Source organism: Zhongshania aliphaticivorans (genome assembly GCF_001586255.1).
Classification (GTDB): domain Bacteria; phylum Pseudomonadota; class Gammaproteobacteria; order Pseudomonadales; family Spongiibacteraceae; genus Spongiibacter; species Spongiibacter aliphaticivorans.
In genome coordinates this window covers 1,356,545-1,587,230 of record NZ_CP014544.1, presented here as the reverse complement: position 1 = coordinate 1,587,230, position 230,686 = coordinate 1,356,545, and the positions used below count along the sequence as shown (strand labels likewise).

At 50.7% G+C, this 230,686-nt stretch carries 191 protein-coding genes, 6 tRNA genes, 1 CRISPR repeat array and 1 riboswitch (2 of these 199 cut by a window edge); of the genes, 72 read left to right on the top strand and 125 right to left on the bottom strand.

The window, feature by feature from the left end; translation table 11 throughout:
• The 5 genes from AZF00_RS06955 to AZF00_RS06935 form a co-directional block, all read right to left on the bottom strand.
• Positions 1–368, bottom strand: partial view of an EAL domain-containing protein gene (locus AZF00_RS06955; RefSeq protein WP_062383481.1) — the 5' portion only. It extends 1,273 nt beyond the left edge of the window; only the first 368 of its 1,641 coding nucleotides appear in the window; its start codon is at positions 366–368; the stop codon falls past the left edge of the window.
• A 9-nt stretch (positions 369–377) separates the two neighbouring features.
• Positions 378–1,607: a sensor histidine kinase gene (locus AZF00_RS06950; protein ID WP_062383478.1), complete on the bottom strand. Its 1,230-nt coding sequence runs from the start codon at positions 1,605–1,607 to the stop codon at positions 378–380.
• On the bottom strand, positions 1,600–2,574 hold the full coding sequence (locus tag AZF00_RS06945; RefSeq protein WP_062383475.1) for a DUF3369 domain-containing protein: 975 nt from the start codon (positions 2,572–2,574) through the stop codon (positions 1,600–1,602). The genes AZF00_RS06950 and AZF00_RS06945 overlap by 8 nt, the downstream gene beginning before the upstream one ends.
• Entirely contained in the window at positions 2,561–4,135 is a 1,575-nt protein-coding gene (locus AZF00_RS06940) for a sensor histidine kinase (RefSeq protein WP_062383472.1), read from the bottom strand. Before AZF00_RS06940 ends, AZF00_RS06945 begins: the two co-directional genes overlap by 14 nt.
• Positions 4,136–4,423: 288 nt before the next feature.
• Positions 4,424–5,791, bottom strand: a complete 1,368-nt coding sequence (locus AZF00_RS06935; RefSeq protein WP_197465721.1) for an ABC1 kinase family protein — start codon at positions 5,789–5,791, stop codon at positions 4,424–4,426.
• Positions 5,792–5,957: 166 nt separating this feature from the next.
• On the opposite strand from AZF00_RS06935, the gene AZF00_RS06930 reads away from it, so the two are divergent.
• The gene (locus AZF00_RS06930) at positions 5,958–6,800 is read left to right on the top strand and encodes an acetoacetate decarboxylase family protein (protein ID WP_062383469.1); all 843 of its coding nucleotides are present in this window, start codon (positions 5,958–5,960) and stop codon (positions 6,798–6,800) included.
• A 24-nt stretch (positions 6,801–6,824) separates the two neighbouring features.
• On the opposite strand, the gene AZF00_RS06925 is transcribed toward AZF00_RS06930, so the two are convergent.
• The 8 genes from AZF00_RS06925 to AZF00_RS06890 form a co-directional block, all read right to left on the bottom strand.
• Positions 6,825–7,487, bottom strand: a complete 663-nt coding sequence (locus AZF00_RS06925; protein WP_062383466.1) for a MarC family protein — start codon at positions 7,485–7,487, stop codon at positions 6,825–6,827.
• Positions 7,487–8,512 (bottom strand): quinone-dependent dihydroorotate dehydrogenase, encoded by a 1,026-nt coding sequence (locus AZF00_RS06920; RefSeq protein ID WP_008247274.1) that lies wholly within the window; start codon positions 8,510–8,512, stop codon positions 7,487–7,489. Before AZF00_RS06920 ends, AZF00_RS06925 begins: the two co-directional genes overlap by 1 nt.
• Positions 8,513–8,584: 72 nt before the next feature.
• On the bottom strand, positions 8,585–9,214 hold the full coding sequence (locus AZF00_RS06915) for a phosphoadenosine phosphosulfate reductase domain-containing protein (protein ID WP_008247272.1): 630 nt from the start codon (positions 9,212–9,214) through the stop codon (positions 8,585–8,587).
• 125 nt (positions 9,215–9,339) lie between these two features.
• A complete protein-coding gene (gene pepN / locus AZF00_RS06910; RefSeq protein WP_008247263.1) occupies positions 9,340–12,009 on the bottom strand; it encodes an aminopeptidase N in 2,670 nt (889 codons plus the stop codon).
• Between the two features lie 17 nt (positions 12,010–12,026).
• Positions 12,027–12,866 (bottom strand): DUF2797 domain-containing protein, encoded by an 840-nt coding sequence (locus tag AZF00_RS06905; protein WP_040802668.1) that lies wholly within the window; start codon positions 12,864–12,866, stop codon positions 12,027–12,029.
• A gap of 4 nt (positions 12,867–12,870) precedes the next feature.
• Positions 12,871–13,143: a YeaC family protein gene (locus AZF00_RS06900; RefSeq protein WP_008247261.1), complete on the bottom strand. Its 273-nt coding sequence runs from the start codon at positions 13,141–13,143 to the stop codon at positions 12,871–12,873.
• A gap of 47 nt (positions 13,144–13,190) precedes the next feature.
• Positions 13,191–14,051, bottom strand: coding sequence for a rhomboid family intramembrane serine protease (locus tag AZF00_RS06895; protein WP_008247260.1), 861 nt, complete (start codon positions 14,049–14,051; stop codon positions 13,191–13,193).
• A complete protein-coding gene (locus AZF00_RS06890; protein WP_008247258.1) occupies positions 14,044–14,937 on the bottom strand; it encodes an NAD(+) kinase in 894 nt (297 codons plus the stop codon). Before AZF00_RS06890 ends, AZF00_RS06895 begins: the two co-directional genes overlap by 8 nt.
• A gap of 90 nt (positions 14,938–15,027) precedes the next feature.
• Here AZF00_RS06890 and AZF00_RS06885 point away from each other — a divergent pair, with 90 nt between their 5' ends.
• Positions 15,028–15,996, top strand: coding sequence for a DUF1853 family protein (locus tag AZF00_RS06885; protein WP_008247255.1), 969 nt, complete (start codon positions 15,028–15,030; stop codon positions 15,994–15,996).
• 17 nt (positions 15,997–16,013) lie between these two features.
• Here the strand turns inward: AZF00_RS06885 and AZF00_RS06880 are convergent, their stop codons facing one another.
• The gene (locus AZF00_RS06880) at positions 16,014–16,898 is read right to left on the bottom strand and encodes a 1-aminocyclopropane-1-carboxylate deaminase/D-cysteine desulfhydrase (RefSeq protein ID WP_008247254.1); all 885 of its coding nucleotides are present in this window, start codon (positions 16,896–16,898) and stop codon (positions 16,014–16,016) included.
• Between the two features lie 19 nt (positions 16,899–16,917).
• The gene (locus AZF00_RS06875; protein ID WP_008247252.1) at positions 16,918–18,315 is read right to left on the bottom strand and encodes a hypothetical protein; all 1,398 of its coding nucleotides are present in this window, start codon (positions 18,313–18,315) and stop codon (positions 16,918–16,920) included.
• A 308-nt stretch (positions 18,316–18,623) separates the two neighbouring features.
• Here AZF00_RS06875 and AZF00_RS06865 point away from each other — a divergent pair, with 308 nt between their 5' ends.
• A complete protein-coding gene (locus AZF00_RS06865; RefSeq protein WP_062382734.1) occupies positions 18,624–19,814 on the top strand; it encodes an ISL3 family transposase in 1,191 nt (396 codons plus the stop codon).
• A 235-nt stretch (positions 19,815–20,049) separates the two neighbouring features.
• Here AZF00_RS06865 and AZF00_RS06860 read toward each other — a convergent pair.
• Together AZF00_RS06860 and AZF00_RS06855 are read right to left on the bottom strand one after the other, a co-directional pair.
• A tRNA-Asp gene (locus AZF00_RS06860) sits at positions 20,050–20,126 on the bottom strand.
• A gap of 19 nt (positions 20,127–20,145) precedes the next feature.
• Positions 20,146–20,221: transfer RNA gene (locus AZF00_RS06855), tRNA-Val, on the bottom strand.
• 138 nt (positions 20,222–20,359) lie between these two features.
• Here AZF00_RS06855 and AZF00_RS19695 point away from each other — a divergent pair.
• From AZF00_RS19695 to AZF00_RS06840, 4 genes are all read left to right on the top strand, one after another.
• Positions 20,360–20,485, top strand: coding sequence for a hypothetical protein (locus tag AZF00_RS19695; RefSeq protein ID WP_257722010.1), 126 nt, complete (start codon positions 20,360–20,362; stop codon positions 20,483–20,485).
• Positions 20,486–20,514: 29 nt separating this feature from the next.
• Positions 20,515–20,871: a 6-carboxytetrahydropterin synthase QueD gene (queD, locus tag AZF00_RS06850; protein WP_008247250.1), complete on the top strand. Its 357-nt coding sequence runs from the start codon at positions 20,515–20,517 to the stop codon at positions 20,869–20,871.
• Between the two features lie 659 nt (positions 20,872–21,530).
• Positions 21,531–22,505 carry a porin gene (locus tag AZF00_RS06845; protein WP_008247249.1) on the top strand — a complete coding sequence of 325 codons (975 nt, stop codon included), beginning with the start codon at positions 21,531–21,533 and terminating at the stop codon, positions 22,503–22,505.
• A 350-nt stretch (positions 22,506–22,855) separates the two neighbouring features.
• Complete coding sequence (locus tag AZF00_RS06840; RefSeq protein ID WP_008247247.1) at positions 22,856–24,856, top strand: alkyl/aryl-sulfatase; 2,001 nt, start codon at positions 22,856–22,858, stop codon at positions 24,854–24,856.
• Positions 24,857–24,896: 40 nt separating this feature from the next.
• On the opposite strand, the gene AZF00_RS06835 is transcribed toward AZF00_RS06840, so the two are convergent.
• From AZF00_RS06835 to AZF00_RS06795, 9 genes are all read right to left on the bottom strand, one after another.
• Positions 24,897–26,111 carry an iron-containing alcohol dehydrogenase gene (locus tag AZF00_RS06835; RefSeq protein WP_197465720.1) on the bottom strand — a complete coding sequence of 405 codons (1,215 nt, stop codon included), beginning with the start codon at positions 26,109–26,111 and terminating at the stop codon, positions 24,897–24,899.
• Between the two features lie 206 nt (positions 26,112–26,317).
• Positions 26,318–27,337, bottom strand: coding sequence for a medium chain dehydrogenase/reductase family protein (locus tag AZF00_RS06830; RefSeq protein WP_008247243.1), 1,020 nt, complete (start codon positions 27,335–27,337; stop codon positions 26,318–26,320).
• 42 nt (positions 27,338–27,379) lie between these two features.
• Positions 27,380–29,536 (bottom strand): PQQ-dependent dehydrogenase, methanol/ethanol family, encoded by a 2,157-nt coding sequence (locus AZF00_RS06825; RefSeq protein WP_008247242.1) that lies wholly within the window; start codon positions 29,534–29,536, stop codon positions 27,380–27,382.
• Between the two features lie 125 nt (positions 29,537–29,661).
• Positions 29,662–30,243, bottom strand: coding sequence for a lysophospholipid acyltransferase family protein (locus AZF00_RS06820; protein ID WP_008247241.1), 582 nt, complete (start codon positions 30,241–30,243; stop codon positions 29,662–29,664).
• Between the two features lie 121 nt (positions 30,244–30,364).
• Positions 30,365–31,195: a crotonase/enoyl-CoA hydratase family protein gene (locus tag AZF00_RS06815; protein WP_008247240.1), complete on the bottom strand. Its 831-nt coding sequence runs from the start codon at positions 31,193–31,195 to the stop codon at positions 30,365–30,367.
• Between the two features lie 2 nt (positions 31,196–31,197).
• Complete coding sequence (locus AZF00_RS06810) at positions 31,198–31,755, bottom strand: nitroreductase family protein (protein ID WP_008247239.1); 558 nt, start codon at positions 31,753–31,755, stop codon at positions 31,198–31,200.
• On the bottom strand, positions 31,755–32,273 hold the full coding sequence (locus tag AZF00_RS06805; RefSeq protein ID WP_008247238.1) for an SRPBCC family protein: 519 nt from the start codon (positions 32,271–32,273) through the stop codon (positions 31,755–31,757). The genes AZF00_RS06810 and AZF00_RS06805 overlap by 1 nt, the downstream gene beginning before the upstream one ends.
• A 130-nt stretch (positions 32,274–32,403) precedes the next feature.
• The gene (locus tag AZF00_RS06800; protein ID WP_008247237.1) at positions 32,404–32,826 is read right to left on the bottom strand and encodes a PilZ domain-containing protein; all 423 of its coding nucleotides are present in this window, start codon (positions 32,824–32,826) and stop codon (positions 32,404–32,406) included.
• 106 nt (positions 32,827–32,932) lie between these two features.
• Complete coding sequence (locus AZF00_RS06795; protein WP_008247236.1) at positions 32,933–34,801, bottom strand: beta-ketoacyl synthase; 1,869 nt, start codon at positions 34,799–34,801, stop codon at positions 32,933–32,935.
• A 106-nt stretch (positions 34,802–34,907) separates the two neighbouring features.
• Between AZF00_RS06795 and AZF00_RS06790 the strand changes: the two genes are divergently transcribed.
• Entirely contained in the window at positions 34,908–35,900 is a 993-nt protein-coding gene (locus tag AZF00_RS06790) for a GlxA family transcriptional regulator (protein ID WP_008247235.1), read from the top strand.
• Positions 35,901–36,007: 107 nt separating this feature from the next.
• Here AZF00_RS06790 and AZF00_RS19325 read toward each other — a convergent pair whose 3' ends face one another.
• Positions 36,008–36,157: a hypothetical protein gene (locus tag AZF00_RS19325; protein ID WP_156474850.1), complete on the bottom strand. Its 150-nt coding sequence runs from the start codon at positions 36,155–36,157 to the stop codon at positions 36,008–36,010.
• 67 nt (positions 36,158–36,224) lie between these two features.
• On the opposite strand from AZF00_RS19325, the gene AZF00_RS06785 reads away from it, so the two are divergent.
• Both AZF00_RS06785 and AZF00_RS06780 read left to right on the top strand, forming a co-directional pair.
• Entirely contained in the window at positions 36,225–37,055 is an 831-nt protein-coding gene (locus AZF00_RS06785) for a CvfB family protein (protein ID WP_008247234.1), read from the top strand.
• 25 nt (positions 37,056–37,080) lie between these two features.
• Complete coding sequence (locus tag AZF00_RS06780) at positions 37,081–37,497, top strand: pyridoxamine 5'-phosphate oxidase family protein (protein ID WP_008247231.1); 417 nt, start codon at positions 37,081–37,083, stop codon at positions 37,495–37,497.
• Positions 37,498–37,548: 51 nt separating this feature from the next.
• Here AZF00_RS06780 and AZF00_RS06775 read toward each other — a convergent pair whose 3' ends face one another.
• Positions 37,549–40,665, bottom strand: coding sequence for an efflux RND transporter permease subunit (locus AZF00_RS06775; protein WP_008247229.1), 3,117 nt, complete (start codon positions 40,663–40,665; stop codon positions 37,549–37,551).
• On the bottom strand, positions 40,662–41,876 hold the full coding sequence (locus AZF00_RS06770) for an efflux RND transporter periplasmic adaptor subunit (protein ID WP_081482601.1): 1,215 nt from the start codon (positions 41,874–41,876) through the stop codon (positions 40,662–40,664). Before AZF00_RS06770 ends, AZF00_RS06775 begins: the two co-directional genes overlap by 4 nt.
• A 76-nt stretch (positions 41,877–41,952) precedes the next feature.
• On the opposite strand from AZF00_RS06770, the gene AZF00_RS06765 reads away from it, so the two are divergent.
• Positions 41,953–42,573, top strand: a complete 621-nt coding sequence (locus AZF00_RS06765) for a TetR family transcriptional regulator (protein ID WP_008247226.1) — start codon at positions 41,953–41,955, stop codon at positions 42,571–42,573.
• 42 nt (positions 42,574–42,615) lie between these two features.
• Here the strand turns inward: AZF00_RS06765 and AZF00_RS06760 are convergent, their stop codons facing one another.
• Positions 42,616–44,979 carry a CHASE domain-containing protein gene (locus AZF00_RS06760; RefSeq protein ID WP_008247223.1) on the bottom strand — a complete coding sequence of 788 codons (2,364 nt, stop codon included), beginning with the start codon at positions 44,977–44,979 and terminating at the stop codon, positions 42,616–42,618.
• Positions 44,980–45,402: 423 nt separating this feature from the next.
• Here AZF00_RS06760 and AZF00_RS06755 point away from each other — a divergent pair, with 423 nt between their 5' ends.
• Genes AZF00_RS06755 through AZF00_RS06745 form a run of 3 tightly spaced genes read left to right on the top strand, consistent with a single transcriptional unit; the run spans position 45,403 to position 48,200 of the window.
• Positions 45,403–46,536 (top strand): NAD(P) transhydrogenase subunit alpha, encoded by a 1,134-nt coding sequence (locus AZF00_RS06755; protein ID WP_008247220.1) that lies wholly within the window; start codon positions 45,403–45,405, stop codon positions 46,534–46,536.
• Between the two features lie 9 nt (positions 46,537–46,545).
• Positions 46,546–46,833: an NAD(P) transhydrogenase subunit alpha part 2 gene (locus tag AZF00_RS06750; protein WP_008247219.1), complete on the top strand. Its 288-nt coding sequence runs from the start codon at positions 46,546–46,548 to the stop codon at positions 46,831–46,833.
• Complete coding sequence (locus AZF00_RS06745; protein ID WP_008247217.1) at positions 46,833–48,200, top strand: NAD(P)(+) transhydrogenase (Re/Si-specific) subunit beta; 1,368 nt, start codon at positions 46,833–46,835, stop codon at positions 48,198–48,200. The genes AZF00_RS06750 and AZF00_RS06745 overlap by 1 nt, the downstream gene beginning before the upstream one ends.
• A 71-nt stretch (positions 48,201–48,271) precedes the next feature.
• Here the strand turns inward: AZF00_RS06745 and AZF00_RS06740 are convergent, their stop codons facing one another.
• Together AZF00_RS06740 and AZF00_RS06735 are read right to left on the bottom strand one after the other, a co-directional pair.
• Complete coding sequence (locus tag AZF00_RS06740) at positions 48,272–48,742, bottom strand: MarR family winged helix-turn-helix transcriptional regulator (RefSeq protein ID WP_008247216.1); 471 nt, start codon at positions 48,740–48,742, stop codon at positions 48,272–48,274.
• Positions 48,739–49,221, bottom strand: coding sequence for a glutathione peroxidase (locus tag AZF00_RS06735; RefSeq protein WP_008247215.1), 483 nt, complete (start codon positions 49,219–49,221; stop codon positions 48,739–48,741). The genes AZF00_RS06740 and AZF00_RS06735 overlap by 4 nt, the downstream gene beginning before the upstream one ends.
• Before the next feature lie 177 nt (positions 49,222–49,398).
• On the opposite strand from AZF00_RS06735, the gene fliK reads away from it, so the two are divergent.
• Together fliK and AZF00_RS06725 are read left to right on the top strand one after the other, a co-directional pair.
• Complete coding sequence (gene fliK, locus AZF00_RS06730) at positions 49,399–50,742, top strand: flagellar hook-length control protein FliK (protein WP_008247214.1); 1,344 nt, start codon at positions 49,399–49,401, stop codon at positions 50,740–50,742.
• Positions 50,739–51,053: an EscU/YscU/HrcU family type III secretion system export apparatus switch protein gene (locus tag AZF00_RS06725; protein WP_008247213.1), complete on the top strand. Its 315-nt coding sequence runs from the start codon at positions 50,739–50,741 to the stop codon at positions 51,051–51,053. Before fliK ends, AZF00_RS06725 begins: the two co-directional genes overlap by 4 nt.
• A gap of 56 nt (positions 51,054–51,109) precedes the next feature.
• On the opposite strand, the gene AZF00_RS06720 is transcribed toward AZF00_RS06725, so the two are convergent.
• Genes AZF00_RS06720 through AZF00_RS06710 form a run of 3 tightly spaced genes read right to left on the bottom strand, consistent with a single transcriptional unit; the run spans position 51,110 to position 54,657 of the window.
• Entirely contained in the window at positions 51,110–51,904 is a 795-nt protein-coding gene (locus AZF00_RS06720) for an energy transducer TonB (RefSeq protein ID WP_231856205.1), read from the bottom strand.
• Positions 51,905–51,937: 33 nt separating this feature from the next.
• Entirely contained in the window at positions 51,938–52,885 is a 948-nt protein-coding gene (locus tag AZF00_RS06715) for a response regulator (RefSeq protein WP_008247211.1), read from the bottom strand.
• Between the two features lie 2 nt (positions 52,886–52,887).
• Positions 52,888–54,657: a DAHL domain-containing sensor histidine kinase gene (locus tag AZF00_RS06710; RefSeq protein WP_008247209.1), complete on the bottom strand. Its 1,770-nt coding sequence runs from the start codon at positions 54,655–54,657 to the stop codon at positions 52,888–52,890.
• A 341-nt stretch (positions 54,658–54,998) separates the two neighbouring features.
• On the opposite strand from AZF00_RS06710, the gene AZF00_RS06705 reads away from it, so the two are divergent.
• Positions 54,999–55,784: a tyrosine-protein phosphatase gene (locus AZF00_RS06705; protein ID WP_197465719.1), complete on the top strand. Its 786-nt coding sequence runs from the start codon at positions 54,999–55,001 to the stop codon at positions 55,782–55,784.
• A gap of 305 nt (positions 55,785–56,089) precedes the next feature.
• The gene (locus tag AZF00_RS06700) at positions 56,090–57,214 is read left to right on the top strand and encodes a beta-ketoacyl-ACP synthase III (protein WP_008247204.1); all 1,125 of its coding nucleotides are present in this window, start codon (positions 56,090–56,092) and stop codon (positions 57,212–57,214) included.
• Positions 57,215–57,281: 67 nt separating this feature from the next.
• Here the strand turns inward: AZF00_RS06700 and AZF00_RS06695 are convergent, their stop codons facing one another.
• Positions 57,282–58,382 (bottom strand): alkaline phosphatase D family protein, encoded by a 1,101-nt coding sequence (locus tag AZF00_RS06695; RefSeq protein WP_008247203.1) that lies wholly within the window; start codon positions 58,380–58,382, stop codon positions 57,282–57,284.
• A gap of 284 nt (positions 58,383–58,666) precedes the next feature.
• Between AZF00_RS06695 and AZF00_RS06690 the strand changes: the two genes are divergently transcribed.
• A complete protein-coding gene (locus AZF00_RS06690; protein WP_062382734.1) occupies positions 58,667–59,857 on the top strand; it encodes an ISL3 family transposase in 1,191 nt (396 codons plus the stop codon).
• Between the two features lie 169 nt (positions 59,858–60,026).
• Here the strand turns inward: AZF00_RS06690 and AZF00_RS06685 are convergent.
• The 9 genes from AZF00_RS06685 to thrS form a co-directional block, all read right to left on the bottom strand.
• Positions 60,027–60,103: transfer RNA gene (locus AZF00_RS06685), tRNA-Pro, on the bottom strand.
• Positions 60,104–60,146: 43 nt separating this feature from the next.
• Entirely contained in the window at positions 60,147–60,503 is a 357-nt protein-coding gene (locus tag AZF00_RS06680) for a MerR family transcriptional regulator (RefSeq protein ID WP_008247201.1), read from the bottom strand.
• Complete coding sequence (gene ihfA, locus AZF00_RS06675; RefSeq protein WP_008247199.1) at positions 60,484–60,786, bottom strand: integration host factor subunit alpha; 303 nt, start codon at positions 60,784–60,786, stop codon at positions 60,484–60,486. The genes AZF00_RS06680 and ihfA overlap by 20 nt, the downstream gene beginning before the upstream one ends.
• Before the next feature lie 4 nt (positions 60,787–60,790).
• A complete protein-coding gene (gene pheT, locus AZF00_RS06670; protein WP_008247197.1) occupies positions 60,791–63,157 on the bottom strand; it encodes a phenylalanine--tRNA ligase subunit beta in 2,367 nt (788 codons plus the stop codon).
• Between the two features lie 36 nt (positions 63,158–63,193).
• A complete protein-coding gene (gene pheS, locus AZF00_RS06665; protein ID WP_008247194.1) occupies positions 63,194–64,210 on the bottom strand; it encodes a phenylalanine--tRNA ligase subunit alpha in 1,017 nt (338 codons plus the stop codon).
• 148 nt (positions 64,211–64,358) lie between these two features.
• Positions 64,359–64,715, bottom strand: coding sequence for a 50S ribosomal protein L20 (gene rplT, locus AZF00_RS06660; RefSeq protein ID WP_008247192.1), 357 nt, complete (start codon positions 64,713–64,715; stop codon positions 64,359–64,361).
• A 31-nt stretch (positions 64,716–64,746) separates the two neighbouring features.
• Positions 64,747–64,941 carry a 50S ribosomal protein L35 gene (rpmI, locus tag AZF00_RS06655; protein ID WP_008247190.1) on the bottom strand — a complete coding sequence of 65 codons (195 nt, stop codon included), beginning with the start codon at positions 64,939–64,941 and terminating at the stop codon, positions 64,747–64,749.
• Positions 64,942–64,997: 56 nt separating this feature from the next.
• Positions 64,998–65,534 (bottom strand): translation initiation factor IF-3, encoded by a 537-nt coding sequence (infC, locus tag AZF00_RS06650; RefSeq protein WP_081482597.1) that lies wholly within the window; start codon positions 65,532–65,534, stop codon positions 64,998–65,000.
• 2 nt (positions 65,535–65,536) lie between these two features.
• Complete coding sequence (gene thrS / locus AZF00_RS06645) at positions 65,537–67,462, bottom strand: threonine--tRNA ligase (RefSeq protein ID WP_008247188.1); 1,926 nt, start codon at positions 67,460–67,462, stop codon at positions 65,537–65,539.
• A gap of 277 nt (positions 67,463–67,739) precedes the next feature.
• Between thrS and AZF00_RS06640 the strand changes: the two genes are divergently transcribed.
• From AZF00_RS06640 to AZF00_RS06630, 3 genes are all read left to right on the top strand, one after another.
• Positions 67,740–68,441, top strand: a complete 702-nt coding sequence (locus AZF00_RS06640) for a DUF2780 domain-containing protein (protein WP_008247187.1) — start codon at positions 67,740–67,742, stop codon at positions 68,439–68,441.
• 297 nt (positions 68,442–68,738) lie between these two features.
• Positions 68,739–69,689 (top strand): hypothetical protein, encoded by a 951-nt coding sequence (locus AZF00_RS06635; RefSeq protein ID WP_008247185.1) that lies wholly within the window; start codon positions 68,739–68,741, stop codon positions 69,687–69,689.
• 2 nt (positions 69,690–69,691) lie between these two features.
• Positions 69,692–71,305 carry a hypothetical protein gene (locus AZF00_RS06630; protein WP_040802657.1) on the top strand — a complete coding sequence of 538 codons (1,614 nt, stop codon included), beginning with the start codon at positions 69,692–69,694 and terminating at the stop codon, positions 71,303–71,305.
• Between the two features lie 283 nt (positions 71,306–71,588).
• Here the strand turns inward: AZF00_RS06630 and AZF00_RS06625 are convergent.
• Positions 71,589–71,665: transfer RNA gene (locus tag AZF00_RS06625), tRNA-Val, on the bottom strand.
• Positions 71,666–71,724: 59 nt separating this feature from the next.
• A complete protein-coding gene (gene uvrB / locus AZF00_RS06620) occupies positions 71,725–73,755 on the bottom strand; it encodes an excinuclease ABC subunit UvrB (RefSeq protein ID WP_008247178.1) in 2,031 nt (676 codons plus the stop codon).
• A 199-nt stretch (positions 73,756–73,954) separates the two neighbouring features.
• On the opposite strand from uvrB, the gene AZF00_RS06615 reads away from it, so the two are divergent.
• A tRNA-Asn gene (locus AZF00_RS06615) sits at positions 73,955–74,030 on the top strand.
• A 142-nt stretch (positions 74,031–74,172) separates the two neighbouring features.
• Positions 74,173–74,940, top strand: coding sequence for a tyrosine-type recombinase/integrase (locus AZF00_RS06610; protein ID WP_008247176.1), 768 nt, complete (start codon positions 74,173–74,175; stop codon positions 74,938–74,940).
• A 93-nt stretch (positions 74,941–75,033) separates the two neighbouring features.
• Here AZF00_RS06610 and AZF00_RS06605 read toward each other — a convergent pair whose 3' ends face one another.
• Positions 75,034–76,599, bottom strand: a complete 1,566-nt coding sequence (locus AZF00_RS06605) for a Fic family protein (RefSeq protein ID WP_008247174.1) — start codon at positions 76,597–76,599, stop codon at positions 75,034–75,036.
• A gap of 701 nt (positions 76,600–77,300) precedes the next feature.
• Here AZF00_RS06605 and AZF00_RS06600 point away from each other — a divergent pair.
• A complete protein-coding gene (locus AZF00_RS06600) occupies positions 77,301–77,804 on the top strand; it encodes a DedA family protein (protein ID WP_008247172.1) in 504 nt (167 codons plus the stop codon).
• Positions 77,805–77,917: 113 nt separating this feature from the next.
• Here the strand turns inward: AZF00_RS06600 and AZF00_RS06595 are convergent, their stop codons facing one another.
• Positions 77,918–80,404, bottom strand: a complete 2,487-nt coding sequence (locus AZF00_RS06595; protein WP_008247165.1) for a TonB-dependent receptor — start codon at positions 80,402–80,404, stop codon at positions 77,918–77,920.
• Between the two features lie 260 nt (positions 80,405–80,664).
• Between AZF00_RS06595 and AZF00_RS06590 the strand changes: the two genes are divergently transcribed.
• Positions 80,665–81,042 carry a hypothetical protein gene (locus AZF00_RS06590; RefSeq protein ID WP_008247164.1) on the top strand — a complete coding sequence of 126 codons (378 nt, stop codon included), beginning with the start codon at positions 80,665–80,667 and terminating at the stop codon, positions 81,040–81,042.
• 37 nt (positions 81,043–81,079) lie between these two features.
• Here AZF00_RS06590 and AZF00_RS06585 read toward each other — a convergent pair whose 3' ends face one another.
• The 14 genes from AZF00_RS06585 to gyrA all read right to left on the bottom strand — a co-directional run bounded on the left by AZF00_RS06585 (position 81,080) and on the right by gyrA (position 97,435).
• The gene (locus tag AZF00_RS06585) at positions 81,080–82,855 is read right to left on the bottom strand and encodes an SLC13 family permease (protein WP_008247162.1); all 1,776 of its coding nucleotides are present in this window, start codon (positions 82,853–82,855) and stop codon (positions 81,080–81,082) included.
• Between the two features lie 4 nt (positions 82,856–82,859).
• Positions 82,860–83,825, bottom strand: coding sequence for a hypothetical protein (locus tag AZF00_RS06580; RefSeq protein WP_062383463.1), 966 nt, complete (start codon positions 83,823–83,825; stop codon positions 82,860–82,862).
• Between the two features lie 51 nt (positions 83,826–83,876).
• A complete protein-coding gene (gene pyrF / locus AZF00_RS06575; RefSeq protein WP_062383460.1) occupies positions 83,877–84,587 on the bottom strand; it encodes an orotidine-5'-phosphate decarboxylase in 711 nt (236 codons plus the stop codon).
• 9 nt (positions 84,588–84,596) lie between these two features.
• A complete protein-coding gene (locus AZF00_RS06570; RefSeq protein WP_008247155.1) occupies positions 84,597–85,793 on the bottom strand; it encodes a tetratricopeptide repeat protein in 1,197 nt (398 codons plus the stop codon).
• A 6-nt stretch (positions 85,794–85,799) separates the two neighbouring features.
• Positions 85,800–86,096 (bottom strand): LapA family protein, encoded by a 297-nt coding sequence (locus AZF00_RS06565; protein ID WP_008247154.1) that lies wholly within the window; start codon positions 86,094–86,096, stop codon positions 85,800–85,802.
• Between the two features lie 81 nt (positions 86,097–86,177).
• Positions 86,178–86,474: an integration host factor subunit beta gene (gene ihfB / locus AZF00_RS06560; RefSeq protein ID WP_008247153.1), complete on the bottom strand. Its 297-nt coding sequence runs from the start codon at positions 86,472–86,474 to the stop codon at positions 86,178–86,180.
• Positions 86,475–86,580: 106 nt separating this feature from the next.
• The gene (rpsA, locus tag AZF00_RS06555) at positions 86,581–88,263 is read right to left on the bottom strand and encodes a 30S ribosomal protein S1 (RefSeq protein ID WP_008247152.1); all 1,683 of its coding nucleotides are present in this window, start codon (positions 88,261–88,263) and stop codon (positions 86,581–86,583) included.
• 134 nt (positions 88,264–88,397) lie between these two features.
• The gene (cmk, locus tag AZF00_RS06550) at positions 88,398–89,084 is read right to left on the bottom strand and encodes a (d)CMP kinase (protein WP_008247151.1); all 687 of its coding nucleotides are present in this window, start codon (positions 89,082–89,084) and stop codon (positions 88,398–88,400) included.
• The gene (gene aroA / locus AZF00_RS19460; protein ID WP_050985162.1) at positions 89,081–90,397 is read right to left on the bottom strand and encodes a 3-phosphoshikimate 1-carboxyvinyltransferase; all 1,317 of its coding nucleotides are present in this window, start codon (positions 90,395–90,397) and stop codon (positions 89,081–89,083) included. The genes cmk and aroA overlap by 4 nt, the downstream gene beginning before the upstream one ends.
• 25 nt (positions 90,398–90,422) lie before the next feature.
• Entirely contained in the window at positions 90,423–91,331 is a 909-nt protein-coding gene (locus AZF00_RS19455) for a prephenate dehydrogenase/arogenate dehydrogenase family protein (RefSeq protein WP_050985161.1), read from the bottom strand.
• The gene (hisC, locus tag AZF00_RS06535) at positions 91,324–92,427 is read right to left on the bottom strand and encodes a histidinol-phosphate transaminase (protein WP_008247143.1); all 1,104 of its coding nucleotides are present in this window, start codon (positions 92,425–92,427) and stop codon (positions 91,324–91,326) included. Before hisC ends, AZF00_RS19455 begins: the two co-directional genes overlap by 8 nt.
• Positions 92,428–92,470: 43 nt before the next feature.
• Positions 92,471–93,616 carry a prephenate dehydratase gene (pheA, locus tag AZF00_RS06530; RefSeq protein ID WP_008247142.1) on the bottom strand — a complete coding sequence of 382 codons (1,146 nt, stop codon included), beginning with the start codon at positions 93,614–93,616 and terminating at the stop codon, positions 92,471–92,473.
• A gap of 4 nt (positions 93,617–93,620) precedes the next feature.
• On the bottom strand, positions 93,621–94,700 hold the full coding sequence (gene serC / locus AZF00_RS06525; RefSeq protein ID WP_008247141.1) for a 3-phosphoserine/phosphohydroxythreonine transaminase: 1,080 nt from the start codon (positions 94,698–94,700) through the stop codon (positions 93,621–93,623).
• 92 nt (positions 94,701–94,792) lie between these two features.
• A complete protein-coding gene (gene gyrA / locus AZF00_RS06520; protein WP_062383459.1) occupies positions 94,793–97,435 on the bottom strand; it encodes a DNA gyrase subunit A in 2,643 nt (880 codons plus the stop codon).
• A gap of 272 nt (positions 97,436–97,707) precedes the next feature.
• Here gyrA and AZF00_RS06515 point away from each other — a divergent pair, with 272 nt between their 5' ends.
• Genes AZF00_RS06515 through AZF00_RS06500 form a run of 4 tightly spaced genes read left to right on the top strand, consistent with a single transcriptional unit; the run spans position 97,708 to position 101,210 of the window.
• Entirely contained in the window at positions 97,708–99,036 is a 1,329-nt protein-coding gene (locus AZF00_RS06515) for a TRZ/ATZ family hydrolase (RefSeq protein ID WP_062383456.1), read from the top strand.
• A gap of 1 nt (position 99,037) precedes the next feature.
• Entirely contained in the window at positions 99,038–99,766 is a 729-nt protein-coding gene (ubiG, locus tag AZF00_RS06510) for a bifunctional 2-polyprenyl-6-hydroxyphenol methylase/3-demethylubiquinol 3-O-methyltransferase UbiG (RefSeq protein WP_008247138.1), read from the top strand.
• The gene (locus AZF00_RS06505) at positions 99,766–100,431 is read left to right on the top strand and encodes an HAD-IA family hydrolase (RefSeq protein WP_008247137.1); all 666 of its coding nucleotides are present in this window, start codon (positions 99,766–99,768) and stop codon (positions 100,429–100,431) included. The genes ubiG and AZF00_RS06505 overlap by 1 nt, the downstream gene beginning before the upstream one ends.
• 14 nt (positions 100,432–100,445) lie before the next feature.
• Positions 100,446–101,210: a YciK family oxidoreductase gene (locus AZF00_RS06500; RefSeq protein WP_008247135.1), complete on the top strand. Its 765-nt coding sequence runs from the start codon at positions 100,446–100,448 to the stop codon at positions 101,208–101,210.
• Positions 101,211–101,315: 105 nt separating this feature from the next.
• Here the strand turns inward: AZF00_RS06500 and AZF00_RS06495 are convergent, their stop codons facing one another.
• The 3 genes from AZF00_RS06495 to AZF00_RS06485 form a co-directional block, all read right to left on the bottom strand.
• Complete coding sequence (locus tag AZF00_RS06495; RefSeq protein WP_008247124.1) at positions 101,316–102,161, bottom strand: HDOD domain-containing protein; 846 nt, start codon at positions 102,159–102,161, stop codon at positions 101,316–101,318.
• Positions 102,162–102,254: 93 nt separating this feature from the next.
• Complete coding sequence (locus AZF00_RS06490; protein WP_008247122.1) at positions 102,255–103,433, bottom strand: pyridoxal-phosphate-dependent aminotransferase family protein; 1,179 nt, start codon at positions 103,431–103,433, stop codon at positions 102,255–102,257.
• 112 nt (positions 103,434–103,545) lie between these two features.
• The gene (locus AZF00_RS06485) at positions 103,546–105,024 is read right to left on the bottom strand and encodes an exonuclease domain-containing protein (protein WP_197465718.1); all 1,479 of its coding nucleotides are present in this window, start codon (positions 105,022–105,024) and stop codon (positions 103,546–103,548) included.
• Positions 105,025–105,307: 283 nt separating this feature from the next.
• On the opposite strand from AZF00_RS06485, the gene imuA reads away from it, so the two are divergent.
• Genes imuA through AZF00_RS06470 form a run of 3 tightly spaced genes read left to right on the top strand, consistent with a single transcriptional unit; the run spans position 105,308 to position 110,716 of the window.
• Positions 105,308–106,129 carry a translesion DNA synthesis-associated protein ImuA gene (gene imuA, locus AZF00_RS06480; protein ID WP_062383453.1) on the top strand — a complete coding sequence of 274 codons (822 nt, stop codon included), beginning with the start codon at positions 105,308–105,310 and terminating at the stop codon, positions 106,127–106,129.
• Positions 106,129–107,613, top strand: a complete 1,485-nt coding sequence (locus AZF00_RS06475; protein WP_062383450.1) for a Y-family DNA polymerase — start codon at positions 106,129–106,131, stop codon at positions 107,611–107,613. Before imuA ends, AZF00_RS06475 begins: the two co-directional genes overlap by 1 nt.
• A 4-nt stretch (positions 107,614–107,617) precedes the next feature.
• Positions 107,618–110,716, top strand: coding sequence for an error-prone DNA polymerase (locus AZF00_RS06470; protein ID WP_062383447.1), 3,099 nt, complete (start codon positions 107,618–107,620; stop codon positions 110,714–110,716).
• 26 nt (positions 110,717–110,742) lie between these two features.
• Here AZF00_RS06470 and AZF00_RS06465 read toward each other — a convergent pair whose 3' ends face one another.
• From AZF00_RS06465 to AZF00_RS06450, 4 genes are all read right to left on the bottom strand, one after another.
• A complete protein-coding gene (locus tag AZF00_RS06465) occupies positions 110,743–111,924 on the bottom strand; it encodes an acetyl-CoA C-acyltransferase (RefSeq protein WP_008247117.1) in 1,182 nt (393 codons plus the stop codon).
• A gap of 22 nt (positions 111,925–111,946) precedes the next feature.
• Positions 111,947–112,864, bottom strand: coding sequence for an SDR family NAD(P)-dependent oxidoreductase (locus AZF00_RS06460; RefSeq protein ID WP_062383444.1), 918 nt, complete (start codon positions 112,862–112,864; stop codon positions 111,947–111,949).
• A 70-nt stretch (positions 112,865–112,934) separates the two neighbouring features.
• A complete protein-coding gene (locus AZF00_RS06455) occupies positions 112,935–113,396 on the bottom strand; it encodes a MaoC family dehydratase (RefSeq protein WP_062383441.1) in 462 nt (153 codons plus the stop codon).
• A 12-nt stretch (positions 113,397–113,408) separates the two neighbouring features.
• The gene (locus AZF00_RS06450) at positions 113,409–115,211 is read right to left on the bottom strand and encodes an acyl-CoA dehydrogenase (protein WP_008247113.1); all 1,803 of its coding nucleotides are present in this window, start codon (positions 115,209–115,211) and stop codon (positions 113,409–113,411) included.
• A 211-nt stretch (positions 115,212–115,422) separates the two neighbouring features.
• Between AZF00_RS06450 and AZF00_RS06445 the strand changes: the two genes are divergently transcribed.
• The gene (locus AZF00_RS06445; protein ID WP_062383437.1) at positions 115,423–116,562 is read left to right on the top strand and encodes an epoxide hydrolase family protein; all 1,140 of its coding nucleotides are present in this window, start codon (positions 115,423–115,425) and stop codon (positions 116,560–116,562) included.
• A gap of 419 nt (positions 116,563–116,981) precedes the next feature.
• A CRISPR array of direct repeats spans positions 116,982–119,829; the repeat unit is 28 nt; unit sequence TTTCTAAGCTGCCTGTGCGGCAGTGAAC.
• A 147-nt stretch (positions 119,830–119,976) separates the two neighbouring features.
• On the opposite strand, the gene AZF00_RS19795 is transcribed toward AZF00_RS06445, so the two are convergent.
• From AZF00_RS19795 to cas3f, 6 genes are all read right to left on the bottom strand, one after another.
• Positions 119,977–120,162, bottom strand: coding sequence for an XRE family transcriptional regulator (locus AZF00_RS19795; protein ID WP_418112975.1), 186 nt, complete (start codon positions 120,160–120,162; stop codon positions 119,977–119,979).
• A 354-nt stretch (positions 120,163–120,516) separates the two neighbouring features.
• On the bottom strand, positions 120,517–121,083 hold the full coding sequence (gene cas6f / locus AZF00_RS06435; protein WP_008247108.1) for a type I-F CRISPR-associated endoribonuclease Cas6/Csy4: 567 nt from the start codon (positions 121,081–121,083) through the stop codon (positions 120,517–120,519).
• A 2-nt stretch (positions 121,084–121,085) separates the two neighbouring features.
• Positions 121,086–122,090: a type I-F CRISPR-associated protein Csy3 gene (csy3, locus tag AZF00_RS06430; protein ID WP_008247107.1), complete on the bottom strand. Its 1,005-nt coding sequence runs from the start codon at positions 122,088–122,090 to the stop codon at positions 121,086–121,088.
• A 2-nt stretch (positions 122,091–122,092) separates the two neighbouring features.
• Positions 122,093–123,025 (bottom strand): type I-F CRISPR-associated protein Csy2, encoded by a 933-nt coding sequence (gene csy2, locus AZF00_RS06425; protein ID WP_008247106.1) that lies wholly within the window; start codon positions 123,023–123,025, stop codon positions 122,093–122,095.
• Positions 123,022–124,392, bottom strand: coding sequence for a type I-F CRISPR-associated protein Csy1 (gene csy1 / locus AZF00_RS06420; RefSeq protein ID WP_008247105.1), 1,371 nt, complete (start codon positions 124,390–124,392; stop codon positions 123,022–123,024). The genes csy2 and csy1 overlap by 4 nt, the downstream gene beginning before the upstream one ends.
• Before the next feature lie 22 nt (positions 124,393–124,414).
• The gene (gene cas3f / locus AZF00_RS06415; protein ID WP_062383434.1) at positions 124,415–127,744 is read right to left on the bottom strand and encodes a type I-F CRISPR-associated helicase Cas3f; all 3,330 of its coding nucleotides are present in this window, start codon (positions 127,742–127,744) and stop codon (positions 124,415–124,417) included.
• Positions 127,745–127,825: 81 nt separating this feature from the next.
• Here cas3f and AZF00_RS06410 point away from each other — a divergent pair, with 81 nt between their 5' ends.
• A complete protein-coding gene (locus AZF00_RS06410) occupies positions 127,826–128,023 on the top strand; it encodes a type II toxin-antitoxin system VapB family antitoxin (protein WP_008247103.1) in 198 nt (65 codons plus the stop codon).
• A gap of 2 nt (positions 128,024–128,025) precedes the next feature.
• Positions 128,026–128,394, top strand: coding sequence for a type II toxin-antitoxin system VapC family toxin (locus AZF00_RS06405; RefSeq protein WP_008247102.1), 369 nt, complete (start codon positions 128,026–128,028; stop codon positions 128,392–128,394).
• Between the two features lie 7 nt (positions 128,395–128,401).
• Here AZF00_RS06405 and cas1f read toward each other — a convergent pair whose 3' ends face one another.
• From cas1f to AZF00_RS06390, 3 genes are all read right to left on the bottom strand, one after another.
• Entirely contained in the window at positions 128,402–129,349 is a 948-nt protein-coding gene (cas1f, locus tag AZF00_RS06400; RefSeq protein ID WP_008247101.1) for a type I-F CRISPR-associated endonuclease Cas1f, read from the bottom strand.
• Positions 129,350–129,497: 148 nt separating this feature from the next.
• On the bottom strand, positions 129,498–131,198 hold the full coding sequence (locus AZF00_RS06395) for an SWIM zinc finger family protein (protein WP_008247100.1): 1,701 nt from the start codon (positions 131,196–131,198) through the stop codon (positions 129,498–129,500).
• 13 nt (positions 131,199–131,211) lie between these two features.
• Entirely contained in the window at positions 131,212–132,174 is a 963-nt protein-coding gene (locus AZF00_RS06390) for a helix-turn-helix transcriptional regulator (protein ID WP_008247099.1), read from the bottom strand.
• 159 nt (positions 132,175–132,333) lie between these two features.
• Between AZF00_RS06390 and AZF00_RS06385 the strand changes: the two genes are divergently transcribed.
• Positions 132,334–133,458: a DUF3080 family protein gene (locus AZF00_RS06385; protein WP_040802653.1), complete on the top strand. Its 1,125-nt coding sequence runs from the start codon at positions 132,334–132,336 to the stop codon at positions 133,456–133,458.
• Here the strand turns inward: AZF00_RS06385 and AZF00_RS06380 are convergent.
• Entirely contained in the window at positions 133,455–134,924 is a 1,470-nt protein-coding gene (locus AZF00_RS06380) for a RimK family ATP-grasp domain-containing protein (RefSeq protein WP_062383432.1), read from the bottom strand. The two genes, AZF00_RS06385 and AZF00_RS06380, sit on opposite strands and share 4 nt — an antisense overlap.
• Before the next feature lie 232 nt (positions 134,925–135,156).
• Here AZF00_RS06380 and AZF00_RS06375 point away from each other — a divergent pair, with 232 nt between their 5' ends.
• Both AZF00_RS06375 and AZF00_RS06370 read left to right on the top strand, forming a co-directional pair.
• Positions 135,157–136,284, top strand: a complete 1,128-nt coding sequence (locus tag AZF00_RS06375; RefSeq protein WP_062383431.1) for a GNAT family N-acetyltransferase/peptidase C39 family protein — start codon at positions 135,157–135,159, stop codon at positions 136,282–136,284.
• Positions 136,277–137,611, top strand: a complete 1,335-nt coding sequence (locus AZF00_RS06370; protein ID WP_008247092.1) for a flavohemoglobin expression-modulating QEGLA motif protein — start codon at positions 136,277–136,279, stop codon at positions 137,609–137,611. Before AZF00_RS06375 ends, AZF00_RS06370 begins: the two co-directional genes overlap by 8 nt.
• Before the next feature lie 198 nt (positions 137,612–137,809).
• Here AZF00_RS06370 and AZF00_RS06365 read toward each other — a convergent pair whose 3' ends face one another.
• The 10 genes from AZF00_RS06365 to AZF00_RS06320 form a co-directional block, all read right to left on the bottom strand.
• On the bottom strand, positions 137,810–138,655 hold the full coding sequence (locus AZF00_RS06365) for an OmpA family protein (RefSeq protein WP_081482595.1): 846 nt from the start codon (positions 138,653–138,655) through the stop codon (positions 137,810–137,812).
• Between the two features lie 302 nt (positions 138,656–138,957).
• Complete coding sequence (ppnP, locus tag AZF00_RS06360) at positions 138,958–139,239, bottom strand: pyrimidine/purine nucleoside phosphorylase (RefSeq protein WP_008247090.1); 282 nt, start codon at positions 139,237–139,239, stop codon at positions 138,958–138,960.
• Positions 139,240–139,289: 50 nt separating this feature from the next.
• The gene (locus AZF00_RS06355; RefSeq protein WP_062383429.1) at positions 139,290–142,421 is read right to left on the bottom strand and encodes an efflux RND transporter permease subunit; all 3,132 of its coding nucleotides are present in this window, start codon (positions 142,419–142,421) and stop codon (positions 139,290–139,292) included.
• A gap of 76 nt (positions 142,422–142,497) precedes the next feature.
• Complete coding sequence (locus AZF00_RS06350; RefSeq protein WP_040802651.1) at positions 142,498–143,664, bottom strand: efflux RND transporter periplasmic adaptor subunit; 1,167 nt, start codon at positions 143,662–143,664, stop codon at positions 142,498–142,500.
• Between the two features lie 340 nt (positions 143,665–144,004).
• Positions 144,005–144,097: transfer RNA gene (locus AZF00_RS06345), tRNA-Ser, on the bottom strand.
• A gap of 132 nt (positions 144,098–144,229) precedes the next feature.
• Entirely contained in the window at positions 144,230–144,412 is a 183-nt protein-coding gene (gene csrA, locus AZF00_RS06340) for a carbon storage regulator CsrA (RefSeq protein WP_008247082.1), read from the bottom strand.
• An 80-nt stretch (positions 144,413–144,492) separates the two neighbouring features.
• Positions 144,493–145,722, bottom strand: a complete 1,230-nt coding sequence (locus AZF00_RS06335; protein WP_008247080.1) for an aspartate kinase — start codon at positions 145,720–145,722, stop codon at positions 144,493–144,495.
• Between the two features lie 133 nt (positions 145,723–145,855).
• A complete protein-coding gene (gene alaS / locus AZF00_RS06330) occupies positions 145,856–148,477 on the bottom strand; it encodes an alanine--tRNA ligase (protein ID WP_008247078.1) in 2,622 nt (873 codons plus the stop codon).
• 170 nt (positions 148,478–148,647) lie between these two features.
• Positions 148,648–148,833, bottom strand: a complete 186-nt coding sequence (locus tag AZF00_RS06325; RefSeq protein ID WP_008247075.1) for a Trm112 family protein — start codon at positions 148,831–148,833, stop codon at positions 148,648–148,650.
• 57 nt (positions 148,834–148,890) lie between these two features.
• Positions 148,891–149,721, bottom strand: a complete 831-nt coding sequence (locus AZF00_RS06320; protein ID WP_008247074.1) for a M23 family metallopeptidase — start codon at positions 149,719–149,721, stop codon at positions 148,891–148,893.
• A 79-nt stretch (positions 149,722–149,800) separates the two neighbouring features.
• Here AZF00_RS06320 and greB point away from each other — a divergent pair, with 79 nt between their 5' ends.
• Positions 149,801–150,310, top strand: coding sequence for a transcription elongation factor GreB (gene greB, locus AZF00_RS06315; RefSeq protein WP_008247073.1), 510 nt, complete (start codon positions 149,801–149,803; stop codon positions 150,308–150,310).
• Positions 150,311–150,390: 80 nt separating this feature from the next.
• On the top strand, positions 150,391–151,719 hold the full coding sequence (locus AZF00_RS06310; RefSeq protein WP_062383426.1) for an alpha/beta hydrolase: 1,329 nt from the start codon (positions 150,391–150,393) through the stop codon (positions 151,717–151,719).
• Positions 151,720–151,781: 62 nt separating this feature from the next.
• Here AZF00_RS06310 and AZF00_RS06305 read toward each other — a convergent pair whose 3' ends face one another.
• From AZF00_RS06305 to AZF00_RS06290, 4 genes are all read right to left on the bottom strand, one after another.
• Positions 151,782–152,378, bottom strand: coding sequence for a DUF1134 domain-containing protein (locus AZF00_RS06305; RefSeq protein ID WP_062383424.1), 597 nt, complete (start codon positions 152,376–152,378; stop codon positions 151,782–151,784).
• A gap of 66 nt (positions 152,379–152,444) precedes the next feature.
• Positions 152,445–153,041: an NUDIX domain-containing protein gene (locus AZF00_RS06300; RefSeq protein WP_062383420.1), complete on the bottom strand. Its 597-nt coding sequence runs from the start codon at positions 153,039–153,041 to the stop codon at positions 152,445–152,447.
• Complete coding sequence (locus AZF00_RS06295) at positions 153,038–153,619, bottom strand: uracil-DNA glycosylase family protein (RefSeq protein ID WP_062383417.1); 582 nt, start codon at positions 153,617–153,619, stop codon at positions 153,038–153,040. The genes AZF00_RS06300 and AZF00_RS06295 overlap by 4 nt, the downstream gene beginning before the upstream one ends.
• 79 nt (positions 153,620–153,698) lie before the next feature.
• Positions 153,699–154,781: a peptidoglycan-binding domain-containing protein gene (locus tag AZF00_RS06290; protein ID WP_156474849.1), complete on the bottom strand. Its 1,083-nt coding sequence runs from the start codon at positions 154,779–154,781 to the stop codon at positions 153,699–153,701.
• A 378-nt stretch (positions 154,782–155,159) separates the two neighbouring features.
• Between AZF00_RS06290 and gcvP the strand changes: the two genes are divergently transcribed.
• From gcvP to AZF00_RS06270, 3 genes are all read left to right on the top strand, one after another.
• The gene (gene gcvP / locus AZF00_RS06280; RefSeq protein WP_062383408.1) at positions 155,160–158,033 is read left to right on the top strand and encodes an aminomethyl-transferring glycine dehydrogenase; all 2,874 of its coding nucleotides are present in this window, start codon (positions 155,160–155,162) and stop codon (positions 158,031–158,033) included.
• A 242-nt stretch (positions 158,034–158,275) separates the two neighbouring features.
• Positions 158,276–161,188 carry a hypothetical protein gene (locus AZF00_RS06275; RefSeq protein WP_008247063.1) on the top strand — a complete coding sequence of 971 codons (2,913 nt, stop codon included), beginning with the start codon at positions 158,276–158,278 and terminating at the stop codon, positions 161,186–161,188.
• 66 nt (positions 161,189–161,254) lie between these two features.
• Positions 161,255–162,568, top strand: a complete 1,314-nt coding sequence (locus tag AZF00_RS06270; RefSeq protein ID WP_008247062.1) for an OmpA family protein — start codon at positions 161,255–161,257, stop codon at positions 162,566–162,568.
• A 163-nt stretch (positions 162,569–162,731) separates the two neighbouring features.
• Here the strand turns inward: AZF00_RS06270 and dinB are convergent, their stop codons facing one another.
• Positions 162,732–163,883 (bottom strand): DNA polymerase IV, encoded by a 1,152-nt coding sequence (gene dinB, locus AZF00_RS06265; protein WP_008247056.1) that lies wholly within the window; start codon positions 163,881–163,883, stop codon positions 162,732–162,734.
• Positions 163,884–163,951: 68 nt separating this feature from the next.
• Between dinB and AZF00_RS06260 the strand changes: the two genes are divergently transcribed.
• A complete protein-coding gene (locus AZF00_RS06260) occupies positions 163,952–164,353 on the top strand; it encodes a hypothetical protein (protein WP_008247053.1) in 402 nt (133 codons plus the stop codon).
• 8 nt (positions 164,354–164,361) lie between these two features.
• Here the strand turns inward: AZF00_RS06260 and AZF00_RS06255 are convergent, their stop codons facing one another.
• Complete coding sequence (locus AZF00_RS06255) at positions 164,362–164,652, bottom strand: DUF1244 domain-containing protein (RefSeq protein WP_008247052.1); 291 nt, start codon at positions 164,650–164,652, stop codon at positions 164,362–164,364.
• A gap of 112 nt (positions 164,653–164,764) precedes the next feature.
• On the opposite strand from AZF00_RS06255, the gene AZF00_RS19320 reads away from it, so the two are divergent.
• Entirely contained in the window at positions 164,765–165,337 is a 573-nt protein-coding gene (locus AZF00_RS19320; protein ID WP_008247051.1) for a hypothetical protein, read from the top strand.
• Between the two features lie 62 nt (positions 165,338–165,399).
• On the opposite strand, the gene AZF00_RS06245 is transcribed toward AZF00_RS19320, so the two are convergent.
• Positions 165,400–166,188 (bottom strand): SDR family NAD(P)-dependent oxidoreductase, encoded by a 789-nt coding sequence (locus tag AZF00_RS06245; protein ID WP_008247050.1) that lies wholly within the window; start codon positions 166,186–166,188, stop codon positions 165,400–165,402.
• A gap of 158 nt (positions 166,189–166,346) precedes the next feature.
• On the opposite strand from AZF00_RS06245, the gene AZF00_RS06240 reads away from it, so the two are divergent.
• From AZF00_RS06240 to AZF00_RS06200, 9 genes are all read left to right on the top strand, one after another.
• Positions 166,347–167,000 (top strand): TetR/AcrR family transcriptional regulator, encoded by a 654-nt coding sequence (locus AZF00_RS06240; protein WP_008247049.1) that lies wholly within the window; start codon positions 166,347–166,349, stop codon positions 166,998–167,000.
• A 14-nt stretch (positions 167,001–167,014) separates the two neighbouring features.
• Positions 167,015–168,379, top strand: coding sequence for a cytochrome P450 (locus AZF00_RS06235; protein WP_008247047.1), 1,365 nt, complete (start codon positions 167,015–167,017; stop codon positions 168,377–168,379).
• A gap of 172 nt (positions 168,380–168,551) precedes the next feature.
• The gene (locus AZF00_RS06230; protein ID WP_008247045.1) at positions 168,552–169,556 is read left to right on the top strand and encodes an HlyD family secretion protein; all 1,005 of its coding nucleotides are present in this window, start codon (positions 168,552–168,554) and stop codon (positions 169,554–169,556) included.
• Positions 169,531–171,096: a DHA2 family efflux MFS transporter permease subunit gene (locus AZF00_RS06225; RefSeq protein ID WP_008247044.1), complete on the top strand. Its 1,566-nt coding sequence runs from the start codon at positions 169,531–169,533 to the stop codon at positions 171,094–171,096. The genes AZF00_RS06230 and AZF00_RS06225 overlap by 26 nt, the downstream gene beginning before the upstream one ends.
• Positions 171,086–171,829 (top strand): class I SAM-dependent DNA methyltransferase, encoded by a 744-nt coding sequence (locus AZF00_RS06220; RefSeq protein ID WP_008247043.1) that lies wholly within the window; start codon positions 171,086–171,088, stop codon positions 171,827–171,829. The genes AZF00_RS06225 and AZF00_RS06220 overlap by 11 nt, the downstream gene beginning before the upstream one ends.
• A 74-nt stretch (positions 171,830–171,903) precedes the next feature.
• A riboswitch (TPP riboswitch) is annotated at positions 171,904–172,011 on the top strand.
• 51 nt (positions 172,012–172,062) lie between these two features.
• A complete protein-coding gene (locus tag AZF00_RS06215; RefSeq protein WP_062383405.1) occupies positions 172,063–174,201 on the top strand; it encodes a TonB-dependent receptor in 2,139 nt (712 codons plus the stop codon).
• 58 nt (positions 174,202–174,259) lie between these two features.
• The gene (locus tag AZF00_RS06210) at positions 174,260–174,523 is read left to right on the top strand and encodes a YkoF family thiamine/hydroxymethylpyrimidine-binding protein (protein WP_062383397.1); all 264 of its coding nucleotides are present in this window, start codon (positions 174,260–174,262) and stop codon (positions 174,521–174,523) included.
• Complete coding sequence (gene pnuC / locus AZF00_RS06205; protein ID WP_062383393.1) at positions 174,516–175,145, top strand: nicotinamide riboside transporter PnuC; 630 nt, start codon at positions 174,516–174,518, stop codon at positions 175,143–175,145. Before AZF00_RS06210 ends, pnuC begins: the two co-directional genes overlap by 8 nt.
• The gene (locus AZF00_RS06200; protein WP_062383390.1) at positions 175,132–175,995 is read left to right on the top strand and encodes a choline kinase family protein; all 864 of its coding nucleotides are present in this window, start codon (positions 175,132–175,134) and stop codon (positions 175,993–175,995) included. Before pnuC ends, AZF00_RS06200 begins: the two co-directional genes overlap by 14 nt.
• Before the next feature lie 14 nt (positions 175,996–176,009).
• Here the strand turns inward: AZF00_RS06200 and gloA2 are convergent, their stop codons facing one another.
• The 3 genes from gloA2 to ggpS all read right to left on the bottom strand — a co-directional run bounded on the left by gloA2 (position 176,010) and on the right by ggpS (position 180,261).
• Entirely contained in the window at positions 176,010–176,402 is a 393-nt protein-coding gene (gene gloA2, locus AZF00_RS06195; protein ID WP_008247030.1) for an SMU1112c/YaeR family gloxylase I-like metalloprotein, read from the bottom strand.
• 40 nt (positions 176,403–176,442) lie between these two features.
• Entirely contained in the window at positions 176,443–177,885 is a 1,443-nt protein-coding gene (gene gtfA / locus AZF00_RS06190) for a sucrose phosphorylase (RefSeq protein WP_062383387.1), read from the bottom strand.
• A 99-nt stretch (positions 177,886–177,984) separates the two neighbouring features.
• On the bottom strand, positions 177,985–180,261 hold the full coding sequence (gene ggpS, locus AZF00_RS06185; protein WP_062384835.1) for a glucosylglycerol-phosphate synthase: 2,277 nt from the start codon (positions 180,259–180,261) through the stop codon (positions 177,985–177,987).
• A 387-nt stretch (positions 180,262–180,648) separates the two neighbouring features.
• On the opposite strand from ggpS, the gene doeB2 reads away from it, so the two are divergent.
• The 4 genes from doeB2 to AZF00_RS06165 are packed head-to-tail and all read left to right on the top strand — an operon-like array spanning position 180,649 to position 185,788.
• A complete protein-coding gene (gene doeB2, locus AZF00_RS06180) occupies positions 180,649–181,845 on the top strand; it encodes a N(2)-acetyl-L-2,4-diaminobutanoate deacetylase DoeB2 (RefSeq protein ID WP_008247026.1) in 1,197 nt (398 codons plus the stop codon).
• A gap of 54 nt (positions 181,846–181,899) precedes the next feature.
• Entirely contained in the window at positions 181,900–183,138 is a 1,239-nt protein-coding gene (locus AZF00_RS06175) for an aspartate aminotransferase family protein (RefSeq protein WP_008247025.1), read from the top strand.
• A complete protein-coding gene (gene doeA / locus AZF00_RS06170) occupies positions 183,135–184,406 on the top strand; it encodes an ectoine hydrolase (RefSeq protein ID WP_062383383.1) in 1,272 nt (423 codons plus the stop codon). The genes AZF00_RS06175 and doeA overlap by 4 nt, the downstream gene beginning before the upstream one ends.
• A gap of 20 nt (positions 184,407–184,426) precedes the next feature.
• Positions 184,427–185,788, top strand: coding sequence for an NAD-dependent succinate-semialdehyde dehydrogenase (locus AZF00_RS06165; RefSeq protein WP_008247023.1), 1,362 nt, complete (start codon positions 184,427–184,429; stop codon positions 185,786–185,788).
• Positions 185,789–185,857: 69 nt separating this feature from the next.
• Here AZF00_RS06165 and AZF00_RS06160 read toward each other — a convergent pair whose 3' ends face one another.
• The 9 genes from AZF00_RS06160 to AZF00_RS06115 all read right to left on the bottom strand — a co-directional run bounded on the left by AZF00_RS06160 (position 185,858) and on the right by AZF00_RS06115 (position 195,217).
• Positions 185,858–186,178, bottom strand: a complete 321-nt coding sequence (locus AZF00_RS06160; protein WP_062383380.1) for a hypothetical protein — start codon at positions 186,176–186,178, stop codon at positions 185,858–185,860.
• 98 nt (positions 186,179–186,276) lie between these two features.
• Positions 186,277–187,326 (bottom strand): NAD(P)H-dependent flavin oxidoreductase, encoded by a 1,050-nt coding sequence (locus AZF00_RS06155; protein WP_062383377.1) that lies wholly within the window; start codon positions 187,324–187,326, stop codon positions 186,277–186,279.
• Positions 187,327–187,402: 76 nt separating this feature from the next.
• The gene (locus AZF00_RS06150) at positions 187,403–187,858 is read right to left on the bottom strand and encodes a DUF1294 domain-containing protein (RefSeq protein WP_062383374.1); all 456 of its coding nucleotides are present in this window, start codon (positions 187,856–187,858) and stop codon (positions 187,403–187,405) included.
• Positions 187,859–187,879: 21 nt separating this feature from the next.
• The gene (locus tag AZF00_RS06145; RefSeq protein WP_062383371.1) at positions 187,880–189,094 is read right to left on the bottom strand and encodes a winged helix-turn-helix domain-containing protein; all 1,215 of its coding nucleotides are present in this window, start codon (positions 189,092–189,094) and stop codon (positions 187,880–187,882) included.
• Positions 189,095–189,156: 62 nt separating this feature from the next.
• Complete coding sequence (gene blaDIM, locus AZF00_RS06140; RefSeq protein WP_082793656.1) at positions 189,157–189,897, bottom strand: DIM/SIM/IMP family subclass B1 metallo-beta-lactamase; 741 nt, start codon at positions 189,895–189,897, stop codon at positions 189,157–189,159.
• A 191-nt stretch (positions 189,898–190,088) separates the two neighbouring features.
• Positions 190,089–191,639 carry an acyl-CoA synthetase gene (locus AZF00_RS06130; protein ID WP_062383363.1) on the bottom strand — a complete coding sequence of 517 codons (1,551 nt, stop codon included), beginning with the start codon at positions 191,637–191,639 and terminating at the stop codon, positions 190,089–190,091.
• A gap of 47 nt (positions 191,640–191,686) precedes the next feature.
• Positions 191,687–192,814 (bottom strand): acyl-CoA dehydrogenase family protein, encoded by a 1,128-nt coding sequence (locus AZF00_RS06125; RefSeq protein ID WP_062383360.1) that lies wholly within the window; start codon positions 192,812–192,814, stop codon positions 191,687–191,689.
• Positions 192,815–192,834: 20 nt separating this feature from the next.
• Positions 192,835–194,013, bottom strand: coding sequence for an acyl-CoA dehydrogenase family protein (locus AZF00_RS06120; protein WP_062383356.1), 1,179 nt, complete (start codon positions 194,011–194,013; stop codon positions 192,835–192,837).
• Between the two features lie 37 nt (positions 194,014–194,050).
• Positions 194,051–195,217: an acyl-CoA dehydrogenase family protein gene (locus tag AZF00_RS06115; protein WP_062383352.1), complete on the bottom strand. Its 1,167-nt coding sequence runs from the start codon at positions 195,215–195,217 to the stop codon at positions 194,051–194,053.
• A 277-nt stretch (positions 195,218–195,494) separates the two neighbouring features.
• Here AZF00_RS06115 and AZF00_RS06110 point away from each other — a divergent pair, with 277 nt between their 5' ends.
• Positions 195,495–196,523, top strand: a complete 1,029-nt coding sequence (locus tag AZF00_RS06110) for an AraC family transcriptional regulator (protein WP_008247002.1) — start codon at positions 195,495–195,497, stop codon at positions 196,521–196,523.
• Here the strand turns inward: AZF00_RS06110 and AZF00_RS06105 are convergent.
• The 3 genes from AZF00_RS06105 to AZF00_RS06095 form a co-directional block, all read right to left on the bottom strand.
• Positions 196,520–196,936, bottom strand: coding sequence for a hypothetical protein (locus tag AZF00_RS06105; RefSeq protein WP_062383349.1), 417 nt, complete (start codon positions 196,934–196,936; stop codon positions 196,520–196,522). The genes AZF00_RS06110 and AZF00_RS06105 overlap by 4 nt on opposite strands.
• Positions 196,937–197,117: 181 nt before the next feature.
• A complete protein-coding gene (locus AZF00_RS06100; RefSeq protein WP_008246999.1) occupies positions 197,118–198,254 on the bottom strand; it encodes an acyl-CoA dehydrogenase family protein in 1,137 nt (378 codons plus the stop codon).
• Between the two features lie 20 nt (positions 198,255–198,274).
• A complete protein-coding gene (locus AZF00_RS06095; protein ID WP_008246998.1) occupies positions 198,275–199,462 on the bottom strand; it encodes an acyl-CoA dehydrogenase family protein in 1,188 nt (395 codons plus the stop codon).
• A 304-nt stretch (positions 199,463–199,766) separates the two neighbouring features.
• Here AZF00_RS06095 and AZF00_RS06090 point away from each other — a divergent pair, with 304 nt between their 5' ends.
• From AZF00_RS06090 to AZF00_RS06070, 5 genes are all read left to right on the top strand, one after another.
• Positions 199,767–200,201 carry a Zn-ribbon domain-containing OB-fold protein gene (locus AZF00_RS06090; RefSeq protein WP_008246997.1) on the top strand — a complete coding sequence of 145 codons (435 nt, stop codon included), beginning with the start codon at positions 199,767–199,769 and terminating at the stop codon, positions 200,199–200,201.
• Positions 200,202–200,224: 23 nt separating this feature from the next.
• Positions 200,225–201,412, top strand: a complete 1,188-nt coding sequence (locus AZF00_RS06085; protein WP_008246996.1) for a lipid-transfer protein — start codon at positions 200,225–200,227, stop codon at positions 201,410–201,412.
• A 72-nt stretch (positions 201,413–201,484) separates the two neighbouring features.
• The gene (locus AZF00_RS06080; protein ID WP_008246995.1) at positions 201,485–201,664 is read left to right on the top strand and encodes a hypothetical protein; all 180 of its coding nucleotides are present in this window, start codon (positions 201,485–201,487) and stop codon (positions 201,662–201,664) included.
• Positions 201,665–201,798: 134 nt separating this feature from the next.
• Complete coding sequence (locus AZF00_RS06075) at positions 201,799–205,365, top strand: parallel beta-helix domain-containing protein (protein ID WP_062383346.1); 3,567 nt, start codon at positions 201,799–201,801, stop codon at positions 205,363–205,365.
• An 820-nt stretch (positions 205,366–206,185) separates the two neighbouring features.
• Entirely contained in the window at positions 206,186–206,833 is a 648-nt protein-coding gene (locus tag AZF00_RS06070; protein ID WP_008246992.1) for a hypothetical protein, read from the top strand.
• Between the two features lie 129 nt (positions 206,834–206,962).
• On the opposite strand, the gene AZF00_RS06065 is transcribed toward AZF00_RS06070, so the two are convergent.
• The 4 genes from AZF00_RS06065 to AZF00_RS06050 all read right to left on the bottom strand — a co-directional run bounded on the left by AZF00_RS06065 (position 206,963) and on the right by AZF00_RS06050 (position 213,007).
• On the bottom strand, positions 206,963–208,609 hold the full coding sequence (locus tag AZF00_RS06065) for an SUMF1/EgtB/PvdO family nonheme iron enzyme (protein WP_008246990.1): 1,647 nt from the start codon (positions 208,607–208,609) through the stop codon (positions 206,963–206,965).
• Positions 208,610–208,721: 112 nt separating this feature from the next.
• Positions 208,722–210,983: a TonB-dependent receptor gene (locus tag AZF00_RS06060; RefSeq protein WP_040802646.1), complete on the bottom strand. Its 2,262-nt coding sequence runs from the start codon at positions 210,981–210,983 to the stop codon at positions 208,722–208,724.
• A gap of 53 nt (positions 210,984–211,036) precedes the next feature.
• Positions 211,037–211,927, bottom strand: a complete 891-nt coding sequence (locus AZF00_RS06055) for a DUF1295 domain-containing protein (RefSeq protein ID WP_008246986.1) — start codon at positions 211,925–211,927, stop codon at positions 211,037–211,039.
• 129 nt (positions 211,928–212,056) lie between these two features.
• Positions 212,057–213,007: a winged helix-turn-helix transcriptional regulator gene (locus tag AZF00_RS06050; protein WP_008246985.1), complete on the bottom strand. Its 951-nt coding sequence runs from the start codon at positions 213,005–213,007 to the stop codon at positions 212,057–212,059.
• Between the two features lie 100 nt (positions 213,008–213,107).
• On the opposite strand from AZF00_RS06050, the gene AZF00_RS06045 reads away from it, so the two are divergent.
• The 3 genes from AZF00_RS06045 to AZF00_RS06035 are packed head-to-tail and all read left to right on the top strand — an operon-like array spanning position 213,108 to position 217,099.
• Positions 213,108–214,580, top strand: a complete 1,473-nt coding sequence (locus AZF00_RS06045) for a carotenoid oxygenase family protein (RefSeq protein ID WP_008246983.1) — start codon at positions 213,108–213,110, stop codon at positions 214,578–214,580.
• Between the two features lie 32 nt (positions 214,581–214,612).
• Positions 214,613–215,812, top strand: a complete 1,200-nt coding sequence (locus AZF00_RS06040; protein ID WP_008246981.1) for an acetyl-CoA C-acyltransferase — start codon at positions 214,613–214,615, stop codon at positions 215,810–215,812.
• A 45-nt stretch (positions 215,813–215,857) separates the two neighbouring features.
• Positions 215,858–217,099 carry an acetyl-CoA acetyltransferase gene (locus tag AZF00_RS06035; protein ID WP_062383342.1) on the top strand — a complete coding sequence of 414 codons (1,242 nt, stop codon included), beginning with the start codon at positions 215,858–215,860 and terminating at the stop codon, positions 217,097–217,099.
• Positions 217,100–217,104: 5 nt separating this feature from the next.
• Here the strand turns inward: AZF00_RS06035 and AZF00_RS06030 are convergent, their stop codons facing one another.
• Positions 217,105–217,323, bottom strand: a complete 219-nt coding sequence (locus AZF00_RS06030; protein WP_008246971.1) for a DUF2061 domain-containing protein — start codon at positions 217,321–217,323, stop codon at positions 217,105–217,107.
• Positions 217,324–217,697: 374 nt separating this feature from the next.
• Here AZF00_RS06030 and AZF00_RS06025 point away from each other — a divergent pair, with 374 nt between their 5' ends.
• Both AZF00_RS06025 and AZF00_RS06020 read left to right on the top strand, forming a co-directional pair.
• The gene (locus AZF00_RS06025) at positions 217,698–219,002 is read left to right on the top strand and encodes an ammonium transporter (protein WP_008246970.1); all 1,305 of its coding nucleotides are present in this window, start codon (positions 217,698–217,700) and stop codon (positions 219,000–219,002) included.
• Positions 218,999–219,631, top strand: coding sequence for a hypothetical protein (locus AZF00_RS06020; protein ID WP_008246968.1), 633 nt, complete (start codon positions 218,999–219,001; stop codon positions 219,629–219,631). Before AZF00_RS06025 ends, AZF00_RS06020 begins: the two co-directional genes overlap by 4 nt.
• 28 nt (positions 219,632–219,659) lie before the next feature.
• Here AZF00_RS06020 and AZF00_RS06015 read toward each other — a convergent pair whose 3' ends face one another.
• Positions 219,660–220,781, bottom strand: coding sequence for an enoyl-CoA hydratase/isomerase family protein (locus AZF00_RS06015; RefSeq protein ID WP_008246966.1), 1,122 nt, complete (start codon positions 220,779–220,781; stop codon positions 219,660–219,662).
• 309 nt (positions 220,782–221,090) lie between these two features.
• On the opposite strand from AZF00_RS06015, the gene AZF00_RS06010 reads away from it, so the two are divergent.
• Positions 221,091–222,893 (top strand): acyl-CoA dehydrogenase C-terminal domain-containing protein, encoded by a 1,803-nt coding sequence (locus tag AZF00_RS06010; protein ID WP_008246964.1) that lies wholly within the window; start codon positions 221,091–221,093, stop codon positions 222,891–222,893.
• A 108-nt stretch (positions 222,894–223,001) separates the two neighbouring features.
• Here the strand turns inward: AZF00_RS06010 and AZF00_RS06005 are convergent, their stop codons facing one another.
• Positions 223,002–223,358, bottom strand: a complete 357-nt coding sequence (locus tag AZF00_RS06005; protein ID WP_008246962.1) for a hypothetical protein — start codon at positions 223,356–223,358, stop codon at positions 223,002–223,004.
• A gap of 253 nt (positions 223,359–223,611) precedes the next feature.
• The gene (locus AZF00_RS06000; protein ID WP_008246960.1) at positions 223,612–225,774 is read right to left on the bottom strand and encodes an acetyl-CoA hydrolase/transferase C-terminal domain-containing protein; all 2,163 of its coding nucleotides are present in this window, start codon (positions 225,772–225,774) and stop codon (positions 223,612–223,614) included.
• Positions 225,775–226,048: 274 nt separating this feature from the next.
• Between AZF00_RS06000 and AZF00_RS05995 the strand changes: the two genes are divergently transcribed.
• Entirely contained in the window at positions 226,049–227,320 is a 1,272-nt protein-coding gene (locus AZF00_RS05995) for an NADH:flavin oxidoreductase/NADH oxidase family protein (RefSeq protein ID WP_008246957.1), read from the top strand.
• Positions 227,321–227,388: 68 nt separating this feature from the next.
• On the opposite strand, the gene AZF00_RS05990 is transcribed toward AZF00_RS05995, so the two are convergent.
• From AZF00_RS05990 to AZF00_RS05970, 5 genes are all read right to left on the bottom strand, one after another.
• The gene (locus AZF00_RS05990) at positions 227,389–228,669 is read right to left on the bottom strand and encodes an NAD(P)/FAD-dependent oxidoreductase (protein ID WP_008246955.1); all 1,281 of its coding nucleotides are present in this window, start codon (positions 228,667–228,669) and stop codon (positions 227,389–227,391) included.
• A 50-nt stretch (positions 228,670–228,719) separates the two neighbouring features.
• Positions 228,720–229,301 carry a DJ-1/PfpI family protein gene (locus AZF00_RS05985; RefSeq protein WP_008246954.1) on the bottom strand — a complete coding sequence of 194 codons (582 nt, stop codon included), beginning with the start codon at positions 229,299–229,301 and terminating at the stop codon, positions 228,720–228,722.
• A 61-nt stretch (positions 229,302–229,362) separates the two neighbouring features.
• Entirely contained in the window at positions 229,363–230,073 is a 711-nt protein-coding gene (locus AZF00_RS05980) for a glutathione S-transferase family protein (RefSeq protein WP_008246952.1), read from the bottom strand.
• A 39-nt stretch (positions 230,074–230,112) separates the two neighbouring features.
• Positions 230,113–230,550 (bottom strand): DUF2721 domain-containing protein, encoded by a 438-nt coding sequence (locus AZF00_RS05975; RefSeq protein ID WP_008246951.1) that lies wholly within the window; start codon positions 230,548–230,550, stop codon positions 230,113–230,115.
• A gap of 30 nt (positions 230,551–230,580) precedes the next feature.
• Positions 230,581–230,686: the 3' portion of a Rieske (2Fe-2S) protein gene (locus AZF00_RS05970; RefSeq protein WP_008246949.1), read on the bottom strand. It continues 260 nt past the right edge of the window; 106 of the gene's 366 nt are visible here — the last part of the coding sequence; its start codon lies off the right edge, out of view; it ends in the stop codon at positions 230,581–230,583.

Below are 230,686 nucleotides of genomic sequence, written 5' to 3'. Positions count from 1 at the left end.
TTCTCACCATCACCAAAGAGTTCTTCCTGGCTAGCAGCATTGGTAATAGCAATGCTATAGCCAATTTTGCTACCGTCGTCGTCTAGCACATCAGATACTGACGCTAAATAGCGATTTTCAATATTTGACGGCAGCACAACTAAAAACGGCTTGCCGTAATGACCAATACCAACTAACTGCTCGCTCAAAGCTCTGCCGTTCGACACACTTACAAAAGGCAGTACTTCCGCAACACTTTGGCCTAACAATTCCACTAATGGGAGGCCAGTTAACAATTTAGTAGCCGCATTGACATAAGTAATACGGCCATTGAGGTCCACACACAAAAGGCTGTGTGAAAGATTATTAAGCACTAATTCTGCTCGCATTATTTTTTCCTATTCCGCCAAGGGGATAGTAAAGTAAAACGTAGAGCCTTTGCCTAGCTCAGATTCAAGCCAAATTTTTCCGCCGTGCCAACGTACTATTTTTTCACAGATCGCCAAGCCAACCCCTGACTCTTTAACCACCCCTTCGCCACTGTCGCGGTGAAACAAGTTAAACAATCCGCTGTGATGCTCTGGCGCGATGCCAATACCGGCGTCACTGATTGAAAAAACCCAATTTCGTTCATGTGTCGTCGCGTTGATATAAATTTCAGGGGGCTTGCCTTCCGAATAGCGAATCGCATTGCCAATCAGATTCTGAAATAGCTGTGTCAATTGGCGACGGCAAGCAAAAACCGTTGGCAGGGTTTCGCAGTGTAAATTGGCATGGCTTGCCTGAAACTCGCTATCCAAATTCAGTAGAACGTCGCTGACAACAGAATTGCAGTCAACCATTTCCCGATTTTCATTAAAGCGACCGACCGACGTCAGCGCGACTAGCTTATTTAAAGCTGACTGCATGGCGTACACATTTTCACGGATATCGAGAAATTCTTCTGCCAAACCCGTTGGTGGAAGCTCATTTACCCTAGCGCCAATTTTACGCATTGCGCCAACCACTTCATTCAGCGGCATTTGCAAATCACGAGCGGCCAAATGCGAGAGCTGCTCAATTTCATTGACCAAACCAATAAGCTGATGACGACTTCTCGCCAAAGCAATTAAATCTCGGTAAGACGATAACGCGGTATAAATAACCGAAAAAAGGCGATCTTGGGTTAATTCCGTTTTCGCGCGATAGTCATTGATATCATAAACTTTTAACACTCGTCGCTCTGGCGCCAAACCCGGCTGACCGGTGCGCAGAATAATACGCACAAAATGATTGCCTATTTCTTGACGAATAAACCTCGCCACGTCCAAACCAGCGCTATCAGTTTCCATAACGACGTCGAGCAAGATGATCGCCGTGTCCGGATTATCTTGAATCATCTGTCGCGCTTGCTCACCAGAGTAGGCGCTAACAAATTCCAAATGGCGGCCACCAAAACTAAAGTCATGAAGTGCCAAACGGGTGACTACATGAATTTCTTCCTCATCATCAACAATGAGGACCTTCCACGCATTCTTGGCTGTTGTCGCCGAATCCTGTGTCAGCATAGTACTTTGCTCGCTTGCCAGAATAAGCTCATCGTTACCTGCCATTTTATCTGGAATTTTTTTGCTATTGGTATTAGTCATGATTGTTCGACTCCAGCAGCGCGATTGTCTCGTGGGCTATTGCAACGTTTCTTACAAACAATTCAATCATTGCAATATCCGGAATTGAAAATACATCCTTCGCCGACACGTACAGCAGCTGCTCCATGCCTGATTCTGTAATATAGTAGCTCACCCAGTAATTATCACCATAGTTGCTCGAGCGCTGTGCAATTGCCGCACCTAATCGATCGCCAATGTCGCTATCAAACGCTGAAATTTCGACTGTTCCTTCATAATCTGAATAGCAACCGGTAGCCGCCAGTATATTTAATGCGTTACTTGCCGGTCGTGCCAACATTCCACAGGGCTGCACTAGCATGGCGTCCTTATTTAAATAAAGTAACGCGGTTAGCTGCTGCAAAACTCCCTCAGCAAACGCAGCCAAATTACGCCGCTCGAAAATATTGGCGGAGGCCTCGATGACTTTCAGTAAACCAAGCCGATTATTCTCTAAGGCCATCAAATCTCGATAAGAACACAAGCTGGTATACACTGTTGAAAAGAGCTTTTGCCTAGTTAACTCGGTTTTCTCTTTATAATCATTTATATCGTACTGCGTTATCACTTCCAGCTCAGGCGCTTGGCCAGGTTGCCCGGTGCGCAACACAATACGCACAAACTTATTATTTAATTCCCGACGAATATAGTGCACCAGATCAAGCCCGGCATGATCTGTTTCCATTACCACGTCGAGCAGGATTAAGGCGATATCATCGTGTTGAGCAAGTTGCTCTCGGGCTTCTTCAGCAGAATAGGCACTAATAAACTGTAAGCCACGCCCCGCTAATTCAAACCCTTCCAAGGCTAAACGCGTAACCGAATGAACCACCTTTTCATCGTCAACCAACAATAGCTTCCATGGCTCTAGACCGCTATCACCCAAGGTGGCCGTCGGTTCCGCTGCAAATTGCAACTTGTCGCCATCGTTTACGTCAAACTGACTCATATAACCCTACCTTAGCGACGTCCGGGGGAAAGAAAAGACTTATACAGCTACCCTTCCCCATCTCACTGTCAATTTTGATTCGCCCACAAAGCTGCTGAGTTACCAAGTTATACACGATATGCAAACCCAGCCCACTGCCGCCACTGCCTCGTTTTGTTGTAAAAAAAGGGTCGCAGACTCTAGCCAAATGCTCCGCGGGAATCCCTCTTCCGTCATCGTTAAACTGCAGCGATATTTCGCCAGCCTCGGATGCCCAAACCTTCAATGTTAAATTGCCATCTTCGCCGTTTGGATAAGCGTGATTAATCGCGTTCATCACTAAATTGCTTACTATTTGCGATATAGCCCCAGGGTAGGAGCGAATTATCAAATTCTCATCACATTCTAGCGTGTAATTCAGCCCCGCTTTTCTTACTTGCGGGTAAAGGCTGTGCATTACCTCACCCAAATATTCGCCAAGATTAAAACGCCTAATCTCACTGTTACTCTGATCCACCGCGACACGTTTAAAGCTTTGAATTAAGCCAGCCGCCCGCTCAAGATTGCCCAAAATCATCTTAGTTGCTGATATGGTTTGTTCCCAATACAGGCGCAACGCTGACTGTGTTAAATCGCCCTGCTCATATCGCGTTCTGGCATTTTCGGTATTAGCCTGCAAGGTCGACGCGGCCGTCACTCCGACGCCTATAGGCGTATTAATTTCGTGGGCAACACCCGCAACTAAGGCGCCAAGCGACGCCATTTTTTCGGTATTGATAAGCTGCTGCTGCGTCTGTTTTAGCCTCTGTAAAGTGCCACTCAATTCGCGATTACTGACGTCAACCTCGCAAATTCGTAATTCCAGCTCTCTGCGCGCATTAAGTACCTCTTGGTCGCGACGCTCCACATCTGCAATCATGTCATTAAAATTATCGCAGAGCTGCCCAAATTCATCGTCAGCGAATTTATTCGCGCGCAAACGATAATCGCGGTTGCGGCGAACCAAGCTTATAACCTCAAGCAAGCTCACTATTGGCAGCAGTAGTTGCCTACCCAACCACGAAGAAAAGCCGAAAGCAAAAAGCACGCTAGCCGCCATTATTAACGCTGCCAACCACCAAATAGAGTGAATATAATCACTTAGGTAATGATTATTAGTACGCAGCACAAGCTGCAAGCCAGCATGCTGAGCACTCGGCACCGCAACATGGAAATCATTCGTTGACAACGCAGCTAACTCTGGAAGACAAGCGCTCCCCCCCTGCTCCGTTTGATACATATACAAAAGCTTAGTCACTGGTTCGCCAGAATAAGCGCAAACCGCCGCAATACTGGTATCTAGCGCTACCTTATGCATTGCCGATTCAAGGGCGTTAAGGTCGCCCTGCTCAAGCATTTGGCCGAGTAAGCCCGCTATAACAGGGTATTTTTCTTGTCGGCTAGAATTAGATACATTTACCGCTAAAAGTATACACATGCCAACAATCAAGCCACCGGCCATAAAGGTACTGGCGATAAGCGACCACGCAAGTTTGCGGTCAAAGCTCGTTGTCACTAAAAAACGGCGCAATTCAGTCGTCATTCCAATAACAGCACATAAAACCCCCGTCCCGGTGACACTTAACACAGGAGAACCAATGAAATACGGCTCAACTGCAACAGACTCACTATTAAGCTAACTGTACTGCTTATGTAGCTGTATATAAAATAGTGTCATCTACTTACAAAAAAAATGCCGCTAATGCACCGAAGTGATTGATTTTATGGGGACTTGGAATGGTCTTTCCGTATTATTAGGATATTTGACTGGGATGTAGGCTAAGGCGATATCATCGCCAAAGCCCCAAGCTAAATTACTCGCCGACTAGATTCAGTGCAAATAGAAGTCGACTCGGTCATCTTGAAAAATGTCGGCGCCAGGCGCCAACAGCTCCATGTAGCGATCAAAATACAGAAACTGCTTTAATAGCATCGTAAACGCCCGGGGAAAGCGAATACCGTAGGTTCTGGCAATGTCACCTAATTCACTCAACAATGAAGTAATACCATCAGTTTGCTTGTTTTCGAGAACAGTCTGGGGATCCAAGGCATTTAGGCCATCAAATAAATTACGAATATCTCGGGTCAGTGCGGCTTCATCAACTACCTCACGGGTAATACCGACACTAATCATCGATTGCGCCATCAGCTCATAGTTTTGTTCACTAATCGCCATGAATAAGCTAAATATCGCCTGCCACGCCTCAGGCTGAATGCGACCCACCATACCAAAGTCAATAAACCCGACCTTGCCGTCATTGAGCAGTAATAAATTGCCACTGTGTAAGTCGGCATGGAAAAACGCACATTGGGTCAGGCTTGCAAACCATGTGTTGAGTGCGTTAAACAGGCTGTTGGCTGGGTCAAACCCCGCCTCGCCCTTCGCCATGTCATTATTCAGTGCCGTGCCATACAAGCGCTCCATCGTCAGCACCTTTCGAGAGGAGGCCTGACTATAGGGCTTTGGCGCAACCACATGACTATTGCCGCTTTGCAACAAGAACGTGCGAAACTGCGTTAGATTATCTGCTTCTTTATAAAAATCGCACTCGTCGATCATAGATTGGTACATTTCTTCTACCAAGCCCGCTACGGCGTCTTTGTCGGTATTGGGTAAAATCAATTCAAACAAGCGAATACACAGGTATACCGCATTCATATCCGTCGTTAAAATCGCCTGCACGCCGGGCTTTTGCACTTTAACGACAACGTCTTCACCGGTGACCAAGCGCGCAGCGTGAACCTGCGCAATAGAGGCCGACGCCAAGGCGTTTTCATCGAAATGAGCAAACACCTCGGCAATAGACTGGCCAAGGTCGTCTTCGATGATCTGTTTGATTTTATTAAAGGGCAGCGACGGGGTTTGATCTAGACAAAGCTGGAACTCGTCTACGTATTCCTTTGGAAAGATAGAGGGTGAACTCGCAATAAACTGGCCGAACTTAATATAGGTGGCGCCTAAATCTTCAAAAAGCTCGCGCAGCTCGCGCGGGCTTGGCTTACGGCGGCGCAACAGGCACTTTAGCGCCCTAGGCGAGACTGCCGACGCTGTCTGCAATACCCGCCACGACCCCCTCAGACCAAACTCGGCCAAGCTAATGCGGCGACCGGAGGTATCGGCCGCCGCACTTAAGAATTTCGTCTTCGATGCGGCCTGCATCACCTTTTCCCTGACGCTACTGGAAAGCTTTTTAGCCATTTTTCCTTAATCCTCTACGGGCCAGTGCCCGAAAAATAATACTGTCGATCAAAGTAACACCATTGTAATCAGATAGTGCCGCGCTGTAAGTTACACTTCTATTACTTATCACCTTCAATTAACAAACCAAAACACGAATAAACTTATAATAATGGAGTCATGACCAATGCAGGATACCCGCATCTTATACGCTGAGCAGTGCGTTAGTGCTGCCGAGCAAGAGCAAGTAACAGACACCCTATGCAGTAAAACCCATGAGCGGGAATATCAAATAAACGGGCAAACCGTCACCCTACCCGTCAACGTTAACAACGCCGCCATGCTCATGAATGTGTTTACGGTCAATACCGCTAAAGCGCAAGCACTCATTGCCGACAGCGGATTTAAGGTTGTTGAAATACTGCCTGGCAAGGCGCTCATGCAATTACTCGCCGTCGACTACCGAGAAAACGATTTAGGCGACTACAACGAAGCCGCCATTGTATTTCCAGTCACCGCGCCCGGCGAAAGCAAGCCGTTGCCATTTTTTGGTGTATTAAGCCGAATGATGCGCGGCCAACTTGGCAATTTTGTCTACCGTATGCCCGTCAATCAAGGCTTTACCACCCATGCTGGGCGTTTTATTTGGGGCTTTCCAAAATGGGTTTGTCACGTCGACATTGATTTTGGGCCGAAAACTGCCTTCGCGCAGTTTCATGACGAAGGTCACGCCGTTTTCAGTATCAGCGCACCAACAGGCGGCAAAACCGTCGCTAAACCTCAGCGAGCACCGTCATTGGCAATTCGCAACAACCAGGCTTGGAAAACGATTGGCATTACCGAAGGCGAGGGCTTAAGTTTCAAACTGGGCGGACAAGTGCCTGAGATCGGTGAAAAACACCCGCTCGCAATGGTATTGCGCAATCTCGGCCTACCCAAAAAGCCGCTGTTTAGTTTATCCATCCGCAAAGCCAAAATGCAATTTGATGGCCCAGAGGTTGTGAGCATCGGCGAGCCCTTTGAACGCTAGCCCCCTCCCCGTATCACACCCTGCTTAGCTGGCGGCCAAACCCGCCAGCAAACCACTTTGGGCAATACCGTCAAACAAAAACTGCATCGCCAAGGCGCAGAGCAATACCCCGAATACTCGGCTAATCATATGCATACCGGTAACGCCCAGCCAATTTTGCAAACGGCTCGCCAGTAGCAATGACCCCAGCGTCATCGCCATCACCAACAGCAAAGCAACAACGACCGCGCCCTGCTCCAGGAAATTGCCCTCGGCATGGGCCATTAACAAAATCACCGCACCAATAGCACCGGGACCCGCGATCAGCGGCGTCGCCAAGGGAAACACAGCAATATCCGCTTTCTCTTCAGCCTCTAAATCTTCATCGGTGGTGGTCGTGGTGGCCCCACTGCCTTTTACCGTGACGAGGTCGATGCCAATTAATAGCAGCAAAACCCCACCCGCCGCGCGTAACGCCGCCAGCGAGATCCCCAAGGCATTCAGTATCATCTCCCCCAGTACCGCAAACGCCAACAATATCCCAGTGGCGATCAACACCCCGCGAAGCGCTGTACGAGCGCGCTCCTTCGCCGACAGACTACCCGTTAGCGCAGCAAACATAGCGGCGACGTCAATAGGGCCAATGGTGGCAAAAAAAGTGGTCACTGAGACGCTAAAAGCCTCAATAACAGCGCTACTCAATACCATTAGGCAGCCTCGGTCTTTGCGATAGCGGCCGCCGCCTCGGCAATTAAAGCCGGGCCGCGATATATAAAGCCGGTATAAACCTGAACCAGAGACGCCCCGGCCGCTATTTTTTCAGCCGCTGATTCCCCGTCGCTAATACCGCCCACGCCGATAATAGGCAGACGGCCCTGCAAGGCGTCAGCCAATATTCGAATAACCCGAGTTGAGCTATCTCGTACCGGCGCGCCGCTCAAGCCCCCCATCTCATCGCCATGAGGTAAACCGGCAACAGCATCGCGGGCGATGGTGGTATTGGTGGCGATAACACCATCAATGCCCTGTTCAACAAACACCTCGGCAACCTTGCGGATATCGTCCTCAGCCATATCCGGCGCTATCTTTACCGCCATTGGCACATATTTACCGTGTGTGTCGGCCAAGCTCAATTGCGCCTGTTTTAATGCCGCCAACAAGTCGATTAAAGGTTGTCCAAACTGTAGATCCCGCAAACCAGGTGTGTTTGGTGAAGACAAATTAACGGTGATATAACTCGCATAGGGATACACGCTGCGCAAGCCAAGCAGATAGTCATCTACGGCACGCTCGGCTGGCGTGTCTTTGTTTTTACCAATATTAATACCCAAGACCCCAGTAAAGCCGCTGGCTTTAACCTGAGCTAGCAAATGCTCAAGACCAAGGTTGTTAAAGCCCATACGATTAATAATCGCTTGGGCTTCCGGCAGCCTAAATAGACGTGGCTGCGGATTACCGGGCTGCGCCAAAGGGGTCACCGTGCCAACTTCAATAAAACCGAAACCCAAGGCCGCCAGCCCGTTAATATGTTTAGCGTCTTTGTCTAAGCCCGCCGCTAAGCCCACTGGATTAGGGAATTCGATTCCCATAACGACACGGCTCTGGCGGGGTATCGGACGTGCCAACAAACGGCTTAAGCCGCAGCGTTCAAGCAGAGAGATTAAAACTAAAGACAGATGGTGAGCACGCTCAGGGGACAAACAAAATAATAAGCGGCGTAAAACAGCATACATGAGAAAAACCTTATTTAGAAAGCCGCAGAAACCCCGAACTCAGCGAAAGGAGGAACTCATTCCTCCTGAAAATTACGCTGAGGTGTGTAAACCGCACTCACGGTTCTCTGCCACTTTGGTGGGGTCGAAATAATGCTTACAACTTGGCAGTTTGTGTTCACTCATATAAGCCTGCACATCAACCTCGGTCCAGTAAAAAATTGGGGCGACCTTCAGAATACCGCGACCATCCCAAGACAATATATCGAGATTTTGTCTAAACTCCGTCTCCTCCTTGCGAATACCCGTCACCCATATCTTGGGTGCCAATTCCGCAAAAGCACGATTAAACGGCTCTAATTTAACTTGCCGGGTAAACTCCCGGTGCAACTCAGGGTTGTCATCTGGGTGTGGTATCCCGCCCATAATGGCATTGCGATGCTCTGCAGTAATCAAGGGAACATACGGCTTGAGGTTCGGTTTGAGCAATTTTATCAATTGCTCGGCAACCCGGTAAGCGTCGGGCACATTATAACCGCTGTCCGCCCAAACCACCGGCATTTCAGGGGCTACATCGGTCACAAGCTTCAGCATCACAGCCGCATTTGGTGAAAAGCTGGTAGACGCCATTATCGGCTCATTCAATGACACCGCCCAGCGAATAATCTCCTCGGCGGAGGCATTGCGCAGCGTACTATTTAAGGCGTCGAGATCAAGATCCATAATTTTGTCTATAAAAGCGTTAACAGGCCGGCGACTTTAGCACAGCAGCCCCTAAAATATAAATAAAAATCTTTAAAATCATACACTTATAACAAATACGAATATGGTTATAACAAAAGCGATGCTTATTCCTCGCTATACTCTTGCACACTTTTTGACACCACCTCATACACATCACTAGATAAATCCGGCTGCGCTAAAATTCGCTGCAATTCCGCACACATCAGCTGCTGCGCCGCCGGTAAATATTTTCGCCATTTGGTCAGCGGCACCAATAAGCGAGACGCAATTTGTGGGTTGCTGCGATTTAGCACAATAACTTGATCGGCAAGGAAGCGATAACCAGCGCCATCTTCGCGGTGAAAATTAACACTATTCTGCCCACAAAATGCACCGATTAAGGCCCGCACTTTATTGGGATTACGAATATCGAAGGCCGGGTGCGCCATCAGTCCTTGAACTGTTTCAAGCGTGCCTGGCAAGCGACACATGGCTTGCACTTGGAACCATTGATTAATAACCAAGGGCTCGTGTTGCCAATTTTGATAAAAGCGCTGAAGCGCTTCAGCCTTATACGGCGCAGTGCTGTTTACCAGTGCATTAAGCGCCGCTAAACGATCTGTCATATTTTCACTGTGTTCAAATTGGCGAGTCGCAAGCTCACGGCCAGTGTCGTCATTTAATAACATCAGGTATGACAATGCGGTATTTTTCAGGCTGCGCTGGGCTATTTGTCCGGCATCTGCAGCATAAACGGCATTGCTGGCACAGCGCGAATAACACGCCAGCAATTCCCCACGTAAGGCCTGAGCTATTACCAAGCGCAAGGTCTCGCGAGCGCGGTGAAGACCTAGCACATCAACAGGGTGGAATATCTCGGCCAAATACGCTTCGGAGGGCAGCTGCAGCATCATTGCCACCATTGCACCATCGAGGGATTCATCGCTAAGCAAGGCCCGGCAGGCGTCTAAATACGCTGATTCAGGTACGACATCATGCTCAGCAGCAATATCAGCAAGCGCTTGACTAATCTCCGCCAAGCCCAGTTGCTGACTGGCATCCCAGCGACAGAAACCGTCGCTGTCACTGCTCATCAAGCGCAATAATTGCTCACGACTATAATCAAATTCCAGTTTCACTGGTGCAGAAAAGCCGCGCAGCAAGCTCGGTACCGGCTCCTCTTTAATTCCCGTGAAAATAAAACTCTGCTCGGCCTTTGTCACGTTCAATACCATTTCGGTATTGTCTGCGGTTTCAGTATTTAGCGCCGCATTCTGTAACTGCAAAGCGAGCTGACCGGCCTCCCCCAATAGCGCCACAGCAAAGGGAATATGGAACGGCGCCTTTTTGCTTTGGCCCGGCGTTGCCGGGCAGGATTGCTGCACATGCAGAGTATAAGTTTGTGCGGCGGCGTCATACTCAGCACTTACCTTCAGCTTGGGCGTACCGGCCTGAGAATACCAATTGCGGAACTGGCCCAGATCTACGCCGCTGGCGTCTTCCATTGCCAACACAAAATCTTCGCAGGTCACGGCCTGGCCATCGTGACGATCGAAGTACAGGTCACTGCCCTTACGGAACAGTTCTGGCCCTAACAGCGTGTGAATCATGCGCACCACTTCGGCGCCCTTTTCATACACTGTTACAGTGTAAAAATTCGAAATTTCAATAAAGGAATCGGGGCGAATCGGGTGCGCCATTGGCCCAGCGTCCTCGGCAAATTGCGCGGTGCGCAGCAGGGTAACATCTTCTACGCGCTTGACTGTTGGCGAGCCCATATCAGCAGAAAACTCGGCATCCCGAAAGACCGTAAAGCCTTCTTTTAAACTAAGCTGGAACCAGTCGCGGCAAGTGACTCGATTACCAGACCAGTTATGAAAATACTCGTGGGCAACAACCCCTTCCACCCGCTGAAAACCGGCGTCTGTCGTAGTTTCCGGCTTAGCCAAGACGCAGGACGTATTGAAAATATTGAGGCTCTTGTTTTCCATTGCCCCCATATTAAAATCGTCGACGGCCACAATATTGAAAATATCAAGATCGTATTCTCGGCCATAAACCTCTTCGTCCCAACGCATTGCGTTTTTAAGGGACACCATTGCGTGCTCGCATTTATCCGCGTCTTTGTCTTCAACGTAAATTTTAAGCGCCACATCGCGACCGCTCATGGTTTTAAACCGGTCTTCCACACAGGCCAATTTGCCAGCAACCAAGGCGAATAAATAAGCGGGTTTTGGGAATGGATCCTGCCAAACAGTTTTATGGCGACCGTCGGCTAATACTTCCGCGGCACTTAAATTGCCATTAGATAGAAGTACCGGGTAGCGCTGGGCATCGGCAATAATCTCAACGGTGAACACCGACATGACATCAGGCCGGTCCAGGTAATAGGTGATTTTGCGAAAGCCCTCGGCTTCGCATTGAGTACAAAACATACCACTGGATTTATACAAACCTTCCAGCGAAGTATTGTCTTGGGGGCGAATGCGGGTTTCACAGCTCAGCACAAACTCGGCGGGCACACTGGCAATAATCAATTGCTCGCCACTTTGTGTCCACTCACTGGCGTCAAGGGTGCGCCCGTCAATAGCCAGGGAAATCAACTCAAGCTCAGTGCCGTGGAGAGCCAGCGGCGCATTGCTTATTGTCGACGCTGGGTTGCGACGAATGTGCAATTGCGACGAGACCTTGGTGCTTTCTTCACCTAACTCAAATACCAGTGCGGTCGTATCGATCAAATACGCGGGAACTTGATATTCACTTAAATAAATCGTACTCGGCTGCGCGTCGCGCATGTAACTCTCCTGAGCCGCTAAGACTCACTACTTAATGCAAGGTGGTAACCGGCGTATTTGCGGATATTAATCACGCCAGTGTCAAAAATCAGGTACTGCCCTTTAATCCCCATCAAGGTGCCCGCAATATTAGGCACTTTGTCTAAATTAAAGGATTTTACTTTAAGGGGATATTCACTCACCGGATATTCAATATGCTGTACCGGGACATCGGTAATTGGCTGAATTGCCTGCAAGCCAAAGCGCTGCTGCAGGGCAGCAATGTCGTCGGCGCACTCAACGGCAAGTGCATCACGTCGTGCAGCTAAATCAACACTGTCTGGAGAGCCTTTTAACATGGCCTGCCAGCTGGTTTTATCGGCAACGTGATTTTTGTAAAGGGTTTCCACTAGACCCGACTGCAATCGGGTGCTAACGCGAAAAATCGGCAAGGCGCTAACCGCGCCTTGATCAATCCAACGGGTGGGCACCTGAGTACCTCGCGTAATCCCAACTTTTACACCCGACGAGTTTGCCAAATACACCACATGATCAATCATGCAATGACTTTCGCCCCACTCAGGTTCCCGACACGTCCCGGCCGCATAGTGGCATTTTTCCGGGCTAACAATACAAATATCGCACTGCGCCAAGCGCTGAAAACAGGGGTAGCAATAACCTTGATTAAAGCTCTTTTTAGTCAAGCGGCCGCAGTGTACACAATTAATTTGGCCCTGAAAATCCAGGGTCAGCATCTTGCCGATCAGCGCATTCATAGGCACTAGCTGATCGCCAATCGGCATACTGTAAATGGCCAAATCACCGTCTAAATGGGCTTTCATTTTGGCCACAGCGCCAGCGATAACACGTTCGCTCATGGGCTTATTCCGCCCACTTCAGAATCTGGTCACCATCATCGTGACTATGGTCGTCGCCACACACTTCACCCTCGGCCTTTTTACCGCGGTCGATATAACCTACCCGCTCAGTTTCGTCCTGCATTTTTAGGTCATAGGCAATAACCCCAGCCATACAGTGCTCCCGCTGCTCCACGGTTAACACCCTACCATCAGGCCACTTGCCAATTTCCACAGCGCGCTTTAGCCCTTCGTAAATCGCCGGGGTAATATTGTCTACTAACTGTTCAAAATCCATCAATCACTCACTTCAAATAACTACTGGTTAAGCCGCGCCGCAGTATATCAGCTCGGGCTTGATTCTGGTTTACGATCTAATAAAGCGGCGGCCAAACCTAGAATTAAACCCAAAACCAAACCGCTGAGGTGCGCAGTGTTTGCCACTGCGCCAAGCCCAAGCAATTCAGTAAAGCCGGCCATACACACGAGCAACCAAACCACCATCACCGCCGCAACGCCCTTAACCAAAGGAAATGGCGTCGCCGGCCGCAAGCGGTTCCACACCACGATATAACCCAAAAGGCCGTAAATCACACCGGACATACCGCCAAATAGCGACACGCCAGTCATTGCCTGTGCAATATTGGAGCCCGCTGCAATCAATAAAACCAGACCTAAAATGCGCACCGCACCTTGGCGTCGCTCGATCATACCGCCAAGTTCCCAAAGCCACAGGGCATTAAAGACAATATGCATAAGACCAAAATGCAAAAAAGCAGGGGTAATCACCCGCCACAACTCACCCCGAGGCCACGCGCCCTGCAAATCGCCACCGACAAGGTGCAACTGATAAAAACTCAGCAATGGCAGGATTTCAAAATGGCGGTCAACTACCGGCAAGATACTCCCAAGCAAACTCAGCAGTAATAAAACCACCACGACTGGCGCTGTCGCCAAATTGCGAAACCACGTTGATGGCGCCTTCGCGGTGACCGCTGTCGACTCAAGTCTTAGCTCAAGGTCGCCGGACTGCAGGCGCTCATACAAGGCTTTGACCTGCGCCACATGAGACTCGGCGCCAACCCACACCACCAACATACCCCGCTCTTCGCTAATTCGATGGGGCACCGATAACTGACACAGTAGCGCCGAAAATTCTTCTAGATCCGCGGTAACGGGAAGACGCAAACCGACAAACTCAGACATCCTCATCCTCTTTACCAATTTGCCCACCCCAGCCCAATTTGTCGCGACAACTGGCATAAAAGCTGTGATCTAAAGGATGCACCAAACGCATCTTATGGGGCTTTTTACGCACATAAATAACATCGCCCGGCTGGGTGGTAATACGCAATTGACCGTCGCAGGTTACCGGCGGCTGAACCACATTCGTTTTTCCTACCACCATCTTAATTTCGCTTTTACCGTCAATCACGATCGGCCGACTACTCAGCGTGTGCGGGAACATAGGGACAATAACGATGGCATCCAAGCGCGGGTGCATGATTGGCCCCCCTGCCGACAAGGAATACGCGGTGGAACCCGTGGGGGTGGCAATAATTAAGCCGTCAGAACGTTGACGGTAGACAAACTCGCCGTCTACATAGAGTTCAAACTCCATCATATGCCCCGAGGTACCCGAGTTCAGCACAACATCATTGAGGGCGTCGCCCTTGCCGACGGGCTGGCCGTCGCGAATCACTTCGACGTCGAGCAAAAATCGCTTTTCTAAACGGTAATGACCATCTAGAACGGCGCCAACTTGGCTTTCGATCTCATCTGGCGAAATATCGGTTAAAAAACCAAGCCGTCCGCGATTTACGCCGAGTACGGGCGCATTATGTCTCGCCAAAGTACGCGCCGCCCCCAGTAAACTACCATCGCCCCCCACCACAATAATGAGGTCGCAAACCTCACCAATCATACGACGAGTAGAGACGCGCAAACCATGGTCTGGTAAAAGCTCAGAGACCGCCTCATCGAGTACCACACTCAGGTCTCGGCTTTGTAAAAAGTCGATCAAGCGCCGCAGCGTCTCCGCCACACCGTTGCCCTCACGGCCGATCACACCTATATTGCGAAACTGTTCCATAATACCTACTGTTTGTACTTGGCCGCTTATTATACAGAAGCATGTTCAATATGGCCGCTGTGCTAAAGTCTGAGACACAATAGCGCGTTAATGCAAACGAAACACCACCCTCTAAAAAGTGAGCTTGCGCAGTTAACGCGCTTTATACCCGACAATGAAGCCCTGGAGAAAACCATTTTTTCTGCAAATCAATATCCGTTTCGCTCCCCGCTAGTCACTGCGCTTGCCTGGAGTTGCTTCAGCCCGCCGCTGCTCACCAGTATGGATTGCGCTGAAACCAAGGTCGGAACACCACAACTGCCTTTGACCGATGAACGCAAAGAATGGCTAAACGCACTCGATCGCGACGACCACGCGCTGCGCCAATATATGCAGGCGCACTGCCACAGCAAGCGACTCGGACTGGTTTTTGAAAGCCTCTGGCATTTTTTCTTACAGGAAGACCCCGCCACCGAATTAATAGCCCACAATATTCCCGTGCGCGATGGCAATAAAACCCTTGGTGAATTTGATGTTCTTTATTATTGCCACAACACCCAACAAGCCATACACCTAGAACTGGCGGTAAAGTTTTTCCTCGGCCTCAATGCCAGCCAACAACAGCCCTCACTCAGCCATTGGTTTGGCCCGAATCGCGCCGACCGCCTCGACCGCAAGCTAGCCCGCCTCAGCCAACACCAATTACCGCTAGCAAACACCGTCGCGGGCCGCGAAGCACTGAGCAAATACGGCATTTCGGCACCGGCCCAGCAAATTCAAGTAAGCGGCATACTCTTTCACCGCGACGACGAAAAGGCCGCCCACCAAAGCCTGAACCCTATGCACCAACGTGGCCACTGGCAGACCCTAAGTGAATATATCCGCCTCTCCCCTAACAGCTCGGAATCACCCCGCTGGCGCTACCTCGCAAAACCGCACTGGCTCGAAGGCCAATATACAAACGCCACCGACCTTAATGCGGATCACCTTAAATTGGCTAGCGAACGGCCTATTATGGCCATTAACGCTGAGCAACAACGCCTTTTTATTGTTCCCGACCAGTGGCCAGAAGCGATCTAAGGGACCCGAGGCAATCCCTAAAGTAGTTGAGGATAGCCCCGACGCCCCTGCAAGCCACCACTGTGAATAAGCAACACCCGAGCCCCTTCGGCAAACTCGCCGTTATTAATCATGCAATCCACGGCATAAGCCATCTTTGCGGTATACACCGGGTCAAGTCGAATACCGTAGCGCGCCTCAAAGCCGAGCATAAATTCTAGCAGCGGCGCCGATAGCCGCGCGTAGGCGCCGCCATGAAATCGATGATCCAGCGACCAATTCGCTCGATGATGATCGAGGGCGAGCTGCAAGCGCTGAATATCAGCGGCCATATACGCCTGCGCTTTTAGCACCGGAATACCAATAAGCTGAACCCCGTCCGCAATTTGCGCTGATACGCCCGCCAAGGTTGTGCCCGTACCGCAAGCTAACACCACGGCATTATAATCCCGCCCATTTCCCGGAATCAGTTCGACAATATCGCGACAGCCCTGGGCACCTAGCACATTGGCGCCGCCTTCAGGTATGAGGTAGGGGTGTTTATACTGGGAGGCAAGCTCAGCGACAAACCCCACGTCGTGACGACGGCGATAATCACTGCGACTCAAAAAATGTAAATGCATTCCCCATGCAACGGCGTCTTGCAGGGTTGGACTTAAGTCACGCCCAGCATCAGCGCGAACGCAGGCCACCGCAGCAAGCCCCTGATCTTGGGCAATTGCAGCCAAAGCATGAAGATGATTTGAGAAGGCACCACCAAAGCTGAGTAAGGTTTCCGCGCCAGCCGCTTTTGCCGCCGATAAATTCAGGGCCAATTTAAACCACTTATTGCCCGGTGCTAGCGCATGCATTTTATCTAGGCGCAAGATATCCACCGTCACGCCCTTCTTAACAAAAGCCCGGTGTATCAAACTCGACACCATTGCCCCGCCGCTTTAATCATCAGCGCAGGGAATCACTATGCTCATGACAGCGATCGCTTTCACCAGGTCGGAATAATCGAGGTCGCATAATTTTGGGTATCGGCTCACCGCAATACTGCCCATTGCTATCCCTATGGCGACAAATAGGCAGGCGATAATGCGCCAACCACTCATGATACTGGCCATCTGGTACTTCGCAGCGTGATGCTACATACGCAAGCGGATCGTTTAAATACCCTGGCATTTCGTCCTGCGATATCACCAGATGCTCAACACCAGGATGGTAGGCGACGAAGACCACGCCTTTTTCAGACATCGTCTGCAGAAGCTGATTATCACTATTTAGCATTAAACCGCGATTCTGCTCACGCAAAACGCTTAGCTCTCGGCGCAAATCAACAATTTCTTTAGCGCGCAAATACAGTTCACGCTCGCGATCGCGCAGCGGTTCAGACAGTTCGACGGCCTGCTCTTTGAGCTGGCGCTCTAAATTTTCAGCGTGCTCGGCGCGCAATACGGCTATTTGTTGCTTGTGATCACGACCGCCACGCTCCATTAGCGCATCGATTTCTTCACTTTTTTGCGCAACGAGACGCTTCTGGCTGGCAAATCGTGACTCGAGCTCTTTAAACCTCACAGTCAAATCAGCTAAATGTTCTTTTTGCGCCTTGATGACCGACTCGCGCTCACGCAATTGCGCAGTTAACTCCTCCCCTTGCTGATCGAGCTTGCGCTGAAAAGCCTCCGCTTGGGTGAGCAAATTTAATTTTTCGGCGTTGCGAGACGCCACTAGCTTAGCGCGATACCGTCGATTAAAGACTGGGCCAAGACTGCCATCAGCTTGCGATTGCTTCACCGATGAGGGGGCTGCACGAGTGTTCGGGCCTTCCGCTGCTGCAGTCGTTACCGTAGCGCGGGCAGGATCAGCACCGGCCGGCGATTTGAAAAAATCGGCAATTCCCGATTGCGGAGCCGCCCGACTATCGCGATCACTAATTATACCGAGCCGATTGCGCTCTGCAGCCGCAATCATGCGCTGGAAAGTCCCGCCAGACCCCATGTCTGGATCCCAGAGTTGGCGGCGATACCAGGCCACAGGGCAGGCACTGCGACAGGCAACCTTAATAGGACCAGCACCAAGGTCCGGGCCATAGCTGGCGTGATCCAGCAAATGCCGCAGCGGAATATTCCAATTACCCGTTACCCGACCGCGGGTATCAAAGCTAATGGTAAAAAAAACCGCCCCTAAAATTTTGAGACTATCCTCAATTTGCACAAAAGCCGCTTGCACTTCGTCGCCAGCAAAATCCGCAATACCGACCACATCATCTAATACTGCTTCAAACTCAGAAAAAAACATCTCTTTAGCGACACTGTCATCTTTGAAGAAAACAACTGCCTCGGTTAATGCCCCCAAGTGAACCTCCCAGCTTTGCTGAATGCACGGCAGTAAGCGCTGATTACGAGAACGACCGATAGCGAAGCATTATAGGAACACAATAGAGAAGCGGATAGTAAAACTGAATAAAATCTGTGTTAGTGCAAATCGACGACGCACGCCGGATAAGCGCAGAGATAATAAAAGAGGGAAGTTGGCGGACCGGACGGGACTCGAACCCGCGACCTCCGGCGTGACAGGCCGGCATTCGGCTCTTCATCATTAACGGGGGACACCGGCATTCATTAAACTGAATTTGCGAAGAAACAGTTTGATGGAGAATACCGATGTCCCACGCAGGAAGAATTATAGGCATACCTGGCCTTGAGATTGAACGGGTAGTCCGCAGGAAAGGGATCGAAGTCTGGGCAAAGCCTGTGCACAGGCCGCCTTGTAAGCATTGTCAGGGCAATGGCCTGAGGATTAAAGCCACGCATCTCAGGACGGTGAAGCACACTCGTCAGGGGAATCAAGTGATGACCTTGCACCTTCGAGTACCCAAGTACCATTGCCAGGAGTGTAAGCGCTATTTTCGTCACGCCTTTACCGGTATTCGTCCGCGTTTTCGCGCTTCAGAAGCCTATCGACTGGAAGTGTTCGAAGCCCACGATGGCGGTGTAACGCAGCGCAAGTTGTCTCGAACCCATCAAATCAGCCCAGCGACGGTAGAGCGTTGGTATCAGCACCATATTAAGCAAAAGCGTTCCGAGGGGGATCGCCGATATTGCCCTCGCGTATTAGGGATAGATGAGCATTTCTTTACCCGTAAAAAGGGTTATGCGACCACGCTTACCGACCTCAAGAATCACAAAGTGTTTGATGTCCAACTAGGACGATCAGAATTGAGTTTGCGCCGCTATTTAAAGGCCCTTGAGGGACGAGAGCGCGTTCAGGTTGTGGTGATGGATCTCTCGGAAACGTACCGCAGCATTGCCCGCCGCTACTTTCCCAATGCCGCGATCGTGGCTGACCGATTCCATGTGGTCAGGCTTATTAACCAGCACTTTTTAAGTGTCTGGAAGCAGCATGATCCTGAGGGCAGAAAGAACCGCGGTTTGATCAGTTTAATGCGTCGCCATCAATGGAATTTGCGGGATGAGCAGCACGCCAACCTTATGCAGTATTTGGCTGAGTACCCAGTGCTGCAAGCACTGTATGTGGCCAAGCAACGATTAATCCGATTTGTGTTGCTCAAGACCCTGACGCGCAAGAAAGCCAGCATCAAGTTGCCGGTATTCATGAAATTGCTTGATGAGCTAGCTGAGAGCCCGCTACGAGCGCTAGCTAACACATTGCGCTCCTGGTTGAAGCCCATTGTGGCCATGTGGCGATTTAGTAAAAGTAACGGAATAACTGAGGGCTTCCACAACAAAATGGAAATGATGACACGACGAGCGTATGGTTTTAGAAACTTTGAAAATTACAGGATGAGAGTGCTGGCCCACTGCGGGTGGGACGGAGTGATTAACAGGGTTTGATGAGTGCTATCCCCCGATAATGGGGTAGAGCCGAAAATTACAGGATGAGAGTGCTGGCCCACTGCGGGTGGGACGGAGTGATTAACAGGGTTTGATGAGTGCTATCCCCCGATAATGGGGTAGAGCCCGGCATTCTAACCAACTGAACTACCGGTCCAGAAACAGCATCAAACCTAATGCGATGCTGGCGCATCATTTAGGCAAGATAAAAATAGGGGAGGTCTAAATAAAAAGTTGGCGGACCGGACGGGACTCGAACCCGCGACCTCCGGCGTGACAGGCCGGCATTCTAACCAACTGAACTACCGGTCCGCATACTTTTACACGATAATGGTGGGTGATGACGGGATCGAACCGCCGACCCTCTGCTTGTAAGGCAGATGCTCTCCCAGCTGAGCTAATCACCCTTCTCATCAATCGAGTGAGGCGCATTCTACAGCAAACTCCCCCCCTGTCAAACACTCTGGGGAAGTTTTTTACATTTTCTTTAAAAAAAGCCTATAACACTGATTTTGCTCATTTTTTATACAGAAAGCAGGCGCCAAGTGGCACTCAAAAATTCATCATCGAGCACTGAACAAGCAACAAGCTGTACACCGCTGCCGGAGCTGATTACCATTGGCGCAAATTTGGCGCAGCATATTCGAACCTTAGCCACCGCCACCTATTAACTAGCCATTAAATTTGCCCGGAGCCCCACGTGGAAATATACAAAGACTTCACCTTTGAAGCTGCCCACCTACTCCCCAATGTTCCCCAAGGCCATAAATGCGGGCGACTCCACGGCCATAGTTTTTTAATCAGACTCTATATAGCTGGCGATATCGATCCACACACTGGCTGGCTGATGGACTTCTCCGATATCAAGCAAATATTTAAGCCTATATACGAGCAACTGGATCACAATTACTTAAATGACATACCGGGCCTCGAAAACCCAACAAGCGAAAATCTCGCTATTTGGATTTGGCAGCAATTAAAACCGATATTGAGTGCACTAAGTCAGGTCGAAGTACGAGAAACCTGCACCAGCGGATGCATTTACCGGGGCGAGTAGCGTTTAAAGCCTGCACCAGCACCGATCATAATTACGCACCACTGCCGCATAAGGGAAAATACGTAACACGTTACATTACTAAACTCTTGACGTAACACTTATTCACAGATAGGGATGAGCAGTCACAAATCCATTACTTAAGCGGTAATATTTAATACAGACATTTCAAAACACATGTAACTTGTTGTATTTTATAGAATTTATTAAAATGACTATTTTTTGAACAATTTGTTAAAGTCCCGATACGCTCTCCCTTTCAAGGCAGAACCTACAAGTTACCCACCAAGTTATCCACAGATACTGTGGACAACCTTGGGCAAATATTCATTCACGAGACGTTACCATAAGAAAAACGTTAGATATTCGCTCAAACTCAAAACCAGCGCATGAATGCAAGATTTTTTTTGAATTATTATTGCTGCAACAAGCGAAATATATCTTTACCTTGGCAGGCAATTAGTCTTGGCGGCGAAACAAGCAATTCAATGAAATATTAATGTAGCATTAGCGTCACAATTTTGTAGGATTGTCATATTTTTGTCATAAACTCCCCCCACAATACTCCCAGTCCAGAACGTTGCGTCACCAAAGCTCAGGTTCACGACATTAATAGAAGACTAAATCAATTAACCCATTTTGCTTTTTGCGGAGAGACATCCATGAAGCGTCTGTTATTACCAGCAAGTATCCTGCTCGCCAGTGGCGCCCAGCTAGCCCATGCCGACCTCAGTTTTTACGGCAAAGCCAATGTCTCTTACCAGCAGACCGACTTGGAGAGCAAAGACACTGAGCAGTGGGAGCTCAACAGTAATGCATCGCGCATCGGGCTAAAAGGCTCCACCCCTATTGATAACACTGGCCTCACCGTTATTTACCAAGCTGAATACGAAATTGCCGTAGACACCGGCACCGCCGACTCCAAAAGCGGCAACACCTTCAAACAGCGCAACACCTTTGTTGGTATTCAAGGCGACTTTGGTACCCTGAGCGCAGGCCAGTTCGATACCGCGACCAAATTACTCGGCAAAGAAGTAGACCAGTTTAACGACTTGGTTATTGGCGACATTAAAAACATCATGGAAGGTGAAAATCGCCAAAAGAACATCGTGCAATACTCCAGCCCCACCGTCCTCGGTGGCCTGAGTTTTACTGCAGCGGTATCTCCCGGCGAAAATCGCGACACCAATGAAGATAATGCCGCCGACGGCAATGTTTTCTCTGTGCAGTACCAAACCAAGCAGTTTTTGTTCGCTGTTGCTCATGACACCGACATCGAAGACTACGACACCACCCGCGCCATTTTCACCACCCGTCTTGGTCCAGTTGATCTCGGCGTGTTGGTTCAAACTGCAGAATTGGCTGGTGAAGTCGATTCCCAGCAAGAAGATAGCGCACTGATTAGCGCCGCATTTAATGCTAGCGACAAATGGGTATTAAAGGCGCAATACGGCGTTGGTGAAACAGAGCTAGTAACCGGTGACCAGGAAAAAACCCAAGCAGCCCTTGGCGCTGATTACAAATTAAGCTCGGCGCTGACTGTCTTTGCCTATGCCGCTCAAGTTGAAAATGACACTGTTGGCGCGATAAGCACCACCGACAGTACTGCTGGCGCTGGCATTTGGTTTAAGTTCTAAATCTGCCACAGCCCAAAAGCCCCGCCAGGCCCTGCCTCGCGGGGCTTTTTGCTATGTTAAAAAAGCCTCTCATCGCCGATAGTGTATATCGCTTAAAGGCCAAATCTCGCCCGACGACCTCAAATCACTCTGACGCTCGACACGACCGAGCAGCAATTGCAGTATGGATAAGACTGTTTGTCCAAAGCGTATTGCTTGCGCCCCCAGAACCCTTGGCTACACTTCATCCATGCCGCGCCAATCGCTATGGCATAACTGCGTACCGTTTATTAGCTCGGCAGCGCGGCCGACCGCGGCCTTAGCGTGCCTTCATTTATGTAAAGATGTTTGTAATGCGAGGACAAGCAGCAATGCCGATTATTGCCGTCACAAAAAAATATATGCCGGTACTGGCATTTAGCCTGCTAGCCGCCTGTGATCGCCCCGCGCCAATGACCGCCGCAAATGCCGATACCGACGCCTTTGGCAGCAGCGCGGCAACCGAGACGACAGCAAACATCAATCGCCAGGTTCTAAAAACGCTTCGACTTACTGACAAAGCGGATTTCGACGACGCCAGCCGTGGGCTAATTGCCCGACCAGACGCCCTCACCATTGAGGGACCAAACGGCAGTATCGCTTGGCAACCCGCAAGCTATGATTTTATCCTAGGTGAGGCACCCCCATCAGTAAACCCTAGCCTCTGGCGTCAGGCGCAACTCAATAATCTCCACGGCTTATTTAAAGTGACTGATGGAATCTACCAAGTTCGAGGGTTTGACTTGGCGAATCTGACCTTAATCGACGGCGAGCACGGCTGGATTGTGGTTGATCCGTTAACCAACAATCAAACAGCCGCAGCAGCCATCAATTTCGCATTTGAGCATCTGCCCAGAAAACCCATTAGCGCCATTCTGTTTACCCACAGCCACATCGATCATTTTGGCGGCGTGCTTGGCGCACTAGATGCAGGTCAGACCGACATAGCCAAGGTCCGCGTTATTGCCCCCCAGGGCTTTCTAGAAGAAGCCACCAGCGAAAACATGCTGGCCGGACCAACCATGATGCGCCGTTCAGATTATATGTATGGCAGCACACTGCCGCGAACCGAGCGAGGCCATGTGGATTCTGGGCTCGGCAAAGGCCCCTCCTACGGCAATATCAGCATTTTACCCCCCACCGAAACCATCGATCATACCGGCCAAACATTAACGATAGACGGCGTGGAGTTTGTTTTTCAGAATGTCTCCGGCTCCGAGGCACCAGCGGAATTCACCTTCTATTTGCCCGCGCACAAAGCGTTTTGCGGCGCGGAGCTTGTTTCACGCAATATGCACAACCTCTACACCTTGCGCGGTGCAAAAGTCCGCGACGCCCTCGCCTGGAGTGGGTTTATCGATGAGGCCAAAAATATGTTCAGCGCGGCAGACGTTTATTTTGCCAGTCACCACTGGCCAATTTGGGGTAGTCAACGTATCGCCAGCTTTTTAGAAATACAGCGTGACACCTATAAATATATTCACGACCAAACCCTACGGCTAGCCTACAAGGGCTATACCCCAAGCGAAATAGCCGAACAGATTAAACTGCCCGCCGCACTGCAAGAGAGCTTCGCCAACCGCGGTTACTATGGTAGCTTGCGGCACAATGCCCGCGCGGTATATCAACGCTATTTTGGTTGGTATGACGGCAACCCAGCCAACCTCGACCCCCTGCCACCGGAACAGGCTGCGCAGCATTATGTGGCGGCCATGGGCGGCGCCGAACAGGTACTGGCGTTGGCGCAAAGCGCGTTTGACGGCGGAGAATATCGCTGGACAGCAACCTTACTAAATCACCTAGTTTTCGCCCAGCCAGCTGACAGCGAGGCCAAGGCCCTGCTGGCCCGCAACTATGAGCAGCTAGGCTACCAAGCCGAATCTGCGCCGTGGCGCGACATTTATTTAACCGGCGCGAAAGAGCTTCGTCAGGGCAAACCTAAGAGCGCAGCCGAGCTGGCACTAGGCCGAGATATGGTTAAATTTGCCGCAAGATCAAATTTCTTCGATGTGATGGCCGCACAGCTAAATGCAGAGAAAGCCGAGGGATTGGCGATGACGATCAACTTCCATTTTACGGATCTGAACGAAAATCATGTCCTAACGCTAAAAAACTCGGTACTGCACCACACCCAGGCGGCTGCCGTAGAAAATGCCAATGCCACGCTTAAAATCAGCCACGATTTGTTTTTAGATTTGGTACTGGGCAATGCCTCACTTAAAAAGCTGATATTTTCCGATCAACTCTCTATCGAAGGCAGCAAAATTGACTTGGCGCGCTTTTTTGCGCTGCAAGACAAACCCCAAGGCGTGTTTGAGATCGTCCGCCCTTAAATACTAGTAAGCTAGGCCTGCCAAGGCAGGCCGCCCCCGATTAAGCTGGCAGTATTTTACGGACGATCGCCTCGCACTCTTCCTTACGCATGTATTTCGGCACCGGGTATCCGTACAGGCCATGAGATTCTTTCAACGCCCGCCGCGCCAACTCTTCAACCATCTCTGGTTTGAGCGCATCACTGCTTGTAGGGACACCAATGCGGCCCTCTAAAGACCGAACAGCCTCGATTAATTTTTTGGCGCGTTCTAGATCAGAGTCTGCATCACGACCAATATCCGCAGCAGCGGCAATACGCGCCATTTGCGGCGCCGCCGTGTCACAGTAAAAGTCCAAAACATGGGGCAGAAACAAGGCATTGGCCAGCCCATGAGGTATATGGCACAGCGCGCCTAACTGATGGGCAAGACCGTGAACATAGCCCACATTAGTCACTGTAAAGGCCGCACCGGCATAACAACTCGCTACGGCCATCGCCTCTCTTGCCTCAAGGTTCTCTCCGTCGTTTACTGCAGTTTCTAAATACCGAAAAATCATTGCCGTTGCGGCAAGAGACTTTTTCAAGGTTTCCTCGGTCGCTTCGGTTGCCAACGACGATTCAATCGCATGGGTTAAAGCGTCTATACCAGTCGCGGCGGTTATTGCCGGCGGCAATCCCGTCATTAAGCTTGCATCCAAGGCGACAGCATCTGGCACCAGTTTCGGGTCGACAATAAAGCATTTTGTGCTGTTTGCTGCGTCCGTAATCACCGACACCATTGTCGCCTCCGAACCGGTGCCCGCCGTCGTTGGAATGCAATATAACGGTAGCCCGCGCTTGGCCACTTTAAAGAAGCCTTGCATTTTTCTGGGCAGCTGCCCTGATCCTGCGCTAACCGCAATGACTTTAGCTGCGTCCAACGATGACCCACCGCCGATCGCTAACACGGCGTCACAACGCATTTTCTGACAGAGCGTAATGCCACCCTCGACCTGCGAAAAATCCGGGTCTGGTAGAATCGCATCATAAATTTCCACCGCAACGCCGATCTTTTCTAACTCCGCAGTTACCCGGCCCACAAGCCCGAGCTCGACAAGCACACTGTCGGTGACCACTAAAACACGTTTACACGAAAATCGACCAATTGCCGCGCACAGCGCAGTGGCGCTTCCTGCGCCGCTATAGATCATGGGCGACGGCACACTAATGAATTTCATGGTGATATGGCTAAGTACCGCCATGATTCGACTGTATAAGACTATTAGAAAGTGCACGTGGTATCCCCATATTGACGGTGACAACATAGTACAGCACGACTGCGTTTCCTCAAAGCTGCGACATATAGCTACATCACAGCGGTGGTTGCGAATTCACCTGTCTCTATTAGCAGCCTGTTTAGACTCAAGAACACAGCCATGAAAAAGCCCCACTAAACATGGCTTAGCGGGGCTTCTGGCTATATTCGCTTATTTCTTGGCGGTTATAGCGTGCAATCCAACACAACCTTGCCGACGATATCACCGCAATCCAAGCGGCGATGGATCTCCACAACATCATCTAAGGCAACGCGCTCGGCAATAGCTGGATGCAATTTTCCTTCCGCCAGCAGATTGAACAGCGCGCCAAGGTCCTCATTAAAGTCGCTTGGATGCCGCTGACGGCGAGTTTGAATATTATAAAAGCCGGAGGATTTTCCATCTGGCAAAAGCCGCCACAGCACAAGTAATTTACTAAAGCCAAGTAACAACTGCGGCACCGTCTCTTGTCCTGTGGTCAACTGCAAGGCGCCAAACGCGACTAGGCGACCACCTTTGCGCAGACAGCGATATGACACCGACCAACTTTGGCCGCCAAGCGTGTCAAATACGGCATCTACCCCACCCGGCGCTAATTCAGCAACACGCGCGCCAACATCTTCATTGCGGTAATCAATAAACTGAGCGCCCAATCCTTCAATTAAGGCTTTTTTCGCTTGGGAGCCAGTGCCAATCATTTCCAAACCAAGTAACGCGCCTAACTCCAGTAAGGCGCTGCCAACAGCACCGCCAGCAGCGTGCACGAGGCAGCGCTGCCCCGGTACCAAGCTAAGCTCGCGGGTGAGCATTTGATAGGCCGTGGTATAGGACAAAATCATGCACACCGCTTCTGCGGGGTCTAAGCCGGGCGGTGCCACAACAAGCTGCTTAGCATCAACGCAGAGATATTGAGTATAACCACCAATGACCGGCATATCGGCCACAAACTGCCCTACCTGCAAATCGCTTACGCCTGCCCCGAGCTTATCGACGATACCAAACCAGTCGTAACCCGGCGTAAACGGTGGTTTCGTTTTTACGCCCGGATATTGACCCTGGCGAATAATCGTATCGGTGAAGCCCGTGCCAGCACTGAGGACCCTAACCCTTACCTGCCCGGGTTCCGGCTCCGGTAAATCTGCCTCGGTCACAACGTGCAGGACATCCGGTTTACCAAAAGCACTAAGCTCTACTCTTTTATACATAATTCCCTCAAATCCGACACCGCAACGCTAAGGTCGGCAAACTTACATCAACCAAGCAATGAAATTGGCAAGCAGTGAAAAGAACCAGATTTTAAGGTCCTTCCACCAATCGGATTGCGCTCTTAACTCTTTGTCGACATTCGCACGCTCTAAAATAAAAGCGTGTATTGCGTAAGCATCATCCTCGCTCAGCACCTCACCAAAGCCGACCATGCCCGCTTTACTCATAATCCCATCCAGTACAATGGCATTAAAACTATTATGAAATGCGGCCGGTAAGTGACGCAGGTCGGGGATCGCGCCATTAGAAATGGCTTCCGTACCATGACAGGCATTGCAGTAGGCGTAATAAAGATTACGGCCTTTCTCCAAAATTGCCTCATCAGTGGTAAGACGTGGTGGAGGTTCATGCAATTGCTTGAGCGGGTTTTCAGGTAGCACGCCATTGCCACCCAGTTTAAAGGTCAGTACTCGGCTCGGTGGCGGGGTCACTTCGCGCTCCAAGCCCGCAATCAAGCCAAAGGCGCCGCCCCATCCGGCAAGAATAGTCACGTATTGCTCGCCATCAACGGTATAGGTTACCGGTGGCGCCATCACGCCGGTTTTTGCCGGAAATGACCAAAGCTTCTCGCCGTTATCCGCACGGAAGGCCAGCACTTCACCGTCGGCCGAACCCTGAAACACTAAGCCGCCACCGGTTGCTAAAATGCCACCGTTCCAAGTTAATTTATGGGAAACCTGCCAAGCGGCCTCTTGTTTAACTGGGTCCCAAGCCAGCAGGCTACCCTGGGTGATCTTGCTGGTCAGTAATTGCGACAATATTGGATCTGCTACTGCGGGCTGCTGCAAATATATCCCCAGATTCCACTGCCCCCACTGATGGAGATACTCCTCAACCGAGTTGTATTCAAACAAGCTGCTTATCGCCGGTATATAAACCAGCCCAGTCTGCGGGCTGTAGGCCATGGCCTGCCAGTTGTGTGCGCCCATAGAGGACGGCCGAATCAGTTCAGGCGCGTCACGGTAACGGGCATTGTCTGCTTCCACCGGACGCCCAGTCTCTAGGTCATAATGGCTAGCCCAATTCACATCCGCATAGGGCTCTGCCGACAGCAATTTGCCAGACTGGCGATCAATAACAAAGAAAAAGCCATTTTTGGGGGCATGCCATATAACCTTGCGTTGCTCTCCCGCAATCGCCATATCGGCCAACATAATGTGTTGAGTGGCGGTGTAGTCCCACGATTCGGCAGGGGTTTCTTGGTAATGCCAAATATATTCACCGCTATCTGGGTTCAGTGCCACTATCGACGACAAGTAAAGATTATCGCCACCCTCGGGGCTACGAATTTTGGCATTCCACGGTGAGCCATTGCCGACGCCAATATAGAGCTGATCTAACTCGTCATCGTAAACAATAGAATCCCATACCGTGCCACCACCGCCGTACTCCCACCATTTACCGGTCCAGGTCTTTGCGGCCCGCGCCATGGCGTCGTTCTCAAAGCCATCGGCAGGGTTTGCCGGAACGGTGTAAAACCGCCACAGTTCTTTACCGGTATTTACATCAAAGGCACTAACATAGCCACGGACGCCATATTCCGCACCGCCATTACCAATAAACACCTTATCTTTAGCCACTCGCGGCGCACCCGTTATGGTGTAAGGGTAGGCCTTCAAATCTGCCGTGGCGGTTTCCCAGAGAACCTCACCACTCGCTGCATCCAGTGCGATCAGGCGGGCGTCAAGGGTGCCAAAAATAATTTTACCTTCGTAGACGGCAACACCGCGATTAACTACATCGCAACACGCCATTTTGGCCCACTCTTTTGGTACTTTGGGATCGTATTTCCACAGTAAGCGACCGTCGCGAGCGTCCAGCGCGTACACAACGCTCCAATTACCCGTTACGTAAATAACGCCATCAACGACAATAGGCGTCGCTTCTAAACCGCGATTAAAATCGGTATCAAAGGCCCACGCCAAACCTAACTTAGCAACGTTACCAACATTGATCTGATCGAGTTCGCTATAGCGCTGCTCTTTATAATCCTTACCGTAAGACAACCAATTTGCACTGTCATTACGGGAAATACGCTCGGTTGTAACATCCTTTACAGTGTCGGCATTGACAAATATTGAGGCAGTAAAAAGAGTGGCCGTTGCCAGAGCACAGGCAAAACCAAAGAGCGTTTTCATCGCAATTTCCAGTCATTGTTATTAGCTGTATGCGCTCCTAGCCACAAACCTAGATGGAGCGCGCGTCTATCTATTATTATTGATTAGCACCGAAGAATATCTACGCCAAACTTAGTAGAGACAGTTCATTCACTATGCGGCTTGAACCCTCTTTTGTCGGCGTAAAAAGCCCGTATTTCAAGGATGTCTTTGTCATAATCGCCGGTGGGATAAAATGCGGGACCCATGCCTACCACATTCAAATTGGTGTCAACATAAGCCATGTAAATCGGCACCCCCGCCCCCACCGCAATGTGATAAAAGCCGGCTTTCCAGTGGTTCACCTTACTACGAGTGCCTTCTGGGGTGATGATGACTACTAGTTCATCGCGCTCATTAAAATTAGTCACCATTTGTTCGACGGTATTATGCTTTTTGCGGCGATCAATACCAATGCCGCCAAACCAGCGCATCAGCGCACCAAAAGGCCCTGCGGGGAACAAAGTGTGCTTGCCGATCCAATGCACATCTAAGCCCAATATAAAAGACGCCGCCATCATTGTGGGGAAGTCCCAGTTGCTGGTGTGCGGCGCGGCGATCAAAACATATTTTTTATCTTTGGGCTTTTCGCCCTCTATACGCCAACCTCTTAAGCGGGTTAACGCCATAAAAACCAAGCGAAAAAAGCCACTAACTAATGGCGTTTTAAAAATTGTACGTGTTTGCATGAAGTAACGACGCCTTAATGTCTTGACCTAAACGCCAAGGGATATTTGCAGGGCAGGAGAATTAGCAAAAGCAGAGGCAGAACAAGCACCCTGCTTTTGAAGCGTGCAATATAGATTACTATTAATCTTTAAAGTCTGCGGATTTACCTTCACTGGTGGCGCCAATAGCCAGCATCACATCTTCAAAACTCAGCATACCAGCATTCCATGTTGCCTGATAATTCAGGGCGTCGGCTACACTATGGTCGCGGGTATACAGCAACATTTGCTTGGTACCGCGAATGGCCAATGGCGATTTACGCGCAATATCTTGAGCAAGCTCTGATACCGACTCAATCATTTCCTCATAAGAGGCGTAAGCGCGATTAACCAAGCCGATTTTTTCGGCCTCAGCAGCGTAGACATTGCGACCCGTATAGGCCAGTTCCCTCACAATTCCCTGGGGCACGATATGCGGCAAACGCTGTAAAGTCCCAACATCAGCGACCATACCGATATCGATTTCTTTTATGGAAAACTTTACGCCCTCACAGCAAAAGCGCATATCGCAGGCACTGACAATATCGACACCGCCGCCAACACAACTGCCTTGAATTGCCGCAATAACTGGCTTACGACAACGTTCAATAGCGGTAAGATTGCCCTGTAAACGCAAAATAACACCGCGAAATTGTTCAATAAATCGCGATTTTTCTACACCTTCCGCGCCCTGACCGAGACCGGCAAACATAGCCAGATCAATGCCCGCACAAAAGTGCCGACCTTCGCCGCACAGCACCACTACACGCACACTTGGCTCGGTATCTAACCACTCAAAACACGTTTGAATTTCGGCCCACATTGGCTCATTCATTGCGTTAGCTTTCTCGGGACGGTTTAAGGCGACCCACGCTACGTGCTCTTCTAACTGTACCGCTAATGTGGTGTACAGCGGAGGGGTAACAGTATTCATTATTATCTCCAGTCTTTTACATAATCGGCCATTTCTAGCGCCGGTAGCGGCTTGGCTCGGCCATCACGGCTACCAATATAAATAAACCCCGCTATTTCTTCATTGGCCGAAAGTCCTAAACCCGCCATAACATGGGCATCAAAAGCATTGGCGCCGGTGCGCCAAATACCCGCATAACCTAGCGCGTCTGTCGCCAATAAAATGCCATGGGCCGCGCAGGCTGCCGACATTTGCTGTTCAATACGAGGGACTTTTAGATGCTCTTGTATGCAGCTAATAACCACAATAATAAGCGGCGCGCGCAGCGGTTGCTGTCGGAAACGCTGCAGTTCGGCTTCGCCGATTGCAGGCTCTCGCCGCAAGGCCGCCTCGGCAAACAAATCCCCGACGGCGGCCAAACCCGCTCCCCGAATTTGCAAAAACCGCCACGGCCGCAAGCGGCTGTGATCTGGGGCGCGCATTGCCGCCGCGTAAATTTCGGCCAATTCTTGCTCTGTAGGAGCAGGGCTTGCTAGCTTGGCAGCAGAGTTACGGCTTTTAAGTAAATCAAGCGCATCCATTAAACTTCTTGCCTCGCGCCAATGCGCAACTGCTTTAGCTGACCACTGCTCACAGCCTCGCCCGACTCATAGAATTGCTTCATGCTAAGTGCAATATCGTAAATTACGCCGCGAAATACTTTGCGCAGTAAACGTTCGTATAAAATACGCCCAAGTGGCCCCCAGCGCATATCAAAAGCAAGACTGGCTGTTAAAGCGGTACGACTGTGGCCAGCGTCTTCAATCCGATAGCGAAATATCGCCTGCCGAAATGGCGGCGGCGCGCCTTTATCACCTTTATGCAAGCGAATAACAAAACCATGGCCTTCGTTCCATTCGGTCACGGTCTCATCCATGCCTTTTCCAGAGCGCTGATACACCCGCCGACTTGCGCCTAAACCGCTCGCATTCTCGCTGGTTATTTCAGTGCGGGTAACCGCAGGAACATAGTTGTGGGCCAGCGACAAGTCTTTTAGCAAAGCCCACGCCTCTTCCCGGGGCAGATCAATAACGACTCGGGCCGTTGCCTCGTGCTTCATGGTAGATATCCTTAAGCAAAAAAAATCCCCCGACATTGCGGGGGATATATTCAACCATGAATTCAAAGTGCTGTCTTGAGCAATAACGCCTGACTGGACACCAGAGCTAAAATATTCTCATTGAAAACATCTATTCTAGGGGAAATAAGCGGTCAAAATCGGCGGCGTAAAGAGATATCCACTCCTCAGCGGCCTCCTCGCTGCTAAGGATACGCGACTCTAACTGCTCTACTTCACGCCGATAATGCTCAATTTGACACAATTGCTCGACCATTCTCGCCCGAAATACATCTTTCCCAGCGTGAAACTGAATACCTAACTGGTATTTTTCGCGCTGCGGCCGACACCAAACCACAGTACCACGACCACTTGATTCCTCCGAGATCGAGGGCACATAAAACTCCACTCGACTTCCGGCTTTAATCTCACGGGCAACTAAACAGGACAAACCGGCCATACTCACATCATGCATATGCGCATGGCGTGCCCCAGCTTCGCTCAGTATTTTCACGTCCAGCGGTATATCACTTGGATGACGAACAAACTCTCTCATAATCCTCTGGCCTTATACCAATTACACTGGTGCCATTTAGCCATAGGGCAACGTTAAGCTATATCCGTATTTTCCCTGAAGGACATGTTCATTTCCCGTATACCGCCTATTTCAGCCATTGGGCAAAGGGCGATTCCATGTTTAGATCTACTTTTTCGGCCCAGCCTTTAATACCAATACCATCGCGACTCATATTCAAGTCTTCACCGCCCAGTACATTTTCACCGAATTTATACAACACATTAAAACCGGTCTCACTCGCCTTATTATCATAAGCGGCCGCGCGGTCACGACTTTGCTCCTGGCGCCCAAGATAACTCTGCCAAGCTTTATCGCCGTGGCGGCCCTGCAGTAATTTCTTACTTAAGGTCGGCGACAATAGCGTTGCCGAGGCATTGTTGCCACCAAAGCCTTTGGCATTTAAAACCGCAACATCTAAGCTATCAGGCTCAACTTCTAAATGCTCCTTCTGCAAACGCAAGTTGCTACTGTGTACGTCGTCGGCAATGTGATCAATCGTACTTATGCCTGGAATAATATTGTCGTTCCACACCCCTAAGCTGGCAATTAATTGGTCGCCAGAAGCCGCGCCAATGCTGTGACCAATATAGGCCTTGATCGCCGCCACCGGCCATTTTTCAATACCAAAGGTTTTGGCAACTTCATTGAGGATATGAGATTCAGACACCCGGTTTTGCGGGGTACTGGTGCCATGAGACTGCACAAAACTACGATGTTTAATCGCTTTATCGCCAATAATGCCCGCCGCAGCGGCCAGCGCCTTTGCAACAGTGAGGTAATTGCCAACACCAGGCGAAGAAATCGATTTTTTATAGCCGTCGGCATTAACAAACACATCAGGTACCGAACCGTGTATTTGCGCGCCCAACTCCATCGCCAAATCATCATCAAAGAGCACAATAAACTGAGATGATTCAGAAACAGTAAACCCGCAGTTACTACTAAAGGGACGACTGGCCCGGCGGTGATCGGGCTCGCTTAAACCTTTATCGGCATCTAGCTTCAACAAATCGGCATCTGAAGCAAGCGCACCCATGGTGTAATAGCCATCAATAATATTTGGATCAACAGCTGACTCGGCCACACCAACGACAGCGACGCGAATTTTACCGCTGCGTATTTCATTCACGGCTTGACGCAAATTATAAAAAAACGTAGCGCAAGCGCCTAAGCTAGGCCCACTGGTACCCACACTACCCAACACATAGGCACTAACAAAATCGGCTGGCATATCCGCCAAGCCAAGCGCCAAGTTTTTCGAGCTCACCCTGCCGCCATTGGCACGAGCCGACAGCAAACCGCCGAAGCCATTGTCATCAAGCTGCGCCATCGCCGAGCTGGCATACACCCCCATTTGGTCAGGCTTTATGCGATCCATCACCGTTTGCCACTCAATTCCCATGGCGTTCAGCGCGTCGGAAACACCGCAAATTGCGAGCTGTAAACCCCGCGGATGGCTCCGCGACGCATACAATGCACTGGGATCAAAGCCCGTCGGAAATTGTCCCGCCGAAGAGACCTCTATCTTGCGGGTGGTCGGCAGCAAAATATTACAACCATCACTAATTTTGACCGATACCTTACCGCCGCCGAGTTCTTGCACAGCCCATCCGGCGGGAAGCTCATCGGGCAAATCCCGCGCCCGAGTAACAAACTGTAAATCACCGTCACAGCCGCTCAAGGCCATGCGTTTATTCCAACCCACTTGGTCGGTGTTAAAAACATTGCCTTCGATCTTACGGATAAGGGTGTGTTCCAGAATATACCGGCGCTGCGCCTCGTCACCGGCCATTTCTGGTGGTAAACCCATAATGGCTGATAGACTCCGGAAGGTCTGTGTCGCCTTCTCCTGAGATAGCGCGTCGATGACCATTCGCCGATAACCATGATGAAAAGAGCTACGACCGGCGGGATTAACGCCACCAAAACCAACAATTACGGGAAGCTTACTCACACTTATTCCTTATCTTTAGCGATTGCTATTTCAGTGAGTAGTCTAACGATGTTAGGCTAATTGAAATATAATATAATCGCCAAAAAATGAGACATATGTGCCAGCCATGAAACGAGTCGCCCTTTTCGCTTTTCACGACGCCCTTGCCACGAGTATTAGCTTGCCAATGGAGCTTTTAACGGCGGCGAACAGCGTGTCTAAACTAAAAGACCGTGCTCCCCTGCTTGAAATTGAAATTATCGGATTAGACCCGGCGCCTATTCACGTGTCAGGGGGCATGCAAATCACCCCCAACACCACACTTTGCGTCGACGAAAATTACGACCTCATCATTATTCCCAGCCGTTGGCGACATCCTCACCGAGGTGCACCTACCCGCCCTGAAATCCAAGATTGGTTAAAACGGCAGGAACGGCGCGGCGCTGATATTTGCGCTGTAGGTAATGCCAGCTATTTTCTCGCTGAGGCGGGATTGCTAAACAAACGAGTAGCAACCACTCACTGGCACTATTTCGACGACTTCGCTAACCGCTACCCGCAAGTAATCCTGCATCGCGATTACCTCATTACCCAAGCAGACAACCTTTTCTGCACTGGTAGCGTTAACTCAGCAGCGGACTTAGTGATACACCTCATTGACCGCTATTGGGGCGCGTCAATTGCCCGTCGGGTAGCCCAGCAGTTCTCTCCAGAAAGCCGTCGCCCGTTCTCCCGGAACAGCTACCGAGTTGACCGCAATGACCTGCACCGCGATGAAACGATTGCCCTCGCCCAAAACTGGCTGGCACGACACCTGAACGAAGCATTTAACATCAAAGACCTTGCCCACCTCAGCGGCCTCAGCGAGCGCAGCTTTCATCGCCGGTTTAGGCAAGTCACTGGCCTACCGCCTCTGCAATACATGCAGAAAATGCGCTTAGAATTAGCTCAAGACCTCCTGCAAAACAGCAATCTTTCCATTGAGGAAATAGGTCAGCAATGTGGTTATAACGACAGCAGCTATTTCTGCCGTCTATTTAAGCAACACAACACAAGCAGCCCTGGTGAATATCGTCGTGCAGTGCGCCGCAAACTATTCGAAGTAAATAAGTCAGACTAGTGGAAATTAAATGACAGCGATCAATGGCCAAATACGCCGTGTTATCAGCGCCAAACTTCACCTCCCCGCCGGTTTCATATAGTAAAATACCGGCTTATACAGACGCCTCATTTAAGGCGCTTGCTCGTGCCAACCACCGTAGACATGATTCCCCAAACCGCAATAATGACAGCATTCCAGCCATAGCCATGATAAGACGCCACGCCACTTAGCTGCGCATCGGGGCCAAACTTGTCGCCGCTCGCTTTACCTGCCAACTTTTCCTACTGTACTCAAGCCGCAAGTCGCACTAGACTTGCGGCTAAATCCTCTGAGGAAGTATTAATGCCCGACATCGGTCGCGTTAACCGGCTTACGGTGAGCCGCCAATCACCTGCTGGCTTTTATCTCGATGGCGGCGACTTAGGCGACATTTTCCTGAGTCGAAAAAATGCCCCTGAGAATTGCCAAATCGGCGATATTGTCGACGGCTTTATTCACCACCACAGTGATGGCAGCTTAATTGCGAGCAGTAAAACGCCACTGGCGCAATTAGGGGATGTTGCCCTGTTAAAAATCGCCCAGATCAATGATACCGGTGCTTTTTTGGACTGGGGGCTAGATAAAGAGCTGCTGCTACCCTATGCCGAGCATATGGGTGAAATCACCGCAGGCAAAAAAGCCCTGGTCAAAATTTACTTAGACAAAAGTTACCGTATTGTCGCGTCAATGAAGCTCGACGAGTTTATCGAAGATACTGCCCCTCACTTAAGCCGAGGCCAACGCTTCGACGTTATCGTTGCCGGTAAAACAGAGCTTGGATATAAAGCGGTTATCGACAATGGATACTGGGGCCTACTCTACGATAGCGACTTAATCCGACCACTGCGCAAAGGCGAAACACTTACTGCCTATGTTAAAAAGGTTCGCGACGACGGCCGAATCGACCTCAGCATCCAACCTATTAATATTGGCGGCAACGATATTGCAGCCAAGATCATTGCCCAACTTGAAGCCAATGACGGCTTTCTTGCCGTCGGCGACAAAAGCCCACCAGAAGCAATCTATAGTTTGTTTGGCGTCAGCAAAAAGATTTTCAAACAAGCCATAGGCCGCTTATACAAGCAGAAACGCATCGATATCGAGGGCCAAGGCATACGTCTATTAAAACCCTAAGTAATCTACGAGTACCGGAGCAATTATGGACACGACGGAATTCTTAAATAACAGCCTAGTCCCTATACGACTTGCTGCTATCGACAAAGACGGCTTCCCAGTGATTTGCTCGCTGTGGTTTATTTATCAAGAGGGTGAGTTGCTGTGCGCAAGCCACGCATCCGCAAAAATTATTCGCTTATTAAAAGCCAACCCTAACTGTGCATTTGAAGTGTCAGTTAACTCTGTGCCCTATAAAGGCGTGCGCGGCAAGGCAATAGCAAGCTTAAAAAGCGACTCAGAGGGCGTGGTATTAAGCAGCTTAATCGCCCGTTACCTCGGTGACAGTCAACCGGGCTTAAGCCAATGGCTGCTCAGCCGCCGCGCCGATGAGTATGCAATTCATTTAAAAATAACCAGTCAATCAGATTGGGATTTTAGTGCTCGGATGCAAGGCAGCTAGAGTATAAACCTAGTAATCGCTGCCTTTTATTCAAGTCAATGAAGCGCGCCATTATTTGGCGCGCTTGAACTTTTCACCAAGACCAGCAAACAAAACGTAAAATAAAGGCACAAAGACCGTCGCCACAAATGTGGCCACCAACATACCACCAATAACCCCCGTACCGAGTGAGACGCGACTCCCCGCCCCGGCACCACTGGCCAGCGCTAATGGTAAGCAGCCGAGCGTAAAGGCCAAAGAGGTCATTACAATTGGACGAAAGCGCAGACGAATAGCATCTACTGCTGCGTCGGCGAGCGACATACCCTGGCGCTGCTTTTGCATTGCAAATTCTACAATTAAGATGGCATTTTTACTCGCCAAACCGATCAAGCACACCAAGCCAATTTGGAAATAAATATCGTTTTCCAGACCTCGCATCCACGTTGCGGCAATAGCGCCTAATATCGCAAAAGGTACTGCCAAAATAACCGCCGCGGGAACCATCCAACGCTCGTACTGCGCCGCGAGAATAAGGAACACCATCAACACCGCTAAAACAAATGCCTGGCCACCAGAGCCGCCAGAGGCCTTCTCCTGATAGGAGCTACCCACCCAACCCAAGGTAAAATTACGTCCCAGAATATCGGCCGCGACGCGATCGAGCGCCGCAATAGCATCACCGGAACTGTATCCTTGCGCGGGGTTACCCAACACCTTGGCAGCCGGAAAGCCGTTAAATCTGCTTACCGCATCTGGACCAACAATCCGCTCGACACGCAGCAATGTTCGCAAGGAGACCAGATTACCACTCACCGAGCGCACAAATACTTTACTTAAATCTTCCGGACTGCCGCGAAAGTCCTCTTCAGATTGCAGGTTTACCTGGAAACTACGACCAAATAATGTGAAGTCATTTACGTACAAGCTACCAAACGTCGCCTGCATTGTACTGAACACATCTGCGACCGGCACGCCAAGACTCAGCGCCTTCTCTCTATCTAAAAACAGGCGATACTGTGGGGTATTAATATCGAAAGTACTGTACACCCCCTGTAGCTCCGGCTGCTCATTGGCTTTTTGAATAAAGCGATTTAACTCCTCAGCCATGATCGCCATATCACTGTCGCCACGGTTTTGCACATACAACTCAAAGCCACCCGTGGTACTTAAACCAATAATTGGCGGCGGGTTAAACGCAAACATCACGCCGTCAAGCAGGTCATCACCCAAGCGTGGCAGGCGCTGCGCCACTGCGACAGAGCTTTGCGCCGCCTCTGGACGTTCAGACCAATCTTTGAGCATAACAAACGACACGCCCGCGTTGGTTTTCTGGGCAGACGACAAAATATCAAAGCCGGCAAAGGTCATCACACCTTTGACTTCATCTTCCTTAAGAATGCGTTGATTCATCGGATCGGTTACCGCCACCGTACGCGACAGCGACGCTGCCGGTGGCGTTTTGTACACCATAATGACGTAACCTTGATCTTCTGCCGGAACCAAACCTTTCGGAACGGTTTGGAACAAAAGCCACATTGAGGCCATTAGGGCAGAAAACATCAACAAGCCCAATACTCGGTGATTAAGTACCAAGCTGGTAGCGGATACATAGCCATTACGAAGGCCGTTAAACCCGCGATTAAATCCGCCCAAAAAGCCACTTTCCGCAGGTTTGTGATCTTTGGTTTTTAGCATCATAGAGCACAATGCTGGGGTCAGTGTTAACGCGACGATACCCGATAAAATAACGGAAACCGAAATAGAAACGGCGAATTGCCGGTACATCTCACCGGTGAGGCCGTCCATAAAAATAACGGGAAGGAATACAGCGCAAAGCACCAATACAATAGCAATTAAAGGCCCAGAGACCTCCTCCATTGCTCGCTTAACCGCGGTATTGGCATCGACATGCTGCTCTTCCATGATGCGCTCAACATTTTCAATAACGATAATCGCGTCATCTACCACGATGCCAATGGCGAGAATAAGACCGAAAAGCGTCAGTAAATTAATTGAAAAGCCGACAATATATAAACCGGCAAATGTGCCGATAATCGATACCGGAATCGCTAACAGAGGAATAATCGTCGCGCGCACATTTTGCAGAAACAAAAACATGACGAGCACTACCAGCAACAGCGCTTCAAAAAATGTTGCTACCACCTCTTTAATTGAGTGTTCGACAAACACCGTTGTATCAAAAGCAAGATCGAGATTAATGCCCTCTGGCAGTTTCTCCCGCACGGCCGCTAGTACCGCCTGTGCCTCGGCCCCAGTCTCCAAAGCATTAGCCCCTGGTTGCAGGTACATCGCAACTGGAACGGCCGGTTGGCCATTAAATGCCCCTTGAAATGCGTAGTCCTTAGCCCCTAATTCCACCCGCGCCACGTCACCCAAACGAAGCGTGGCGCCAGAATTACTTGAACGTAAAATAATGTGTTCAAATTCCGCCACGGTCGCTAAGCGTCCCTGGGTAGTCACGGTGTAAGTAAACGCCGCTTCCTTCACCATGGGCTCAGCCGCAAATTTACCAGCGGCAAAATTGGCGTTTTGCTCACTCACCGCCCGGGCAACATCGGCGGGTGTTAGGGCGAATTCAGCCAAACGATCTGGCTGCAACCATATTCGCATCGAATAGTCTTTGGCGCCCAATAAGCGCGCATCGCCAATACCGGGCAACCGGCGCAGCTCGTCAACAATGTTTAATAATGCGTAATTACTCAGGTAAATTGCATCGTACTGGGGGTTATCTGAGGTTAGCGCGTAGATCATCAAAATACTGGTCGACCGCTTACTGACCTGAATACCTAATCGCTTTACCGCCTCTGGCAGCCGGTTCTCGGCAACCGCAACGCGATTACTAACGTTGATCGCAGCCTGATCAGGGTCGGTACCGGTGGCAAAAACAACGCTGATACTCACCACACCGGAACTCGACGCCTGTGTAGACATATACAGCATGCCGTCTACACCATTAATTTGCTGCTCTAGCGGCGCCGCAACGGTTTCAGCTAAGGTTTCAGCATTTGCACCCGGGTAACTTGCCGTAACAACTATTTCTGGTGGCAAAAACTCTGGATACAAGGCAATAGGCAAACGCCCCATTGCGGTGGCACCGGCCAATAAAATCATTAAGGACAAAACAATAGACAATACCGGCCGGTCTATAAAAAAGCGCGCACTCACTGGGCTTTACCTTCCACAGCAAGAGCTTCGGCAGAGCCCTCAGCGACTATTTCGGTTGGCGCTAACAATGTACCAGCCTGTACCCTTGATACGCCGTCAACAACAACGAGATCGCCAACATTTAAACCAGATTCAATGATGACGCCTTCTTCTGACTCCAAGCCCAGCGTCACATTCACGATTTCAGCGCGATTATCCTTATCAACTCGATACACATAAACACCCTGAGCGCTCTGCATAATAGCCCGTGCGGGCACAACAATAGATCGCAGACTAACCAAACCGTGCAGCCGCACCCGTAAAAATTGGCCCGGCAATAAACTGCTATCGGGATTGGGTACGGTAGCCCGCAATTGAACGGTACCCGTCATTTTATCTATTGCGCTTTCGGTAAAATCGACATGCCCAAGATACGGATAGGTATCATCTGGCCCAAGGATAATTTCTACCTCGCGCTTGCCTTCGGCAAACTCGACCTCACCACGCTCAATCATTCGGCGAATACTGAGCATCAGCTTATCTGGCAGTGAAACATTGACGAGTATCGGGTCTAGCTGCGTTATTTCAGTAAGCAAACTATTCCCTGGTCCAACGAGACTGCCTTCTGATAACTGTTCACGGCTCGTCATACCTGCAATTGGCGCCCGCACCTGCGTGTAATCCAAGTTGATCTGCGCAGCCTCAACCTCTGCTTCAGCAAGCTGGACCGCCGCCTTTGCAAAATTTAGATCAGACTCCGCGTCATCGCGCTCTCGACGACTAATTGCATTGGTCTTGATAAGCTCGCCAGCACGCTCCCAACGCCGCGCTGCAGCGGACAGTCCTGCGTTAGCCTGCGCCAACTGCGCTTTGCTGCGATTAAGCGCCACCTGAAAGGGTGCAGAGTCAATTTGAAACAATAACTGCCCGGCTTTCACTGCCTGGCCTTCTGTATATGTTCTACGCAGTAAGATTCCCTCAACTCGCGCTCGTATCTGCACTTCCTTAGAGCCCATCGCCCGCCCAGGATACAAGCCGCCAATAGGCACAGGGTGCGCGTCTGCCCGCAGCACATTTACCGCAACGGCGGGCCGCTCAAGCGCAGCTTGCGGCTGATCATCGCAGCCACTCACCGCAAAAATCGCCATCAGCAGCGCAAACACAGGCATTAATGACCGAGGGGTGAACTGAATACCAAATACCATCTGCAACCTCTGACGGAGATTTCCCATAATTCAAGTACTTTACATACATACCCGTATGTATGTAAAGTACTTGAATCAAAAACTTCTAAGAATATAAAATGCCATGAGACGCTCAAAAGCTGACGCCGAAATTACCCGCTGCGCCATATTAAACGCCGCCGCAGACCTTTTCGCCAAACAAGGTATTAGCAGAACCCGGCTCGATGATATCGCCTCAGCAGCGGGCGTGACCCGAGGTGCGATTTATTGGCATTTCAGCGACAAAGAGTCACTAATAGTCGCCATGATTAACCGCGTTAATGCACCAACAGAAGCAGCCATGGCAGCTCTCAATACAAAGGAAAGCGACACCCTCTCGCTAGACACTTTAAAACAAGTTGTTGTAGACGCTTTTAGCCGAACCTACCACACGCCAGCAGCCGCGCAGATTACCCGCTTCGTTCTTCGCTACTCGCTAAGCAATGAAACTGAACTATTAAATGCCCACATTGAGCACAATAGAAAGGTTAGCTTTGCGCACATCAACCAGTTTATTGAAAAAGCCCAGAATGCGGGTTTGGTTACACCTGAACTGCCCCCCGAGTGTATTGCCAGCCATATCCGCTCACATATTATCGGTCTTTTTCACCAACACTTAAGCAGCCCGCCCCCCGGCATTAGCCCCGACGACGTCGCCGCCTCTATGGACTTAGTTCTAAAAGGGCTCCGGCCCGCACCCAAATAATCACCATAATACAGCGGCAGCAACGCTAGAGATAAGCCACAATTACGCGACAAACTTATTTATCGCTAACGGCAATGCGATATCAAAATGCATACCCCTTCCCAGCTGCGTACTGACCTTAATCTGCCCCTGCAATTGCTGCCGGACAATATTGTAGACAAGGTGCAAACCCAAACCGGTACCCCCAGCGCCACGGCGAGTCGTAAAAAAGGGCTCAAAAACCTTCTTGGCATGCTCAGCTGCCATGCCGATGCCATTATCGCTAAACACCAAATTAACACCCGATTCATGCTGACTGACCGTCAGGGAAATCCGACCGTGCTCACCTTCGGAAAATGCATGTATCAAACTATTATTTAATAAATTAATCACCACTTGCGCCAAACCTCCCGGCACAGTCCGCAAGGATATTGTCCGCGGACAATCCAATACCACCTCATGACCACTACGCCGATAACTCGGCGACAAATGCACAAACACATCACTTAGATATTCATGCAAATTAATATCTCGGGTTTCCGCGGTAGCCTGATCGACAGACACCTGCTTAAAGCTGCTTATCAAACTCCCTGCTCGCTGTATATTAGCCAGCACAATGCGCGACGCTTCCTGTAAACGTTGCAGTAATTCAGAAAGCTCAACCGACGGCTCACTCGATGCCGGAAGTATTTCATGCAGACGCTGCAAATCCGCTGAGAGCGTCGATTCGGCGGTGATAGCGATGCCAAGTGGCGTATTCAATTCGTGGGCAAACCCCGCTACCAAGCCCCCCAAAGATGCCATTTTTTCTGCCTCGACCAAATGCTCCTGAGTCTCCTGCAGCTGAGCCAGCATAAACTTAAGCTCATCGCCAACCACTTCAGAGCGGTGCTTTTGGCCCGTTAGCACCAAAAACGACATTCCCAGCAAACCAGTAAACAGCAAACCCGCTGCCAGCATCCCCCATGGCACCACCGACCGCGTACCGACAAGAAATGACTGATTAGCATCAGTTTGAAACAGCCACTCCTGATCGGCCACACGCAAAATCCTGCGCTCAACAAACAATGCACCGCGGCCCAGCGGATCGGTGTGATCACTACGGTAAAGAGTGCCCCCCGCCGCATCAAAAACCGATACCGATACGCCGTGCAAAAAATCTGGCGTCAGCAAAAAGCCCATAAGATCTGTCACTCGAAACACGCCGGACACGTAACCCGTTAGCGCATCACCACCGCCAGCAGAAGACATATATACCGGCAAGTAAATAACAACACCCTGCTGACTACCACTCTCCTGCACAAGACGAATGGGGTCGGTAACGGCAGGCGCTCGAGTACCCGCAGCACGCAATAAAGCCTTGCGCGGAAGGTCTGCCGAGCCAATATCATAGGCGAGCGCACTTAAGTTTTTACCTAGGGGTTCTATGTAGCGAATAACAACATAATCGTCGCTTTTTTCTTGAAGAACCAACTCACCATTATCTGCTCGCCGCGTTATAAATACCGGCGTTCGCATTTCAGCGCTCATCTGAGACTCCAACAACTGGCGCTCCTCACCCGCGACCCTGACATTCCAAGCCACCGCCTGGAAACCTGGATTCCGAGACAAAATCCCGCTGGCAAACACGCGAAAATCGGCTTGAGTCACCTCTTTAGACGCTGCAAACAAACCTTGAACCGAGTACAAGGTAGCCAAATGAGCATCAATTACGGATTGCGCCCGCTGGAATACTTGCTCACTGCGACCATTAAAATCAGCTTGCTGCCTGGCCAGCTCCCAGCGACTTGCAGTGACATATAAGCTGACAATAATAAACGTGGCGCCGAGCAAAACTGCGGGCAAGATCCGACTACGACTACGCCAAACCTCCTTAGGCTGCGCATAAAACACAAACATTAGGGTAGCGAATATCATGACCCCCAAGCCATCGCCAACCCACCATGTAAACCAGTTAAACCAGTAATTCTCAGCCGCGAGTTTCCCAGCAAACCAAAGCGCCGACGCCCCAACTGTTGCACCAGGAATACAACCGATGCCGCAGCCATACAAAATAAAACGCCAAACCGACTGAACAGTATCCAACTCAAAGGGATAACCGACAAAACGCTTCAGCAACCAAACGCCGACAGCGGCTTGCACGCTCGCGCCAATACTAATAACAAGAGGAAGCCATAGCGTGGGATAAAAATCTCCCCAGGCCTCATTTTGAAAGCCCGCGAGATCGATATTGACAAAAAATGAGCCTAGTAGGACGCCGGGCCAAAGGTGGCAACCATTAAACAGCAGCAAAGCCAACGCGATACCTGCGGCAGGCCAAATTGCAGTTGCATAACCTGGAGGGATTGCCAGCAAAAGTGCGAGCTTTCCGGCGATTAAATACAGTACCGCTACCAGCACCACACCTAAAAAGCTATGTTTAAACATTTGCCAGCCATTTTCTTAAAATTGTGGTTTTCACGTCGTTTACAACCATCCTGGCATACTCGTATTTTCCCAATATTGAAACGCTGTGCGGAGCTCTGGCAGCCGGACATCAGTTTATCGGCGCAGAGCGCTATGCCACCATAAGTACATCTGCCTAAGCCTATTAAGTATTCGCTCAATCAATACACATTTAACGTTGCGCGACACCCTTTTGAGAAAGCTCTGCCCCAACACACCCATTCTGCCGCAGGAAAAAAGCCGCCCATCACGACAGCGCATGACGCTATCACCTTAATTTATGGCACTTTTATCTGAAATAGATAACACCGACATGACACACATTTATCGCATATTGCAGCCAGTTGTAATATCCTAGGTCGTTTACCCGATAACAAAACAGTTAACCACAATGGATCTACAAAGATGCTCATAGGAATCCCAAAAGAACTCGCTGCCGATGAAAACCGGGTAGCGATCATTCCGACAGATGCCAAAAAGCTAGTACGGGCCGGCGCGACACTGCAAGTTGAAGCGGGCCTAGGCTTAGGCAGTGGCTTCAGCGATCAGGAATACACCGACGCCGGCGCCACTGTCAGCAGTGATCGGCAGGCCATCCTCGCCTCAGCGGATATCATTCTGCGGATCAACAAACCTAGTATAGATGAAATTGGCCAGATGAAAGCCGGTTGCATCCATATCAGCTATTTAGATCCGTTTAATGAACATTCGCTAATTAAGGCATTCCGCGACCAAGGTGTTAGCGCGATCAGCATGGAAATGATCCCACGTAGCACGCGCTCGCAAAAAATGGACGCACTAAGCTCCCAGGCCAGCTTGGCGGGCTACGTGATGGTATTACTTGCGACCACTAAACTACCGCGCATCCTTCCAATGATGATGACCCCTGCCGGCACCCTTAAGCCGTCAACAACATTTATCATTGGCGCTGGCGTTGCAGGTCTACAGGCCATCGCAACCGCAAAGCGCCTCGGTTCGAAGGTTGTTGCTTTTGACACCCGCTCGGTCGTCGCTGAGCAAGTGCGGTCACTCGGCGGCAAGTTCCTTGAAATCGACCTAGGCGAAACGGGTCAAACCAAAGATGGCTACGCGGTTGCTTTAACTGACGAGCAAATGAAGCTTCAGCTTGAAGGCCAGAAAAAGCAAATTGCTGAATCCGATATCGTTATCACCACTGCCCAACTGTTTGGCCGTAAACCACCAGTACTGATAACCAGCGACATGATAAAGGGCATGAAACCCGGCTCTGTCATTGTCGACATGGCGGCCGAGAGCGGCGGCAACGTCGAAGGTTCGGTCGCTGGCAAAACCGTGGTTGTGGATGGCGTAACTATTATTGGTGACGGCAACTGGTCTAACTTTGTCTGCCGCGACGCCAGCCAAATGTACTCAGCCAACCTCTTCAACCTCGTTGACGAAGGCTGGAACGGCGATGACAAGAAGATGGTTATCGACATGGAAAACGATATTCTCCAAGGCTGTGTGATTACCCACGGCGGCGAGATCGTTAACGAAACCATTAAAAACCTAATTAACTAGGAGAAGATGATGGAAATAGTATTTCTGGCTTTCATCTTAATGCTGTCTATATTTTTAGGCTTTGAGCTGATCAATAAAGTCCCTGCGACCCTGCACACCCCCCTAATGTCAGGTTCTAACGCCATATCTGGCATCACGCTGGTGGGCGCACTTACTTCCGCTGGCGCCGAGCACACCGTGCTTGCCACTGTTCTTGGCACCATTGCAGTTGCCATGGCCACCATCAACGTTATTGGCGGCTATATGGTCACCGACCGCATGCTAGCAATGTTCAAGAAGAAAGGAGACGCTAAATAATGGGCATTGAATTACTGGTTAACCTGTCCTACGTGGCAGCTGCCGTTCTGTTTATTTTTGGTTTAAAAATGCTGGGCTCGCCAGCAACTGCCCGTAAAGGTAACCTGATCTCTGCATTGGGTATGTTTATTGCTGTTGTCATCACCCTGCTAGACCAAAGCATTATCGACTACAAGTGGATTTTGGCCGGTGTCGTGGTCGGCGGCGCTATTGGCGCCCTCGTGGCTCGTCGGGTTGAAATGACAGGCATGCCTGAGATGGTTGCACTGTTTAACGGCTTTGGCGGTATAGCCAGCTTATTCGTGGGCTGGGCAGCACTGTATGGTATGGATGCCAACACCTTCCAACTGATCACCATTGTGCTGTCAATCCTGATCGGCGGCGTGACGTTCTCTGGCAGTATGATTGCCTGGGGTAAGCTCAGCGAACGCATTGCAGGCAAACCTATCGTGTTCGGCGGGCAGCGGGTTTTCAATATTCTGCTAATCCTAGCCATTGTTGCCGCCTCGGTGATGTTCACTCTCAACCCGGCCACGGCTATCTACCTGTATATTGTCATTGGCTTGGCATTGCTGCTCGGTATCATGCTGGTTATCCCTATCGGCGGCGCCGATATGCCAGTGGTCATCTCCCTGCTAAACAGCTACTCAGGCCTCGCGGCTTGCGCAGCAGGTATCGCCATTAACAACATCATCCTGATTGTTGCAGGCGCGCTTGTTGGGGCCAGCGGTATTATCCTAACCCAGATTATGTGTAAAGCGATGAACCGCTCACTGAGCAACGTTCTGTTTAGTGGCTTTAGTGCCGTGTCTGCCGGGGGCGCCGCCGCCAAGATTGAAGGCGAAGCTAAGGCGATGACTGCAGAAGACGCCTACTACGTACTTGAAGCCGCAGCCAGCGTCGTTATCGTACCTGGTTACGGTATGGCGGTAGCGCAAGCCCAGCACGTGGTTAAAGAGCTTCAGGAGCTTCTCGAAAAAAATGGCGCGGAAGTGGTTTACGCCATACACCCCGTTGCTGGCCGTATGCCTGGCCACATGAACGTACTGCTTGCAGAAGCCGACGTTTCATATGACTTGCTACTGGAAATGGATGCCGTTAACCCGCGCATGGAAACCTTCGACGTGGCGATTGTTATCGGTGCTAACGACGTAGTTAACCCAGCCGCGCGTGAAATGGAAGGCAGCCCAATCTATGGCATGCCCGTTATCAATGTTGATTTGGCGCGCAACGTCTTTGTTATGAAGCGTTCGATGGCGTCAGGCTTTGCCGGTATCGACAATCCCCTGTTCTTTAAAGAGAACACCCGGATGCTGTTTGGCGATGCGAAAGAAATGCTGGGCAATATCATTAAAGCCTTTAACTAAGGTTTTAATTGCACAGTAAAACGGGCTCCTAGGAGCCCGTTTTTTTATACCTCGAAATAAACCACAAGTTTTTAAGTTTCGACGGCCAAACAAAGCGCCGGTAAAATTTCATCTAACAAGGTCTTTAAACTTAATAACGAGTCACGACTCACCCCAAGCTTAGCCGCCAATTTTTCCGGTATCTCACTGCAAGCAGCCTGCAAAGCCACGCCCTCTTCACTCAGCTGAACAAGTACCATTCGCTCATCTTGGCCAGCGCGTCGCCGGTGTATAAACCCCTGCTGCTCTAAGCGCTTTAATAGGGGCGTTAGCGTATTGGTATTGAGCAAGGCCTTATCGCCTACGGCTTTGATGGAACACGGCGCATGCTCCCACAAAATCATCATGACAATATACTGCGGATACGTTAAACCCAGCGGCGTCAAATACGTCTGATATAGCCGAGTAATAAGTCGCGAGCTTGCATACAAAGGAAAACACAACTGGTTTTCTAACTGCAACTGCGCAAGCCTTGGCGGCGGCACACTCAAATCCATACTCATGCAGCTAGCGCGGCTTCGATATCAGCAACAATACTTTCCGGTTTAGTGGTTGGTGCAAAACGCTTTATCGCCTGACCATCTTTACCAACCAAAAACTTTGTGAAATTCCATTTCACTGCATTACTCAAGGTGCCCGGTGCCGCCTTTTTCAAATAGGCAAACAAGGGGTGGGCATTTTTACCGTTAACGTCGATTTTTTCCGTGATTGGAAAGCTGACACCGTAATTCACTAAACAACTACCTTCAATCGCACCTGCATCGCCGGGCTCTTGATTGGCAAACTGATTACACGGCGCACCCAGTATAACGAGACCTTGGTCTTTGTATTTTTCGTAAAGCGCCTGCAGACCTTCATATTGCGGTGTAAGGCCACATTTGCTTGCGGTATTCACCACCAACACTACCTTACCCTTATAGGAAGACAAATTAAGCTCCTTACCTTGCAAGCTACGAATTTCAAAATCGTATAGCGTAGTCATTCCGTACTCCTTTAAATTAAGCAAAATCAGCCAGTGAAAACCATAAAATCAACAATCACTATTAGAACAGCTAACTAGGTCGCGCGCAACTATATCGCACGCGATCTAATAAAACTCAAGTTTACGATAGAAATGTCGCTATTATGAATACAACGCCCTCGAACCCCTATTCCACCTATGGTCATTATCAATCCGAGCAATGCAACTCAGCCGGCGGCATTTAATCGCCCCGCTGGGCCAGCACCAATATTACCGACAGACAAGGTGCTCAACACTGTTGTCATGGGGCAGCGCGCGGACCATCTTTATGAACTTGCTTCAGGTAATCTGCGACTAATGGCAGAAAGCCAGACCGCGCTGCGCCGCGGTGAGCAGCTATTGCTGCAGGTAACCGGCAAAGATGCCCTGCAGCGCCCGACCCTCCAAGTCATCAACACCAGCCCCAGCGCCATTAACCCCCTGCTAAAAGCAATGCTGCCTCAACAGCAGGGCATTAATCAGTTACTCGCCAACATAAATCAGCTAATTAGCAGCCCTGCTAGCAACGCAGCGCTCAGTAAAGCCAGTACCGAATTCCTCGGCACACTACCGTCACGCCAGCAAGTGTCCAACCCCGCTGGCCTCCTAAATGCGATCCAAAGCAGTGGCTTTTTTATGGAAGGCAATCTCGCTGCCGGCATAGCACCCCCAGGCGACCTAAAAGCCGCCCTACTAAGACTCGCACAAAAGCTAGAGAACTTACGTTTGAGCAACGTGGCAAGCCCGCCAGAGAACGCAAGCAAATCTGCCAAGCTTAGCCAAGACTACAGTGGATTAGCACGGGGTACCGGCGCAAAACTCGACTCGTCGCTAGTAACAAGCGGCCAAACAAGCCCGAACCAACCCCTAAATAACCAAAAAATGAATATTGGTCCAAGCGCTACCTACAACAGACCAATCTCTAATAGCGATTTGCCCGGCGTATTGCGTTCACAACCCCGGCTTGCACCCGAGCTAGGGGAGGCAAAGCTCAGCCAAGAAGCATTAGTAAAACAACTACTACAAGATAGCCACGGTGCAATTGCCAGACTGCAATCCCATCAACTGCTCCACCTACAGCAAAAGGATCCTCAGCAAAACCAATACCTAATTGAACTGCCTGTTTTAGATGACGACGGCATCGACGTCTGGCAACTTCAACTACAATGGCAACGTTCACGCGAAGAACAGGGGCATCCACATGAAAAAACCAAGCCCGATATCGAGCAATACCAGCGACGCTGGCAAATTAATTTAAACTTTGAGTTACCCGGCTTAGGTGCCATCAACACCCTTGTAAGTCAGCACGGCAAGCAAGTAACAATAAGCTTTAACACCCAAAGTCAGGCCACCCGCACGCTGATTGACACACACCAGTATGAACTGAGCCAGCGACTGGCTGAGCAAGGTCTCCTCGACACTGAAATTCAAACTCACACAGGAATTAGCCCAGCGGCGGGTTCACCGCTCATTAGCCAATCACTATTGGAAGACCAAGCATGACAAATACGCCTGGCGAAATTGCGGTCTCCTTGCACTACGATGGCCTTAATGCACCCACTGTTAGCGCCAAAGGCGAAGGTGAGCTCGCGCGGCAAATACTAATGATTGCCACTGAGCACGATATACCAATATACCGCAACCAGCAGCTTCTCCAACTTCTCAGCCACGTAGAGCTTGAGAGCGAAATTCCCCGAGAACTCTATATTGCTGTTGCCGAAATCATTGCCTTTGCCTACCGGCTAAAAAACAAAACACCCGACAGCGCCGAGCAAGACGCCAAAGACACCGCAACCACTACGCCAAAAGACTAGCAGCACGAAAAAAGAAAGCGGAAGGTCATTCACGCCAAGGAATGACCGCCTAAGTATTAGCGCGTAAGCTTCCACGTAAAACGAAGCTGGGTTAAAGACTCAACCGCTTTACCGTTAACTAACTCGGGTTCAAACTTACATTTAGACAAGGCCGACAAGGCGCGATAATCCAAACGGCGTGTACCACTGGTTTCAATAATCCGGCCGTCTTGCACAACGCCCAAGGCATCAAGTGAAAACTCCATAGTAACGGTACCCTGCTGTCCTAGCCGCACAGATTCATCAGGGTACTGCGGCCTAGCACAGCTATCCCAATCAATTGACGCGGCGCGGCGACTAACAACCGCAGGCTTAACGTCTTCTTTAGTCGACACTCCGCCAATAGGCGACGCCTTAGCCGGGGCTTCTTTTTGGCGGGCCGACGCAATTGCCTGCTGACGTTCCTTTTCAGCATTTCTGGCCCGCGCCTCCGCGGCTTCCGCAGCTCGGGCTGCAGCCTCCGCTGCAGCCTGAGCCATTGCCAATGCAGCAGACTGCTCTTGCAAGGTGGCTAATTGCTGCTGCTGAAGCTTACTCTGCTCATGTTGACTAAACTCGCCGTCCAGTCGACGCTGCCATTCAGCGAGCACAGCTTGCTCCTCCGATTGCAGCGCCTCACCACTCTGGGCAGCGGTGAGCTCAAAGGTCGCCGCTTCACTCGCAGCAGTTCTCGTTATACTTTGCTCGCCACCCGACGACAAAAACGCCGCTAAACCCGCCGCCGCACAAACACCCAATAAAGAAATCGCAATTACAGATTCAGCTGACTGTCCAAACCCGGTCTTTCTTGGCGATGCCGCTGCTTCCATCATTTCACTCACTATTCAACCTCCGACTTTAGGCAGCTATGCTGTCAAACCAAACAAACGGCCGATCCGCTTAAATACTCCACGAGTATCATTTACTGGCGGTGGCGCCGCCTCTGCGGCAATACGTAATGTTTGGGCCGGATTTTTTTGCAATATTTCATAGCGACGCATGGCTAAATTAACACTGCCACGCAATAGACCCTCGCTAATTGGCTTGCTTAAAAAACGATAAATTTGCCCGCGATTTATCAGGTCAATACCCTGCTCGGCATCAGACTGCCCAGTTAACACGATCGCGACTAAGCTCGGATGATGTTGCCGAAGTGCACTAAGCAAGTCGGTAACGACCTCGCCGCCCACGGTGAGCTCCGTAATGATCACGCCTATCTTATGTTTTTCAAGCTGCTCAAGACCTTCATCGAGATTTCTAGCAGAGTACACTGCTCGCTCTCGACCAAGCACTCGCTGCAAGGTATCGCGAGTCGCTTCATCATCATCTAAAATCAAGGTGCCAACGTCGTCAACACCCGGAATGTAAACCTTCTCGTTAATATCCTCTTCAGCCGCCAACTCAACATGTTCGATGGCTGACGCCTTGACCGCCGCCGCGATAGTTTGGCGCAAATCAACATTAGACCAAGGTTTATTAATAAAGCGGAAAATTTCACCGTCATTAATCGCCGACAAAATAGCACTTAAATCAGAGTAGCCGGTAAGCAAAACCCGGATCGCACGGGGGCGAATGTCCTTAGCTGAGCGCAACACCTCAACACCGGTCATCTCCGGCATCCGCTGGTCACTCACCACAACATCGACATCTCCATCGCGGAGAATGTCCAGCGCAGCGGCACCAGAATTCGCTGTCACAACATCGTAATCTTTACGAAACAAAGCCTTTAACGCGACCAAAATGCGCGGTTCATCATCAACGAATAAGATACGCGGCTTTTGTTCCGCAGTGTCCACATTTGCCAATTCATCCATTATTATTCTCCAAGCAGAACCACGTCATTCGCAGGCGAAACATCTGCCGCTTTCCCAATTTTCTTTATCGGCAGTCGAACCACAAACTCGGTGCCTTTACCAAGCTCAGACTCAACTTGGATAGTGCCACCGTGATCTTCAATAATTCGGAATACAATCGACAAACCTAAACCTGTGCCCTTGCCCACGGCTTTGGTCGTAAAAAACGGCTCGAATATATGCGCACGCGTATCCTCATCCATACCGCTGCCATTATCTCTAATAGCAACCTCGACATAAGCATCGACTTGACGCGTGGTAATTTGGATCAAACCTCGGCCATCCATGGCTTGCGCAGCATTATTAATAAGATTAAGAAAAACTTGGTTTAATTGCGAGGGTGCACAGCTTATCTCAGGTAGCTCAGCGAAATTTCGCTCGATATTGATGCCATCTTTAAGCTGGTTATTACAAATTTTAAGTGCTGTATCAATGCCTGCGTTCAGATCAAACAGTTGCGATTGAGAGCGATCAACACGACTGAAGTCCTTGAGGCTCATCACCAATTCTGAAATTTGATTCAGGCCATACTCTACGTCAGCCAGCAATACATCAAACTCTTCGAGGCTTTCCGCATCGACTTCTTGCCCCATACCCTGCAGAGACTCTCGAATAATCTCCACATTGCTACTGGCATAACCCAGCGGCGTATTGATTTCGTGGGCAACCCCCGCAACCATTTGCCCGAGCGAGGCCATTTTTTCAGACTGAATAAGCTGGCCTTGCTGCATTTTCAAATCATCTAAGGCCTTGCTAAGTGCCTGAGTTCGCTTATTTACAATTTGCTCTAGATTACTATTGGTATCCTGCAATTCATTGTTCGCATTGTCCAAAGCCGAGAAGCTTGAACGCAAGCGTAGCGCGATCAGCCCGAATGCTAACAACAGGGCAACCGCATATACCGCAAGGGTTTGACGATAGCGACGGGCGGTGTCTTGCAGGCCCTGAAAATGATTTTCGTACGCCAATTGTAAATTCTGTAAAGCGGTTCCGGTCTCGATTGCGTCAAACTGGCTAATTAGTTTCTGTAAATCATCGCGACTGCTGCGCAGTAAACTTACCGTTTCAAGGAGGTGGCCTAAGGCACCCCGCGCAGCATCATTATCAAGCTGTTCCGCAGCCTCGCTGACCTCGGCCGCCAGCTCATCAATAACAAACGCATTCTCTGGTGAGGACTGCAAACTGTAGGCTGTGGCCTCTTGAAGCAACGTCATTATACGTTTACGAAGCGACTCTGAACTATTCACCGCTGGCGCATTCAGCACCGAAATACCCGCCACACGCATCACCGAAAAATACTGCGCCAAGCGTGCCAACCGCGCCGAATAATCATTCAGCAACGTCAATTTATCGCCCGCTTGGGTTCGATATATTTGTAAAGATTGGTTAATATCCCGGCTCAAATCACTTAAGCCTGCCTTACCACTGCTTAAGGAACTCTGCGCGACATCAAATCGATCTCGCGCCAGCTCAAGCTCTCTAGCGCCAGATTCAAGCGCTAATCGCGCTCGCAATATCTGCTGATTAAGCTCAACGTCAGCTTTAGCGGCGCTGTCTATTTGCTCTAAGCGGATAACATGGAGCCCAGTCTCTAGGGGGTTGCGCAGCATCTTCCATAGCAAAAAGACAATCAAACCCAGGGCCAAAGATACAGCCAATACCACAAGTAGACGTTGCAGCGTAAATCCACCCGCTCGTCTTTTTATTCCTGCCGTCTTGTTTTGATCTAACATAAGCCTCATTGCTGATTTTCTTATTATTGTTTTAGTCGGCACAATATCTCCTTGAGTTTAAACCCTTATTTGACTCCCTGAGAATGTCAGCGTACCCGCCCACATCGAGCGATTTAGATAGCACTATTCATAAAGGTCTTAATCGGAATCGTCGTTATAAGCTTATTATTGGAATTTATGATGACAGGGAGAATAAAAGGTCATCATGAAAATGTCTAGTGTCAATAATGCGCTCCTTGCGCATCATGGTTTGCTGCGACAAAACCCGCTATGACCACACGCTGGTAATCACATCAAATATCGGATTAATATTAACCATCCCCACACGAGATCAAAACGCTATGTCCACCGTATCACCAGACGTCAATACCCGTAGGCTCTCCCTAGAAGGTGCTCCCAACGTGCGCGACCTAGGTGGCTACCAAACTCGTGACGGTGGAACAACACGCTGGCGAAAGCTGTTACGGGGAGGCCGACTCTCCAATTTAAGCGACCTCGATCAACGCTTATTAAATGACTTTGAAATTAAAGTCATTTGCGACTTTCGGAATGCCCATGAGTACCAGCTAGACATGACTAAACTCAGTGCACAGTCCGCAGCAGTAATACACAACCTCAGTATCAGCCCTGGCAATCAGCACGACATCATCGAGATCAGCAACATTGGCGCCGGTCAAATGGCGACATGGATGACCCAAATAAATCGCGAGCTAGCGCTTAATCACTGCCAAACCTATCGCAAAATGTTTGAGTTATTACTAAACCTAGATGACGGCGCCTTTATGTTCCACTGCTCCGCAGGCAAAGACCGCACTGGATTTGCTGCAGCACTCATTCTGTCTGCCCTTGATGTTCCCCGTAATATCGTTATGGAAGACTATCTTCTCACGAGTCAATATTACCCCCCAGCAGGTGAACTTGAGTACCTCACTAACAAATACGCCGCTGACAAGCCTGATGTAGACCCAGACCTTTTTGCAACGCTTACCTCTACCCGGCCCGAGTTTCTCGAGGCCGCGTTCGCCGCCATTGATGAAAATTTTAATTCAATGGATGAATATTTAGAGCAAGCCCTTGGCTTAAGCCCCCAAAAACGTGAACATTTAAAACGGCAATATGTAGAATAAGCCCCGCTCAGCGAGTATTCACCCGCCACGAAACTAACCAAACCAAGCACTAGTTAACCCGCGACGGCCTCAAAGCTTACGGCACCAAGCACTAGCGTGATCGTTTAAACGCCAATCATGAGCTATATCGATTATGCACTCACTCAGCTGCACGGGGTAAGATGCGTCAATTTGAAGGCCGCATCCTAGTGCCGCAGGTATTTTTAATGTCATTTTGCTTTTGTTATTTCAATATATAGACTGTATGCGCCATGTCGGTCACACTTTCACCTATACTTTAAACGAAAAATATAAGGATGAATCAAATGAGCTCCTCTGTTGTCATTAGCGGGGTCGGCCTGTGGACTCCAACACATAGCATTAGCAATGAGGAGCTCGTAAGCAGCTACAACGCCTGGGCGGAACACTTCAATCTAGAAAATCAGGTCGCCATTGAATCAGGAGATCTAGAAGCAAAGCCGCTGTCTAGCGCCGATTTCATTGAAAAAGTGTCTGGAATTAAAAGTCGCTACATATATTCAAAAGAAGGGACTTTAGATATAACACGTATGCGTCCGATACTTGAGGTACGCAGTGACGAGCAAGTGTCCCACCAAGCAGAAATGGCGATCGCTGCAGCCACAGCAGCGCTGAAGGCCGCGAATAAAACCGCCGCCGATATTGACATGGTTATAGTGTCTTGCGCTTATACCCAGCGCTCCTATCCCGCTATCGCGATTGAAGTGCAAGCGGCCTTAGGCATCCAGGGATTTGGCTTCGATATGCTAGTCGCATGCTCGGCTGCGACATTTGGCTTAGAGCGCGCCGTAGACGCAATAAAAGCAGGCAGTTCAAAAGGTGTACTGGTCATCAATCCTGAACTCACCTCTCCCCAAGTCAATTATATGGACAGAGACTCCCACTTCATCTTTGGCGATGTAGCGACCGCTGTCGTGGTAGAAAGCAGCGCAACTTGTCAGTCTGCTCACGCCTTTGACGTCCTCGGCACCAAAAGTGTCACCTCTTACTCAAATAATATTCGCTCTAACTTCGGCTATGTTACCCGTACAACAGATGAAGATCCTTACTCAGCAGACAAGCTATTTCATCAAAACGGTCGCAAAGTGTTTAAAGAAGTCTGCCCAATGGCTGCCGATCACATTGAAAGCCATTTGCAGAGCCACGGAATCCAGGTTTCGGAATTGAAACGTTGGTGGCTACACCAGGCCAACATCAATATGAACCTGCTAATCAGCAGGCGTTTACTCGGCCGTGACGCCACGCTTGAAGAAGCGCCCATTGTCCTTGATGAATATGCAAATACCGCCTCGGCAGGATCTATTATTGCGTTTGCCAAGCATCACGAAGACTTAAGCGCAGGTGATATTGGGGTAATTTGCTCCTTTGGCGCCGGTTACTCTATTGGCAGTTTAATTCTTCGCAAACGGTAAGCCCCTTTACAAGCCGACTAAGGCAACATACTGCCTTAGTCGGGGACCATTAGCACACCAAGCAACATCAAGCTCCAGGCTTAAGAACGCTCAATAATAACTCAACCTCGTCCAGTACCTCGCCCTGCACATCGTGAATTTGAAATTGCAAAACCGCATCGTCACCACCCCGCTCTATCTGGATACTACCAAAATTATCAGTCAGCACATTTTTGGCCGAGGTGCGCAACACATTAGGCTCTTTTGCCGCAGGGCTATTGGCGCCAAGCGCAGAATTCAAACCACTGGCAGTAATCTCATACAGCGGGTAGCCCAGCGCGCCATCTAATTTCGATATTTCTGCCAAATGTCGGTCGCCACTGATGATAACTACACCGCTAACCGCACTACTTTTGATCAGTTCGAAAAGCCGCTGCCGCTCATTGGGAAAATTAGCCCACTTCTCAAAGCAATGCTCAGTAGGCAAGACCTGAATACTACTGGCTATAATCCGCAGATCTGCTGGCTTTTTAAACTCGCCAGCCAACCACCGCCATTGCTCTTCACCTAGAATCGTCGCGTCGTCATCAGTATTCGGTATGATTCCGGTCGGGCTACAAGCGGATTTCTGATCGCTTGTCTTCAAGGGACTACGGTGACTGCGGGTATCGAGCATTAAAAACTGAACCCTAAGCCCACCAATATCACGATACCGAGAATGGTAAATACCGCGCTGATCCAAATCGCCAATGCGATCTAGCTCCAGGCCAAAAAAGTCGGCGAAATACGCCCGAGACTCTGTTTGATAAGTAAATTCAGCACCGCCATCGTTAAGCCCGTAATCATTGTCATCCCATGTTGCGAACACATCAATATTCTTTTCCATACCAAACCGCCGCAACTCTTCGACCTTAGCTAAGTCCTTATAAGCTTGATTGATACGATCTGGTAACGCCACATTACGATAAGGGCCGACGTCGCTATACACATTGTCACCAAGAAACACAAAAGCTTGGGGCTTTTGAGCAATCACCGATTGCCAAACAGGCTGAGATTGCCATTGCTGAAGACAGGAACCAAAAGCAATACTGCCTTTTTTAAGTGTATTTGTCAGTGAGTAAGCCAACACCAGAGACGGAGCGGTACACACCACAACCAGAATAATAAACTTTCGTAAAAACGCCGTCATATCGGCTCCTGAAATAGTTAACATCCGCAACAAGGTAACTAAAGCCAAAGAATGATGAAAATTCACTTGGCCTTAATGAGATTATTCCCATGGCAATGCTATGCCGTCTTAAAAATAACTTATGCATAAATTGCACCGATCAAGACGCAATCTAGACGTTTTCGACAAAGCGGCAACAATATTTGGACAAGCCAGCCTATTACGCTAGGCTCTTCATCATTAACGGGGGACACCGGCATTCATTAAACTGAATTTGCGAAGAAACAGTTTGATGGAGAATACCGATGTCCCACGCAGGAAGAATTATAGGCATACCTGGCCTTGAGATTGAACGGGTAGTCCGCAGGAAAGGGATCGAAGTCTGGGCAAAGCCTGTGCACAGGCCGCCTTGTAAGCATTGTCAGGGCAATGGCCTGAGGATTAAAGCCACGCATCTCAGGACGGTGAAGCACACTCGTCAGGGGAATCAAGTGATGACCTTGCACCTTCGAGTACCCAAGTACCATTGCCAGGAGTGTAAGCGCTATTTTCGTCACGCCTTTACCGGTATTCGTCCGCGTTTTCGCGCTTCAGAAGCCTATCGACTGGAAGTGTTCGAAGCCCACGATGGCGGTGTAACGCAGCGCAAGTTGTCTCGAACCCATCAAATCAGCCCAGCGACGGTAGAGCGTTGGTATCAGCACCATATTAAGCAAAAGCGTTCCGAGGGGGATCGCCGATATTGCCCTCGCGTATTAGGGATAGATGAGCATTTCTTTACCCGTAAAAAGGGTTATGCGACCACGCTTACCGACCTCAAGAATCACAAAGTGTTTGATGTCCAACTAGGACGATCAGAATTGAGTTTGCGCCGCTATTTAAAGGCCCTTGAGGGACGAGAGCGCGTTCAGGTTGTGGTGATGGATCTCTCGGAAACGTACCGCAGCATTGCCCGCCGCTACTTTCCCAATGCCGCGATCGTGGCTGACCGATTCCATGTGGTCAGGCTTATTAACCAGCACTTTTTAAGTGTCTGGAAGCAGCATGATCCTGAGGGCAGAAAGAACCGCGGTTTGATCAGTTTAATGCGTCGCCATCAATGGAATTTGCGGGATGAGCAGCACGCCAACCTTATGCAGTATTTGGCTGAGTACCCAGTGCTGCAAGCACTGTATGTGGCCAAGCAACGATTAATCCGATTTGTGTTGCTCAAGACCCTGACGCGCAAGAAAGCCAGCATCAAGTTGCCGGTATTCATGAAATTGCTTGATGAGCTAGCTGAGAGCCCGCTACGAGCGCTAGCTAACACATTGCGCTCCTGGTTGAAGCCCATTGTGGCCATGTGGCGATTTAGTAAAAGTAACGGAATAACTGAGGGCTTCCACAACAAAATGGAAATGATGACACGACGAGCGTATGGTTTTAGAAACTTTGAAAATTACAGGATGAGAGTGCTGGCCCACTGCGGGTGGGACGGAGTGATTAACAGGGTTTGATGAGTGCTATCCCCCGATAATGGGGTAGAGCCTTACGCTAGCACGCAGATATTGCCTAACGATGAAACGCGATTTTTTGCTGTGAGGTTTTGCGCTTGTTTAAGGAGGGCTTTATGAAGTGACTGCCAATAAAAAAGGCCACTCGCTTGAGTGGCCTTTTTTATTTAATTGGTCGGAACGGCAGGATTCGAACCTGCGACCCCCACACCCCCAGTGTGGTGCGCTACCAGACTGCGCTACGCCCCGATTTGAGGGGTGGCATGATACCCCAACGTATTGATTTAGTGAACTATCTTTTGAGAAGTTTTGCGACTTCTTCTAATTCACCGAGCATTTGCCGAATAACTTGCCGCGCCTGTGAGGATTCTTCTTTAGCAACTTCACCAGACATGCGCTGCCGGGCACCACCAATGGTGTAGCCCTCTTCGTATAAGAAGCTGCGAATCTGGCGAATCATCAACACATCTTGATGCTGATAATAGCGGCGATTGCCGCGCCGTTTTACCGGTGTTAGCTGCGGGAATTCCTGCTCCCAATAACGAAGAACATGAGGTTTTACACAGCACAGTTCACTGACTTCACCAATAGTGAAATAGCGCTTACCTGGTATAGGCGGTAATTCGTCGTTATGACTTGGTTCCAGCATAGTCCTCTACCCTGGATTTTAATTTTTGGCCGGGCCTAAATGTCACCACGCGACGAGCAGAGATTGGAATCTCCTCTCCCGTTTTGGGGTTACGCCCGGGGCGCTGACTTTTGTCACGGAGGTCAAAATTACCGAAACCGGAAATCTTCACCTGCTCGTTATTCTCCAAACAGAGGCGAATCTGCTCAAAAAACAACTCCACGAGCTCCTTCGCCTCACGCTTATTAAAGCCTAGCTCTTCGTATAACCGTTCGGCCATTTCTGCTTTAGTGAGGGACGTCATCACACTAGTTCCTTAAACTTGCGCCAAATGCCTCCTGCAAGGTTTGCACAACTGCCGCAACAGATTGATTAACCTCTTCCTCATTCAGAGTGCGTGATGAATGCCTGAACGTCAAGCCCACAGCCAAACTTTTTCTTTCAGGATCAATGCCTTTACCTTGATAGAGGTCAAACAGCTTCAAGTCACTGAGGCAATCCCCTGCCGCACCTCTAATTGCCTGCAACACGTCAGCTGCAGGTAATTCGCGAGCAACGATCAAGGCCAAGTCCCGGCGCACCTCAGGGAATTTAGACAATTCACTGAATTTAGGCACATCGCGAGCCAATACTGGCTGTTGATCAATCTCAAACAAATACACCGGATTGACCATATCCCACTGGGCTTGCAAGCTTGGGTGCAGAGCGCCAATACGGCCAATTAGCACTTTATCGCAGAATACATCGGCGCATTGACCTGGGTGCAGGGCGGCATAACTGCCCGGCGCGAAGGTAATTTCACCAGCAACAACAGACAGCAAGCTTTCTAAATCACCTTTGAGATCATAAAAATCGACCAATTCGCCGTTTTCATTCCAACTTTCAGCAGTGCGTCGACCAGTAATGAGTGCCGCTAGCGTTGGAATTTGCTGCAAGCCGTTATCGCCCTTAACAAAGCGCTGACCCGCTTCAAAGATGCGAATACGCGGCTGCTGGCGTTTGGCATTGTGCATGGCGGTTTTTATCAAACCGGGCAATAAACTGGTGCGCATAACCGACATATCGGCAGAAATTGGGTTGAGCAGCTCAACACCTTCCACACCCTCGGCCATCGCCTTATGCATTGCGGGATCAATAAAACTGTAAGTCACCGCCTCTTGATAGCCACGGGCAACCAATTGCTGGCGAAGCGCGCTCAGGCTGCGCTTACTTTCAGTCGCTGGGCGAATAGTCAGCGCATCTTGAATCGGCCGCACCGGCAGGCGGTTATAGCCGTAAATCCGCGCCAACTCTTCGAGTAAATCGACTTCAATGCTGATATCAAAACGCCAGCTCGGCGCCGTAACGTCCCAGCCACCGTCAACACGCGTTACCGTCAAACCTAAACCCGCGAGAATGGACTCTACGTCGCTGGCAGCCATGTCCATGCCCAGCACTTTGGCAATGCGCTTTTCACGTAGCAGAATCGCCTTGCGCTCAGGCATGGGCGCTGAGTCGATGACCGATACCGGCCCTGGCTCACCGCCACATATCGCAACTATTAGCGCCGTGGCGCGCTCTATGGCCCGTGCAGGCAGCTCAAAGTCGACGCCACGCTCAAAGCGATGCGAGGAATCGGTATGCAAGCCGTAAGACCGCGCCCGGCCTGCCAATAGATCAGGCGTAAAGAAGGCCGCTTCTAAAAATAGACTCTGAGTCGCAGAAATCACCGACGACACTTCGCCACCCATAATACCGGCGAGTGCAAGGGGCTGCTGTTCGTCCGCGATCAGCAAACTGCCTTCACGCAAGGTCAGTGTTTGGCCGTCAAGCAATTCCAAAGACTCATCAGCCTTTGAGTGCCGCACTACCACCCCACCGCTGAGTTTATCTAAGTCAAAGGCGTGCATGGGCTGGCCCAATTCCACCAGAATGAAGTTGGTAACATCGACCACCGCATCGATACTGCGCAAACCACAGCGGCGCAGCTTTTCTTGCAGCCACAGCGGGCTAGGCTTAGACACGTCGACATTACGAATAACGCGGCCCGCATAGCGAGGGCAATCTGCACCCGCCTCGACCCGAATCGGCAGCTGACTGTCGTTGACTGCCGCCACTGGCGCGATATCTAAATCAGTGAAAGCCATGTCATTGAGCACGGCTGCTTCACGGGCAATACCGCGAACACTCAAACAATCAGCGCGGTTTGGCGTTAAACCCAATTCGATAATCGAATCGTCTAAGCCAAGAAATACGCGAATATCCTCGCCGACGGGCGCGTCTAGAGGCAATTCCATCAGGCCATCGGATTTCTCCGCCAAACCTAGCTCTTCTTCAGCGCAGAGCATGCCGAAGGACTCAACGCCCCGCAGTTTGGCCTTTTTAATTTTGAAGTCACCCGGTAATACCGCGCCCAAGGTTGCCAGCGGTACCTTTATACCGGGGCGAGCATTGGCGGCGCCGCAGACTATCTGCACTTCTTCGCTGCCAGCATTAACACGACAAACCTGCAATTTTTCAGCGTCGGGGTGCGGCGCTGTTGCCACAATCTCAGCCACAACAACGCCAGAGAATACACCGGCTACCGGATCAATGGCGTCCACTTCTAGGCCGGCCATGGTAATTTGCGCCGCTAACTCGTCGGTGCCAACCGCAGGGTTAACCCACTCACGCAACCACTGTTCACTAAATTTCATATGCTATCCGTTTTGAAAATTGTCGCTGAGGCTGTTTTATCTAAATTGACCGAGGAAACGCAGGTCATTCTCAAAAAACAGACGCAAATCGTTAACGCCATAACGCAACATCGCTAAGCGCTCAACGCCCATACCAAAGGCAAAACCGGTAAAGCGCTCAGTGTCGATATTTACATGTTCGAACACCTGAGGGTGGACCATACCGCAGCCCATAATTTCCAGCCAACCGGTTTGGCTACATACCCGGCAACCCTCGCCATTACACATCACGCATTCAATATCCACTTCCGCCGAAGGCTCGGTAAAAGGGAAGTAGGACGGACGGAAACGCACATTCAGCTCTTTTTCAAAGAAGCTGCGCAAAAAGGCTTCGACCAAGCCTTTGAGGTCCGCAAAGCTGGATTCTTCGCTGATCAACAACCCTTCAACTTGATGAAACATCGGGGTATGGGTTAAGTCAGAATCGCAGCGGTATACACGACCTGGGCAGATGACTTTTAACGGCGGCTCGCTACTTTCCATTACCCGCACCTGTACCGGCGAGGTGTGGGTACGCAAGACCGTGGACTCGTCTACGTAGAAGGTATCGTGCATCGCCCGCGCAGGATGGTGGGCAGGGATATTTAAGGCTTCAAAATTGTGGTAGTCGTCTTCAATCTCTGGGCCTTCAACCACTTCAAAGCCAATACTTTCAAAAAAGGCACTGATGCGCTCAATAGTACGGGTTACAGGGTGTAAGCCACCGGCTTGCTGACCGCGCCCAGACAGGGTCACGTCAATTTTTTCAGCTTCAAGCCGCGCATTCACCGCCGCCAGATCCATTAGCTGCTTAGCATCTGCAATCTGCGCTGACAGCGCTTCTTTCACGCGATTGATCTCGGCACCCGCAGCAGGACGTTCTTCAGCAGAGAGCTTGCCAAGGCCCTTCAACAGGGCCGTGATATGGCCTTTCTTACCAAGATACTCAACCCGCACCTGATCCAAGGTCGACGCGTCTGTGGCGGCACTGATTTTTGCCGCAGCTTCAGCCGCCAGCCCTTCTAGATTATCCATGCTGCGCTCCCAATCTCCGCGCTAACGCCCCGCCGCACTGCAGCGTGGCTAAATTTACTGTGTCAGAAACAAAATAGGGAAAGGGCACAAGCCCTTTCCCTATAGTAAAACAAAGCTATATGGCCGCTACGCAACGGCCTATCGCTTTTTAAGCTAAGGCTGTTTTCGCGCGTTCTACGATAACAGCAAAGGCTTCTTTGTCATGTACGGCCAAATCGGCCAATACGCGACGGTCTAAAGCGATATCTGCTTTTTTCAAACCAGCGATCAAACGGCTATAGCTCAGGCCATTAGCACGTGATCCAGCGTTAATACGCGTGATCCACAAAGCGCGGAAAACACGTTTCTTGGCACGACGGTCACGGTAAGCGTATTGACCCGCTTTAATTACCGCTTGTTTTGCAACACGGTAAATACGTGAACGGGCACCATAGTAACCCTTGGCTTGTTTCAGAATCTTTTTATGACGACGGTGTGCGGTCACACCACGTTTTACGCGGGGCATAGAATATTCCTCTTAATCTTGATGACGTTAATCAGATGGCGCGCAACATGCGGTCAACCAGAACTTTGTCCGACTTATGGACAGCACTAGTGCCACGTAGCTGACGCTTACGTTTGGTGGTCATCTTGGTCAAGATGTGGCTTTTATGAGCGCTTTTGCGCTTATAACCGCTACCGGTTTTCTTGAAGCGTTTTGCCGCCCCGCTGTGTACTTTCTGTTTTGGCATCGTTAGATACTCCGCATTCTTAATGTAAATTAAATCAAGTAGGCCCTAAGAGCTCACTACTTTTTCTTTTTCGGAGCAATGACCATGGTCAATTGACGACCTTCCATTTTCGGAAATTGTTCTACAGAACCGAATTCAGCAAGGTCTTCTTCAACCCGCTTCAACAGCTGCATTCCCAATTCCTGGTGGGCCATCTCACGACCGCGGTAACGCAGGGTTACCTTGGCTTTATCTCCGTGTTCCAAGAAACGTGTCAGGTTGCGCAGTTTTACCTGATAGTCCCCATCTTCCGTACCCGGGCGGAATTTTACTTCCTTAACCTGAGTTCGAACTTGGTTTTTCCGAGCCGCAGCTTGCTGCTTTTTGGCCTCGAAAACATGTTTGCCGTAGTCCATGATCTTACAGACAATTGGGTCTGAATCAGTGATCTGAACTAAGTCCAATGTCGCTTCTTGCGCGGCTTTCAATGCCTCCGCCAGCGGGACAACACCAACCTGGTTGCCCTCTGCGTCAATTAAGCGAACTTCATTGGCTTCAATTTCTTCGTTTATCGGCGCTCTTTTGCTGCGCCCTTTTGCGTTATCGCGTTTAATTGCTAGTTCTCCGAATTTGCGCGGCTGCGTTTAGCTACGCTGTCTGCGAGGAGTTTACTGAGGTCATTAATGGACACTGACCCCAAATCTTCGCCACTACGTGCACGTACCGAAACAGTCTGGGTTTCTACCTCTTTGTCACCAACGACAAAAAGGAAGGGGACCTTCTGAATTGTGTGCTCGCGGATTTTAAAGCCGATCTTCTCATTTCTCAAGTCCGCATCGACTCTAAAGCCACAATCTCTCAATAAATCTTGCACATTTGTCACATATTCGGCCTGATTGTCCGTAATATTACAAACAACCGCCTGAACGGGTGCCAGCCAGACCGGAAATGCGCCTTCGTAGTGTTCGATCAAAATACCAATAAATCGTTCAAATGAACCCAAAATTGCCCGGTGCAACATCACTGGCGTTTGCCGAGTACCTGCTTCGTCAACATACTGAGCGCCAAGACGACCCGGCATTGAGAAGTCGACCTGAATCGTACCCAACTGCCACACTCGGCCGATACAGTCTTTTAATGAGAATTCAATTTTAGGACCATAAAAAGCACCTTCGCCGGGCAATAATTCCCACGGCAAACCTTTGCTATCGAGGGCCAAGGCCAAAGCCTTTTCGGCGCGATCCCAATCTTCTTCACTACCGACCCGTTGTTCTGGGCGAGTTGAAAGACGATAAATCACTTCGGTAAAGCCAAAGTCCGCATACACCTCGTGAAGGAAATCGATAAACGAGGCAACTTCAGGCTGAATTTGATTTTCAGTACAGAAAATATGCGCGTCATCCTGAGTAAAGCCACGAACCCGCATAATACCGTGCAGCGAACCCGAAGGCTCATTGCGGTGGCAGGAGCCAAACTCCGCCAAGCGCAATGGCAAGTCGCGGTAGCTGCGCAAGCCCTGATTAAATATCTGCACATGGCAGGGGCAGTTCATGGGCTTAACGGCAAAAGTGCGCTCATCTGCACTTAGGGTAAACATGCCATCGCTGAATTTGTCGGCATGACCGGACTTTTCCCACAGGGAAATATCCACTACCTGCGGGGTGCGAATTTCTTGGTAGTCATTTTTGCGCTGTTTGTCGCGCATATACTGTTCAATCGCCTGATAAACACTCCAGCCTTTGGGGTGCCAAAAGACCATACCCGGTGCCTCTTCCTGCATATGGAAAAGATCGAGCTTTTTCGCCACTTTACGGTGATCGCGCTTTTCAGCTTCGGCAATGCGGTTCAAATAGGCTTTAAGTGCCTTTTTATTACCCCAAGCTGTGCCGTAAATACGCTGCAACATCGCATTGGCCTGATCACCACGCCAGTAGGCGCCAGCAACCTTGGTCAATTTAAAGGCGCTTAACTTGCCAGTGCTGGGTACGTGGGGACCACGACACAAGTCCATCCAGTCGCCCTGCTGGTAAACAGAGATATCTTCATTGCCCGGCAGGTCTTTAATGATTTCGACTTTGTACTCTTCACCCAAATCGCTAAACGCCTTGACCGCCTCTTCGCGACTCATCACCTTGCGCGACACAGTCAAATCCGCAGAGGACAATTCAGTCATCCGCGCTTCAATTTTTTCTAGATCTTCTGGGGTAAAGGCACGCTCATAGGCAAAGTCATAATAGAAGCCATCTTCAATAACGGGACCAATAGTAACCTGCGCACCAGGAAACAAATCCTGCACAGCCATCGCCAGTAAATGCGCGGTGGAGTGGCGGATAATATCCACGCCCTCTTCATCCCGCTCCGTAATGATACCCAGCTCGGCGTCTTCCGAAATCAAATAACTTGTGTCGACCAAGCTACCGTTCACCCGGCCAGCAAGTGCAGCCTTGGCAAGGCCCGCACCAATATCCATGGCGACATCGGCAACAGTAACGGGGTTATCAAAAACGCGCTGACTCGCGTCGGGAAGCGTAATAACTGGCATAAGCTTATCCTTTCAGTGGTGGCCCCTACCAAAGGTCACGTGACATATAAAATACAGCGTAAAACTGCAGAGGGTTTAAGCGCGCTATTATGGCCATAGCGCTACCGCTTCGCAAGCCGAAACCCGCCGCAAATCAAGGACTCCCGAGTGCCGCCATTGAACTTAACAGGCCAACAGCTGACTTACAGTCGCTGCAGTGAGTGGCGAGACGCTGAACATGCATCTAAGCTAACTATCAATCTAAGCAGACCCACTTCGATTCAAGCGAGAACAATCAATGAAAAAAACACTATGTATCGCCGTATTTTGCGCATTTAGCCTGCAAGCCAACGCTGGTTTCTGGGACAGCCTAACAAGTATCTTTAGCTCACCAGAGCCAGCACCAACAGAAGAAAGTAAGCCAGCCAAGACATCGCCCGCCGAGAAAACCGGCAGCATTACTACAACCACCACAAGCACAACGACAAGCAACGCATCGAGCAGCGAAGTAAGTATAAGCAGCAGCGTATCCCTTGACGCCAACACCGCCGCAGCGGCCAATCAAACCGCTACCGGCAGCATGATTCAAACAGGCATTCAACTACTGCCACTACTAAGCCAAACACTCGGCGTAAGCACATCACAAGCTACCGGTGGTATGGGCGCCTTGCTGCAGACCGCACAAAGCTTATTATCTGGAAATGACTTTAACGTCATCGCCAACGCCATTCCCGGTGCGAGTGGTCTACTCAACGCCGCGCCAGCAGTGACTGCTACCGCCAAGGGTGAAGGCGGCTTACTTGGCAGCGCAATGAAAATGGCAACTGACTCCAACCCTTCTTTAAAAGCAGGAGCGCAGCTGGTCTCCCAATTTAAATCATTGGGCATGGGCGCGGAGATGATTCCTAAGTTTACTGATGTAGGTAGCAATTATCTAAAGCAAAACGGTAATCCAGAGGCGAGTATTTTGTTGGATGCCGCGATTTCCGGGGCGATGTGATTTCGGGAAAGGCTTGACGGGAGATGGGAGGCGCTAAGGGCAAAAAAACGTAAGCGCCAAGATTCGCGGCTTTTGCGTTTTCCGCCTCCCGTCTAGCGTATTGCGGCAGTGACTTTTGGCTTGCAGCAAAGAAAAATTTTACTTATCTTTATTGCACTTAGGTATTTATGCAGCTAACTACCCCGTTTTTCTGGATTTTCCTTTCAGCTTTTTCGCAGTAGTCCCGTGTCGTTAAAGGCGCCAGTTGTATAACACGAACTGTCTAATTTTCAGACTCATTGCCTTGCCGAGGACCCTATGTTGAAGCAGACATTGTTTAAGCGCACCTTGTCGATACCGTTTTTACTCGCTACCACACTACTAACCGCAGCCTGCGTCTATCGAATGCCCCCCGCTCCGATCTATCAAGAATACAAGGACGCGATGCAACCAACGACATTTGACTATTCGCTGCCCGCACTCGCCCTGCCTGGCTACGAAGACTTAAAAGCGGTATTTCTCGCGAACCGTGAAACAGCTAGGCCTGAAAATCATTTAAATACCGATCTGTCGAACTATGAATTGTGTGGCAATGTCGATGCTCCAGACCCAAATATAACAAGACCAAAGAGCGGCAAGAAACGCTCATTGATGGCGTCAGCACGTTCGGCGCCAAAGACGACCTTCGTTAACGGCTATGTTGTTTATGAGGTCTATGCCCCAATTGGGCAATGCCGAAGCTGGAAACAATCCGACCATTATCTTCACTCTATTCAACAGCGCGAAGCTAATATGGGGGAGAAAGATCACATCGGCATTCAGGAAGATTGGCAGCGCAGCCAAGTGAATAATCAGCGCCACTTTGTTTTGGGCTATGGAAAATTTCAAACGGTTTCCTCAACATTTTTGGACAAGGCTACAGAGGAGGCTGCCGCGGGTGACCAATACGCCGCAGATATGAAAGAGGATTTCATGAAGCCGAGATTTACCTTCAGCGCGGTACTTTCTTACCCCAGTGGTATTGAGGGTAAGCGTGACACTGTCACCATTGTCGACCTCGCTGATATCAGCGGTAAGTTTACCACTATGGTAGTGACGCATATTGATGAGCAACGTAAGAAGATATTCAGCTACGACGCCGCGGAACTCAAAAGCGTGTTACGGATGAAGAATGGGCAAATTCACGGCTTATATGAAATAAGTGATGGAGCGAATATCTGTTATGAGGCGGGTATCGTGGTTGAAAAAGCCAGCTGTGAGGCCTTTTAATAATGGCTATTTATCGAATTTCCTGCACCTTGATAACGGCGTTTGCTTTGCTATTACTGGCAGCCCCGAGTATGGCCAAAACCATTGCTGTTAGACATTATGTCGAGCATTGGGCTTACGTGCCCCTCGCCATGCCTGTGGAGCGGTGTAAAATCAGTGTGGTCAACGGTGAGTTTGCCTGCCCAGAACACGATCTGTGTCTACGGGGTGATTGTATCAATGGTGTCGGCACCAAGCAGACCCGTGATGGCAACCTTAGCTACCATGGCCGTTGGCAGCAGGGCAGACCTGTGGCTGGGGAATACACTGTGACTTATCGCGGCCAACAGTTCCGGTCGGTTTACGATGAGCAAGGCCTTATTCTTGAGGGTTTTCTTCGTTCTAGCGACGCATACTACGGCGAACCTGATTATTTTGTCGGCACCTTTAAGCACTACCAGCATCCCTTTACCCAAAAAATCATACCGCTACCGGATTCCGGCACTTATTACTTTGCTAGCGGCGTGAGCTTGCAGGGTGATTTTATCGCCATCCCCACTGTTGGCTCGGCTGGTCGTGACGACCTTCAGGGCAGTGGCCCTATCGAACTGAAAGACGCGTTTAACTTGTTCTTTGTCGGCACAGTGACTCTTGGTGACGAGAGCGAGACAGGTATTTATGTGCAGCGCGAATATTCGGTGGCCGAACCTCTGGATATGATGCCCTCTGATAAGCCAACTATCGAAAAAATATACGAGGAGTACCAAGCCGAGGTCGCACAATATGAACGCTACCAAGAGCGTAAACAACGTACAAAACGTCGCAAAGAACAGGAGCAAGCGCGCAAGGCAAAAAACAGTATTCCTTGGGACAAAGTCTTTGCGCTGGCAGCGGGCGCTGCGCTAGCGAACTCAGCGGATATGCCAGCAGACGCCAAGTCAGAATTTATCACCGCGTACAGCAAAGACGTACTGAGCGGCTCGACAGATAACTTGGCGGGCATGCAGTCCCGCTATGGTGATAACCGCTCAGTGGATGAAATTTTTCGAGAAGGGAATAGGGAATTACAAGCCATCGTAGATCAGAAGGTGGCTGCTTATGAAGCCGCTCAGAAGCCGGTTTCTGGGGCTTCAGCAACAGGCTCTAACACAGCGATGTTCTCACCGTCATCACCAGATGAATCGACGGCCGCGAACACCATGATACCGTCGGCAGGGTCGGGATTTAATAGTGCTGGCATGGCTGGCGCAGCTAAGCCGAAAACGGCAGCGCCGCTGTGCAGCAGTTTTAAGCTGACCTCAAATCGCAGCCACAACACGGTGGTTAACGGTACCAGCGTTAAGTTGAGTACCGACATCGCTCCCTCTATCGCGGGAACCTACTGGTTTAGAAACGCCCCCAAGGGCGAGTCGGGCACACGCATGGTCATCAAGCCCGGCGGCAAGGCGATACGTTACGAACCCGGTAGAGAGGTCAATTTTTCATGGGCCATTGCCCTACGCGAAGACGGTAAGCTGGAGTGCCCAGGAGGACGGCTGTTAGTGGCTGTAAAGTATGAATCCGGTGAGCAGGAACACGAAGTAGCGTATATCCGTGACGGCAAGGTTTGTGTAGGAGGCATGTTCTTCTGCCGCTGATTTAGAGCGCGGCGTAGCGTTCGTTCTGGTGCGTGGCTTTACCGAAGCGCTGGATTACTTGAAAAAGCCTAGTGGCTTTTTTGAAACCCGGCGGGGCTGCGCTTTCGGCTTAGTTCAAATTACTGGCGCAATGAGTGATCAAAACTCGCTAGGGCCACTTTTGACCCTACGGGCGACCTAAAGGTCGTCCAAATTGCTGGCGCAATTTGTCGAAGAGGTTCCTTCCGTACATAACCTACCAAACACAAAAAAGGCCCACTATTTAGCGGGCCTTTTTTATGTTTGGTAGGACTACCCAGATTCGAACTGGGGACCTCTACCATGTCAAGGTAGCGCTCTAACCAACTGAGCTATAGTCCTATAAAGGACGCGCATTATAGTCACGGTATTTGTGTAGTTCAATAGTTAATACGGATTTCCTAGGTGGTAAAAAACCGTTGTTTAATTTCTGATAATTTATCGCGCACATTGGCTGCCGCTTCAAACTCGAGATTTTTGGCATGTTTTTGCATATCTTGCTCGAGCTTTTTAAGGAGCTTGGCCAGTTCGGCTGTCGACATCACCGCCGCATCCTGCAAGTAGTCTCCGGAAGGCTCAGCTACTTTGCGATTGTCTTGGCGATTGTGCTTTTTGCCTTTTGAGCCAGGGATCGCGCCAGCGTCGAGAATATCTTCTACTGACTTTTTAACACCAACAGGCGTGATATTGTGTTTTAAGTTGTGGGCGATTTGCTTCTCGCGGCGACGTTCGGTTTCACCAATGGCACGCTCCATTGAGCCAGTGATGCGGTCGCCATAAAGAATTGCCTTGCCGTTGAGGTTACGTGCTGCGCGACCAATAGTTTGGATTAATGAACGCTCGGAGCGCAGAAAGCCTTCTTTGTCGGCATCCAAAATCGCCACCAACGAGACCTCAGGCATATCCAAACCTTCTCGTAACAGGTTGATCCCCACCAACACATCGAATTTACCCAAACGCAGATCGCGGATAATCTCTACTCGCTCGACCGTATCTATATCGGAGTGAAGGTAGCGAACGCGAATACCGTGCTCATCTAAATACTCAGCCAAATCCTCTGCCATACGCTTGGTGAGCGTCGTGACCAGCACCCGCTCACCCACGTCGGTGCGCTTAGTGATTTCAGAGAGCAAATCATCGACCTGCGTTGTGGCAGGTCGCACTTCAATTTGCGGATCGATCAAACCGGTTGGCCGCACCACCTGCTCGACTGTACGCGCAGAGTGCTCTGCCTCGTAATTGCCCGGCGTGGCCGACACCATAATCATTTGCGGCACCAAGCGCTCCCACTCTTCAAAGCGCATGGGGCGATTATCCAGTGCCGATGGCAGGCGAAAACCGTATTGCACCAAGGTCTCTTTGCGTGAGCGGTCACCCTTGTACATGGCCCCGATCTGAGGAATCGTCACATGAGACTCATCCACCACAACCAAGGCATCTTTAGGCAAGTAGTCAAACAAGGTCGGCGGCGCTGCGCCAGGCTCTCTACCGGAAAGATAGCGCGAGTAGTTTTCTATACCATTGCAATAGCCCAGCTCGCGAATCATTTCAATATCATAGCGAGTGCGCTGCTCAAGACGCTGAGCTTCTACCAACAAATCATTCTCGCGAAGATGCTTCAGTCGCTCAAGCATTTCCTCTTCTATAAAATCCACCGCTTTAAGCAGAGTATCCCGAGGGGTCACATAATGGCTTTTGGGGTAAATCGTGACGCGTGGAAATATCCCAAAAGACTCCCCTGTTAAGGGATCGAAACCAGTGATGGAATCAATTTCGTCATCAAACAACTCCACCCGCACCGCGTCTTTTTCGCTGTCGGCGGGAAAAATATCGATCACGTCGCCACGAACACGGTAGGTACCACGCTGAAAGGCAATATCATTGCGCGTGTATTGCAGCTCAGCCAAACGACGCAGCAACTGACGCTGGTCGATTCGCTCGCCCCGCACCAAATGCAAAATCATTTTGAAATACAGCTCGGGGTCACCCAAACCGTATATCGCCGACACCGAGGCAACAATAATCGCATCAGAGCGCTCCATCAGCGCCTTAGTCGCCGATAAGCGCATTTGCTCAATATGGTCGTTAATCGAAGCATCTTTTTCGATAAACGTGTCTGAAGCCGCAACATAGGCCTCCGGCTGATAGTAATCGTAATAAGACACGAAGTACTCAACCGCGTTATTGGGGAAGAATTCTTTAAACTCACCGTAGAGCTGGGCCGCCAAGGTCTTATTCGGCGCCATAACGATAGTCGGCCGCTGCAGCGACTCAATCACATTGGCAATGGTGAAGGTTTTACCTGAGCCCGTCACCCCGAGTAGGGTCTGGGCATGGAGCCCCGCGTTCACGCCCTCTATCAAGCCGGCAATCGCCGCAGGCTGATCGCCCGCTGGGGCGAATTTAGACACTACTTGAAAAGGTTTAGACATCCACCGGGCACTCGCTGCAGAAAACCACCCATAGTACCCCTCTACCTCCCCGCCCGCAAAGATGCTGCAAACTAGTCGTCACTTCGCGCTAAGCGGCGGAATTTGTTCAGAAAACCACCAATACAACTTTTTCTTCGACAAAGGGTTGACGCACTTAGGAAACCTCCTTAATATGCGCGTCCTCAGCTGTTGAAGCTGATCCGCCTTAGCTCAGTTGGTAGAGCAAATGACTGTTAATCATTGGGTCGCTGGTTCGAGCCCAGCAGGCGGAGCCAAATCTAAAGCGCCGTAACTCGTTGAGTTATGGCGCTTTTTGTCTCCAAAGCGGTTTTGTTTGATGGTTGGCTAGCACCCCATTAACTATCGCTGAGCACACTCTGAGCACACAAGTTCTCAGAAGTGCCAAGGAGACCTTCTATGGCGTCTATCCGCAAGCTGAAAAGTGGAAAATTTCAGGCTATCGTGCGCCTAAAAAACCTCAAGCCTGTCTACGGCACCTTCCCAACAAAATCTAAAGCCAAACAATGGGCGCAATCTGTCGAATCGGATACTGCACTGGCTCGCAAACTGGCTTACAAAGGCGAGCTTCCACTAGAACATGCTGTTCAAATTGACTCCGGCAAGGGCACACTGTCTTGCGTGGTGCCGACCTTCGACAAATGGATCGACGATTACTATTTAGCTGTAGCCAAGAAAGGCGACGCTTCAGCATTCGGCAGAGTAAGCTATTGGCGGAAGCTATTTAGCGGGCAATTGGTCACCGACATTACCCCAGAAGATGTCGACGATGCTCTTATAGCCCTGTCCGCCAAAGGTCCAAGCGGCAAACCACTCACGGGCTCCACACCCAACCGCTATAAAAGCAACCTCTCCAGTGCGTTTATAGAGTTCAATAAACATCCTGTCTTCAAGCGGCTGCGATTTTCCAACCCCGTTAACAGCGAGTTTGTTTCAAGCTTTTCAGAAAACCCGGCCAAGAATCGCTTTTTATCTCCACAAGAGCAAAAGCGATTGCTGGCCGTCGCCGAACAGTCCCACTGGGACCGCCTACATTTGCTGGTCTTATTCGCACTAACTACCGGCGCCCGCCGGGGAGAGCTGCTTGGCTTGACATGGCAAGACATCGATTTCAACAAACTGCGGCTTACTGCTGAAACTATGGTTAATTATCTTTTTTCACGGTGAGTTTAGTGTGCATGAAGAATGCTCAGTAATGAAAGAAAAACCAACACCTAAATAAACGCAGACGCGCCAGCACATGTTGCATATACCCACCACTTAACTTGCCGCCATACCGAAGGACTGACGAACTTGCGCTTCTCCACTGGCAATCTCTTCTGCGGTCATCCAATGAAAGTGACTTTGCTGCTTGGTTTTAGAAAGCCGGCCGCCGCCTTGATGCACTACCCGCACAAATAGCTCAAGACTATGAGCAGGCCAGTCGAGCAGCTTATTCAATGATTGACAGGCTTTGTCGAAACCAAGGAGAAAGTCTATCTCTTGCTGTAGATCTTGCTCAACAGTGCGCTCTAAGGCTTTATATAAAAACTCTGCCTGCTCCGTTGCGTCAAAGAAACGGAAGTACACGGCGTCATTACCCACTGCATGAATATCCGGTGTATCTGGCGAATAATGGGTGCGCGCCCTAATCGGTTTTGAAAAAGCCTCCAACACCTCTATGTATTCATCGAGATTCGCTAAAATTACTGCGGAAACAGGTAGGACAATTCCCTTGGGAGTAAACCCGGCGTTAGCCAATACATCATGTATCAAGTAGCGGTGGATACGGCCATTACCATCCATGAATGGATGAATAAACACGAAACCAAAGGCGATAATTGCAGCATATACGACTGGATCACATTTGAGCCGCATCGCCTCATTTTCCGCTTCTGAGACGATACCGTCGCCAACCGTACTTTGCACAAAGTTAAGCAGCCTTGCGCGTGCGGAGGTTTCTTGCAAGCCCATCATCAAGGCGGGAACATCTTCTGGTCGCGGAGGTACGAAGTCGATCTGTTGTCTGTAGCCGAGATCTCTGCCCACCCAATTCTGTTGCTGACGCCAAGTAAACTCATGGAATCGCGCATCAACCACTGCTTGCTGCAACTCTACTAATCGGTCTTCTGTAACATCTAAGCTGGTGTCGGCTTCGCGTAACAGGTCTGCAAAGCGCTGAGCCCGATCTGCAGAGGGCTTCTCACGCTCTACTTCAAAGGAAGACTGAGTTTCCTTTAAATACAAAAATGCTGCCGCCCGGCGCAGTAGATCTTGATCGTACTGAGCCAAGGTCTCTCGCGTTCGCTGCCGCAAGTCTTTGTTAATCATATCCGTAAGGAAGTTGGTTCGACGCACCATCGGACAAAAGTCAGGTGTACCGAGCAAGTTATTCACTACGCGATAACGTGTATCCCGCTGGGAAACACCTGAGCCAAACTGAAGCTCGGTATCAACCACATCTACATAACGGGGGCGAGATGTTACTGGTTCATCGATTGGTAACTGACTTGCACATAACCATTCGTACAGGAAGCACACTCGCCGCGCATAGGCAGAGTTGGGGCTTTGGCTTATCCAATCTACCAACGGCTCGGTTGCGATGGCCGGAAACAGTAAAGCGAGCAACTGTAAGTTGACCCCCTCATAACGCAAAGCAAACTGAAGATGGCCCACTAAACTATTGTCAGGCTGATATCGCTTTTCAAATAACTGGATACGATGCGTACCTAGATCCTGTTGCGTACGACCACGCGTACTAGAATCGATATAACAATGTTGCCATAGATCGATTACGGGAAGTTGGTATTGCTCTTTAAGCCAGCTATAGCCTATAACTGTTCTCATAGTTGTCCATTTGCACCTATAGCGATCTGAAATCAGTTCGCATCTTCAGAAAATAGTTCGCGATTACTGATTATGCAAGAGATTCTATCGCAATATCATCTCCGCAGCCATTTTTCAGAAGACCTAGCTATTAGCGAACGAAATGACGAGTAATGCGAACAGTTTTCTGAATCGTTTACTACGCGCTAAACACCAAGCTTACACCGCATGAATGAGGTTAAGGATGTAACACGGACAGCCGCTTATTTAAGATTTATGTGGGCTAGGAGAATAACAGGAGTTGAGTACCACGACTTTACTACATAGTTTTGGCGGTGTGCTTGAGCACACTCTGAGCACACTTACTAACAAAACCATCCCAATCCGAGCCCACCCACCCGATTGCAAGCTATTGATAACTAAGCTAAACTCACTTCAACCAACTCATCAAACCAGCCTGTTAATCATTGGGTCGCTGGTTCGAGCCCAGCAGGCGGAGCCAAACAAATAAAGGGCTTACCGAAAGGTAGGCCCTTTTTTGCATCTGGACTCCAGCTCTACGTTCAATTGCCTGCCATCAATATGGTCGCATCATCAACAATAAATACCTCACCGCCCTGTCCTATAAAAATGTCACCGCGATAACTCACACTCCCCTATTACTACTTGTGAGCAAAATCAGCTCGGTGCACACTGCGTGATTAGCGACAAAGGAGAATGCCTTGGATGCCATTCTTGCATGGATAAGTGACAACCCCAGCTACAGCCACTATTTGGTGTTTAGCCTCGCCTGCTTTGAGGCCGCCGTAGGGATAGGTCTATTTATCCCCGGCGCAGTACTACTAAGCATCGCAGTGTTTCTTTACACACAGCAGCTTATTCGCATCGAAGAGCTACTTCCGCTCGCGTTTGCCGGTGCAGCAATTGGCGACCAAAGTGGCTATTGGATTGGACGGTGGATCGGCCCAGCATTCCACACCACCGCTTTTGCAGGACGAAATCGACAACACATTGAACGCGCTGAAACTTTAATTCGTCGTTACGGCTGGGGCGCTATTTTAATAGGGCGAATAATTCCCGCAATCCGGAGTATTGTTCCACTCATAACCGGTATCAGTGGCTACAGTGCTCTAAAATACATTCTTTTTGATTTACTGGCCGTTGGCATCTGGACCTTATTACTGGGTTTGGCCGTGGTCGGCACTAGCGGATTATTTGCCAGCTGAACATGCCTGCCTGACGACGAGATGTACGGCGGAGCGCAAACATAAATTATCAATGCCGCGCTCGTGGACTTACCCCCAACCTCTGGTAAATAGAGGTCAACCTAGCCTTTTGGCTACCAGTGGTAATTCGCCTGTAAGGCGATGCTCCGAGGCGCCTCCAAAAAGGCATAATGCCCTTTTGAACCGAAGATGGTATACGACGTAGGAGTATCATTCGCGTAGGTGACAATGGTTTCGTTTGTCAGATTTTTACCGACTAAGGCAACATCCCAACGCTTATCCAAAGCGCCAATGCCGATACGGCCGTTCCACTTCACATAACCATCTTGAGCAACCACCGGGTCGAGGTTCTGCGACGGGTTGTAATCATCGGTGAAAATGGCATCCAAGCTAATACCAATACCAAGCGTAGCGGTGAGCGGCGCTCGCCACGCCAGCAACACATTTCCCGCCCAGTCAGCAACATACTGATTGGTTTTTCCAGAGTAATCACAATTGACACCATCGGCCGCAGTCGGCGGCTGACCCGCAAGACACTGGCCATTTTGGTAGTCTTCGAACTCGAAATCCAACAATGCCAGCGCACCCGCTAACATCAGCGACTCAGTGATTTGCCAGCGGCCATCCAACTCCACGCCCCGAGTAATCGCGCTCGCCGCATTACCCACATTAAACCCCAAGGTTCCATCAAAAACGCTAACCTGAAGATTATCGTAACGCGTATTGAATAGCGCAACATTCAGCTCAGCCGCGCTGTCGAACAGCGACATCTTTGCGCCCAGCTCTATACTTTCGGCCTCCTCTTCCTCGTATTCGAAAGTACCAATCAATACCGGCCTAGGACTCATATCAGCTGGCGCATTGGGATTTTGTGGCACCGGATCAGCACTCGGCGAGGCGTTTGAGCGCGCATCAAAGCCGCCGGATTTAAATCCCCTACTCCATGTTAAATACGTCATGATATCCGGGCTAAAATCGAACTGCAGATTAATCGACGGCGAAAACTGCGACTCTTGCCGGTCGCCCTTGAGATCGTGACGCTCGGCCGCAAAACTAATAGCCGAAACGGTATCGGTCTCACCAAAGGGACGCTCGCTGTAATCTAAATAGCCAAAGCGGAATTTGCGGCTGCCGGTCTTTTTCTCATAGGAATAGCGACCACCCAAGGTCAAGCGCAAATCTTCACGCATATTCCACGTAGCTTGCATAAAGCCCGAGCCCAACATCGAGTCGCTGTTAAAATTGCGCGGCGACGTCAAATTGGCGATCGCATTCCCCGCGTCACCAATGCCAACGATCTCCTCTGGCGAGCTTGCCAGCGGATTAGGGTCACGATCGCCTCGCGCGCCACCTTCCGTTGCATCAGCCGCATTTAATAACTGCACGATGAGATCGGAATCAACAATAATGCTATCGAAAAAATACAGCTCATTTTTCTGAAAATAAAGGCCGGCAATGTATTCCCAATCCCGACCAAGCGGCGACATCCAGCGAAACTCCTGACTGATCTGCTCGTACTCTTCCTTCAGTACCAGCTTAAAGCCTTCCGCCGCGGTAAAATCACAATCACAAAGGTCATCATACTCATAAGCCACGTAGGCCGTGGTAGCCGTGAACACGTGCTCATCACGCTGCCAATCTGCGCTCAGGGTGAAGTTTAAAGTGTCATTGAAACTATAATCGCCATTTGAGGAACGCTTGAAATCTTGATGGTTATTGCGCACGGAATCATGGCTATCAATAGCCAATACACCAGGCACTTGAGTGTCATCAGTGATCTCGGCATAAGTCCGCCCAGCAAATAGGGGGTTAGAGCTGTTTGACGCGCCGTCATCAATTATTTCTACCTGACGACCCAGGACGTCGAATGCCCCGACTTCTCCTTTCACCGTCACTGTTAGATCGTCGGCGGCGTCCCACACCAGCTTCAGGCGCAAGGTTTCTTCTTCGCTGTGAGGCTCATTGCGACCGAGGGTGAGATTCTCAACATAACCGCCAAATTCACGTTTGCGCGCCGAAAAACGTAAACCCACCGTATCGGAAACTGGGCCCGACAACATGAGATCAAAAACCTGTTCATCGTATTCCGGCTCGTATACGGCCGACACCATGCCTTCAAACTCATCACTGGGTCTAGCGGTAATGATACTGATCGCGCCAGCGATGCTGTTCTTACCATAGAGTATATTCTGTGGCCCGCGGAGTACTTCAACACGAGCAAGATCTAGAAAGGGCGCGCGAGCAAGCTGAGCTCGACCATAATAAACACCATCGACATACATACCAACTGACTGCTCAAAGCCCTGATTAATACCTGAACCAATACCACGAATATAAATAGCTGTTCCAATGCCGTTCTCGGACATGGTCAGATTCGGCACATAAGCCTGAAGATCCTGAATCTTATTTAGCCCCGCCTCCATCATTTTCTCGCCCGACATCGCGCTGACTGAAACCGGCACATCTTGGAGACTTTGCTCACGCAATTGCGCCGTAACAATGACCTCTTCTAGTACAGCACTATGAAGAGTAGATGGTAGAAGCAGTAAAGCAGCACAACAGGCACTACTAAGAAATTTAGGGATACAGCGCTTAAGCATAAGGACTCCAGACGCACATTTATTTTTATTGTAGAGTAAGCAAAGCCAGTATAACTACACAGTGCGGCAAATCAATGTATTAGTGGTGATGACATTAAACCCTGCCCCAGCACGCGCAGCCAAATGACGCAGCAATTACATCGCCAGCATGCAGGCTGAATCGAAGCCGCTTTATTTGAACAACATCCGCCTTAGCCATTTTTGCGGAGACTGGGCTATACTCACCGCTGACTACCCTTGTTATTATTGCGAATAAATCAATGCTGAATAGCCCCATGTGGAAACCCAAAAGTGCCATTTTCAGTACAACGATAAGTATTGTGCTACTGAGCAGTGGTCTGACAATTTTGCCAGCGCAGGCGGGTCCTGAATTTAGCAATGCTCACAAAAAAATCGAGCGAGCCATTGAAACCGCGGCGAGTAAAAGCCCAGTAGATGCAATGTGGCTTCGACACGACGCCTTATTGATTGCAGTCGACAAAGACAAAACTAATGCCAAAAATTACGCTAAAGACATTTGTGAATTTTTGGCGGAAAATGGCTTTGCAGCGCAGCACACAAGCGTCGTTATTGCCGACCAAGCCATGCTACGCAAGCGCAATCAAGTCATAAAATTAAGCGAGCTACGCTGCGATTAAACCGAGGTTTGAGGTTTACGCTTCTTAAGAGCCCGTCTCAAAATGGCCAGACCAAGGGAACAATCAGAATAGTCGTCACCCCCACCAGAACAGTGAGCGGCACCCCAATTTTAAAGAAATCGCTAAAACGGTAGTCGCCTGGGCCGTAAACCATAAGATTGGTCTGGTAGCCAATAGGTGTCGCAAAGCTCGCTGAGGCCGCCATCATCAAGGTGACCGCAAAAGGCAACATGCTAACCTCAAGCTGCTGACTCGCCGCCAATGCGATGGGAAATACAATCACCGCCGCAGCCAAATTTGAGATCACTGCTGAAAATAATGTAGTCACAACAAAAATTGCAACCAAGGTTGCGATAGGGGAACCCGCCGCAGCCCCTACAATTTCCCCTGCAATAACAGCAGCCGCACCGGTAGATTCCAGCGAACCGCCCAGAGCTATCGATGCGGCAATGACAAGTAAAATCTGCCAGTCCACACTCCGACGCGCATCGGCGGCACGAATACAGCGAGTAGCTACCAACAGCCCCGCCGCGAGAAAAGCGGCCTTGAGCATCGACAACCAACCAACGGCAACAACCGCAACCATTGCAACCATGATAATACCCGCACGGAAACGATGCTCATGACGCACTGGTCGCGAGTTTTCTATTTCACTAACCAGTAGAAAATCCCTTGAATAACGCTGGTTTGGCACAAAATCCTCATAGGCCTCAAGCAACAAGGTATCACCTGGCTCTAATTCGACATCACCAATTCGGCCCTTAAGCTGCTCACCATTGCGGGAGATCGCGATAATCGCCGCACCGTAATTGTTCCGAAATTTCATGTCCCGAACCATACGCCCCAAGTGGGGAAAGTTCGGTGATATCACCACCTCGGCCAAGCAGCGCGATAAATTATTTTCGCCTAATTTAAAGGCCTGATCTTCAGCTAAACGCAGGCCGTGGAAATTTTTCAAGTCCACCACTGAACGCACATCACCCGCAAAGATCAGGCGATCCCCCGCCATTAGAATTTCTTTGGGTGAAACCACCGTCATTAAGCGCTCGTCACGCACGATTTCAATAAGGAACATGGCGGGCAATTGCCGTAAACCAGCTTCCTCAATCGACTGGCCAATCATAGGGCTACTGTCGTCCACCATCATTTCGACAATATATTGACGGGTATCGCCAAAACGCTCAGATTTTCCTTTGCTCGACGGGAGCAAGCGACGGCTTGTTAAAATGGTAAAGCCAATAACCAAAACAACACATGGCAAGCCGACCCACGCCAGATCGAACATACCTAGCGCTTGTTCTGGAAGCGAATGCAGCAACATACCGTTAACGACTAAATTGGTACTGGTGCCAATTAAGGTGCAGGTACCGCCGACAATCGCGGCGTAGCTAAGGGGAATCATCAACTGAGAAACAGGCAAATTATTGCGCTTTGCCCAGTCTCGTACCGCAGGAATCATCATCGCCACAACGGGGGTGTTATTGAGAATCGTACTAAAGGCCGCCACTGGCGCCATTAGACGAAGCTGGGCTACCCGCGCCGACTTTGGCCGGCCCAACATACTATGCGAAATCCAACTGACCACACCGGTTTCAGAGAGCGCTTGAGCAACAATAAACAGCACGCCAACCGTGACCATGCCCTCATTCGACATCCCCGCTAACGCCTCTTTTGGAGATAACACCCCGAGCAATAGCAAGACCACAACGCCACCGCATAAGATCATATCTGGCGGGCGACGGCTAAATATTAAGGCCACTAGGCAGGCAGAAATGACCCCCAAAACAATCCATGCATCAACGCTGAACATCATTAAATTACATGTTCCCGTAGAAGGACTGGAAGCGATCAATAAAATTAGTGAGACTGGTCATTGGCAAGTCGTTAATACCCGCCGCTGCCGCACGGCCACCACCGGTGGCAAATTGTCGACAAAACTCATCGGCGCCGCGCTTATTATTTAAGGGGGCACGGATACTGACTAGATAGTTGCCATCTTGCTTTTCAGTGAGCACGGCGTGAGCACGATCGGGACTATCATTGGCGAGGTCATTGCTATATACGCCACTCACCCTGCGTGCCCAGCGCTCGTCCGGCAGTATAAATACCGCCGTCGCCTTATCGCTGTGAGCCGCTGGCAATTCACTGGCGGCGCGCATATCGTTTTTATAGCCTTCTTCAAGCTGAGAAAAAGTTTCCTTCGCTTCGAGCATAAAAGCTCGCGGACTCGCAAAGGGAGCAATGCTGCGATAGAGCGTTTCAGGATCAAAGTGCAAATCTTCAATACTCGCGCCATAGCCATTGTAATTAAGGTAGATTCCCAAATTCTCGAGCAGCTCTAATTCAGCAGCGCTGAGGTCAAGGGGCTTAGCCACCGCCAAGGCGCTATTGCGCAAATTATCACCAAAGGCGCCAACAACGGCCCACTCTGCAAATTGGCCCTTTAGCATGCCATTTACCAATAAACTGGTACACACGTCAGACGCCGTATTGATGTGCGTAGTTAACTTAGCATGCTGCGGAATATCACCAGCAAAATGGTGATCCACGTAAGTTACTTCGGCGCCCGCCTCCAGCGCCGCCACTAAACCCACGCGGTTTTTATCGAGCGACACGTCCAGCACCGTGAGCTGATCGCCCTCGCTAACCGTTACCCGATCTAATAAATCGATATCACGTTTTACGCCGGTAACAAGACGACTCTCCACCGGACTTGCATTGCGCAATTGCACCAGCGAACACAAACCGTCGGCATCGCCGTTAAACACATCTATATAAGCCACATTAACTTCCTTATTTTTTAAGCTAGGCCATTTAACCGAATGTACTCTAGTTCAATAGCCCAATGATTGATTTATAGCCTTGAGGGCCGCCAAAGGGTTCGCGCTACGCGTAACTGGCCGCCCAATAACTAAATAACTACTGCCCATCGCCATCGCGTCGGCGGGTGTCGCTACCCGCGTCTGGTCACTGAGTTCGCTTCCGGCCGGGCGTATTCCTGGCGTCACCAGCAAAAACTGGTCTGAACTTTGAGCCCGCAATATTGGCGTTTCCTGTGCAGAGCAGACTACACCATCTAAACCACAGTCGGCAGTCAACGCCGCGAGCCGCGATACCTGGGCTGGCGCGTCACCTGCCACGCCAATAGCCGCCAATTCATCACTATGCATCGACGTTAATACGGTGACAGCAATCAGCAAGGGCGCGTCTTTACCGTAGGGCAGCAAGGCCGTTTTAGCAGCCGACATCATTTTTGCGCCGCCACTGGCATGCACATTCACCATCCACACCCCGAGTTCAGCTGCAGCAGCCACTGCCGCCGCCGTGGTATTGGGAATATCGTGAAATTTTAAATCGAGAAATACTTCAAAACCGCGCTGCTGCAGGCTTCTTACTACCTCTGGGCCAAATAAAGTAAAAAGCTCTTTACCGACTTTTAGACGACACTGACTTGGATCCAATTGATCAACCAGCGCATCTAATTCGGCACGCCTTGCAAAATCCAAGGCAATAATGACTGGGGAAAGTGGTGTTTTTGAACTCATAATATTTGCTTAATCACCCTGGGTTCCACGAATGGGCGTTATGGTACCCCACTGCTCACAGCTGGGACACAACCAGTGTAACTTTTGACCGGAAAAGCCGCACTGTCGGCAGCGATAGGCCGGGCGCTCTGCGCGCAATTTCAGCAAAACCCCCTGCACCAGCTCCAGAGTTTGGCCGCTTCCTGCCGCTGGTTGCTCAAGCACCTTTGCCAATAAACCAAGGGTAGGCCGCTGCCGCGCAGCATCTAATAAATATTGAAGCGTTAACTCACTGCCATCCTTGGCCGCCATCAACTCTGCCGCCTCAATAATAAAGGCTGAGCTCTCGGTATTTTTAGCAATACCAAGCAAGGCATCTAAATAGGCGTCTCGCCCGCTAAAACGAGCAAAGGCTTCGCGAAACAAAGGCAGCATTTCCGAGCTAAACGCCGCCTGCCTATCGATTGCGGTATGCAGCAAGTCCAGCGCCAGCTCGGGCTTATTTTGTTTTAGTGCAATATTGGCCGACAACATATAGGCACGAACATTATCTCGGTCAAACTGCCGGGCGCTTTGCAGAGCCGCTATCGCCTCTTTGTAATTGTGCTCGGCCAACAGCAACTGGGCTTTTTCGCAATAAAAATGACTTAAGGCGCGCTCAACTCGACGATCCGCAGGCCCTGCCACAGGGGCTTTTTTCAACCAACTGCGGGGTGGCAAGCGGCGCAGCGCGACGGCTATAGCGTGATCCCATTCGCGCTCTGTTTGATAAATATGCTGCAAATGCTCTAAGGCATCAGCGCGAAACACCTCCGACTCATCAACCACATCTTTCAATAAGCGCTCAGCGCGATCTAACACACCGGCAGAAATATAATCTCGAGCCAGCTCTAAGTGAACTTGATGAAGTTTTTCTCTGGGCAGGCTTGGTCGCGACAACAAATTTTGATGAACACGGATCGCGCCATCAACCTCACCCTTACTACGCAGTAAATTACCTAGCGCCAAATGAGTAGGAAGTGTTTCAAGATTGACAGGCAAATCATTAATTACTGTCATCACCGCAGCATCGGGCTGCTCGCTCAGCAAGTAATTAAGACCTTTATAATACGAGCTACTAGTCTCAGTGTCTTTTTTCCCCGACCGTGGCCGATAGCAATAACCCGCTAACCACCCCGCTGACACTGCGACCACAAAAAACAAAAACTGCAGTAACTCATTGCTCATTTAAACTCAGACACCCGCACCACGACTCTCCACAACCGCTTTACCGGGCTTAGCAGCCAACTGGCGGCGCAGACTCAACCGGGATGCCTGAAGGCGCAATATGGCAATTGACGCTGCCAATAGACCGCATACGCCACCCAAAAAGAACGCGAGTATTATCCAAGTTGACAGACGTTGTGCGGGAAGCTCTGCAACCAGGATATTCAGCGGCACAAGCACATCGTTTTCGAGGGTAAAAAGTAAACCCAAGCCCAGCACAGCGAATAATAATACCAGCACTAATATCGAACCAATGAGGCGCATCTAGTTTCATCCACACAAAAAAAAACGATATAGCCAAAGACCATACCGTTTCTTAAAAAATAACGCCAGCAGATACCGCAACTAAGCGCCTGATTGAATGCTCAGGTTTACCCGCTCACGTAATTCTTTACCAGGTTTGAAATGAGGAACATATTTACCAGGCAGCTCAACTGTATCACCGGTTTTTGGATTCCGCCCCATGCGAGGCTCCCGATAGTGCAGCGAAAAACTGCCAAAGCCGCGTATTTCTATACGATCGCCAGTCGCCAAGACCTGAGACATATGCTCAATCATGGTTTTTACTGCCAGCTCAATGTCCTTGTGAGACAGCTGAGGCTGGTGCTCTGCGATTAGTTCTATTAACTCGGATTTGGTCATTGCTTGTTCCCGTTGTCGCCAACATTCAAGCCTAGCTTAGCATTATTTTGCATATAAGCCAGATAGTTACGCGCACTTATCACGATAAGTGCGCGTCACGCAGACCTTAGTCTTTGTTTTCCATCTGAGCTTTGATCAAGTCACCGATAGTAGTTGCAGGTGCAACGGTCTCAGTGTCCTTCTCACGCAGTGACTTAACTGCTTCTTTCTCGTCGTCAACGTCCTTGGCTTTAATAGACAAGGTCATTGCGCGATTCTTGCGATCAACACTGATAATCTTAACTTCAACGGTCTCGCCCACTTTCAGGACGTTACGCGCATCTTCAACTTTATCACGGCTGATTTCAGAAGCTTTCAGTACGCCTTCCACTTCTTCGCTCAATACGATGATAGCGGCTTTAGCGTCAACTTCTTTAACAACACCATTTACAATGGCGCCTTTGTCATTTTCAGCAACGTAGTTAGAGAACGGGTCGTCTTCAAGCTGCTTAATGCCCAAAGAAATACGCTCGCGCTCAGGATCGATAGACAGGATTACCGTCTCAATCTCGTCGCCTTTCTTGAACTTACGCACGGCTTCTTCGCCGGTTTCGTTCCAAGAAATGTCTGACAAGTGAACCAGACCGTCGATGTTGCCGTCTAGACCGATGAAGATACCGAAGTCAGTAATAGACTTGATAGCGCCCTTGATCTTGTCGCCTTTAGTGAACTGGCCACCGAAAGCATCCCATGGGTTCTGCTGGCACTGCTTGATACCCAAAGAAATACGACGACGCTCTTCGTCGATATCCAGGATCATTACTTCTACTTCGTCGCCAACATTAACCACTTTCGATGGGTGAATGTTTTTGTTGGTCCAATCCATTTCTGAAACGTGAACCAAACCTTCAACGCCTTCTTCAATTTCAGCGAAGCAGCCGTAGTCAGTCAGATTAGTAACCTTGGCTTTAACACGTGAATTCTCTGGGTAACGGCCTTTGATAGCCACCCATGGATCTTCGCCAAGCTGCTTCAGACCCAATGAAACGCGGTTGCGCTCACGGTCGAACTTAAGAATACGAACGTCAATTTCGTCGCCAACATTCACGATCTCGCTTGGGTGCTTAATACGCTTCCAAGCCATATCGGTGATGTGCAACAGGCCGTCAATACCGCCCAAGTCTACGAATGCGCCGTAGTCGGTCAGGTTCTTAACGATACCTTTAACAATCATGCCTTCTTGCAGAGATTCGAGTAGCGCTTCGCGCTCTTCGCTGTTTACGCTCTCAAGAACGGCGCGACGAGAAACAACAACGTTGTTACGCTTCTGGTCCAGCTTAATGACTTTGAATTCGAGTTCTTTGCCTTCGAGGTGCGCAGTATCGCGAACCGGACGAACGTCAACCAATGAACCGGGCAGGAAGGCACGGATGCTGTTGATGTCGACAGTAAAACCACCTTTTACCTTGCCATTGATGATACCGATAACGGTTTCTTCAGCTTCATAGGCAGCTTCAAGAGTAGTCCATGCTTCAGCACGCTTGGCTTTTTCACGTGACAGTTTAGTTTCGCCAAAGCCATCTTCTACAGACTCTAAAGCAACTTGAACTTCGTCACCAATTGCCAGAATGAACTCACCGCTTTCGCTCAGAAACTGCTCGCGAGGAATAACACCCTCAGATTTCAGTCCGGCGTGAACGGTAACCCAATCACTGTCAATATCGATAACAACACCGGTTACGATTGAACCGGGTTTCATATCAATGGTTTTTAAACTTTCTTCAAATAGATCAGCAAAGCTCTCGCTCATTAGTCATTACCTGAGTATTAATAGTGGCATCGCCACCGTATCGCCGTGTATCCAGCTTACACGGGTCAATTCATATTGCCCCAAAACAACGCCAGCTGGTATTTGCGCTGTCTGTGACGGTTTTTAGCTGACTTTTACAAGCCAAGCTGACGAATCTTGGCTTCTGCCAACACCCGTTCGAACACTTCTTCGATCCCTAAACCACTGCTATCAAGTTGTATCGCGTCAGCAGCGGGCTTTAAAGGAGCCAGTTCGCGCTCAGAATCTCGCTTATCGCGAGCCTGAATCTCCAATAAAAGGGTCGCGAGATTAACATTATCACCCTTTGATTTCAACTGCTTATAGCGCCGCTCGGCGCGTTCCTCTGCGCTGGCGGTTAAAAATATCTTGAGCGGTGCATCGGTAAACACCACCGTACCCATGTCCCGGCCATCAGCGACCAGCCCCGGCGTTTGCGCAAAATCCCGCTGACGCTGCAATAAGGCGCTGCGCACGGCGCCCAAAACGGCGACTTTCGAAGCGAGCAAACCGGTTTTCTCGGTGCGCAGCTCGCCGCTCACGTCATCGCCTTCCAGCAGCACCGAGGTAGGTTCACCTGATTCACCGGGCACAAACTGTACATCTAAATTTTTGGCCAGTTCAGCAACTGCCAGCTCATCGTCTAAAGCTATGCCATGACGATCGGCAGCCATACCCGTCAAACGGTATAAGGCACCACTGTCTAATAAGTGCCAACCAAAATGACGCGCCAAGGTCTGACACAAAGTGCCTTTGCCGGAACCGCTGGGGCCGTCAATGGCAATAACGGGAACATTACTCATGAGGCATTCTCTGCATCAAATTGCTCGATCTGCATCCCCAAGCTCGCCGCCAATTCAACAAAGTTCGGGAATGAGGTCGCTACATTATCACAATCCTGTATCCGAATTGTTTCAGTCGCGCGCAGCGAGGCCACCGCAAAGGACATGGCAATACGGTGATCGTGGTGGCTATTAACTGTTGCACCGGTGATTTGACCGCCTTCAATCACAATACCGTCTTCAGTCGGTACAGCCGAAATACCCATCGCCTGCAGACCATCGGCCATGACTTGAATTCGATCGCTCTCTTTAACACGTAACTCTTCGGCGCCGGTCAATACCGTGCGGCCTTCGGCGCAGGCTGCTGCGACGAAAAGTACTGGGAATTCATCTATCGCCAAAGGCACCTGATCTTCCGGGATATTAATACCCTTAAGCTTGGCATGGCGAATACGAATATCTGCCACTGGCTCGCCACCCACTTCGCGTTCGTTAAAGACAGTGATATCACCACCCATAGCGCAAAGAATATTGATGACGCCAACGCGGGTGGGGTTAATACCAACGTGCTCAAGGGTTAAATCGGCATTGGGGCAAATACTCGCCGCCACCATAAAAAAGGCCGCCGAAGAGATGTCCGCTGGCACGTCAATGTGTACTGCCGACAAACGACCGCCACCCTGAAGCGTGGCCACGGGGCCCGTGACCTGAACGTCGTAGCCAAAACCACGCAGCATGCGCTCGCTGTGATCTCGAGTGGGCGCTGGTTCAGTGGTGCGGGTTTGACCTTCCGCGTACAAGCCAGCCAGCAGCACGCAGGATTTGACCTGAGCACTGGCCATGGGTAGCACGTAATCAATACCCTGTAATTTACTGCCGCCGCGCAGTGTTAAGGGTGGACGACCACCCTCACCGGTTTCAACCACCGCGCCCATTGCACGCAGCGGCGCCGCCACGCGTTCCATCGGCCGCTTGCTCAGCGATACGTCACCAGTCATGGTGACATCAAAATTTTGCCCCGCAAGTAAACCCGCCAGCAGACGCATCGAGGTGCCAGAGTTACCCACATACAAATCGCCCGCAGGCGCTTTTAAGCCATCGCGGCCGACACCGTGAATCACTACTCGGCCATTTTCCGGGCCGTCGATTTGCACACCCATGGCCTGAAAGGCTTTCAGCGTCGACAGCGCATCTTCACCTTCAAGAAAGCCATCAACGGTGGTGGTGCCATCAGCAATCGCGCCGAGCATAATGGAGCGATGGGAAATAGATTTATCACCGGGAACACGGGCTGTACCGCGCATCTGACCACCGGGCTGCAATAGGAATTCCACGATTAGAGTCTCTTTAATAAGCTAATTAAGATGAGGGCGATTTCTTTTGCCGACAGAGGTACTGCCCGAGAAAGTGTTCGTCGCGAGCGCGCTTAGCACGATCAAAGGTGGCATAAAGGGTTTCGCCATCGCCGCTGGCAATGGCCGCACGGACTTTGTCTAAATGGGCACTAAAATCATCTATGCCCTGTAATATCGCGTCTTGATTGGCAAGAGCAATATCGTGCCACATGGTTGGGTCGCTGGAGGCAATACGCGTAAAGTCGCGAAAACCACCGGCGGCAAAACGGAAAATATCCGCGGCAGAACCATTCTGAGCGAGGGCATCAACCAGTGTATACGCTAGCACATGAGGCAAATGACTTGTCGCCGCCAGCACCGAATCGTGCTCAGCCACATCCATGCACACTACTTCGGCGCCGCAAGCTTCCCACATGGTCTGTATCAGCGCTGTTGCAGCTTCGGCAGTCGTGGCTAAAGGCGTCAGAATCACACGGTGATCTAAAAACAAATCGGCGGTGGCAGCTTCTACACCACTCTGTTCGGAACCGGCAATGGGGTGACCCATCACAAAATTTGCAGGCACTTCACCAAACACCCGTTCGGCAGCGCGCAGCATATTGCCTTTTACACTGGCAACATCGGTGACAACCATCGACGGCGTCATTAACGGTGCCAGCTCAGCCAGTACTTTTTCAGCAATCAAGGTCGGCGTGGCAATGACCACCACATCGGCATTAGCGACAGCCTCTTTCATATCAAGAGTCCACGCGTCGATCACACCCAGCGCTAAACCTCTTTCTAAGGAGGCTGCGCGGCGTCCCGTGGCAACCACCTCACCTACCGCACCCTGCGCTTTTAGTGCACGAGCCAGTGAGCCACCCATCAGTCCAAGACCGATAATGGCGAGTTTATTGATATAAAACTTAGGCACTCAACACCTTTTCCAGCGCAGCAAGAAAGCGCTGATTTTCGTGTTTAAGGCCAATCGACACCCGCAAGTGTTTGGGCATTTGATACACGCCAACCGGCCGCACAATGACGCCTTCACGTAACAGCGCTTGATAAACCGGCATCGCATCACCAGCCAACTCAATAGCGACAAAATTACCCAACGAGGGAATATAAGCCAGACCTAGCGTATCCAAACCTTGACATAGCTGCTGCATACCGTCGCGATTGACCTGCTGACTACGCTGCAAATAATCATCGTCATCCAGCACTGCAAGGGCCGCCGCCAAGGCCGGCACACTAACATTAAAGGGCGCTCGCACTCGGTTCAGCAAATCGGCGGTTTCAGCGCTACTTATACCATAGCCAATACGCAAACCAGCTAGGCCGTAGGCCTTAGAAAAAGTACGGGTAACAATAATATTTGAATAGGTCTTTAAAAAATCGAGACCATCCGGAAAGTCATCGGCGCCGGCAAATTCAATATAAGCCTCATCAAGCACCACCATCACATGGTCTGGCACTTTGGCGAGAAACGCCGACAATTCTTTGCAATTTAAGTAATTGCCAGTGGGGTTATTGGGGTTGGCAATAAACACCACACGGGTATCGGCTTCAATTGCCGCCGCCATGGCATCAAGGTCGTGACCCCAGTTTTTCGCAGGCGTTACTATCGCGCGGGCGCCCACGGCCTGTACGGCGATGGGGTAAACAATAAAGGCGTGCTGGGAAAATACGGCTGAGCAGCCTGGCCCGAGAAACGTGCGCGCAATAAGGTCAAGCACATCATTCGAACCATTGCCGAGAGTAAACTGCAGCTCAGTCACACCTAATTTTGCTGCCAATTTTTTCTTAAGCTCAAAACCGCTGGCATCGGGGTAAAGATGCAGATTTTTTAAGGCTTTTTCAGCCGCAGCCAAGGCCAGCGGTGACGGTCCCAGCGGGTTTTCATTGCTGGCCAGCTTAACAACATCGCTTAAACCCAGCTCGCGCTGCAACTCTTCAATCGGTTTGCCCGGCTGGTAGGGCTGTAAACCACGCACACCGGCATTCGCCAGCGCAAATACATCGCAACTCACTATTCAGTTACCTTCCGCATTAGGGCTAGGGGCAAACACATAACTAAAGCGCCGCCTTGGGGTAAGAACCCAAGACTTTAAACATAATGGAGTGCTGCTCAATGGTATTGAGAATATCGATAATTTTAGGATCGTCGCGATGACCTTCAAATTCGATAAAGAACACATAGGTCCACGTCTCGCTACGCGAAGGTCTGGTATCTATCCGGGTTAGCATGACATCGGCTTGCTGGAACGGCTCTAACAGCTTAAACAACGCTCCTGGGCGGTTGCGAGCAGAGACCACCAAGGACGTTTTATCACGACCACTGGGCGACACATTCTCGCGACCAATAATAAGAAAACGCGTGGTATTGTCGGGCTGATCTTCGATATTACCCGCCAAGCGCTGCAAGCCGTATTGGCTTTCCGCCAAATCCCCTGCAATCGCAGCGACGCCCTCCTCCTCTGCCGCCATTCTCGCGGCTTCGCCATTACTGCTTACTGCAGCGCGCTCAATACCGGGGAAATTCGCATCCAACCAGCGGCGGCTTTGCGCCAAAGCTTGTTGGTGAGCACAGATACGCTTTATTTCTTTGCCAGAAGTTTGGCTGCTTACCAAAAGGTGTAGGCGAATTCGCAGTTCAACTTCACCGCAAATCTTTAGTGGCGAATTAATAAAAGCATCTAAGGTGTGAGAAACCATTCCCTCGGTAGAGTTCTCTACCGGCACCACGCCATAATGGCACTGACCGGATTCTACTTTGGCAAACACACCATCAATAGACGCCTGAGGCAAACTGATCACCGCGTGGCCAAAGTGCTTCAATGCCGCTGCTTGGGTAAAGGTGCCGCCGGGGCCGAGATAAGCCACTTCCATCGGCTTTTCCAGCGCCAAACACGCCGACATAATTTCGCGAAAGATAAACGCGACAGTGTCGTCAGCCAAGGGGCCCTTATTGGCCGCCTTCACCCGCTCTAAGACCTGAGCCTCACGCTCGGGGCGATAAAACAATAATTGCTGGGAGCTATTGCTGTCGCCACTGGACTCAAACTGCTGGGCCGCCGCGAATTCAGCCAATTTAACTTCAGCCACTTGCTGGGCACAGCGGGCGCGTCTATTCAATAACTCGTGTATCTGGGTATCGATGCTGTCGATATCCTTACGCAGGGTATTGAGATCTACTGGCGACGTTTTACTTTCACTCATAGTCTTAGCTGTTCTGCTCGGCGAAGGTTTTCATGTAGGCGATTAAGGCATCTACTGCTTCTTCTGGTACCGCATTGTAAACACTGGCGCGCATACCACCCACAGAGCGGTGGCCTTTCAAATTCAGCAGTCCCGCTTCTTCAGCACCGGCAAGGAAAGCTTTGTCCAAGCTTGCGTCTGCCAAAACAAAGGGAATATTCATCAGCGAGCGGCTCGCCACTTCAACGGGGTTGCTGTAAAAACCGCTGGCATCAATATAGCTATACAGTTTTTCTGCTTTACGGCGGTTAAGCACTTCCATCGCTTCCAGACCACCCTGGGCCTTCAGCCATTTAAATACCAAACCCGCCAAATACCACGCCAAGGTTGGCGGGGTATTGTACATAGAGTCATTATCGGCAGCCGTCTTGTAATCCATCATCGTTGGCGTCATCGCGTTGGCTTTACCCAACAGGTCTTTGCGCACAATAACGATGGTCAAACCGGCAGGGCCGATGTTTTTCTGGGCCCCGGCGTAGATCAAGCCAAACTTATTCACATCGACCGGACGCGACAAAATAGTCGACGACATATCGGCGACTAAGGGCACCTTGCTTTCTGGTGTCCAGAAAAACTCCAAACCGCCAATCGTTTCATTTGGCGTGTAATGCAAATACGCCGCATCTTCGCTCAGATTCCAGCTATCAAAAGCAGGAATTGTGGTGAAGTTAGTGTCTTCTGAACTGGCGACCACATTCACTTTGGCATAGCGCTTGGCTTCTTTAATGGCCTTTTTAGACCACTCACCGGTATTCACGTAGTCAACAACCTTGCCTTCACCCATCAGGTTTAAAGGTACGGCAGAAAATTGGCTGCTAGCGCCGCCTTGCAAGAACAGCACGGCGTAGTCGTCGGAAATCCCCATCAACTCGCGCAGATCGGCCTCAGCCTCATTGGCAATACCAACCATCTCATCGGAGCGGTGGCTCATTTCCATTACTGACAAACCGCGCCCTTGCCAATCCAGCATTTGCTCGGCGGCTTCAGTTAATACGGCTTCAGGAATAGAAGCTGGGCCTGCACAAAAATTAAAACGACGTGCCATTTACGTTGCCACTCCAAAGATTAAAAATTAAATAGCGGCAGAGCGTTAAGCCCGCCGCCTTTACTTAGCTAAAAAATTTGCGAATAAACAGCTTACTCGTCAACCGCAGGCGCATCGTCAGCGGCGCTATCATCTGGCTCAACGGCAATCACATCCGCTTCGCTCGCGACAATTGGCTCGCCGTCTTCATCCAATGGCAATGCTTCGTCCTCTTCGTCTACCCGTTGCACGCCGACCAAATGCTCGTCTTCTTTAAGACGAATAACGCGAACACCTTGGGTATTACGACTCAGAATCGACACTTCATCGGTGCGGGTACGCACCAAGGTGCCCTGATCACTGATCAGCATCAGATCGTCGCCTTCAAAGACTTGCACGGCGCCAACCAGTGGGCCATTACGCTCGCTCATGGCCATGGCGATAACACCGCGGTTACCGCGCCCTTTAGCAGGAAAATCTTCAACCAAAGTACGCTTACCGTAGCCATTTTCAGACACGGTCAACACACAGCCGCCCTCTTGGGGAATAATCATGGCAATGGCGCGCTGACCTTCATCCATACGGATACCGCGCACACCGCGCGCAGTACGGCCCATGGCGCGCACATCTTGCTCAGCAAAACGCGCCGCTTTACCCGCACTGGTCAACAGCAGGATATCGTTTTCGCCGTTAGTGATTGCGGTGCCAATGAGCACATCGCCTTCGTCCAATTCTATTGCGCGCAAGCCCACACTGCGCTGGCGAGAAAAGGCCTCTAGCGGGGTCTTTTTCACGGTACCCAGACCGGTGGCCATAAAGATGAAATAGCCTTCGGTGTACTCATTAACTGGCAGTATTGAGGTAATACGTTCGTCTTCACCCAGTGGCAATAAATTCACCATTGGTCGGCCCCGGGAGTTGCGGCCTGCAACTGGAATTTGGTAAACCTTCAGCCAGTAAACCTTACCAATATTACTGAAACACAAAATAGTGGTATGGGTGTTCACCACCAATAAATGCTCAACAAAATCTTCGTCTTTAACCGAGGTCGCCGATTTGCCCATACCACCGCGACGCTGGGCTTGGTAGGTGTCTAAGGGCTGCGACTTGGCGTAACCGCCGTTGGAAATAGTCACAACGCGGTCTTCTTCAGGAATCAGGTCTTCGTGGTTCAAATCCAGATGCGAGGCAACGATCTCACTGCGGCGCTCATCGCCGTAATCGGCCACAACCTGCTCAAGTTCACCGCGAATAACCGCAATCAACACATCAGGGTTCGCCAAAATATTCAGATATTCAGCAATTTCCAACAAGCGTTCCTGATATTCGCCCAGCAGCTTCTCGTGCTCAAGACCGGTCAGCTTTTGCAGACGCAAATCCAGAATTGCCTGCACCTGCACTGGCGACAAGTAATACTGGCCGTCACGCATGCCGTACATGTCTTCTAAATCGTCGGGGCGGCAGGCATTTTCGCCAGCGCGCTCCAGCATGCCAGCCACATCACCCAATTTCCACGGACGAGAAATCAAGGCATCTTTCGCCTCTTGGGTGGTTGCCGAGGCTTTAATAGTGGTAATAATTTCATCAATATTGGAAATCGCAATGGCGAGACCTTCCAATACATGACCGCGCTCCCGCGCCTTGCGCAGCAAGTACACAGTACGACGAGTAACGACTTCGCGGCGATGGCGAATAAAGTATTCAATGAGCTGCTTTAAATTCAGAATGCGCGGCTGCTTGTCGACCAAGGCGACAATATTAATACCAAATACATTCTGCAGCTGGGTCTGGGCATAAAGGTTGTTTAAGACCACTTCGCCGCTTTCGCCGCGCTTCATTTCAATAACCACGCGTAAACCGTCTTTATCAGACTCATCGCGCAGCTCAGAAATGCCTTCTATTTTCTTCTCTTTAACCAGTTCGGCGATTTTCTCAATCAACCGCGCTTTGTTTACCTGATAAGGCAACTCGTGGACGATAATTGTTTCGCGGTGGGTTTTTTCATCAATAATCACTTCGGCGCGAGCGCGGATGTAAATACGACCACGGCCGGTTTTATACGCCTCGACGATGCCAGCGCGGCCATTGATGATTGCCGCCGTTGGAAAGTCTGGGCCAGGAATATGCTCCATCAACTCTTCAACGGTGATATCGGGATTATCGAGGGTTGCCAAACAACCGTTAATCACTTCGGTCAGATTGTGGGGCGGAATATTGGTCGCCATACCTACCGCGATACCTGAGGAGCCGTTAATCAGCAGCGCAGGGATCTTAGTTGGCATTACCTCTGGAATTTGCTCGGTGCCATCGTAGTTAGGCACCCAATCCACGGTCTCTTTATCGAGGTCCGCAAGGATTTCATGGGCAATTTTGCGCATGCGGATTTCGGTATAACGCATGGCCGCCGCGTTATCACCGTCGATAGAACCAAAGTTACCTTGGCCATCAACCAGCATATAGCGCAACGAAAACGGCTGCGCCATACGAACGATGGTGTCATACACCGCGGAATCGCCGTGGGGATGGTATTTACCAATAACATCACCAACGACACGGGCCGACTTTTTATAGCCCTTATTCCAGTCGTTATTGAGTTCGCTCATCGCGAACAATACCCGGCGATGAACCGGCTTCAAACCATCCCGGACGTCGGGCAATGCCCGACCCACAATAACGCTCATTGCATAATCGAGGTAGGACTGCTTTAGCTCATCCTCAATATTGACCGGCAAAATCTCTTTAGCTATATCAGCCATGAACGGGGTAATTCCTTATTATGGATACGCGCTTCGCAGCATTGTCGCTGAGAAATCGGCCGCATCCGGTATTTAAGCCAGTACTGACACCATCACCGCAAACGACGCAACAGCTCGAAGCAGAAAATAAAGGGGCGATGATAGCATATTTTCAACGACCTAAGACAGTTCAAAATCGCCGTAAATCAATGTGCTATCGCCACAAATCAGCCCACAGCACCCCTGTTTGCGGGTATACTTGCGACTTTGCTCAACAGGACCCGGACAGCCCTATGCCCGCCCCCACAATCAATAGCGCCGACACCCTGATTTTTGCCCGCTGGATAATACCGGTCACCCCCGCCAGCGCGCCGCTTAGCCATTACGCCATCGCCATTAATGACGGCGTAATCAGCGCCATATTGCCAGCTACCGAAGCGCAGGCCATCACCGCCAAGGAGATCCTTCACCTCGACCACCATGCGGTGATGCCAGGCCTAATCAACGCCCACGGCCATGCCGCCATGAGCCTGTTTCGCGGCATGGCCGACGACAAAGCCCTGCACACTTGGCTTAACGACCACATCTGGCCCGCCGAAGGCCAATGGGTAAACGAAGATTTTGTGCGCGACGGCAGCGAGCTGGCCATTGCCGAAATGCTCCGCAGCGGCACCACGACCTTTAGTGATATGTATTTTTTCCCCGAGGTTACCGCCCAAGTAGCACGTAAAGCCGGCATTCGCGCCCAACTCAGCTTTCCCATATTCGATTTCCCCTGCGCCTGGGGCAGTGGGCCTGACGACTACTTTCGTAAAGGCCTCGCCCTACTCGACGAACACAAATACAGCGCGCTGATTAATATTGCCTTTGGCCCCCACGCGCCCTATACCGTGGGCGATGAGGCCATGCAGCGCATTGTGACCTTTGCTGCGGAACTGGACGTACCTATTCAAATCCACCTGCATGAAACCCAGCAGGAAGTGGATGACGCCGTAGCGCAATCGGGCAAGCGGCCGATTGCCCGTCTCGCCGAGCTAGGTCTACTCGGCCCCAAGACCCAGTGCGTGCACTTAACCGCCCTCAACGACGAGGATATTGCCACGCTCGCCAGCCATGGCTGCCAAGCGGTGCACTGTCCCGAATCTAATTTAAAGCTGGCCAGCGGCTTTTCGCCCGTCGAAAAAATGCGCGTGGCAGGTATTAATGTCGCCATTGGCACCGACGGCGCCGCCAGCAATAACGACCTGGATCTATTTGGCGAAATGCGCACCGCCGCCCTGCTGGGCAAGGCGGTCGCCGGTGACGCCAGCGCCCTGCCCGACAGCTATGCCCTAGAAATGGCCACAATCAACGGCGCAAAAGCGCTGAGCATCGATCATTTGGTGGGCAGCCTTGAAGTCGGCAAACAGGCAGACATTATTGCCATAGACCTCGCCGCGCTGGAACAGCAGCCGATTTACAACCCCGTCTCACAAATTGCGTACACCAATATCAGCCACCGGGTTCGCTATAGCTGGATCATGGGCCGCAAGGTACTGGATAATGGCGAACTGACCACGTTAGACAGCCGGGACATCATTGCCCGCGCCGAGCTCTGGCGCAAAAAAATTAGCGGAGAATAAAATGCAACAGCCTCATTCAAGCAGCGCAACTAGCAATGTCGACCCCGCAGAAATCGCCAAGTTTGAAGAACTCGCCCACCGCTGGTGGGACCGCAACAGCGAATTCAAACCCCTGCACGACATCAATCCGCTGCGGGTTAACTATATTGACGAGCGCTCACCGCTGGCCGAGCGCAAGGTTGTCGATATTGGCTGCGGCGGCGGCATACTGTCTGAATCTATGGCCCAGCGCGGCGCCACGGTCAAGGGCATCGACATGGGCGAAACCCCACTCAGCGTCGCCCGCATGCATCAGCTAGAGTCCGGCACCAAGGTTGAGTATGTACAAATTACCGCCGAAGAACTCGCCGAGGCAGAAGCCGGCAGCTACGACGTGGTCACCTGTCTAGAAATGCTAGAACACGTGCCCGATCCATCATCAGTCATTCGCGCCTGCGCCAAACTCTGTAAACCCGGTGGCGATATTTATTTCTCAACCATCAACCGCAACCCTAAGGCCTTTATGTTCGCTATTGTTGGTGCCGAGTATTTATTAAAAATGCTGCCCCGTGGCACCCACGACTTCAGCCGCTTTATTCGCCCTGCCGAGCTGGCCAACTGGGTGCGTCAAGCCGACTTACAGCTGCAGCATATGACTGGCTTAACCTACAACCCCATACTGCGCACTTATCGTCTTAACGATAAAGATGTCGACGTCAATTACATGATTCACGTGAAGAAGCCACTTTAATGTTAAAGGCTGTATTATTTGATCTGGATGGCACCCTGCTTGATACCGCAGTGGATTTCACCGCGGTATTAAACGCCATGCTCAGCGAGCGCGAATTAGCGCCGCAGCGTTATGACGAGGTGCGCAAGCGGGTGTCCGATGGCGCCCGCGCAGTGGTCAGCCTCGGTTTTCAACAGCAAGAAGGCGAAGCGGGTTTCCAAGCCCTGCTCGATGAATTTCTTGACCGCTACCTGGCTCAGCTCGCGGTCAGCACTACACTTTTCCCCGGTATGAGCGAAGTCTTGACGCACATAGAATCACTCGGCATGAAATGGGGCATCGTCACCAATAAGCCCGCCCGCTTCACTGAGCCACTGCTCGCGGCAATGGGCCTAGGCCAGCGCTGCGCCACCGCGATTTGCCCAGACCACGTCACAAATCGCAAGCCCCACCCTGAACCGATCTACTTGGCCTGCAAAGAAATCGACTGCCTGCCCGCACACACCATTTACGTGGGCGACCACCGCCGCGATATCGACGCCGGCCGCAATGCCAGCATGCGCACCGTGGCCTGCGCTTACGGCTATGTTTCAGCCGGTGACAGCGCCGAAAGCTGGGCAGCAGACTACCTCGTCGCCCAAGCCCTAGATTTAATTCCCTTAATTAACCAGCTACATACTTCTTAAGCCGAGGATAATCCGTGCCCCTAAGCCTCCCCAGTGATTTCATTGCCGCTCCCCAATGTTTAGCGGGTAAAACCATTTTAGTGACCGGTGCTGGTGACGGCATTGGCCGTGCGGCAGCGTTAAGCTTTGCCGAACACGGCGCCACCGTGATTTTACTCGGCCGCACCGTTGAAAAACTGGAAGCGGTCTACGACGAGATCGAAGCCGCTGGCTACCCCCAAGCCGCAATCTACCCCGTGCATTTACGCGGCGCGGTGATGAAAGATTACGAGGAGCTGGCCAACACCATTGAACGGGAATTTGGTCACCTTGACGGCCTGCTTCACAATGCTGGCATACTCGGCCAGCGCCGTACTTTGGCACAAACAACGGTCGACAGCTGGGACGACGTATTGCACGTCAATATCACCGCCGCGTTTATGATGACCCAAGCCCTGCTTCCAATGTTAGCCGCCGCCAACTCAGCCTCTATTGTGTTGACCTCATCCAGCGTCGGCCGCAAAGGTCGGGCATTCTGGGGGGCCTATGCGGTCTCTAAATTCGCCACCGAAGGTTTTATGCAGGTCTTGGCCGACGAAGAGTTTGAGCTAAACAACACGCGGGTGAACACCATCAACCCCGGCGCCACCCAAACCGTCATGCGCCGCACTGCCTACCCTGGTGAAAATCCGCAGGACAATCCGCTACCCGACGTTATTATGCCGCTGTATCTGTATTTGATGAGTGACGCTAGCGCGAAGGTTAACGGCCAGCAATTTGACGCCCAGCCAAAAGACTAAGCCATCAAGCGCAGATTGTTTACCTAGGAGCTTTAAAAGGGATATAAATCGGAGGGGGACGCGCTGCTCATCAAATAAACTGACATGCAGCGCGATCGGTTTTCGTCAGTCGCGCAACATGCCCTGCATTAATTCGATCTGCTGCTGATAGGCCTCATCGCTTTCACCCGGTGTTACCGGCAAACCGAGTCGCGCAAATGCGGTCACCTCAGCCCAATCGACTTCCGCCAAGGGGTGCTGCGTACCGACATACGTTTGCAATCTTGCTACGGTGACAATATCGGCATAATCCGCTTTTTCAATATCACGACTAAAATCGGCGCAGCCTTCAGGAACAACAATTAACTCCTGGGCAAAACCCCAAACCTCTAGAATTCGGCGCCCCACTTCTGGACTCAGTTCTAGCAAGGCCTGGTCTAGCAACTCGGGATGGTCCCGTAAAAAGCCTCGACCAACCGCATAAGACAATATTGGCAAAGCGCCAATCTGGTGAATAATTCCCGCGAGTGTGGCCAGCTCTGGTTTGAGATGAAGCTGAGATTTCGCCAAGGTATAGGAAATCGCCGCAACATCGGTACTCTGCACCCAAATGCTGCGCATGCGCTGATTTAAAGACTCTTTGGTCGACAGAAAGATTTGCTGCATCGCCAAGGTCGTCACCAAGGTACTGGTATAACCCAAGCCAATGCGACCGATAGCACCTTTTACGTCGTTAATCGGCTGTAAACCACGCAGTAGAGAACTATTGGCAACCCGTAAAATTCTCGCCGCTATTGAGCTATCGTTTTCAATAATGGTGGCCAACATTGCAATATTGACGTCTGGGTCGCTGGCTGCCTCGCGGATCTCCAAGGCCACTTCTGGCAAGGTCGGCAGTACAACGGCATCATTTTCAATCGCCTGCAGCAAATCCGCGCGGATTTGCTCAATCAAAGGGGTACTTGAACTCACGTCGACACACTCATCATTTAAGGTAGCGGGAACTGCGATACCTAAAGATTAGCAGATAAATTGCCGCTGCAATGATTTCTGCAGCGACTAAATTTACGCTAATACGGCATCAGCAGCGGCAAGTGCTGCGCTCGCGTCACACTCGTAACCTTGTGCCAACATCGCGGCAGCCAGTCCCGACAACAGCAAGCGAATATTTTCAGGCTTGGCGCTATAGCCCATCAAACCAATACGCCATACCTTACCAGCAAGGTCGCCCAAACCGGCACCAATCTCCAAGCTGTGATTGGCCAACAAATATTGGCGCGTCGCGGCGTCATCTACGCCTTGAGGAATATAAACGCTATTGAGCTGAGGCAGACGCTGCTCCGCAGCCACGACAAACTCAACACCCAAGCATTCTAAGCCAGCAGCTAAGGCGCTATGCATGGTGGCATGACGCTGCCACGCATTCTCTAGGCCCTCTTCTTGCAGCATAACCAGAGACTCATGCAAACCGTATAAGGCATTGACCGGCGCAGTGTGGTGATAGGCACGCTTACCGCCCTCGCCCCAATAGCCCAAAATAAGATTCATATCTAAAAACCAGCTTTGCACTGGGTGCTTACGGGCTTTAATGGCTGCCACTGCCGCTGGGCTAAAAGTCACCGGCGACAAGCCCGGTGTGCACGACAGACACTTCTGGCTACCCGAGTAAACGGCATCAGCCTGCCACTTATCAACCAATAGCGGCACGCCGCCCATTGAGGTCACCGCATCAACAATGCTCAAACAACCGTATTGCTTAGCCAAGCCGCACAGGGCTTCAGCGTCGCTTAACGCGCCAGTAGACGTTTCAGCGTGAACAAAAGCCAGCACTTTAATATCGCCATGTTCTTTTAAAGCCGCCTCAACAGCGGCGGGTTCAACAGCCGTACCCCAAGCAAAATCGAGGCGAATCGCAGTGGCACCACAGCGCGTCACATTCTCAATCATCCGATTGCCGAATACGCCGTTCACGCACACCAGCGCTTTATCACCCGGCTCGAGCAAATTAACAAAACAGGCTTCCATGCCGGCTGAACCCGGCGCAGAAATTGGCAAGGTCAATTCATTCTTGGTTTGAAAAGCGTATTTCAACAGCTCTTTGGTTTCATCCATCATGCCCACAAACAAGGGGTCGAGATGGCCCAGTGTTGGCCGACCCAGCGCTTCGAGAATACGCGGATGCACATCAGAGGGGCCGGGGCCCATCAACGTGCGAAGAGGAGGATGAAACGAAGAAATGGCCATAAGAAAATCTCACTGATCTGCTGCCGCGCCACAAGCGCAAGCAGCTGTATTAAATAGAACACTATGTTGGCGGCGATTATACCTGATTAGCGCGCAGGGGTAGAGGCCGAGTTTACGCCGTGTATTCTCCACCTATTGTTGCAGTAAACTCTGACAATGGCTGCCACGTTAAGTCATGCTGAAAGGCACGCAATAAGCGGTAATGCTCATAGCGAAACTCTTGGGTTTGCTCACATATACGCCGCGCCCCAGCCAAGTCTAGCGGTTCAGCTGAGCCGCTTAATTCAAGTAACTGCCCACGTTCAGCGTTCCAGCGAAAACTGCCAAAATGCCGCCAGTCATACACCAAATGACATTCGCTAAAGCCTGCGCCATTATCCTCATGAATCAACACTGGTTCGGCAAAAGGCCACGGCGTATACAGATATTCGGCAAACGCCGCTTTTACGCGCGCAGCAAAGTCAGCCGCCGACGCTACTGCTACCGACTCACCGGTTCCCGCTGCAGTTAAAACGCAAGCACCACACTCACATATCTCCCCCTCAACAAGCACCGCCAAACGTCGCAGACAAAGCTGATGTTCTTTCGCCAACTCTCTGATACGGGTTTTAGCGTGTTGACGCTCGCGAAATAACCCAACCGCCTCACCGGTCTGCGCGATATTGGCGGGCAAGCCAGAACGCAATCGCAGTTGTAACTCGCCACTGTCTTGCATGATAAAGCGCACACAGCAGGGCTTACCCAAGGCCTTAGCGCGACGCTGCAGCAATGGCTTTTCCTGACGCAAGGCCACACTTAAATGCAAACCCGCAGATAACTCGCCTGCCAGCATCTGCCACTGAACAGCGTCTACTCGGCGCAACAATTTTGCCGCTTTACTGTCCCCTGTGGCGTTTTCAAAATGAGAAAGTACCTGTTCCTGCAAAGACCGAGCGCTACCCAGATACAGCAACTCCCCCGCCTCACCCAATAACCGATAAACACCTGGCTCACGAGGAATCGCATCAATATCAGCCTGACGAATAGACGGCGGCAACACCGGCAAGCCCAACAGCAAGCCAACTTCAAAATTAAAAACGGCTTCGCCTTTATCGATGCGGGCGTAGTCGAGAAAAGCTTTCATCGCATCTACGTCGGCCATAGCCCGGTGATGCACCTCTGAGTAAAAACCAATCCGCGCACAGATTGCCTCCAAACCGTGCTTTGGCCAATCGGGGTACAAGGTACGCGCCAATTTCAGCGTACATAAAACACGTGGCTGGTAGTCGCGGCCATAACGCGCAAAATTAGCGCGTAAAAACCCCGCATCAAAGCGGGCATTATGGGCAACTAAAATGGCACCATCTAAATACGACCACAGGGCTTCCTGCACGTCAGAAAATCGTGGTTTGCCCCGTAACATACCGTTACTTATACCGGTAAGACCTTGGATAAATGAAGGCACCGAACAAAGAGGGTCGATTAAAGACTGCCATTCCAGATCAATATCGCCGCCAACAACGCGAACCGCAGCTTCCATGATGTGATCTTGCTTGGCCTGCCCGCCAGTGGTTTCAAGGTCGACCAAAGCAAACCGAAGATTACCTAACACCGGCCACTCCGCAAAGTGAATGCCCGTGCTTTTACGAGAAATGAAAAAGCCGAGCAAGAAGAAAATATCATATTCATCAACCTAAAATAGACGCGTCTCAAGCATGATAAACCACCCGAAGCTCATCGACATAACATAGATAACACACCAGCAACAAATACCCACATAACTAAAGCTATAAGGCCAGCCGCTTTCATCGCCTCATCCAACATTGACATTCACGCCATATAATATACTGTATATACATACAGCTAATACCCGCTAATGTAGTTTGTGCAATGCAATGAAAAATCACTCTCTCAATCAATTACTCGATGAGCGCAAGCTCTGGCGAGGCCAGCAACTCCGCAGTTCAGTGGCGGCTAGCGATCGCCTGAGCACAGGGTTTAGCACCTTAGATAACGCCCTGCACACCGGCGGCTGGCCCCGCAGCGGTTCTACTGAGTTATTGGGGGAATACGGGATTGGTGAGCTGTGGTTTTTACTGCCAGCCCTCCGCGAACATCTGGCAGACCGGCCAATGGCGTGGTTAAACCCACCCTATTTACCCCATGCCCCCGCGTTGGCCGCGCAGGGCTTGGCGGTGGACAAGCAACTTTTGGTCAGACCAAAAACCTTAGCAGATCAGCTTTGGGCCGCAGAAGAGTTGCTGCGCAGCGGCGCGTATAGTGCGGTATTAAGCTGGTTTAATGAACCGAACCTAAATGATAGGCAGCTACGTCGCCTGCACATAGCCGCCCTCGAGGGCCTGTGCTGGCATCTTCATTTTCGCCCGGCGAGCTTAGCCCAGCAGATATCCCCCGCCCCCCTGCGCTTAAATTTGAGCGCAGCAAAGCAATCTCTACAGATTAATATCATTAAACAGCAAGGCGGTCATGCTGGGCAGCAACTGCAATTAGCTCGCCCCGCCGCCCTTTATTTACAGCAAAGTGCCGCAGTGACGTGGCCAGTCTATAGCAGCGCATCGGTCGCCAAAACACAATCTCACCCCCAAGCCCTGCGCAAAATTAGCGTCCTGGCCAATACTGGTATATTCGCCAGCGCAACGCGGCAGGACAGCGTTGTCAACGTCATCAAGACTGGCAGCAACGAGCCGTCCCACTAATGCTGTGGTTATGCCTGCGGCTGCCAGCGCTGCCACTCGACGCCCTCGGCGCAAAGCACTCGGCTGGCATGCTGGCATTAAGCCATAATAATATTATCGTCATGGCGAATGTCGCCGCCCAACAGGCGGGAATCGCTGCCGGCATGTCGGTCGCGAGTGCAATGAGTTTATGTAGCGCCCTCGAACTTCGTCCTCGCGACGTACAGGCCGAGCAACAGTGTTTAGAAAATATTGCGCTCTGGGCTTACCGCTTCAGTGGCGATGTCTGCCTTTCTCCGCCCAATGCGGTGCTACTGGAATTGAGTGCGTCATTACGCTTGTTTAAAAACCTGGCGCGACTCTATCGCAAATTCATTAGCGCCTTTCGGCGCCGGGGGCTTAGCGTACAACTGGGCATTGCCCACACGCCACTAGCGGCGGAGTTGCTCAGCCACCAAAACATCAGCCCAGCCAAGTTAGTGAGTGCCGCTGGCCAGCTTCACCAAGAAGCATTACAGAATGCCCTGCAGGCATTACCCATCGATCTTGTACCACTCGTGCCCAAAACCCTGAATACCTTGCGGGAAATGGGCATGCACACGCTCGGTAATATCCAAGCCCTACCCCGCGCTGAACTTGAGCGCCGCTTTGGCAAAGACATCGTCACTGTGCTCGCTAAATTGCAAGGCGAACAGAGCGATATTCGGCCCAAGTTTGCCCCCCCTGATACATTCAATGCCCAGCGTCATTTTGACGGCGGCCTGCACAGCAAGCAGCAGCTGCGCTTTCCTGTTTCAGCTTTACTCAGTGAGTTGGAACACTATCTGCGTCTGCGCCAATGTCTAAATCGCGATTTGCAATGGGAGTTCCACTATTTAGATGGCAGCAAGGAGGCTTGGTCTTTGGACCTGAGCCAGCGCCATTTTGATCGTCGCAGTCTCATTGAATTGGTGATGCTACGCTTAGAACCCCTCAGTTTGCAGGGTGCGGTAGAAACACTAAGCCTGCGCTGCGAGCAATTTATTGGCAACGAGCAACACTGCGAGCAGTTATTTGATGCTGCAAATAGCAATAAACAACAGGAAAAGGCGGCGCAAGTATTAGACAAGCTAAAGCTTAGACTAGGCTCCCAGCGCTGCCATCAATTTTCCTTACAGGACGCCCACCTCCCGGAATTAAACTGGGTACTTCGCGACGCTCACACAGCGACGCAAACGCCTAGCCACAACAAACTACAAGCCCAAGCTACAGCGCCAAACGCCACAAACTTACTTCGGCCAAACTGGCTCTGCCACCCCCCCGAGGCCATTAGCGAAACTGCCGAAGGCTTATTTTGGCAGGGCGAGCTGCATTTATTACAAGGCCCGGAGCGCTTCGACGGCCAGTGGTGGCTGCAGCGTCAAACCCGCGACTACTATATTGCCCGTCACCAACACGGCGCCCTGTGCTGGGTGTTTAAAGACTGTCTGAATCGGCGCTGGTATCTGCACGGTTTTTTCGGTTAACCCTATGCCTAAGATAAAACCTGCACCCGCGTCTTACGCCGAGCTTCACTGTCTGAGCAATTTCAGTTTTTTGCGGGGCGCCTCCCACCCTCAAGAACTAGTCGCTACCGCCGCTGAACTGGGCTATAGCGCGATTGCGATTACCGACGAATGTTCACTGTCTGGCATAGTGCGGGCTTACCGCGCCAGTAAAGAACACAATATTAAACTCATTTGTGGCGCCGAATTTATACTCGATGAAGGTATTCATCTGGCCTTACTCGCGCCGACACGACAGGCCTATACCGAGCTGTGTTCCCTGATCAGCCGCGCCCGCCTGCACAGCAGCAAAGGCAACTACCAATTAAACTTAAGCGATGTCCGCCGCTATAGTCAGCACTGTTTAGCGATTTGGATTAATCCCGATGAAACGGAGAGCCACGCTAGCGAGTTGAAAAAATATTTTAACGATCGGCTCTGGCTCGGCGTTAGCTTTCACGGCCAGCAGCAATCTGAACCCTACTATTTTAAACGCTACCAAATTGCTCGCCACCACGACATTAATATGATCGCCTGTGGCAATGTGCATATGCACTGCCGCCAGCGTAAGCCCTTACAAGACATACTCAGTGCGATTCGCCTTAATACCTCGGTGCAAGCCCTTGGCAGCCAAGTACAGGCCAATAGCGAACGCTACCTTAAACCACTGTCACTGCTGCAGCGCGACTACCCCGCCGACTTACTCAAAGAAAGCGTCGCCGTTGCCGAGCGCTGCACTTTTAGTCTGGCAGAGCTGCGCTACCAATACCCCAATGAAGTGGTGCCCATGAACAAAAACGCAGGCGAATTTCTGCGGGAGATCACCTTGCATGGCGCCCAGCGGCGCTGGCCAACAGGCATACCGGAACTGGTTAAAAGCCTACTCGAAAAAGAGCTAAGCTTAATTGCCGAATTAAAGTACGAGCATTATTTTTTAACGGTTTACGACATTATTCAGTTTGCCCGCAACCAAGGCATTCTCTGCCAGGGCAGAGGTTCCGCCGCCAATTCTGCAGTGTGTTACTGCTTATTTATTACCGAGGTCGACCCATCCCGAGGGCAGTTATTATTTGAACGTTTTATTTCCCGCGAACGCGACGAACCACCCGACATCGATGTCGATTTTGAACACGAGCGCAGGGAAGAGGTGATTCAATACATTTATAAAAAATACGGCCGTCAACACGCCGCCCTTGCCGCCACCATTATCAGCTACCGGCGACGCAGTGCTGTGCGAGATGTGGGCAAAGCCCTGGGTTTAGACGACTACCTGCTGCAAAAGCTGTCTGGCAATATGGCCTGGTGGGACGATAAAAGCACTTTTATTCAGCGCTTAGAAGAAAGTCAATTCGAGACTAGCAGCCTGCCAGTCCAGCAATTTATGAGTTTGCTCAATGAAATTTTGGGTTTCCCTCGGCATTTATCCCAGCACGTTGGCGGCTTTGTTATTACCCGCGACCCCATCGCCAGTTTGGTACCCATTGAAAACGCGGCCATGCCCGAGCGCACCATTATTCAGTGGGATAAAGAAGACCTAGAAGCGCTAGGCATGATGAAAATTGATGTGCTCGCGCTAGGCATGCTCAGCGCCCTGCGCAAAAGCCTCAGTTATATCAGCGCCGCTGGCGGCAGCGTTCAGCAACTCAGCGATATACCCGCTGAAGACCCCGCCACCTATCAAATGCTCTGCACCGCCGACAGCGTCGGGGTCTTTCAAATTGAATCCCGTGCGCAAATGACCATGTTGCCAAGGCTGCAACCCCGCACTTTTTACGATCTCGTTATTCAAATCGCCATTGTCAGGCCCGGCCCTATTCAAGGCGGTATGGTGCATCCGTTTTTACAGCGACGGCAGGGCTTAGAAAAAGCCGAATATGAAAACGACGCCATTGCCCGAGTATTAAAACGCACCCTCGGCGTGCCGGTTTTTCAAGAGCAGGTTATTCAGCTCGCCATGGTTGCCGCTGGCTTTAGCGGCGGCGAAGCCGACCAACTACGCAGAGCGATGGCGAGCTGGGGTAAAAACGGTGACTTAGTCAAATTCCGCAGCAAGCTAGTCGACGGTATGCGCGAGCGCGGCTATAGCGAAGATTTTGCCGAGCGCCTGTTCAGCCAAATGAAAGGCTTTGGCGCTTATGGTTTTCCCGAGTCCCACTCTGCCAGCTTTGCTTTATTGGCCTACGCCTCGGCGTGGCTTAAGTGCCACTACCCAGCAGCCTTCTATTGCGGCTTATTAAACAGCCAGCCCATGGGCTTTTACTCGCCCTCGCAATTAATACAAGACGCCAGCCGCCACGGCATTGAAGTACGACCCATTTGCATTAATCACAGTGACTGGGATCATCGCCTTGAGGGGGATTCTACCACCCCCGCCCTGCGCCTCGGCCTACGCCTCATTAAAGGTTTACCCAAGCGCAGTGCCGAGCTGCTTTGCCAAATACGGCAGGATGCCTTATTCCACAGCATTGACGATTTTTGCACCCGATTTACCATCGCCAAGCAGTACTGGCAACAACTGGTGCAGGCCGACGCCTTCCACTGTTTTAATTTGCACCGCTATCAAAGCCTGTGGGAAATCAGCGCGTGGCAGGCCCCTGCGCCCCTAGGCAATTTACACCCCGCACAAAATGAGACTCTTCGGCTTAAGCCCCCCGTGGAAACCGAGGAAGTACTCAGCGACTACCGCCATACCGGCCTCAGTCTGCGACGCCATCCCTTGGCATTGCTACGCGCCCACAAGCTGTTTGCAAACTGTGCCCGCGCAGAGGACTTAAAAAATATCGATAACGGCCGGTTTATTCGCATTAGCGGTTTAGTCAGCTGTCGACAGCGACCGGGCAGCGCCTCGGGGGTAATGTTTGTGACACTCGAAGACGAAACCGGCAACAGCAATCTTATTGTGTGGCCAGCGGTACAAGAACACTATAAAAAAGCCTTATTGCAAGACCAAGTGCTGATTGTGAAAGGTTGCGTACAAAAAGCCGCGGCGGGCCATGCTACGCCGGTGATTCATGTCGTGGCGTTCAGTATTGAAAGCCACGATCATCTTATGCGGGTTGACGCTGCGTCACATGATTTTCATTAACGCAGCGTCAAGGGAGGCAGTCAGTTCTATACAACCTCGAACAAGCCCGCCGCCCCCATACCACCACCAACACACATGGTGACGACAACGTATTTAACACCGCGACGCTTACCTTCAATCAGGGCGTGCATGACCATACGCGCACCGCTCATACCGTAGGGGTGACCAATAGAGATTGCGCCACCATTCACGTTCAAGCGGTCATTAGGAATACCCAGCTTGTCGCGGCAGTATATAACCTGCACGGCAAAAGCTTCGTTGAGTTCCCACAGACCGATGTCGTCCATTTTCAAACCCGCGCGTTTTAACAGCTTGGGAATAGCGAATACGGGGCCAATACCCATTTCATCGGGCTCGCAGCCTGCAACCGCCATACCGCGGTAGATACCCATGGGCTCAATATTGCGCTGGGACGCCAAGGTGCCGTCCATCATCACTACTGCGGCAGCGCCGTCAGAAAGCTGTGAGGCATTGCCGCCAGTAATAAAACCACCCTCGCGCACCGTCTTTAAACCAGCCAAACCTTCTAGGTTGGTCGACGGACGATTGCCCTCGTCTTTGACCAAGGTCACGCTCTCTTCAGAGGTTTCGCCGGTTTCTTTATTCATGACGAGCTTAGAAGCAGTAACAGGCACAATCTCATCGTCAAATTTACCCGCCTGCTGCGCAGCTGCCGTGCGCTGCTGGGATTGCAGTGCGTACTCATCTTGGGCTTCGCGTGAAATATTGTAACGCTTGGCAACAATCTCGGCGGTGTCCAGCATGGCCATATAAATATTCGGGGAATGCGCAATGGCCGCAGGGTCGACCAGTTTGTGCATATTCATATGTTCATTTTGAACCAGCGAAATAGACTCGCAGCCGCCCGCAAGCAGCATGGGCGCGCCGTCCATCACAATCTGCTTAGCACCTGTGGCAATGGCCACCAAACCAGATGCACACTGACGGTCTATGGTCATGCCCGAAACCGACGTAGGTAAGCCTGCCGCCATTGCCGCGATACGACCAAAGTTCATGGTCTGGGTGCCCTGCTGCATTGCCGCACCCATAATGCAGTCATCGATCTCATTGGGATCTATGCCTGCACGCTCTACCGCCGCTTTAATGGCAAAAGCCGTTAACGACGGCGACTCCAAATTATTAAACGCGCCGCGATAGGCTCTGCCGATGGGAGTACGTGCTGCGGAAACAATTACTGCATCTTTCATGATATGTCCTCAATTAGAAATATTATTTAGCACCCTGCATAAACGCTTGGGCCTTGAGAAGAAATTTTTCAGATTGCTTAAAGCCAGATTCCAACTCAGCCTGATTACTGGTATTACAAATATCATCCCACTGGCTTGCCACCGCTTCGGGGCTACGCTCCTCAGGGCTAAGGTATATACCATCGGTTTCGAAGATACTTGATTTTGCATAACCACCGCCGCCAGCGCAGAGAATAAAACGGCTCGGCGCGTTGTCATGACAGAGCGTTAAGGCACCTGCCGTTACCGCCTCAGGCACCAACATGGCTAATATTTCGGCAGGCATAATGTCTTCGGTCATTCGTGTTGCCGCCGTTGGCGCCAATGAATTCACATTGATATTGTATTTTGCGCCTTCGATGGCGAGGGTATTCATCAAACCCACCACCGCCATTTTAGCCGCGCCGTAATTGGCTTGACCGAAGTTGCCGTACAAACCACTAGAGGACGTGGTCATCACAATACGGCCATAGGCCTGCTGCTTCATGATTTCCCAAACGGCCTTGGTGCAGTTCACCGAACCCATAACGTGAACATCCATCACCAATTTAAAATCGTCGATGGACATTTTGGAAAAGGATTTGTCGCGCAAAATACCAGCGTTATTAATTAAAATATCAACTCGGCCCCATTTCGCCATGGTCTGTGCCACCATGTCTTCCACTTCGCTAAAAATCGCAACATTCGCACCATGAGAAAATGCCTCACCGCCAGCAGCCTGGATTTCAGCCACCACTCCATCCGCTGCAGCGGAAGACGCACCAACGCCATCGCGCGCACCGCCCAAATCATTGATGACCACTTTGGCGCCACGAGCCGCAAGCTCCAAAGCGTGACTGCGACCAAGGCCATTACCTGCACCAGTAACAATGGCGACTTTACCGTCAAAACGAATACTCATAATTTTCTCCAAATACCTTTAAGGCCTAAAGCCCGTTACGATCAACTTGCCAAATGCTGGGATCAACGACTCAAGCAACCATTTGAATACTAATCCACTCTGCGATTAACGCAGGTTTTTCCTCACCTTCTATTTCTAAAGTAACTTGGGTATTCACCCGAAAACTACCCGGCTTAGTTTCTTCAATACTCAGAATTTTTGCCTTAGCGCGAATACGGCTATTCACTTTAACGGGCGCAAGAAAACGCACCTTATCAAAGCCGGAGTTAATCCCCATATAAAAGCCTTTGATGATGACACTGTACTGTTCAGAAAAATATGACAACAAAGACAAGCTAAGAAAGCCGTGGGCAATGGTCGTACCAAAAGGCGTCTCTTTAGCCCGCACCGGGTCAACGTGAATAAATTGCTGATCCATAGTGCAATCGGCAAATTGATTGATGCGCTCCTGGCTAATACTCAACCACTCAGTGGGTGCTGGTTCAAAACCAACATAATCTTGAACTGCTTGTTTATCTATTAATGTCGTCACAGTACTCTCCCTTTAAAACCAGTTATTATTCATTTCATAAAAAGTAGCGTCGAGGTCGAGCAGGTTTTTCGACCAAACCTCAATTAATGGCAATTCAAAATTAAAGAAGTATTTCATCGCCTGCAGCTTACCCAAATAAAACTGCTGATCCGTTTCATGGGGCTTCGCCGCCATACCCTTTTGCGCGACAAGTCCCTGACGTAACCACAACCAAGCAATAACAACATGACCGAAAACTTCGAGGTATTTCACCGAATTCGCCATCACCAAATCTATAGGTTTCGCCATCATCGCGCCAAGCAAATGTTCAGTGGTCGTCTCTAAGGTGACGATCGCAGCGGCAAGACGCTCAGCGACAGGTGCTAAATCCCCTTTCCTTGCCTCGTCAATCGTAGTTTGCATAAGCGCCAAAAAGGCCCGATAGCCAGCCATATTATTCATTGGCAGCTTGCGGCCAAGTAAATCCAAGGACTGAATACCTGTTGTGCCCTCGTGAATAGGGTTCAAGCGGTTGTCACGGTAGAACATTTCAACGGGATGTTCATTGATATAGCCATGGCCACCCAACACCTGAATAGCGAGATCATTGGCTTTAGGGCCGTATTCCGAGGGCCAGGTTTTAATAATGGGGGTGAGGAAATCAAGCAAAGTATGCGCAGCGTGGCGCGCTTCTTCGGTCTGCTCAGTGTCTTTATCATCGGCCAATTGCGCGCCAAACATACACAGCGCGAAAGCGCCCTCGGCATAAGCTTTCTGGGCCAACAACATGCGCCTCACATCGGCGTGTTCAATAATACTCACCGGCGCAGAGCTGGGGTCTTTGCACGAGGGCAACCGCCCCTGAGGCCGCTCACGGGCATAATCTAGCGAATACTGGTAGCCAGTCAGGGCTAAGCACGCCGCCCCGGTTCCCACCATAACTCGCGCCTCATTCATCATGTGGAACATATACGTTAAACCACGATTTTCTTCACCGACCAAATAGCCCACTGCGCCCTCATTCTCGCCGAAGCTCAAGGCCGTTGAGGTTTGGCCCCGACCGCCCATTTTGTGGAACAGGCCCGCTAGCGCAACATCATTGCGCTCGCCAAGAGAGCCGTCGGCATTCACCAGAATCTTAGGCACAATAAATAGAGATATTCCCTTCACCCCCGCTGGCGCGCCCTTAATACGGGCCAACACCAAGTGCACAATATTCTCATTCAGCTCATGCTCACCACCGGAAATAAATATTTTGCTGCCACGAATGCGGTAAGTACCATCGTCGGCGGGTACTGCCGTCGTTGTTAAATCGGCCAGCCCCGAGCCCGCACCCGGCTCGGTCATTGCCATGGTGCCAGCAAAGCGACCAATACGAATCGGCTTCACCCAGGTTTCAATTTGCTCTGCACTACCGTGATTTTCAATTAGGTTGGCATTAGCATTACTCAAGGCCAAATAACCCGTCGTGGTGCTTGCCGCAGCGGTCAAGTAGGCATTAGCAGCGCTGGCGACTAACGGCGGCAATTGCATACCGCCTAGTTCAAAATCAGCCGTCGACGACACAAAACCCGCCTGAGTAGCCGCATCTACCGCGACTTTAATCTCCGGTATCATATGCACGTTCTTGCCATCAAACGTCGGTTGCTGCTCATCCACTTTCTTGCGAATGGGCACAAAATACTTCTCAGCAATCGACTGCGCGGTATCAATTGCGGCATTAAAGGTCTCTACTGAATGATCTGCGTAGCGGGGACGCTTTATTAAAGATTCGGCGTCAAATAGCTCATAAAGCATAAATTGAAGATCGCGTGCGCAGAGAATAGGAGCAGCCATATCGCCTCACCTTATTATTGAGTAAAGATCGCAGTGTGGCAGCAAGCCAACATCTATACCATGACATCACATGTCTAGACGAAATTAGCCTCAATCACCGCTAGCCCACCATAGCCGAATACTAATACTCACATCATAAAGTGTGCTTTAATACTATTTCGCATACGTACCAAAGTAAGCACAATCATTCCAATAAAGATGAGTCAAAAGCATGAGCAATTTAATCAAACCCTTTAACGTCGCCATACCGCAAGCCCAGCTCGACGACCTTAAAGCTCGCCTAGCCAATACTCGCTGGCCAAACGAAGAGCCCGTCGACGACTGGAGTCAAGGTGCGCCCTTAAATGCCGTAAAATCATTGTGCGAATACTGGCAAAATGACTACGACTGGCGCCGCTGCGAACGCGAAATAAACGCTCACCCCCAGTTCACTACTGAAATCGACGGACTAGAAATACACTTTTTACACATTCGCTCGCCCCACGAAAATGCCCTGCCCATGATCATGACCCACGGCTGGCCAGGCTCAATACTTGAATTTATGAAGGTCATTGAACCCCTGAGTAATCCCACCGCCCACGGCGGCAAGGCCGAAGATGCCTTCCATTTAGTTATTCCCTCCCTGCCCGGCTATGGCTTCTCAGGCAAACCCACAAGCACCGGCTGGGGACTCGAACGCATCGCCAAAGCCTGGATCACCCTCATGGCTCGTCTAGACTATTCAGAATTTGTCGCCCAAGGCGGCGACTGGGGCTCCGGCGTCACCAGCGCCATTGGTCATATCCATCCACCGCAATGTCGCGCAATTCATATTAATATGGCCCTAGCACACCCCACCGAAGACGACATGGCGTCACTCAGCGAACGCGACCAAAAGGCCTTAGCCGACATCAAACACTATTTTGACTCAGACTCCGGCTACGCCATGATCCAAAAATCACGGCCGCAATCCATGGGCTACGGCTTGGCCGACTCGCCCGCCGCGCAAGCGGCCTGGATATACGAAAAATTCCATGGTTGGACCGATAACAACGGCCGCCCAGAAGATGCCCTCACCGTCGACCAAATGTTAGACGACATTAGTATTTACTGGCTCACTAACAGCGGCGCCTCATCAGCCCGCCTATACTGGGAAAGTTTTCATAGCATCTTTGCAGAACCCTTGACCATCCCCTGCGGCGTCTCTATTTTTCCCAAAGAACTATTCAGACCCGCGCGAAAATGGGCCGAACGAATTTACCAAAACCTGATTCACTGGAACGAATTAGATAAAGGCGGTCACTTTGCCGCTTTCGAACAACCAGAAATTTTTATAAATGAAGTGCGAAGCTGCTTTGCTAAAGTTCGTTAGGCAATCGTGCGGACTCTTTTAGCGATCTGTTGACCTTCTCCCGAACATTTCATAATAGTAGCGCCTGTATGGGTGCTACTATTGTAGTCTAAGCTGTTAAATAACTTAAAGAAAATGCATACCCGCCTGAATGCGAAAGCCCTCGACTCGATCGTCACCTCACGCTTCTAGCGCGCACCTCGATGCTGTACTGCGAGCCCAAAATCGACCTACCGTGCAGCACATTGCCTTCGGCCGTAAAGTAATCTTCTGCCCATGCTTACTCTACATGAATTAAAGTAAACTGCCGTGGGCAGAAGGCGTAATGCTGAAGGGCTGAGATGGCTAAGTAGTCGTCCGTATAAACCACCGAGTAAAATGCCCCCAGAAGCAAGTAGCCCTTCCGTTGTCTTCACAATCATCGCACGGCAGGTCAGTTGATTTTTAGCTGCCTGTGCGGCAGTGAACATGTGGAGCGGCCCACGGCCCTCTGAATCAATTTTCTAAGCTGCCTGTGCGGCAGTGAACCCTCCATTGGTGGGCTGGTTGGCTCTGTTATTTTTCTAAGCTGCCTGTGCGGCAGTGAACTTAAATTTATCCCACGATTTATACGATAAACTTTTCTAAGCTGCCTGTGCGGCAGTGAACGGTTCGTGGGTTATTCTTAATCCCAAGCACACTTTCTAAGCTGCCTGTGCGGCAGTGAACGCTTGGTTGCCATCCAAATACTGCACTTCAATTTTCTAAGCTGCCTGTGCGGCAGTGAACATTGAGCAAGGCTTATTGAAAGTTGAGGGGGTTTTCTAAGCTGCCTGTGCGGCAGTGAACTCTATGTCTTTTATGCGCAGGCTGAGGCATTCTTTCTAAGCTGCCTGTGCGGCAGTGAACGTCAACGCCGTATTGTTCGGCCTGCTTGATTTTTTCTAAGCTGCCTGTGCGGCAGTGAACTGAACGAGGGTGTTTCGTGGGGCGCGCAATATTTTCTAAGCTGCCTGTGCGGCAGTGAACAGTGGTAATAATCTCAGCAATGCCCTTTTCTTTTTCTAAGCTGCCTGTGCGGCAGTGAACTATGAAGCTGAGCGCAACCGCATGATGCAAGCTTTCTAAGCTGCCTGTGCGGCAGTGAACGGCTACACCACTGGCGAGATCCAGCAGCTAATTTTCTAAGCTGCCTGTGCGGCAGTGAACATTTTCTGTCATGTTATGAAGTCCTTGTCTTTTTTCTAAGCTGCCTGTGCGGCAGTGAACACTAAGATTATAAATCTCAGTATCAAGCATTCTTTCTAAGCTGCCTGTGCGGCAGTGAACTTATCGACGTATACGTTCACCGTCGATTCAAATTTCTAAGCTGCCTGTGCGGCAGTGAACAACAGTGTGTCGTTCATGTTGGTGTAGTGCTTTTTCTAAGCTGCCTGTGCGGCAGTGAACTGCGCACGCACGCATCCGGTAATGCTCGCAGCTTTCTAAGCTGCCTGTGCGGCAGTGAACATTATGGTGGGCGCGTCCAATGTTTTGAAACTTTTCTAAGCTGCCTGTGCGGCAGTGAACTCCTTGGTGTCGCCGTGGAATATTGCGCAAATTTTCTAAGCTGCCTGTGCGGCAGTGAACATATTCGACGGTTTCAACAACGGCGATATAAATTTCTAAGCTGCCTGTGCGGCAGTGAACGGGGAATTACTGAGGCCGTGGCCAGCGCTAACTTTCTAAGCTGCCTGTGCGGCAGTGAACACGCTAATTCTTGCCCCGCAGCAATTAGCGCATTTCTAAGCTGCCTGTGCGGCAGTGAACTCTGGTAGTTTCGGCGCTCGGTATTGTTTACCTTTCTAAGCTGCCTGTGCGGCAGTGAACCGCCAAAACGATCAGGCACACAAGACTTTGCATTTCTAAGCTGCCTGTGCGGCAGTGAACTGCTAGCGTGTCGGCAGTAGCGCCTACCGTGTTTTCTAAGCTGCCTGTGCGGCAGTGAACGCATGGTGGTGAGTCAATCACACCGAGTAAAATTTCTAAGCTGCCTGTGCGGCAGTGAACGGCTTGTCTTCGAGGGTGCCGGTTATATCTTTTTTCTAAGCTGCCTGTGCGGCAGTGAACTATCGGGCGGAGGTGATAGGCTTGCAGGCTTTTTTCTAAGCTGCCTGTGCGGCAGTGAACATAGCCGTCTTCGTCGCGGGCGAGTTCGTATATTTCTAAGCTGCCTGTGCGGCAGTGAACCTGGCCTTATAACTGCTACCGGATCTGCCGAGTTTCTAAGCTGCCTGTGCGGCAGTGAACTCCAAAATAAATGCCTTCCCACTTGACGCGTATTTCTAAGCTGCCTGTGCGGCAGTGAACCTTACCAGCGTTTCCGCTTGTCGCTTGCCAATTTTCTAAGCTGCCTGTGCGGCAGTGAACAAGGAGAATGTAAAAACTCTGCCTGGCGTTAATTTCTAAGCTGCCTGTGCGGCAGTGAACCTTTTCTTTATTCGGATGCACCAGCGTTTTATTTTCTAAGCTGCCTGTGCGGCAGTGAACTTAAAATAGCGGCTGGTGTATTGGTGGCAGCTTTTCTAAGCTGCCTGTGCGGCAGTGAACGTAGCCGCCGTGGTCACTTCCTTGGCAAGGGTTTTCTAAGCTGCCTGTGCGGCAGTGAACGGCTTTCGCAAGATGCTGGCTGCTTTGCGCGTTTTCTAAGCTGCCTGTGCGGCAGTGAACGGGCTTGGGCGCAATGCGGCGAGGTCGCACTTTTTCTAAGCTGCCTGTGCGGCAGTGAACTAGCGTACCGAGTAGCCGTACTGCTTCGACTATTTCTAAGCTGCCTGTGCGGCAGTGAACGCTTGCGGGTCGGCAGCGTTGTTGTTGTTCTCTTTCTAAGCTGCCTGTGCGGCAGTGAACGATGGTAAGGTCATCTCGATTCGGTGCGAGGTTTTCTAAGCTGCCTGTGCGGCAGTGAACCAACAAGCACAGCAACAAAGCGCGCACTTATATTTCTAAGCTGCCTGTGCGGCAGTGAACGCATTCTAAACGGGTAAGCTGTTGCGTCCGGTTTTCTAAGCTGCCTGTGCGGCAGTGAACGACTAGGTGCCTATCCTGGGCGCTTAGGTACTTTTCTAAGCTGCCTGTGCGGCAGTGAACGCTGATCTGGTGCCAGCATTGTGCAAAGAGATTTTCTAAGCTGCCTGTGCGGCAGTGAACTGCTTAGAGGCTTGGGCTTTGGAGGGGATGAATTTCTAAGCTGCCTGTGCGGCAGTGAACCAGTGTCTGGTGCAACTGAGAAATTTAAATATTTTCTAAGCTGCCTGTGCGGCAGTGAACCACCAGTATAAAGCGCAAAAAAATAGCTACAACAATAACTTAGCCTTAAACCATCGAATTACCCAATGATTCCAGCTATCATTGTAACCAATTGATTTTAAATAATTTTTAAAGAGCGAGAATTTAATGGTCAGATTTGCATATTTTTCAGGTTGCGTAACAAATATTTAGCTTAACGGTGTAGCAAACTGCCGCTAGCATCTGCGCTAGGCGGTCTACACTGCACTTTTCTATTTCCCCCTTTAATGCATCATTCAATCTGGATTGCGTAGTGCCTAGCGCTACCGCGGCTTTGGCAATTCCTGATCGCCGAACAACCTCGGGGACTTCCATCATCAGTTGCGAGCGCTAGTGCAGGCTCGCCGATTTTACTGGATTATTTTAAATAGCATCTCAAAACTACTGAATGCCTAAATCATGGTGATTCCTACCATTTAGTAACCCCCTTCAAGCGAACTCTTGCAATTTCAACTTCAGATTGCCAAGCATTTTGGGTCTTCATCTCAAATAAGTGCAAAATTTGCGATGTAGAAAACACGAAGCTGCCGCCCAGTCTAATACGAACTTCGCGCCTTTCTAACCTACTGTCGGGGACGGCTTCCGACGTCCCGATTTCAGCTCCCTTTGTACACGATCAATTTCGTAACCGCCCCTCTGCTTTACAGCATCCGAATGCACTACCCCATACTAAAACCACGGCACTGTGGCGGTTTTGGAGAGGCCATATGCGCTAAATTCTCCAACAACCAACCCAGTTACACTAAGCTTTTCAACAAATAGCGGAACTCTGGGCTGCCCGGTGCTTTGGCTTCTTAATATCACATGGGGGCAAACAATGGCTTGCTGGTATTTCTCTGCAATAGCGTGCGCCAATTCAGGTGTCCACGTACCGCGAGCTTTGTGTCGGGCCTCCATACGCCGACGATCACTCTCTCCTTTTACATGCAGGCGCTGAAATCTAGCGTAACCTTTTAACCTACTCGGCACTAAGGCAATTGGCGTAACCAAGGCATAGCTTGAGATAATCGGCAAAGCTTTCAGCCGAAATGCAAGTTGATCCAAATCTTTGGAAGTACCATGGAGCCGCAAAATCCCCCCTAGGGTTCGCGCTTGCCCATAACCAGGAAAACTCAAACCTATTCGGCCACAAAATGCCGGTAATAGCCCATGTAACACCTGCATGAGCTGACCAACAACGGCTGATTGAAGCAACTCCGGATCAGGAATGGCTTTTATTTCAAAATAATGATCCATGCCTACTCCTTGCCACTGGCTCCAAACACGCCACCCCGAATCAATACCGCCATTACGTAGTGCTGCTGCTCCACACTTGGCACGGAATCCTTAAGCACCCAATTGTCGAACAGACTATAAAAATCCTGCTTTTGTTTAGGCTGACGGAATGCAGTACCAAGCGTTGTTACTGCACCATAGGGTTCTGCGGCAACAGGAAATTGAGCATCGGGATACCAGTTATCGATTGTGCGGATAGCGTTGCTAATTTTTTGCGAATGCATGCCCGCAATATCATTTTTTTGATAAAGCACTTTGCTCTTCTCTTTGCCTGTATCCAAGATTAGCTCCTGCGAAGGATAAACTTCCTGCCCGTAACCCACCTTAGCTTCGGCTTTGATATACAAAATAACAAAAGCATCACCTTTCAAGCCCTGCTCTATGCGAGTCGCAAGTTCACTAACTGCATTATTGTTTTGGCTAAAATCGGTAAGCGATAACTGTTTGGCATCTTCAATCACGGCAATAGTACCCGCACCATCAGGGCTAAGCGACACGGTTAATCGGATTGATTCGGCTCCCAAACGGTTGCGCCATAACCAGCGGGAGTTGGCAATATTAGTGGCGTAACGACGAGACAGCTCGGCCACACCAGACTCCTGTAAATAGCCTTGCACCACTCCCTGCAACTTAGCCTGATACGCTTGATCGTTACAAACGCTTGGTTTGCCAGTAAAAGGCAACACTTTGCAACTCCACTTCACCACCAAAGTGTCGCAATCATGATCGAGCGAAGCCACATCCACGGTCTGCAAATTGGGCTTTTCTATTTCTGCATCCAGCTTTACTGGGTCATTGGCGATAGCCGATTTAAGTCGATTACTGATAGTGCCGCGCACAGATTTGGTTTGAATTTTTACGGGCCGAAATTGTGCTGCACTTACTGCACTATCAACCTGCGAAAACAAAGCGTCAGATATATCCAAATTACGCTCAAATGCCAATACGGTTGCTGTTGTTAATGTCATGGTCACTCTCCTTGCTGATTTTGAATTGATTGGGAAAAAAGAAATAGATTGTTACTCTGTTTATAACGCCAAAAACTATTAGAAAATTGTTTAGGCAAACGATACGGAAAAACCCATTTACCCAAACTGTAAATCGACTCAACATATTGGCTTGGGTACTGATTCGTTCGGCAATTTGCCAACTCTCCGGGGGCAAATTGCGGCGCGATTGATTGAAACCCTACCGGTATAGGTACCAGCCAGCCTTTACCGGTTTTGACGCTACGGGTTTGCCAGCCATTTTTATTGACCTTGGTTTCTACTGGCTCGTGGTGCAATGTGGAAACCTCAATTAATGCATCCAGCGCTGTGGCTTCTGGTTTGGCCTGTTGTAATTCACGAGTAATTTCTAGCAACTCCTGAGTGGCCTGCATCAACACAAAACCGGGCAACAAGTGTTTAATAATTTCTTTTTCCTCACTGCCATCCAAAAGACGCACTTGCTTAACGGCGTGAACGCTGCCGCCCACCATCCGTTGTTGTAAAACCCACTCTTTGCACTGTTTTTCCAGTTTCTCTTGATTATCATCAATGTCACGGGCAACGGAGCGACTGGCGGAAACTTCTATCACTAGGCTAAACGTTAAATCAGCTTTGCCCTCTTCAATAATGGCGGCAGTTGAGCCATCTTTTTTAATGGGATTACGACTTTGATTAAAGCTATAGTCGGCATAGCGATGAGGCCGATAGCTATGCACATGTATTGCATGACAGGCAATCAAAACACCGCTCAAATCCACAGAAAATCCCGCATCTACTATTTTTCGATTAAGGGCATGCACAGCACCCATAATTCCGGAAATAGCGGGAAAGCCATAAGTTAAAGGGCTAGAAATGGCGTTGGCTTTTTCAACTTTTATTCTATCTAGCAGCAAATAGTGGCTAATCTGGCTCATACAAATGTCTCCTTACCTGAGCGCAAGCTGGCTTTAATGGCATGTTCAATTTCTTGTTGCCATTCTTTGTATTCTGCGTCACCAATGTCTGATGCTAATTTGGTGAATTTTTTCTGCAAACGCTCGTTCACCCACAGAGCAAACTTATCGACTATCATTTCTGGCCAATCACTGCTTACACGCCCTTCAGCGAAGTCCGTTTCGTCCTCCAGATCCGACCGGTACGGGTCTAACCAATACTTCTCGGTCATTGGCAGCTCATAGTTTTTACTCCAACCTGGCGCATACGTTTGCTGAATAAATTCAACCAGCTCGAATAACATGGCTAAAATTAAATCCAACGCATCTTTTCTCGCCTCACGGACATCGACAACATTTTTATCTGTAATAAGCACTTCATATAAATCTCGAAAACCGTTACGGCAATAGTAGGCAAGCTTACTGTCAAACAGAGTTTGCGTGCGTTGGCTCAAGCGGAATTCTTTCACCGACGCAATAACGGGCGGTAATGAGGGCAGTAAATAGTTTCGCCCCCCCTGCTTACTTATTAGTTGGCTGATGTTCTGAGGTTTAGTACCACCGAGTTTTAAAAAAGCAATCTCGGGAATAGATATATAGGGCAAGTGCTCAGCTGGCTTTTTCTTTCTGCTATCACGTCCAGCCTTATTCTCTTCACTGAAACGCAAATCATTTATTTTTGAGAACCATTGACTGGTTAGGGCCGAGGGGTAGAGCGGCACAATAGTAACGTAAGTATCCTCAGAGATAGCATTCGCCATTGGCCATAAGAGCTGCTTATTTAGTTCATAGGTGGCAGGCTTTTCAATGACATTATCCAAGGCTGATTTAAAACGTCTTGCATACTCAGTAGATAACTCAGGTTTGGCACTAAACGCGCACTCTAGCGCCGGGTGCTCGGCCTGAATCAAATGGCGCAGCTTAGTACCGCTACTCTCATCCACTGTCGTTTCAAAAAAGGCCGCCAATGGCAGAGCCGCCGCGTTACCGTTGGCGTCCAATGCCAAACTGTCTAAGGTTTGAGAGCCAATCACCGCTTCTGGCAAACATCCATCAGCGCGAAAATTAAGGTTGTCGCCTTTAGAGTCGGGATGTATGCCTTTAGATATATGCGTACCAAATCGGAGCTGGCCTGCCATACGCGTAGCAGCATCTTGCATCCAATTTTCAAATTCATACTTGGCTTTAAGTGGGGCCAATTTCGCTTGAATAGCAGATATTTTGACAATATCATTCTCGCTATCCAGCTTTTCTAGCGACTTCAGATCCGCTTCGGCTTTCTTTTCATATTGTGTTGTAAGAAATGTTTCAAGCGCATTATTTACCTGCTGCTGAGTTATTCCATCCATTTATTTTCTCCTTAAAAAATCACTATTCGGCCTTCCAAAACCCCAACCACGGGTGAAATAGCCAGACTCCATCTCTCTGCGCCAAACGCACGGTGGCGTACTGGCGAGCAACTTTGGTGAGATTGTGTTCACCTAACTTATCGGCTAGCTCCTGGACTACATCATCTAGCCCTACTGTTAACCAAGGGCTGACTTGGGGATTACAGGGCGAGAACTCAGCAAAACGTATCTTGCTTGTTTGATAGGGACAGTTATACAAGTCCTTCCAGGCGGCCTCGGCAAAAGTGAATTTGTAGCCGTGTTCGTCCTCTGGGACAGGCAGGCAAACATAGTCATCCTCCGGCACATCGCGATCTCGAAATGGGCTAATCTTTTGGAGATGGGCGGATGTGTGATTGCCATTACCTGACCGCCAAAAAGCACTTACGAAATTGTCTGTGTTATTCAACAAGCCATTCATTACCGCATGCTCTAAATCAGCTAGGCGTTTTTCTGGCTGAAGCTCCTCCTCATGGACGATACGGGCAATGGAATCGATGCGATTTAACTGTGCTTGGGTAATCAGCTCACTACAGCTGTGACTGACAAGTTGAAAACGTGGCTCTTGTTCAAAACCTGGGCGGGTGAAACAAACTGCATCCCCTTTTAAGCCATGAATATTCTTATCCATTACGAAAAGGTTCGGGCTAGTTGCTATTTTATCCGGGCGGTGCCGCCACACCCGCCCTGCGAGTTGAATTAGCGAGCGCATGGAGGAAGGCTCCACAATTGCCCAATCATAATCGTGGTCGCGGCCCACTTCTGCCACTGGGCTGGCAACAACGATAAAGATATGTTGTCCGGCGCTACTGCGGTTCAGTGCCGTCTGCACTTCCGTGTGAGTAAATAGTGATTTAGGCTCCGAGCGGCTCAATATTCGGTCTAGCTTTTGTTCCAAGCCATCCCGCAATATCAATAACTGCTTGGCGTGGTAGCAGCAAAGGTGAATATGCACATCGCTCGGCAATTCAATTTGCGCGTACATGTTACGCACAAGGTGAATAATTGGCTCTACATTGGCCATGCGAATAAGGCCGATACTGACCTGCTTGTTTGTGACGGGACACGCTTCTGCGTGCCTACCATGAAGTTCGATTGCGGCATCCAGCATTAGCTTTGCCAAAGCTGGCATATGTATTTTAAGGCGCTCACCTTCTTTTGCTGGCGGCAGTTCAACAGGCAAAATTTCTGCCTTTCGCCGCACGGGCTCTGCCAGCAATTTAGCTTCACGTTTGCTTACAAACTGCTGGTGCGCCGATGTAAATACGTCAAAATCTGCACAAGCTGTGCCTTGCTGATGATATTCATCAAACCACGCACAGGGTATAGGCTGCGCAGACGGAACACCCATATGGCTATTCCAGACTTTACGCCCGGCGGAATAGGCTTGATACAAACCCGCCAACATATCTGGCGTTAACGTCGCCGAAGAAAGTAGAACCTTACTCCCGTATAACCCAGCCATATGCACTAATCGTGCAAGTGCAGGCAAATCGGACTGATCAAAATCGTCTGGTTCATCCAAAACCAGATCACTGGTAAGCAGACGCAGTACCGGGGCTATGTAACGCCCACCCCGACTGCACTCAGAAGCTTGCATGATGTGGTCAACAGTACAACTTACTACTGGTGCCGCCAGCAACTTTTGGGTTTTGCTGTCTTCCAGCAGAGTTTGAAACTCTTCAGGTAACAAGCTGCCATCTACCTCTTCGCCCATACCCAGCAAAGGTTCGATAGATTCACTGCCACTCTGGGTGAAGTCTTGCTCCTCTTGCGCCAGCTCAAACAATTTTCGATTAGCAGCACCACCAACCAATATTGCCAAATTTTCTTCGCCCAGTGAAAGACGCTCTCTTAGCGCCCTTCCGGTTTGCAAAGTAAGCACACGTAAGCCTAGGGCAATGGTAAAACGAGCGCCCGTTTCCGAGCTGGCAAGAGCATACATAATGCGGGCATTAGCTAGCGTTTTACCGCGCCCAGTAGACGCCATATTGACCCCGAAAAAACCTTGGCGCTGGGCAGATTCCTGTAGCTTTGTAGCAAGTGCGAACGCCCCGTTTTGCCAGAGGTAATTTTCTTTTCGGGTTTGCGCCAGAAAAGGCTTATGTTTACTAGGCAATACGGGCAAGCGCCGGGATAAGCGTGGTATATCCAAAGCCACTTTTTTGGCAAAACTTGCTACACCAAGTAAATGTTCATCTAGTGGCTGTTTGATTCCACCTTCTTGATTGGTGTTGGCCGCAAGTTTATTGGCGAATTGGGCGTCTCCCTTTACTCGCTTTTTGTCATTGGGATCAGACAAACGCGAATAATTATGATCCGCCAGCATCAAGCAGAGCCGGGAAAGATGCATAAGTAGCGGGTCAGAAATAGTGTTTTGGGCCAACGCCATAAGCGGCGCATGGTCGCGGGCTTTTCTGGCCCAACGCTTCAACTCCCGCTGCCAACTCTTACTGGTCATGACGACTTCTTTTAAGCGCCAAAAATCTTTATCTGTATCGGCTTTCTCGTTTTTTACCCATTTTTCATAGGGCGCTAAACTGGCAAAGAACTCCTGCATATCCATTTCTTTGCCCCATTCACGGTCATTTAGTTGCTCTGCATATCGCTGTGAACGAGCGTACCGAGTGGGTTTGTAGGTTGGTAATCGATGATGGGTAACAACTAGCCAAGCGATCAATTGCGCCAATGGCGGCAGCTTATCTAAACGACGGGGGTTACCTTCATCGTCATTTGGAAGGTGTTTAAGCCAATCAGGGTTACCTTGAATATAACTATCAAAATCCATCACCCGGCTTAACCATTGCTCATCCGTATTACACCCATAAATCATGGCTTGAAATAATCGCAGTGAAATCCATTCATGGCGGTATGGGTCACCTTTGAATTTATCACTAGGACTAAACAGTTTATTTTGAAAGCCAACTGTCGCTTTCCCAATGTCGTGCAGCAGTGCAGCTAATACCGCAACAATCTGAATGGCATGGCCGTAAATCCAGCGATTTTCATCGCCAGCGCTATAGCTATCATTAAGCGTAGTATTTACCGGCACTCCTCCTTCATAGTTAAATTTATTCCTATTCCCCACCACCCAAATCAGCTCACTCCTTGCCCTACTCCGAATCCAATGGCAACTCACGGCCGTATTCTTTGTTGCCGTTTTTCTCAATAACTTTTTAACCGCCAGCAAACCCTCTTGGGTAATCACCGTTTGCCATGTGTTATCGCCAATACGGTCGGCAAAGGCATCTAAAACCCGTCTGCTGCGGGCGATGGCCTTTTTATCGCATTGGCTTACAAAGGTGACCATCATTAGCGGACACCCCCGCCATCTAGTGCCTGCATCAATTTTGGCATACAATGATGCTTTTTCTGGCGCCTAAGGAGTAATGCCATGCGTACCACACTCAATATTGACGATGCCTTGTATGCCAAAGCCGTTGAATTAACGGGTGTACATGAGAAAACAGCCTTGCTTAAAGAAGGTCTTAAAGCCTTGATTGAGCGAGAAAGTGCTCGGCGCTTGGCCTTTTTAGGCGGTTCTGAGCCTGACTTGCAGGCTGCTCCTCGCCGCCAGTCAGCTAAAATATAAGCATGGTTCTGGTTGATACCTCGGTTTGGGTTGATCACCTTCGCCAAGGCGATAAAGTGCTCGCCGATTTGCTTATGCTGGGTCAAGTTTGTATGCACCCAATGATTATTGGCGAACTGGCCTGCGGCAATCTTCATAAGCGCGGCCAACTCATTGCACTTTGGCAAGGCTTGCCATCCATCACCGAAGCCAGCCACAGTGAGGCTTTATACTGCTTAGCCGAAAATGACCTCTCTGGCAAAGGCATTGGCTTTGTCGACTTACACCTGATTACCGCGACATTACTGACCCCATCAACATTAATTTGGACTCGCGACCGCCGTTTAAAGGCCGCCGCGCAAACGCTAAACACCTGTTTTATTGCTGATTGAGTGTTCATCACTGATTAGCCCCTTTCAAAGCCGCACTCTTCACTTGTTCAAACATAAAGTCCAATGCCTTGTGCTGGGTAAAGGCTTGCAGGCATTGTTGGCGAAATTCTTGTTCGGTGGCTTTTTCTTTGGCGCAGATAAAGGCCCACGGCAGAATAATGGCGTCTTTTATTAAGTCGGCGATATCGAACACCAAGGCGCCCCGACGAGTTTTGCCGTGCATAACGGCGAAGCCGTGGGGAATACCGAGCACCCAGAGTGTGGTGGCCGCTAGTCCGTAAGCAAGATAGTTGCCGTGATTGAGAAAGGCGTTGGCGGTGTCTACGGCTTCGCGCTCACGCACGAAGTCGCCATACTGACTGCGATTGGCGGCTATTTTGTAGAGCTGTTTGGTGAGTTGTGCTTCGGTTTGTAGTAGTTCGCTGACTTTGGCGGCTTTTTCGGTTTTGCTAAGGAAAATTTCTAGGGCCTGCGCGATGTCTGCGTCGTTGGCATTAAAACCTTCTGATTTTAGGTCTTTGTCTCTGGCCCAAACACCCTGCAAAAATTCGATTCTGGCTCGTTGCAATTGACGAGCGACCAGCAAACGCTTGGCGTCATCAAACCAGAATTGCATCCAACCTTGAATATATTCGGTGGGGCGATATTCGCTTTGCGGGCTTAGCCATTCAATTTCCGTGGCCATTAGTAGCGGTGTGCCGCCACCGCCACAAAACCCTACCATTACGCCTGCCTGCGCTAACATGCGCATAGCTGCCTGAGTGAGCGAGGTGCCTGTACCCAGCAACAGGCAGGTAGTATTGGCGATGGGGATATTCCAATACTGGTTTTCGTTTTTAGCTTCGGTTAAATACAGCACCCGACCGTCTTTTTGCATTACTCGGCATTTTTCAAGGTAATAAATATTCGCCCGCTTGGAATGCAGTATTGCCTTTAGATCGGTGAGCTGTTCCATTCCCTCTCCTGTATACAATCCATGTTAGAACACCACTCCGGTGTCCCCAAGCCAATAGCCGTTAGTAAGCGCTGTACTTGGCCCTACCTTATCACCGCCACCGGACAAAACCTGTCCTGGCCGTATATCCAGTATTTTTGGGTGTTCACTACAACCCTGTAAATGCCTCTCTTAACCACTGGCAAAAATTCCGTTTACGTTTGAATTCGGCGAGTAAGCCATGAAGCACTTGCGTCACTTGGTGTGCGTATTGTTTGCCCGCAATTTTCTCGGCAAGTTTGAGCGTGTCTATGGCGCGGTGGTAGCCGTCATTGTTGCTGGATTCAATGAAGGCACGGCTTGCGCGATACAGCACCGGCAGTACGCGTTCGGCTTGCTGGGGATTGGCCTTGGCAATTTTCACCAATAAGTTGGGGTGTAGTTTGCCTGCCTCCGCTAAGTCGAGTGCCTGCGCGAATTCCTGAAAATGGAGGTGTAGTTCAGCTATGGTGTTGGCAGCCTCAATTTGTCCGTAGAATTTGTTTTGGTTGTTAACGGTTTGTTTCGCAAGTTCAATCGCTTTGCTGCGATTCTTCTGGTCATCTTTTTGGCCCTTGATGGCAATTATCTTTTGATAGTGCTCAACACTTGGCCATTTAGCAAAGCGCTGCCAAAGGAGTTCCACCACTGGCGCGTAGTCTTTGTGGTATAGCCAAAGTGCAATTTGATTATCTTCTAATGCAGCTGTAGCCCCATAAGGTTTATTTTTGACAGCTTCCGCGCGTTTTCGCCACCATAGGGCTTGGTCAAACATATTGTATTCAAGACAGAGATCCGAAAGCTCAAGAAAGTCGCCAAAGTCACAGGCTATTTTGGCGTATAGGGCAATTACTGCCTCGCTGTCGTTACGACTGATGGCCTCATACTTAAGTGGATATAGCAGGTGCAGGTAGTCACCTTGCGCTGCCCAGTCTTTTTCTTGCAATGGTGGCAAGGCATCCCAAGCGACTCGCAGCCTTGTCATAAAGGCCTGCATGCCCTCCTCACCGAGCATGTTTTCGTACTCTTCTGGAATAGAAGGATAAAATTCAGATTCTGGCTGCATAAACAAGGAAAATAGGTAGGCCGCCAAGTCTGTTGCAGGTAATGCCGCAGCGCTAAGGGCGCGGTCATGCCAGCTTGCTAGGCGCTCTAGGGCATCGAAACGAAAGCCGCCGGAGTCGTCGATGGTGTCTAGCGCCCGGCCCACCCTCGCAATGGCGTAATCTGTTAGCGCTAGGGCCTTGTTTGCGGGCAAATCTGGCATGACGGTCTCTAAACCGCTTAGCACGGCGTCGAGGCGGGCAAAGTAATTGCGCACTTGGGGGTAACTATGCAGGTGTTTGTTTAAGGGTGTTGCGGCGGTGATTTGCTTTTTTATGGCTTTGTCATTGAGTTTGCCGGCGGCGATATCGGCCTTGATAGTTAATTGCGCAAGGGCATCGCGGTCGTTTCGCAGTTGTTCTAGTAACATCGCAACCAATTGCTGCTTGTCTAAGGTCATCAAATAACTTGGCAGGCGGTCTTTGGCGGTGCTGCCTTGCAGGGTTTTGTCTTGCTGAAGCTGGTCGCGATAAACCAAGGCGGCAGCAACGCAGTGTTTACAAAAATCAAAGCCTTCTGAGGCTGGGCAGTCGCAGCTACCTTCAAAGAGTTTACTGGTGTGCTTTAAGGTCACTTGGTAAATTTCACTGCCCTCCACCTCTGCAATAATGGTTTTACCCTTTAAACGCAGTTGACCGACATGACCTTGCTTGTAGTAGTCTAAACCGCGCTTGTAGGCGGCATCCCCGGCTAATTGAATGAGCAGCTCCTCGCTAATTTCTCGCATTTTCGGTCACTTGCTACTGATATAATTGAATGGCTTGTTGAAGCCGCTTATGCACTGCTTGGCGCAATTCCGGTGGTTGTTCGACGCGAACATGTGGGCAATATCGCAGTATGTCTTGAATCAGTTCGCGGTCATCGCTGTAGGGCAGGCTTAGCAGGTAATCGCTGGCGTCCCAATTGCCACATTGTTCGGGGTGCCATTGTTGCATTGCGATTTCGTGGGCGATCTCGGCGCTAAAGCGCAGTACCGCTGTGTATTTTGCGGCACCAGAAAAAATGCCATAACCCGCTGTAAAATGCGAGTTTAGTTGTTCGCTCGCCACGGCCCATGCACTTTGGTCAAGCACGCTAAGCTCCATTAGCCTCGCTACCGAAAAGGTACGTAGGCCATTTCGAAGATGGCACCATGCATCCACATACCAATTCTCGCGGTAGTAAACGAGGGTTTGCGGGCTTATCTCTCGGCGCGAAACTTGTTGCTGGTAGTTGCGATAACTAATAGACAGCCGCCGCCTTTTTAATACCGCCTCGCACACTTGGGCAAACATGTGGCTGGCAACATAGCGGTTACTTAACGGCAATACTTTAATGTGTTGATCGAAGGCGCTACGTTCGATACCACGAGCAGTCAACATTTTGGTAATAGACTGCTCTACAACTACTAGCTCTTGATTGAGCAAGCCGTTGCCAAAGCTCTCGAGGAGTTGTAAAAGCAGAGCCAGCGACTGTAGCTCCGCACTAGTCAACCACAGTCCGGGCAGTTCATAGTGGTCCTGTTCATCCGCCACATAGGCCCAGCCTTTGGCTTCAGGGACATACTCTATGGGGGCGTCCAAGTAATCGCGCATATTCTCTATGGCGCGTTTTACCGTTTTCTCAGAGCATTCGAGTAAAGCGGCAAGTCGAGCAATAGATATCGGTTTTCGGTGTTGACGAAACTGTCGGTGTAAAAGCTGAAAACGATCAAATTTATCCAAAACTCAAAATCATCCCTGTTGTCGTCGTGCAATAGCACAACGAATGATCCCTCATTTCCTAATTGGGCTATAGTATTACCGTTACCGTCGGCTTGAGTATAGCCCTCGCCATTTGCATTACCAATTAAGGTTTTTATGGCAATAGCAAAGAAATTTATAGTGAGTCAACCCAACGCAGAGCAGTATTTGCCAAGGCATGGCACGCGCATTGCTGGTTTTCTATTGAGTGTTTTTCTTGGTTGCGCCATTACCGCCTGCGCTGACAACAATCAGCTTAGCTCGCAATGGCAAGACTACCACAGCCGCCTAGAGCGAGTGCTTCAACGCCAAGCTGCACCGCATGACAATATAGCCTTTCCCCACTTACCCAAGCCCAGAGAGCTCAGTCTTGAGTTTAGTGACAGTGGTATCGATTTGCTGGATTTTTTAAGGATGCGGCGTTGCGCCCTGCGCGACACGATTGCCCAGCGCAACAGTATTCTTGGTCGCCATGGCGACGCCGCCGCCCGCCTGATTTTTGATTTACGTTTTATCAATCAGGCCACTGTTTGCCAAAAAATCCTCGAGGAAGACGGCTTAATGGCGCTTGCCGTCCAGTTACAGGCCGCAACCGTCGTTAAACAGCGGGAGTTGCCTACGCGTATATTTGCCGCAAGCTTGATTGGCCCAGAGTTTCGCCAGTTTTGGCAAATACCTGTTGATCTCAGTACCTACCCCCTCAGCGGCAAAGACCCTAGCCTGGCTGCGCTCGCCCGCTGGCAACAATGGCAAACCGAGTGGCTCAGTCAGCCCGGCAGCATGGCAGATTGGTCATCGCTGGCATGGCAGCAATTTAGTGAAGACGTACTCAATACCCTTGGCCAGATTCGTTTGGGCGCAGGCGGCAGTATGCTTGCAGCGCAGCGGGTGAATTTGGCAGGCCTAACAACCGCCAGCGCCATTATTACCCAGCGCGTTAATGGCCGACCATTGTGCCTCAATCCTCAGCCAACACCGGCTGCAAGGCACTTTCAGGGGACTTTACGCAGTGTGTTCATTCAACAGTTGCAACAGCAGGCCAGCGCAATCAATCAACATCAATTTAATGTTATGACCATTATGGCTGAGATTGAAGATAAGCTGCTCACGGTAATGGCTGTCAATCAATTAGCGATCCCTAAGGCCTATATTGATTGGCAAAAGCAGCGCGATGATTTGCTGCTCGCAACCGACCAGGCCCAGCGCCAGCATGTTGCGCTGGCCGGTGAGCTGCTCAAACAGTGCGGCTTGCAGCCTGGAAATTAACGTCGACGTTTTTCCATACGGCGCAGAAACACGTCCATGACGGAGTCGTATAAGCCATCGCCTAAAAACAAATCTTCAACCCCAGCGTCGATACTCGGGTTGTCGTTGACTTCAATCACCACCACGCGATTGTCGGATTGTTTTACGTCTACGCCATAGAAGCCATCACCAATTAATTTACAGGCTTTCACTGCCACATCGATCACTTTTTTAGGTGCTTCATAGGTGGGCATGGTGTCGAAGCCGCCTGACTGACTTTTGCTACTACTGTGCTTATAGATTTGCCAGTGGTTGCGCACCATATAATAACGGCAGGCAAACAGGGGCTTGCCGTCTAATACACCAATGCGCCAGTCGTAATCGGTGTACATAAACTCCTGAGCCAATAGCAAAGCGGATTTATCCAGAAGGCGTTTGCTTTCGCTCTCTAAGCTTGCCCAGTCTTCTACTTTGACCACACCTCGGGAAAATGCACCATCGGGTACCTTCAGAACTATAGGGTAGCCAAGGGTTTCTTCAATACGCCGCAACTCTTCGGTATTGTCTCGTCGTAAAATTTCAGTGCGCGGGGTGGGCACCTTGTGGCTAGTGAGTAAGTCAGCCAAGTAAATTTTATTGGTGCAGCGCAAAATGGAGGTTGGATCGTCCATTACCACCAAACCCTCTGCCGCGGCCTTTTTGGCAAAACGATAGGTGTGGTGATCTACCGAGGTTGTCTCGCGAATAAACAAGCCGTCGTATTCCGGTAAACGCAAATAATCCTTCTTGGTAATCAGCTCGGCAGAAATTCCTAAATTAGCGGCGGCCTTGGTAAATTTACGCAGCGCGCCCTTATCGCTGGGCGGCAGCTTTTCTTCCGGATCAACCAGAATGGCCAAATCGTAGCGGAAGGTTTTTCTGGCCTTGGGCTTGCGCCACATTTTGCTGCTGAAACGTTCAAACGTTGAGGCAAAGGCCTCTTGCTCACCACCCGCCTTTAATGATTTTAAGGCGACCAATTGCAGCTTTTTAATCTGCCAGCGGGTTTTGCCAAACTCAAGGGTAACCTCGATCAAGGGCGACGGAAATCGCTCAAACACCGCTTTGGCAATTGCACTATATTCCGGCGCCAGGCACTCTCCAAACCAACTGCGAAAACTAATGCTTTCGCCAGTCTTGGCTGTCGGTAATTTAGCGAGTAATGGCTCTACCCCTTCAAGCAGGATATCTGAAAGTGATTTACGCGCCAGCTCACTGAGCGTGTTAACCGAGGGTAAAACATTGTGACTGCGCGCCTCCGCCAGCAAGGAGCAATAATATCCGGTGCCGAGATAGCGATAACTTCTCGCCAAATTAATGACCCTTACCCGTTCGCCACTGCTCTGCCCAATACGCTCTAGGTAGTCATCAAAGGTGATGACATCTTGGCTAGGGTAATAGGGCGACCAATCCTTTAGGTCATCCACAACGACAAAAAAGCGTGACATCAGTTATCTCTCATTAGGGCAAACAATTAGCCGCATTCTGCGACCAATTTCTCCCATTAACAATCATCGCAACAAGTAAATATTGCGCTATTAACATCGCCGTTAGGCCTGGGGGATTTATCGGCCAATTGACGTCATTACGGGTCGGCAACAACTGTGATTTCTATTGGCTTTTCCCGCGCGAGCGGCCCACAATTCGCTATGGCAACTCCGCCGTTAGCAGGTCTATACAATGAGTCTGATCCGCCCCGCCACCGAAAACGATATCGATGCCTTAGTCGCATTGGAAAATCGTTGTTTTGACGGCGACAAACTGTCGCGCCGCAGCTTCAAAAGCTTGATCAAACCCGGCGCGCACTTGGCCTCGGTCATACTCGTTAACAATGTTATTGCCGGGTACAGTATAGTGCTGTTTCGTACCGGCACCAGTTTGGCCAGACTCTACTCAATTGCACTTGACCCAAACTATCGCGGCCAGGGTCTCGCTCAGGCCCTACTCGCCGACGCGGAAAGCGAGGCATTGGCCCGCCACTGTCTGTTTATCCGGCTTGAAGTACGTAACGACAACCCCAACGCTATTGCCTTATATAAAAAGCTGGATTACCACATTTTTGACGATATTGAGAATTACTACGAAGACGGTTGCACGGCGCTGCGCTTTGAGAAACGCCTGCATCCAGAAACCAGTCAAATTATTCAGAAGGCCCCCGCATATTACCGGCAAACCACCGAATTCAGCTGTGGCCCCGCAGCATTGATGATGGCCATGGCGAATATTCGGCCCGAGTACCTTATGAGTCGTCGCGAAGAGCTGCAATTGTGGCGGGAGGCAACCACCATTTTCATGACCACCGGCCATGGCGGTTGCTCTCCCCACGGTTTAGCCTTGGCGGCACTGCGTCGAAATTTTGGTGTAAGTCTGTATATCAATAGCAGTGGCGTACCGTTTATAGACAGTGTTCGCAGCAGCGAAAAACGCGACGTTATTGAGCTTGTGCATGAGGATTTTATTGAGCAACTCACGCACTTCCCCGCTACTATTGAAATTAACCCTTTAGGGCGTGGTCAATTCCGCGAGATTCTGGAACGCCACGACAATGTGCTGGCGCTGATTAGTACCTGGGCACTCAACCGCAATCGCGCACCCCACTGGGTCTATGTAAGCAAGACGGATGAACACTTTGTGTATATTAGCGATCCCGACACCAATGACAGTCGCTGGCAGAGTGAAACCGACTTTATGCACGTGCCAATTAGCATTGATGCCTTCACCGCCATGGCGAGCTTTGGCCGCAGTCGACTGCGCTGCCTAATCGCGATTCACCCCTCAAGTAAGGAGCAGCCACCAGCGCATGTCTAGTCAATCACTGAGTACAGCCGACCGCCACTACTGCGAATCCCTTAAACGGCTTTCAGAGTCGCTTATCGCCATCCAGAAACCCATATTGATTCTCGACGCCATTAAATGGCCCCAAAGTATCGAAACCCAATTCTTTGCCGATAAAGCCAGTAAACTGCCTAAGGTTGATCGCGATTATTATTTACGTAATGCCCTGAATTTTGACTCTGAAAGTAAAATCAGCGAGCTAAAAAATCTGCGCAGCCAAGTACACAAAGAATTGGGCAAAGCAGATCCACTGGGCAAAATTTTAGGCGAGACCATCGAGCAGTATTTGATCGTGATTGATATGGTTGAAAATCGTGGCACACCGCGATTCATGACGGCCAGTCGTGAGCTCTATGGCTCTGCGCGCGATCACCTGCGGGGCGACAAACTCAGTTTAATTGAGATGGGGCAGCGGCTCTGCCATATATTTTCGCTGCCCGCCGCCAAACACCTCGCGGCGGCCTACCCTAAAAATCTAAATGCCGAGGAAGCGGTACGCCAATTAGCGCAACGCCTTACCCCCTATTTCTCCGACAGTATTTTTTCCGTAAAAGAAACCGACGGTATCGTCTCTGACGCCTCTGCGGGGGGAGACTGTATTAAGGTCAACACCCACTCGTCCTTCTCCAGCCTAGACATTCAAGTACTCGAGGTACATGAAGGCTGGGTGCATGTCGGCACCACGCTCAATGGCCGCAACCAACCCTGGGCTACGTGGCTGAGCGTTGGCTCACCGCGTATTACTGCGCTGCAAGAAGGCTTGGCGGTATTAATTGAAACACTGACCTTTAGCTCGTTTCCGGCACGCGCCCGCCGTATTAGTGACCGCGTTGTCGCCATAGATATGGCTGAAAATGGCGCCGACTTCCTTGAGGTCTACCGCCACTTTGTCAGCCAAGGCCTTAGCCACCACGACAGTTATAAAATTGCCCAGCGGGTCTTTCGCGGCGGCATGGTCGAAGGCGGCAGTTGTTTTACCAAGGATTTGTCATATGTGAAGGGTTTTGTGGAAACGGTGAATTTCATTCGCAGTGCAATTCTGTCGGATAAACCCGAAATGCTCCCCATGCTGTTTGTGGGCAAAGTCGCATTAGACGATGTGCCAGTTCTCCACCACTATCAGCAGGCGGGCTTTATCGAGGCACCACGCTATTTGCCCCCCATGTTCAGGGATCTCAATGGCCTGTATGTGTGGTTTGGCTTTTCCAGCGGTATGTCGCTATTGGATTTGGCGCGAATTCAGGAACACTTCAAAGCCTTGTTTGAGCAAACTATTGATGTGCACGCGCATTTAAAATAGTGGAAATCCACCCGCCGATCATTTTCGAGCAGGATGAATGGAGCAACACATTTTGCTTGGAAAAAAGCACAAATACTGAGCGCTTTGCTCAGTATTTGTGCAAATCAAAACTGCTAACATTGCAAAAACGGCCTTGAATCAGTGCATCGTCGCCTTGTAACCCCGCCTAAACACCAAGCTTCAAAACCGGAAAATCGCTTAACCGCCGTAGGGTTCTCGCGTTTGGATGGCCTTATACGACGAGGTCGTTTGCCCGCCATACACCGGCGACTCGGTAGTGACATACTCCGCCACCGACGGCTTAACCACAATTTTACCGTTAACATCTTTATGTACACTGCAGCGATAATTATAAGTGCCCGCCTGGTCGAATTTCAGGCTATAAGAATTGCCTAGCCAGGGGCTCGTCCAAATACGCGACCCCATCACCCCGTCAAAGCTAATATCGTGCGAGATTTCATCGTAGTTTACCCAGGTCACTTCTGTGCCAACCGGCACTTCCAATTGCTGCGGTTTAGCGTGGAAGGTCGAGATATAAACCTTGGTCGGTTTGGCTGGCGCCAAGACTAGGGTACCCACCAATTTAAGCTCTACCCGGCGATTTAAAGCCCTGCCATCAGCGGTGCCGTTATCGGCGATAGGCTGGGTAAAACCATAGCCTTTAGGCACTAATTGATCTGGGTTAACACCAATCGACACCAAGTAAAAGCGGGTGGCGTTGGCGCGATTCTGTGACAGGTTCATATTGTAATCATAAGAGGCATTATTATCGGTATGCCCCTCGATCGCGACTTTTATGGTTGGATTTTCCTTTAACTCCCTAGCGACTTGATCTAAAAATATTTTTGACTCAGGCCGCAATTTGGCCGAGTCGTTGTCAAAATGTACCTCTCTTAATATGAGGGTATCCCCTGCTTTGCAACCGTCTAACTCCAGCGGCATACCTGGCGCAGGCGATCTACAAGTGCCCTCTTCAGCACTAACCAACGGCGACATAGCTAATATCGCGAATGTTAAAGCTATCCCTACTCGTGCTTTTTTCATGTAACCCCCGTTACGTGATTGCTACAAACCTCGCTGATGATGCATCTCAGTTCGGTCAGCTTAATCGGTTAAACAACCCTTATGGGTCGCTGATAAATTGGCGTTCCGTGCCAGCACCGCTAGCCGGACTGCGGGCATTACGAAGCAAAATATGCGCCTACTTTCACAATTTTCAAATTTTGTGTCGCGGCGACGTCTGCCAGGGGGCGAGATCAAAGAATTTGGGTGTAGCAGTCAACTTTTGAGCATAAAAAAAGGGTGTTCAAAAACACCCTTTTCAAATCAGTCGCGAGCGAAAGATATTAGCCGTATATGCACAGATAGGCAGTATTAACCGCTACTTTCAAGTCGAAGTGGTTATTGCCAGGTACATCGAAAGCCTGACCGGCCGCGAAGGTTTGCCATTCAGTCTGACCTGGCAGCAAAACCGTCAACGCACCGCTGATCACTTCCATGCGCTCAGCAGCTTCGGTACCAAAACGGTATTCGCCGGGCGCCATAACACCCACTGAAGCAGGCTTGTCTGCCGTCGCAAAGCCCAGCGACTGAACATTATTGTCGAAATAGCTATTGTGCTTAATCATGGTGATCCCCAGATGCGTAAAAAGCCGCGCAATCATACGCGGCTAATCCCTCATACGCCAGCGTGAAGCTCATCGCCGACCATCCGCTTAGACTGCCCAAGCGCCTGATGATCTCGGCCTATGTACATATACATTGCCGGCACCACAAATAAGGTGAACAGGGTACCAATGGTCATACCAGAGCTTATCACCATACCCAGTGAGAAGCGGGACGCAGCACCGGGACCAGTTGCCAATAATAAAGGCACCACGGCCACAACCAATGCCGCCGTCGTCATTAAAATTGGCCGCAGACGAATAGAGCTGGCCTCTTCAATCGCTTCACGCTTAGACATGCCCTCTTCTTGCATACGATTAGCAAAATCCACAATCAAAATTCCGTGCTTTGAAATGACGCCAATCAAAGTCACCAAGCCTACCTGGGTGTATATATTCAAACTCATCCCAGAAAAATTCGTTAACTGCATACCATTGGTCATGGCAAAAATATTCAAGGTCAGCAATGCACCACAAATCGACATTGGCACCGTGACCAAAATAATTAAAGGATCGCGAAATGACTCAAACTGCGCCGCCAGCACTAAGTAAATAATGACGAGCGCAAAGCCGAAAGTCGCCACCAGTGCCGAACCCTCTTGCTTAAACTGGCGCGAAGATCCCGCATAGTCAATTTGAAAACCCGCAGGCATTTCTTCTCTGGCGATATTTTCAAGCAATGCTAAGGCCTCGCCCTGAGAAATATCCGGTCGAGGTACTGCCGCTATGGTGTTCGACATTAATTGCTGTGCGTGGGGAATAAAACGCGGAACCACCCGCTCTCGCATCGTAACAACGGTTGAGAGCGGAATTAACTCACCACTACCAGTTCGGGTATAGAAGCCAGCAAGTTGATCTGGGTTTAACCTAGACTCCCTCTCCACTTGCGCGATAACTTTGTAAGAGCGGCCTTGAAATGCAAATTTATTGACCTCTCCGCCCGCCATCATCGCCGCCAAATCGGCACTCAAGGCGTTCATATCAATACCCAATAACGCCGCTTTCTCGCGATTAATATCCAGTACGGTTTCAGGTCTGTCGATATTCAAATCCGGCGCCACAAAAAAGAAGCGATTGCTCTTCATCGCACGTTCGACCACGGCATTGCCAACGTCAGCCATCGTTTGTGGGTCTGAAATTGATTTAAGTACAAACTCAACAGGGTAGCCTTGTCCGGGCGTTGGCAAGGCGGGCGGCTGAAATATTGCCGTACGCACACCCGCAGACTGACTGACCTTGGCATTCACATCATTGGCAATCTGAGTCATTGTTTTATCACGCTCAGCCCAAGGCTTAGCAATCATGCCAAAAAATGCGCTATTAGTGCCCCCACCCTCATTGGTGCTAAAGGCAAATAAATGCCCGACATCTTCCTCCGCCAAGGCGAGCTTTTGGTTAGCCATAAAATATCGGCCCAGATATTCCTTAGACGCGTAACCATCCGCCTCATTGAGTGCGCCAGCAAAGCCAAAATCCTCTGCTGGAGCGAGCTCAGAGGGGCTAGAGGCGAACAAAAAATAACATGACACAAGAACAATTAATCCGAAAACACCGATAACGTGACGCTGATCTAACGCGCCATGCAATCGAGCTCGATAACCGTCCCGCCATAGATCAAATTTTTCATCTAAGAAATTCGCGAGACGATTTCCCTTTTCACTTCCATTATGGGATCGCTTTAAAATTTTAGCGCACATCATCGGTGTTAACGTCAGCGCGATCACACCAGAAATCAACACAGCTCCCGCCAAAGTAAAGGCGAACTCCGTAAATAATTTACCGGTAATTCCCGTTAAAAATCCAATCGGAGCATAAACAGCCACAAGGGTTATCGTCATTGAAACCACGGGACCGACTAATTCTCTCGCACCAATAATAGACGCCTTATGCGGGTCAATGCCCTCTTCAATATGCCGATGAATATTTTCCAAAACAATTATCGCGTCATCAACCACCATACCGATCGCCAGCACCATGGCTAATAACGTAAGTAAATTAATTGAGAAACCCATTAAATACATCAAAAACAAAGCCCCAACGAGCGACAAGGGTACTGTTACTGCAGGTATTAAAGAGCTGCGCATTGAGCCTAAAAACAAGAAAATAACAACTACTACAATAATAACTGCTTCAACTAAAGTAGTTTGCACATCATCAATCGCACTGCGCACATAGGCGGTTGCGTCATATCCCAGCTCACCGGTCAGGCCTTCTGGTAACGCCTGAAAAATAGCAGGTAAATGGCCACGCACCTCGGCCATCACGTCGAGCAAATTGGCATTTGAACGCACTGTCAAAGCGATAAATACACTAGGCTTAGTGTCCCAGTATGCACTAAAATCGTAACTTTCTGCGCCCAAGGTGACCCTGGCGACATCTTCCAACCTCACCAAAGTATTGCCGTCAGATCGCAAGACCATTTGTCGGAATTCATCAACATGGTGTAAATTTGTTCCCGCCGATAAACCGACTTTAACGTAATTACCATTAGTTTGGCCCACTGCCGAAAGCACATTTTGCTTACGGATTTCTGCCACCACCTCATGAGCGCTAAAATCATAGGCGACCAACTTTTCAGGGTCTAACCAAACTCGCATAGCATAATTTTTTGCACCAAGTACATTGACCGTTTCTATCCCGCTGATTGCAGCTAATTCTGGTTCAATCACCCTTACAATATAATCAGTAATTTGACTATCAGTGAGCACGTCGGACGAAAAAGAAAGATACATCGCTGCGGTGCCATTACCATCGGCAAGCTGAATAACCGGATCTTCAGAGCCTTCTGGCAGTTGATTACGCAGTTTTGAAACTTTGGCCGATATTTCCGTCAGCGCCTCATTAGGGTCTTTATCTAGTCGCAAGTTTGCGGTGATCGTCGCGCTACCCTGCACCGACTTTGAAGTCAAAAAGTCTATGCCGTCGGCAGAGGCGATTTCCCGCTCCAGCGGCGTCGTCACAAAGCCCTCTACCAAGGCTGGCTCTGCGCCTGGGTAAGCCACAATTACCGAGACCTGCGCGTTCTGAAGTTCAGGGTATTCACGCACGGTCAAATCTTGGCCAGCACGTAAGCCTAATAATAAGATTACTAAACTAACTACGATCGCCAACACCGGGCGCTTTATAAAGATATCAGTGAAATTCATTATTTCTCTCAGCTTATCGCCAGCAATCCATTACACCAGCAGGGCTGGCGACCTTATCTTCAGGCAAACGAGGTCTTCAGCCTGCTCCGGGCTGAGGCTCCAACTCCGGCTGCGGTGCGTTGCTATTATCAATAACGACAGGCTGCTTATTCCGTAGTTTCAGCAACCCCGTGCTTGCCACTTCGGTGCCCGGCTTTAAGCCAGAAATAACAGAAATAAAATCACCTCTCGCCTCACCTAAACGAACAAAGCGTTGAATTACCTCTAAATCAGGTGATTCTTTGGCCGTCGAGTCCATTTCGGGCTCGCCGTCAACCTGCTTAGTTTCCATTTTTTGTTGGACAACAAATACGGAATCGCCATAAGAGGTGTAATTCACTGCTGAGCGAGGGATTACGACAACATCATTATCACCTGGCAAGGTGATCTCAACGCTAGCGAATAAACCAGGCTTTAGCTTTTGAGTTGGATTAGCTAAACGTGCGCGCAAGTCAAAATTCCGGGTTTGTGGATTCACGCGTGGTTCTATCGCAAGAATTTCGCCCTGAAAAGTTTGGTCGGGAAAGGCATCAATCATAACCGAAACGCCAAGGCCGGGCTCCAGCAATGACAAATAATGCTCTGGCAGTGAGAAATCGACATTAATAGGATCTAGCTTTTGCAACGTCACGATAGGAGCGCCCACGCCCAGATACTGGCCGACATTCACTCGTTTAATACCAAGTTTGCCGTCAAAAGGTGCCTTTACGACCTTCTGTGCCAAGCGGCCTTTCTGTGCTTGTATCGCAGCGAGAGCAACATTTGTTTCCGCCTCGGCGGTATCCAACTCAGCCTTAGATATCGATTTACCTTTGTATAACTGCTCCTTACGCGTCCGGTTCAACTCGCTCAGTTCAGCCTGGGCCTCCAAACGTTTTAACTCACCTTCTTCACTTGCTGCAGATAACGTTAGCAGCAGGTCGCCACGCTTAACGGTATCGCCAGATTCAAAATGAATTGCCGTCACCACCCCATCGACTTCCGCAGTAAGGTCCGCGCCATTGACCGCCACCAAACTACCGACCGCCTTGAGCCGGTTTGGCCACTGCATTTTTTCGGCTTTGGCACTTGCCACCGTCACTGCTGGCGGCGGCATCGAATTCAAATAATCATTCATTGCTTTATTGCCGAACCACTTCATGCCAAACACGCCGCCAAAGACCAGCGCACTCAGTACGAGCATGATTATCATCCGTCTAGTCATATTACTTCCCTAATAGGTTCAACAGTTGCGTTCGACCAAAATTCGACACTTCCATACGCAAAGCAAGGGCATGAAAGCAAAGGCATGAAAGCAAAGGCATGAAAGCAAAGGCGAAAAAGTAGCACTGTCTGTCATAAAGGTCGAGTTCCGAAGTGCAATATTACACGAGCGTAATCGTTACAACTCAGTAACTTAGCAGCCTAAACCTAGTTTTGAGCACAATATCAAGATTGAGCATGAAATTGATAAGCGACGGAGACAATTTTTTCGGTATACAGAACGGCACACCAAAACATTCAGGCGAAAAAAAACCTGCTGAATCAGCAGGTTTTTTTAATAATGGCGGAGAGGGAGGGGTTCGAACCCTCGATGAGGCTATAAACCCCATACTCCCTTAGCAGGGGAGCGCCTTCAGCCACTCGGCCACCTCTCCGGAAATTTCCCACTTAAACAAGCTAGGCTTGAAAAAGTAGAGCGTTAATCAGCACATAGCGCTGTTCAACGAATCGGGCGGCATAATACCACACTCAGGAAATAAGCAAAGGCCTAAACGGCTTTTTTCGCTTTATTCCTTGTTTCCATTGCTCTCATTTTGGATACGGTCGTAAATTTCTTCACGGTGTACCGCAATATCTTTAGGCGCATTAACACCTAAACGAACTTGATTTCCCTTTACACCTAAAACAGTCACCGTGACTTCATCACCAACCATCAAGGTCTCACCAATACGACGAGTTAAAATTAACATTATGGCATCTCCTTGTAAGAGCCCAACGCAAAACCCTGGTGCGAATCCTTGTGCAACACAGCGAAAATAGCGTAAATAAATTAAATACTGGGCTCCGTATCCAGTTCGAAAGCTGCATGCAGCGAGCGAACGGCTAGCTCCAAATATTTCTCATCAATGACCACTGAAATTTTTATTTCCGAGGTTGTGATAAGCTGAATATTAATTGACTCCTCTGCCAAAGTTTTGAACATCTTGCTCGCAATACCGGCGTGAGAACGCATTCCCACACCAACCAGCGACACTTTGGCAATTTTGTCATCCGTTTTGACCTCTCGCGCACCTGTTTGTTTCACCAGTTTGCGCACAATGGCTTCAGTCCTTGCCATATCTCCACGACTGACTGTAAAAGTCAGATCAGTCGTATTATCTTCGGCAACGTTTTGAACAATCACGTCGACTTCGATATTCGCATCGCTTACCGGGCCCAAGATTTGGTAGGCCAAACCTGGGGTATCCGGTACGCCTAATACAGTAATCTTTGCTTCATCACGGGTGAACGCAATGCCCGAAATTGCCGGGTTTTCCATATCCGAGTCTTCCTCTAAGCTAATCAATGTCCCTGGCCCATCCTGGAAAGCATGCAATACCCGTAAAGGCACATTGTACTTACCAGCAAATTCAACTGAGCGTATCTGTAATACTTTAGAACCCAAGCTGGCCATTTCCAGCATTTCTTCAAAAGTAATACGATTCAAGCGGCGGGCATTACTCACCACCCTCGGGTCCGTGGTATAGACCCCATCCACATCAGTATAAATTTGGCATTCATCGGCTTTTAGCGCCGCAGCTAAGGCTACCCCCGTGGTATCTGAACCACCGCGACCTAGGGTGGTTATATTGCCGTTTTCATCAACGCCCTGAAAACCAGCGACAACAACCACGTTGCCCTCAGCAAGATCCGCGCGGATCTTAGCATCATCGATGTCGCGAATGCGCGCCTTGGTGTGCGCTTCATCCGTTAATATCCGCACCTGGGTACCCGTATAGGATTTCGCACCCTGCCCCAGCTCATGCAGTGCCATGCACAATAGCGAGATAGTCACCTGCTCGCCGGTGGACACTAATACATCTAGCTCACGCGGCGTGGGTTCCGCTTGCATCGCTTTTGCCAACTCGATTAAGCGGTTAGTTTCACCACTCATCGCCGACACAACAACGATAATGTCGTGGCCCCGCTCACGAAAACCAGCAACCTTTTGGGCTACCGCTTTAATCCGCTCAACAGTGCCTACCGAAGTACCACCAAATTTTTGAACTATTAGACTCATGATTCGCTTCTGCTAATAAACGCCCATACCAAAGGGCGCTCATTAAACACCAGATCAAATTTAAAGGAAATGACCCACTGGCCGCTATACGTGATTTACGTAGTTTTTGCGCCCAGTGGAGTCAGCCGAGGGCCTATTTTGCCGCGCAGTAGTCCCGCACCGCTTGCAGTGCAGCGGGAATGGCGGCGACATCGACACCACCACCCTGAGCCATATCGGGCCGGCCACCGCCTTTACCGCCAACCGCCTCTGCCGCCAGCTTCATAATTTCACCGGCTTTAAAGCGACTGGTTAGGTCTTTGGTCACACCCGCCGCCAATGCCACTTTGCCGCCATCGTCCGCCGCGAGCAGTATCACACCAGAGCCTAGCTTGTTTTTAAGCTGATCGAGGGTGTCTCTTAAGGTTTTTGCGTCAGCGCCGTCTAACGTGGTCGCCAACACCTTCACGCCTGCAATATCTTCTAGCTGATTAAGCAAGTCGTCACCCGTCGAACTCGCCAATTTGCCTTTTAGTGCCGAGACTTCTTTTTCTAGCTGCTTTTGCTGCGCCAATAGCTGTTGAATCTTGTCACCGAGCTTGTCACGGCCGGTCTTAAGCAAGCTTGCCAATTGGCCCAATTCACTTTCAGCTTGCTCGAAGGCAGCCAGCGCCGTGGCGCCTGTCACCGCTTCTATACGACGCACACCAGCCGCGATACCCGACTCGGCAACAATACGCATCAGGCCAATATCGCCGGTGCGCTGCACATGGGTGCCGCCACAAAGTTCGACAGAGAAATCACCGCCCATGCTGAGCACCCGAACTTCGTCGCCATATTTCTCGCCAAACAGCATCATGGCGCCACGCTTGGCCGCGCCATCCATATCCATAATTTCGGTCTGCACAGCACTGTTCTGACGAATTTGCTGATTGACCAAGGCTTCAATTTCGGCGAGCTGTTCGTTACTCACGCCTTCAAAGTGCGAGAAGTCAAAACGCAGACGCTGGGCATCGACCAATGAGCCCTTCTGACCAACGTGCTCACCCAACACCTGACGCAATGCCGCGTGCAGCAAATGGGTTGCTGAGTGATTCAGCGCTGTTGCCTGGCGAATATTATTGTCGACTTCGGCTTGCAGGCGGTCGCCTTCGTTAATTGCGCCGCTAACAACCACACCGTGATGTAAGTGATGACCAGCAGATTTATGGGTGTCACGCACTTCAAAGCGCACGCCATTGGCGCTAAGCACACCGGCATCGCCAGCCTGCCCGCCAGATTCCCCGTAAAACGGGGTTTGATCCAGAATGATGACACCAGCGTCACCCTCTTTTAAGGACGCTACCCGCTGACCATCTTGCAGTAAGGCAACAACTGCGCCCTCGTCAACTAAGCTCTGATAGCCACAAAATGCCGTTTCACCGTCAATATTAAGCTCTGAACTCAAGTCGACTTTAAAATTAGAGGCTGAACGCGCGCGCTCGCGCTGGGCATTCATCGCTTGCTCGAAACCGTCCATATCCAGGCTCAAACCTTGCTCGCGAGCAATGTCGGCCGTGAGGTCAACGGGGAAGCCATAGGTGTCGTAGAGCCGGAATACGGTGTCGCCAGGAATCTGCTTGCCGCTTAAACCTTGTAAATCCTGCTCAAGAATCTTCATACCCTGATCGAGGGTTTTGGCAAACTGCTCTTCTTCCTGCAGCAATACTTTTTCAATTTGCGCCTGACGAGTCACTAGCTCTGGATAGGCTTCGCCCATTTCCAGCGTCAAGGGTGCTACCAACTTGTGGAAGAAGGCTTTCTCGGCGCCCAATTTATTACCATGGCGGGCAGCGCGGCGAATAATCCGCCGCAATACATAGCCACGCCCCTCGTTAGACGGGATAACACCGTCCGACACAAGGAAGGCACAGGAGCGAATATGGTCGGCAATCACGCGCAGCGAAGTGTGTTCGATATCACTCACATTAAGCACTGCGGCGGTGGCTTTAATGAGGTTTTGGAACAAATCAATTTCGTAATTGCTGTGCACGCCCTGCATCACCGCAGAAATACGCTCTAGGCCCATACCGGTATCCACCGAGGGCGCAGGCAATGGCGTCATCGTGCCATCAGCGTCGCGGTTAAACTGCATGAACACATTGTTCCAAATTTCGATATAGCGGTCGCCGTCTTCGTCGGGGCTGCCCGGCGGGCCACCCGCTACGTCGGCGCCGTGGTCGTAAAAAATCTCGGTGCAGGGGCCGCAAGGGCCGGTGTCGCCCATCGACCAGAAGTTGTCAGAGGCGTATTTGCCGCCTTTATTGTCGCCGATACGCACCATACGCTCGGCGGGCACACCCATCTGCTCATTCCAGATTTGGTAGGCTTCGTCATCGTCGGCGTAAACTGTTACCCAGAGCTTTTCGGTGGGAATGCCCATCCACTCGGGCGAGGTTAAAAATTCCCAGGCAAATTTAATGGCGTCGTGTTTAAAGTAATCGCCAAAACTGAAGTTGCCCAGCATTTCAAAAAAGGTGTGGTGGCGAGCGGTGTAACCCACGTTTTCTAGGTCATTGTGCTTGCCGCCAGCGCGCACACAGCGCTGCGAACTCACCGCGCGAACATAGCCCCGCTTTTCTCTGCCCAGAAAGGCGTCTTTAAACTGCACCATACCGGCATTGGTAAATAACAAGGTGGGATCATTACCCGGCACCAGCGAGCTGCTGGCCACGTGGGTGTGAGCCTTGTTTTCAAAATAACGAATAAAGGCTTCGCGAATGGCGGCGCTTTTCATGGGAACTCTCTCACTCCGTGGGCAACAACGGCTTTTACCGCCACGCCCACTGCTTCGGTAAGCATGGCGTAAACGGCGGTAAAAAAACGGCAAGTATAACGAAATTAGTAGGGTGTGTATTCAGGCTTACAAGTCCGAAAATGACACCGCATTTTAAGCTACAGACTTGTTTAGCCTAGTTTCTCGTCGGTAGTCAAAACCCGGGCTTCTGATTCCAGCATCACCGGAATGCCATCGCGAATGGGGTAGGCTAAACCACTGGCTTTGCAGACTAGCTCATTGCGCTTCTGATCATACTCCAGCGGCGCCTTACTGACTGGGCACACCAATATTTCTAGCAATTTCTTATCAATCATCTTCTACCGCTCTCAATGTATGTCTGTCTTTTGTTTGCCCACTACCGGCGCTGTTTGCTATTTAGCTGCGGGCATCGGCCCCATAAGCAGCGCAGGGTCTAAGCGCTGCCCAGCCCAGTTCATTCGCCAATCGAGATGGGGGCCAGTGGCTCGACCGGTGGCACCAACTTCGGCAATAGCATCGCCCTGCTTCACGTGCTGCCCGACCTCAACCAACACCTTGCTTAAGTGGATAAAGGTCGATGAAACCCCCATACCATGATCGATAATCAAGGTGCCGCCCGAATAAAACATATCGGGATGAGCCAAGGTGACCACGCCATCAATAGGCGCAGAGACCGTGCTACCCGTGGGCGCGGCAATGTCCAAGCCATAGTGCGGGCGACCGGGGCTGCCATTATAGACACGCTGGGAGCCGAATACACCCGTGATGGGGCCAAGCACTGGCCATTTAAAGGTTTGAGTGAAATCTTGGCGGGCAAAATCCTGCTGCCTAGCCCTAACAACCAAGGCGGTTTCTTTACGAATACGTTCAAGCACGGATGCTGGCGGCGTGACCGTTTCTTGAGGCACCCCCGTTATACGCTGGATATCGTATTGGCGCTGAGTAATATTCAAGGCCTGCTTTTCGCACACGGCCTCAGCACGGCAAACCTCCAAATAAGACACGGGCTTAGCGTCGCGATCAAAACCAAAGACAAAAATACCGTTGTCTGCAATTTTCAAGGATTTACCGTCAAGCTTTACTGAACTGCCCTCTGGCAACTCGCCCCACACCAAGCCGCCCTGGCTTAATTGGCCGTGCAGCGCCACATCTGCTTGGCTACTGAGACTTATCGCCCCCATCATCGCTAGGGCAAATTGCACCACCGCCACACATTTATTCATTACTCGCTATCCTCTGTCAGTGTTCGCTGCGCTACCATAGCGCGTTATTATTCGCTAAAACAGCAGGCAAGCACCCCATATGTCACGTTACCGCCCTCCTCGCGCCAAAGGCTCGTGCTACATCACCCCAGAAGGCGAACGCCGCCTGCGCGAAGAAGTCCGTCAATTGTGGAAAGTTGAACGCCCCCAAGTTACCGCCAGCGTCCATGAGGCTGCCAAAAACGGTGACCGCTCCGAGAACGGCGACTATATTTACGGCAAACGACGCCTGCGGGAGATTGATAGCCGAGTCCGCTTTTTAAGCAAGCGCCTAGAAGAGCTAACCGTCGTCGCTGAAATACCCAGCAATCAAGATAAAGTGTATTTTGGCGCTTGGGTAAGCCTAGAGGACGAGGACGGCAAGGAATTTGAATACCGCATTGTTGGCCCCGATGAATTTGACCTAAGCCAAAACACCTTATCTATGGATTCGCCCCTCGCCAAAGCCATGTTAGGAAAATCACGGGACGACGAAGTAAAAGTAGTCACACCAAAAGGCGAAACCCTGTACTACATCATCGCCATTCGGTATCAAATTAGCCGTGTTTAAGCGGGCTTATTTTGCCTCGCGCTAGAGATCATCATACGCATAGCCTATGATGGCGACGACTTTCACGGAGACCTTTAATCATGTTTTTACTATCCTTAATATGGGCTTGGACGGCATGGAATATCTACCGCCCCTACCGACGCAGCCCTGAGCTATTGGGCGTAATCAGCTTTATTTTTGGTGTTATCGTTGGCGAGTTCGGCCTTCACGTCATTGCCGTAGAAGTCGCATTAACCGTGCTTATTATATTATTTGGCGAACTCAGCGGCCTCGGTGATGCCGTCGGACTAATCATTGCACTCGGCAGCTGGCTGGCGATTGGCGTATTCTATTTCCGTGCCCAGCGCGCCGAACCCATCATGGCGCAAGCCGTGCGAGATGCCCTTGGCCTAAACCCTGACCAGCCGCTGAACACCTCAGATTCACTGCAAATCAACCCCGACTTCAAGCGCTTACTCAAACCTTTCGCCTACCGTTTACCCGGCGTAACGCGACACAAAAACATTGAATACTGCACGGTAAATGGTCGCTCGCTAAAACTCGACATTTACCATCGCGACGACCTACCAGAGAATGCCCCCGTGCTCTACCAAATGCATGGTGGCGCCTGGTTAGAAAACTGCGGCAGCAAAAATGAGCAGGCCCTGCCCCTAATGAACCAATTGGCCGCCAATGGCTGGGTATGCGTTGCAATTGAATACCGCCTCAGTCCTGGATCAACGTTTCCAGAACATATTATTGACTGCAAGCGCGGACTTAGCTGGGTAAAAGATCATATTGCCGACTACGGCGGCAACCCAGATTTCGTCATTGCCACTGGCGGCTCTGCTGGCGGCCACCTGTCTACCTTGCTCGCACTCAGCGCCAATGCCCCCGAGTTTCAGCCCGGTTTTGAAGACGCCAATACCGAGGTACAAGGCTGCGTACCTTTCTATGGTGTATACGACTTTTTAAATAGCCAAAACCAGCGCAGTGCCGGTGAATCCTTAAGCCAATGGATTTCAGCCAAAGTGTTAAAACAAACTCGCGCGGAAAAGCCGGAACTCTGGCGTCAGGCTTCCCCGTTATATTGGGTACACAAAGACGCGCCGCCCTTTTTAATCATTCACGGCGAGGCCGACACGCTCGTACCGGTCGCGGAATCTCAAGAACTCTATAAAGCCTTGCAGGCGGTCTCGGAGCAGCCTGTTGCCTATGCAGAATTACCCGACGCCCAGCACGCCTTTGAAATTGGTATTTCGCTGCGCACGCAAATTGTTGTTAATCAATTGTGCGTGTATTTAGACGAGCTTTATCGCCGCCATCTGCAGGCGTTATCAGGGCAGGCAACTGCGGATGTCACTGACGTTGATACAGCCATAATTGATGACGCCACTGAACGCAACACAGACGTAGAAGCCCAGACCTAAAAACCCTGTCGTAGATTAAAAACCGAAGGCGCCTAAATTCTCAGTGCCTTCGGTTCACCGCCTTAAAACGGCAACCACGACTTTTTACGGGTGTAATGCACATAGCCCACACTGGCACCGGCACGCAAACCAACGCCGGTCCTGATCGGCGCCAAAATCATCTCGCCACTCTGCTGGTAGTTGACGCCCACCCCCGCTACCACATAAAAGCTGCCGTCCACACCGGGGAAGCGCTGCATAAGATCCTCTGTCGATTCCAAATGGTAAACAAGGGTAAAGACCTTGGCCGCATTAGCCCCCATATCAAAGCCCAGCGATGGCCCCTGCCAAAAAATTGGTTCTGGCGCACGGCCCGCCAATTCGACCTCACCCTGACCATAGCGAACGCCAATACCGATGGCCGCCGACACCTCTTCACCATAAATAACCGCATTGGGACTACCCTGTTCGGCAAACAGCTTTTCTATGGCTTTGGCCAAGCCCGCAGTAGTTTCGCCAAAAAAGCCATCGGCCTTGGCCAAAACCTGCTCCTTAGTGAAACCAACGCTCGCGCTAGCATCCGCAGACGCAGCCAATGCAGCCGGCGCGCTAAGCAGTAGTGCGAGACCAGCACCGAGAAAAAACCGGTAGGCATTACTCAATAAATGATTATTCTTCATTGCAAACTCCCTTGTTTAACATTCCCGGTTTGTCGATTCACCTGCCAACGCGTTCACGGCTGGGAACTAGGAGACAGCTGGCATCGACGCAAAAAAATCCTTGGTAACACCGTTAAATTGACTGAGTAATATATGTGTTTTTAGCAGTGCAGCAACACTAATAGCATCTGTTATACGCCCATCTAAGGCCATTGCAACAGCCTCAGTTAGCGGTAGCCGCGCCACTTGAATATCTTCTGTCTCCTCTAGGTATTGCTCACCCTGGCTCAAGCCCGTCGCAATAAAAACCTCAGCGCATTCGTCAGTAACCGAGTTTGAGGTGTGCAAATTTTGCAGCGCAAACCACTGCCCCGCCGACAGACCGGTTTCTTCCAGCAGTTCGCGACGCGCCGCGTCAAGGGGGTTACTGGCCAATGGGCAACCGCCCTCAGGAATTTCCCAACTGTCTTGGGCTAGCGGGTAGCGGTATTGTTTCACTAAATAGGTATAGCCCTCGTCATCAATAGCCACAATGCCAACGGCAATATTTTTAAAACAAATCTTGCCGTAAATTCCATCTGTATTGGCCGGTGTTTTCACCTCGTGATGTTCGAGCCGCAACCAGGGGTTCTCATAAACTTGATGACAACTAAGCTGCTGCCAAGGACCCAAAACTTTACTCATTTTTTCTCCAAAATACGGTGTACTCGCGCCCGCAATCGCGGCACAACTTCGCTATCAAACCATGGATTGCGCTTTAACCACAGCTGATTGCGCGGCGAGGGGTGGGGCAAGGGGAAAAAACGATGGCTTGACGGATGTTGAGCGACCCGCTCAGTCAATGTAGAGAAGTTATCACGCAAATAATAGGCTTGAGCATATTGGCCAATAAGCAGCACCAGCTCCACCTTTGGCATATGGGCCAATAGACGCTCATGCCATAGTGGCGCGCACTCTTTGCGCGGTGCTAAATCACCCGACTTAGCTTTGCCCGGATAACAAAACCCCATGGGCATAATGGCAAGACGCGGATCGGCATAAAATTGCTCGCGATCCATGCCCAGCCATTGCCGCAGACGGTCGCCAGAGGGGTCATTCCAAGGAATGCCAGTTTTGTGCACCCGAGTGCCTGGTGCTTGGCCAATAATCAGAATTTTTGCGGCGGTATCGGCTACAACCACGGGCCGAGGACCGAGTGGCAAATACTCAGCGCAGGCCGTACATGCGCGAATATCGGCGAGCAAATCACATAGAGATTCCATGCCCCATTGTGCGCCGCATAAAATCAACTGGGCAAGTATCACCGGCCAATTTTATTCGGCGGTGCATTTTAATAATGCTCTACTGGGCCGCCAACAATGATATTCCTAGGGCATCGATCACTTCTACCGATAAACGACCGGTCGCTAAACCCTGGGACTTTTGGTAATCATGAATTGCTGCCAAAGTATATTTACCCAACACCCCGTCGAGTCCACCCGTGTCGTAACCCTTGGCGCGCAGCGCACGCTGAAGGCTATAGACCAAATCTTTGCTCACCTCGCGCTCACAGGGAATCATCCGCCAATCCAAGCGCGCATCAGCGATTTTCTCGCGATAACTAAAGCTTTTATAGATTGGCGCAATGGGGTGGCGCACTTCTTTTTCTGGCGCTATTTCACGCTGCACGGTAACCGTCTTGTACTTTGCAGGCACCACTTCTTCAATGGTGTGCTCCGGAACATCAACGACTCGCTTGCGTAAAGTCTCATACACCGGCGGCGTTACTTCCTTGCGATACTCAGCTGGCGCAACTAAAACCTGCTTACTTATTTTCTTGTATGTTGCCGGAATTCGCCGCTGATGAACTATTTCACCGGTCTCTTCGTCAATTTTTTCAAGCTCGCCCCGGCCTCGCTGCCAAACCAACTCCTCAGGAGAGACGATCACATCTTCCATTACGGTTTTGTATTCCGCCGCCTTAACCAGCACTTGCTCACTCCGCGCCGGCAACACCTCAGTGTGTTCTTCTAGCCATTTGTACGTTGCTGGCACTACGGTTAAACGCACATGCTCTTCGCTGACTAAGACCTGCTCATTAAACATGGCATACGTCGCCGGCACGGTCTCAAGGCGTTCACTGGCCTCCTTCACTACCCGCTGCTCAACGCGACTCACATAAGCAGGTGGCAACAGCATACGAGCATAGCAGCGCCCCGTTTCCGCATTTGGTGGAATGGCAGGTAACTCATCGCCACTACTCACGGTACGAGCCTTCATTTTTTCAATCTCGATCATTGCGTCCGCTAGCGCTGACTCTAGCGAGGAAATCCGGCCTTCTTCGGGGCTGTATTCTGGCGGCACTTGGCCACCCACAGGGACAGCTATCGGCATGCAGGCACTGAGCAGCATCGCCACTCCCAATACGCTGAGCCTTGTCTTCAAGCCACGCCTTCCTTCAACGCCCACTACCACTGCACCGCCCTCGCACCAAACATTAATAAGCAACTATCTTATAACGCCTGCACTCAGGGATTCGAGGCTATCATCACGCCAAAACACGGTAAATTGCGCCAAATAAAGCGCCTGCGACACACCCCTGCCAGATGATGTAACTAAAATTGCGAACTCACTTAATTTGCATCTCGCCAATGGATAAAAACCAAACAGTCGATTCCCTGAAAAAATGCCGTAATTAGCGCAATGAATAAGCGACATTCCTCGCGCATAAAGCCTGCCGAACAGGGAAAATTGCCAAGGAAACCGACGCCCCTTTATGGTTTAATGGCCGCCGCAAATTAGACGACGCAGGCAGCCCTTCGCATGACCCACAATCTTACCGCCCTCTCCCAAAGCAATGACTTCCTGAGACGTCATATTGGTCCAGACGACGAGCAAACCAACGCCATGCTAAGCGCCCTTGGCGTGAGTTCACTCGATGAGCTAATTCAACAAACCGTTCCCGCTGCCATCCTGCGCGGCGACATGCCGCTACCTGCACCACAAAGTGAAACCGCAACCCTTAATCGTCTGCGCGAGATCGCCAGCAAAAACCAAATTGCCCGATCTTTTATTGGTATGGGTTATTACGACACCATCACCCCGCCGGTCATTCTGCGCAATGTCTTAGAAAATCCAGGCTGGTATACCGCGTACACGCCCTACCAGCCCGAGATTGCACAAGGTCGCCTTGAAGCATTACTGAATTTCCAGCAAATGATTATCGACCTTACCGGCCTCGAATTGGCTAATGCCTCGCTATTGGACGAAGCCACCGCCGCCGCCGAAGCCATGGCAATGAGCAAACGCGCCGTGCGCAAGAACAAGAGCAATGTGTTTTTTGTAGATCGCAGCTGCCATCCTCAAACCCTCGCCGTACTGCAAACCCGCGCCCTGCCACTGGGTTTAGAAATACATATTGGCGATGCTGAAAGTGAGCTAGCCAGCACCCCCTGCTTTGGCGTGTTAATTCAAAACCCCGCCAGCAATGGCGAGATCCGCGACTTACGCCCTATTACCGCGGCAGCCAAAGCCCAAGACGCATTAACAGTCGTCGCCACCGACATTATGAGCCTGCTATTGGTCACACCACCCGGCGAGCAAGGCGCCGATATTGTCGTCGGTAACACCCAGCGCTTTGGTGTACCCATGGGCTTTGGCGGCCCCCATGCTGCGTTCTTTGCCACCAGCGACAGCTATAAGCGCTCTATTCCGGGTCGCATCATTGGCGTTTCGGTAGACAGCCGTGGCAACCAAGCCCTGCGCATGGCCATGCAAACCCGGGAACAACATATTCGTCGTGAAAAAGCGACATCCAATATTTGTACATCCCAAGCCCTACTCGCGATCATGGCGGTGTTCTACGCTATTTATCACGGCCCCGACGGCCTTAAAACCATCGCGCTGCGCATCAACCGCATGACCGGTATTTTTGCCGAGGGCCTCAAGCAATTAGACTTTACCAGTAACACCAACTTCTTCGACACCCTCACCGTGCAGTGCGGTGACCAAGCTGGCGAGTTAGCGAACAAGGCTGAAAGCGCACTGCTTAATTTGCGCCGCGGCGCCACCGAGCTCGGCATTAGCTTTGACGAGACCACCACCGCTGCCGACATTGAAAAGCTGTGGGCGGTCTTCGCCGGCGACAAAACCCTGCCCTCGGTAGCTGCAATCGACGAGAGCCTCCAAGATTTACCGGGCATCCCCAGCGAGCTCCAGCGCCACAGCAGCTATTTAACGCATCCGGTGTTTAATCAGTTCCACTCTGAAACCGAAATGCTGCGTTACATGAACCGCCTTGAGCGCAAAGACATCGCCCTCAATCATTCCATGATTGCACTGGGCTCGTGCACCATGAAGCTCAATGCCACCACCGAAATGCTGCCTATAACTTGGCCGGAGTTCGGCCGCATCCACCCCTTTGCACCCAGCAGCCATGTGGCTGGGTATTTACAATTGGTCGACGAACTCGAGCAGCAGCTGATTGCCTGCACCGGCTACGACAAATTCTCAATGCAGCCCAATGCTGGCTCGCAAGGTGAGTACGCCGGCCTACTCGCCATTAAGCGCTACCACGAAAGCCGTGGCGACGTTAACCGCGATATCTGCTTAATTCCCAGTTCAGCCCACGGCACCAATCCAGCCTCCGCAGCTATGGCAGGTATGCGCGTGGTCATTGTTGGCTGCGATGCCTTAGGCAACGTCGATATCGCAGATCTGCGCGCCAAAGCCGAACGCCACAGCGAACAACTGTCGGCACTAATGGTGACCTACCCCTCAACTCACGGGGTATTTGAAGAAGGTATTCGCGAAATTTGCGACATCACCCATCAGCACGGCGGCCAAGTGTATGTCGACGGCGCCAATATGAACGCCCTTGTCGGCCTGGCTGCGCCCGGCGAGTTTGGCGCCGATGTTTCGCACCTAAACCTGCACAAAACGTTCTGCATTCCCCACGGCGGCGGCGGTCCTGGCATGGGGCCCATTGGCGTTAAAGCTCATCTTGCGCCATTCCTGCCAAGCCACCCGGTATTGCCGGTAGAAGGCATCGCGACCACAAACGACACAGTTTCTGCCGCCACCTATGGCAGCGCAGGCATACTACCCATATCATGGACATACATTGCCTTAATGGGCGCCGAGGGTCTAAAGAAAGCAACGCAAGTGGCAATAATGAGCGCCAACTACGTAGCCGCTCGCCTCAATGATCACTACCCAGTGCTGTACACCGGCCGCAATGGCCGCGTCGCCCACGAATGTATTATTGACCTGCGACCCTTAAAGGAAAGCACCGGCATTAGTGAAGAAGACATTGCCAAGCGTTTAATGGACTACGGCTTCCACGCGCCGACCATGTCCTTCCCAGTACCAGGCACTTTGATGATTGAGCCAACCGAAAGCGAATCCAAGCGCGAGCTAGATCGCTTCTGCGACGCCATGATTCATATTCGCCGGGAAGTAGGCCGCATTGAAAGCGGGCAACTCCCCGCCGACAACAATCCGCTGGTCAATGCTCCTCACACCTTAGCGGATATCATTTCCGCAGATTGGGATCGCCCCTACTCAAGAGAAGAGGCTGGATTCCCCGTCGCGAGCTTACGCGACAATAAGTACTGGCCGACCGTAAACCGCATCGACAATGTGTTCGGTGATCGCAATTTAATCTGTTCCTGCCCACCAATTGAAAGCTATCTTTAGCTTAAAATCCCTCCGCCAAGGGAGGGGTTTTAAGCCCTCTTTATTAAAACTCCCCTTTGCATCGCACTGGATCACTTGATTTACGACTGATTCACAGAAATTTTCACATTTTTAGCGCTAACATCAAAACCTAGCTGCGCATAGTGTTGTTTTTAATAACCACATCCGTGAAACTACGTGCATCTAAAACTTTAATGTTTAACTCGATTGTGTTTCGGCAGTTTTCTCCTGGAGGGGAACAAATGAAAACGAAAATTCTTAGTATATCGTTAGCTATCGCAGCGAGCGTGCTCGTTGCTTGCGGTGGCGGTAGTGATGCCCGCAGCCCAGACCGTGCCAACCCAAAGCTCGACCCTACCTCTTTGCGCATAGACTTCCCTCTCGGAACAAAGCTGGCCGGTTTAGGTACGAGTAAAGTTGAAGATGGTATTCTTGCGCGCATGGTCGCCCTGCAAGCAGATGGCGTTAACAAAAATCTAGGCCCCCAACTAAATGTCACCGGAGAAACAACTTGGTCTATCAGCGGCCCTGTCGGCGATCCAGCGATTGCCGACCTAGCTGCCGCCGTTCGCCAGGCGACTAGCTTTGGTAAAGTAAAAGACATCATCAGCACCGCTTTCCTCGCTGAGCCTCAAGGCCCCATTACACTTACCTTAAATGGTAGCTACACTTTTGAAGGCACTGCCTATGTCGTTTCTGAAGAGTTCACGGTTGTTCCACCCAAACGTGTACCGCCGCCGTTTATTACTGGCCCAGAAATTATCGCAATCGATCCGCTGGATGCAGACGCGACCGCCACTGCTTCTTATCAGTTAGTACAAGCCCTGCGAGGTCTGACCCAGCGTGAAAACCGCACTGCAGAAGCTCAGTTTTGTGCCAATAAAGGCTTTTTTAAGTTTGCGGAATATGCAGGCGGCCAAACCGCGGCAACTGCAACCATCACCAACCCCTTTGATAGCAGCAATAGTCAAGAAGCCATTACCGTTATTATCAGCACCATCGCCCCAAGTTCCGACTGCACACTACTCTATGATGACGACACGGCCAACGACCCAGCGACTTTTGCTGTTAAAACCATCATCATTCAGCCCGCAGCGGTTAAATCTGTGGATGTATGCGTCGTAGTTAACCCTGCAGGCCAAACTTGTAATGGTAACGGCGACTTAGACCAAACCGTTACCCCACTAACAAGCTGCAAAGGCTTAGATAATGGCACCGCCATTACAGAAGCAACGGTACCTGCTGGCGAAACACTGCAAATGGTTGCCAAACTGCACTACGAAAACCCCGCGAATGCTGACCAAGTATTTGATCGCTATCAGTGCCGCGGCGCCGGTGTTTTAAGCTGGTCAGGTACGCCCACCGATATTTACAGCACAAACTTAAGCACAACTGACGGCACAGCGACCTTAATTGGCCAAGCTGATTACAACGCCATTCGCAACAATACTTCTAAAAACAATAGTTTGGTTACCGCCAGCTACAAAAACAGCCTCACCAGTAGCATCACCGGCAACTTAAAACTGAACCTTACCGATGCAGATGTTGACTCCGTCACCATCAGGCCCATCAATAAGGACGGCTCCTTCGCTGCGGTGAACTCAGACAAAATATACAACATCAACTACAGCATTCTTCAGGAAGACCAAGACTTCGTTGCAATCTGTAACTATTCTGGCCTTGAAGCACGTTGCGGCGACAGCACCGTTAAGTGGACTGTTAGCGCACCAGCTATCCTGAAGGTAAACCCAGAACAAGACCCAATGACCACCGCGAGCCCAACCACGCCAGCTAACCCAACCTTTGGCAGCTCTGCTTTAATCGCAACCTACAAAGGCTCATTGACCGACTCCGTTACTGTCAATGTTATCGATGACCGCTTAGTTGCACTATACCTGTTGCAGCAACAAGACGACCCATCACAGGCGCCAATTGTTGATGAATTCTCCTGCCTTGGCAGCGGCAACTACAGCATCAACGCCAGCCGAGAAAACGGGTTTGACTTTAGTACAATACCTGGGAGCCGTAAGTTCTACGCCCACGCTCTCCTGAAAAGCGCAGTAGATGCTGGCGCCGACCCTGCAACTGTTGATCCTGCCGACCTTAGTATTCTTAAGGACGTGTCAGAGCTCGAGGCCGTTATCTATACGGCTGATGTTGGCTATTACGACAGCGCCAATAAAACCTGTGTTGTCGCACCTATTACCGAAAGCATTGCCCTGCCAGAAGACAGCATTCCAACAGACACCCCACTGGATGCTGCGCTAGTACCTCTTGCTGACGCCCTCGGCTCAGGAGTACCAGCAGAAATCCTTGATGCCCTGCCACTACCATTAACCAGTGCTGGCAAACCTGCTGAGTTTAGCGCTACCGAAAAAGGCTTATTAGTTACCCAAGGTGATGCGCGTCTAGCAACAATGTGTATTCGCGTGTTTGTCGACGCCGACAAAAACCTGATATACACCGCCGCTAAACCCGCCGAAGGTAGCAACCCTGCAGTAGAAGCAGATCCGCTGTCTGAAAACGGCGCCAGCGTACTGATTCAGCCTGCTGGTACTATTGCCCTGCAAGATCAGGCCGGCTCTATCTGCCAAATTTTGGATCCACTGTTGTCGGCTAATGACGATCTGTCTAACCAGTTGTTACTACCTGCCCTGTTTAACCTTGGCTACTACGGCGACCCAGCGATTTCTCAGCTACCGGTTGGCGACGCACTGAACCAGATCCCCGTTGATGCATTGCTTGATGCAATCCTAACCAGCGACTTCAGTGACATTCCCGGTATAGATCAGCTACCAGTGCCTATTCCAAGCGATTTGGATGGTGTTCAGGCAATTCTGGGCGATTTAATCACCGCACTGAGCGATGCTGGTGGAGAAGGTTTGCCTACAGATGACGTAATTGCCGCAATTACCAGCTTGGTGGGTATGATTCCCGGCGCAGAAGAGATTAATCCTGAGGACTTAACTAGCGCACTTGAAGGCCTAAATCCGGAAGAATTGGCTGCAACCTTAGCCGGCGCTTTAGCGACTGTTGCAGAGCAAACAGGTCTCCCCATAGATCAAGTTCCCGATCTTTCAGCGCTTAACGGTCTACTTGATACGTTAGGTTTGGGCGACATCTTATCCGGCCTCGGCCTCGACCTCCCTCTCTAAAAACAATAGAAAAAACGCGACCAACTGGTCGCGTTTTTACAACACAAAGCTATGGAGAAATTATCAATGAGTAAACTGCGTAATATAACGCTTGCTCTTGCTGTTGGGTGCAGTGCATTTTCTGCCTATGCAGCCGATGACAAAGAAGCAGTAATTGATAGCCGCTGGCGTGTTCATGGCATGATTGGCTCGACCTTTGCCGATAAAGACGATTACGACTCAGGTAACGAAGGTAAAATTGGTATTGGTAAGCCGATAAGCGCCTATGTCATGGTTGATACCCACCTTAACTACGGTGAGTTAAAAAACACCAACAACGACACCTACAGCCGCTTTGCCGGTGGTTTAGATTTTCTGTACTTCCCCCTTGGTGCGTTTATGCTGAACGCAGATGCACTGCAGCCCTATCTGGGCGTAGGCGTCACTTACCATGAAATTGATTACGAAACGCCTACCGTCACGTCAAATCAAACTGATTACGGCAGTGATGCGATCGCCGGCTTTATGTATGAGCTAGATAAAGTCTCCCTTCGCGGTGAGATTCGCTACCAAATTGACAGTATTCAGCGAGATCTGCCCTTATTCCCTGACGATGATAATTTCTACACCTACGCAGCCCTAATCGGTATTTCGGTACCCTTTGGCGAGAAACCGCGCCCGTATAATTTCGACTCCGACGGTGACGGCGTACCCGACCGCATCGACAAATGCCCCAATACTCCGCGCGGCACCCCAGTTGACGCTACGGGTTGCCCGCTGGATAGCGACGGCGATGGCATTCCTAACTTCCGCGACCAATGCCCTAACACGCCGCCTGGCGCTCGGGTTAATGTAAACGGCTGCTCTATTGATGACGACGGCGACGGCGTACCAAATGACATTGATCAGTGCCCAGGCACTCCACGCGGCGTTCCAGTCAATGCTCAAGGCTGCCCACTGGATAGCGACGGCGACGGCGTACCAAACAAGATTGACCAGTGCCCAGGTACTCTGCCAGGCCTTAAAGTCAATTCACGTGGCTGTGTGATATCTCAGACTGTTGCCTTAAGCGGCGTGCATTTTGAGTTTAACAAGTCGCGTCTGATGCTAGATTCACAGACCGTACTTGATAAAGTTGCAGAATCACTGGCCAATGAGCCTGACGTAAACATCATCATCATGGGTCACACCGACTCGGTTGGTAGCGATGCATACAACCTGAAGCTGTCTCAGTCACGCGCTGAATCAGTGGTGCGCTACTTAACACGTAAAGGCATTAGCGAGTCACGTCAAAAAGCCAAAGGCTACGGCGAAAGTAGGCCGGTTGCCGACAACAGTACTGACGAAGGTCGTGAACGCAATCGTCGTGTTGAGCTGCAGGTTATTAGCCCGAATAAATAAGGCTTACTAAACTGACAAAGGGAGTACGGGAAACCGTGCTCCCTTTTTTTATTGTCTTAGCGAAACGCTTAATGAGGGACGGCGAACGCAAACACACCTACTAATAAGAGTCATTGCTTACGAACGCAAGCATCTGAGGAACATGGTATTTTGTAGGGTAAGCCTAGATGCCCGGATCAAACAAATCTAATTGATACTCAGCACGCCGCTCAGCCACTGCCCCACTTTGTTTATTGCCAAACCGAACCCCCACCCCGACTAAACGCAGGGAAGACTCCATTCTTAGCCAAGCTTCTTTGAGAAGAGTCTCAAACAGGTCTAATTCAAGAAAGCCATCGCAACGCCGCTCGATGGTGGTCTGCCTAAAGTCAGATGCCTTTAATTTCACAAACACGCCAGTAAAGGTTTCGCCATTGTGCTTATTCAAGCGTCGTTTTAGCTCATCGAGTAAAGCGGGCAACGCCGCAAGCGCTAGCTCCACCCCCTCAATATCTTCCGCGTAGGTGTTTTCGACACTAAGGGATTTGCGCTGGCGGTGGGTTTTGACATCGCGCTGATCAATTCCGCGGGCGTAATCATAAAGCTGCTGACCAAACTTACCAAAGTGACGCTGCAGCTCATCCATACTGCGCTGCCTCAGGTCCGCGCAGGTGTATATATCCAAGGCAGCCATCCGCGCTGCCATTACCTTGCCGACGCCATGAATTTTGCTCACTGGCAGGCTTAAGACAAAGTCGTCGACCTGGGCTGGCGTAATCACAGTAAGGCCATCGGGCTTATTCCAGTCACTGGCCACCTTCGCCAAAAATTTATTCGGGGCCACGCCCGCAGAAATGGTAATACCAAGTTCAGAACTCACCTGTTGCCGTATAGCTTGCGCAATTCGCGTCGCACTACCTTGAAATGCCGTGCTACCACTTACATCTAAGTAGGCTTCATCCAAAGACAGAGGCTCTATTATTTCAGAAAACTGGGCAAATATGCTGCGAATTTGCAGTGCAACTTCGCGGTATTTATCCATATTCGGCGCGACTATCACTAAATCTGGGCAACGCCGCAATGCGGTGGCCGTCGCCATCGCTGAATGAACACCAAAGGCCCGCGCCTCATAATTGCAGGTCGCAATGACGCCGCGCCGTGCGGCGTCACCACCAACCGCTAGCGGGCGCCCACGCAAAGCAGGATTGTCACGCGTCTCTACCGACGCGTAAAAACAATCACAATCGCAATGTATTATTTTGCGCAAACGCTGATTCTCACCGCAAGCCACCAACAACTGGATAAATAGCCAGTAAAATAGCAAATCGCTAGGCACAAGTCACCCGTGATTGTGCGTTATACTAGGGCCTTAGCCCCATAATCGGTAAGTAGGTATAAGTTAACATGGCGATTGGCAGCTGGACCCCAGAAAAAGAGAAAGTCACCCTCAGTATTGACACGCAGTGGCTGCAGCAATGCATTGCTCTGAGCCGCAGTGATAAGCTCGAATTACTCCCCGCCCCTTTTAGCGAAGAAGAGCAGCAGAAATACGCGGTCTTTATGCGCGTTGCGCCGGAGCAATGGCAAGCCGCCGTCGCCAACTTCAGTAACGACGAGCTTGTCGATTTAATACGCTTTTTTACCCGCGCCGAAAAACTCATCAGCGGCTGGGATGCGGGCAAAGAGTCACCCGCCATTTGGATAAATAAAGCCCTGCGCAAGCGCGGTGAAAAACTATCCCGCGACATGCTACTGTGGATTCGCGCAAATACAGACAATCGCTTTATCCCAAACGGAGGACTTTAAAGCGAGCTTTAGTCGCTTTTTTTAGCAAAGCCAGCCAATTGTTCAGGGCTGGCTTCAGCCTGAAACTCAGCTTTCCACTGCGCGTAAGGCATGCCGTACACCCGCTCTCGCGCCGCCTCATAATCGACACTTTCGCCCTCTTGTTCCGCAGCGGCAACATACCACTTAGACAAACAGTTACGACAGAAGCCAGCTAAATTCATTAAATCGATATTTTGCACATCTTTGCGACTGTCGAGATGGGCTAATAAGCGCCTGAATGCAGCCGCTTCAATAGCATCAGATTTCATTTTATCCATTTTTTTCACCTAGCATTTCAAGATTCACTGTCCATTATCGCAAAGTTTGCTATGTTAGTGCTGTTACAGATTTTTATTTAACAAGAAAAATCGACCCCAGAGGCTCACTGACATGGCAAATAAGAAAATGGACCCCGTTGCATTAATCCGTAAAGAGATCGAATCTTTAGAGCACAAAGTTGAACAACTGCGCGATCGCTTAATGGCTGATGCCCACAAGGCAATGGACAAAGCGAAAGTGCAAGCTGAGCGAGCACGTAAAAAGCTAAAGGAAGAGCAGACTAAGCTCGGCGAGCTTCAGAAAAAGGCAAAAGCCAGCATGGACGCCAAAGTCCACAAGCAGTTAGACCGTGCTCATGGCGCAGTAGATGCGGCAAAAGAATTAGAACTAGATGCCAAAGCCTTAATGATTATGGCCAAAGACCAACTTACTGAGCTAAAGGGTGATTATCAGCGCGCTAAGGCACTGGCTAAAGCGGCCCAAGATGCCGCCAAGAATTTTGACAAAACAGCTAAGCCAGCCGCCAAAAAAGCACCAGCCAAAAAGACGGCGGTAAAGAAAGCCCCAGCCAAAAAGGCGCCAGCGAAAGCCACCGCAGCAAAAAAAGCACCGGCCAAAAAAGCGGCAGCGAAAAAGGCCCCGGCTAAAGCTAAAGCGGCAAGCAAAACCCCACCAGCCAGCTAATTCCATTTAGCTGAAGTACTGGGCTGACTATTTAGCCCAGTACTTTATAAGCAACGCCACAATTAATGCGGCAAATACTCTCCGCCATTTACATCTAAAGCAGCGCCGGTTATCGCGCAGGCATAATCACAGCCAAGAAAGATTGCCGCCTTGGCACAATCAGCATCGTCAGGAATATCACCCAGCGGAATATTCTTTGCCACCGCCGCGCGCTGATCTGCCACGCTCGGGCCGCCAGCGTCGGCATTCATTTGCAAATAGCCTTCAACCGAAGGGCCCCACATCCACCCCATATAAGCTGAGTTAACGCGGATATTGTACTGTCCCAGCTCCAGCGCCAAATGTGAGGTCGCGCTGGCCAAGGCGGCCTTCGATGCACCGTAGCCACCTTGGGTCTGCAACGGTTTACGGGTAACCATGGTATTGATCATGACAATCGCCCCACCACCTTGAGCTTTCATGTGCGGCACAACCTCTAGGGTCAAAGCCATAGTGCCGAACAAGTTTACGTCCATGGCCGCACGCCAGCTATCGAGATTGGCTACTTCTATCGGTTCAAAGCTACCGGGGTTATAGGCGCTATTAAACAGCACATCAATACGTCCAAATCGCGCAATGGTTTGCGCAACCAGCGCCTTACACTGCTCGCGGTCACTGATATCCGTCGCCACCTTCAAAATCGGTGTATCCAAGCCCAAGGCGAGGATTTCTCGCTCGGCCTCATCGAGTTTTGCAGGGGTACGGGCACACATTGCTACCGCGGCACCCTGCCTAGCCGCTTCTACAGCAAGCTCCTGCCCTAAACCCGGGCCAATGCCCGACACAATCACTACCTTGCCCTGTAAAAGCATATATTCGTCCTGTTATTGGTTTTTATGACAATCGTAGTTCAGCTTAGCGGAGCACCGAAAAGCGCACATCATCCATACAGAGGGGATTGGCACCGCTCTATTGACAATGGAGCGGGCTGAGGCCAATATTAAACACCTGTTTAATATTGGCCTTAACGATGAACACAGCAACGCCAACACGACGACGCGGACGGCCACGTAACGACGAAGCTGCAAGCCCTTCTATTGATCATTTACTGGAGGCGTCCGCCGCCATTTTCGCTCGCGACGGCTACGACGGCGTATCGCTGCGTAAATTGCAAAGCGAGCTCAAGGTTAGCTACACCTTTTTCCACCACTATTTCGACTCTAAAGAAGCGCTGTGGAAAGCGGTGGTCGACAAGCTAGCAGGTGCAACTACCGCCAAAGTGGTCAATGCTTTAAACCACATTGATGACAATCACACAGAGCTGGACGCTCTCAAAGCGGCCATTGCGGTCTATATTCGCAGCGCCTTTGAACATCCCGCGATTTACCTGATTTACCAGCAAGAATCCCAATGCCAAGGCCCGCGCTTGGATTATATTTATCAGTCCTATTTTGAATCGCCCTGGCAATACATTCGCGAACTCGTTAACAAAGTGAATCAACATGGCGAGCTAAAACCAATACCGATTGAAACCTTGTTTTTTGTCGTGCAATCGGCAACCGCACCGGTAGTGCAATACCCCTTTTTTCAAAAGCTCACGGGCAGCCCCCAGTTAAGTCCGAAACAAATTGAAAATCATATTCAACAATCTATCGACCTACTGTTTAACGGCTGGCATCTTTAAATAAGGAAATAAGCATGAAAACGTCTACTGATTATCTGGAACTGCCACGTAAAGCTAACCGCCACGTCGACCATATTCCCGGCGACAACGGCGCGCTGCCCATCCTTGGTGACACCGTTGAATTTTTAAAGGACTACCACGGTTTAATTAACCGCAAATATAAGCTTTATGGCCCGATATATCGTAATAATGCGCTCTTGCAGCGCAATATCGCCCTGCTTGGGCCAGAGGCCAATGAGCTAGTACTTAAAGACAGCGACAAGATCTTTTCCAGTAAAAAAGCCTGGGACCCCATCCTCGACAAGCTCTTCCCCAACGGCCTTATGCTGCGTGATTTCGACGTACATCGCTTCCACAGAAAAGTGTTGCAGGCAGCCTTTAAAAAGGAATCTTTGCAAGCCTATTTAGAAACCATGAACCCGAGAATGCGCCAAGGCGTCATCGACTTTCCAAAAGACAGCGAATTTGGTTTTAAAGACAGCATAAAAAGCTTGCTACTCAATGTGGCCGCGCAAGTCTTTATGGGCGTGGAAATGGGCAAAGAGGCAGACAAAATCAATAAGGGATTCCTCCACGCCATGGAAGCGTCAATGGCGGTAGTAAAGCTGCCGATACCCGGCACAACCTGGTACAAGGGAATCAAAGGCCGACAAGCCCTAGAGGAGTTTATTCAAAAGCACATCACCGCCAAACGCGCCACGGAAAGCGGCGACTTTTTCTCGCAGTTTTGCCATGCCAAAGACGAAGACGGCAACGAACTCAGCGACGAAGCCGTGCGCGACCATATTATTTTCTTACTGTTTGCCGCCCACGACACTACCACTAGCACACTGTGCTCTATCATTTACGCAATCGCCAAAAACCCCGAATGGCAAGACATACTGCACAACGAATATCAGCAAATCACCGGTGATGATTTGCAGTACGACGACTTACCTAAGCTGGAAAAAACGGGCTTGGTAATGAAAGAGGCCCTGCGGATGTACCCCCCCGTCCCCGTAATCCCCCGTCGCACCATTAAAGAAACCGAAATTATGGGCTACCGTATTCCGGCCAATACCGGCGTCGGCGTATCCCCCCTGTTCACCCATTACATGGAAGAATGGTGGACTGAACCACAAAAATTTGACCCCGAACGTTTCTCCCCAGAACGCGCCGAGCATAAAAGGCACTTCTACCAGTGGATTCCCTTTGGTGGCGGTCACCACAAATGCATTGGTCTCAATTTTGCTGAAATGCAGGTAAAGCTTTTTCTGTTCCACTTGCTTCGCAACCACACCATTAGCGTAAAGCCTGGCTATAAAATGCAATTTAATGTTGTACCAATCGTATTCCCAACGGACGGACTGCCAATACAGATCAATAAACGCAAAGCATAAATTCAAACAGACGATAGCGTGACGATAAGTCACCGAGTATATAATTGTGCTGGCGCATCCTTTTCATGCAATATTGCGCCGGTACTTTACTGCGCCACCCAAATAGGCCTGGGGCGCGGAAAACGATTATTGTTATCAGGACAGCACTAACAATTACATACAACATAGAGGTATGATTTTGTCTCCGCCTATCCGTCGCCTAGCACTCATGCTCGTGGTACCACTCCTGCTATTTAGCGCCGCCATCGCTTACTATTATGCAAACTTGGGCTTCACCTCTACTGACAACGCCTATATCAGGCAGGACAAAATTTCGATTAGTGCCGAAGTGGGTGGCATTATTGTTGATGTCGCGGTGCGCGAAAACCAACGGGTAGCGGCGGGCGATTTATTATTTCGCATTGACCCAAAGCCCTTTGAACTCGCAGTTTTAGAGGCAAAGGCAGCAATGGCTAGCGCTGCCGCTCGATATGAGCAACTGCAAACCAGCTATTCAATCTCACATATCGACATTGAAAGCGCACAAGAAGAAGTCGCCTACTTCGAGCGCGAATACCAGCGCCAGCGAGACCTCGACAAAACCAGCGTCACCAGCCAATCGGCGCTTCGCGCAGCTGAGCACGCTTTATCCCAAGCAAGGTCACGCCTAGCGTCCGCAAAAGCTGACGCCGAGGAAGCAAGAGTCGCCCTCTCCAGCGGCAATTCAGATTCAGGGGAATACCCCGCGCTACAAGCCGCAAAAGTACAGTTTGAAAAAGCACAGCTAAACCTCTCCCGCACCGAAGTTCGATCTCCCGTCAGCGGTATTATCAGCCAAATGGATCGCCTCCAAATCGGCCAGCTTATGATGCAGGGCCTGCCTTCAGTCAGTATTGTTAATACTGATCGCAGCTGGGTAGAGGCTAATTTTAAAGAAACCGATCTCAATCAACTTCGTGTCGGCCAAGTTGCCATCATGGAACTGGACACTTACCCAGACATGGAACTGCGCGGTAAAATAGAAAGCATCGGCGCCGGCACTGGGTCAGAGTTTTCAATATTACCAGCACAAAATGCCAACGGTAATTGGGTTAAGGTTACCCAGCGTGTGCCGGTGCGTATTAGCATTGATAGCAAGCCTGCGCGGCCATTGATTGCGGGGCTATCGGTCGATGTCCGAATTAGCACTGGGGAGTAGCACACTCCGCGACGAGCCAGCGCTAGCAAGTCGTCATCAGGGCCTATTAATGGCGGCCGTGATGATGGTCACCCTCATGCAGATTCTCGACATGACGATTGCCAATGTCGCTCTGCCCCACATGCAATCCAGCCTCGGCGCCACAATGGACACCGTAAGCTGGATACTAACCAGCTATATCATCGCCACCGTCATGACAATACCGCTGGTTGGCTGGGTCTCTGACAAATTCGGCTCACGACGCACCTTTCTCTATGCCGTTGCCGGTTTTTTAATTGCTTCGGCGCTCTGTGGAGCGGCGACGTCGTTGACACAAATGGTGATTTTCCGCGTACTACAGGGCGTCTGTGCCGCCTTTATTGGCCCGATGTCACAAACCATTCTGTTCGATATTAATCGGCCTAGCAAACAAGCCTCCGCAATGTCGATGATGGGCATGGTCGTGATGATTGCGCCAATTACCGGGCCAATGCTCGGCGGCATACTCACCGACACCCTGAGCTGGCGCTGGGTGTTTTATGTGAATTTACCTATCGGAATACCAACCCTCATTGTATTGGCTTGGCTATTACCATCACGACCCATCGTGCCTCGTAAGCTCGACCGTTTTGGTTTTCTTATTCTGGCAATTGCCCTCGTTTCCCTGCAGCTTATGTTAGATCGCGGGCAGCATAAAGATTGGTTCGACTCATGGGAAATCATTATCGAATTAATCATTGCCCTGTCCGCCGTGTGGATATTTTTTATCCATTCGCGCTCAACAACAACACCCTTATTTCCTGCCGGCCTGCTAAAAGATAAAAACTTTCTGGGCGGCTTAGCCATCATGTTAATTTTGGGCTTAGCGAACGTCGCTATCGCCGCCGTCTTGCCAACCATGTTTCAAAATTTATTTGGCTACAGCGCCATCGACACCGGCTTACTCCTCATGCCAAGGGGTCTCGGTGTGATGATTAGCATGTTCCTTACCCGGCGGCTAATGCAACGCATGGACTTGCGCTATTTAATGAGTGCCGGCTACCTAATTTGCGCAGCGGCGCTAGGCATGATGGCAACATGGTCCTTAGAAATGGATGCTGGGCCAATATTATCGTCTGGTTTCATACAGGGCCTGGGCTTAGGTATGCTGTTTACCCCGGCAACCATGGCGGCCTTTTCGACCCTGCCGCAGCAATTGCGCCCGGACGGTGCCAGTCTGCTAAATTTAGTGCGCAATATCGGGGGCAGCTTTGGCATCTCCGCTATCTTCACTTTAATCTCCCGCAATAGCCAAATAAGCCACGCCGACTTGAGTGGCCACATCACCCAGTTTAGCCTGCCAGGAATAGACCCTCTTGCCGCCGCCGACCGCCTTGGCGATACTGGGCTTGCCGCCTTACAATTGCTAGATTTTGAAATTCAGCGACAAGCGGCAATGATCGCCTATCTAGATAATTTCTACGCCATGACCATTTTCATCTTCGGCGTTGCATTACTGCCGCTATTACTTAAACCCATATTCCTAAATAATGGCGATTTAGAAGGCCAAGATGACAACTAACGCGCTTTACACCGATCTGTCTGGCTATTACGACTTAATGTGCGCAGATATCGATTACCAAGCCCAAAGCAACTGTGTGCGCCGACTACATCAGATCTTCGGCAACAACGGCAAAAAACATCTAGACCTAGCCTGCGGCACCGGCCCTCACGTTCAGCATTTCATCGACTTTGGCTATCTGAGCAGTGGGCTAGATATTAATCAGCCGATGCTCGATCTCGCTCAGCAGCGCTGCCCGACTGGCCATTTCAGCCTGCAAGACATGTGTAATTTTCAGGTAGATGACGCCCCTGATTTAATTACCTGCTTTTTATACTCCATACACTACAGCAGCGATATTACTCAGCTGAAATCCTGTATTGCGAGCACCCACCGCGCGCTACCATCTGGCGGTGTCTTTTGCTTTAACACGGTCGATAAAAACAAAATTGATTCCAGCGCCTTTGTTCGCCATACCGCCGAGCACCATGGCAGCCACTTTGCCTTCAGCTCGGGTTGGCGATACAGCGGCCACGGCAAGCAGCAGTCCCTGCGCCTTAAAATTGAAAAGACCACGGGCCTGCATACCGAAACATGGCAGGACGAACATCCCATGGTGGCCGTAACCTTTGACGAATTACAACAGCTGCTGCAGCCGTATTTTGAGGTGCATGTTTTCGAACATGATTATGAAAAACTCATACCCAGTGATGGCGCTTCCGGCAATGCTATTTTTTGCTGCGTCAAAATATAAAGCATTGCCAGCGCTAGTGCGCACATATTAACCGAGTCATTCCCGCTAAACCGGATTTCTGCTATTATTCCTCGGCAAAACCTAAGGGGTGGCTACGGCCTGAGATGCTATTGGAACCAGCAATGCAAACCCTTGAACCTGATCCGGCTAATACCGGCGTAGGAATAGGTCAGTAATCCTCTTCACGTCGCACACCGGGTCTCTTTCAAACCTGTTTCACCCGAGAGAGAACCATGAATCCCCTAATTGCAAAAACATCCCTACGTCACGCTATTGGCCTTGTGGCCTGCCTTAGCAGCGGACTCATTAGCGCGGCAGACACATCAAAATTAGAAGAAGTGATTGTTAGCAGTCAGTTTCGCGACACCAGCTTGCTTGACCTTGCCAGCAGCGTAAGCGTATTTGACCAAAGCACTATCCAAGCACGCGGTGCGAGCAATATCGAACAGCTGCTCAATATGGCGCCAAACGTGAATTATTCGGCGGGGGCATCTAGGGGGCGTTACTTTCAAATTCGCGGCATTGGCGAACGCAGTCAATTCATCGACCCAGTAAGCCCCTCGGTTGGGCTTATTATCGACGGCATTGATTTTAGCGGTCTAGGCCTGGCAGCCAGCACCTTAGACATTGGCCAAATAGAGGTACTGCGCGGCCCTCAAGGAACTGAATATGGTGCGAGTGCCCTAGCGGGGCTCATTAGCATGCACAGCAGCGCACCCTCGGCATCGCCGATGGCAAAAATTTCAGTAGAAGCCGCCCAATACAATAGCCACAAACTCGGCCTAGTCACCAGCGGCCCCCTAAACGAAAAAATAAGTTATCGGATTGCCGCCCAAAACCAGCAGTCTGACGGCTATATTAAAAATCGATACCTAGATCGCGACGACGTCACCAACATCGACGAATCCATTTTGCGCGGCAAATTGCGTTACCAAGCAAGCGACGATTTGCAACTGGATGTCTCGCTGCTCTACCTCAATGCCGACAATGGCTACGACGCCTTTTCCCTGAGCAATACACGCAACACCTTGTCCGACCAGCCAGGCCACGACCGCCAAGAAACCGTGGCTAGCTCGGTTGTCGCCCACTGGTCAGCAAACCCCCTGTTTAGTCTTGAGTCCACACTCAGTGCCGCCAACTCAAATACCGAATACGGCTACGACGAAGACTGGACCTATATTGGTTACCACCCTGCCGAATACAGTTCCACTGACAACTACCAGCGCAACAAAGACAATATTAGTGCAGATTTTCGCTTTATATCGACCGAGCACGCCAAACTACTGAACGACAGCAGTAGCTGGGTGCTTGGCGCCTATCTGCGTAAAGATAGCGAAGACCTAAGTCGCAACGGCAGCTTCACCAGCGAGTTCAACACGGAAAACTTCGCACTCTACGGCCAACTTCGCAGTAGCCTCAGCGACACCCTTGAACTCGTCAGCGGACTTAGGATTGAGCAGCGCAATGCCGACTATGACGACTCACTCGCCGTTACATCGAGTAACGATGAAGAGTTGTGGGGGGGCAACCTCACCCTTGAATACCACTACCATAACGACAGCCTGCTCTACGGCACGATCTCCCGAGGCTATAAAGCGGGGGGCATTAATGGCCGAATCATTTCTGCATCGACGGCAAATTCAGAAATCACAGCCGATATGTATGAATTTGACACCGAGCACATGCTGAATTACGAATTGGGTTTCAAGGGCAGCTGGCTCGACAATCGCCTGCAGGCCCAAGTCGCGGCATTTTACCAAGATCGCAGTGACGTGCAGGCCAAGCAATCGATATTTGACCCCAATAATTTTTCCTTTGACGACTATCTGAGCAATGCTGCCAAAGGCAAAACGACAGGACTAGAAGTAGAGATGAATTATCTCGCCAGTGAGGCCGTTCGCTTTTTTGCAGCAGCTGGCTGGTTAAACGCGGAGTTTAAGGATTTCACTAGCATTACTCATGTCGATGCTAAAGATGACAATACGGGTACAGCGCTACCGCCAGTTAATATGGACGGCCGAGAAGTTGCCCACGCCCCCCATTATCAATTCTTTATTGGCACCGAAATCGCCCTCATCAATAATCTAAGTTTACGGATAGAGCTTGAAGGCAAGGACGAATTCTATTTTTCTAATAGTCACAATGAGAAATCACTGCGCTATGAAATGGTCAACGCGCGCCTAAGCTACCAAGGCAGCAACTGGGACGTGTCGCTATGGGGACGCAACCTAAGCGACGAAAATGTCCAGACTCGTGGTTTTTACTTCAGCAATGCCTTTGGTAACGACCCGGCCAAAGGCTACGCACCAGAGACCTACTACCAGTTGGGTGAACCACGAATTGCGGGCATCTCGGCTAACTACCGCTTTTAAATTCTATAGGGCGACTGAGTGTCGCCCTACTTACCCTATAAGAACATGAGAAAATCATATGAAACTCTCTGTTGAAATCAGCATGTACCCACTGAAAGACATCTACATTCCGGCAATTCAAGACTTTATTGACCGCCTAAACAGCCACGCCAATTTGCAGGTACTCACCAATACCATGAGCACCCAAATATTTGGTGACTACGAAGTGGTAATGGATGTCATAAAGCAAGAAATGCGTAAGTCTTACGAACAATTTGGGCGCGCCATTTTCGTCTGCAAATTTATTGACGGGAACTTAAGCCCGGCCACAGACCATGCTTAACACCGAGACAATTACGGCCATTAAGGACGCAGCTCAGAGTATGTCGCTATGGGAATTAGTCGCGGTTATATTAGCGCTGGCGTATTTAATCCTCGCCATGAAAGAAAAGAATAGCTGCTGGTATGCGGCCTTTATTAGCACAGCAATATACCTATTTTTATTCTGGGACGTAAGTTTAGTAATGGAGTCGGCATTACAGGTATTTTACCTCGTTATGGCGGTGTATGGCTGGTGGCAGTGGCGACATCACGCCGACAAACAACAAAACCTCACCATCCATTGCTGGCCACTCAAAACTCATCTACTGGTGATTGCTGCGGTTGGACTATTAACATTAATTTTTGGCTATGGACTTGCGCAAAAAACCCACGCGGCGCTGCCCTACCTAGACTCCTTTACCACCTGGGGCGCGGTCATTACCACCTATATGGTGACCCGCAAAGTATTAGAGAATTGGATTTACTGGATTGTAATCGACGCGGCCTCAGTCTATTTATATATCGACCGAGGCCTCTACCTCACCGCGCTGCTATTCATGCTCTATGTGGTACTCGTGATCATCGGCTTCTACCAGTGGAATACGCTCTATAAACAAGAGCGGCATGAACATGCCAACCACTAATATTATTCCCAGCGATTGGTGGCGCTGGAGTGACAGCCAGCCGGTCATTATCAAGCCCTTGCTCGGCGGCTTAACCAACCTAAACTATTTAATCAGCGTAAATCATGATCTGTTCGTGCTACGTAAAAACTCAGCTATAAGTGAAGCGCTCAACTTAAATCGCAGCGCTGAAGCCAAAGCACTGAGCCGCGCCGATGAAGCCGGGCTCTGCGCGCCATTAATATATTACGATGACCAACACCAGTATATGGTCAGCCGCTATCTGGGCGATAAAACCTGGTCAGTCAGTATTGATCATAATTTATCTTTACTCGCCGAATTACTTCGCGGCATTCACCAATTACCTGGTATCGATGCAGACTTAAATGTAGAAAATAAAATAAGCTGCTACTGGCAAGCAATAGACGCCCAAGCCGCATTTACCCGCGAATTAAAATCACTCGACTCGGCTGTTCGCACTCATATCACCAGCGCCAAAGCGCTGAATAGCGGCCTAGTGCTCTGCCACAACGATTTGTTAGCCTCTAACCTTATCATTAGCAATAAAGACAAGTTATACGCCATAGACTGGGAATACGCCGCCATGAGCGACCCTTTTTATGAGCTTGCCGTAATTATTGAAGGCAATGCACTCAATGCCAAGCAACAACAATCGCTACTAACACGCTATCTGAGGCAGCCTATCAGCGCCTTAGATTGGCAACGCTTGTACCACTGGCAGATTATTTACGGCTATTTATGTGTGCTTTGGTATGCAGTTCAGTATTCCAATGGCGCCATGCCCAACATCGTCAGCGAGATACACAGACAAATTTTGGCGATTAAGGCCCTCGCAGCAAAAGACGCATAAGATCGAAGACCGCACTAAGCCTCTATCTCCTCATATACTTCTAGCGGCAAACCATCTGGATCACAAAAAAAAGTAAAGGCTCGGCCAGTGTACTCATCCACCCTGATTGGCTCTACCGCTACGCCCAGGGAATTCAAATAGGCCGCCGTCGTTGCCACAGAATCTACGCTAAAAGCCAAATGCCGCAAGCCCTGTGCCTCAGGGTAACTTGGTCTGACTGGCGCACTAGGAAGGGAAAACAACTCGATCTGCGCACCGCTGGGCAAACGCAGATCTAATTTATAGGATGCCCGCTCGGCACGATAATTCTCAGCGACAATCTCCAAGCCTAATATAGACGTATAAAAATGCTTAGACACCGCGTAATCAGAGCAGATGATCGCAACGTGATGAATCGACTTAAACATATAAACGCCCTCGTATCTAAGGGGTCTATATAAGCAAAAATCAACACTGAAGGCGACACTCCGCTAACGACTCTTCGTCGAGATAAGTAATAGTCGCGCTATTAAAATTGAGATCAACAAACAAATGACAGTAAAACTCACCGTGGCGCCACGCCATGGCCACACTGGAATCATTAGAGTAGCCAAGTTCAAAATGGCCATCAAAGGCAGGGTAATTACTCCTAAAACGCATTAAGGCCAAGAGCCGTTTAACCACCGGCTGCGCCACCGCCTCATCAATCTCAGACATACTGTAGAAATGCCGATTAATGTCACGCAACTCGCCAGTTTCTTCCATTAGTTCATTGTCATTGCAGCCGGCCAGCAAGCCTACGTAGTACACTTGAGGAATCCCCGGCGTAAAGAATTGAATTGCCCTCGCCGCCAAATACGCGTCGTCATTGCGCATTAAGGCATCGTAAAAAGTACAGGTTAACTGGTAGATAGCGCCAACGCTGTGAATATTGGCAGCAGAACGGCGCAGTATAGGGTCAGCACTGCGACTGGAGATATTGTCAATTAAGGCGCGAATTTTATCATCAGGCAAAACGCCTTCAACATCGGGAATACAGATACCGTCGTGAGTATCGAGCACCGTAACCATATTGCGCGGGCACATTCGCAGCCAGTTTTTTAAGTACACGCTATTTGCATCCAGCAAGGAAAATAGCAGCAGCGGCGGTAAGGCAAAGCCATAGGGATGCATATTGCGGCGGCTTATGGCGTATTGATAGCTACTGTGGTCATGTACTTCAGGCAAGACCTCAGCACCGTGTAACTGGGCAACACCATTAATCCAGTCGAGGTTACGATAGACATCGGGCTCAACCAAAAAGCAACTGGTACCAATGCGCTTGGTGGTATAACCAAAGGCATCGAGGCGAAACAACTTCACGCCGCGCTGGGCCAAAAAGCCAATATAATTTTCCATTAACTGGTAGGTAAGCTCAGAGTCGTAGTTTAAATCGACCTGATGCTCGGTAAAAGTACACCACACGCGACCCGTACCACCGTCGGCGAAGTCTACGCGTCGAAAAGGTTCCTTCTCTTTGCGAATATGGATTTTTGCTAAATCGTCTGAGCTAATTTCACCAAACTTGTCGACATGCACAAAGAGATCGGCGTACTCAGAGTCGTAACCCTTAGCGATGAAATCTTTGAACTCTTCAGACTCATCAGAAATATGATTTACGGTAACATCGCAACACAGATCGTACTTTGCGGAGATACGCTCAATGTCTGCCCAGTCACCAAATTCGGGATCAACTTCTTTATGCGTCAGCGGCGAAAAGCCTGCATCCGCATTCGAGGGAAAAAACGGCAGAATATGCACTCCGCCAATAGCGTCAGAAAAATGCCGTTCAATGACGGTGTATAAATCCTTTAGATTATTGCCCAGACGATTCGGATAGCAAATCATCTGCACTGCATTGCGTAATGCCATACGGCGTCTCCAGCCTCGGAATCAATAAATAAGCAGCGCGTGCCCACGGCAAAACTGTTCTTGGTGACACCGCAAGGCGTTAAATAATAATATTTAACGCTAAATCACGTCGGGCATCAGCGCCCTAAGCGTGCTCTCGTCGGCAGGCCTGCGACACCCGTCGACAGCCGCCATAAACTCATCACCCCAAACTTTTATGTCATTGTGGCGCACAACCTCGTAAGCCTCGCGCATTCTACTGCGAGCTTCGTCGCGGTTAAGATTTAGCGCAAAGTAGCAGGTTTGCACTAGCTCATTACGATCATGAGGGTTCGCCAAAATTGGGCCGCGCAACTCTGCCGCCGCCCCCGCAAATTCAGATAAAACCACGACCCCGGCACCGTCGGTCATGCCTTGGGTGGCAATATATTCTTTGGCAACTAGATTAAGACCATCGCGCAAAGGCGTAATCCACATCACATCGGCCATACTGTAATAGGCCACCAACTCGGCAAAGGGCAGGCTGCGAAAGAAAAATTGCAGCGGCGTCCAGCCCACTTTGGCAAAGCGACCATTTATACGGCCTACCGCCTGCTCGATTTGTTGCTGCAAATCCCGATAAATTGTCATTTCACTGGCGGCGGGCACACAGACCATCATCAAAGTCACTTTATCGTGGAGATCCGGATGTTCTTCCAGCAAGCCTTCGTAGGCCTCAAGCTGCTCTAATATGCCCTTGGTGTAATCGAGTCGGCCTACCGACAAAATCATGCGGGTACCGTGCAACTCCTCCCTGAGTTCAAGCATTCGTCGTTGTACCTTTGCATTGCCTAGCGCGTCTTCCACCCGCTTGAGATCCAAGCCGACTGGATGCGCCCCCAAACAAATACGACGATCATTAACTTGAATCTCAGTACTCATTTCATCTAAACCCACCGCACAGCCATAGCTCAAAAAGCGCGGCGCGCAGCTCATTCTCTCCGTTACTATCAAAGGCGTTACACCACGGGCGACATCAACAAAGTTCTCACTCTGACGAGGAATATGAAAGCCGATATAATCGCACTGCAATAAGCTGCCAATAATATCTCGGCGCCAAGGAATAACATTGAACACGTCCGCTGACGGAAAATAGGTGTGGTGAAAAAATGCAATAATTACATCAGGGCGAATCTCGCGTAAAAATGCTGGAACCATCCATAAATTGTAATCGTGTATCCACACCGTTGCGCCTTCAGCGGCCTCGCTGGCGGCCACCTCAGCAAAGCGTTTATTCACATTAAGGAAAACCTGCCAATGATCCTCTCTAAAGGTCGCGCGTTCCCAGAAGGTATGCAGGGTTGGCCAGAACGCTTCTTTAGAGAACTTTTTATAAAAAATATCCATTTCGTGTGTTGTTAAGGCCACTCGTGCGGCAAGTAAATTGGGGTAGCGCGCGGCATCTACTTCGGTGTGAGTTTCAAAATTAGCGTCACCTTCTTCATGAATTGACCAAGCAACCCAAGAACCCGCGCGACCGTCGGCAAAAAAACTCATCAAGGTTGGAATAATGCCGTTGGGGGAGCTTGGCCTGCGCCGGATAGTCTCACCATTTTCGCGAAACTCTTCATAGGGAAGTCGGTGATAAACAATTACCAAATCAGACTTCCCCGGCACCAAGACATCGCGCTGTTCTGCGGCCATGCCCGCCGCACCTAAAAAGCCAAAATGTTCTATCGCTTGTAAAATACCGCCACAACCGGCCTCCTCGGCGTGGTAGACCCGCGCCTGATTTTCGGTCGCGCGTAATAAGGCGGGTTCAGACTCGCCAACGCAAACACCAATAAAGCCGTGTTCGTACATGGACAAATCATTCAGGGTATCGCCCGCAACCAAGACATCTTCATCGTCTATGCCCAGTTGCTCGACCAGGCCCCGCAAAGTAGAACCCTTATTCACGCCCTTGGGCAAAATATCCAGATACAAGCCAGCCGAATACAGCAGATCACAATCCAATCCACTGACGGCCGCTTCAAGCTCGTCGCTAATCGCTTCGGCATGACAAAAGAAGGAGTATCGCCGCTCCTGAGGAACATCCTGACGCTGTAAATTAGCAATATGGCTTACCGCAGATTCAACCACATGGTCACCCGGCCAGCGTTTATCAATGTCACCCTGCAGCGGTTGAATGGCTTGCTGAGTGTGGCCATCAACCACCGTACAGCCCACGTCACAAATAATATAATCCGGCTCGGGAATCATGGGGTCAGAGAGCAGCGGCAATACCGACTCCAGTCCGCGACCGGTCACAAAAGCGAGTTTAATTTCTGGGTGCGCCGCAATTAATCGATAAAGTTTAAGGCGCTGGTCATTGTCGCCAGCTAGAAATGTACCGTCTAAATCCGTAGCTAAAAGCATTAAAATCACCTGCGTATGGACGCAGAGCCCAGCTCCCACCAGACTCCGGGTGCTGTTATAAAATTTCATAACACCAACAGACGACACCGGCGCTGCACAGAGTGTTTACTAGTGCCGTCTACTTTGCTGTTCAATGAGTATGCAGATTTTGTGCCGATAAAAAACACGTTCATTTGACCAAAAGCGCCAATAACGCCGACACACAGGCTTGTTGGGCGAGTTTTAAAATTATGTAAATTTCATGGAAAAATTATTTTTTTTCAAAACCTTATACGATCCAGCACCACAAACTGGGCAACCGCACCAATGTGGCCCTTCTCAAGGCGCTTAAAAAATTTCAAATGAAGATTTGCCCCAACGCAAAAGCTATGCCACAGTAAAACCGTGATGTCTAAATACTGGTTGAACACAATCGCCGCCGCACAGACCTTGCGCCGCGACTTACACGCCCACCCCGAGCCAAGCTGGCAAGAGGTTCGCACCGCTGAAACAGTGCAGAACACCCTTAGTCAACTCGGCATTGCTTGGCGCAAATGTGCCGGAACGGGCACCATCGCCACACTGCAAGCCAACAGCAAAATTGCTAAACCCCACAGCAAACATATCGCACTGCGCGGCGACATCGACGCCCTGCCGATTATTGAGCAAACCGGTCGCGACTGGTCGTCGACCCAGTCGGGCTGTATGCACGCTTGTGGCCACGATGGTCACACCGCCACATTGCTTGCCACCGCGCGCTGGTTAAAACACAATGAACAAAGCTTAACTGGCCCTGTCACATTACTATTCCAACCAGCAGAAGAAGGCGGACACGGCGCGAGAGAAATGATTAATGAAGGCGCACTAGACGGCATCGACGAAATTTACGGCTGGCACAACTGGCCTGCAATTCCCTTCGGGAAACTGGTGTGTCCCGACGATATCGTTATGTGTGGCAACGGCACCTTTACCATAACGGTGACCGGCAAGGGCGGTCATGCCAGCCAACCAGAACTGTGCCGGGATCCCGTGCTCGCCGCCAGCGCGATTACCCTAGCGCTGCAACAAATTGTCAGTCGCCGCCTAGCCCCTCAGCAGGCAGCCGTCGTTAGCGTCACCTCCTTCATGGCCGACAGCGGGGCAACCATTATTCCCCAGCAGGCGATCTTGGGCGGCAGTATTCGCATGCCAGATCAAGCGAGTCGCGATCAAATCAACGCCCTAATCACCGAGATTAGCCAGCACACCGCGCACAGCTACGGCGTGGCCTGCGAGGTCGAAATAACACCCCGCTACAACGCCACCATCAATCACCCAAAGCAGGCTCAGCATGTTCGCCAGCTTTGGCAAGAGAGCAACGGCAGCGATTCACTGCACTTAAATATCCGCACGCCAATCATGGCCTCAGAAGATTTCAGTTATTATCTGCGGGAAATTCCCGGCGCCTTTGCACTCATTGGTGCGGACGACGGCGACGCGCATCATCAAGTGCCCTGCCACAGTCCCCACTACGATTTTAATGACCGATTAATCCCTCTGGTTACCAATTTGTTTTCTCGCCTCTGCGGCGTGACGACGCCCGAAAAACCTGCACAAACCATCTGAAAATAGCACCTCCGTCAGCATCACGACGGACATTATTTACAAGAAGGAGCACGCATGAGTATTTTTGAGCAACGTGAATCAAACATCCGCGCCTATTGCCGAGTGTACCCTGTGGTATTCGACAAGGCCGTAAACGCCCGCCAAACCGACGAGAGCGGCAAACAGTACATCGACTTTTTTGCCGGTGCCGGGGTTTTAAACTTTGGCCACAACAATCCGCGCATGAAAAAGGCCATGATTAATTACCTTGAATCCGACGGTGTTACCCACAGCCTGGACATGCACACCACCGCAAAGCGGGCGTTCATGGAGCGCTTCGTGAAAACCATTCTTGAACCTCGGAATATGGACCATAAAATGCAATTTATGGGGCCAACCGGTACCAACTCAGTTGAGGCTGCCCTCAAAATTGCCCGGCGCGCCACTGGCCGCCAAGAAATAGCGGCCTTTACCCACGGCTTTCACGGCATGACTTTAGGCGCCTTGGCTTGCACCGCCAATGCCTATTTTCGCGGCGCAGCGGGAGTGCCGCTGAACCATGTATCACATCACAAATTTGGCTGTACAGAGCACCTTAAACAGTTGGCAAGCTACTATAGCGACGCCTCTAGCGGCTTCTCGCCACCCGCCGCATTTTTGGTTGAAACCATACAGGCGGAAGGCGGCGTCAACGTTGCCAGCAAGGAGTGGTTACAAGCGCTGGCGAAGCTCGCCAAAGATGTCGGCGCCCTATTAATTATTGACGACATTCAGGTCGGTTGTGGCCGCACTGGCAGTTACTTTAGCTTTGACGATATGGAACTCGATCCCGATATTGTCTGCCTTGCCAAAGGTGTTGGCGGTATGGGCACGCCCATGGCCCTCAACCTCGTTAAACCCGAGATCGACAAGCACTGGTCCCCTGGCGAACACACCGGCACGTTTCGCGGCCAATCTCTGTCGTTTGTTGCAGGTAGCGAGGCCCTCGGCTATTTCGAAGACAGTGAACTCATGACTGAGGTCGCCCACAAAGCCGCACTCATGGCGGGCGCACTCGCGCCACTTGAAAAGAACATTAAGGCGATTACCGTGCGTGGCAAAGGCATGATTCTCGGCTTAGATGTTGGCAGTGGTGAACAAGCCAAGGCGATTGTAGACGCGTGCTTTGCCGACGGCCTGCTCATTGCCAGCTGTGGCACTGGTGGCCGCGTGGTTAAATTAATTCCGCCGCTCACCATTCCCCACGACGACCTCCAGCAAGGACTCGACATCCTGGTGAACAATACCAGCAAAGTGATGGAGGCCACCGCATGATCCAACGCGACGATATGACCTTTCCTTTGGAGGAATACCAGAATCGCCTCGCGGCGCTGCGACTGCGCATCGCTGATCGACGCTTAGATGCCGTGGTGATTTCTGACCCAGAGAACATCATGTACCTCACCGATTACCAAACCACGGGGTACTCCTTCTTCCAAGCCTTAGTCGTGCCCCTAGAAGATGAGCCCTTCATGATCACGCGCGCCATGGAGGAATCGAATATTATTGCCCGCACCTGGGTAGAGCGCACGCGGCCCTACCCCGACACCGGCGACGCGATACAAATGCTGGTAGATGCCCTGCGCGAATTTGGCCTCGCCAAAAAACGCATTGGCTACGAGCGCAATAGCTACTTTTTCCCGGCTTATCAACAAGATCGAATCCACACTACGCTGACTGAAGCGAAGTTACTCGACTGTTTTGGCATTGTAGAGCAGGGCCGAATTTGCAAATCACCCGCAGAAATTCAGCTCATGCGCAAAGCCGCAGCGGCCACTGAAGCAGGCATGCAAGCAGGTATCGACGCCTGCCAAGCCGGTGTCACTGAAAACGAAATTGGCGCAGCCATCAGTTCTGCCATGTTCAAGGCGGGCGGCGAACCACCAGCGGTAATGCCCTACGTAACGTCGGGTCCCCGTACCATGATCGGCCACGCCACTTGGGAGGGCCGCACCGTACTGCCCAATGAGCATGTGTTTTTAGAAGTGGGCGGCTGTTATCGTCGCTACCACACCGCCATGATGCGCACCGTTGTACTCGGCAAACTCAGCGACTCTATGCACCACGCCCAAGAGCGGATGAAACTGGCACTGCACGCAGTGCACGACAAAGTTCAACCGGGCATGACCGTCTCTGACGCCGACAACTTAGTGCGCAATATTATTTCTGAAAACGACTGTGGCGCTAGGCTTATCACCCGCTCCGGCTATTCCATTGGCATCGCGTTTCCGCCCAGTTGGGATGAGGGCTATATCGTCAGCCTCAAACAGGGCGAATCAACGGTGCTGCAGCCCGGTATGACCTTTCACATCATTCCCTGGATGTGGGGCGTAGACGGCGACAAAACCTGCGGAATTTCCGATTCAATTTACATTACCGACACCGGCTGCGAATCCTTTTTCACTATGGACCGCGATTTCACCGTAAAACCCGAGCAGCCTGAACCCGCTCTGCTAGAATTTGACGAAGCACGTAAAAACAAACGGGAACGAGCCGAAGCCAGCACCAGCGGCGACAAGGCCAAAGCGAAAAGCGGCGAGTAATCATTCACAACGAGGTAGCCATGCTAACAGCGACAAACCCCTGCACCGGAAAAGTCATAGCCGAATACCCCACTTTAAACAGTAGCGAGCTCCACGAAAAAATTGGCGACGCCTACCGTGCCGCCGACCAATGGCAGACCACCAGTATTGAAGAGCGCGGCAAGGTACTGCGCGCAGTAGCGGCAGAACTCCGCGTGCAAAAAGACGCCCTAGCTAAACTCATGGCCTTAGAAATGGGCAAGCCAATTCGCGAAGGCGGCCCCGAAGTTGAAAAAGCAGCGGGCTGCGCCGAATACTACGCCGAGCACGCTGCAGAGTACTTGGCGCCGCAAACCCTACCCTCAGACGCCAGCATTAGCTATGTGTGCCATCCACCACTGGGCACCCTACTCGGCATACTGCCGTGGAATGCGCCGCTGTGGTTGGCCTTTCGCTACCTTGCGCCCGCGCTCATGGCAGGCAATACCTGTGTCATGAAGCACGACCCCAATGTGCCGGCCTGCGCCGCCGCCATCGCCAAAGTCTTTACCGATGCCGGTGCCCCAGAAAATATTGTGGTTAACGTCGCTATCGACAATAGCACCATAGAAACCGCCATCCGCGACCCCCGTATTGCCGCCGTGTCGTTTACCGGCTCAGGCAATGCGGGTCGCATTGTTGCCGCCATTGCAGGCTCCGAAATCAAACCAACGGTGCTTGAACTCGGCGGCTCCGACCCCTGTATTGTTCTCGCCAACGCTGATTTAGATGCCGCGGCAGACGTTGCCACCCTGTCGCGCATGATCAATGCGGGACAATCTTGCATTGCGGCAAAGCGCATTATTGTCGAAGACACCGTATACGATACCTTTGTCGAAAAGCTGCACACCCGAATGGCAAAATTCAAAACCGGCGACCCACTTCTTCCAGATACCCAAGTCGGCCCTATTGCCAGAGAAGACCTGCGTCAAAACCTGCATCGCCAAGTCACTGAAACCATTAGCGCTGGTGCCAAATGCCTACTCGGCGGGGAACTCAGCGAGGGCCCAGGTTTCTTTTATCCGCCGACGCTATTAGTTGATGTAACAGAGGGTATGTGCGCATTTAAAGAAGAAACCTTCGGCCCCGTCATGGTCGTGATCCGCGCCGCCGATGTTGAAGAGGCCGTGCAACTCGCCAACGAAACCCCCTACGGTCTTGGCGCGGCGGTATGGACCAACGACGCCAAACTCGCCACCAACATTGCCAACCGCCTAGAAGCGGGCCAAGTCGCCATAAACGGTATTGTTAAAACCGACTCGCGGCTGCCTAGCGGTGGAATAAAAGGCTCTGGCTATGGCCGCGAATTGGGGCCCCACGGTATTCGGGAATTTGTGAATACCAAGCAAATTTGGGTGAAGTAAAGCGAGCACATCGCCCCTATAAAATAAATGGGGGCGAATAGCGTTTCACAGCAAAAGCCAAAGCGTCATTCACTTTATTTCCGCGACATAAATTGTATTAAAATACAGAATGCCACGCTTAACAAAAATAGTAACATCACTCCCGACACTGCAGCTTGAAACACTTGATATTAAGTAACTTCCTGAGCTTGTTTTAATGGTTGCGTGTGAATGGGCTTCGGCGCTTTTCCCACCAAGAACAGCACATTTTTCAATTGCGCCGGTCATTACTTTTAAGGTTTCTCCGTTCGCAGTGATGCAAATAGCAACATAGACACCCAGAATTAATATTGCAGCGAATACACTCTTGACTAAATTCCTAATATTTTTTTCCATCATCTCTACTTTCATTAATTATGGCGCCGCTAGGCCCGTAAAATATTGCGCTTAGGCGCGTATTTATAAAGCTCAATACGACATTTTATTCAAAACCGAGTAACGCTAGGGTGTCAGTGCGATCTATAAAATGAGTTTGCCAGCGCCTTGGTCAGCAACTGCGCCGAAATTTCTTTGCAGCCACTCACATTCTGTCCAGCCCACAAGGGCGAAAAATCGCCACTGCCCATACTTTCTGCTCTTGCCCGCAAAGACGCGATGGCTGTTGCCGCCAGCGGAAATTGTGGAGCGAGGCTATTTATCGGCCCAAGCTCGCGGATTAAACGGTTTACAATGCCCCGCGCCGCACCACCGCTGAACAAATTGGTGAGCGCGGTAAAATTAGCAGCGTCACTTTGCAGAGCTGCGCGGTGAATTGGGCTGGTGTTCGCCTCGGGGCAAAGCAAATAGGCAGTACCAATTTGAGCGGCTATCGCGCCGAGTTTAACGGCCGCGTCAACGCCTGTGCTGTCGGCAATTCCGCCCGCCGCAATAACAGGAATATTTACCGCGCTGGCAATTTGCGGCAGCAAGGCAAAGGTGCCAACTTGGGTATTGAGATCCGTCGACAAAAAGAAGCCGCGATGGCCGCCCGCCTCTAAGCCCTGGGCGATGACCGCATCTGCTCCGCGGGCCTCGAGCCAGCGCGCTTCAGCGACGGTGGTGGCGCTTGCAATTATCTTTCCGCCCCAAGCCCCTATTTTCGCCATTAATTCCGGTGCTGGCAGGCCAAAATGAAAACTCACTACTGGCGGTTTAAATTCCCCCAAGAGCTCGGCTGTTTCCGCGCTAAAAGGCCTGCGCCCTGCACCCTCGGGTATCGCGCTTACATCTATACCCAGCTCAGTAAAATACGGAGCCAGCGCTTGGCGCCAGTTTCGCTCTTGCTCCGCATCCGGTTCTGGTGGCACATGACAGAAGAAATTAAGATTATAGGGGTTACTGGTCTTCGTCGTCAGTGCGCGTAATTCCGTATGCAGCGCGTCTGAACTTAGCATGGCACAGGGCAGCGAACCCAGACCGCCAGCATTGGATACCGCAACAGCTAGTTCGTGGTTTTGCACCCCCGCCATCGGCGCTTGAATAATAGGCAGTTCAACGCCGAGAAGTTCTTTTATATTCATTGCCTATCCCCTTGCAAAGTAATCACGGCTATCTGCATCGCGAGAATGAATTTTACCTTGGCGCTTCATGTTAAGCCTAACGCGGTCGGTGAAACGCGGTTAATTCCTGCACAATAGCAGTACCTAGATTTACGCCAAACTGCGCCACCGCCCAATCTCCTGCTTTATCGCTATAATAACGCAAGGTTTCGGAGGCCTTGGCCGTGTGGAGCCAAGCAAGCAGGCCAATGTTTAATAAAAACGTCACGGCAAACACCAAACGGAAGCTGACTTTTTGAGTTTTATGCCTAAGTCTTTGCTGAGCGATAAGTGCGCCCGGCCATCCGCCAAGCAAAGCAGTCAACTGCAAGGTATTCTCCTGCACTCGCCAAGCGCCACGCCTTGCCGCCTTTTTATCTTTGGCATAGAGCGCATATGACGCAATACTGGCAATGAAATACGCCACGCTCACCAGTACTGGGGTATATCCAAACCAATAGGAGTAAAGAAGGCCTGCAATTAATAAAATAATTGGGTAGTAATAAATTTTCATCAGATGTTCGCTTATTGCGACTTACGGCGCTAAGGCGCTTTGCAAACGCTGGTTTAGTTGGTCTGGATAAACTTTTGTCAATGACACGACATCACAGTTTTGGAACTGACAGAATTGCTTAACGGCCTCTACAAAAGCGAAAACAAGCATTTCCTCGTCGTTATTGTGCACATCAAAATGCAGAAATTTAATTTCCAAACGGCGTTCCCTGCGATGGGCTTTGCAATCCATACGCCCAATAAATTCATCGCCGTAAAGCAGTGGCAGACTAAAGTAGCCGTACTTGCGCTTAGCTTCGGGGACATAGCATTCTATTTGATACTCAAACTGAAACAAGGCTTTAAGACGGTCGCGCTGAATAACACTATTATCAAATGGCGAGAGAATCATGAGACGCTTCTTCAGTCTCGGTAGCGGCCTTGCTAGCGCACCCGCGTGCACAACAAACACTTCGCCATTGCTCGCCTGCACTTGCTCCAAATTACCCATCGCCAAGCGCTCAGCCACTTGGGCCTTTACTGCATTTCGCAGTTCAGTGTCACGCCGCAGGTAGGTGAAGCCCTTTAATGCGACTAATCCGTGGCAGCGCAACTGCTGCTCTATCATGTGCGCAGCGAATTCATCCACACTGGGCACGGATGTGTTTATATTGCCCGGCAGCACCCGCTCGGTAAGATCATAGGTTTTTTGGAAGCCCTCACGATTGCTGACCATGAGGTCACCCTGCATATACAACTGTTCCAAGGCTTTTTTGGCGGGCTTCCAATCCCACCAGCCCGCGCGCTGCTTAGTATTGGTTTCGAGGTCCCGAGATCGCAACGGACCATCGATACGAATACGGGCTAACAATTCCCTCATCAACTTTTTATCTGGCGTTTTAAACCAGTGGGTACGGCCGCACTTAATTGCGTGCTTATACGGTAAAGAGAAACGAAAATCTTCAATGGGAATAAGCGCCGCGGCGTGTGTCCAGTACTCAAAAATGTCGCCGTTTAGCAACATCTGATTCGTCATAGTCGGACTGAACTTAGGCACCCGCGAATACAAAACATGGTGATGTGCCCTCTCTACCACCGAGATAGTATCTATTTGCACATAAGCCAAGTGCTGAATAGCCTTACGCGCCCCCTCTATTCCTCGGCCATAGGGCTGCGTTTGCAATAGGCCCTGTGCAGCTAGCGCCATCCGCCGCAAACGTGTCAGCATTTGCGGCTGCCGAGCGTCAATTACTGTCATGGTCGTTTCGGTGTCATGTTAAAAGTAGGTCGAGGCAGTATTTAAAAACAGATACTACACCATTATTTACTAACGGCCTGTCCAACTGTCGCCAACACCCTAGTGTGCTCTAGCAAAGATACATCGCCCACATCACCGTGGCCGGGGACAACAAGTTTGGCATCGGCGTAACGAGATTGCAGCTCTTCAACCGACGCTGACCATGCGCTGAGCACGGCATCGCTGGTATTACCAAGGCTTGTCGCCGCGTTGGCGCGAATTAAACAACCCCCAAAAAGAAGCTTTTGCTCTGGCAGCCAGACAACGACATTGTCTTGGGCATGCCCTGCGCCGGGATAAAAAACCTCTATGTGCGCCTTCACCAGCGAAAATTTATCTTTATTGAAGGTATTTGCCGCAAGGGGCCTACCTTGGCGCTGCAATATTTTATTGGTTCGAGCTGAAGCGTAGGTGGGTATTGCATTCGCATTAAGGTATTCAATACCTGCCGTGCGGTCTTCATGGAAATGCGTTGAAACCACGCTTTTAAGTGTAAATCCTTGGGCGTTAATCCACTGCAACAAGGTTTCGGTATCTTGCGTCGACCACGGTGTGTCGACAATATAGGCCTCGCTGCCTATGAGGACAACGAGGCCATTTGAATCAACCAGGCCAAAGCCATCGACGACTTTATGAGAGATATGCAAATAAACACTGTCGGTGAGCTGCTGAATTTTTAAAGGCGGCAGCTCTTCACTCGCCCAAACTTGGGCGTGACTCATCAGGGTAAGCGTCAGTAACAGCGCGACGAATATAGGTCTCATGGCACATCCTTATCAATAGACATTGGGCTGCGCCAGCGGCGCCTAAGGGCAAGATTTCAGCCTTGCCAAAGAACACCAATACACTAAAACCAAAGGTCAAGCGGGGCGACATCCGCGTATACATGCCCCGATTCTACTGGCTACTGACAATCACCTCAAAAGCTATTTACGGTCACATTAATCGACGTTCATTACACTGCCGGATACTTCTCTGCCATCATCGATCGAATGTCTTTCTTCAGCACCTTGCCCGTGGGATTACGCGGCAAGGCAGCGATGTACTCCAGCTTGCGCGGAATTTTATACGCCGCTAACTTGCCTCGACAAAATTCGCTGAGTTCTTCCGCGGTTAATTCTGGCTGCCCGCCAGAAACCAGCACCGCGAGGGGAGCCTCTCCCCACTTCGCATCAGGTACGCCAATAACGGAGGCATCCTGAATGTGTGGATGAGAAACGAGTATATTCTCAATTTCCGCAGGGTAGATATTTTCGCCGCCTGAAATAATCATGTCTTTCACACGATCTTGAATATAAACATAGCCCTCTTCATCTACCCGGCCAGCGTCGCCAGTGTGCAACCAGCCATCGACTACCGCTTTGGCAGTGGCCTCAGGGTTATTCCAGTACCCCTGCATGATCTGTGGCCCATTGGCGACAATTTCACCAATTTCACCCAGCGGGAGCTCACTGCCGTCTTTACCGACAATCTTAATCTCGGTGCCAAACACCGCTCGACCACAGGAGCGCAACAATTCAGGTCGGCCAGCCAAGGCTTTACGGTGATCCGCCGCAGTTAAGAAGGTCAAGGCCATGGTCGCCTCAGTTTGGCCGTAGCCTTGCACAAAGTCGCAGGCAAAGGCGTCGATACACTCTTTTAACAAGGTTTCAGAAATTGGCGAGGCACCATAATTAATCGTGTGCAATTCCGAGAAATCGTAATCTTTAATATTCGGCACCATCGCGAGCGAGAACTGCAACATCACCGGAATAACCGCAACGGTGTTGATATGCTCTTTGGCTAGCGTTTCGATCATGCCCACCGGATCGTAATCCCGGTGAATAATCATAGATCCGCCGTAGATCACCCCTAGCAATGCGCCCACTAAACCCACGGCATGGAAGGTGGGCGCAATGACCAGGCCACGTTCACCTTCTCGAAAGCCAATCCCAGTACTCATTGGCGCTTGGTAGGAGTTAGCCAAGACATTGGCGTGGCTAATAAGCACGCCCTTGGGCAAACCGGTAGTGCCACTGGTGTACATTTGAAACAAGATGTCATCGCCCGTGATATCGACGTCGACCAAGCTGGCCGGACTAGCCAACCAGGCGGGCAAACTCCTCGCGCTTTCATCACTGTCGATGCACACACACGGCACACTATTGAGATAATCACCGCGCAGGCTATTAAATTCCTGATCCATAAACAGAAATTTAACAGCGGCGTCACCGGCAATAAAATCGAGTTCAGCGGCCGTTAGCCGGTAATTAAGCCCTACTGCCACCGCGCCAATACGCGCGCATCCCAGAAAGATACAAAGGTTATCAACGGAGTTTTTAGCCAGTATCGCAACACGGTCACCCTTGCCAATTCCCTCAAGCTGAAGGTGAGCAGCAATAGCATTGATGTGTGCCCAGGCCTGAGCATAGCTAAACGATTTAATATTATCGCTGGCCATCATTACGTCACTGCGACGCTGGGCGTGGTATGCAGTATGATCATTGATATTGTTAAAAATTTTCATGGTTTCTCCAAATTATTGTTATTTTATTCGTTCCGTATTCACAATGATCAAGCGTAACTCAATTCACAATATTCACGACGTTGATGCAAGGCACTACCGAAATAGCTGTCAATCATCATTAAACGTTTTAAATAATGACCTATAGGCATTTCATTACTCACGCCCATACCGCCATGTAATTGCACAGCCTCTTCAGCCACTTGGCGACCGTATTTTCCGACCATCGATTTAAGCGCGGCAATGTCTTTCTGACGCTCACTGCTGCCGTCAAGCACCGAGCACTGCGCCCTAATTAGTAAAGACCGACACAATTCAGTGGCCATGAACATGTCCACCATACGATGTTGCAAGGCCTGAAATTTACCAATAGCGGTGCCGAATTGCTTGCGGGTATTGGCGTAGTCTGCAGTGGCTTTATACAAGTACTCCATAGCCCCCACCGCCTCGGCACACAGCGCAATAAGCGCCTCCCCAACGACGTCGGCAATCAGCGGATACGCGTCGCCCTCTGCAGTCAGCATATTTTCTGCGGGCACACGCAAATTAGTAAAGCGAATATTCACTGCGCGCTGACCGTCCATCAACACCACCTCTTCACGCTCTATGGCGGGATCCTGGGCGTCAATTTTGAACAGACTAATCCCCTGCTCACTATTTACTTCGCCGCGAGTACGCGCAGGCAATAGAATAATATCTGCGGCAGCGTTTAATACTAGCTGCTTCTGACCATTCAAAATATAGTCGTCGCCATCTAGCTTAGCAGTAGCGCTCACGTGACTCAGACAAAACGTACCTTGGCCTTCTAACCAAGCAAAACTCGCCTGTAATTCACCGGCCATCAACTGGGGCAAAATACCCTCGCACAAAGCCGTATTACTACTGCGCGCGATCAGCTGTCCCGCCAACACAATACTCGGCCAATAGGGTTCTACCACCAGGACCTTGCCAAACTCTTCCATAAGCACACAGGTATCAACAATACTGCCACCAAAGCCACCCACCTCTTCGGTAAATGGTACAGTGAGCCAACCCAGCTCAGCAAAGTGAGTCCAATGACTCACGCCACCGCTTTGCATTATATTCGCGCTGCGCTGTTCAGGGCTGTAATTAGCAAGCAAGTATTTCGCCACGCTGTCTTTGAGCATAAGCTGCTCTTCATTTAATGAAAAATCCATTCTGCCTCTCCTGCGTGGTGTTATAAGCCCAATGCGAATTTAGCAATAATATTGCGCTGTACTTCATTACTGCCGCCATAAATGGTACTGGCTCGACCAAACATATAACTGCGTCGCGCCATATTCGCAGTACTTTGCCACAGGGCTTGCGCGCCATGTTCAGCGGGTAGCACACCGCCAAAGCTCGCCACTACGTCCCATTGCAGGCTCTGCACCGCCTGTTGCATTTCGGTACCCTTTAGCTTCAGCAGCGACGATTCCATACCCGGTGCCCCGCCGCTATCAATAGCGCTCAACACTCGCAATTCAAGAAACTCTAACGCCATTACGTCCATTTCAACGTCCGCCAAGCGCGCCTGAAAGTCGGGAGAACTCAATAGCGATAAGGATTGATTCTGACTCTGCGCCGCCATTTCGCGAATATTGGCCAAGGTGCGCTTACAGTAAGGTACGCCAGACAATGCGGTGCGCTCGTAGGTAAGCAGCGCTTTGGCATACGTCCAGCCTTGATTTTCTTCGCCAATCCGATTTGCCATTGGCACCCGCACATTGTCAAAGCTCACTTCGTTAAGGTGATGCTCATCGTCAATGGAGATAATCGGCGACACCGTCACTCCCGGGCTTTTCATATCAATTAGCAAGAAACTAATACCTTGCTGAGGCTTGCCCTCATTACTGGTGCGCACTAAGCAAAATATCCAATCGGCATATTGAGCGTAGGTTGTCCAAATTTTGGTGCCAGTAACCAAATAGTCGTCACCATCGCGCACGGCCTTGGTTTGCAGGGCCGCCAAATCTGAGCCCGCGCCCGGTTCAGAATAACCTTGGCACCACCAAATATCCGAGGCCTTAGTGGCCGGTAAAAAACGCGCTTTTTGTTCTTCTGAGCCGTAGCTATACAACACCGGCGCCACCATTTTGATACCCATTGGCACGACGTCCGGCGCGCCCGCCGCAGCCAGTTCAGTACTATAGATGTATTTCTGGGTGGCACTCCAAGGCTGGCCACCATGCTCAACAGGCCAGCCATGAGCCGCCCATCCTTTGTTGTCGAGGCATTTTTGCCACTCAACACTGGCGTCGCGAAAGGTGTCGGGATGATGAATACGCGCCGCGAGGTCGGCGCTGTAATTGTCGCGCATAAAACTGCGCACTTCGCTCTGAAATGCCAGTTCGTCGGCACTGAATTTAGCGTGCATAGCGAGTCCTTTACAGTTAATGGTGAATTAGCGGGCCTTATTCAAAAAAGGAGATAAATTTATCTGAATATAAATCGCGACCAATGATCAATTTCATAATTTCTGAGCTACCGGCAAAGATCCGGGTAATCCGCGCATCAGTGTACATACGGCTAATGGGGTACTCGTCCATATAACCGGCGCCACCATGTAGTTGCACGCCTTCGTCCACCATTTTGCATAATAGCTCACTGGTAAACAGTTTGGCTTTTGCGGCGTCTTCTGAGGTTAGCAGCCCGGCATTATGAGCAGCCACACACTGATCAACATAGGCTTGTGCCACATCTAATTCAGTGCGCAAGTCCGCCATTTTAAATTCGGTATTCTGCATTTTAGACAAGGGCTTACCGAACACTTTGCGCTGCTGGGTAAACTCTCTGGTCACTTCGAAGGCTTTGTGGGCGCCAGACAAAAAGCCGCAGGCACCAATTAATCGCTCTTCAGCTAAACCCTGCATCAGATAAATAAAACCGTGGCTTGGGTCACCCAGCACGTTTTCTTTTGGCACGCGCACATCCGTGAAAAATAGCTCAGCGGTGTCCTGAGCCTTCATGCCCATTTTTTTCAAATTACGGCCGCGCTCAAAACCTTCCATGCCGCGCTCTATCAAAAACAGCCCAACGGCGTGGGGGTTGTTCTCTGGGTCAGTTTTAGCCGCAACGATAACAACGTCAGAATTGATACCGTTGGTAATATAAGTCTTGGTGCCGTTGAGTAACCAGTGATCCCCCATATCTTTGGCGTGTGCGCGCATTCCGGCCAAGTCAGAACCGGCATCAGGCTCTGTCATGGCGATGGCCAATATGGTTTCACCACTCACACACTTAGGCAAAAAACGCGCTTTCTGCTCGGCATTACCAAAACGGTCTATATAAGGGCCTACTAAGCGGCTGTGCAATGTATTAGCCCAATCTCCAGCGTAAATACGGCTGGTTTCTTCAATAATAATTTGTTCAAAACGAAAGTCGCGGTCGCCCATACCGCCGTATTCTTCGTCGGGCCAAATCATTAAAAAGCCTTGTTCGCCAGCGCGGACAAAGGCCTCGCGGTCAACAATGCCCTGCTCTCGCCACCGTTCAGTATTCGGCGCAATTTCCTGCTCAAGAAACTTGCGGTAAGCCGTGCGAAACATGACTTGCTCTTCGGTAAAATTACGCGGCAACATAATGCTTAACCTCTTTTAAATTTAGCCTGTTATTTTTTAACTAGCAGCGCAGCAATACGCCGCAGCGTGCCATTGCCGCGCGCAGTACAAATGCGTGACGACGACCTACCATTATTTTAGGTGTAAAGAGTCGCCCTTATCGCACGACGAGGCAATGACAAGCCATGACATCCAATAGACATTATGTTACAAACTGAATGTAAACTCAGTGAACGCGCTGGCGGCTTCATTTAGCCGACTAAAAGCCCGGCGATATCCCCTCACAGTCGGGAGTAACATGGAAAATAGAACTATCTCCATCGCGTTTATTCGCAATATGGTGTCTGGTTGCGGTCTGCCAACACACTATTGCGAACAGCTCTTGCTGCGCGCGGGTGTCGATCCAAAATCGATAAACAGCGCCCAAGCACGGGTAAGCCCAACACAATTATCCCAGCTCAACAAATGGATAACCGAAGCCACTGGCGATGAAGGTATGGGCCACTATCTTCGCCCACAAAAGCGCGGCACCTTCAACGTGCTCGCACGGTATTTACAAACCGCTAAGGATTTGCAACAAGCCTTAGAACGCAACGTTCATTTTTATAATTTATTTGATTTCGGGTTTAGGCTCACCCTGCTTCGCCGCGGTGAAAGCGTGCATTATCGCGTAGAAGCCGACTACGGCGTGGTACTGAGCAACTGGGTGTACGAGCAACTATTAATGGTGAACCACCGGTTTTTATGCTGGCTAACCAGCAGCCCAATACCGCTAAGCCGGGTTAATCTGAACTACCCAACACCCACTCACAGCGGCGAATATCATTATTTATTCTTTAGCGATACGCGCTTTAATCAGGCCTACTGCGAAATTATTTTTGACGAGAAGCTGCTTAAATTACCGGTAGTACGCTCCAGCCAAGAGCTAGAAGACTATTTAACAAAAGTGCCCTACGAATTTTTGCACAGCAGCACTCGCGCCAGCAGTTACACCGAGCAAATACGCCTGCTCATCAAAAAATCGCTGCCAACGCTGCCCAATTACGAGGATTTAGCCGACTCCCTTGGCATCGCCCCGCAAACCCTGCGCCGCAGACTCAGGCAAGAAGGCTGCGACTTCCGGCTAATTAAAAATGAACTGATTCGAGACACCGCTATTGGCTATTTATTACACGACAGCAAAGACGTAAAAACCATTTCCTATTTGCTGGGCTTCTCCGAACCGAGCGCATTTATCCGGTCATTTAAAAAGTGGACCGGTGTGACGCCCAAGCAGTACCGCGAACATAACTCTAGCGAAATACTAAGTATTAGCAGCGAGAATTAGCGCTGCTCCATTAATTCACTGTCGTGATCTTTGAAGTAAATCCGAAACGGCCAGTCTTTGCTCTTGCCGATATAAATATACAAACCATAGCGGTCGGCACTGTAATCATTAACAAATTCGTAGCGGGTCGGCGCCGGTTTATCGTCTAGGTCAGGCGCAATGCTCGGCGCACTAACCAGCACTTCTTCGATCTCCATACCCGCCGATTCGCCCTTGCCAGGAATGGAAATTAACACCCGATACTCGCCAGATTGCTCACCGCGCTCAATGGCCTCCACTTTGGCCCCAGTACTTTCGTCGATAAAGCCGACACGGCTTTCAATATCACCACTTTCAATAGCATACGAACTTGTTATAAAGCCCATTAATACAGCAAACAGCCCAGCTTTTTTACGCACGGTAGTGCACTTCATTATTATTGCCTCGTTATTGTAGCGCAGTCTTCGATGCTACCACTGTGGTACGGGAATAACACCTTCGATTCTAGACCACAGAGCGCGCGGCAAAGCACAGCTGGGCACATTAATACGACAGAATGCAAAAACCGCCACAAAAGCGGCGGTTTTTATAGGGTTCGAGCAGAGCAGGACAACCCTAGCGACAAAAAGCCTCGCCAGCGGCAATGCGCTTGCCAAGACTGGCCAAGTTCTTGGCCGAGCTGCCCAAACTCATTTCGTTGTAGCGCAGCCACGTGCAATAACGCCACAGCGGATAGTCACGATCAATGCCGGTACCACCATGCAAATGCTGCGCGGCATAACTGACCCGATGACCAACATCACCCGCCCAAATCTTGGCGATATGCACTTCATTGCTAGCATCCAGACCGCCATCTAAACGGCTGACTGCTTGATAGGTGTTCAAACGCAAGCACTCCACATCAATAAAGCAATTGGCGGCGCGGTGGCCAACGGCTTGAAAGGTGGAAATTAACACGCCGAACTGTTTGCGCTCAGCGGTGTATGAGGCGGTCATGCGCATGGCTTTGTCGCTGGCACCCAATTGATGGGCACACAGTGCCACCGAAGTCCGCTCGGTTAGCCACTGCATTACTTCACGGCCGCTGTCTGCGCTGGCCAAAATATCTTCTGCAGCAATGCTGACATTGTCCAAGCTCAGGGCAAACTGAGGCTCATAGGTGGTCACCTGCATTGGCGTCATGCTCAGGCCCGCTGCCTTTGGGTCGAGCAACACCACAACAACACCGTCACCCATTTTGGCCGACAGCACGATTCGGTCGGCAAGGTGGGCAAACGGCACTGCCGTTTTATCACCGCTAATTCGAAGGCCAGTGCCATCGGCAGTGGCGGTCGTTAGAATTGGCTGGGCGGGGTCTTCGTTATAGGGTTCCGTAAGCGCGGCGCTCAACATTATTTGGCCGCTGGCCACGCCGGGCAAATAGCGCTGTTTCTGCGCTGCGCTGCCAAATTGCTGAATAGGTAGTGCCGCCGACACCAAATGTGCGCTTAGTGGCACTGGCGCAATGCTACGGCCCGCTTCTTCAATAAGCAGAGCCAACTCAAAAAAGCCAAAGCCCATACCGCCGTACTCTTCGGCAACGGCTAAACCGAGTAAGCCAGCCTCGGCCAGTTTGTCCCACAGGGCCTTATCAAAGCGATCTGCTTTATAGCCGTCGTACTGCGCCAAACTTTCTGGGCTCACATTGTCACCCAGAATCTGGCGCGCCAGGTTTTGTACGTCGCGCTGCTGTTCAGAAAATCCAAAATCCATGATTAACTCCTATTATTGGGCTAGCGCGTTGCGCGGGGCATCCACAAACCGGCGGCAGAAATAATGTCGCGCTGAATTTCGTTGGTGCCACCGCCAAAGGTGATGATGGAGGCGGTGCGGTACAAACGCTCAATTCGCGAGGCCATTGCATTGGCGCCCTCGGTCTTGCGGTTAATCAAACTTGCTTGACCTATAATTTCGCCCAATAGGCGATAAACTTCGATAAAGAATTCTGAGCCATAGACCTTGGCCGCAGAGGCATCGGCCATTTCCAGCTTACCTTCGCTCATTGCCCAAGCCTGCTTGTAGCACACCAGTTTTAGGGCTTCGACACCGGCACGCACCTTGGCTAAGTTAATCTGTACCCAGGGCTCGTCAATCAATTTGCCGCCCGCGGGCATTTCCATTTGCTGCGCCCAGCGCACCACGTTATTGAACATTTCCGCGGTGGGGCCAAAATTCACAAGACTGAGACGCTCGCGGTTAAGCTGACTCGTGATTAATTTCCAGCCGCCGTTGAGCTCGCCCACCATGGCATCGGCCGGTACTCTAATATTGTCGTAAAAGGTCGCGTTGGTGCGCACCCCACCCAAGGTCACCACCGGGCTGCAACTCCAACCGGGATCATTGGTAGGCACCATAAACATAGAAATGCCCTTATGGGGCTTGGCCGCGTCGGGGTCAGTGCGACAGGCCAGCCACACGTAGTCACAGAAATGGGCCAGACTCGTCCACATTTTTTGGCCGTTAATCACCCACTCATCGCCGTCTTTCACCGCACTTGTTTTCAAACTGGCCAAGTCGGTACCCGCACCTGGCTCGGAGTAACCAATGGCAATAAGGCACTCACCAGCTAGGATCTTGGGAACGATGTCGCGCTTTTGGCTTTCGTTGCCAAACTCGGCCAGTTGCGGCCCCACCGACTCCGTGGTTAAAAACGGAAAGGGGTAGCCCGCGCGCATTACCTCTTCAACAAAGATAAACTGCTCAATAGGGCTCATTCCCCGGCCGCCCAGCTCTTTAGGCCAACCCACGCCAATCCAGCCGTCTTTACCCATTTGGCGCAGGGCTTCTCGCCACAGCGGGCCGCCGCCCTCGCCCATTGCCTCGTCACACTCGGCACTTAACTCTGGGGTCATTAATTGCTCAAAATAGCTGCGCAACTCTTTGCGCAGGGCATCCTGCGCTGCGGTAAATTCAACTTTCATTACTGGCCCCTTAATTCGCCGCTTGTGGTTTTCATTGTTATTCTTCAATCATAAGCTTTAGCAAGACCCCGACAATTGCAAAACCACTCACCGCAGTGACAATTGCAGTCATAAGCTTTTAGTCCTGCACCACATTGCAACGCCCTACTCTCAGCCATTTAGACGATAGCCCCAGCAGAGTGAACTTGCGATGATTCCAGCGTTAAATTGAGATCGCTTTACACGGGAATCTATTAAGGCCCCTCTGAACAGCTCAGAGATCCCCTAACCGTGTCATTAATTGTCCACCCAGTGGAGACAAACCATGAGTAACAAACCGGTGCAGGCCGCTATTGACGGCTGGTTTACCCTTAACACGGACACCCCCCATTTAATTGGCGCCTGCTGCGACCATTGCGGTACCTACTACTTCCCTAAGACCCTGAATTTTTGCAAGAACCCAGCCTGCGACAGCACAGAGTTTAGCGAGGTTGAATTGAGCCGCACCGGCAAAATTTGGTCTTACACCAATGCCTGCTACAAGCCGCCAGAGCCATTTGTGGCCGAAGACCCCTATGTACCGTATGCCATTGCCGCCGTGGAGCTCGAAAAAGAGAAAATGATTATTCTCGGCCAAGTAATAAAAGGCGTTGATGTGGATCAATTAAAAGTGGGCCAGTCTGCAGAGCTGGTACTCGAAACCCTGCACGAAGACGACGACGCCATTAAAGTCACCTGGAAATGGCAGCCAGTGCGCTAAGCGCGCCCAAGGAGAAGCACAGAATGAGTCAAGATATTGCAGTATTGGGCGTTGGTATGCACCCCTGGGGTAAATGGGGCAAGAATTTTAGCGAATACGGTGTATACGCCGCTCGCGCCGCCCTTAAAGATGCCGGTATTCCCTGGCAAGACGTGGGCTTTGTGTCCGGCGCAGCAACTATGCGCTGCGGCTACCCCGGCTATGTTGCCGGCGCCACCATTGCCCAGGCCCTAGGCTGGCAAGGCGCCCAAGTAAACACCTCTTACGCGGCCTGCGCCTCAGGCTCCCAAGCCCTCGCCGCCGCCCGCGCCAAGATACTGGCCGGTGAATGTGAAGTTGCCCTGGTGGTTGGCGCCGACACCACCCCTAAAGGCTTTTTGGCCCCCGCCAAAGGCTACCGCCCAGAAGACCCAGATTGGCTGCGCTTTTACCTAGGCATTACTAATCCAACCTATTTTGCTCTGTACGCCCGTCGTCGCATGGATTTATACGGTGACACCGAAGAAGATTTTGGTCTGGTTAAAATCAAAAACAGCGAGCATGGCTTTACCAACCCCAATGCCCGCTACAAGAAAAAATTTACCATGGAAGAAATACTCAATTCGGCCATGGTTGCCGACCCACTGCGGCTATTGCAGATCTGCGCCACCTCTGACGGCGGCGCGGCCATGATTGTAACCAGCATGGATTACGCAAAACGCATGGGCAAAGCCGACGCGGTGAAAGTGGCTGCGGTATCTACCGTTACGCCGACCTTCGCCAGCGCAGTGGTAGAAATGCCAGATATTGCCACCGACTCTGCGGCCGCCGCCGGTGTAGAAGCGCACAGTTTTCGTGCAGCCCTGCCCAAACAGGCCTACGAACAGGCAGGTATCGGCCCAGAAGACATCAGCTTGGCCGAAGTCTACGACCTGTCCTCGGCGCTGGAACTAGATTGGTATGAAGACCTGCTGCTTTGCCCCCGCGGCGAAGCCGCGCAAATGGTACGCGAAGGCGTTACCAAAATTGGCGGTCGCCTGCCGGTAAACGCCTCTGGCGGTCTAGCCTGCTTCGGCGAGGCGGTACCAGCACAAGCCCTTGCGCAAGTGTGTGAGTTAACCTGGCAGCTACGCGGTCAGGCTGGTGAGCGCCAAGTCGCCAATGCCAAAGTCGGCATTACCGCAAACCAAGGTTTGTTTGGCCACGGTTCCTCCGTCATACTGAAAAAATAAAGCCCGACGGGCGCCCCAGCGGCGCCCGCTATCAACTGATGGCACGCGGCTCAAAACCAACGACGGAGCCCTATGACTACTTTGCTCAGCATACTCGCGATTTTGGCTTTTGCCCTGATCGTTATCATTCCTCTTATTGAACGCTTTGCCCCCAAGGCCAACCCAGAACAACAGGCAAAGCTCAGTCGCTGGATTTTACCCTTAGTCGGTATTTCGCTGGCACTGGCGCTGTTTAAATCATTTACATCCTAGGCGAGCTTCACAACTCAGCTTAATTGGCACGTTATAAGCATAAATAAAAAACCAAGCTAGGCTAACCCTGGCTAACGTAACAAGTTGATAGCAAGCAACAATACTATCGGCCACTGCAATTTGGAGATTTCTGCGTGAAATACACTTTTCCCTCGTATTTGCTTGCCAGCGTACTTTGCTCGATGCTCGCGTCTTGCGGTAATAGCAATTCTTCCTCGGCCCCCGCAGGGTCTGGCGGCAATACCACGCCACCGCCGCCAAGCGAGCTAAGTGGTTATTTCATCGACGGCCCCATTGGCGGTGCCCACTACAGCATCCAGGGCAAAAGCAGTATTTTACTCACCAGTGGCAATGGCGAGTTTAAGTACTTTAGCGGTGATATTGTTAAATTTGCCATCGGTGGTATTAACCTAGGCCAAGCCACCGCCGCTGAATTCATTACCCCCAGACAAATTCAAGCCAACGAGCAAGCGGCAATCAATCTGTCGCGCTTTTTGCTCACCCTAGATGAAGACAAAAACGCAGACAACGGCATTCAAATCTCGGCAACCGTGCGCGACGCGGCAGCCAGCCTGACCATCCCGGCCAGTGCCTTCGACCTTAACGACGGCGAGTTTGACGCCTCGCAACTGGCCGATTTTGCCCGCACCGCCAACGGCGACACCCGCGCCCTTATTCCACGGCGCATCGCTGAAATTGAACTGGCCTGCAGCAGCCAAGACATTAGCGATGGCCGCTTCGATGGCGACTGCGATATTTGGTATATCGCCGACAACAACAACCCTGCCCCAGCGCCTAACGAAGATCAAACCCAAGAGCAGGTCGATACCCTCACGGCCTTATTTGCCGCTAAAGCTGGCGATACCATTGAATTTAGCGACGGGGTTTTTGAGTTCACTACCACCCTGGACATGGCGCATAAACAAGGAATTACCATTAAAGGTCAGGGCATGGCCAAAACCATTTTTGACTTTGCCCAATCAAAATCCCCCGAAGGCATCTCCATGAGCCACATGACGGGGATCACCATAGAAGACCTTACCGTGCTCGACACCCCCGGCTTCTCGGTAAAGGTTTCTCATTCTGATTTTGTCACCTTGCGTAATTTACGCGCCATGTGGTCTAGCGGCGGCGACAATCGCGGCGGCATGGACCCCAAAGTGCCCGCAAGCTTAGAAGTGACCTGCGAACACCCTTGGCCAGACAGCTTTGCGCGCCCAGCCAATGTGCCCGCTCCGCGCCTGAATGGCTTACCTATCGCCTTTCCCCTTGCCACCGGCCTGTACACCGACGCCAGCGGCCAAACCCGCAACTACACCATAGACAGCTCCAATGGCGGCTACGCCATTTACCCTGTGCTGTCTAATAATGTCTTGCTCGACAATGTGGTGTCGCTGGGCGCCTCCGACGCCGGTATCTATGTTGGCCAGTCCAACGACATCATCGTCAAAAACAGCGAAGCCCTGTTTAACGTAGCGGGCTATGAAATTGAAAACAGCGACCGCGCCGATATGCACGACAACGTTGCCCACTGTAATACCGCCGGTTTCTTGGTTTTTGATTTACCCGGCCTCAACCAATACGGCGAACAGACTCGAATTTTTAATAACTACGCGGGCTACAACAACCTCGCCAACTTTGCCCCCGGTGGCGTGGTCAGCGCGGTGCCTCAGGGTACCGGCTTGCTGCAGCTGGGTTATGACAAAGTTGAATTCTTTAATAATGTCGTCGAGTTCAACCGCACCTTGGGTTATGTCGGCGCCAGCCATGAGCTGTTAGACGGCAACACCAATAACTCAGATAAACGTATGGACCTCTACCCTGAAGGTATCCATATCCACAGCAATATATTCACCACCAACGGCACCCTGCCGCAATTACCCGAAGAAGGCGTGCTCATTTGCCAAGACGGCACTGGCGGCAACACCGGCCTGCCCTGTATTCCCGTGGGCATAGATGACGGCCACGACTCCCTGCTGCCAGTACTCGTGCAGCTTCGCAGCTTGCAAGCGCAAGACCCCTACGTCGCCCAGGGCGCCCATATTGTTTGGGATGGCTACTACGACAAAACCGTCAACAGCAAAGATGGCGTGCAGTGCAACGACGTCGACGGCGCGCCACTGGATGCCGATGGCAAACCCGACTACAACGGCCAGAGCCAACCCAGCTGCCGCTACAACCGCTACAAATTTGCCGAGCCAGACAACGCCAGCGACCCCAAGCGTAAACATCCCGATTACTGGCTGTGTATTGACCAAAGTGACGAGTTCGGCAACACCTTTTCCTCAGACAGCCGCACCTTCATGAACTTTGACGGCATGGAGCTCGACACCGCGCCCAAAACCGATTTGGCCGACCACGACTGCCCAACAAAGTTTGGCAGACAATTAGCGCGCTTAAACCCCGCTGTTGTGCAGCCCTATATTCCCGGCAGCAGCGCCGAACAACCGCCCTCAGCCGCAGAAATTGCCGCTATTTGTGAAAGCGCATCCGGCAGCGAGATTAACCGCGAAGCGCTGGCCTACAACTGCAGTAAATTGTCGCATTACAATTTATTCGCCGATCAAACGGATCCCCGCAGTGGCTTTAACGAAGACGGTGTACTTTACGACTTGGTCACGCCCTTGTTCTCAGACTACGCGGTAAAATACCGGGTGTTATTTTTGCCACCGGACGAATCAGCCAGCTGGGTAGAGGGTAATATCAGCTCGCCAAACGCGACGCTAGACTTCCCCGTGGGCACCGTTATCGCCAAAACCTTCGCCTTTCGCGACCGCAACGCTGCTGACGAAAACGTGGTAGAAACACGTCTACTCATTCACCGCGCAGGTCAAGGCGGCAGTTCATTCTGGGAAGGCATGGCCTATGTTTGGCGCGCAGATGGCAGTGACGCTGACATTGCCCTAGCCGGTGGCTCCAAAGCCGTAAGCTGGGACTTCGACGACGCCGACCCCGATGTGAGCGCCACCTACAAGGGCAGCACCAATCGCTATGCCATTCCCACCCCAAACCAATGTGGCAACTGCCACAACAATGAAGACCGCCAAGCCGGTGATGCGCCAATCGGCCCCAAAGTACGCAATATGAACCGCGCCTTTGACTATGGCAACGGCCCAGAAAACCAATTGCAGCACCTCATTGATATGGGCAAGCTCAGCGGCGCCCCAAATCTAACGCTAGACAATAAACAGGTCGCGACCAATGTCAGCCGCCTGCCGCGCTTTAACGTGCCCGGCGACAGTTACAAAATCACCACCGCTGAGCCTGATCGCGTGGCCGCCAGCAGCGACGCCAATCTTGAATACCGCGCCCGCGCCTGGCTAGAAACCAACTGCGCCCACTGCCACAACCGCAAAGGTTTAGCTCAAAGCACCGGCTTGTATTTTGACGTGTTCCGCAAGGTCAACCTCAGCCACGGCGTGTGCAAAGAACCCATCACCGCAGGTAGCTCTGGCGGCGGACGCGACTACGACATACTGCCCGGTGTCGCCGGTGGCGCAAGCGGCTCAGAGGGCTCAATTCTCTCTTACCGACTGCACTCGGTAGACACCTCAGTGCAAATGCCACCTATCGCCCGCAGCGTAAAACACGGCGAGGCCGTAGATGTCATCGATGCCTGGATAAATACCGTGATTGATAGCCGTTATGAAAACGCCAATTGTGCGGATGGCGGAGGCAATCCGCTGCCACTGCCCTTCTAGGCAACCGGCAAACAATGACAGGGAAACTCCCCCGCATGCAGCGCATTCGTCGCGGGGGAATTGCCGAACGCGTCACGCACAACTCAGGCCTCTTAATACCGAGGCCTGTTTTTCCACTCTCTACAAACCAATGCCCCCCAATATTTACTACACCCCAGTCCTCAAGGTTCGTGAACAATAGCTTCTTTCCTTTTAACGACTAAACGGCTCTTCTAACGCATTGAAATTTATAGAAAACGCGATATGATCGAGGGGAAGGGAATGTTTAACAGAAGCACAGGGAAAATCTTCACTTGTCTGGCGCTTTCGAATAGCGAAGCCCCCTTCTCTTTTGAACCTGCTAATATTTTTTAATTCATGCTGACGCCCCAATGTTGCTAAGGGACAAAATGATGGGAATCACGAGTCTCAAGGACTAGCTATTAGGTAATAAATGTAGGCAATATATGACGCTAATAGAAGAACTAGAGAAAAATGCAGAAATTGAACTACAAAAACTTGGTGTGGCTGAAAATCTGGGTTGGTGTCTGTCGGGACTGACTGCATTGTCAGCTCATATGAAATGGGAGAATTGACTGCTCTCTATCTTAGTATTTTTTTCCAGTTACTACATCGTTACATACCCTTATCGTAAAAAAGAGAACGATGCGACTGATGCATATCATCGGGTCGCAGGGATAGGTAAATATTATCGCGCTCAAAAAAACACCGATCAGGAATAAAACAATAGTCATGCGTAACAAGTTAAACCAACAATACCCTGTGGCCAAGCGCACTAAAGTGCGCCCTTATTTAATGCGCTATAAGAACTGATGTGATCATGAAAAATTCGGAAAAACAAAAAACATTTATCCTTGATTTCTGGGCTTTTATTTTCAAGGTATTGGGGGAAATTTCATTCTTCAACCTTGTAAGGGTGCTATTCCCTAGCACCAAAACAGGCTTATTTTCCGAAGCGTGGGCTCTTGGCCATTTGCTACTATCTATTCTGTCTGTGCCTGCGGTTTTATATATCCAAAACTATTACGTAGGCTTATTTATTGCTGCGTATGCGTTATTACGCGTTTTTGAGGTAATCGTTTACCAAACCAATGTTTTGTTGTTTGACGAGTACAGAGCTACTAAGGCTGGAAAAGAATACGCTCTTCACGGTTATAGAAGAATGGTTGTTCTTCTTATGCAAAACTATTTTGAAATAATATTTTGGTTTGCAGCCCAATATATTTTCTTTAACGACCTCTTCTCCTTCGCTGTAGAAGGCTCGCATGAAAGTGTTTTTGGTGCGATATATACAAGTTTTGTGGTTATGACTAGCTTTGGTTATTACAATGTAACTCCCTTAGGGGTGCTCGCCTACTCGCTAGTAATAGGGCAAGCCATGATTGGCCTTTTCATGACATTGCTAAGCTTGGCAAGGTTTATCGGCCTGATTCCTACACCAAAATCAAGAGATGTAACAGAGCACTAATTTTCTATACGCCGTACTTTCACTGCTACCTTATTCATAAGCCGCAAGCTCTGCCGGATACGCCCTAATGGTAAATGGGAGGATTGCCCCCATCGATTATTAAAGCCCACCGCATCGGCAGTTCATCCACTACTGCGTTTTAGCAGTCCGTCGACTGAACACCAGCAGTATCGATACCATTAGCAAAAACAGCGGTGAAAATGAGCCGCCACCAGAACTGGATTTTGCGACCGGCTTCGGCGTTGCGGCGGGCGCATCCGCCGTTGCAGGCGCAGCTACGCGAAAGCCCGCAAAGCTGAACTCACCAGATGCTGCCCATTGGTCTCGCCATGAGGACGCGAGTGAATCTGGCCCAATATAGTAGCCGCCGCCGCGCATGACAGGAAGCACGCCAGCGACCAGTCCAACATTCCACTCCCAAACGTTGCCACCTTGGTCAAGGGTGCCGTAGGGGCCAATAGATTCTGGATAGCTGCCCTTGTCCACAACATCGGTTACCGCGCGAGCGCAATTGGCGTGATTCTCGCCACCCCGTGGCGGAACGCAGCTTGTTACTTCATCGCTACGAAATGGGTATAGAAAATAATCGGTTTCTTTCAGGCCTTTGGCGTTGTGGTAGGCCGATTTATACCACTCATCTTCTGTTGGCAAAAACACCCGTGCGTCGGCATTGCGCTGAACGGTTTCAGCATTAAATGGAACCGCCAAACCGCCCTCTAAGGTATAGGCGCCGGTTTCGGTATCGCCGTCACCTTGGCCATTGTGCATCCAATTTGTAAAACGAAGTACGTCGTAGTACGACACCCAATTAACCGGCTTATTTTCGCGCCCAGGAATTGGGCTATAGCTGTAACTACCAGGAACCCCTGAACGGCTTATGCCACCCGCGCCCGCGCTCATGGTGATATTGTATAAATTGAGCGGATCACTCACCGCTTTGGCATTCAAGAACTGCGCATACTGGGCGTTGGTCACTTCGTACTTTGCAATTAAAAAACTATGGTCAACGGCGCCAAAACCACTGGAAATATCTGCAGCGTTGCCGGGGTTGCCAACCAATAACCATTCAAACTCAACGAGCCCAGAAGACGTTACTGAAGCGGCCCTTGGATTGGCAGCCATAAAGTCTAATGACTGGGCATTCAAGGGCTCATCGTCATGGCTAGTCGATGTCGCGAGACTCAAAACAAGAGGGGTAGCCGTTGCGCCCTCTTCCATAGCCCCAACGGGGTCTAGACAATGCCCATAATCCCCTACCGAATCAGACTCAGGCAATGTTATTGCCGCAAAGATATCGGCAGCGTCGCAGGCCAGACGCGCGATCATAGCGCCGCCACCGGCGTATGCTGCGCTATATATTCGGCGTTTATCAATACAGTGATTAGACTCGACATCGGCAACCACGGCTCTAATGTAGTCGACGTCGGCTGTGTTATCTCCGGTATCCCAAGCCTCATGACGTTGGGGGTACGCAATAATATACTTTCGCGCCTCTGCTGCTTTTTCAAGATGCACTGCATCTGAAGCACTTAGCGCAGATACGCCGTCATCGACAATCACAAGCAAGGGAACTGCCCCAGACGGAAGCTCGGTGGGAATATAGAGTTGGTAATAGCCATTCTGAGGCTGCGCGTCAGTACCCTCAGTGACGATGAGTGAACGCGCTTCAAAGCCCTGGGTTGGGCTAGTATTACATGGTGAATCCAAAGCGACAGATAACTGACTGACACTTACAAACATAAAGAACATTGCGGTGAGCCAAATGCGAGAAAGCATGGTAGTTCTCCAATCATCGTTAATGACAGATCAATATCTGTCGGTTTCTTATTATTACTTTGTGCTCGTAACGATCTATTCAGTAAACATGGTGTAGCCCACACGCACTAAGCTAGAATTTTATTCGTAGTGCCACATCCAATTGTCGCGAGGCAATCGCACGGCCAAAATGCGCGCCCGACAAGGTCGGAATATCGCCGCCGCCGTCTAAGGCAAACTCGTCTGTGGCATTGCGGATAAAGGCCTGCAATGACCAGCGTTCATTGTCGTCCTCTAATCGTAAACGCAGGTTCAGGGTTGCAAACTCACCTTGCACATCAATAGGGTCTTGATCCGATTGCAGCAGTTTGTCGTCTTCGTATAACATGTCAAAACCAAACAAGAGATTAACCGGTGCAGACCACAAGTCGTGGAAGTAATTCATACTGAAGGTGGCTTTCCACAGCGGTGCGAAAGCCAGTGGTTTACCGGTCAAATCACAGGGCGTGTCTTCACCTGCGGGACAAGGGCCGTTGGCGTAGTCGGTAAAGGTGGCGTCCAAATACGCCAGCGAAAAATTACCCGATACGTCCCAGGGGGTTACAAATGCGGCATCAAGTTCCGCACCTTTAGAGATTGCACCCGCCGCATTTGAGATACGGCTGACATTGCCCTCAAAGATGGTTAACTGCAAATCTTCAAACTCGGTGTAAAAGGTCGCGGCATTGAGCGTTGCAGCGCCGCCAAACAAGCGTGTTTTGGCTCCGGCCTCGTAGGTCGTTGACGATTCAGGCTCGACCTCGGCAATTTCTGCACGTACAGCAGAACCACTATAGCCACCGCTTTTAAAGCCTTGCGCAGCGCTCAGGTAAAAGGTCAGATCGTCATCAGGCAGCCAATTTAACGACAGCTTAGGACTTACATCGCGGTCTACCCGTTTGTCGAGTAGGCGATATTCTTGCGCGGTCACCAGCTGGGTGAATACCGGGCCATCGACATCCGTACCCGCTGTAAATAATTGCAGGGTTTGATCCACTTCCTTGGTTTCGGTAGAGACACGCACACCGCCGGTTAAGCTTAATTCGTCGTTAAAGTGCCAGCTTGCCTGTGCGTAAACAGCCGAGCTAACACTCTCTTGATAGCCATCAATTAATAAGCGCTCGCCCGGTTCATTGCCGGTGGCAGCGCCCAACAAGCCATCCAGCACACCTAGACCGCCACCGGTCAGAGCCAGACCTGAGGCTAGGGTTGAAGGCGTTGGCGCGGCATCGATAATGACCTTAATGGTGGTTTCACTCAGCGCGACATAGCCGCCAGCAACGTAATCTAATTTTCCACCGAACATGCCTAATGGCGAAACAATACGCAATTCACTACTGAGCTGTTCGTAGTCTTCACCATTAAGAAAAAACAAAAGCGGAATAGGCGAAAAGTCTAAGTCTGTTAAAGACTCCTCGGTGATTGAACTCAACGCGTTAATCCAGCTGAACTCATGTCCCCACAGCGATGCGTTAAAACGAACATCAAATTTATTGCCATTTTGGTAGGTCATCGCCGGATAATCTTGGGCGCTTTGATTATTACTGGTGTCTTTTTCAACTTGCGGATCATAAAACTGCATCAGCGCAAACTGATCATCTGTTGTTGTACGAACCTGAAAACTACCGAGCCTGAATTCCTGATTGGTATCTGCCGCCGCCACCGTAACATCTAGCCAGTCGGCAATATCCCAGCGCAATTGCACCCGCCCTACCCGCGAGTCAACACCGCCCTCGTCGCGATCTAGCGTAGTGTTGTAAACCGTGCCGTCACGCTTATTTACCAGCGCCGAGGCGCGCAGGGCCACGGTGTCACTCAAAGGCACATTGCCGGTGAGGGTATATTTAGCAAGGTCTTCATCACCAGTCACCCCTTCGGCCAATAACTCGGGTTCTTGAGAGGGTTGCACCGAGCGAATACTAATGGCGCCGGAGATGGTGTTTTTGCCAAACAGTGTTCCCTGGGGACCACGGAGCACCTCTACCGAGGCAACATCTAAAAAGGCCGCGTCTAAAAAGGCCAAGCGGCCAAGATACACGCCGTCTAAAAACAGACCCGCAGACTGTTCAAAGCCCTTATCAAAAGGTGAACCTAAGCCGCGAATGCGCAAGCTGGTCAGCGGTGGATGACTAAACACACTCAAATTGGGCGTAAAATTGGCAATATCAGCCATATCGTCAATATTGGCGTCCTGCATCGCCTGGGCGCTAATTGCCACCAGTGAAATCGGCACATCTTGCAGACTTTCTTCGCGCTTTTGCGCGGTAATAATGACTTCTTCTAGCACTGGCGTGCCCCGCGCAAATACATCTTGCGCCGCCAACATCAGGGCAAAAATACCTAGTCGCTTTATCATAAAAACCTCATTGTACTTATTTTAGTAGGGGCTAGCGCTACATGCCGCGCGGCTTAAACACCGCGCTTTGGAGGCAGCGGAATCAAAACAGAGGTCTCAGTTTTATAACGCTCATAATCTGCATTACCACCCCATTTTTCATCAGAACGTTTTTCTAGCAAGGGCACGCCACTCACGCGGGTAAGCAAGAAAATCACAAACACGGGAGAGATCAAACTCAGCCACTGCCAGCCCTGCAATACCGGCACGGCAATGAGGGCAATGCCGCACCACAACATAATTTCACCAAAATAATTGGGGTGCCGAGACCAACGCCACAAACCAATATTAATAAATTTACCGGCATTTTCTGGCTGTTTGTTGAAGGCCGACTTTTGGGCATCGGCAACAACTTCAAGGGCAAAGCCGAGCAACCAAACAAGTGCGCCGAAAACAGCGACTATTCCCAATGGTTCCCGGTGTTGGCTTGTCATGGCCGTAAGCGCCGCCACCAGCGTCACAAACACCCATAGGCCCTGTAGTGTCCAGGTTAGTAAAAACCGAGGAATCGACACTTTAATCAAGTCGAAACGACCGTCTTTACCGGCTTGCTTTACTCGTCTGAACAAAAATGGCCCCAGACGTGCGGCCCAAATCACCACAAGCGCAGTAAGCAATAGGGCGCGATCATCAAGCCCCTGCCCTAAGCCCGAGCTAAGATACAGCGCCAACAAGACAATAATCACATAGGTGCTACTGCCAATGAGGTCGTAATAATGCTCAGTTTGAAAAGCGTAGGCAGGTATGAACGCCAGCCACTGAACACTAAAGGCAATAGCGGCGCAAACCAGCAATGCCGGATAAGGACCATAGTTTAAACCGCCCTGCCCCCCTGCATAGGCTAAGCCGGTGGCAATTGCTATACAGAGCACAATTAGCGCTGTGCAAATCATGACTTTTTTCATTTGCTTCCCCTCTCGTTTCGGCTGCCTATACGCATATTTATAAGGCATAGTTCATTTTTATTTGTCGTGCTACTCAAGCCTAAGCAAATTGCTTTGCGTATAGCTGTTTATACTCGCCTGTATTGCCTTTTATTTTTCATTATCACGCGGTGGGACATATTCAATATCCTGACGACCCACGATCTCACCACAACCGCCACACTTAACCTTGATACTGAGCAAGGCGTCGCAGCCACTGTGCACAAGACCAGCCACCGCATTTGCGTCGGCCTCCCACTCTACCGCCCATTGGCGCATGGCGATGACGATAGGAAAAAGCGACAAGCCCTTGGCGGTGAGCTTGTATTCATCGCGCGGAGGAGATTCTTGATAGCTGTGACGCTGCAAAACCGCGTTGTCTACCAGCAAATTTAAACGGGAACTCAGAATATTTGATGCAATATTCAGTTGTTTGGCAAAAGCCTCATAACGCTTGGCACCGAAAAATGCCGAGATCAAGATGAGCAAGGTCCAGCGATCACCGATCAAATCACTTATACCGGCCAAACGTAAATCTGCGTGTTCAGAAATGTGTGGCGATCTCACGCGGCGCTGGCCGCTTAAGGATTTAATTTCTTCAATGTGCTGAATACTCTGCACGGCCACCGCCGAAAGCCGAATCTCGTCAAGCGAAAAAGCCTGCTCACACTCACCACACACCGCCTGTGGCGCGATTGGTAGCTGGCAGCAGCGATGAATAAGTTCATTGGGTAAACTGTTTGAAACGTCACCCAACCATTCATGCTCCCAGCGCCACGCCAGCAGGGAAACCGGAAACAAACCCGCGCCCTTTGCACTTAAACAATACTCTTGCCGCGTTGACGATGGCGAGGTACTGCGCTTTACCATAAGCCCCTGTTCAATCAAGGCCGATAAACGTCGTGTCAGGGTTGCTTTGCTGGCGCCGGTATAGCGCCGGAACTCTTCAAACCGGCGGCGTCCCATAAAGGCATCGCGCAAAATCAATAGCGACCAGCGATCACCAATCACGTCTAAGCCTTGGGCAATGGCGCTATTTACGACCAGATGATTGCTACTCATATCCCTCTACCGACATTTCAATATTGACAAAATATATATTAGTCTCATAATGCAAGCAACTAATAATTACTAACGTTCACCGCATAACCAGGACTCGATCATGGCCGTCACCTACAAAAACATTGTTAAAACCAGCCTTAAAGCTAGCCACCACCCCTATCTAAACGGCGCGTGGACACCAAACTTTACCGAGTACACCGCCACCGACATGGAGGTCATTGGCCGTATTCCCGATGACATCGACGGCGTTTACATCCGCAATACCGAAAACCCAGTGCAAGAACCCATTGGCCACTACCACCCATTTGATGGCGACGGCATGCTGCACAGCATGTCTTTTAAAGACGGCAAGGCAGAATACCGAAACCGCTTTGTGCGAACCAAAGGCTTCAATGCCGAGCAAGAAGCCGGCGCCGCACTTTGGGCCGGTATTGCCAATCCACCTAGTATGTCGGTTCGCCCAGGCTGGGGCGCTCAAGGCGGAGTGAAAGACGCCTCCTCGACTGATGTGGTCATTCATGCTGGCGAAGTGGTCTCCACTTTTTGGCAATGCGGCGATGGCTACCGCCTCGATCCTTATACCCTTGAGCAATTAGGAACAGAGAGCTGGACGCCCATAGACGGCATCTCAGCACACCCGAAAGTCGATGAACGCACCGGCGAAATGCTGTTCTTTAATTATTCAACTCACCCCCCCTACCAGCACTACGGGGTAGTAGACAGTAATAATAAACTCGTGCATTACACGCCCGTACCGTTGCCGGGGCCAAGATTACCCCACGACATGGCGTTCTCAGAAAACTATTCCATACTCGCCGATTTGCCGATGTTCTGGGACCCAGAGCAATTAAAAGAAGGACGCTATCACGCAGGCTACCACCCCGAGATGCCAACGCGATTTGCCATTCTTCCGCGTTACGGCAACACCGAAGACATACAATGGTTTGAAGCCTCTGCCACCTTTGTTTTGCACTGGATGAATGCCTACGAGGAAGGCGACGAAATCGTGTTAGACGGCTATTTTCAAGACAACCCCGACCCAGAGCCACTGCCAGGTTTACCGCGGGCTGCTGGCAAAATGATGGCCAATATCGATATTCATTCCTTTCAATCTAAATTGCATCGCTGGCGCTTTAATTTAAAGACCGGCGCGGTAATTGAACAACGTTTGGATGATCGCGCACTGGAATTTGGCACCATTAACCAACAGTACGCAGGCCGTAAGCATCGCTATATTTACTCCGTGTGGGGAGAGCCGAATTGGTTTATGTTTTCCGGCATGGTTAAGCACGACCTGGACACCGGCGAGTCGTGGAGTCTCGCCTTTGGTGAGCAGCGCTTTGGCAGTGAAGCGCCCTTTGCGCCGCGTATTAATGCCAAAGACGAAGACGACGGCTACCTTGTGAGCTTTATCACCGACATGAAAGAGAACCGCTCAGAATGTGTACTCATTGATGCCAAAGACATTGAAGCGGGGCCGGTTTGCCGGATTATCCTTCCCCACCGAATTTGCAGTGGCACCCACGCCACGTGGGCAAGTGGCGAAAGTATTCGTCGCTATGAAAAGAAATAAAAACAGCAGATCAATGCCTAAAAGGAAAGCACATGCCTAGCGCCATGATAGTCGATGCTGTGAGAATCCCCCGCGCGAGCATCCGCGGCGACGCAGCCTACGCCGCAGTGAAACCGGTTGATCTGTTGCGGCCTTTATTCACTGCGATTTCAGAGCGAAATCACCTAGACAGCGCAGAAGTAGAAGATGTGCTTCTGGGCTGCTCTACCCAGAGCGGCGACCAAGGTGCAAACATCGCCAAAATCGCCGCACTCTATGCGGGCTGGTCAGACCGCGTTTCCGGCGTTACTTTAAACCGCTTTTGCTGCTCCGGATTAGACGCTATTAATTTGGCCGCCAGCAAAATCATGTCTGGAATGGAGTCGGTATTAGTTGCTGGCGGTGTTGAACAACTCAGTGCTGTTCCGATGTTTGCTGATCGTGGCCCGTGGTTTAGCGACCCCAAGGTAATGAAGGCAACGCGCTTTATGCACATGGGTCTGTCCGCAGACTTAATTGCCAGCCAGCAGGGTTTTAGCCGGGCACAGCTCGACGCCTGCGCGCTGCAATCCCATCAGCGCGCCGCGCACGCCGTCCAAAACGATTACTTTAAGCCGTCGCTCATTCCCGTCCGCGACCAGAATACGCATCCTTTATTGGCAAGTGATAATGCCCTAAGGCCGCAATTAAGCCGCGAACAATTGGCGGCGCTGCCCAGTAGCTTTACCGACTTTGTTGAACAGGGACAGCGACTGGTCGACCAGGTTTACCCCGACACTCGCCTAATGCCATTGCACACTGCGGGTAATTCTCCGGCACTGGTAGACGGTGCCTCATTACTGTTACTGGCCAGCGAAGACGCATGCACCCGCCTGTCACTGACGCCCCGCGCCCGTATTCGCTATTTTGCCAATGCCAGCGATGAACCCGTTAGAATGCTTACCGGCCACTTGCGCGCTACCGAAAAACTCTTCGCGGCAACGGGGCTAAAGACTGACGACATTGATCTGTGGGAGGTCAATGAATCCTTCGCCGCCAGCGTTTTGTATTTTCAACAACATTTCAATATTGCGAATGAGCAACTCAATGTGAATGGCGGCGCCATTGCACTTGGCCACCCGTTAGGCGCGACCGGCGGCAATCTTATGGGAACTCTGCTTGACGAAATGGAAAGGCAAAACCTAAAACGCGGCATTGTGGCAATTTGCGGCGGCGCCGGAGTGGGTGTCGCCACCCTGATTGAACGCCTATAAAGGCGTTACTGTTATTGCTGACTAAAAATAAAACCAGGAAAAATCATGAGCCCACAAAAAATTTATATACTCGGCGGCCATCAAAGCGACTTCGCCCAAAATGCCGCCCGCGCGGATCAAAGTGTTACCGAGTTGTTTATCGACACCGTGCGCTCAGGTCTAACGGCGTGCAAACTCGACGCCGCCGAAATTGAGGTCGGCCACGTTGGCAATTTCGTTTCGTCGCTCTTCTCTGGTCAGGCGCAGCTGGGCGGTTTTTTCGGTCACGTCGATCCGGCCATGCGCTATATGCCCGCCTCTTCCCACGAGGCGGCCTGTGCCTCGGGCTCAATGGCTATTCTTGCCGCCATGGCCGACCTTGAGGCCGGTCGCTACGAAACAGCCTGCGTGCTCGGTATTGAAATTATGCGCAATGTCAGTGGCGATAAGGCCGCCGCCAATCTGCGCCCCGCCGCTTGGGCGAGCCAAGAGTGGACCGAAACTGATTTTGTTTGGCCCTGCGCATTCAACAATATGCTCTCACTGTATGAAGAACGCTATTCACTCAACAAAGACCACCTCTACGCAATTTCTCAGCAAAACTTTGCCAGCGCGCGTCGCAACCCCAATGCGCAAACTCGGCAGTGGCAATTCAATGAACACAGCTTTAGCAACGACGACAGCGCCAACCCTGTCGTCAGCGGCAATATCCGCAAACAAGATTGCGGCCAGATTACCGACGGCGCAGCGGTCGTCTTTCTGGCAACAGAGAGCAAGGCCGTCGAGTACGCTGCCCGTCACAACATCAGTTTAAACTCAATTCCCACCATTAAAGGCTGGGGCCATATTAACGCGCCGATCTCCTTCAAAGAAAAGTTGCAACTGAGCGAGCCCGAAGGCTATCTCTTTCCCCATATAAACACCCTGTTTCAACAGACATTAAAGCGCGCGGGTATGAAGGGTTTAAGCGCCATTGACGGTTTAGAAGTTCACGACTGTTTCAACATTACCGAGTACATGATTTTGGACCACAGCGGTCTATACGCGCCCGGCGACGCATGGAAGGCCATTGAAAATGGTGACATTAGCAAGACGGGAAAACTCCCCATTAATATGAGTGGCGGCCTTATGGGATTAGGGCATCCGGTTGGCGCTACTGGCGTGAGAATGCTGCTCGACAGCTACAAGCAAATTGCTGGCGCCGCGGGAAATTATCAAATCGACAACGCTAAAAATGTGATGACATTTAATTTGGGGGGCAGCGCGACCACCTGTGCGAGTTTTATTGTTGGCAAGACAAACGCCTAAGCTTGCTAGGCATTGGCGACCATGCTTCCCGCATCATCCAGTAATCGCCGTGACGGCCGGTCCCATTTCCCCCAGGCCTTGTCGTGAAAGTAAAATACCACGGTGTTTATCGCGGGCTCGACAAGCGCCATCGCGCCGCCCACCAAGACGCTACCGGTAAATGCGTATGCCACAGAAAAGGCCACACCAAAGTGTATAGCGGCAAAACTTAATGTCTTTCTCATTGCAGCCTCCCGAGCTACCGAATCACCAACGCAGTTTCTGAACTGCGCATTTCATTACTAATAACGCCATCATAGCCGCAGCCACGCCATAATAAAAACAAATTAAAAACATAGATACGATAGCAAAATACTATAAACAAGCAAGCACCATAGACACGCACCGCGGCGCACCAATTACACGCCTCCGCGCAAATTGCGCACCAAAATTACGCCACAACACATCGCTCTCACCATGTCGTCTCAGCGCAGCCCCGCTATTCAGTAAAAAATCGGAACGACACTAAGCCGAAATAAAATGGCATAGCTGTTGCAGTAATGCTTCCGACGGGCAGTGCCAACTCAGTGCGTTGCCACCTTAAAAAATAAGGCTACCCATGAAAAAAATGCACTATCTTTTTGCATTACTCATGCTCGTGTTCTCTTCTTTCTGCTTTGCCGATGAGGCTAGCCCAGCAAGCAATATGGTGTGGCTGGTCACCGCCAGCGCCCTGGTATTTTTAATGCAAGCGGGCTTTGCCTTGCTGGAGTGCGGCATGTCGCGCAGCAAAAACGCGCTCAACGTCGTTATGAAAAATTACATGGATGTCTGCCTTGGCACATTAATTTTCTGGGCTATTGGCTATGGTCTAATGTTCGGCAACAACCCCAGTGGTTTTATGGGGACTGATTTATTTTTTATGAATGACAGCGACCCAGCCAGCTATGGTGTGTTGTTATTTCAAACCATGTTTGCCGCCACCGCGGTCACCATAGCCAGTGGCGCGATGGCTGAACGCACCCGTTTTGACGGTTATTTAGTGGGTGCCCTATTCATTACCGCCGTGATCTACCCCATTTTTGGTAGCTGGGTATGGAACGCCGACGGCTGGTTAGCGCAAATGGGCTTTATTGATTTTGCCGGGTCAACGGTTGTTCACTCCGTTGGGGCGTGGACAGCCTTGGCGGGCATTATTATTTTGGGGCCTCGTTTGGGCCGTTTCGACAAACACGGCAAGGCACGGGAATTGCGCGGCCACAATCTTAGCTATGTGGCATTGGGCGGCTTTATTTTGTGGTTTGGCTGGTTCGGTTTTAATGGCGGATCGACTCTTAGCGCCACGGTGGATATTGGCCTCATTAATTTAAACACCCAGCTCGCCGCTGCGGCTGGCGCCGCGGCGAGCATGTTGCTTGCTGTGGCCATGCGCCGCCCCATACTGCTCACTGAAACCGTCAACGGCAGTATTGCCGGCTTGGTTGCGATCACCGCAGGTTGCGCCACAATGCTTCCGGCCTACGCTGTATTAACGGGTGCCATTGGCGGAATTGTCTGTGTGTTAGGCAGTCAACTTTTATTGCGCATGCAACTCGACGATGTTGTTGGCGCGGTGTCTGCCCACGGTTTTGCGGGCGCTTGGGGAACCCTCGCGGCGGGTATGTTTTACAAAGGCAACCTCTTCGACACCCACCTTATTACAGTGCAATTGATTGGCATTGCCGCCTGCTTCATCTGGACCTTTTGCTGCGCCTTAATCATGTACTTTGCCATTGATCTTGTGATGGGCTTACGCGCACCCAGCCAACACGAACAGCGCGGTTTAGATTTAAGCGAGCACGCTGAAATAGGCTATCCAGAATTTAATTCTGGCAACATCGCCTATACGGCCGACCGCGCTAACAATATGGGTCTGCGCTCATGAACAAGCGCAGCCTCAGTGATCGCCGCCGCGCGATTTACACTGGCCTAAAACCGTTTTTTGACGATGCGAGTTTAATGCAAGCCGTAACCCACTGGGAAAATCGCTACGCCGACCAACCCAGTCTTGCCCTGCAGCGCTATGTAGCCGACATATGCCAAAACCCTGCATTAAAAGATAAGCGCGCCAGTATTCTGCGCAGTTTATTACACGCCATGGCACAAGATAGCGACGAGTTGCTCGCCGACCCCCGTGGCCCTGAGGCGGCCACGTCAAACACCGCAGAAACGGCATCGGCGAGCGTAACTTATGGCATGTTAATGTTAGCAATGATGGGTCAAGTTGATGAATCATTGCAGCACAAGCTGCGTATAGAACTTTTTGCAGCGCTGCGTCAGCGTCAACTGCCGCTAGCTATTCTTGAAGCACTCCAGAATTGGCTGGGAACGCGGCAGCCCTTAAAACTCAATAATGCGCCGCCGGCGCTTCTGCAAAAGCTGCTCAACCAATATTATGTCTTGCTGTGCGAAAACTTAGGGCCAGTGCGTGCCGATAATATTTTGGCGCGTGGGGTTGCCCAAGTGCAGCACCAGCATCCCGACTTAGATCCATTTATCGACAGTCTGCTCTAAATCGCCGGTACCACTGATATGCGATATCTCAAATTAATTCATCTAGAGGATTTTTAGACCACGGCGACTTAAACATGGCTTCTATTTCCAGCTCTGGCACCTCGTCAATACTGCGGTAACACCAGCGAGGATCGCGGTCGCGGTCTATTAATCGCGCCCGAACACCCTCTGCAAACTCAGGGTCGCGCACCCGGTTTGCCGACATCACCAACTCCATGCGAAATATCTCGAGCAAGCCCAAATTGCGCCCGGCCTCTAATTGCCTAAAAATGAGCTTAGCGGTGCTCGCCGCGCCGCGCGCATGACCTTGCGCGGCACTGCTCAACCAGCGATCAGCACCGCGATACTCGCGTAGTTTATTACTGATACTCCCAACTACTGGTTGACTGCAGACATCATCAATCCAGCCACGACAATCTTTTAATGAGGCTGCGCCGAGTTCGGCGCCCTGCTCAGCCTCGATATCCGTTAAACACTCAGTAAGGCACTGGGCGTTCCACTTGGGATCATCGCACCACTCTAATAAAAGTAATTTACGCAGTACCTGATTTTTACTGCTGTCAGTAAGGCAGTAGTCGGCAAGTCCGGCATAAAGCGCATCTGCGGCTGACAACTCCACCCCCGTTAAAGCCGAAAACAAACCACAGCGCCCCGGCATTTGCCCTAAAAACCAGCTCGCGCCAACATTAGGGAATAATCCAATGCTAATTTCTGGCATTGCCAAGCGACTTGCGTCAGTCACTATACGATGACTCGCCCCCACCATTAAGCCCAAACCCGCGCCCATCACAATGCCGCTACCCCAACAAATTATCGGCTTTGGAAAGGTGTGAATAAGATAGGCCGCCGCGTACTCTTGGGCAAAAAATGCCTCGGCTTCTACTGCAGCGCCGCCGGGATTGGCCAGCGCCGAGGCGCGCATGCGCAACGCATCTGCACCCACACAAAAACCGCGACTGCCAGCACCGTCAAGAAAGACCGCCACCGCCTCGGTATCGTCGCGCAATTCCACAAGTAGACGACGAAGCAAGGTCACCATTTCTAAGGTTAAAGCGTTCATTCGCGCGGGCGCATTCAAAGTGAGTTGCGCCAGATACCCCCCCGCCGGTAATGGGTGGCGCTCAAGACAAACAGCGTATTCAACTTGCATTATTACGTCTCCACACAAACCTTGGGGCTTACGCCAAGGGCCAGAGTATGTAATGTAGCAGTATCCCCCCAGACTTGCGTCGGCTCAAGACCTAGACCACTCTGCCCGCCCCATAAGGCTAAATTCAGCTATATAAGGGTAATTACCTAGGCAAAACCCCAGCAACCGCGCGCTATGCCGCTACCGGCCAAATTGACCGCAGCGTCACACCCCCTGCTGAAAGCGGCCAATTGCCCGCCTGCTCGCTTCCGTTATGCTCCCTCGCGTTGACATACCCCCGCATCCTGGGAATAAGTACAGAGGCTCCATATGACCACATTTAAAGCGCCAGTTAGAGACATCGACTTCGTCCTTAATGAAGTCTTAGACTACCAGGCCCACTACAAAACGATTGCCGCTGGCGCCGAAGCTACGCCAGACATGGTAGAAGCTATCACCGCAGAAGCAGCGAAATTCGCTGAAGAAGTGCTCTCGCCTCTTAATAAAGTCGGCGATGAAGAAGGCTGCACCTGGAATGACAGCGAAGTAACCACCCCCACCGGTTTCAAAGAAGCCTATCAAATGTGGATTGACGGTGGCTGGCAGGGTTTGTCTCACCCCACCGAATACGGCGGCCAAGGTCTGCCAATGTCTATGGGACTGATTAAATCAGAGCTTATTGGCACCGCTAACTGGTCTTGGGGCATGTACCCCGGCCTAAGCTTAGGTGCAATGAACACGCTTATCGTTCACGGTACCGAAGAGCAAAAAGCCCAATATATGCCCAAGCTCTGCGAAGGCACTTGGACTGGCACCATGTGCTTAACCGAAGCCCACTGCGGTTCTGACCTTGGCCAAATGAAAAGCAAGGCCGAGCTACAGGAAGACGGCAGCTACAAACTCACTGGCAGCAAAATCTTTATCTCTGCCGGCGAGCACGACCTGACCGAAAACATTATTCACATTGTATTGGCCCGTACCCCCGGCGCCCCAGAAGGCACCAAAGGTATTTCCTTATTTATTGTGCCTAAAGTTAACGTTAACGCCGACGGTAGCTTAGGTGAGCGCAATAGCGTTAAGTGCGGCAGTATTGAGCACAAAATGGGTATTCACGGTAACTCCACTTGCGTCATCAACTTTGACGACGCGACTGGCTATTTGCTGGGCAAGGAAAATGAAGGCTTGAACGCGATGTTCACCTTTATGAACACCGCCCGTATCGGCACCGCAATACAAGGTTTGGCTGCCTCTGAATTGGCCTACCAAAATGCCCTGCCCTACGCCATGGATCGCTACTCCATGCGTTCATTGTCTGGTACTAAAAACCCAGACAAACCGGGCGATGCGATTATTCATCACCCCGACGTGCGCCGTATGCTGCTCACCGCCAAGGCCTTTGCTGAAGGTGGCCGCGCAATGATTTATGACGCCGCCAAATATTCAGATCACATGGTGCAGGCTGAAACACAAGCTGAGCGCGATGCGGCTGAGAACGAACTGGGCTTTTTAACACCAATTTTGAAAGCGTTCTTGACTGAAACCGGTCTTGAATCTGCCAGCAATGCCATGCAGGTCTTTGGTGGTCACGGCTATATTAAAGAACACGGTATGGAACAGATTTATCGCGATGCCCGTATTGCCACTTTGTACGAAGGCACTACCGGTATTCAAGCCATGGACCTGATCGGCCGTAAAGTTGTACTGGACGGATTCAAACTCTACGGCGGTTTCTGCAAAAAGCTGTATAAATTTGGCTTTAAAAATCTGCTTGGCGGCAAGCGCCGTGGCTATTCAGCGAAGCTTATCGGCTACACCTTAGCGTGGAATTGGCACACCGTTAAGATGGTTGCCCGCGCCTCTAAAAACCGCGATGCGGTTGGTGCAGCGTCTTACGACTTCCTGATGTACAGCGGCTATTTGTCAATGGCTTACTACTGGGCAAGAATGGCCGAAGTAGCTGCCACTAAACTGGCTAGCGGCGAAGGCGATGCCGCCTTCTACCAAGCTAAGTTAGAAACGGCTGAGTTCTACTTCTCTCGTTTACTGCCGCGTGCCAAAGCACATGGTGGTTCAATGGGTAGCAGCACTGAAAGTGTCATGGGTATGGATTTAGAGCGCTTTACCGTTCGCTAATCTGACTCACGTCAAATACGCAGTAAGCATAAAAAAATCCCCGCAGCTCACACTGCGGGGATTTTGCGTTTTAGCACTGCTCACACGCTGTTCAGTCGTCTAAATCAGTTAAAAACTGACCTGTGAAACTTGATAAGCGCTATTACTATGAATGTCACAGGGGTTTGCCACTTCTTCACTCTGGCCCGGGTCAACGCTAAATGACTGCACGCTCATCACCGACTTTTTAGCGATATCATCTTTGTAGTAGCTGAATACGCCCCTGATTTTAGTACTGCAACTATTTCTAACCACAAAGCGCGTCGATACCTTATCGTGATTAAAATAGGCGCAGCTCGATTGTTCTGAACTTGCAGGAAAGCTTTGCACATCCCAGTCTAAGCAATTTTCCGGCTCGGCATTTACCGCCAGCGCCGTGGTAGATAATAAGCAGGATAAAAGGCTAGGAAGTAAAATTTTATTCATGATTTGCTCGCTTCTATGTTTACCTTACTACCGTTTGGCTATGTACTCCCTACAACAGCAGTAGTGATCCTAAGGTGTACAATAGTTAATAATTGCGGCAATTGGCAGTGCGTATTTCCGCTTAGGATCGCCAAATCACGAGAAGAATACCTAGCAAAATCATCGCCTTAGTGAAATTTAAAAGACTGCTAGAACCACTATAAATGCGCCAGATTTGTGACTCACATCGCAAATAAACTTACTCGTTAGATGACTAAAGTATAGATTCACGCTTTATAACGGCTGAAATAAGCCGCTGCAGCAGCCTATCCTTAAGCCCCGAAACCGTATTCAAGCCTAAGCTGAGCAATACTTTACGCGCCGCGTCACTGCGGTGCTCTGGTTTAAGCGCCAGCAGTATAGTTTGCCACCATGGTAGGCTTGCGAGGGTTTTCAGCGCCTTTGCTGCACGTAATTCATCGTCACTAAAATCACAGCCGAATGGGTAACTTGGCATCATCTTGCGACTTTGCGCCCACGCGACATCCCGCTGAATCCGCGCAGCTGAGTTTTCGCGATAAGCAGCCGGTATTTGGTAATCGGCAGCAAGCTTGCCCGCCGCCTTTGCACTGCGCAGTAGGTCCGACTGAAATCGCGAGTCGGCAATATTAATCAGCGCTTTAACCACCTCTTCGTCGGTTTTAGAACGCAAATCAGCAATGCCGTATTCCGTAATAACAATGTCCCGCAAATGGCGGGGAATAGTGCAGCTGGCAAAATTGTCGACGATATTCGAGCGCGCCTTACCCTTCTCCATTCGCGTGGAACGAATCATCAATATCGAGCGACCGTCGCTCAGTTGATGGGCCATCGCCACAAAATTATATTGACCACCCACGCCAGATACCACCTGACCTGACTCGAGGGTATCGGAGGCGACAGCGCCCTGCAGACTGACATTTAGACCGGTATTAATGAAACGTGCGCGGCGACGCTGCGCCTGATATAAACGTGGATTAAAATCCAGCTGATTGATTTTTTCAACGCCACACATCGCCAGTTTACCACGCGCCTCGGCCTTGAGTTCACGCAAACCGCGATAAAACGCCTCACTGCCCAAAAAGAAACCGCCGTGAAGAACCTTGCCATTGCGCAGCGCCGTTCCCAAACATTTTTCAGCCATAAAGCGCTGACTAACAGGATTGGCCATATTCGCCGCGACGGACTCACCGTCAGCGGCAATAATATAGCCGTCGCAATACTGGCACTGCTCATTAAAATAACCGTGGTATTGCAGCACCGCAAAGTCTTTGCCGCGCAACTCCCGAACACCAAGGTCGGCCATCGCCGTATTCGTATCGGCACTAATTGCCTGTGGCTGGCAAAAACCTTCATTCACCAATAGCTGTAAAGCCCAAAAATCATAGACCTCGCGCTTTAAAATGCCGCTGCCAAAAAGTTGCCAAAAGCCCTCTACAAACATTTCGGTAGCGCCGTACAAGCCCTCAACAAAGGGATCGCTACCACCGTAGGCGGCGATTAAATCACCCCAGCGACCATCGATCTTAAAGCGGCTCAGCAAGGCCTGATAGTCGTCATTCCGGCTGTGACGGAGCTGAACACCATGTACGATGGCATCGCTCATTGCGCCAATGCCAAGCTGCAGTGTACCGCCATCGGCAATTAGGCAGCTGGCGTGCAAACCAATGGCATAATCGCTAGGCGATACCGGCGGCAATTTCGGCATAACAAATAAGCCGTGTTCACTGGCATTGGTGTCGAGAACGAAGTCGTATTGATCGGCACTGACTTCCGCGTCGCCAACCATATACGGCAAATCGGGGTGCACCACCGCCACACTCACAAAGTCTCGGCCAAGCGCGACAAGTCGCTGTACAACGTCGGCAGAGGTATCTGGGTTACAGCTCATACTCAAACGCTGAGCGTCTTGTGGATCTTGTGCCACCAACTGCATCACCACATTGCAACCCTGGGCCGCCACATCTCGCGCAGCATGGGTGTAATTAGAGCTAATATAATTTTGCTGGGCACTGGCATTGCCCAGGCGACTGCCCGGTTTAAAATAAAATTCGCGAACTGCAATATTGGCTGGCAGGGCATTTTCTCGAACCGCTTGTGCATAACTCGGTTCGGTATAATTGGCGTAGAGACGATCAAATACCGGATTTAATAATCGCCCTCTAATGGGGTGCGTCTCGCGGGGCCGCTCCAAGGTGAGCGCCGTTAAAATTGTTAACGTAATACTCGTGTCTTGGCAGGCACGCGCATAAATGGCGTTAACCAGCTCGATGGGTTTACCCAAGCCCAGTGGCAAAGCGAGCACAAGGTTCTTTCCTACGCGCGCAATAATGGCGTCTATGCACGCAGCGTAGCGCGCTTGAAGTAATTCGACATCGCTGCCTTCAGGTCTTTGCATACTTCTCCACGTCAAAACTGTTTTATTTCACTTTAGCAAAACCTAATTTAGCTGCCCAAGCGCTGGTCAGGACCACCGAACAGCGAAAATCAAATACCCTAATTCAATGCCACTTGGCTCAAATATAAAAATAGCGGCGCCATGAGTAAAGAATGGCGCAGTAAGTCAATAATAGTGGCCAGAGCCTATGTAGGGTATCGCGATAATACGACAATGAATAGCGCCTCCGTCGCGCGAAATTGAACCGAAAACGACATTAGGATCAACCCAAACTATGCCGGCACTCAACGACCCGCTCGAACTACCCTGTGGAGTGATACTCCCAAATCGCTTATTAAAATCGGCCATGACCGAGGGCCTGGCGAATAGTAAAGATCAATCTACACCAAGGCTCGCAGCCTTGTACAAGCGGTGGGCTGAAGGCGGTACCGGCACACTCGTCACCGGCAATGTCATGGTCGACCGTCGCTTTCTTGAGCGCCCTGGCAATGTGGTTATCGACGGCAACGGCGGCGAAGCAGCCCTGCAGGATTGGGCGGCAGCCGGTACCTCGGCAAACAATCAGCTGTGGATGCAAATCAATCATCCCGGTCGCCAGTGCCAACGCCAAGTATCCGCCCAGCCGCTGGCGCCGTCTGACGTTGGCATTGATCTGATTGGCATGTTTGGCCGACCCAAACCCATGACCGAGGCCGATATTCGCGACACCATTCAGCGCTACGCGAATGTTGCCGCTAGCGCAAAAGCCGCTGGCTTCACCGGGGTCCAAATACACGCAGCGCACGGCTACCTCATCAGCCAGTTTCTATCGCCTATCGCCAATACCCGAGACGACCAGTGGGGTGGTTCACTTGAAAACCGCGCTCGCTTTCTTCTTGAGACCGTTGCTGCGGTGCGCGCGGCAGTTGGTCCGCGCTTTGCCATTTCCGTTAAACTTAACTCCGCCGATTTTTCCAAGGGCGGATTTAGCCACGAAGACAGCCTACGCGTCGCCCAATGGCTTTCGGAGGCGCGCATTGATTTATTAGAAGTATCCGGTGGGACTTACGAGAAGCTAGCGCTAATGGGAGACCAAGGCGATGAAGACGCGCCAGACACCAGCCGCCATCGCGAAGCCTACTTTTTAAAATATGCTCAGGGAATTCGCAATGTTACCCAAATCCCCCTCGCCATTACCGGTGGTTTTCGTAGTAGAGATGCCATGCAACAATCGCTGGACAGCGGCGCGCTCGATGTTATCGGCGTAGGTCGGCCACTGTGTTCCCAAGCAGACATCAGGCCACTGCTGGCGGGCGAACAAAGCAGTCTACCAAACTGGGAGGCTGTACTGCAGCTTGGCGCCGGTTGGCTTGGCCCTAAAAGTAGCAACCAGAAAATTCGCACGCTCAACTTTGGCGCCGCCACCCAATGGTACTACCGTCAAATTATCGATTTAGCGGAGGGTCGCGAGCCCACAACCCACAAAGGTTTGCTGCGAGTCATGATGAAACACATGTATTCAGAAAGAAGAATGGCAAAAAGACGGGCAAAACTGCTGCGAGAATAATATAAAACGGCTGCGACTCTTCAAATCTATACTGAAAAGTTGCAGCCGTGTCTGAGCTTAGGTTTTGCTCAATGCAGTTTCAGCCGAGGCCGCAATAAGCGATTAAATCGACCGGCCAACAATAACATTAAGGTGCGCGCCCAACCGTATATGGCCGCTTGGTGCAGACGATACAAACTGATATACATCATCCGCGCCAACCAACCCTCAATAAAGAAGTTGCCGCCGCGCACGCCCCCCATTAAATTTCCCAGCGCAGAATACTTCGACAGCGACACCAGCGAACCGTGATCGCGATACTTAAATGCCTGCAAGGGCTGGCCGGCCAATGTGCGTTTTAGATTCGCGGCCATGTGCATTGCCATCTGCTGAGCAGACTGGGCTCTAGGTGGAATATTTTTACCTGGGCTGAGTTCGCAGGCGCAGCAATCGCCTATCGCAAAAACAGCCGGATCGGCAGTTTGCAACTGCTCATTTACCACCAATTGATTTATGCGATTAGCGTCAAGTTCTAAAGTGCTGAGGATATCCGGCGCTTTAATACCCGCAGCCCACACCAAAATATCGGCATCAATACGGCTGTCATCGCTGGTAACAAATCCGCTGGCATCCGCTGCTTTCACCTTGGTATTGGTATGAACTTTCACCCCCATTTTTTCCAGCTCAGTTTGCGCGGCGGTGGCAATCTCTTCTTTGAGCGCGGGCAGTATGCGCGGCCCTGCTTCAATAACATGTACCTGTAAGCGACTGCGATCCAATTGTTCATGACCATAAAGCTTTAGCAGCGCCACCGCATGGTGAATTTCTGCGGCCAGTTCAACGCCAGTCGCCCCGCCCCCGACAATGGCGATAGACAAAGCACTATTATTAAAATTGGCGGTCATGCAATGGTTTAAAAACCGCTCGTGAAAACGATCGGCCTGAACGCGAGTATCTAAGAACAAACAATGTTCCCGCACTCCAAGGGTATTAAAGTCATTGCCTAGACTGCCAACCGCGATCACCAAATAATCGTAGCTTATGCGCCGTTCAGGCAGCACCTCACGACCACTCGGCCCGACTATTTCATCTAAAATCAGTTCTTTGTGCTCCCGGTCAAGACCAATAACCCGCCCCATCGCGAAGTGATAATGGTTTTGATAGGCGTGGGCACGATAATCCACCGCATCGAGATCAGAGTCTATTGCACCGGTGGCAACCTCATGAAAACGCGGCTTCCAGATATGACTCGCGCCGCAGTCGACCAGGGTAATTTCAGCTTTGCCGGGTTTACCCAAGCTGCGGCCTAATTTTGTGACCAGCGGCAAGCCACCTGCACCACCGCCAACAACCACTATTTTTGCTACCACGCTTACCTCCAAAAGATATTTTAAAACCTTGTCGACTGGCCGTCATTTAGCTAGGTTGCGGACCAATCAAATTCCATCTGCTTTGCGGTTTGCCGCGCTAGGTCGAGGCTGCGCAATCGCGCCACTAGGTGTAAGCTCATGTCGATTCCCGCAGAAATACCCGCCGAACTTACCACCGCGCCACAGTCTACCCAGCGCACACCCTCACATACCTGCAGGGCGGGAAACTGCATTTTTAAATCGGCAATATCTTGCCAGTGGGTGGTCACTCGTTGGTCGGTGACCACCCCCGCACCCGCCAATAAAAATACCCCGGTGCACACCGAGGCAGTAATTTTGCTACTCGCCGACTGGGCGGCAATCCACGCCAACACCGGCGCCTTGCTCATCTCCTCGTCGTGAACACCACCCACAACAAGCAAAACATCGATATCGGGATGATCGGCAAAACTGTAATGGGGAGTAATCTGCAAGCCACCTCTTGCAAGTAATAGGCCCGGCTTTTCACTCACTAAAAAGACATTAATCGCGTCTTTGCGTTCAGCCAGTCGATTGGCCGTTGAAAACACTTCAAAGGGACCGGCAAAATCCAATACTTCGGCATTCGGGTATACATAGATACCGATATTCATGAGATTGCTCGCACACATTTAGATCAAAGATGGGGCTTTAAAACCGAGCTTACAAAAGCGATTACGCCGCAGCGCCATAATAGCGCTGGGCAAAGTTGTCGCAGTAGCGCTGCAAATTAGGGTAACCACGTGCAATGGTATTAAAGCGGCTATCAACATCAGCCAAGATAAACTGCGCTAGCATCCCAAATACCGTGGCATCGAGCTCGCAGACCCGCTCGCCCATTATATAACGCTTATCGCCTAAGAGGGTCGATAAGCTTGCAAGTGAACGATTAAAAATATGTTCAATTTCTGCGGCGCTGTGCCTACCCATACCCTGTTTATAAAGCGCTGAACGCGTTGCCCGGCGCACCGCAAACGGTACAATCGAGCTGAATGGAAAGGGCAAATGGCCAAAAAATACTTGCCGTGTTTTCGGCCAATTGTCGTCACATATCCAGCGGGAATACAGCAAGCACCAATAGAAGTTTTCGTCTAGCGACTTGCCAATAAGGTAGGCTTGTGCGCGCTGCTCGGCGCTAAGCCAGTCATTCAGGGTCACTTCAGGCTTTTGATTTAAGTACTCGAAGATAAAACTCGAATCTCCAATTTTTGCATTGCCGTCTTCAATAAACGGCAACTTGCCCTTGGGCGATTTGCGCAGATAAGCCACTGATGATGTCAGCTTATAGGGCAATTGCGCCATTCTTAAAAAGGCGTCTACCTTAAGTACAAAAGGGCTCGCATCGACTAGGCCAAATGCTTGCTTAAATCCATATAATGTAATCACCGCGATTATCCTCCCTAAAACACCATGGTGTATTACCCTTTACGGCCCGTTAAGCATAATCCGTGTTGCCAACTGAATTTCGCGCAAAAATCCCGTTAACGCAAATATCAAAAATACCATGGCAAACACGAATAGCGCCGCAACCACCAAGCTGCTATTCCACTCCATTACCGCGCTAATAAACAACATGGCAATGACCACACAAACCAACAAAGCACTGGTGGTACTAAAGCCAATAGAGCGATGTACCACGCGAGCGCGCCGCGTTAGCATGGCTAATTCTTCGTTCACCGCCACACCGCGCTCAACGCTAAGTGACTCCAGGCGATGATGCAAAGAACGGCTGCGATCAATAATTCGCGCTAAACGATTAGTGAGTACATTGAGAATACCGCCGATACCCGCGAGTAAAAAAACCGGGGCAACCGATTGTTGAATCGCATGGGCGATGGTGACTACTTCAATTTCTACTGCCATGAAGGACCTTAATTACACGCTTAAAGAAATTCACACATTCACAAAAACTTGTTCGCCTTCGCACTCTACTTTAAAGGTATTGAGGGCTTTTGGGGCTTTACCAAGGGCGATTAACTTATGCGTCCAGCCCGGCATG

Excerpts from the sequence above, each read along its gene's own strand:
- AZF00_RS06950 (WP_062383478.1), bottom strand. The coding sequence starts at position 1,607 with ATGACTAATACCAATAGCAAAAAAATTCCAGATAAAATGGCAGGTAAC.
- AZF00_RS06945 (WP_062383475.1), bottom strand. The coding sequence starts at position 2,574 with ATGAGTCAGTTTGACGTAAACGATGGCGACAAGTTGCAATTTGCAGCG.
- AZF00_RS06940 (WP_062383472.1), bottom strand. The coding sequence starts at position 4,135 with ATGACGACTGAATTGCGCCGTTTTTTAGTGACAACGAGCTTTGACCGC.
- AZF00_RS06935 (WP_197465721.1), bottom strand. The coding sequence starts at position 5,791 with ATGGCTAAAAAGCTTTCCAGTAGCGTCAGGGAAAAGGTGATGCAGGCC.
- AZF00_RS06930 (WP_062383469.1), top strand. The coding sequence starts at position 5,958 with ATGCAGGATACCCGCATCTTATACGCTGAGCAGTGCGTTAGTGCTGCC.
- AZF00_RS06925 (WP_062383466.1), bottom strand. The coding sequence starts at position 7,487 with ATGGTATTGAGTAGCGCTGTTATTGAGGCTTTTAGCGTCTCAGTGACC.
- AZF00_RS06920 (WP_008247274.1), bottom strand. The coding sequence starts at position 8,512 with ATGTATGCTGTTTTACGCCGCTTATTATTTTGTTTGTCCCCTGAGCGT.
- AZF00_RS06915 (WP_008247272.1), bottom strand. The coding sequence starts at position 9,214 with ATGGATCTTGATCTCGACGCCTTAAATAGTACGCTGCGCAATGCCTCC.
- pepN (WP_008247263.1), bottom strand. The coding sequence starts at position 12,009 with ATGCGCGACGCGCAGCCGAGTACGATTTATTTAAGTGAATATCAAGTT.
- AZF00_RS06905 (WP_040802668.1), bottom strand. The coding sequence starts at position 12,866 with ATGAGCGAACGTGTTATCGCTGGCGCTGTGGCCAAAATGAAAGCCCAT.
- AZF00_RS06900 (WP_008247261.1), bottom strand. The coding sequence starts at position 13,143 with ATGGATTTTGAACAGTTAGTAGACAATATTACCCCGGCGATTTACGAA.
- AZF00_RS06895 (WP_008247260.1), bottom strand. The coding sequence starts at position 14,051 with ATGTCTGAGTTTGTCGGTTTGCGTCTTCCCGTTACCGCGGATCTAGAA.
- AZF00_RS06890 (WP_008247258.1), bottom strand. The coding sequence starts at position 14,937 with ATGGAACAGTTTCGCAATATAGGTGTGATCGGCCGTGAGGGCAACGGT.
- AZF00_RS06885 (WP_008247255.1), top strand. The coding sequence starts at position 15,028 with ATGCAAACGAAACACCACCCTCTAAAAAGTGAGCTTGCGCAGTTAACG.
- AZF00_RS06880 (WP_008247254.1), bottom strand. The coding sequence starts at position 16,898 with ATGGTGTCGAGTTTGATACACCGGGCTTTTGTTAAGAAGGGCGTGACG.
- AZF00_RS06865 (WP_062382734.1), top strand. The coding sequence starts at position 18,624 with ATGTCCCACGCAGGAAGAATTATAGGCATACCTGGCCTTGAGATTGAA.
- AZF00_RS06845 (WP_008247249.1), top strand. The coding sequence starts at position 21,531 with ATGAAGCGTCTGTTATTACCAGCAAGTATCCTGCTCGCCAGTGGCGCC.
- AZF00_RS06840 (WP_008247247.1), top strand. The coding sequence starts at position 22,856 with ATGCCGATTATTGCCGTCACAAAAAAATATATGCCGGTACTGGCATTT.
- AZF00_RS06830 (WP_008247243.1), bottom strand. The coding sequence starts at position 27,337 with ATGTATAAAAGAGTAGAGCTTAGTGCTTTTGGTAAACCGGATGTCCTG.
- AZF00_RS06825 (WP_008247242.1), bottom strand. The coding sequence starts at position 29,536 with ATGAAAACGCTCTTTGGTTTTGCCTGTGCTCTGGCAACGGCCACTCTT.
- AZF00_RS06820 (WP_008247241.1), bottom strand. The coding sequence starts at position 30,243 with ATGCAAACACGTACAATTTTTAAAACGCCATTAGTTAGTGGCTTTTTT.
- AZF00_RS06815 (WP_008247240.1), bottom strand. The coding sequence starts at position 31,195 with ATGAATACTGTTACCCCTCCGCTGTACACCACATTAGCGGTACAGTTA.
- AZF00_RS06810 (WP_008247239.1), bottom strand. The coding sequence starts at position 31,755 with ATGGATGCGCTTGATTTACTTAAAAGCCGTAACTCTGCTGCCAAGCTA.
- AZF00_RS06805 (WP_008247238.1), bottom strand. The coding sequence starts at position 32,273 with ATGAAGCACGAGGCAACGGCCCGAGTCGTTATTGATCTGCCCCGGGAA.
- AZF00_RS06800 (WP_008247237.1), bottom strand. The coding sequence starts at position 32,826 with ATGAGAGAGTTTGTTCGTCATCCAAGTGATATACCGCTGGACGTGAAA.
- AZF00_RS06790 (WP_008247235.1), top strand. The coding sequence starts at position 34,908 with ATGAAACGAGTCGCCCTTTTCGCTTTTCACGACGCCCTTGCCACGAGT.
- AZF00_RS06785 (WP_008247234.1), top strand. The coding sequence starts at position 36,225 with ATGCCCGACATCGGTCGCGTTAACCGGCTTACGGTGAGCCGCCAATCA.
- AZF00_RS06780 (WP_008247231.1), top strand. The coding sequence starts at position 37,081 with ATGGACACGACGGAATTCTTAAATAACAGCCTAGTCCCTATACGACTT.
- AZF00_RS06770 (WP_081482601.1), bottom strand. The coding sequence starts at position 41,876 with ATGGGAAATCTCCGTCAGAGGTTGCAGATGGTATTTGGTATTCAGTTC.
- AZF00_RS06765 (WP_008247226.1), top strand. The coding sequence starts at position 41,953 with ATGAGACGCTCAAAAGCTGACGCCGAAATTACCCGCTGCGCCATATTA.
- AZF00_RS06760 (WP_008247223.1), bottom strand. The coding sequence starts at position 44,979 with ATGTTTAAACATAGCTTTTTAGGTGTGGTGCTGGTAGCGGTACTGTAT.
- AZF00_RS06755 (WP_008247220.1), top strand. The coding sequence starts at position 45,403 with ATGCTCATAGGAATCCCAAAAGAACTCGCTGCCGATGAAAACCGGGTA.
- AZF00_RS06750 (WP_008247219.1), top strand. The coding sequence starts at position 46,546 with ATGGAAATAGTATTTCTGGCTTTCATCTTAATGCTGTCTATATTTTTA.
- AZF00_RS06745 (WP_008247217.1), top strand. The coding sequence starts at position 46,833 with ATGGGCATTGAATTACTGGTTAACCTGTCCTACGTGGCAGCTGCCGTT.
- AZF00_RS06740 (WP_008247216.1), bottom strand. The coding sequence starts at position 48,742 with ATGAGTATGGATTTGAGTGTGCCGCCGCCAAGGCTTGCGCAGTTGCAG.
- AZF00_RS06735 (WP_008247215.1), bottom strand. The coding sequence starts at position 49,221 with ATGACTACGCTATACGATTTTGAAATTCGTAGCTTGCAAGGTAAGGAG.
- fliK (WP_008247214.1), top strand. The coding sequence starts at position 49,399 with ATGGTCATTATCAATCCGAGCAATGCAACTCAGCCGGCGGCATTTAAT.
- AZF00_RS06725 (WP_008247213.1), top strand. The coding sequence starts at position 50,739 with ATGACAAATACGCCTGGCGAAATTGCGGTCTCCTTGCACTACGATGGC.
- AZF00_RS06720 (WP_231856205.1), bottom strand. The coding sequence starts at position 51,904 with ATGATGGAAGCAGCGGCATCGCCAAGAAAGACCGGGTTTGGACAGTCA.
- AZF00_RS06715 (WP_008247211.1), bottom strand. The coding sequence starts at position 52,885 with ATGGATGAATTGGCAAATGTGGACACTGCGGAACAAAAGCCGCGTATC.
- AZF00_RS06710 (WP_008247209.1), bottom strand. The coding sequence starts at position 54,657 with ATGTTAGATCAAAACAAGACGGCAGGAATAAAAAGACGAGCGGGTGGA.
- AZF00_RS06705 (WP_197465719.1), top strand. The coding sequence starts at position 54,999 with ATGTCCACCGTATCACCAGACGTCAATACCCGTAGGCTCTCCCTAGAA.
- AZF00_RS06700 (WP_008247204.1), top strand. The coding sequence starts at position 56,090 with ATGAGCTCCTCTGTTGTCATTAGCGGGGTCGGCCTGTGGACTCCAACA.
- AZF00_RS06695 (WP_008247203.1), bottom strand. The coding sequence starts at position 58,382 with ATGACGGCGTTTTTACGAAAGTTTATTATTCTGGTTGTGGTGTGTACC.
- AZF00_RS06690 (WP_062382734.1), top strand. The coding sequence starts at position 58,667 with ATGTCCCACGCAGGAAGAATTATAGGCATACCTGGCCTTGAGATTGAA.
- AZF00_RS06680 (WP_008247201.1), bottom strand. The coding sequence starts at position 60,503 with ATGCTGGAACCAAGTCATAACGACGAATTACCGCCTATACCAGGTAAG.
- ihfA (WP_008247199.1), bottom strand. The coding sequence starts at position 60,786 with ATGACGTCCCTCACTAAAGCAGAAATGGCCGAACGGTTATACGAAGAG.
- pheT (WP_008247197.1), bottom strand. The coding sequence starts at position 63,157 with ATGAAATTTAGTGAACAGTGGTTGCGTGAGTGGGTTAACCCTGCGGTT.
- pheS (WP_008247194.1), bottom strand. The coding sequence starts at position 64,210 with ATGGATAATCTAGAAGGGCTGGCGGCTGAAGCTGCGGCAAAAATCAGT.
- rplT (WP_008247192.1), bottom strand. The coding sequence starts at position 64,715 with ATGCCCCGCGTAAAACGTGGTGTGACCGCACACCGTCGTCATAAAAAG.
- rpmI (WP_008247190.1), bottom strand. The coding sequence starts at position 64,941 with ATGCCAAAACAGAAAGTACACAGCGGGGCGGCAAAACGCTTCAAGAAA.
- thrS (WP_008247188.1), bottom strand. The coding sequence starts at position 67,462 with ATGCCAGTTATTACGCTTCCCGACGCGAGTCAGCGCGTTTTTGATAAC.
- AZF00_RS06640 (WP_008247187.1), top strand. The coding sequence starts at position 67,740 with ATGAAAAAAACACTATGTATCGCCGTATTTTGCGCATTTAGCCTGCAA.
- AZF00_RS06635 (WP_008247185.1), top strand. The coding sequence starts at position 68,739 with ATGTTGAAGCAGACATTGTTTAAGCGCACCTTGTCGATACCGTTTTTA.
- AZF00_RS06630 (WP_040802657.1), top strand. The coding sequence starts at position 69,692 with ATGGCTATTTATCGAATTTCCTGCACCTTGATAACGGCGTTTGCTTTG.
- uvrB (WP_008247178.1), bottom strand. The coding sequence starts at position 73,755 with ATGTCTAAACCTTTTCAAGTAGTGTCTAAATTCGCCCCAGCGGGCGAT.
- AZF00_RS06610 (WP_008247176.1), top strand. The coding sequence starts at position 74,173 with ATGGCGTCTATCCGCAAGCTGAAAAGTGGAAAATTTCAGGCTATCGTG.
- AZF00_RS06605 (WP_008247174.1), bottom strand. The coding sequence starts at position 76,599 with ATGAGAACAGTTATAGGCTATAGCTGGCTTAAAGAGCAATACCAACTT.
- AZF00_RS06595 (WP_008247165.1), bottom strand. The coding sequence starts at position 80,404 with ATGCTTAAGCGCTGTATCCCTAAATTTCTTAGTAGTGCCTGTTGTGCT.
- AZF00_RS06590 (WP_008247164.1), top strand. The coding sequence starts at position 80,665 with ATGCTGAATAGCCCCATGTGGAAACCCAAAAGTGCCATTTTCAGTACA.
- AZF00_RS06585 (WP_008247162.1), bottom strand. The coding sequence starts at position 82,855 with ATGATGTTCAGCGTTGATGCATGGATTGTTTTGGGGGTCATTTCTGCC.
- pyrF (WP_062383460.1), bottom strand. The coding sequence starts at position 84,587 with ATGAGTTCAAAAACACCACTTTCCCCAGTCATTATTGCCTTGGATTTT.
- AZF00_RS06570 (WP_008247155.1), bottom strand. The coding sequence starts at position 85,793 with ATGAGCAATGAGTTACTGCAGTTTTTGTTTTTTGTGGTCGCAGTGTCA.
- AZF00_RS06565 (WP_008247154.1), bottom strand. The coding sequence starts at position 86,096 with ATGCGCCTCATTGGTTCGATATTAGTGCTGGTATTATTATTCGCTGTG.
- ihfB (WP_008247153.1), bottom strand. The coding sequence starts at position 86,474 with ATGACCAAATCCGAGTTAATAGAACTAATCGCAGAGCACCAGCCTCAG.
- rpsA (WP_008247152.1), bottom strand. The coding sequence starts at position 88,263 with ATGAGCGAGAGCTTTGCTGATCTATTTGAAGAAAGTTTAAAAACCATT.
- cmk (WP_008247151.1), bottom strand. The coding sequence starts at position 89,084 with ATGAGTAATGTTCCCGTTATTGCCATTGACGGCCCCAGCGGTTCCGGC.
- pheA (WP_008247142.1), bottom strand. The coding sequence starts at position 93,616 with ATGAGTGAAAGTAAAACGTCGCCAGTAGATCTCAATACCCTGCGTAAG.
- serC (WP_008247141.1), bottom strand. The coding sequence starts at position 94,700 with ATGGCACGTCGTTTTAATTTTTGTGCAGGCCCAGCTTCTATTCCTGAA.
- gyrA (WP_062383459.1), bottom strand. The coding sequence starts at position 97,435 with ATGGCTGATATAGCTAAAGAGATTTTGCCGGTCAATATTGAGGATGAG.
- AZF00_RS06515 (WP_062383456.1), top strand. The coding sequence starts at position 97,708 with ATGCCCGCCCCCACAATCAATAGCGCCGACACCCTGATTTTTGCCCGC.
- ubiG (WP_008247138.1), top strand. The coding sequence starts at position 99,038 with ATGCAACAGCCTCATTCAAGCAGCGCAACTAGCAATGTCGACCCCGCA.
- AZF00_RS06505 (WP_008247137.1), top strand. The coding sequence starts at position 99,766 with ATGTTAAAGGCTGTATTATTTGATCTGGATGGCACCCTGCTTGATACC.
- AZF00_RS06490 (WP_008247122.1), bottom strand. The coding sequence starts at position 103,433 with ATGGCCATTTCTTCGTTTCATCCTCCTCTTCGCACGTTGATGGGCCCC.
- imuA (WP_062383453.1), top strand. The coding sequence starts at position 105,308 with ATGAAAAATCACTCTCTCAATCAATTACTCGATGAGCGCAAGCTCTGG.
- AZF00_RS06475 (WP_062383450.1), top strand. The coding sequence starts at position 106,129 with ATGCTGTGGTTATGCCTGCGGCTGCCAGCGCTGCCACTCGACGCCCTC.
- AZF00_RS06470 (WP_062383447.1), top strand. The coding sequence starts at position 107,618 with ATGCCTAAGATAAAACCTGCACCCGCGTCTTACGCCGAGCTTCACTGT.
- AZF00_RS06465 (WP_008247117.1), bottom strand. The coding sequence starts at position 111,924 with ATGAAAGATGCAGTAATTGTTTCCGCAGCACGTACTCCCATCGGCAGA.
- AZF00_RS06460 (WP_062383444.1), bottom strand. The coding sequence starts at position 112,864 with ATGAGTATTCGTTTTGACGGTAAAGTCGCCATTGTTACTGGTGCAGGT.
- AZF00_RS06450 (WP_008247113.1), bottom strand. The coding sequence starts at position 115,211 with ATGGCTGCTCCTATTCTCTGCGCACGCGATCTTCAATTTATGCTTTAT.
- AZF00_RS06445 (WP_062383437.1), top strand. The coding sequence starts at position 115,423 with ATGAGCAATTTAATCAAACCCTTTAACGTCGCCATACCGCAAGCCCAG.
- AZF00_RS19795 (WP_418112975.1), bottom strand. The coding sequence starts at position 120,162 with ATGGAAGTCCCCGAGGTTGTTCGGCGATCAGGAATTGCCAAAGCCGCG.
- cas6f (WP_008247108.1), bottom strand. The coding sequence starts at position 121,083 with ATGGATCATTATTTTGAAATAAAAGCCATTCCTGATCCGGAGTTGCTT.
- csy3 (WP_008247107.1), bottom strand. The coding sequence starts at position 122,090 with ATGACATTAACAACAGCAACCGTATTGGCATTTGAGCGTAATTTGGAT.
- csy2 (WP_008247106.1), bottom strand. The coding sequence starts at position 123,025 with ATGAGCCAGATTAGCCACTATTTGCTGCTAGATAGAATAAAAGTTGAA.
- csy1 (WP_008247105.1), bottom strand. The coding sequence starts at position 124,392 with ATGGATGGAATAACTCAGCAGCAGGTAAATAATGCGCTTGAAACATTT.
- cas3f (WP_062383434.1), bottom strand. The coding sequence starts at position 127,744 with ATGATGGTCACCTTTGTAAGCCAATGCGATAAAAAGGCCATCGCCCGC.
- AZF00_RS06410 (WP_008247103.1), top strand. The coding sequence starts at position 127,826 with ATGCGTACCACACTCAATATTGACGATGCCTTGTATGCCAAAGCCGTT.
- AZF00_RS06405 (WP_008247102.1), top strand. The coding sequence starts at position 128,026 with ATGGTTCTGGTTGATACCTCGGTTTGGGTTGATCACCTTCGCCAAGGC.
- cas1f (WP_008247101.1), bottom strand. The coding sequence starts at position 129,349 with ATGGAACAGCTCACCGATCTAAAGGCAATACTGCATTCCAAGCGGGCG.
- AZF00_RS06395 (WP_008247100.1), bottom strand. The coding sequence starts at position 131,198 with ATGCGAGAAATTAGCGAGGAGCTGCTCATTCAATTAGCCGGGGATGCC.
- AZF00_RS06380 (WP_062383432.1), bottom strand. The coding sequence starts at position 134,924 with ATGTCACGCTTTTTTGTCGTTGTGGATGACCTAAAGGATTGGTCGCCC.
- AZF00_RS06375 (WP_062383431.1), top strand. The coding sequence starts at position 135,157 with ATGAGTCTGATCCGCCCCGCCACCGAAAACGATATCGATGCCTTAGTC.
- AZF00_RS06370 (WP_008247092.1), top strand. The coding sequence starts at position 136,277 with ATGTCTAGTCAATCACTGAGTACAGCCGACCGCCACTACTGCGAATCC.
- AZF00_RS06365 (WP_081482595.1), bottom strand. The coding sequence starts at position 138,655 with ATGAAAAAAGCACGAGTAGGGATAGCTTTAACATTCGCGATATTAGCT.
- ppnP (WP_008247090.1), bottom strand. The coding sequence starts at position 139,239 with ATGATTAAGCACAATAGCTATTTCGACAATAATGTTCAGTCGCTGGGC.
- AZF00_RS06355 (WP_062383429.1), bottom strand. The coding sequence starts at position 142,421 with ATGAATTTCACTGATATCTTTATAAAGCGCCCGGTGTTGGCGATCGTA.
- AZF00_RS06350 (WP_040802651.1), bottom strand. The coding sequence starts at position 143,664 with ATGACTAGACGGATGATAATCATGCTCGTACTGAGTGCGCTGGTCTTT.
- csrA (WP_008247082.1), bottom strand. The coding sequence starts at position 144,412 with ATGTTAATTTTAACTCGTCGTATTGGTGAGACCTTGATGGTTGGTGAT.
- AZF00_RS06335 (WP_008247080.1), bottom strand. The coding sequence starts at position 145,722 with ATGAGTCTAATAGTTCAAAAATTTGGTGGTACTTCGGTAGGCACTGTT.
- alaS (WP_008247078.1), bottom strand. The coding sequence starts at position 148,477 with ATGAAAAGCGCCGCCATTCGCGAAGCCTTTATTCGTTATTTTGAAAAC.
- AZF00_RS06325 (WP_008247075.1), bottom strand. The coding sequence starts at position 148,833 with ATGATTGATAAGAAATTGCTAGAAATATTGGTGTGCCCAGTCAGTAAG.
- AZF00_RS06320 (WP_008247074.1), bottom strand. The coding sequence starts at position 149,721 with ATGAATAAATGTGTGGCGGTGGTGCAATTTGCCCTAGCGATGATGGGG.
- greB (WP_008247073.1), top strand. The coding sequence starts at position 149,801 with ATGTCACGTTACCGCCCTCCTCGCGCCAAAGGCTCGTGCTACATCACC.
- AZF00_RS06310 (WP_062383426.1), top strand. The coding sequence starts at position 150,391 with ATGTTTTTACTATCCTTAATATGGGCTTGGACGGCATGGAATATCTAC.
- AZF00_RS06305 (WP_062383424.1), bottom strand. The coding sequence starts at position 152,378 with ATGAAGAATAATCATTTATTGAGTAATGCCTACCGGTTTTTTCTCGGT.
- AZF00_RS06300 (WP_062383420.1), bottom strand. The coding sequence starts at position 153,041 with ATGAGTAAAGTTTTGGGTCCTTGGCAGCAGCTTAGTTGTCATCAAGTT.
- AZF00_RS06295 (WP_062383417.1), bottom strand. The coding sequence starts at position 153,619 with ATGGAATCTCTATGTGATTTGCTCGCCGATATTCGCGCATGTACGGCC.
- gcvP (WP_062383408.1), top strand. The coding sequence starts at position 155,160 with ATGACCCACAATCTTACCGCCCTCTCCCAAAGCAATGACTTCCTGAGA.
- AZF00_RS06275 (WP_008247063.1), top strand. The coding sequence starts at position 158,276 with ATGAAAACGAAAATTCTTAGTATATCGTTAGCTATCGCAGCGAGCGTG.
- AZF00_RS06270 (WP_008247062.1), top strand. The coding sequence starts at position 161,255 with ATGAGTAAACTGCGTAATATAACGCTTGCTCTTGCTGTTGGGTGCAGT.
- AZF00_RS06260 (WP_008247053.1), top strand. The coding sequence starts at position 163,952 with ATGGCGATTGGCAGCTGGACCCCAGAAAAAGAGAAAGTCACCCTCAGT.
- AZF00_RS06255 (WP_008247052.1), bottom strand. The coding sequence starts at position 164,652 with ATGGATAAAATGAAATCTGATGCTATTGAAGCGGCTGCATTCAGGCGC.
- AZF00_RS19320 (WP_008247051.1), top strand. The coding sequence starts at position 164,765 with ATGGCAAATAAGAAAATGGACCCCGTTGCATTAATCCGTAAAGAGATC.
- AZF00_RS06245 (WP_008247050.1), bottom strand. The coding sequence starts at position 166,188 with ATGCTTTTACAGGGCAAGGTAGTGATTGTGTCGGGCATTGGCCCGGGT.
- AZF00_RS06240 (WP_008247049.1), top strand. The coding sequence starts at position 166,347 with ATGAACACAGCAACGCCAACACGACGACGCGGACGGCCACGTAACGAC.
- AZF00_RS06235 (WP_008247047.1), top strand. The coding sequence starts at position 167,015 with ATGAAAACGTCTACTGATTATCTGGAACTGCCACGTAAAGCTAACCGC.
- AZF00_RS06230 (WP_008247045.1), top strand. The coding sequence starts at position 168,552 with ATGATTTTGTCTCCGCCTATCCGTCGCCTAGCACTCATGCTCGTGGTA.
- AZF00_RS06225 (WP_008247044.1), top strand. The coding sequence starts at position 169,531 with ATGTCCGAATTAGCACTGGGGAGTAGCACACTCCGCGACGAGCCAGCG.
- AZF00_RS06220 (WP_008247043.1), top strand. The coding sequence starts at position 171,086 with ATGACAACTAACGCGCTTTACACCGATCTGTCTGGCTATTACGACTTA.
- AZF00_RS06215 (WP_062383405.1), top strand. The coding sequence starts at position 172,063 with ATGAATCCCCTAATTGCAAAAACATCCCTACGTCACGCTATTGGCCTT.
- AZF00_RS06210 (WP_062383397.1), top strand. The coding sequence starts at position 174,260 with ATGAAACTCTCTGTTGAAATCAGCATGTACCCACTGAAAGACATCTAC.
- pnuC (WP_062383393.1), top strand. The coding sequence starts at position 174,516 with ATGCTTAACACCGAGACAATTACGGCCATTAAGGACGCAGCTCAGAGT.
- AZF00_RS06200 (WP_062383390.1), top strand. The coding sequence starts at position 175,132 with ATGCCAACCACTAATATTATTCCCAGCGATTGGTGGCGCTGGAGTGAC.
- gloA2 (WP_008247030.1), bottom strand. The coding sequence starts at position 176,402 with ATGTTTAAGTCGATTCATCACGTTGCGATCATCTGCTCTGATTACGCG.
- gtfA (WP_062383387.1), bottom strand. The coding sequence starts at position 177,885 with ATGGCATTACGCAATGCAGTGCAGATGATTTGCTATCCGAATCGTCTG.
- ggpS (WP_062384835.1), bottom strand. The coding sequence starts at position 180,261 with ATGCTTTTAGCTACGGATTTAGACGGTACATTTCTAGCTGGCGACAAT.
- doeB2 (WP_008247026.1), top strand. The coding sequence starts at position 180,649 with ATGTCTAAATACTGGTTGAACACAATCGCCGCCGCACAGACCTTGCGC.
- AZF00_RS06175 (WP_008247025.1), top strand. The coding sequence starts at position 181,900 with ATGAGTATTTTTGAGCAACGTGAATCAAACATCCGCGCCTATTGCCGA.
- doeA (WP_062383383.1), top strand. The coding sequence starts at position 183,135 with ATGATCCAACGCGACGATATGACCTTTCCTTTGGAGGAATACCAGAAT.
- AZF00_RS06165 (WP_008247023.1), top strand. The coding sequence starts at position 184,427 with ATGCTAACAGCGACAAACCCCTGCACCGGAAAAGTCATAGCCGAATAC.
- AZF00_RS06160 (WP_062383380.1), bottom strand. The coding sequence starts at position 186,178 with ATGAAAGTAGAGATGATGGAAAAAAATATTAGGAATTTAGTCAAGAGT.
- AZF00_RS06155 (WP_062383377.1), bottom strand. The coding sequence starts at position 187,326 with ATGAATATAAAAGAACTTCTCGGCGTTGAACTGCCTATTATTCAAGCG.
- AZF00_RS06150 (WP_062383374.1), bottom strand. The coding sequence starts at position 187,858 with ATGAAAATTTATTACTACCCAATTATTTTATTAATTGCAGGCCTTCTT.
- AZF00_RS06145 (WP_062383371.1), bottom strand. The coding sequence starts at position 189,094 with ATGACAGTAATTGACGCTCGGCAGCCGCAAATGCTGACACGTTTGCGG.
- blaDIM (WP_082793656.1), bottom strand. The coding sequence starts at position 189,897 with ATGAGACCTATATTCGTCGCGCTGTTACTGACGCTTACCCTGATGAGT.
- AZF00_RS06130 (WP_062383363.1), bottom strand. The coding sequence starts at position 191,639 with ATGAAAATTTTTAACAATATCAATGATCATACTGCATACCACGCCCAG.
- AZF00_RS06125 (WP_062383360.1), bottom strand. The coding sequence starts at position 192,814 with ATGGATTTTTCATTAAATGAAGAGCAGCTTATGCTCAAAGACAGCGTG.
- AZF00_RS06120 (WP_062383356.1), bottom strand. The coding sequence starts at position 194,013 with ATGCACGCTAAATTCAGTGCCGACGAACTGGCATTTCAGAGCGAAGTG.
- AZF00_RS06115 (WP_062383352.1), bottom strand. The coding sequence starts at position 195,217 with ATGTTGCCGCGTAATTTTACCGAAGAGCAAGTCATGTTTCGCACGGCT.
- AZF00_RS06110 (WP_008247002.1), top strand. The coding sequence starts at position 195,495 with ATGGAAAATAGAACTATCTCCATCGCGTTTATTCGCAATATGGTGTCT.
- AZF00_RS06105 (WP_062383349.1), bottom strand. The coding sequence starts at position 196,936 with ATGAAGTGCACTACCGTGCGTAAAAAAGCTGGGCTGTTTGCTGTATTA.
- AZF00_RS06100 (WP_008246999.1), bottom strand. The coding sequence starts at position 198,254 with ATGGATTTTGGATTTTCTGAACAGCAGCGCGACGTACAAAACCTGGCG.
- AZF00_RS06095 (WP_008246998.1), bottom strand. The coding sequence starts at position 199,462 with ATGAAAGTTGAATTTACCGCAGCGCAGGATGCCCTGCGCAAAGAGTTG.
- AZF00_RS06090 (WP_008246997.1), top strand. The coding sequence starts at position 199,767 with ATGAGTAACAAACCGGTGCAGGCCGCTATTGACGGCTGGTTTACCCTT.
- AZF00_RS06085 (WP_008246996.1), top strand. The coding sequence starts at position 200,225 with ATGAGTCAAGATATTGCAGTATTGGGCGTTGGTATGCACCCCTGGGGT.
- AZF00_RS06080 (WP_008246995.1), top strand. The coding sequence starts at position 201,485 with ATGACTACTTTGCTCAGCATACTCGCGATTTTGGCTTTTGCCCTGATC.
- AZF00_RS06070 (WP_008246992.1), top strand. The coding sequence starts at position 206,186 with ATGAAAAATTCGGAAAAACAAAAAACATTTATCCTTGATTTCTGGGCT.
- AZF00_RS06065 (WP_008246990.1), bottom strand. The coding sequence starts at position 208,609 with ATGCTTTCTCGCATTTGGCTCACCGCAATGTTCTTTATGTTTGTAAGT.
- AZF00_RS06060 (WP_040802646.1), bottom strand. The coding sequence starts at position 210,983 with ATGATAAAGCGACTAGGTATTTTTGCCCTGATGTTGGCGGCGCAAGAT.
- AZF00_RS06055 (WP_008246986.1), bottom strand. The coding sequence starts at position 211,927 with ATGAAAAAAGTCATGATTTGCACAGCGCTAATTGTGCTCTGTATAGCA.
- AZF00_RS06050 (WP_008246985.1), bottom strand. The coding sequence starts at position 213,007 with ATGAGTAGCAATCATCTGGTCGTAAATAGCGCCATTGCCCAAGGCTTA.
- AZF00_RS06045 (WP_008246983.1), top strand. The coding sequence starts at position 213,108 with ATGGCCGTCACCTACAAAAACATTGTTAAAACCAGCCTTAAAGCTAGC.
- AZF00_RS06040 (WP_008246981.1), top strand. The coding sequence starts at position 214,613 with ATGCCTAGCGCCATGATAGTCGATGCTGTGAGAATCCCCCGCGCGAGC.
- AZF00_RS06035 (WP_062383342.1), top strand. The coding sequence starts at position 215,858 with ATGAGCCCACAAAAAATTTATATACTCGGCGGCCATCAAAGCGACTTC.
- AZF00_RS06030 (WP_008246971.1), bottom strand. The coding sequence starts at position 217,323 with ATGAGAAAGACATTAAGTTTTGCCGCTATACACTTTGGTGTGGCCTTT.
- AZF00_RS06025 (WP_008246970.1), top strand. The coding sequence starts at position 217,698 with ATGAAAAAAATGCACTATCTTTTTGCATTACTCATGCTCGTGTTCTCT.
- AZF00_RS06020 (WP_008246968.1), top strand. The coding sequence starts at position 218,999 with ATGAACAAGCGCAGCCTCAGTGATCGCCGCCGCGCGATTTACACTGGC.
- AZF00_RS06015 (WP_008246966.1), bottom strand. The coding sequence starts at position 220,781 with ATGCAAGTTGAATACGCTGTTTGTCTTGAGCGCCACCCATTACCGGCG.
- AZF00_RS06010 (WP_008246964.1), top strand. The coding sequence starts at position 221,091 with ATGACCACATTTAAAGCGCCAGTTAGAGACATCGACTTCGTCCTTAAT.
- AZF00_RS06005 (WP_008246962.1), bottom strand. The coding sequence starts at position 223,358 with ATGAATAAAATTTTACTTCCTAGCCTTTTATCCTGCTTATTATCTACC.
- AZF00_RS06000 (WP_008246960.1), bottom strand. The coding sequence starts at position 225,774 with ATGCAAAGACCTGAAGGCAGCGATGTCGAATTACTTCAAGCGCGCTAC.
- AZF00_RS05995 (WP_008246957.1), top strand. The coding sequence starts at position 226,049 with ATGCCGGCACTCAACGACCCGCTCGAACTACCCTGTGGAGTGATACTC.
- AZF00_RS05985 (WP_008246954.1), bottom strand. The coding sequence starts at position 229,301 with ATGAATATCGGTATCTATGTATACCCGAATGCCGAAGTATTGGATTTT.
- AZF00_RS05975 (WP_008246951.1), bottom strand. The coding sequence starts at position 230,550 with ATGGCAGTAGAAATTGAAGTAGTCACCATCGCCCATGCGATTCAACAA.